This window comes from Aeromonas sp. ASNIH5 (genome assembly GCF_002902865.1).
GTDB lineage: Bacteria > Pseudomonadota > Gammaproteobacteria > Enterobacterales > Aeromonadaceae > Aeromonas > Aeromonas caviae.
In genome coordinates this window covers 631,330-862,015 of record NZ_CP026122.1, presented here as the reverse complement: position 1 = coordinate 862,015, position 230,686 = coordinate 631,330, and the positions used below count along the sequence as shown (strand labels likewise).

The 230,686-nt window shown below is 62.1% G+C and carries 204 protein-coding genes, 5 tRNA genes, 2 other RNA genes, 1 pseudogene and 1 other annotated feature (2 of these 213 running past the window's edge); of the genes and pseudogenes, 102 read left to right on the top strand and 110 right to left on the bottom strand.

Features of this window, described 5'->3' with window-relative positions; genetic code table 11:
* Positions 1-617, top strand: partial view of a zinc-dependent peptidase gene (locus C2U30_RS03855; protein ID WP_069651179.1) — the 3' portion only. 193 nt of this gene lie to the left of the window's left edge; only the last 617 of its 810 coding nucleotides appear in the window; its start codon lies off the left edge, out of view; the stop codon is at positions 615-617.
* Positions 618-695: 78 nt separating this feature from the next.
* Here C2U30_RS03855 and C2U30_RS03850 read toward each other — a convergent pair whose 3' ends face one another.
* The 8 genes from C2U30_RS03850 to C2U30_RS03815 all read right to left on the bottom strand — a co-directional run bounded on the left by C2U30_RS03850 (position 696) and on the right by C2U30_RS03815 (position 12,512).
* The gene (locus C2U30_RS03850) at positions 696-1,292 is read right to left on the bottom strand and encodes an acetate uptake transporter (protein ID WP_069651183.1); all 597 of its coding nucleotides are present in this window, start codon (positions 1,290-1,292) and stop codon (positions 696-698) included.
* A 906-nt stretch (positions 1,293-2,198) separates the two neighbouring features.
* Positions 2,199-5,105: a DUF748 domain-containing protein gene (locus C2U30_RS03845; protein WP_199767337.1), complete on the bottom strand. Its 2,907-nt coding sequence runs from the start codon at positions 5,103-5,105 to the stop codon at positions 2,199-2,201.
* Between the two features lie 271 nt (positions 5,106-5,376).
* Positions 5,377-5,790 carry a MerR family transcriptional regulator gene (locus C2U30_RS03840; protein ID WP_103243207.1) on the bottom strand — a complete coding sequence of 138 codons (414 nt, stop codon included), beginning with the start codon at positions 5,788-5,790 and terminating at the stop codon, positions 5,377-5,379.
* A gap of 54 nt (positions 5,791-5,844) precedes the next feature.
* Entirely contained in the window at positions 5,845-6,816 is a 972-nt protein-coding gene (locus tag C2U30_RS03835; RefSeq protein WP_103243206.1) for a hydroxymethylglutaryl-CoA lyase, read from the bottom strand.
* Positions 6,813-8,783 (bottom strand): acetyl/propionyl/methylcrotonyl-CoA carboxylase subunit alpha, encoded by a 1,971-nt coding sequence (locus C2U30_RS03830; RefSeq protein ID WP_103243205.1) that lies wholly within the window; start codon positions 8,781-8,783, stop codon positions 6,813-6,815. The genes C2U30_RS03835 and C2U30_RS03830 overlap by 4 nt, the downstream gene beginning before the upstream one ends.
* 109 nt (positions 8,784-8,892) lie before the next feature.
* Complete coding sequence (locus C2U30_RS03825) at positions 8,893-9,741, bottom strand: enoyl-CoA hydratase-related protein (RefSeq protein ID WP_048207575.1); 849 nt, start codon at positions 9,739-9,741, stop codon at positions 8,893-8,895.
* Positions 9,742-9,750: 9 nt separating this feature from the next.
* Positions 9,751-11,367: a carboxyl transferase domain-containing protein gene (locus C2U30_RS03820; protein ID WP_103243204.1), complete on the bottom strand. Its 1,617-nt coding sequence runs from the start codon at positions 11,365-11,367 to the stop codon at positions 9,751-9,753.
* Entirely contained in the window at positions 11,364-12,512 is a 1,149-nt protein-coding gene (locus tag C2U30_RS03815; protein WP_103243203.1) for an isovaleryl-CoA dehydrogenase, read from the bottom strand. Before C2U30_RS03815 ends, C2U30_RS03820 begins: the two co-directional genes overlap by 4 nt.
* A 256-nt stretch (positions 12,513-12,768) precedes the next feature.
* On the opposite strand from C2U30_RS03815, the gene C2U30_RS03810 reads away from it, so the two are divergent.
* From C2U30_RS03810 to C2U30_RS03765, 10 genes are all read left to right on the top strand, one after another.
* Entirely contained in the window at positions 12,769-14,280 is a 1,512-nt protein-coding gene (locus C2U30_RS03810; protein ID WP_103243202.1) for a CoA-acylating methylmalonate-semialdehyde dehydrogenase, read from the top strand.
* 81 nt (positions 14,281-14,361) lie between these two features.
* The gene (locus C2U30_RS03805; RefSeq protein WP_103243201.1) at positions 14,362-15,519 is read left to right on the top strand and encodes an acyl-CoA dehydrogenase family protein; all 1,158 of its coding nucleotides are present in this window, start codon (positions 14,362-14,364) and stop codon (positions 15,517-15,519) included.
* A gap of 118 nt (positions 15,520-15,637) precedes the next feature.
* On the top strand, positions 15,638-16,429 hold the full coding sequence (locus C2U30_RS03800) for an enoyl-CoA hydratase (RefSeq protein ID WP_010674596.1): 792 nt from the start codon (positions 15,638-15,640) through the stop codon (positions 16,427-16,429).
* An 86-nt stretch (positions 16,430-16,515) separates the two neighbouring features.
* Positions 16,516-17,616, top strand: a complete 1,101-nt coding sequence (locus C2U30_RS03795; protein ID WP_103244643.1) for an enoyl-CoA hydratase/isomerase family protein — start codon at positions 16,516-16,518, stop codon at positions 17,614-17,616.
* Positions 17,617-17,643: 27 nt separating this feature from the next.
* Positions 17,644-18,564 (top strand): 3-hydroxyisobutyrate dehydrogenase, encoded by a 921-nt coding sequence (gene mmsB, locus C2U30_RS03790; protein WP_103243200.1) that lies wholly within the window; start codon positions 17,644-17,646, stop codon positions 18,562-18,564.
* Positions 18,565-18,635: 71 nt separating this feature from the next.
* Positions 18,636-19,397 carry an SDR family oxidoreductase gene (locus C2U30_RS03785; RefSeq protein WP_103243199.1) on the top strand — a complete coding sequence of 254 codons (762 nt, stop codon included), beginning with the start codon at positions 18,636-18,638 and terminating at the stop codon, positions 19,395-19,397.
* Positions 19,398-19,762: 365 nt separating this feature from the next.
* A complete protein-coding gene (gene arcD, locus C2U30_RS03780; RefSeq protein ID WP_103243198.1) occupies positions 19,763-21,199 on the top strand; it encodes an arginine-ornithine antiporter in 1,437 nt (478 codons plus the stop codon).
* A 91-nt stretch (positions 21,200-21,290) separates the two neighbouring features.
* Complete coding sequence (locus tag C2U30_RS03775; protein ID WP_103243197.1) at positions 21,291-22,079, top strand: sulfite exporter TauE/SafE family protein; 789 nt, start codon at positions 21,291-21,293, stop codon at positions 22,077-22,079.
* 102 nt (positions 22,080-22,181) lie between these two features.
* Positions 22,182-22,278, top strand: an RNA gene (gene ffs / locus C2U30_RS03770) — signal recognition particle sRNA small type.
* 97 nt (positions 22,279-22,375) lie between these two features.
* Entirely contained in the window at positions 22,376-23,536 is a 1,161-nt protein-coding gene (locus C2U30_RS03765; RefSeq protein ID WP_103243196.1) for a site-specific integrase, read from the top strand.
* Between the two features lie 218 nt (positions 23,537-23,754).
* On the opposite strand, the gene intI1 (C2U30_RS03755) is transcribed toward C2U30_RS03765, so the two are convergent.
* A complete protein-coding gene (intI1, locus tag C2U30_RS03755; RefSeq protein WP_000845048.1) occupies positions 23,755-24,768 on the bottom strand; it encodes a class 1 integron integrase IntI1 in 1,014 nt (337 codons plus the stop codon).
* A gap of 166 nt (positions 24,769-24,934) precedes the next feature.
* Between intI1 (C2U30_RS03755) and C2U30_RS03750 the strand changes: the two genes are divergently transcribed.
* Both C2U30_RS03750 and C2U30_RS23150 read left to right on the top strand, forming a co-directional pair.
* Positions 24,935-25,354 (top strand): ester cyclase, encoded by a 420-nt coding sequence (locus C2U30_RS03750; protein WP_233721058.1) that lies wholly within the window; start codon positions 24,935-24,937, stop codon positions 25,352-25,354.
* An 85-nt stretch (positions 25,355-25,439) separates the two neighbouring features.
* On the top strand, positions 25,440-25,835 hold the full coding sequence (locus C2U30_RS23150; RefSeq protein WP_103243194.1) for a VOC family protein: 396 nt from the start codon (positions 25,440-25,442) through the stop codon (positions 25,833-25,835).
* Between the two features lie 226 nt (positions 25,836-26,061).
* Here C2U30_RS23150 and C2U30_RS03740 read toward each other — a convergent pair whose 3' ends face one another.
* The 4 genes from C2U30_RS03740 to C2U30_RS03725 form a co-directional block, all read right to left on the bottom strand.
* On the bottom strand, positions 26,062-26,685 hold the full coding sequence (locus C2U30_RS03740) for a recombinase family protein (protein ID WP_003155741.1): 624 nt from the start codon (positions 26,683-26,685) through the stop codon (positions 26,062-26,064).
* 61 nt (positions 26,686-26,746) lie between these two features.
* Positions 26,747-27,964 (bottom strand): TniQ family protein, encoded by a 1,218-nt coding sequence (locus tag C2U30_RS03735; protein WP_054485448.1) that lies wholly within the window; start codon positions 27,962-27,964, stop codon positions 26,747-26,749.
* Positions 27,961-28,869, bottom strand: a complete 909-nt coding sequence (locus C2U30_RS03730) for a TniB family NTP-binding protein (protein WP_054485447.1) — start codon at positions 28,867-28,869, stop codon at positions 27,961-27,963. Before C2U30_RS03730 ends, C2U30_RS03735 begins: the two co-directional genes overlap by 4 nt.
* 2 nt (positions 28,870-28,871) lie before the next feature.
* Positions 28,872-30,551 (bottom strand): Mu transposase C-terminal domain-containing protein, encoded by a 1,680-nt coding sequence (locus C2U30_RS03725; protein ID WP_103243193.1) that lies wholly within the window; start codon positions 30,549-30,551, stop codon positions 28,872-28,874.
* A gap of 172 nt (positions 30,552-30,723) precedes the next feature.
* On the opposite strand from C2U30_RS03725, the gene C2U30_RS03715 reads away from it, so the two are divergent.
* The 3 genes from C2U30_RS03715 (at position 30,724) to C2U30_RS22600 (ending at position 33,626) form a co-directional block, all read left to right on the top strand.
* On the top strand, positions 30,724-31,365 hold the full coding sequence (locus C2U30_RS03715; protein WP_064341587.1) for a recombinase family protein: 642 nt from the start codon (positions 30,724-30,726) through the stop codon (positions 31,363-31,365).
* A gap of 512 nt (positions 31,366-31,877) precedes the next feature.
* Positions 31,878-33,082 (top strand): IS3 family transposase gene (locus tag C2U30_RS03710; protein ID WP_103243716.1). Its coding sequence is split into 2 segments (ribosomal slippage): positions 31,878-32,196 and positions 32,196-33,082, totalling 1,206 coding nucleotides; the frame shifts between segments, so codons are not numbered across the junction.
* A gap of 10 nt (positions 33,083-33,092) precedes the next feature.
* The gene (locus C2U30_RS22600; protein WP_158654832.1) at positions 33,093-33,626 is read left to right on the top strand and encodes a hypothetical protein; all 534 of its coding nucleotides are present in this window, start codon (positions 33,093-33,095) and stop codon (positions 33,624-33,626) included.
* Positions 33,627-34,006: 380 nt separating this feature from the next.
* Here the strand turns inward: C2U30_RS22600 and C2U30_RS22595 are convergent, their stop codons facing one another.
* Positions 34,007-34,276, bottom strand: a complete 270-nt coding sequence (locus C2U30_RS22595; protein ID WP_124245252.1) for a hypothetical protein — start codon at positions 34,274-34,276, stop codon at positions 34,007-34,009.
* A 328-nt stretch (positions 34,277-34,604) separates the two neighbouring features.
* Between C2U30_RS22595 and C2U30_RS03705 the strand changes: the two genes are divergently transcribed.
* The 3 genes from C2U30_RS03705 to C2U30_RS03695 all read left to right on the top strand — a co-directional run bounded on the left by C2U30_RS03705 (position 34,605) and on the right by C2U30_RS03695 (position 37,624).
* A protein-coding gene (locus C2U30_RS03705; protein WP_103243192.1) for an IS3 family transposase occupies positions 34,605-35,767 on the top strand; the annotation gives its coding sequence in 2 pieces (ribosomal slippage) (positions 34,605-34,860 and positions 34,860-35,767; 1,164 coding nt in all).
* A gap of 97 nt (positions 35,768-35,864) precedes the next feature.
* Positions 35,865-35,958: signal recognition particle sRNA small type (ffs, locus tag C2U30_RS03700), an RNA gene on the top strand.
* Between the two features lie 646 nt (positions 35,959-36,604).
* Entirely contained in the window at positions 36,605-37,624 is a 1,020-nt protein-coding gene (locus C2U30_RS03695; protein ID WP_233721056.1) for an MBL fold metallo-hydrolase, read from the top strand.
* Positions 37,625-37,807: 183 nt separating this feature from the next.
* On the opposite strand, the gene yjfF is transcribed toward C2U30_RS03695, so the two are convergent.
* From yjfF to C2U30_RS03670, 5 genes are all read right to left on the bottom strand, one after another.
* Entirely contained in the window at positions 37,808-38,815 is a 1,008-nt protein-coding gene (gene yjfF / locus C2U30_RS03690; RefSeq protein WP_045524791.1) for a galactofuranose ABC transporter, permease protein YjfF, read from the bottom strand.
* Positions 38,808-39,827, bottom strand: coding sequence for a galactofuranose ABC transporter, ATP-binding protein YtfT (ytfT, locus tag C2U30_RS03685; protein WP_103243191.1), 1,020 nt, complete (start codon positions 39,825-39,827; stop codon positions 38,808-38,810). Before ytfT ends, yjfF begins: the two co-directional genes overlap by 8 nt.
* Before the next feature lies 1 nt (position 39,828).
* Positions 39,829-41,337: a sugar ABC transporter ATP-binding protein gene (locus C2U30_RS03680; protein WP_103244641.1), complete on the bottom strand. Its 1,509-nt coding sequence runs from the start codon at positions 41,335-41,337 to the stop codon at positions 39,829-39,831.
* An 85-nt stretch (positions 41,338-41,422) separates the two neighbouring features.
* The gene (ytfQ, locus tag C2U30_RS03675) at positions 41,423-42,382 is read right to left on the bottom strand and encodes a galactofuranose ABC transporter, galactofuranose-binding protein YtfQ (RefSeq protein ID WP_103243190.1); all 960 of its coding nucleotides are present in this window, start codon (positions 42,380-42,382) and stop codon (positions 41,423-41,425) included.
* A 283-nt stretch (positions 42,383-42,665) separates the two neighbouring features.
* A complete protein-coding gene (locus tag C2U30_RS03670) occupies positions 42,666-43,619 on the bottom strand; it encodes a LysR family transcriptional regulator (protein WP_103243189.1) in 954 nt (317 codons plus the stop codon).
* 129 nt (positions 43,620-43,748) lie between these two features.
* Here C2U30_RS03670 and C2U30_RS03665 point away from each other — a divergent pair, with 129 nt between their 5' ends.
* Complete coding sequence (locus C2U30_RS03665; RefSeq protein WP_045524933.1) at positions 43,749-44,600, top strand: type 1 glutamine amidotransferase domain-containing protein; 852 nt, start codon at positions 43,749-43,751, stop codon at positions 44,598-44,600.
* 62 nt (positions 44,601-44,662) lie between these two features.
* Here the strand turns inward: C2U30_RS03665 and C2U30_RS03660 are convergent, their stop codons facing one another.
* Complete coding sequence (locus C2U30_RS03660; protein WP_010674609.1) at positions 44,663-45,541, bottom strand: LysR family transcriptional regulator; 879 nt, start codon at positions 45,539-45,541, stop codon at positions 44,663-44,665.
* 160 nt (positions 45,542-45,701) lie between these two features.
* Between C2U30_RS03660 and fdhD the strand changes: the two genes are divergently transcribed.
* Both fdhD and C2U30_RS03650 read left to right on the top strand, forming a co-directional pair.
* Entirely contained in the window at positions 45,702-46,487 is a 786-nt protein-coding gene (gene fdhD / locus C2U30_RS03655) for a formate dehydrogenase accessory sulfurtransferase FdhD (RefSeq protein WP_045524794.1), read from the top strand.
* On the top strand, positions 46,471-48,768 hold the full coding sequence (locus tag C2U30_RS03650; RefSeq protein ID WP_103243188.1) for an FdhF/YdeP family oxidoreductase: 2,298 nt from the start codon (positions 46,471-46,473) through the stop codon (positions 48,766-48,768). Before fdhD ends, C2U30_RS03650 begins: the two co-directional genes overlap by 17 nt.
* An 82-nt stretch (positions 48,769-48,850) precedes the next feature.
* Here C2U30_RS03650 and C2U30_RS03645 read toward each other — a convergent pair whose 3' ends face one another.
* Entirely contained in the window at positions 48,851-50,425 is a 1,575-nt protein-coding gene (locus tag C2U30_RS03645; RefSeq protein ID WP_103243187.1) for a sensor domain-containing diguanylate cyclase, read from the bottom strand.
* A gap of 101 nt (positions 50,426-50,526) precedes the next feature.
* Entirely contained in the window at positions 50,527-51,444 is a 918-nt protein-coding gene (locus C2U30_RS03640) for a LysR family transcriptional regulator (protein WP_103243186.1), read from the bottom strand.
* A gap of 163 nt (positions 51,445-51,607) precedes the next feature.
* Between C2U30_RS03640 and C2U30_RS03635 the strand changes: the two genes are divergently transcribed.
* On the top strand, positions 51,608-53,041 hold the full coding sequence (locus C2U30_RS03635) for a glycoside hydrolase family 1 protein (RefSeq protein ID WP_010674614.1): 1,434 nt from the start codon (positions 51,608-51,610) through the stop codon (positions 53,039-53,041).
* A 95-nt stretch (positions 53,042-53,136) separates the two neighbouring features.
* Here the strand turns inward: C2U30_RS03635 and C2U30_RS03630 are convergent, their stop codons facing one another.
* Positions 53,137-53,895 carry an SDR family NAD(P)-dependent oxidoreductase gene (locus C2U30_RS03630; RefSeq protein WP_010674615.1) on the bottom strand — a complete coding sequence of 253 codons (759 nt, stop codon included), beginning with the start codon at positions 53,893-53,895 and terminating at the stop codon, positions 53,137-53,139.
* Positions 53,896-54,025: 130 nt separating this feature from the next.
* Between C2U30_RS03630 and C2U30_RS03625 the strand changes: the two genes are divergently transcribed.
* Positions 54,026-54,961: a LysR family transcriptional regulator gene (locus C2U30_RS03625; protein WP_103243185.1), complete on the top strand. Its 936-nt coding sequence runs from the start codon at positions 54,026-54,028 to the stop codon at positions 54,959-54,961.
* On the opposite strand, the gene C2U30_RS03620 is transcribed toward C2U30_RS03625, so the two are convergent.
* Positions 54,941-55,951: a helix-turn-helix transcriptional regulator gene (locus C2U30_RS03620; RefSeq protein ID WP_069785077.1), complete on the bottom strand. Its 1,011-nt coding sequence runs from the start codon at positions 55,949-55,951 to the stop codon at positions 54,941-54,943. The genes C2U30_RS03625 and C2U30_RS03620 overlap by 21 nt on opposite strands.
* A gap of 231 nt (positions 55,952-56,182) precedes the next feature.
* Between C2U30_RS03620 and C2U30_RS03615 the strand changes: the two genes are divergently transcribed.
* From C2U30_RS03615 to C2U30_RS03605, 3 genes are all read left to right on the top strand, one after another.
* A complete protein-coding gene (locus C2U30_RS03615; protein ID WP_103243184.1) occupies positions 56,183-58,219 on the top strand; it encodes a glycoside hydrolase family 3 protein in 2,037 nt (678 codons plus the stop codon).
* A gap of 169 nt (positions 58,220-58,388) precedes the next feature.
* Complete coding sequence (nfo, locus tag C2U30_RS03610; protein ID WP_042880583.1) at positions 58,389-59,246, top strand: deoxyribonuclease IV; 858 nt, start codon at positions 58,389-58,391, stop codon at positions 59,244-59,246.
* 35 nt (positions 59,247-59,281) lie between these two features.
* On the top strand, positions 59,282-60,259 hold the full coding sequence (locus C2U30_RS03605; RefSeq protein ID WP_103243183.1) for a Gfo/Idh/MocA family protein: 978 nt from the start codon (positions 59,282-59,284) through the stop codon (positions 60,257-60,259).
* Between the two features lie 85 nt (positions 60,260-60,344).
* Here the strand turns inward: C2U30_RS03605 and C2U30_RS03600 are convergent, their stop codons facing one another.
* Positions 60,345-61,229 carry a LysR substrate-binding domain-containing protein gene (locus C2U30_RS03600; protein ID WP_039039086.1) on the bottom strand — a complete coding sequence of 295 codons (885 nt, stop codon included), beginning with the start codon at positions 61,227-61,229 and terminating at the stop codon, positions 60,345-60,347.
* Positions 61,230-61,332: 103 nt separating this feature from the next.
* Between C2U30_RS03600 and C2U30_RS03595 the strand changes: the two genes are divergently transcribed.
* The 4 genes from C2U30_RS03595 (at position 61,333) to C2U30_RS03580 (ending at position 65,628) form a co-directional block, all read left to right on the top strand.
* Positions 61,333-62,313 carry a TDT family transporter gene (locus tag C2U30_RS03595; RefSeq protein WP_069651447.1) on the top strand — a complete coding sequence of 327 codons (981 nt, stop codon included), beginning with the start codon at positions 61,333-61,335 and terminating at the stop codon, positions 62,311-62,313.
* 220 nt (positions 62,314-62,533) lie between these two features.
* Positions 62,534-63,523: a lipid A biosynthesis (KDO)2-(lauroyl)-lipid IVA acyltransferase gene (locus C2U30_RS03590; RefSeq protein WP_010674623.1), complete on the top strand. Its 990-nt coding sequence runs from the start codon at positions 62,534-62,536 to the stop codon at positions 63,521-63,523.
* 154 nt (positions 63,524-63,677) lie between these two features.
* Complete coding sequence (locus C2U30_RS03585) at positions 63,678-64,673, top strand: LpxL/LpxP family acyltransferase (RefSeq protein ID WP_103244640.1); 996 nt, start codon at positions 63,678-63,680, stop codon at positions 64,671-64,673.
* Between the two features lie 94 nt (positions 64,674-64,767).
* Positions 64,768-65,628 (top strand): PA4780 family RIO1-like protein kinase, encoded by an 861-nt coding sequence (locus tag C2U30_RS03580; protein WP_029314478.1) that lies wholly within the window; start codon positions 64,768-64,770, stop codon positions 65,626-65,628.
* 59 nt (positions 65,629-65,687) lie between these two features.
* Here C2U30_RS03580 and C2U30_RS03575 read toward each other — a convergent pair whose 3' ends face one another.
* Entirely contained in the window at positions 65,688-66,566 is an 879-nt protein-coding gene (locus tag C2U30_RS03575; protein ID WP_103243182.1) for a pirin family protein, read from the bottom strand.
* A gap of 239 nt (positions 66,567-66,805) precedes the next feature.
* Here C2U30_RS03575 and C2U30_RS03570 point away from each other — a divergent pair, with 239 nt between their 5' ends.
* Positions 66,806-69,208 carry a DNA polymerase II gene (locus C2U30_RS03570; RefSeq protein ID WP_039039090.1) on the top strand — a complete coding sequence of 801 codons (2,403 nt, stop codon included), beginning with the start codon at positions 66,806-66,808 and terminating at the stop codon, positions 69,206-69,208.
* 131 nt (positions 69,209-69,339) lie between these two features.
* On the opposite strand, the gene C2U30_RS03565 is transcribed toward C2U30_RS03570, so the two are convergent.
* The 7 genes from C2U30_RS03565 to C2U30_RS03535 all read right to left on the bottom strand — a co-directional run bounded on the left by C2U30_RS03565 (position 69,340) and on the right by C2U30_RS03535 (position 71,844).
* Positions 69,340-69,416, bottom strand: a tRNA-Val gene (locus C2U30_RS03565).
* 39 nt (positions 69,417-69,455) lie between these two features.
* Positions 69,456-69,532: transfer RNA gene (locus C2U30_RS03560), tRNA-Val, on the bottom strand.
* Between the two features lie 121 nt (positions 69,533-69,653).
* A tRNA-Val gene (locus C2U30_RS03555) sits at positions 69,654-69,730 on the bottom strand.
* A gap of 17 nt (positions 69,731-69,747) precedes the next feature.
* A tRNA-Val gene (locus C2U30_RS03550) sits at positions 69,748-69,824 on the bottom strand.
* Positions 69,825-69,835: 11 nt separating this feature from the next.
* A tRNA-Val gene (locus tag C2U30_RS03545) sits at positions 69,836-69,912 on the bottom strand.
* Between the two features lie 194 nt (positions 69,913-70,106).
* Positions 70,107-71,486, bottom strand: coding sequence for an MATE family efflux transporter (locus C2U30_RS03540; protein ID WP_029314480.1), 1,380 nt, complete (start codon positions 71,484-71,486; stop codon positions 70,107-70,109).
* A gap of 151 nt (positions 71,487-71,637) precedes the next feature.
* Positions 71,638-71,844, bottom strand: coding sequence for a YaeP family protein (locus tag C2U30_RS03535; RefSeq protein ID WP_010674629.1), 207 nt, complete (start codon positions 71,842-71,844; stop codon positions 71,638-71,640).
* 133 nt (positions 71,845-71,977) lie between these two features.
* Between C2U30_RS03535 and C2U30_RS03530 the strand changes: the two genes are divergently transcribed.
* Positions 71,978-72,589, top strand: coding sequence for a riboflavin synthase (locus tag C2U30_RS03530; protein WP_048207609.1), 612 nt, complete (start codon positions 71,978-71,980; stop codon positions 72,587-72,589).
* 102 nt (positions 72,590-72,691) lie between these two features.
* On the top strand, positions 72,692-72,982 hold the full coding sequence (locus C2U30_RS03525; protein ID WP_103244639.1) for a YciI family protein: 291 nt from the start codon (positions 72,692-72,694) through the stop codon (positions 72,980-72,982).
* Between the two features lie 78 nt (positions 72,983-73,060).
* Here C2U30_RS03525 and C2U30_RS03520 read toward each other — a convergent pair whose 3' ends face one another.
* From C2U30_RS03520 to C2U30_RS03505, 4 genes are all read right to left on the bottom strand, one after another.
* Positions 73,061-73,264: a CPXCG motif-containing cysteine-rich protein gene (locus C2U30_RS03520; protein ID WP_005336871.1), complete on the bottom strand. Its 204-nt coding sequence runs from the start codon at positions 73,262-73,264 to the stop codon at positions 73,061-73,063.
* A gap of 136 nt (positions 73,265-73,400) precedes the next feature.
* Entirely contained in the window at positions 73,401-74,060 is a 660-nt protein-coding gene (gene hxpB / locus C2U30_RS03515; protein WP_010674632.1) for a hexitol phosphatase HxpB, read from the bottom strand.
* Positions 74,061-74,188: 128 nt separating this feature from the next.
* Positions 74,189-75,367, bottom strand: a complete 1,179-nt coding sequence (gene purT, locus C2U30_RS03510) for a formate-dependent phosphoribosylglycinamide formyltransferase (protein WP_103243181.1) — start codon at positions 75,365-75,367, stop codon at positions 74,189-74,191.
* 73 nt (positions 75,368-75,440) lie between these two features.
* Positions 75,441-76,331: a DMT family transporter gene (locus C2U30_RS03505; RefSeq protein ID WP_103243180.1), complete on the bottom strand. Its 891-nt coding sequence runs from the start codon at positions 76,329-76,331 to the stop codon at positions 75,441-75,443.
* Positions 76,332-76,557: 226 nt separating this feature from the next.
* Between C2U30_RS03505 and C2U30_RS03500 the strand changes: the two genes are divergently transcribed.
* A complete protein-coding gene (locus C2U30_RS03500; protein ID WP_039039094.1) occupies positions 76,558-77,145 on the top strand; it encodes an FMN-dependent NADH-azoreductase in 588 nt (195 codons plus the stop codon).
* A 95-nt stretch (positions 77,146-77,240) separates the two neighbouring features.
* On the opposite strand, the gene C2U30_RS03495 is transcribed toward C2U30_RS03500, so the two are convergent.
* The 4 genes from C2U30_RS03495 to C2U30_RS03480 form a co-directional block, all read right to left on the bottom strand.
* Positions 77,241-77,420 (bottom strand): hypothetical protein, encoded by a 180-nt coding sequence (locus C2U30_RS03495; RefSeq protein ID WP_041215220.1) that lies wholly within the window; start codon positions 77,418-77,420, stop codon positions 77,241-77,243.
* Between the two features lie 161 nt (positions 77,421-77,581).
* Positions 77,582-77,770, bottom strand: coding sequence for a DUF4250 domain-containing protein (locus tag C2U30_RS03490; protein WP_043155974.1), 189 nt, complete (start codon positions 77,768-77,770; stop codon positions 77,582-77,584).
* Positions 77,767-78,237, bottom strand: a complete 471-nt coding sequence (locus C2U30_RS03485) for a MarR family winged helix-turn-helix transcriptional regulator (protein WP_010674639.1) — start codon at positions 78,235-78,237, stop codon at positions 77,767-77,769. Before C2U30_RS03485 ends, C2U30_RS03490 begins: the two co-directional genes overlap by 4 nt.
* A gap of 150 nt (positions 78,238-78,387) precedes the next feature.
* The gene (locus C2U30_RS03480) at positions 78,388-79,620 is read right to left on the bottom strand and encodes a UPF0149 family protein (RefSeq protein WP_103243179.1); all 1,233 of its coding nucleotides are present in this window, start codon (positions 79,618-79,620) and stop codon (positions 78,388-78,390) included.
* 271 nt (positions 79,621-79,891) lie between these two features.
* On the opposite strand from C2U30_RS03480, the gene C2U30_RS03475 reads away from it, so the two are divergent.
* Together C2U30_RS03475 and C2U30_RS03470 are read left to right on the top strand one after the other, a co-directional pair.
* Positions 79,892-80,761: a CvfB family protein gene (locus tag C2U30_RS03475; RefSeq protein ID WP_103243178.1), complete on the top strand. Its 870-nt coding sequence runs from the start codon at positions 79,892-79,894 to the stop codon at positions 80,759-80,761.
* A 1-nt stretch (position 80,762) separates the two neighbouring features.
* Positions 80,763-81,074 (top strand): DUF1289 domain-containing protein, encoded by a 312-nt coding sequence (locus C2U30_RS03470; RefSeq protein ID WP_042863822.1) that lies wholly within the window; start codon positions 80,763-80,765, stop codon positions 81,072-81,074.
* A gap of 45 nt (positions 81,075-81,119) precedes the next feature.
* On the opposite strand, the gene C2U30_RS03465 is transcribed toward C2U30_RS03470, so the two are convergent.
* The 6 genes from C2U30_RS03465 to minC form a co-directional block, all read right to left on the bottom strand.
* A complete protein-coding gene (locus C2U30_RS03465; RefSeq protein WP_010674643.1) occupies positions 81,120-81,443 on the bottom strand; it encodes an HI1450 family dsDNA-mimic protein in 324 nt (107 codons plus the stop codon).
* A 284-nt stretch (positions 81,444-81,727) separates the two neighbouring features.
* Positions 81,728-82,435 (bottom strand): monofunctional biosynthetic peptidoglycan transglycosylase, encoded by a 708-nt coding sequence (gene mtgA, locus C2U30_RS03455; RefSeq protein ID WP_103244638.1) that lies wholly within the window; start codon positions 82,433-82,435, stop codon positions 81,728-81,730.
* A gap of 53 nt (positions 82,436-82,488) precedes the next feature.
* On the bottom strand, positions 82,489-82,815 hold the full coding sequence (locus C2U30_RS03450; RefSeq protein WP_029314491.1) for an HI1450 family dsDNA-mimic protein: 327 nt from the start codon (positions 82,813-82,815) through the stop codon (positions 82,489-82,491).
* Between the two features lie 180 nt (positions 82,816-82,995).
* Positions 82,996-83,265: a cell division topological specificity factor MinE gene (minE, locus tag C2U30_RS03445; RefSeq protein ID WP_010674646.1), complete on the bottom strand. Its 270-nt coding sequence runs from the start codon at positions 83,263-83,265 to the stop codon at positions 82,996-82,998.
* 2 nt (positions 83,266-83,267) lie between these two features.
* Positions 83,268-84,080 (bottom strand): septum site-determining protein MinD, encoded by an 813-nt coding sequence (gene minD, locus C2U30_RS03440; RefSeq protein WP_010674647.1) that lies wholly within the window; start codon positions 84,078-84,080, stop codon positions 83,268-83,270.
* Positions 84,081-84,098: 18 nt separating this feature from the next.
* Positions 84,099-84,824 carry a septum site-determining protein MinC gene (gene minC / locus C2U30_RS03435; RefSeq protein WP_039039101.1) on the bottom strand — a complete coding sequence of 242 codons (726 nt, stop codon included), beginning with the start codon at positions 84,822-84,824 and terminating at the stop codon, positions 84,099-84,101.
* A gap of 106 nt (positions 84,825-84,930) precedes the next feature.
* On the opposite strand from minC, the gene C2U30_RS03430 reads away from it, so the two are divergent.
* Positions 84,931-85,209 carry a YcgL domain-containing protein gene (locus C2U30_RS03430; RefSeq protein ID WP_029314494.1) on the top strand — a complete coding sequence of 93 codons (279 nt, stop codon included), beginning with the start codon at positions 84,931-84,933 and terminating at the stop codon, positions 85,207-85,209.
* Entirely contained in the window at positions 85,206-86,168 is a 963-nt protein-coding gene (locus tag C2U30_RS03425; protein WP_103243177.1) for a lytic murein transglycosylase, read from the top strand. Before C2U30_RS03430 ends, C2U30_RS03425 begins: the two co-directional genes overlap by 4 nt.
* Positions 86,169-86,289: 121 nt before the next feature.
* On the opposite strand, the gene C2U30_RS03420 is transcribed toward C2U30_RS03425, so the two are convergent.
* From C2U30_RS03420 to ppnP, 4 genes are all read right to left on the bottom strand, one after another.
* On the bottom strand, positions 86,290-87,492 hold the full coding sequence (locus tag C2U30_RS03420) for an ISL3-like element ISAeme19 family transposase (RefSeq protein ID WP_076611394.1): 1,203 nt from the start codon (positions 87,490-87,492) through the stop codon (positions 86,290-86,292).
* 149 nt (positions 87,493-87,641) lie between these two features.
* Entirely contained in the window at positions 87,642-89,012 is a 1,371-nt protein-coding gene (locus C2U30_RS03415; RefSeq protein WP_039039104.1) for an L-serine ammonia-lyase, read from the bottom strand.
* A 284-nt stretch (positions 89,013-89,296) separates the two neighbouring features.
* Positions 89,297-90,679, bottom strand: a complete 1,383-nt coding sequence (locus tag C2U30_RS03405; protein WP_010674652.1) for an L-serine ammonia-lyase — start codon at positions 90,677-90,679, stop codon at positions 89,297-89,299.
* A 156-nt stretch (positions 90,680-90,835) separates the two neighbouring features.
* Positions 90,836-91,120, bottom strand: coding sequence for a pyrimidine/purine nucleoside phosphorylase (gene ppnP, locus C2U30_RS03400; RefSeq protein WP_010674653.1), 285 nt, complete (start codon positions 91,118-91,120; stop codon positions 90,836-90,838).
* A gap of 268 nt (positions 91,121-91,388) precedes the next feature.
* Here ppnP and C2U30_RS03395 point away from each other — a divergent pair, with 268 nt between their 5' ends.
* Positions 91,389-92,633 (top strand): dicarboxylate/amino acid:cation symporter, encoded by a 1,245-nt coding sequence (locus tag C2U30_RS03395; protein ID WP_103243176.1) that lies wholly within the window; start codon positions 91,389-91,391, stop codon positions 92,631-92,633.
* Between the two features lie 107 nt (positions 92,634-92,740).
* On the opposite strand, the gene C2U30_RS03390 is transcribed toward C2U30_RS03395, so the two are convergent.
* Positions 92,741-93,139, bottom strand: a complete 399-nt coding sequence (locus C2U30_RS03390) for a MerR family transcriptional regulator (protein WP_010674655.1) — start codon at positions 93,137-93,139, stop codon at positions 92,741-92,743.
* Positions 93,140-93,271: 132 nt separating this feature from the next.
* Here C2U30_RS03390 and C2U30_RS03385 point away from each other — a divergent pair, with 132 nt between their 5' ends.
* On the top strand, positions 93,272-94,438 hold the full coding sequence (locus tag C2U30_RS03385) for a thiolase family protein (protein WP_103243175.1): 1,167 nt from the start codon (positions 93,272-93,274) through the stop codon (positions 94,436-94,438).
* Between the two features lie 61 nt (positions 94,439-94,499).
* Here C2U30_RS03385 and C2U30_RS03380 read toward each other — a convergent pair whose 3' ends face one another.
* The 11 genes from C2U30_RS03380 to C2U30_RS03330 all read right to left on the bottom strand — a co-directional run bounded on the left by C2U30_RS03380 (position 94,500) and on the right by C2U30_RS03330 (position 106,796).
* On the bottom strand, positions 94,500-95,741 hold the full coding sequence (locus C2U30_RS03380) for an EAL and HDOD domain-containing protein (protein WP_103243174.1): 1,242 nt from the start codon (positions 95,739-95,741) through the stop codon (positions 94,500-94,502).
* Between the two features lie 116 nt (positions 95,742-95,857).
* Positions 95,858-97,114 carry an OmpP1/FadL family transporter gene (locus C2U30_RS03375; RefSeq protein ID WP_103243173.1) on the bottom strand — a complete coding sequence of 419 codons (1,257 nt, stop codon included), beginning with the start codon at positions 97,112-97,114 and terminating at the stop codon, positions 95,858-95,860.
* Between the two features lie 251 nt (positions 97,115-97,365).
* Positions 97,366-98,637 (bottom strand): outer membrane protein transport protein, encoded by a 1,272-nt coding sequence (locus tag C2U30_RS03370; RefSeq protein ID WP_041211385.1) that lies wholly within the window; start codon positions 98,635-98,637, stop codon positions 97,366-97,368.
* A 408-nt stretch (positions 98,638-99,045) separates the two neighbouring features.
* Positions 99,046-99,789, bottom strand: coding sequence for a DUF3379 domain-containing protein (locus C2U30_RS03365; protein ID WP_103243172.1), 744 nt, complete (start codon positions 99,787-99,789; stop codon positions 99,046-99,048).
* Positions 99,782-100,372, bottom strand: coding sequence for a sigma-70 family RNA polymerase sigma factor (locus C2U30_RS03360; RefSeq protein ID WP_103243171.1), 591 nt, complete (start codon positions 100,370-100,372; stop codon positions 99,782-99,784). Before C2U30_RS03360 ends, C2U30_RS03365 begins: the two co-directional genes overlap by 8 nt.
* Before the next feature lie 30 nt (positions 100,373-100,402).
* Positions 100,403-101,938: a hypothetical protein gene (locus C2U30_RS03355; protein ID WP_442752129.1), complete on the bottom strand. Its 1,536-nt coding sequence runs from the start codon at positions 101,936-101,938 to the stop codon at positions 100,403-100,405.
* A 5-nt stretch (positions 101,939-101,943) separates the two neighbouring features.
* On the bottom strand, positions 101,944-103,404 hold the full coding sequence (locus tag C2U30_RS03350) for a vWA domain-containing protein (RefSeq protein ID WP_103243169.1): 1,461 nt from the start codon (positions 103,402-103,404) through the stop codon (positions 101,944-101,946).
* Between the two features lie 21 nt (positions 103,405-103,425).
* Positions 103,426-104,388, bottom strand: a complete 963-nt coding sequence (locus tag C2U30_RS03345) for a VWA domain-containing protein (protein WP_103243168.1) — start codon at positions 104,386-104,388, stop codon at positions 103,426-103,428.
* Positions 104,385-104,942, bottom strand: coding sequence for a DUF4381 family protein (locus tag C2U30_RS03340; RefSeq protein WP_233721053.1), 558 nt, complete (start codon positions 104,940-104,942; stop codon positions 104,385-104,387). Before C2U30_RS03340 ends, C2U30_RS03345 begins: the two co-directional genes overlap by 4 nt.
* A complete protein-coding gene (locus C2U30_RS03335; RefSeq protein ID WP_103243167.1) occupies positions 104,927-105,817 on the bottom strand; it encodes a DUF58 domain-containing protein in 891 nt (296 codons plus the stop codon). The genes C2U30_RS03340 and C2U30_RS03335 overlap by 16 nt, the downstream gene beginning before the upstream one ends.
* A 28-nt stretch (positions 105,818-105,845) precedes the next feature.
* Positions 105,846-106,796: an AAA family ATPase gene (locus C2U30_RS03330; protein WP_039039116.1), complete on the bottom strand. Its 951-nt coding sequence runs from the start codon at positions 106,794-106,796 to the stop codon at positions 105,846-105,848.
* A gap of 183 nt (positions 106,797-106,979) precedes the next feature.
* On the opposite strand from C2U30_RS03330, the gene fadI reads away from it, so the two are divergent.
* The 5 genes from fadI to C2U30_RS03305 all read left to right on the top strand — a co-directional run bounded on the left by fadI (position 106,980) and on the right by C2U30_RS03305 (position 112,482).
* Positions 106,980-108,290, top strand: a complete 1,311-nt coding sequence (gene fadI, locus C2U30_RS03325) for an acetyl-CoA C-acyltransferase FadI (protein ID WP_103243166.1) — start codon at positions 106,980-106,982, stop codon at positions 108,288-108,290.
* The gene (gene fadJ, locus C2U30_RS03320) at positions 108,290-110,437 is read left to right on the top strand and encodes a fatty acid oxidation complex subunit alpha FadJ (RefSeq protein WP_103244636.1); all 2,148 of its coding nucleotides are present in this window, start codon (positions 108,290-108,292) and stop codon (positions 110,435-110,437) included. The genes fadI and fadJ overlap by 1 nt, the downstream gene beginning before the upstream one ends.
* Positions 110,438-110,699: 262 nt before the next feature.
* Positions 110,700-110,840, top strand: a complete 141-nt coding sequence (locus tag C2U30_RS03315; RefSeq protein ID WP_010674670.1) for a TIGR02808 family protein — start codon at positions 110,700-110,702, stop codon at positions 110,838-110,840.
* A 188-nt stretch (positions 110,841-111,028) separates the two neighbouring features.
* On the top strand, positions 111,029-111,586 hold the full coding sequence (locus C2U30_RS03310) for a YaeQ family protein (protein WP_010674671.1): 558 nt from the start codon (positions 111,029-111,031) through the stop codon (positions 111,584-111,586).
* A gap of 11 nt (positions 111,587-111,597) precedes the next feature.
* On the top strand, positions 111,598-112,482 hold the full coding sequence (locus tag C2U30_RS03305; protein WP_103243165.1) for an AEC family transporter: 885 nt from the start codon (positions 111,598-111,600) through the stop codon (positions 112,480-112,482).
* A 182-nt stretch (positions 112,483-112,664) separates the two neighbouring features.
* Here C2U30_RS03305 and C2U30_RS03300 read toward each other — a convergent pair whose 3' ends face one another.
* The 6 genes from C2U30_RS03300 to C2U30_RS03275 form a co-directional block, all read right to left on the bottom strand.
* Positions 112,665-113,867 carry an ISL3-like element ISAeme19 family transposase gene (locus C2U30_RS03300; protein WP_076611394.1) on the bottom strand — a complete coding sequence of 401 codons (1,203 nt, stop codon included), beginning with the start codon at positions 113,865-113,867 and terminating at the stop codon, positions 112,665-112,667.
* A gap of 127 nt (positions 113,868-113,994) precedes the next feature.
* Positions 113,995-115,191 (bottom strand): MFS transporter, encoded by a 1,197-nt coding sequence (locus C2U30_RS03295; protein WP_103243164.1) that lies wholly within the window; start codon positions 115,189-115,191, stop codon positions 113,995-113,997.
* A gap of 55 nt (positions 115,192-115,246) precedes the next feature.
* A complete protein-coding gene (locus C2U30_RS03290; RefSeq protein ID WP_010674674.1) occupies positions 115,247-116,017 on the bottom strand; it encodes an ABC transporter ATP-binding protein in 771 nt (256 codons plus the stop codon).
* A complete protein-coding gene (locus tag C2U30_RS03285) occupies positions 116,010-117,062 on the bottom strand; it encodes a FecCD family ABC transporter permease (protein WP_103243163.1) in 1,053 nt (350 codons plus the stop codon). Before C2U30_RS03285 ends, C2U30_RS03290 begins: the two co-directional genes overlap by 8 nt.
* A 51-nt stretch (positions 117,063-117,113) precedes the next feature.
* A complete protein-coding gene (locus C2U30_RS03280; RefSeq protein WP_103243162.1) occupies positions 117,114-118,214 on the bottom strand; it encodes an ABC transporter substrate-binding protein in 1,101 nt (366 codons plus the stop codon).
* 123 nt (positions 118,215-118,337) lie between these two features.
* On the bottom strand, positions 118,338-119,459 hold the full coding sequence (locus tag C2U30_RS03275; RefSeq protein WP_103243161.1) for an ABC transporter substrate-binding protein: 1,122 nt from the start codon (positions 119,457-119,459) through the stop codon (positions 118,338-118,340).
* A 594-nt stretch (positions 119,460-120,053) separates the two neighbouring features.
* Here C2U30_RS03275 and C2U30_RS03270 point away from each other — a divergent pair.
* Entirely contained in the window at positions 120,054-123,272 is a 3,219-nt protein-coding gene (locus C2U30_RS03270) for an ExeM/NucH family extracellular endonuclease (RefSeq protein ID WP_103243160.1), read from the top strand.
* Positions 123,273-123,428: 156 nt separating this feature from the next.
* Here C2U30_RS03270 and C2U30_RS03265 read toward each other — a convergent pair whose 3' ends face one another.
* Entirely contained in the window at positions 123,429-123,968 is a 540-nt protein-coding gene (locus C2U30_RS03265) for a glycine zipper 2TM domain-containing protein (RefSeq protein WP_103243159.1), read from the bottom strand.
* Between the two features lie 160 nt (positions 123,969-124,128).
* A complete protein-coding gene (locus tag C2U30_RS03260) occupies positions 124,129-124,926 on the bottom strand; it encodes a helix-turn-helix domain-containing protein (RefSeq protein ID WP_158654831.1) in 798 nt (265 codons plus the stop codon).
* 466 nt (positions 124,927-125,392) lie between these two features.
* Here C2U30_RS03260 and C2U30_RS03255 point away from each other — a divergent pair, with 466 nt between their 5' ends.
* From C2U30_RS03255 to C2U30_RS03245, 3 genes are all read left to right on the top strand, one after another.
* A complete protein-coding gene (locus C2U30_RS03255; protein ID WP_103243157.1) occupies positions 125,393-127,015 on the top strand; it encodes an acyl-CoA synthetase in 1,623 nt (540 codons plus the stop codon).
* Positions 127,016-127,205: 190 nt separating this feature from the next.
* Positions 127,206-127,904: a helix-turn-helix transcriptional regulator gene (locus C2U30_RS03250; protein WP_176722663.1), complete on the top strand. Its 699-nt coding sequence runs from the start codon at positions 127,206-127,208 to the stop codon at positions 127,902-127,904.
* Positions 127,905-127,970: 66 nt separating this feature from the next.
* Complete coding sequence (locus tag C2U30_RS03245) at positions 127,971-128,291, top strand: hypothetical protein (protein WP_042863838.1); 321 nt, start codon at positions 127,971-127,973, stop codon at positions 128,289-128,291.
* Positions 128,292-128,383: 92 nt separating this feature from the next.
* Here the strand turns inward: C2U30_RS03245 and hisIE are convergent, their stop codons facing one another.
* The 11 genes from hisIE to hisG form a co-directional block, all read right to left on the bottom strand.
* Positions 128,384-129,019 (bottom strand): bifunctional phosphoribosyl-AMP cyclohydrolase/phosphoribosyl-ATP diphosphatase HisIE, encoded by a 636-nt coding sequence (gene hisIE, locus C2U30_RS03240; protein ID WP_029314506.1) that lies wholly within the window; start codon positions 129,017-129,019, stop codon positions 128,384-128,386.
* Entirely contained in the window at positions 129,012-129,785 is a 774-nt protein-coding gene (gene hisF / locus C2U30_RS03235) for an imidazole glycerol phosphate synthase subunit HisF (protein ID WP_103243155.1), read from the bottom strand. Before hisF ends, hisIE begins: the two co-directional genes overlap by 8 nt.
* 178 nt (positions 129,786-129,963) lie before the next feature.
* Entirely contained in the window at positions 129,964-133,935 is a 3,972-nt protein-coding gene (locus C2U30_RS03230; RefSeq protein ID WP_103243154.1) for a PAS domain S-box protein, read from the bottom strand.
* A complete protein-coding gene (locus C2U30_RS03225; protein WP_103243153.1) occupies positions 133,932-136,085 on the bottom strand; it encodes a PAS domain-containing protein in 2,154 nt (717 codons plus the stop codon). The genes C2U30_RS03230 and C2U30_RS03225 overlap by 4 nt, the downstream gene beginning before the upstream one ends.
* Positions 136,078-137,187, bottom strand: coding sequence for a response regulator (locus C2U30_RS03220; protein ID WP_103243152.1), 1,110 nt, complete (start codon positions 137,185-137,187; stop codon positions 136,078-136,080). The genes C2U30_RS03225 and C2U30_RS03220 overlap by 8 nt, the downstream gene beginning before the upstream one ends.
* 132 nt (positions 137,188-137,319) lie before the next feature.
* The gene (gene hisA / locus C2U30_RS03215) at positions 137,320-138,066 is read right to left on the bottom strand and encodes a 1-(5-phosphoribosyl)-5-[(5-phosphoribosylamino)methylideneamino]imidazole-4-carboxamide isomerase (protein ID WP_045524835.1); all 747 of its coding nucleotides are present in this window, start codon (positions 138,064-138,066) and stop codon (positions 137,320-137,322) included.
* 5 nt (positions 138,067-138,071) lie between these two features.
* The gene (hisH, locus tag C2U30_RS03210; protein ID WP_103243151.1) at positions 138,072-138,695 is read right to left on the bottom strand and encodes an imidazole glycerol phosphate synthase subunit HisH; all 624 of its coding nucleotides are present in this window, start codon (positions 138,693-138,695) and stop codon (positions 138,072-138,074) included.
* Positions 138,695-139,828 carry a bifunctional histidinol-phosphatase/imidazoleglycerol-phosphate dehydratase HisB gene (hisB, locus tag C2U30_RS03205; protein WP_103243150.1) on the bottom strand — a complete coding sequence of 378 codons (1,134 nt, stop codon included), beginning with the start codon at positions 139,826-139,828 and terminating at the stop codon, positions 138,695-138,697. The genes hisH and hisB overlap by 1 nt, the downstream gene beginning before the upstream one ends.
* Before the next feature lie 19 nt (positions 139,829-139,847).
* Positions 139,848-140,918: a histidinol-phosphate transaminase gene (gene hisC, locus C2U30_RS03200; RefSeq protein ID WP_103243149.1), complete on the bottom strand. Its 1,071-nt coding sequence runs from the start codon at positions 140,916-140,918 to the stop codon at positions 139,848-139,850.
* Positions 140,915-142,240 (bottom strand): histidinol dehydrogenase, encoded by a 1,326-nt coding sequence (gene hisD / locus C2U30_RS03195; RefSeq protein WP_045524838.1) that lies wholly within the window; start codon positions 142,238-142,240, stop codon positions 140,915-140,917. The genes hisC and hisD overlap by 4 nt, the downstream gene beginning before the upstream one ends.
* 31 nt (positions 142,241-142,271) lie before the next feature.
* Positions 142,272-143,168 carry an ATP phosphoribosyltransferase gene (hisG, locus tag C2U30_RS03190; protein WP_103243148.1) on the bottom strand — a complete coding sequence of 299 codons (897 nt, stop codon included), beginning with the start codon at positions 143,166-143,168 and terminating at the stop codon, positions 142,272-142,274.
* A 24-nt stretch (positions 143,169-143,192) separates the two neighbouring features.
* Positions 143,193-143,321, bottom strand: a sequence feature (His leader region).
* 190 nt (positions 143,322-143,511) lie between these two features.
* On the opposite strand from hisG, the gene C2U30_RS03185 reads away from it, so the two are divergent.
* The 7 genes from C2U30_RS03185 to rnd all read left to right on the top strand — a co-directional run bounded on the left by C2U30_RS03185 (position 143,512) and on the right by rnd (position 151,048).
* Entirely contained in the window at positions 143,512-143,757 is a 246-nt protein-coding gene (locus C2U30_RS03185) for a hypothetical protein (RefSeq protein ID WP_103243147.1), read from the top strand.
* A gap of 61 nt (positions 143,758-143,818) precedes the next feature.
* Positions 143,819-145,738, top strand: a complete 1,920-nt coding sequence (locus C2U30_RS03180) for an ATP-dependent DNA helicase (protein ID WP_042017607.1) — start codon at positions 143,819-143,821, stop codon at positions 145,736-145,738.
* Positions 145,739-145,835: 97 nt separating this feature from the next.
* Positions 145,836-146,537 carry a tRNA (adenosine(37)-N6)-threonylcarbamoyltransferase complex dimerization subunit type 1 TsaB gene (gene tsaB / locus C2U30_RS03175; RefSeq protein WP_010674697.1) on the top strand — a complete coding sequence of 234 codons (702 nt, stop codon included), beginning with the start codon at positions 145,836-145,838 and terminating at the stop codon, positions 146,535-146,537.
* 50 nt (positions 146,538-146,587) lie between these two features.
* The gene (locus tag C2U30_RS03170) at positions 146,588-147,103 is read left to right on the top strand and encodes a Slp family lipoprotein (protein WP_039039136.1); all 516 of its coding nucleotides are present in this window, start codon (positions 146,588-146,590) and stop codon (positions 147,101-147,103) included.
* Positions 147,104-147,112: 9 nt separating this feature from the next.
* A complete protein-coding gene (locus C2U30_RS03165; RefSeq protein ID WP_103243146.1) occupies positions 147,113-147,964 on the top strand; it encodes an alpha/beta fold hydrolase in 852 nt (283 codons plus the stop codon).
* A 196-nt stretch (positions 147,965-148,160) separates the two neighbouring features.
* Positions 148,161-149,837 (top strand): long-chain-fatty-acid--CoA ligase FadD, encoded by a 1,677-nt coding sequence (gene fadD, locus C2U30_RS03160; RefSeq protein ID WP_103244635.1) that lies wholly within the window; start codon positions 148,161-148,163, stop codon positions 149,835-149,837.
* A gap of 98 nt (positions 149,838-149,935) precedes the next feature.
* Positions 149,936-151,048, top strand: a complete 1,113-nt coding sequence (gene rnd / locus C2U30_RS03155; RefSeq protein WP_103244634.1) for a ribonuclease D — start codon at positions 149,936-149,938, stop codon at positions 151,046-151,048.
* A 156-nt stretch (positions 151,049-151,204) separates the two neighbouring features.
* Here the strand turns inward: rnd and C2U30_RS03150 are convergent, their stop codons facing one another.
* The 4 genes from C2U30_RS03150 to dusC form a co-directional block, all read right to left on the bottom strand.
* Positions 151,205-151,573, bottom strand: coding sequence for a TraR/DksA family transcriptional regulator (locus C2U30_RS03150; RefSeq protein ID WP_039039175.1), 369 nt, complete (start codon positions 151,571-151,573; stop codon positions 151,205-151,207).
* 81 nt (positions 151,574-151,654) lie between these two features.
* Positions 151,655-152,620, bottom strand: a complete 966-nt coding sequence (locus C2U30_RS03145) for a DMT family transporter (protein WP_103243145.1) — start codon at positions 152,618-152,620, stop codon at positions 151,655-151,657.
* Between the two features lie 74 nt (positions 152,621-152,694).
* The gene (locus C2U30_RS03140) at positions 152,695-153,522 is read right to left on the bottom strand and encodes an AraC family transcriptional regulator (RefSeq protein ID WP_103243144.1); all 828 of its coding nucleotides are present in this window, start codon (positions 153,520-153,522) and stop codon (positions 152,695-152,697) included.
* 56 nt (positions 153,523-153,578) lie between these two features.
* On the bottom strand, positions 153,579-154,523 hold the full coding sequence (dusC, locus tag C2U30_RS03135; RefSeq protein WP_103243143.1) for a tRNA dihydrouridine(16) synthase DusC: 945 nt from the start codon (positions 154,521-154,523) through the stop codon (positions 153,579-153,581).
* Between the two features lie 176 nt (positions 154,524-154,699).
* Between dusC and C2U30_RS03130 the strand changes: the two genes are divergently transcribed.
* The 4 genes from C2U30_RS03130 (at position 154,700) to C2U30_RS03115 (ending at position 158,867) form a co-directional block, all read left to right on the top strand.
* The gene (locus C2U30_RS03130) at positions 154,700-155,077 is read left to right on the top strand and encodes a YbaN family protein (RefSeq protein ID WP_039039141.1); all 378 of its coding nucleotides are present in this window, start codon (positions 154,700-154,702) and stop codon (positions 155,075-155,077) included.
* A gap of 132 nt (positions 155,078-155,209) precedes the next feature.
* Complete coding sequence (gene apt / locus C2U30_RS03125) at positions 155,210-155,755, top strand: adenine phosphoribosyltransferase (RefSeq protein WP_103243142.1); 546 nt, start codon at positions 155,210-155,212, stop codon at positions 155,753-155,755.
* Between the two features lie 177 nt (positions 155,756-155,932).
* Positions 155,933-158,413: a DNA polymerase III subunit gamma/tau gene (dnaX, locus tag C2U30_RS03120; RefSeq protein WP_103243141.1), complete on the top strand. Its 2,481-nt coding sequence runs from the start codon at positions 155,933-155,935 to the stop codon at positions 158,411-158,413.
* Positions 158,414-158,537: 124 nt separating this feature from the next.
* Complete coding sequence (locus C2U30_RS03115) at positions 158,538-158,867, top strand: YbaB/EbfC family nucleoid-associated protein (RefSeq protein ID WP_005301028.1); 330 nt, start codon at positions 158,538-158,540, stop codon at positions 158,865-158,867.
* 111 nt (positions 158,868-158,978) lie between these two features.
* Here the strand turns inward: C2U30_RS03115 and C2U30_RS03110 are convergent, their stop codons facing one another.
* Positions 158,979-159,905: a LysR family transcriptional regulator gene (locus tag C2U30_RS03110; RefSeq protein WP_103243140.1), complete on the bottom strand. Its 927-nt coding sequence runs from the start codon at positions 159,903-159,905 to the stop codon at positions 158,979-158,981.
* A gap of 118 nt (positions 159,906-160,023) precedes the next feature.
* On the opposite strand from C2U30_RS03110, the gene C2U30_RS03105 reads away from it, so the two are divergent.
* A complete protein-coding gene (locus C2U30_RS03105; protein ID WP_103243139.1) occupies positions 160,024-160,905 on the top strand; it encodes a pirin family protein in 882 nt (293 codons plus the stop codon).
* A 57-nt stretch (positions 160,906-160,962) separates the two neighbouring features.
* Here C2U30_RS03105 and C2U30_RS03100 read toward each other — a convergent pair whose 3' ends face one another.
* Positions 160,963-162,285, bottom strand: a complete 1,323-nt coding sequence (locus tag C2U30_RS03100; RefSeq protein WP_103243138.1) for a YjiH family protein — start codon at positions 162,283-162,285, stop codon at positions 160,963-160,965.
* A gap of 406 nt (positions 162,286-162,691) precedes the next feature.
* Between C2U30_RS03100 and C2U30_RS03095 the strand changes: the two genes are divergently transcribed.
* The 7 genes and pseudogenes from C2U30_RS03095 to C2U30_RS03065 all read left to right on the top strand — a co-directional run bounded on the left by C2U30_RS03095 (position 162,692) and on the right by C2U30_RS03065 (position 174,140).
* Positions 162,692-163,762, top strand: coding sequence for a helix-turn-helix transcriptional regulator (locus tag C2U30_RS03095; RefSeq protein ID WP_045524846.1), 1,071 nt, complete (start codon positions 162,692-162,694; stop codon positions 163,760-163,762).
* Positions 163,763-163,845: 83 nt separating this feature from the next.
* Positions 163,846-164,268, top strand: coding sequence for a CBS domain-containing protein (locus C2U30_RS03090; protein WP_010674714.1), 423 nt, complete (start codon positions 163,846-163,848; stop codon positions 164,266-164,268).
* A gap of 189 nt (positions 164,269-164,457) precedes the next feature.
* Positions 164,458-168,372, top strand: coding sequence for an ATP-dependent RNA helicase HrpA (gene hrpA, locus C2U30_RS03085; protein ID WP_103243137.1), 3,915 nt, complete (start codon positions 164,458-164,460; stop codon positions 168,370-168,372).
* A 71-nt stretch (positions 168,373-168,443) separates the two neighbouring features.
* Positions 168,444-169,277, top strand: a complete 834-nt coding sequence (locus tag C2U30_RS03080; protein WP_103243136.1) for a hypothetical protein — start codon at positions 168,444-168,446, stop codon at positions 169,275-169,277.
* A gap of 164 nt (positions 169,278-169,441) precedes the next feature.
* Positions 169,442-169,729 (top strand): 50S ribosomal protein L25, encoded by a 288-nt coding sequence (rplY, locus tag C2U30_RS03075; RefSeq protein WP_010674717.1) that lies wholly within the window; start codon positions 169,442-169,444, stop codon positions 169,727-169,729.
* A 204-nt stretch (positions 169,730-169,933) separates the two neighbouring features.
* Positions 169,934-173,127, top strand: a pseudogene (locus C2U30_RS23070) (response regulator).
* Positions 173,124-174,140: a response regulator gene (locus C2U30_RS03065; protein WP_103243135.1), complete on the top strand. Its 1,017-nt coding sequence runs from the start codon at positions 173,124-173,126 to the stop codon at positions 174,138-174,140. The pseudogene C2U30_RS23070 and the gene C2U30_RS03065 overlap by 4 nt, the downstream one beginning before the upstream one ends.
* Here C2U30_RS03065 and C2U30_RS03060 read toward each other — a convergent pair.
* The 4 genes from C2U30_RS03060 to C2U30_RS03045 form a co-directional block, all read right to left on the bottom strand.
* Entirely contained in the window at positions 174,116-174,760 is a 645-nt protein-coding gene (locus tag C2U30_RS03060; protein ID WP_103243134.1) for an MBL fold metallo-hydrolase, read from the bottom strand. The genes C2U30_RS03065 and C2U30_RS03060 overlap by 25 nt on opposite strands.
* Positions 174,754-175,884, bottom strand: a complete 1,131-nt coding sequence (mnmH, locus tag C2U30_RS03055) for a tRNA 2-selenouridine(34) synthase MnmH (RefSeq protein WP_103243133.1) — start codon at positions 175,882-175,884, stop codon at positions 174,754-174,756. Before mnmH ends, C2U30_RS03060 begins: the two co-directional genes overlap by 7 nt.
* A complete protein-coding gene (gene selD / locus C2U30_RS03050) occupies positions 175,881-176,918 on the bottom strand; it encodes a selenide, water dikinase SelD (protein WP_069651257.1) in 1,038 nt (345 codons plus the stop codon). Before selD ends, mnmH begins: the two co-directional genes overlap by 4 nt.
* A gap of 348 nt (positions 176,919-177,266) precedes the next feature.
* The gene (locus tag C2U30_RS03045; RefSeq protein WP_103243132.1) at positions 177,267-178,451 is read right to left on the bottom strand and encodes an acyltransferase family protein; all 1,185 of its coding nucleotides are present in this window, start codon (positions 178,449-178,451) and stop codon (positions 177,267-177,269) included.
* A gap of 259 nt (positions 178,452-178,710) precedes the next feature.
* On the opposite strand from C2U30_RS03045, the gene C2U30_RS03040 reads away from it, so the two are divergent.
* Positions 178,711-179,355, top strand: a complete 645-nt coding sequence (locus tag C2U30_RS03040) for a glutathione S-transferase family protein (protein WP_103243131.1) — start codon at positions 178,711-178,713, stop codon at positions 179,353-179,355.
* A gap of 467 nt (positions 179,356-179,822) precedes the next feature.
* Here C2U30_RS03040 and C2U30_RS03035 read toward each other — a convergent pair whose 3' ends face one another.
* Positions 179,823-181,016 (bottom strand): class I SAM-dependent methyltransferase, encoded by a 1,194-nt coding sequence (locus C2U30_RS03035; protein ID WP_039039155.1) that lies wholly within the window; start codon positions 181,014-181,016, stop codon positions 179,823-179,825.
* Positions 181,017-181,200: 184 nt separating this feature from the next.
* Positions 181,201-182,631 carry a methyl-accepting chemotaxis protein gene (locus C2U30_RS03030; protein WP_103243130.1) on the bottom strand — a complete coding sequence of 477 codons (1,431 nt, stop codon included), beginning with the start codon at positions 182,629-182,631 and terminating at the stop codon, positions 181,201-181,203.
* An 85-nt stretch (positions 182,632-182,716) separates the two neighbouring features.
* On the opposite strand from C2U30_RS03030, the gene C2U30_RS03025 reads away from it, so the two are divergent.
* Both C2U30_RS03025 and C2U30_RS03020 read left to right on the top strand, forming a co-directional pair.
* Positions 182,717-182,989, top strand: a complete 273-nt coding sequence (locus C2U30_RS03025) for an acylphosphatase (protein ID WP_010674727.1) — start codon at positions 182,717-182,719, stop codon at positions 182,987-182,989.
* 12 nt (positions 182,990-183,001) lie between these two features.
* Positions 183,002-183,736 carry a CHAD domain-containing protein gene (locus C2U30_RS03020; protein ID WP_103243129.1) on the top strand — a complete coding sequence of 245 codons (735 nt, stop codon included), beginning with the start codon at positions 183,002-183,004 and terminating at the stop codon, positions 183,734-183,736.
* Between the two features lie 71 nt (positions 183,737-183,807).
* Here the strand turns inward: C2U30_RS03020 and metG are convergent, their stop codons facing one another.
* A complete protein-coding gene (gene metG, locus C2U30_RS03015) occupies positions 183,808-185,841 on the bottom strand; it encodes a methionine--tRNA ligase (protein WP_103243128.1) in 2,034 nt (677 codons plus the stop codon).
* A 185-nt stretch (positions 185,842-186,026) separates the two neighbouring features.
* On the opposite strand from metG, the gene apbC reads away from it, so the two are divergent.
* The 4 genes from apbC (at position 186,027) to C2U30_RS02995 (ending at position 190,301) form a co-directional block, all read left to right on the top strand.
* Positions 186,027-187,109, top strand: a complete 1,083-nt coding sequence (gene apbC, locus C2U30_RS03010) for an iron-sulfur cluster carrier protein ApbC (RefSeq protein WP_103243127.1) — start codon at positions 186,027-186,029, stop codon at positions 187,107-187,109.
* A 108-nt stretch (positions 187,110-187,217) separates the two neighbouring features.
* Positions 187,218-187,862: a uridine kinase gene (gene udk, locus C2U30_RS03005; RefSeq protein WP_010674731.1), complete on the top strand. Its 645-nt coding sequence runs from the start codon at positions 187,218-187,220 to the stop codon at positions 187,860-187,862.
* A gap of 63 nt (positions 187,863-187,925) precedes the next feature.
* A complete protein-coding gene (dcd, locus tag C2U30_RS03000) occupies positions 187,926-188,507 on the top strand; it encodes a dCTP deaminase (protein WP_045524859.1) in 582 nt (193 codons plus the stop codon).
* Positions 188,508-188,828: 321 nt separating this feature from the next.
* Positions 188,829-190,301 carry an inorganic phosphate transporter gene (locus C2U30_RS02995; RefSeq protein WP_045524860.1) on the top strand — a complete coding sequence of 491 codons (1,473 nt, stop codon included), beginning with the start codon at positions 188,829-188,831 and terminating at the stop codon, positions 190,299-190,301.
* 650 nt (positions 190,302-190,951) lie between these two features.
* Here the strand turns inward: C2U30_RS02995 and rne are convergent.
* Positions 190,952-194,098: a ribonuclease E gene (gene rne / locus C2U30_RS02990; RefSeq protein WP_103243126.1), complete on the bottom strand. Its 3,147-nt coding sequence runs from the start codon at positions 194,096-194,098 to the stop codon at positions 190,952-190,954.
* Between the two features lie 414 nt (positions 194,099-194,512).
* Between rne and rluC the strand changes: the two genes are divergently transcribed.
* Complete coding sequence (gene rluC, locus C2U30_RS02985; protein WP_201901065.1) at positions 194,513-195,457, top strand: 23S rRNA pseudouridine(955/2504/2580) synthase RluC; 945 nt, start codon at positions 194,513-194,515, stop codon at positions 195,455-195,457.
* A 52-nt stretch (positions 195,458-195,509) separates the two neighbouring features.
* Here rluC and C2U30_RS02980 read toward each other — a convergent pair whose 3' ends face one another.
* Positions 195,510-196,091, bottom strand: a complete 582-nt coding sequence (locus C2U30_RS02980; protein WP_103243125.1) for a Maf family protein — start codon at positions 196,089-196,091, stop codon at positions 195,510-195,512.
* Between the two features lie 309 nt (positions 196,092-196,400).
* Between C2U30_RS02980 and C2U30_RS02975 the strand changes: the two genes are divergently transcribed.
* From C2U30_RS02975 to C2U30_RS02900, 16 genes are all read left to right on the top strand, one after another.
* Positions 196,401-196,904 (top strand): hypothetical protein, encoded by a 504-nt coding sequence (locus C2U30_RS02975; RefSeq protein ID WP_103244633.1) that lies wholly within the window; start codon positions 196,401-196,403, stop codon positions 196,902-196,904.
* Between the two features lie 196 nt (positions 196,905-197,100).
* Positions 197,101-197,622, top strand: coding sequence for a 23S rRNA accumulation protein YceD (gene yceD, locus C2U30_RS02970; RefSeq protein ID WP_029314532.1), 522 nt, complete (start codon positions 197,101-197,103; stop codon positions 197,620-197,622).
* Between the two features lie 20 nt (positions 197,623-197,642).
* Positions 197,643-197,810 carry a 50S ribosomal protein L32 gene (gene rpmF / locus C2U30_RS02965; protein WP_005300935.1) on the top strand — a complete coding sequence of 56 codons (168 nt, stop codon included), beginning with the start codon at positions 197,643-197,645 and terminating at the stop codon, positions 197,808-197,810.
* Positions 197,811-197,819: 9 nt separating this feature from the next.
* Complete coding sequence (gene plsX, locus C2U30_RS02960; protein ID WP_041215168.1) at positions 197,820-198,839, top strand: phosphate acyltransferase PlsX; 1,020 nt, start codon at positions 197,820-197,822, stop codon at positions 198,837-198,839.
* 6 nt (positions 198,840-198,845) lie between these two features.
* Complete coding sequence (locus C2U30_RS02955) at positions 198,846-199,805, top strand: beta-ketoacyl-ACP synthase III (RefSeq protein WP_010674740.1); 960 nt, start codon at positions 198,846-198,848, stop codon at positions 199,803-199,805.
* A gap of 66 nt (positions 199,806-199,871) precedes the next feature.
* Positions 199,872-200,807, top strand: a complete 936-nt coding sequence (fabD, locus tag C2U30_RS02950) for an ACP S-malonyltransferase (RefSeq protein ID WP_042017641.1) — start codon at positions 199,872-199,874, stop codon at positions 200,805-200,807.
* A 13-nt stretch (positions 200,808-200,820) separates the two neighbouring features.
* Complete coding sequence (fabG, locus tag C2U30_RS02945; protein ID WP_039041169.1) at positions 200,821-201,555, top strand: 3-oxoacyl-ACP reductase FabG; 735 nt, start codon at positions 200,821-200,823, stop codon at positions 201,553-201,555.
* Between the two features lie 157 nt (positions 201,556-201,712).
* A complete protein-coding gene (gene acpP, locus C2U30_RS02940; RefSeq protein WP_005300909.1) occupies positions 201,713-201,949 on the top strand; it encodes an acyl carrier protein in 237 nt (78 codons plus the stop codon).
* 81 nt (positions 201,950-202,030) lie between these two features.
* Complete coding sequence (gene fabF / locus C2U30_RS02935; protein WP_039041168.1) at positions 202,031-203,272, top strand: beta-ketoacyl-ACP synthase II; 1,242 nt, start codon at positions 202,031-202,033, stop codon at positions 203,270-203,272.
* Positions 203,273-203,338: 66 nt separating this feature from the next.
* Complete coding sequence (gene pabC, locus C2U30_RS02930) at positions 203,339-204,145, top strand: aminodeoxychorismate lyase (protein ID WP_164882611.1); 807 nt, start codon at positions 203,339-203,341, stop codon at positions 204,143-204,145.
* Positions 204,135-205,136, top strand: coding sequence for an endolytic transglycosylase MltG (mltG, locus tag C2U30_RS02925; protein ID WP_029314535.1), 1,002 nt, complete (start codon positions 204,135-204,137; stop codon positions 205,134-205,136). The genes pabC and mltG overlap by 11 nt, the downstream gene beginning before the upstream one ends.
* Entirely contained in the window at positions 205,136-205,777 is a 642-nt protein-coding gene (gene tmk, locus C2U30_RS02920; protein ID WP_045524868.1) for a dTMP kinase, read from the top strand. The genes mltG and tmk overlap by 1 nt, the downstream gene beginning before the upstream one ends.
* Complete coding sequence (gene holB / locus C2U30_RS02915; RefSeq protein ID WP_103243123.1) at positions 205,762-206,709, top strand: DNA polymerase III subunit delta'; 948 nt, start codon at positions 205,762-205,764, stop codon at positions 206,707-206,709. Before tmk ends, holB begins: the two co-directional genes overlap by 16 nt.
* A 12-nt stretch (positions 206,710-206,721) precedes the next feature.
* Positions 206,722-207,501 (top strand): TatD family hydrolase, encoded by a 780-nt coding sequence (locus tag C2U30_RS02910; protein ID WP_103243122.1) that lies wholly within the window; start codon positions 206,722-206,724, stop codon positions 207,499-207,501.
* Between the two features lie 300 nt (positions 207,502-207,801).
* Positions 207,802-208,830 carry a site-specific integrase gene (locus tag C2U30_RS02905; RefSeq protein WP_103243121.1) on the top strand — a complete coding sequence of 343 codons (1,029 nt, stop codon included), beginning with the start codon at positions 207,802-207,804 and terminating at the stop codon, positions 208,828-208,830.
* A 163-nt stretch (positions 208,831-208,993) separates the two neighbouring features.
* On the top strand, positions 208,994-209,278 hold the full coding sequence (locus tag C2U30_RS02900; protein ID WP_041215903.1) for a RepB family protein: 285 nt from the start codon (positions 208,994-208,996) through the stop codon (positions 209,276-209,278).
* A gap of 220 nt (positions 209,279-209,498) precedes the next feature.
* Here C2U30_RS02900 and C2U30_RS02895 read toward each other — a convergent pair whose 3' ends face one another.
* Entirely contained in the window at positions 209,499-209,846 is a 348-nt protein-coding gene (locus C2U30_RS02895) for a hypothetical protein (RefSeq protein ID WP_058914894.1), read from the bottom strand.
* Positions 209,847-210,027: 181 nt separating this feature from the next.
* Entirely contained in the window at positions 210,028-211,008 is a 981-nt protein-coding gene (locus tag C2U30_RS02890; RefSeq protein WP_026141915.1) for an IS5-like element IS5 family transposase, read from the bottom strand.
* 426 nt (positions 211,009-211,434) lie between these two features.
* On the opposite strand from C2U30_RS02890, the gene C2U30_RS02875 reads away from it, so the two are divergent.
* Complete coding sequence (locus tag C2U30_RS02875; protein ID WP_000179845.1) at positions 211,435-212,703, top strand: DNA-binding domain-containing protein; 1,269 nt, start codon at positions 211,435-211,437, stop codon at positions 212,701-212,703.
* A 46-nt stretch (positions 212,704-212,749) separates the two neighbouring features.
* Positions 212,750-213,454: an IS6-like element IS26 family transposase gene (locus tag C2U30_RS02870; RefSeq protein WP_001067855.1), complete on the top strand. Its 705-nt coding sequence runs from the start codon at positions 212,750-212,752 to the stop codon at positions 213,452-213,454.
* Positions 213,455-213,643: 189 nt separating this feature from the next.
* Here the strand turns inward: C2U30_RS02870 and aph(3')-Ia are convergent, their stop codons facing one another.
* Positions 213,644-214,459 carry an aminoglycoside O-phosphotransferase APH(3')-Ia gene (gene aph(3')-Ia / locus C2U30_RS02865; RefSeq protein WP_000018329.1) on the bottom strand — a complete coding sequence of 272 codons (816 nt, stop codon included), beginning with the start codon at positions 214,457-214,459 and terminating at the stop codon, positions 213,644-213,646.
* 150 nt (positions 214,460-214,609) lie between these two features.
* Here aph(3')-Ia and C2U30_RS02860 point away from each other — a divergent pair, with 150 nt between their 5' ends.
* The 4 genes from C2U30_RS02860 (at position 214,610) to mphR(A) (ending at position 218,160) form a co-directional block, all read left to right on the top strand.
* A complete protein-coding gene (locus tag C2U30_RS02860; RefSeq protein ID WP_001067855.1) occupies positions 214,610-215,314 on the top strand; it encodes an IS6-like element IS26 family transposase in 705 nt (234 codons plus the stop codon).
* A 121-nt stretch (positions 215,315-215,435) separates the two neighbouring features.
* Positions 215,436-216,341, top strand: coding sequence for an Mph(A) family macrolide 2'-phosphotransferase (locus C2U30_RS02850; RefSeq protein WP_000219391.1), 906 nt, complete (start codon positions 215,436-215,438; stop codon positions 216,339-216,341).
* Positions 216,338-217,576 (top strand): macrolide resistance MFS transporter Mrx(A), encoded by a 1,239-nt coding sequence (gene mrx(A) / locus C2U30_RS02845; protein WP_000004159.1) that lies wholly within the window; start codon positions 216,338-216,340, stop codon positions 217,574-217,576. The genes C2U30_RS02850 and mrx(A) overlap by 4 nt, the downstream gene beginning before the upstream one ends.
* The gene (gene mphR(A) / locus C2U30_RS02840) at positions 217,576-218,160 is read left to right on the top strand and encodes a macrolide-binding transcriptional repressor MphR(A) (protein WP_001137892.1); all 585 of its coding nucleotides are present in this window, start codon (positions 217,576-217,578) and stop codon (positions 218,158-218,160) included. The genes mrx(A) and mphR(A) overlap by 1 nt, the downstream gene beginning before the upstream one ends.
* Positions 218,161-218,652: 492 nt before the next feature.
* Here the strand turns inward: mphR(A) and C2U30_RS02825 are convergent, their stop codons facing one another.
* The 9 genes from C2U30_RS02825 to dfrA12 form a co-directional block, all read right to left on the bottom strand.
* The gene (locus C2U30_RS02825; protein WP_001389365.1) at positions 218,653-219,417 is read right to left on the bottom strand and encodes an IS6-like element IS6100 family transposase; all 765 of its coding nucleotides are present in this window, start codon (positions 219,415-219,417) and stop codon (positions 218,653-218,655) included.
* Positions 219,418-219,643: 226 nt separating this feature from the next.
* The gene (locus C2U30_RS02815) at positions 219,644-219,949 is read right to left on the bottom strand and encodes a PadR family transcriptional regulator (protein WP_000130000.1); all 306 of its coding nucleotides are present in this window, start codon (positions 219,947-219,949) and stop codon (positions 219,644-219,646) included.
* Positions 219,950-219,959: 10 nt separating this feature from the next.
* The gene (gene chrA, locus C2U30_RS02810; protein ID WP_000184001.1) at positions 219,960-221,165 is read right to left on the bottom strand and encodes a chromate efflux transporter; all 1,206 of its coding nucleotides are present in this window, start codon (positions 221,163-221,165) and stop codon (positions 219,960-219,962) included.
* A 155-nt stretch (positions 221,166-221,320) separates the two neighbouring features.
* Positions 221,321-221,524: a hypothetical protein gene (locus C2U30_RS02805; RefSeq protein WP_000376616.1), complete on the bottom strand. Its 204-nt coding sequence runs from the start codon at positions 221,522-221,524 to the stop codon at positions 221,321-221,323.
* 127 nt (positions 221,525-221,651) lie between these two features.
* Positions 221,652-222,491, bottom strand: coding sequence for a sulfonamide-resistant dihydropteroate synthase Sul1 (gene sul1 / locus C2U30_RS02795; RefSeq protein ID WP_000259031.1), 840 nt, complete (start codon positions 222,489-222,491; stop codon positions 221,652-221,654).
* Positions 222,485-222,832 (bottom strand): quaternary ammonium compound efflux SMR transporter QacE delta 1, encoded by a 348-nt coding sequence (locus C2U30_RS02790; RefSeq protein WP_000679427.1) that lies wholly within the window; start codon positions 222,830-222,832, stop codon positions 222,485-222,487. The genes sul1 and C2U30_RS02790 overlap by 7 nt, the downstream gene beginning before the upstream one ends.
* A 163-nt stretch (positions 222,833-222,995) precedes the next feature.
* Positions 222,996-223,787: an ANT(3'')-Ia family aminoglycoside nucleotidyltransferase AadA2 gene (locus tag C2U30_RS02785; RefSeq protein WP_001206356.1), complete on the bottom strand. Its 792-nt coding sequence runs from the start codon at positions 223,785-223,787 to the stop codon at positions 222,996-222,998.
* 5 nt (positions 223,788-223,792) lie between these two features.
* A complete protein-coding gene (locus C2U30_RS22590) occupies positions 223,793-224,083 on the bottom strand; it encodes a DUF1010 domain-containing protein (protein ID WP_001336345.1) in 291 nt (96 codons plus the stop codon).
* Positions 224,084-224,194: 111 nt separating this feature from the next.
* On the bottom strand, positions 224,195-224,692 hold the full coding sequence (gene dfrA12, locus C2U30_RS02780) for a trimethoprim-resistant dihydrofolate reductase DfrA12 (protein ID WP_001083725.1): 498 nt from the start codon (positions 224,690-224,692) through the stop codon (positions 224,195-224,197).
* A gap of 144 nt (positions 224,693-224,836) precedes the next feature.
* Between dfrA12 and intI1 (C2U30_RS02775) the strand changes: the two genes are divergently transcribed.
* The 3 genes from intI1 (C2U30_RS02775) (at position 224,837) to C2U30_RS02760 (ending at position 229,717) form a co-directional block, all read left to right on the top strand.
* Positions 224,837-225,850 (top strand): class 1 integron integrase IntI1, encoded by a 1,014-nt coding sequence (gene intI1 / locus C2U30_RS02775; RefSeq protein WP_000845054.1) that lies wholly within the window; start codon positions 224,837-224,839, stop codon positions 225,848-225,850.
* Positions 225,851-226,186: 336 nt separating this feature from the next.
* Positions 226,187-226,747 carry a recombinase family protein gene (locus tag C2U30_RS02765; protein WP_001161490.1) on the top strand — a complete coding sequence of 187 codons (561 nt, stop codon included), beginning with the start codon at positions 226,187-226,189 and terminating at the stop codon, positions 226,745-226,747.
* A gap of 3 nt (positions 226,748-226,750) precedes the next feature.
* Complete coding sequence (locus C2U30_RS02760) at positions 226,751-229,717, top strand: Tn3-like element TnAs1 family transposase (RefSeq protein WP_001138014.1); 2,967 nt, start codon at positions 226,751-226,753, stop codon at positions 229,715-229,717.
* Between the two features lie 331 nt (positions 229,718-230,048).
* On the opposite strand, the gene tetR(A) is transcribed toward C2U30_RS02760, so the two are convergent.
* Positions 230,049-230,686, bottom strand: partial view of a tetracycline resistance transcriptional repressor TetR(A) gene (gene tetR(A) / locus C2U30_RS02750; protein ID WP_000164043.1) — the 3' portion only. The gene runs 13 nt beyond the window's last position; only the last 638 of its 651 coding nucleotides appear in the window; the start codon falls outside the window, past its right edge; it ends in the stop codon at positions 230,049-230,051.

Sequence of the window (230,686 nt, the reverse complement as noted above, 5' to 3'; positions counted from 1 at the left end):
TGGAACTGACGCCCCGCCAGCAGGGGGTGCTGGCCCTGCAGGCAGTGCTGCCCATCCTGCACCTGGGGTTCGATTGGTATCGAGGTTTCCACGAGGTGATCATCATCCCCGAGCCCGTGACCCGTCGTCAGGAGGTGCAGGACGAGTTCGGGCTGGTGAGCGAATTTGAAGAGGAGAACGCCGGTGAATCCTGGCCCCAGGGGCCGCTGGTGCTGGCCTGGAGCGAATTGCAGCAGGACGGGGACTGGGACGGATTCAACTTGGTGATCCATGAGCTTGCCCACAAGCTCGACATGCTGGGAGGGGATGCGGACGGTGCACCGCCCCTGCCGCGGGGCATGGATCCCCAGCAATGGACCCGGGCGCTGCAAGGTGCGTTTGACGAGATGAACGATCAGTTGACCAGAGAGGAGGTGACCGAGATAGACCCCTACGCCGCCTCGCATCCCGCCGAATTCTTCGCGGTGTGCAGCGAGAGCTTCTTCACCGATCCGTTGCGTCTGCGCGCCGTCTACCCTGCGGTCTATGACCAGTTCGCCCGCTTCTACGGCCAGGATCCCGCAGGCCGCTACCCGGCCACCCGATTGCTTGCTGGGGATCCCGGAGCGCAGGGCTGACCGGCACTGTGTCCGGGCGGCAGAAACACAAAAGGCACCCGAGGGTGCCTTTTTCGTGACAGCGATGTCGCCGGGTGCTTAGGCAGCGGCTTTGAGCTCGACGGGAGCGGCTTTCTTCTGCTCGCCGATGGGCAGCACGGTGCGACCGAACTGCTCGTTGATCACAGTGGCCATGGCCAGGTAGATGGCGCTGGCGCCGCAGATGATGCCTTCGAAACCTGCGATGGTGCCGATCAGGGTGCTGCCGGTGAAGTCACGGGCGGCCAGCAGGAAGAACAGCACGGTCAGGGAGGCGAACACGAACTGCTTCACGCGGGGGAAGTTGATGGTGCCTACCAGCATGAACAGGGTGAACATGCCCCACATCAGCAGATACCAGCCCATGTAGGCGTGGGGAGTGGCTTCGGCCAGACCCATGCCCGGCATCATCAGCAGGAACACCAGGCTCCACCAGAAGGTACCGTAGGAGATGAAGGCGGTGACACCGAAGGTGTTGCCACGCTTGTACTCCATGATGCCGGCGATGATCTGGGCCAGACCGCCATAGCACAGACCCATGGCCAGGATCATGGCGCTGATGGGGAAGAAACCTGCGTTATGGATGTTCAGCAGAATGGTGGTCATACCGAAACCCATCAGACCCAGAGGGGCAGGGTTGGCCAATTTTTCGCTCACGTGGTGTTCTCCAACAATAGAGGTGGGGTTGATAAAAGACGCGCGATTTTAGGCAGGCTCAGGGTCCCGGGCAAGGGGGGACACACAGAAATGGTAAAAAAAGAACACGAAAGTTTAAGTGGCCAACCATTCGTGCCATTCAGGTAGACGAGTGGTGAATGAAAAACGTTTTCAACGTTGCAATTTTGTATAAAAGGCACCTTGGCATGAAAGTCGGCAACGACGATGGTGACTGGGATTGGTGAGGGAAACGCGCCCCGGATGGTCGCGTCATGGCGGCTTGATTGAAAAATGAGTTCATATGCCATCAGACCAGAGTGTTTCCCTCCTGTTTGTGGCGCATCGGCCTCCCGTATCGCTTGCCATCGCAGTGTCCGTTGCGCTCCCCATTTTCTCGTCAACCCCGCGCTCGCCACCGTGTTCACTACACAAGGGCGGGGCGCTTGAGAAACCCGCAAGCGCGCCGTGTTGACTGCCACGGGCGAAAGGGGCGCAAGATTAACGGGCAGGATCAGAGGCTGCCCTTGTCAAAAAGCCAGAGGCGGGATGGGCCATGGGCCCAGATGACAAAAACCGAGACGCAAGAGGTTGGGCCAAGGGATTGCCCTGTGGCCGGAGGCTTCAACATGCAGACACGGCAGCAAGGGGGGCCAGTGAAGAGGCTACGAAATGTAAGGGGGGCGCGGGGTTGGCCCTGTGGCGTGCGCGAGAGGGTGTTCAGGATTGGCCCGATTAGACACTGTATATCTGATCGGGCCATCTATTTTGACATGCTGGATAAAGGGATAACCGGATTGTTCGGGACGGCTAGCGAGAGACATATCCTGATGGAAGGGGTCAGGGGAGGGAGCCCCTCGGGCCATGTGCCGTCGGGGCAAACAAGAGGGGCATCCGGCGGGCGCCGGATCAGTTGTCCAGGGTCAGCACCACCTTGGCTTCCTTGTCCGTCTCCTTCACCTGGCTGTCGAGCACGAAGAGGCGCTCCGGCGCGATGCCCTGGGTATCCACCAGATACTCCTTGGTGTTCTGGGCGCGGCGCATGGCGAGGTTTCGCAGGGACTTGGCGGTGATGAGCTGCTGATCCCGCAGCAGGAGCACCGCCTGGGCGCGCAGGGCCTCGCTCCCTTCATCGAGTCGCAGCCGGTCGGCCAGATCCCCGAGATCTTCGTTGAACTTGGCTTCATAAGCCTCTGCCAGTGCGGACTGCATGGCGGGATCCTGCTCCAGCAGCGTCAAATCCACCGGGCTGCCGGTGATCTTGGCCAGCAGCCGCTCAAGCTTCTGGCGCTGAAGGATGGGGCGCTCTTCGTTGAAGTTGACCTTGCCGCGGATGTTCATGCTGAGCTTGGGCCTCTCCTTGAGGGCCTGGGCGAGGGTGGTCAGCTTGGTCTGCTGTGTCGGGGTCAGGGCGGGATCGCCAGGCAGGAAGGGGAGCTCGTCGAGATCCTTGGTGCCCCCCGTCAGGGACGCAAGCAGGGAGAAGGGGGAGGTGATGGCCTTGCCGAGGGTATTGCCGAGCACGTCCCAGAAGATGTTGCCCAGGCTGAAATCAGGCTGATCCAGATTGCCCTTCACCTTGAGGTTCATCTTGATGACGCCGTTCGAATCGCTCAGCAGGGCGATGGCGAGGCCGAGGGGCAGATCCTTGGCCTGCTCGCTCTTGACCTTCTCCCCGAGTTGCAGCTTCTTGATGGTGATGTCGTTGTCCCCCTCCAGCCGGTTGCCCTGCAGCTTGTAGTTGAGCTTCATGGAGAGCTGCCCCTTGTCGATGGCATAGCCTGCATAGGTGCTGGAGTAGGGGGTGAAGGTGGTGAGCTCCAGATTGTTGAAGGCCACGGCCACGTCCAGCACGGGATCCTCGATGAGCAGGTTGGCGCCCCCCCGGATGGTGACGGGGGCGTAGCGGTCCACCTTGCCGTTGAAGGCGAGCTCGGAGCGCTGCCCCGGGGTGTTGCTGATATGGCGGCTCTGGCCGTCGAGGGAGGCGATGTCCACCACGAACTCCGGGCTCAGGCTGCGATCGGCGAAGCGCAGGTTGCCCTGGGCGGTACGGATCTGATCGATGACGATGTGCGGGGCGGGGGCGCTCTCCCTGGCGTTCGCGGCGGGTTGCGGCAGCAGCAGTTGCTGCACGTTGGTGATCCCCTCTTCGTTGATCTCGATGCGGGCATAGGGTTTGCTGAGCAGGATGTCGGCGATGCGCAGTTGCTGGCTCAGGCCATCATAGTGCAGGCCGCTCAATTGCAGATTCTCTATCTGGAGCAGGCGCTGGTTGTCGGCCCGATCCAGCACGTTGAGCCCCGCGACCTCGAGTCCACCGCTTATCTCCAGCTTGCTGATGGCCCCCTGGCGGTCGGTGACCAGGTCAAGTCTGGTGCGGCTGGCAAGCTCGCCGTCCCGCACGCTGATGCGCAGCAGATCCTGCAGGTAGGGTTGGGCCAGGGTCAGCGGCAGCCCCTGCTGGCGGATGGCGCCGTTCAGGGTGAAGGGGGTCAGCCCCAGGGTGCCGTCAAACGCCACCGTCGTCCTGGTGTCGAGGGCTGCGTTGAGGGTGAGGGGGCTGGGTTGGGCGGCCTGGCTGCCAAGGGGCCCCAGGGTGAGGGCGATGGCGGAGATTGCCCGTTTCAGGGGCTTGCCGCTGGTGGCTTCGGTCAGGGTGAGGCTGCCCTGGTCGATGCGGGTCTGCTTGAGGGCCCATTGCCAGGGCTTGGCGGGGGTGGCCGGTTGTTTGCCCCCCTTGGGGGTCTTCTGGGGGATCAGCAGGTCCGCGAGATCCAGTTGTTGCTGGTGGTCGAGGACGGCGGTGATGGCCGGGCTCTTGAGGGTGGCGGCATCGAGCTCAAGGCGCTGCTTGTTGCCATCGATGCGGATCCCGGTCAGCGCCAACTGCTTGAAGCGGGCAAATTCCTCCCCCTTGTTGCGTGTGAGCTGCCAGTTGGCCAGGGTCAGCTTGCCCTTTGACAACTGCCAGTCCAGTCCCTGCTTGCCCTGGGTGAGGCGATAGGCGAGCTCGGCGCTGGCCTCCCCTTTGGCGAGGGTCGCCTTGAGATAGGGGGCCCAGAGGGGGGCGAAGGGGGCGATGGCCACCTTGCCAAGGCTGAGGTTGCCCTTGCCGGCGCCGCTCATCATGTCGAACTCCCCTTCGGCCTTGAGGGGGCTTTTCTCGTTGACGGTGGCGCTCAGGCGATAGGGGTTGAGCACCCCCTCTGCGGTGGAAAAGCCGGGCAGGTGCAGGGTGAGCTTGTCCAGGGTGAGGGGCGGCACCCACCCCGGGCTGCTCTGCTTGCGGCTGTCCCGGTAGCTGAGCCGGCCCTGCTCGACGGACAGCTTGCCGATGGTCACCAGCACGGGCTCGGCGCTAGCTGGCGGTGTTTGCTCCGGCGCAGGGGAGAGCAGGGAGGCCAGTGCATCGGTCAGATTGAAGCGCGCCTCCCCTTTGAGATCCTCGAGGCGCACCAGATCTGCCTTGGGGGCGGTCAGGGTGGCCTCTTCCAGTACCAGGGCGCGCTGCTGCCAGCTCGCTTTCAAGGCGGGAATGAGCTTCAGCTCTTCAAATGACACCAGTGCTTGCTGCTTGTCATCGAGCAGGGCGCTGGGCCCCAGCACGAGGGAGGGGGAGCGGATCCCCACCTCTATCTTGCCAAGGGAGAGGTGCAGACCGTAATGGGTGGCAAGCCAGCCGGGGAGATGGCGCTGGATGAGGGTCGGCGCCTGCCAGAGCAGGATGGTGATGCCGATGAGCAGGAGCGCGAGAAGATAGAGGGCATAGCGCAGCAGACGAGCGGGCAGAGGCTTGAGCATGATGGTCTCCATTTGATGCGCATATGGTAGCAATTAATCGTGCCCGGTTCATGGGAAGGACTCATGAGGTGCGCCGCACTCTGACCGGGCTGGGGAATTATTGTGCGACCAAGGCCGGATTTCCCCCGTTTGCCCCACCTCGCCGCTTGCCCAAACCGCCCAGTCTGTCCGGCATGCCGTGACGGGCGATGTGGGGAACAAGGGGGTTGCCGGGTCAGGGCCTGCCACTGCGAATATCCACTGGAAAACCGGGATACCGGGGGCGAGATCCCCCCAGAGTCTGTCAATCCCCGTCGGTTTTCAAGCCGCCGAGGGAGTGGATGCAGCGCTGCTCGGCGACATCGAGCTCGGCCATCACCATCTGGATGTCCTCCAGCTGCTGGCGCAGGGAGTGGCGTCTGGCCTCGATGAGCTGGATCATGGAGTGAAGCTGCATCCGGCTGGAGCGGTCGGTGTCGTACATGTCGAACAGCTCGCGGATCTCCGCCAGGCTGAACCCGAGGCGCTTGCCGCGCAGGGTCAATTTCAGGCGGATCCTGTCCTTGTGGCTGTAGATGCGGGTCTGCCCCTCCCGGGTCGGGGTGATGAGCCCCTCGTCCTCGTAATAGCGGATGGTGCGGGGGGTGATGTCGAACTCCTGGGCCAGCTCCGAGATGCTGTAGGTCCTCTCCTTGCCACTGGCGTGTCTGGCTCTCATGGTGCGCCCTCCTGATGAGCTGGCGGGGTCCTGGCCCCGCGGCAAGGGCCGGGTTCATGATGCATGATGGCCTCCCGGGGTGCGCTGCTCGCGCTCTTGTGCTAGGTGCCGTCCCCTCCCGTGCAGGGCCTGGCCGACCCGGGAGCCGTTGGGGTGCCCCAGCAGCTCGCTCACCCACTGGCCGGTGGCGGCCAGCTGGTCGAGATCGACGCCGGTGCTCATGCCAAGGCCGTGCAGCAGATAGACCACCTCTTCCGACGCCACATTGCCGGAGGCGCCGGGGGCATAGGGGCAGCCGCCGAGCCCGGCCACCGAGCAGTCGATGGTGCGGATCCCGCGCTCGAGCGCCGGCAGCAGGTTGGCCAGCCCCTGGCCATAGGTGTCGTGAAAATGAACCGCAAGCCGGCCCGCCGGGATCTCGTGCAGTACCGCATCCAGCATGGGAGCCACGGTGCCCGGGGTGCCGACGCCGATGGTGTCGCCGAGGGATATCTCGTGGCAGCCCAGATCCAGCAGCCGCTCGGCCAGGGCGGCGACCCGTTTCGGGCGGGTCGGGCCGTCGAACGGGCAGGCGATGACGGTGGAGAGGTAGCCGCGCACCTTGATGCCGAGGCTGCGCGCCTCCTGCACCAGGGGGGCGAAGCGCACCAGGGACTCCTCCACGCTGATGCCGATGTTGGCTCGGGTGAAGCCGTCCGAGCAGGCGGTGAAGAGGCCTATCTCGTCGGCGCGGGCGGCGATGGCGGCCTGCAGACCCTGCAGATTGGGCACCAGGGCGCCATAGCGGGTCGGCCCCCTGCGCGGCAGGGCGTTGAAGAGTGCGGCGGAATCCGCCATCTGAGGCACCTTTTTGGGCGACACGAAGGCCCCCACCTCGATGCGCTGCAACCCGCTCTCGGCCAGGCGGGCGATGAGCGCCAGCCGCTGCGCCAGGGAGAGGGTGGCGGTCTCATTTTGCAGGCCGTCCCGCGGCCCCATCTCCACCAGGCTGACCTTGTCGTCCCGGCTCTCGTGCGTGTGGCTCATGAGCGCTCCTCCTGCTGCGCGGTATGGTCATCGGCAAAGCGCACCAGCACGGCGCCCTGGCTCACCTGTTCCCCCTGGCGGCACTGCAGGGCCTCAATCACCCCGTCCCGGTCTGCCTTGAGGACGTGCTCCATCTTCATCGCCTCCAGCACCAGCAGGGGTTGCCCCTTGCTGACCGGCTGGCCGGCCTCGACCTGCAGCGCCACCACGATGCCGTGCATGGGGGCCAGGATGCCCGGGACATGGCTCGTGTCGTGATCATGGTGGAGCTGATGATGCTGATCATCGAGCGAGAAGCGGATGCGTCTGCCCGCCAGGTGCAGCAAATAGGCACCCTCGCCGAGGGGCTGCACCGGATAGCGCTGCCAATGTCCACCCTGGCACAGGCGGCTCTGATCTGACCCGAGTTCAAACGGGATCTGCTCGCCCTGCCAGAGCAGGGCGCCCCCTCGCTCGGCGAGGGTGAGAGTGCGGGTTTCCTCGCCGATGCGCACCGTGGCGCAAAAGCGGCGGGTGGGGCCCAGCCGAAAGCCTGCGGCCTGCTGCTGCCAGGGGGAGGCATCGCGCTCGCAAGTGGCGAGCCAGAGGGTGGCGAGGGGCCAGGCGAGCGCCGGAACGGGCAGGGTGTCGATGGGAATGGGCCACTGGGTGTGGTGGCGCATCGCCAGCACCTCTGGCGCTTCGCACAGGCGCTGCAGGAGCGGGCCGTTGTGCACCAGAGGGCCGAGATCCAGGGCTGCCAGGGCATCGGCCAGGGTGGCAAAGGCTTCGCTGCGGCTCGGTGCGTGGGCGACGAGCTTGGCGATCATGGGGTCGTAATAGGGGCTCACCGCATCGCCGGCACTGACGCCGGTGTCGATGCGCACCCCCTTGGGCCAGGTGAGCCAGTGGATGGGGCCGCTCGCTGGCAGAAAACCGGCGGCTACGTCCTCGGCGTAGAGGCGCGCCTCCACCGCGTGGCCACGCAGCACCACCTGCTCCTGGGTGAGGGGCAGCGGTTTGCCCTCGGCCACCGCCAGCTGCCAGGCCACCAGATCCTGGCCTGTGATGGCCTCGGTAACCGGGTGCTCCACCTGCAACCGGGTGTTCATCTCCATGAAGAAGAACTCCTCCCCGCATAGCAGAAACTCGATGGTGCCGGCCCCCCGATAGGCGATGGCCTTGGCCGCCGCCACGGCCGCCTCGCCCATGGCGCGGCGCAGGGCAGGGGAGATGTCGGGGGCGGGGGCCTCCTCGATCACCTTCTGGTGGCGGCGCTGCAAGGAGCAGTCCCTGTCCCCCAGATAGATGGCGTTGCCAAGGGCATCGGCAAAGACCTGCACCTCCACGTGACGGGCGCGGGGGAGATAGCGCTCCAGCAGCACATGGTCGTCGCCAAAGGCGGCACTCGCCTCCCGCTTGACTGCCGCCAGGGCCGCGTCAAAGTCGGCCAGCTGATCGACCCGGCGCATCCCCTTGCCACCGCCGCCACTGGCCGCCTTGATAAGGAGCGGGAAGCCCACCTGGCTCGCCTGATCGCGCAAAAAGTCGGGATGCTGATCCGCGCCGTGATAACCGGGCAGCACGGGGACGCCGGCTGCCTGCATTAGCCCCTTGGCCCCCGACTTGTCCCCCATGGCGAGGATGGCGGCGCCGCTTGGGCCGACAAAGCGCACGCCCCGCTGCTCGCAGGCGGTGGCAAAGTCGCTGTTCTCGGACAGGAAACCGTAGCCCGGGTGGATGGCGTCGGCATTCGCCTCTTTGGCAATCTTGAGCACCTTGCCGGTGTCGAGGTAGCTCTCCCGGGCAGGGGCCGGCCCCAGATGCCAGGCCTCGTCGGCTTCGCGCACATGCATGGCACGGGCGTCGGCGTCCGAGTAGAGGGCGATGGTGTGAATGCCGAGGCGCCGTGCTGTCTTGATGATGCGCACGGCGATTTCACCGCGATTGGCGATCAGCAGGCGCTTGATGGGAGTGTGATGGGTCATGCTGCCTCCCTGTTGTTCAAGGCGCACAAGTGCGAAGCGTGTTGATCCACACTCCCGTTATATTGACCACAGTTGGCGATCAGCAGGTGCTTGATGGGGTGGTATTGAGTCATGCTTCGTCCTTGAAACGGGGGCGCCAGGTTGGGGGGCGTTTGTCGAAGAAGGCCTGGATCCCCTCCTGGGCCTCGAGACCGACCCGTACCCGGGCGATGGTCTCGACGGTCTGCTCTTCGTGCTGGTGGCCTGGGCGCCCTTCGAGGGCGGCCAGCAGCCGCTTGGTCTCCTTCATCGCCTGGGGGCCGTTGCGACACAACCGCAGGGCCATGGCGCGTCCCTCCGCCAGCAACTGATCAGGCTGGCTGAGCCTGTGCACCACGTTGAGTCGGCAGGCGGTGATGGCATCGAAGGGCTCTGCGCTCAGCATGTAGCGGCGGGCCTGGCGCATCCCCATGGCGCGCACCACGTAGGGGCTGATCACCGCAGGCACCAGTCCCAGGGTCACCTCGGAGAGGCAGAAGCGGGCATTTTCGCTGGCCAGCACGATGTCGCAGGCGCAGATAAGTCCCAAGGCTCCGCCGTAGGCGGCCCCCTGCACCAGGGCCACCGTGGGGAAGGGCAGCTCGTCCAGTGCCTGCATCAGGTGGGCCAGCACCCGGGCGTCCTCGCGATTCTTGTCAAAGGCGCGGGGGTCGAATGCCTCCCCGGCCATCTTGCGCATCCACTCGAGATCGGCGCCCGCGCAAAAATGCGGCCCCTCGGCGCGCAGCAGCAGCACGTGGGGGCGGTCGGCCAGCGGCTGGCCGTGGGCCAGCTCGTCGAGGCAGTCGAGCAGCCCCTGCATCAGGTCGGCATCGAGGGCGTTGTGACGGGCCGGGCGGGCGAGCACCAGCTCGATCACCGGGCCGTGGCGCTCCAGGCGAAAATGGGCAAGGGGATCGTTGAAGAGCGGGTCTGACATATGAACTCCTTACATCCGGAAGATGCCGTACTGCCCGGGGCCCGGCTCGGCCCCCTGGCAGGCCGCCAGCGCCAGGGCCAGCACGGTGCGGCTCTGGGCCGGGTCGATGACGCCGTCATCCCACAGGCGAGCACTGGCGTAATAGGGGTGACCCTGGCGCTCGTACTGCGCGATCACCGGGGCGCGAATGGCGGCCGCCTCCGGCTCGCCCAGAGTCTTGCCCTCGGCGGCCAGCTTGTCCCGGCGCACCTGCACCAGCACCCCGGCCGCCTGCTCGCCCCCCATGACGGAGATGCGGCTGTTGGGCCAGCTGAAGAGAAAATCCGGTTCATAGGCGCGCCCGCACATGCCGTAGTTGCCAGCGCCGAAGCTGCCGCCGACGATCAGGGTGATCTTGGGCACCCGGCTGCAGGCCACGGCGGTCACCAGCTTGGCGCCGTGCTTGGCGATCCCCTCTTTCTCCGCCGTACTTCCTACCATAAAACCGGTGATGTTTTGCAGAAACAGCAGCGGGATCCCCCGCTGGTTGCAAAGCTGGATGAAGTGGGCTCCCTTCTGGGCGCTGTCGCTGTGCAGCACGCCATTGTTGGCGAGGATCCCCACCTGCATGCCCTCAATGCGGGAAAAACCCGTCACCAAGGTAGTGCCGAACAACGCCTTGAATTCGTCAAACACAGAGCCATCCACCAGCCGGGCGATCAGTTCTCGTGCGTCATAGGGGCGCTTGAGACTGGTGCCCACCAGGCCGTAGAGCTCCTCGATGGGGTAGTGCGGCTCATCATAGGAGGGAGCGGATGGGGCGGGTGACGCCGCCGTCTGGTTGTCCCCCAGGTTGCTTACCAGGGTGCGGGCGATGGTCAGGGCATGGGCATCATCGCGAGCCATGTGATCCGCCACCCCGGAGTGGACGCAGTGCACCTCGGCGCCGCCCAAGGCTTCTGCGCTGATCTCCTCGCCGGTGGCGGCCTTGACCAGCGGTGGCCCCGCCAGAAAGAGGGTGGCCTGTTCCCTGACCATGATCGACTCGTCCGCCATGGCGGGCACGTAGGCACCCCCGGCGGTACAGAGCCCCATCACCACCGCCAGCTGGGGGATGCTCTGGGCCGACATGCGAGCCTGGTTGTAGAAGATGCGGCCAAAATGCTCCCGGTCGGGGAACACCTCGTCCTGCATGGGCAGGAAGGCGCCGCCGGAATCCACCAGATAGAGGCAGGGGAGGCGCAGCCGCTCGGCAATGGCCTGGGCGCGCAGGTGCTTTTTCACCGTGAGGGGGTAGTAGGTGCCGCCCTTCACGGTGGCGTCATTCACCACCAGCATGCACAGGCGCCCCGAGACCCGGCCGATGCCGGTGATGAGGCCGGCGGCGGGCACCGGTTCGTCATAGACCTGCCAGCCGGCCAGGGCCGAGAGCTCGAGAAAGGGGGAACCCGGGTCCAGCAGCTGGTCGATGCGCTCCCGGGGCAGCAGCTTGCCACGGGCCTGGTGGCGGGCGTTGTTGGCAGCGCCCCCGCCCAAGGCTATCTCCTCCAGGCGGGCATTGAGATCGTCGACCAGGGCCTGCATGGCGGCCCGATTGGCCTCATAGTCGGGGCTCGCGGTGTCGAGGCGGGAGTGGATCCTGCTCATGCGCTCTCTCCCATCAGCTCGCGACCGATGAGCCAGCGGCGGATCTCCGAGGTGCCGGCGCCGATTTCGTAGAGTTTGGCGTCCCGCAGCAGGCGGCCGGTGGGGTATTCGTTGATGTAGCCGTTGCCGCCGAGCAGCTGGATGGCATCGAGGGCCATCTGGGTGGCGTTCTCGGCGGCAAACAGGATGGCGGCGGCGCAATCCTTGCGGCTGGTGCGGCCCTGATCGCAGGCGCTCGCCACCGAATAGACCAGCGCCCGGCTGCTGACGAGGCGGGTATACATGTCGGCGAGCTTGCCCTGCACCAGCTGAAACTCGCCGATGGCCTGACCGAACTGCTTGCGCTCGCGCACATAGGGCAGCACCACGTCCATGCAGGCCTGCATGATGCCAAGGGGGCCGGCGGCCAGCACCACCCGCTCGTAGTCGAGCCCGCTCATCAGTACCTTGACCCCCCCGTGTAGGGGGCCCAGCAGGTCCTCCTGCGGCACCCGGCAGTTGTCGAACACCAGCTCGCAGGTACTGGAGCCGCGCATGCCGAGCTTGTCGAGCTTCTGGGCGGTGGAAAAACCGGGAGTTCCCGCCTCGACGATAAAGGCGGAAATACCTTTGGGCCCTGCAGCGGCATCGGTCTTGGCATAGATGACGAAGGTGTCGGCATCGGGCCCGTTTGTGATCCACATCTTGTTGCCGTTCAGCACGAAGTGATCCCCCTCGCGCACCGCGGTGAGGCGCATGCTCACCACGTCGGAGCCAGCGCCCGGCTCGCTCATGGCCAGCGCCCCCACGTGTTTGCCGCTGACCAGATCAGGCAGGTATCTCGCCTTCTGATCAGGGGTGCCGTGGCGGTGGATCTGGTTGATGCAGAGATTGGAGTGGGCGCCGTAGGAGAGGCCGACCGAGGCGCTGGCGCGGCTCACCTGCTCCATCACCAGCACATGGGCCAGATAGCCGAGGTTCACCCCGTCATACTCCTCCGCCACCGTGATGCCGTGCAGCCCCAGCTCACCCATGCGGGGCCAGAGATCCCGGGGGAAAGCGTTGCTCTGATCGATCTCGCTGGCGCGCGGTGCGATCACTTTCTGGCAGAAAGCCTCGACCTGTTCGGTCAGGGCCTGGAGGGTTTCATCCATCAGGGCATGCATCCGTGCTCTCCTTGGTGCAGTGGACTGCCGATTTCCCCTGCCATCAGGGTGATGACTGGTCAGTCCATTCGTGATTCAAGTTTACGTTAGCGTAAACGTAAGTGACTTGTTAGTCTAAGGTAAATTCGATGGCAGCCCGTCGCAAGGGCTACCCGGGTAGATGAGCGCAAGGAGTGAACAGGATGTGCAACAGCAACATGGATGTGGCCGGCCTGCAGTGGCCTGCCATCGCCTGCCAACGGGCTAGGAGGGGGGCATGAGCCAGCATCACACCCAGTACGGGGATCTGCCGCTCTACATCGGTGGCGAGGCGTGTCCGTCCGCAAGTGACGAGTGGATAGAGGTGACCAACCCGGCGGATCAGCATCTGCTGGCGCGGGTGCCTAAGGCTACCCCGGCCGAGATCGAGCACGCGGTACGTACCGCCCACGACGCCTATCTGCTGTGGCGAGAGGTGCCGACCTCCGAGCGGGCCCGGGTGATGTTCAACTACCAGCATCTGTTGAAAGTGCATCACGACGAGCTGGCGACCCTGCTGGCCCAGGAAACCGGCAAGAACCTGGCGGATGCCAAGAGGGATGTGTGGCGCGGCATCGAGGTGGTGGAGCAGGCCTGCGCCATTGCGAGCCAGACCCTGGGGGAGACCATGGGCAACGTGGCGCGCCGGGTGGATGGCCACTCCTGGGTGCAGCCCCTCGGGGTCTGCGTCGGCATCACGCCGTTCAACTTCCCGGCCATGATCCCGCTGTGGATGTTCCCGCTGGCGGTGGCCTGCGGCAACGGCTTCGTGCTCAAGCCCTCCGAGCAGGATCCGCTCACCCCCATGCGCCTGGCCGAGCTGTTTACCGAGGCGGGGGCCCCCAGGGGCATTCTGTCGGTGGTGCATGGCGGCGCCGAGCAGGTGGATGCGCTGCTGGCCCATCCCGATGTCAAGGCAGTCAGTTTCGTGGGCTCGGCCCGGGTCGGCGGCCACGTCTATCGCAGCGCAACGTCACAGCTCAAGCGCGCCCAGTGTTTTGTCGGCGCCAAGAACCACATGGTGATCATGCCGGATGCCAACAAGGCGCAGGTACTCGGCAACCTCGTGGGAGCGGGAGTCGGCGCCGCCGGTCAGCGCTGCATGGCCATCAGCGTGGCGGTGTTCGTGGGGAGCGCCAGGGAGTGGATCCCCGAGCTCGCCGCCGAGTTCGCCAAGGTGAAACCCGGCGTCTGGCACGACCCCGAGGCCGCCTACGGTCCCCTCATCAGCCCGGAGGCGAAAGTCAGGGTGGAGGGGCTTATCGAGGCGGGGATTGCCGAGGGAGCCGAGTGCCTGCTGGACGGCCGTTTTTGCGACGTACCCGGCTACCCGGTGGGCAACTGGGTGGGACCGACCCTGTTTCGCGGCGTGACCCCCGAGATGCGCATCTACCGGGAGGAGATCTTCGGGCCCGTACTGGCCTGCCTCGAGGTGGAGAGCCTCGACGAGGCGCTTGCCCTCATCAACGCCAACCCCTACGGCAACGGCACCTCCCTCTTCACCGGCTGTGGCGCCGCCGCCCGCAAGTTTCGCCACGAGGTGGCGGTGGGCCAGGTGGGGATCAACGTGCCCATCCCGGTGCCGCTGCCGTTCTTCTCCTTTACCGGCTGGCGCGGCTCCTTCTACGGGGATCTGCACGCCTACGGCAAGCAGGCGGTGCGTTTTTACACCGAGACCAAGACGGTGACGGAGCGCTGGTTCGACGAAGACATTCCCAGCGGCCCCAATATGACCATTCAGCTGCGCTGACGGCAGGGGTTGCCCACTTTGCCCGGGTGCCCCCATTGACAGCAACGGATCGACGGAACAAATACAAAGGAAGCGAACAAGATGGATTTTACCCTGACCGAATCCCAACGGGCCTGTGTCGAGTCGGCCGGCGCCTTCGCCGATCTGGCGCTCAAACCCCACGCCGCGCGCTGGGACAGGGAGCACGAGTTCCCCATCCCCACCATCAAGCAGGCGGCGGCGCTGGGCCTGTGCGGCCTCTATACCCCGGAGCAGTATGACGGTCTGGGCCTGAGCCGGCTCGATGCCAGCCTCATCTTCGAGCGCCTCGCCATGGGCTGCACCTCCACCACCGCCTATCTCACCATCCACAACATGGTGAGCTGGATGCTGGGTAGCTGGCTGCCTGCCGAGGTGGCCGAGGAGTGGGTACCGAGGCTGGCCAGCGGCGAGCTGCTGGGATCCTACTGCCTCACCGAGCCGGGGGCGGGCTCCGACGCTGCGGCCCTCAAGACCCGCGCCGTGCGCGATGGCGAGGATTACCTCCTTGATGGCAGCAAGGTGTTCATCTCGGGCGCCGGCAGCACCGACGTGCTGGTGGTGATGGCCCGCACCGGTGGCGAGGGGGCCAAGGGGATCTCCGCCTTCATGGTACCGGCCCAGACCCCCGGCGTGAGCTACGGCAAGGCGGAGGAAAAGATGGGCTGGAACAGCCAGCCGACCCGGGAGGTGAACTTCAATGCCGTGCGCATTCCCGCTCGCTTCCGGCTGGGGCAGGAGGGGGAAGGGTTCAAGTTCGCCATGCAGGCGCTCGATGGGGGGCGCATCAACATCGCCAGCTGTTCGCTGGGCACCGCCCAGCAGGCCCTGGACGACGCGTTGGAGCACGTGCGCCAGCGTCAGCAATTTGGACACCCGATCAGCGAATTCCAGAGCGTGCAGTTTCGCCTGGCCGACATGGCCACCGAGCTCGCCGCCGCCCGCCTGCTGGTGCGCCAGGCGGCCGCCAAACTCGATGAGGGCAGCCCGGACAAGAGTGCCTGGTGCGCCATGGCCAAGCGTTTTGCCACCGATGTGGGTCACCGCGTTTGCGACAACGCCCTGCAACTCTTTGGCGGCTATGGTTATATCCGCGAGTATCCGCTTGAGCGCTATCTGCGCGACACCCGGGTGCACCGCATTCTGGAAGGGACGAATGAAGTGATGCGGCTCATCATCGCCCGCCACCTGCTGGCCGACCCCGGCCTGTCGCTGGAGTAGCGGGAGGGGCCTGCTCTGAGGACGCAGTCGGCTCGTCCTCATGCTTTGTGAGCCAGGTGCAGGTTGGCTCCATTCAACCCTGTCATCATGGGGCAGTTTTTTTGACAAGGACAACGCAATGACAAGGATCAGGCTCGAATATCACGGCCACGTGGCCTACATCACCCTCGATCACCCACCCGCCAACACCTGGACGCTCGCCAGCCTGAAAGCCTTCTTGCAGATGATGGTGGAGCTGGATGGTCGCCCCGACGTGGTGGCCCTGGTGATCCGCGGTGCCGGAGAGAAATTCTTCTGCGCTGGCGCCGATCTCAAGATGTTCGCCGACGGCAGCCTGGCGCATGCCCGCGAGGTGGCCGAGGCTTTTGGCCACGCCTTCGAGGCGCTGGCCCGCTTTCACGGGGTCAGCATCGCCGCCATCAACGGCTATGCCATGGGAGGGGGGCTCGAAGTCGCGCTGGCCTGCGACATCCGCATCGCCGAGCAGCAGGCCAAGCTGGGGTTGCCGGAGGCCTCGGTGGGGCTCCTGCCCTGTGCCGGCGGCACCCAGCGCCTCACCGAGCTGGTGGGGCCGGGCTGGGCCAAGCGGATGATCCTCTGCGGCGAGAAGGTGAGCGCCACCCTGGCCTACGAGATGGGGCTGGTGGAGGAGGTGGTGACCGAGGGGCACGCCTGGGAGGCGGCGCAGCAGATGGCCCAGCTGGTGGAGCGCCAGAGCCCGAGCGCCCTGCGCGCCTGCAAACAGCTCATCAATCAGGGGCGAAGCACCCACAGGGACGCGGCGCTGCCACTCGAGCGCAGCCTCTTTCTCGCCCTGTTTGACGATGCCAACCAGCGCGAAGGGGTGGCGGCCTTCCTGGAGAAGCGGGCCCCGCGCTGGCGTTACGACCAATCCAAACCGAAAGAGTGAGGGAGTGAAGGAGTGAAGGATGAATGAGGTAATGATGGCGACCCGCCATGTCGCAGGGGCAGATACCCGGTCTGCGGGGGCCGACCATGACTGAGCCCGTGCGCATCGAGACCCGCCCCACGGCGGATGGCCGCCACATCGGCATGCTGACTCTGGACAGCCCCGCCTCCCTCAATGCCCTGAGCCTTGAGATGATCCAGTTGTTGCAGGGGGCGCTGACCCGCTGGGAGCAGGATCCGGCCATCGTCTGCGTGTTGTTGCAAGGGGCCGGTGAGAAGGCATTCTGCGCCGGTGGCGACATCCGCTCCTTTTATTACCGCAAGCAGGAGGGGAACGAGTCGGCACTGTTTGGCTATGCCCGCGATTTCTTTCTGCAGGAGTACCGGCTCGATCACCACATCCACTGCTACGGCAAGCCCCTTGTTTGCGTGGCGGACGGCATCTGCATGGGGGGGGGGATCGGTCTCTTTGCCGGGGCCGGGTTCCGGGTGGTGACCGAGAAGAGTCTGTTCGCCATGCCGGAGGTGACCATAGGCCTCTATCCGGACGTGGGGGCCAGCTGGTTTTTGAGCAGGATGCCGGGGCGGCTCGGACTCTGGCTCGGCCTCACCGGGGCCCGCTTCAACGGGGCGGATGCCATCGGCCTGGGGCTCGCGGATCATGCCATGGGGAGCCGCGAGCTGGCGGAGCTGCCGGCGCGCCTCGCCGCCCTCGACTGGTCCGCAGGCGACCCCGGCGAGCAGATCGAGGCGCTGCTCACCGATTTGCAGGAGGTCCCTGGTCAGGCATTGCCGCCTCCCGAACTGCTGCCCCACCAGGCTTGCATCGATGCGCTGTTGGCTGGCCGCTCCCTGCAAGGGGTGCTGGCACGCCTCGAGGGCACCGAGCTGGATGAAGCGGCGCTGGCTCAGGGGTGGGAGACCTGCCAGAGCGGCAGCCCCATCAGCCGCGCCATTCTCTGGCGCCAGTTCTGGCAGGCACGGCGCCAGTCCCTGGCCGAGGTGTTTGCCGACGAGTTGGCCCTCTCGGTCAACTGCGTACTCAAAGGGGATTTTGTGGAAGGGGTACGGGCCCTGCTCATCGACAAGGACAAATCACCCCGCTGGCAGGCCCCGCAGGCGGGGGAGGCCTGGCTGGATGTCTTCTATCGCTGGCCCGAGGGTGACAACCCCTTGCGCCCCCGCTGACATGCGATCACACACAAGGAGCACACAATGACAAGGATTGGGTTTATCGGGCTTGGCAACATGGGTGGCCCCATGGCCGCCAACCTGGCCAGGGCGGGGCACAGGGTGCAGGTGTTTGATCTGGTGGCCGAGAGCCTGAACCGCGCCATCGAGGCCGGCTGCATCGCCGCCGGCAATGCCCGGGAGGCGGTGAGCGGCTGCGAGCTGGTGATCAGCATGCTGCCGGCGGGCGAGCATGTGCGCAGCCTCTGGCTGGGGGAGAGTGCCGGTGAGCGGGGCGGGCAGGATCTGCTGGCGGCCCTGCCGCCCGGCGCCCTGGTCATCGACTGCTCCACCATAGACGTGGCCTCGGCCCGTCAGGTGGGGGCGGCGGCGCAGGCGCGCGGCATCCGTTTTCTCGATGCCCCCGTCTCGGGGGGCGTGGCCGGCGCGGCGGCGGGCACCCTCACCTTCATCGTCGGTGGCGAACAAGCGGATTTTGAGGCGGCCAAACCCGTGCTCGCCTGCATGGGGCAGAACCTGTTTCACGCCGGGGCCCTCGGCGCCGGCCAGATAGCCAAGATGTGCAACAACATGCTGCTTGCCATCCACATGGCGGGCACCGCCGAGGCGCTGGCGCTCGGGGTCAAGGAGGGGCTGGATCCCGCCGTGCTCTCCACCATCATGGGCAAGAGTTCGGGCAACAACTGGAGCCTCGAGCGCTACAACCCCTGGCCCGGGGTGATGGAGAACGTGCCGGCGTCGCGTGGCTATCAGGGGGGCTTCATGACCCGGCTGATGGTCAAGGATTTGGGGCTCGCCATGGCGTTGGCGGAACATGCCCACAGCGCCGTGCCCATGGGGGCCCTGGCCCGCAACCTCTTCAACCTGCACGGGAGCCAGGGCCATGAGAACAAGGATTTCTCCAGTATCCTCGAGCTCTATCGGGATAAAACTGCGCCGGGTTAAGGGCCGTTATCTACCTATTTACCCGATAGTCTTTGACTCGACAGTCACCGGCCATCTCACCAGGAGCATTTATGGATATCACACGGAAAGTCATCGCCATCACGGGGGCGGGCAGGGGGCTAGGCCGCGCCATCGCCCTGAGTCTGGCGGAGCAAGGTGCCGTGCTTGCACTCATCGACGTCAACCGCACCGATCTGGAGGTGACCGAGGCGGAGGTGCGCAGCCGTGACGGCCGCTGCGCCCTGTTCGTCTGCAACGTGGCAAGCGAGCCGGAGGTCGAGGCGACCTTCGCCGCCATCAAGGATCAGTTGGGGGCCCTGCACGGCCTCGTCAACTGTGCCGGCATCCTGCGCGACGGCATGCTGATCAAGGTGAAGGAGGGGGCACTGACGGAGAAGATGAGCCTGGCCCAGTGGCAGAGCGTCATCGACGTCAATCTCACCGGCACCTTCCTGTGCGGGCGCGAGGGGGCGGCGCTGATGGCCACCGGCGGGGAGGGGGGCGTCATCATCAACATCTCCTCCATCGCCCGGGCCGGCAACATGGGCCAGAGCAACTATGCCGCCAGCAAGGCGGGGGTGGCCTCTCTGGTGGTCACCTGGGGGAAGGAGCTGGCCCGTCACGGCATCCGGGTGATGGGCATCGCCCCCGGCGTCTTTGCCACCGATATGACGGCGGCGATGAAGCCCGAAGCCATGGCCCGCATGCAACAGGCCATCCCGGTGGGCACCCTGGGGCAGGCGGCGCAGTTGGCCCAGACGGTGCAGTTCATCCTTGCCAACGACTATCTGTCGGGGCGGATGATCGAGCTGGACGGCGGCTTGAGGCTCTAGTCCCCCCTGCATATACCCTCTCTGACGCCCCTCCTGCAGGGGCGTTTTTGCAGGGGAAAGGCCCCAGTGCAAGGGTGCATAGCCATGCAGGTCCGGCTTTTGAAAAGCGGGGCGGCATCATGGAAAGTCGTGAAATATCAACGGGTCTTTCTTAATTTGAACCAGCTCACAGGCACCCCGGGTCAGTGCTGTAAAATTGCGCGCGGTCAAGGCGGCTTATGATTGACGGCAAGAGGGATTGCGGCCGGAATAGTCATGCAATATAGTTGCCGCCTTTTTCACGGGGTATGGATTTCTAGCCCCTCCCATGTCGCGCGCTGTATGAATACGGATGCTCAGCCGCCGCCTAATAAAACAGGTTTGAGATGGACAAGAAACTGGGGCTGGGTGCCCTCATTTCGCTGGTGATCGGCTCCATGGTCGGTGCCGGGGTTTTCAGTCTGCCGCAAAACATCGCAGCGCACGCCAGTGCCGGGGCCGTCGCCCTGGGATGGGCCATCACGGGGATCGGCATGATCTGCCTCGCCCTGGTCTACCAGAATCTCTCCATGCGTCGACCGGATCTCGATGGCGGCATCTTCAGCTACGCCAAGGCGGGGTTCGGGGATTTCGTCGGCTTCAACGCCGCTTGGGGTTACTGGCTGTGCCAGCTGCTGGCCAACGTCTCCTACGCCATCGTGGTGTTCAGTGCCCTGAGCTACTTCTTCGACACGCCGGACAATGTCATCTTCGGTGACGGCAATACTCCGGTCGCCATCACGCTCGCTTCCCTGCTCATCTGGTCGGTGCATGCCCTGGTGCTGCGCGGCATCCAGGTGGCGGCGCTGGTGAACATCGTCACCACCATCGCCAAGATGGTGCCCCTCATCGTCTTCTGCGTAGCCATCCTGCTCGCTTTCAACATGGAGACCTTCACCCTGGATCTCTGGGGGCAGGGGAGTCCCGAGCTCGGCTCCGTGATGGATCAGGTCAAGTCCACCATGAAGGTGACCCTCTGGGTCTTCATCGGCATCGAGGGGGCCGTGGTGGTCTCCGCCCGTGCCCGCCATCGCAAGGACGTGGGCCGCGCCACCGTGCTGGCGCTGCTCGGCGCCCTGGCGCTCTACGTCATGGTGACCCTGTTCTCCCTGGGGGTCATGAACCAGCCGCAACTGGCGGCCCTCAAGAACCCCTCCACCGCCATGATCCTGGAAGCCGTGGTCGGCCCCTGGGGCGCCTGGCTCATCAACATCGGCCTGGTGATCTCGGTGATGGGGGCCCTGCTGAGCTGGACCGTGCTGGCGGCGGAAGTGCCCTACATCGCGGGCAAGACCGGGGTCTTCCCGGCCTGGTTCGCCAAGGAGAACAAGAACGGCTCCCCCAAGGTGTCGCTCTGGTGCTCCACCTGCCTAGTGCAGATCTTCCTCATCATCATCTACTTCCAGAACAGCACCTATCTGGCGTTGGTGAACATCGCCACCTCGGCGGCCCTGGTGCCCTATGTCTTCTCCGGTGCTTACGGCCTCAAGCTGGCGTTGAAAGGGGAGACCTACGCGGGCCAGCCCCATCAGCGCAAGCGCGACCTGCTGTTGGCCCTGGTGGCCACCGTCTATGGCTGCTGGCTGGTCTATGCCGCCGGGGTGGAGTACCTCTTGCTGGTGGCGCTGCTCTACAGCCCGGGGATTTTCATCTACTGGAAGGCGCGCCAGCACCACGGCCTGCGCGGCCTCAACCGGCTGGAGCAGGGGATGACGGCAGCCCTGCTCGGTTGCGCCGTGCTGGCGTTCTACAAGGTGATGGACGGTACCATTCCCCTGCATTAATCGGCACAATAAAGGGATGGCAAGATGCCATCTCTTTTTTATGGATAATGGCGGTCAAGTTGACCGCTGTTTCATTATTGAAGGAATGTTTATGCTGTTTGTGGGCTATCTGGTGTTGGGCGCCTTCGCGGGCATGCTGGCCGGGCTGTTCGGTATCGGCGGCGGCCTCATCATCGTCCCCGTGCTGGTCCTGAGTTTTCACGCACAGGGCGTGGCGCCGGAGATCATCACCCATCTGGCCCTCGGCACCTCGCTGCCCACCATGATCTTCACCGGTTTCAGCTCCCTGCGTGCGCACCAGGAGGCAGGAGCGGTAGACTGGGGGATGATTCGGCGCCTGGGCGCCGGCATGCTGGTCGGTGCCTGGCTCGGCGGCATGACCGCCAACCTGCTCAGCGCCAGCACCCTCAACATCATCATCGGCTGCTTCGCCTGGACCATGGCCCTGCAGATGGGGCTCAATTTGAGGCCAAAAGCGGAGCGACACATGCCGGGCCCCCTTGGTACCGGGGTCGCGGGCACCGTCATCGGCTGGATGTCGGCCTTGTTCGGCATCGGTGGCGGCTCGCTGACCGTGCCTTACCTTACCTGGAATTCGGTGCCCATGCGCAACGCCGTGGCCGCCTCCGCCGCCTGCAGCATGCCCATCGCCCTGGCAGGCAGCCTCAGCTACCTCTATGCGGGTTGGGGAGACGCCGATCTGCCCGAGTGGAGCGTCGGATTCATCTATCTGCCGGCCCTGCTTGGCATCGTGCTCACCAGCACCCAGTTTGCCCGTCTGGGCGCCAGACTGGCACACAGAATGTCACCCCGGCGGCTCAAGCAGGCCTTTGCCCTGCTCATGTTGCTGGTGGGTGCCAAATTCATGCTCTTTAGCTGAACCCTTGGCCAGATTGTTGAAAAATAAGGCGAACGGCTCGCGGTGCGGTAGAAAGCCATTGCATTGAGGGGCCAGTTTGCCTATTCTCCTCGCCGGTGGTCCTATTGGTCCTCTCGCATTGATAACCCGTCGACCTGGTCAGGACCGGAAGGTAGCAGCCAAGGCGGGGGACTCGAGTGCCGGGATGTGGCTGGTAGGGCCACCACTTGTTTCTGCAATTCAATAAGTTACAGCTAATAGCCCCCTTCAGACCTCTTGGTAATCCACTTTGTGTGGATGAATCAGGAGTCTTCTCTGTGAATCTCTGGCTCAGTCCCCACGGCATCTGGTACTACCGCAAGGTGACAGTGCTCCCCTGTGGTCGCCGCAAAGACATCAAGAAATCTCTCCGTACTCGGGACAAGCTGGTAGCTCGTGAACAGGTGGCTAAGATGCTTGCCTGTGTGCGTTCTCGGGTAAAGTCTGAGTCTGTCCAACCGGAACCTCAGCCAAGCTCCCTGCCGGAGCCTCAGCGGCTAAAGCAAGAGACACCCTCAGCGACCAATCCAGCTCCTCGGTCAGTCCCAGCGGCTCCTTCAGCCATTGCATCCCCTGTACTCTCAGAACTCAGTGAGCGTTACCTGAAAGAAAAGGCCCTCTCCTGGGCACCGAAAGAGCTCAGTAACCAGAAGAACTACATCGGCTACTTCATAAAGTCGCTGGGGGATAGACCTCCCACGGCATACAGCAAGGCCGATGTGGTTAAGTTCAAGGACGAATTGCTGAATTCAGGCAAGAGCCCGACGACTATCAACAAGTACCTCCAGAAGCTCTCTCTGTTATTTGTCTGGCTGGGCAATCACCACGAAGGCATCGTAAATCACTTTGCAGGGCTCAAACTCCAACGGGTCAAAGAGGTCAATGCTCGCAGTGGGTACACATCTGCGGAGAAACAGCAGTTGATCCAGTGGGCGAAGCAGCAGGAGCCATACCGCAAGTGGATTGCGCTGCTTGGTCTGTATACCGGAGCGAGAGCCAATGAGATTTGCCAGTTGTACGCGGACGATGTGCAGCAGGTCGATGGGGTATGGTGCCTGAACATCAGGGACAACCGCCCAGACCAGAAGCTCAAAACGGCCAACAGTGCCCGCCTGATCCCTATTCACTCCTCGCTGATTGCTGGTGGCTTTATCGACTTCGTACAGGAAAGGGCAGGGGGGCGGTTGTTCCCTGAGTTACCTCATCGACAAGACGGTTACAGCCATCTCTGGGGGCAGTGGTTTAGTCGTCATCGCCCTGTAGACAAAGACTTCCACAGCCTGCGGCATACTGTGGCAACAGCGTTGAAGGATCATGGGGTGCCGTTACAGTATGCGGCGGCGATCTTGGGGCACACCAATGGGGCTATTAGCTATGACAGGTATGGCGGTGGGGTTGCGGTCGAGAAGCTACAGACAGCTATCGAGGAGGCACTATGAACGAGCGCAGAAGGAGTGTCGTTTTCAGAAGACGGATGCACTGAACGTCAGAAGCCGACTGCACTATAGCAGCGGAGGGGTTGGATCCATCAGGCAACGACGGGCTGCTGCCGGCCATCAGCGGACGCAGGGAGGACTTTCCGCAACCGGCCGTTCGATGCGGCACCGATGGCCTTCGCGCAGGGGTAGTGAATCCGCCAGGATTGACTTGCGCTGCCCTACCTCTCACTAGTGAGGGGCGGCAGCGCATCAAGCGGTGAGCGCACTCCGGCACCGCCAACTTTCAGCACATGCGTGTAAATCATCGTCGTAGAGACGTCGGAATGGCCGAGCAGATCCTGCACGGTTCGAATGTCGTAACCGCTGCGGAGCAAGGCCGTCGCGAACGAGTGGCGGAGGGTGTGCGGTGTGGCGGGCTTCGTGATGCCTGCTTGTTCTACGGCACGTTTGAAGGCGCGCTGAAAGGTCTGGTCATACATGTGATGGCGACGCACGACACCGCTCCGTGGATCGGTCGAATGCGTGTGCTGCGCAAAAACCCAGAACCACGGCCAGGAATGCCCGGCGCGCGGATACTTCCGCTCAAGGGCGTCGGGAAGCGCAACGCCGCTGCGGCCCTCGGCCTGGTCCTTCAGCCACCATGCCCGTGCACGCGACAGCTGCTCGCGCAGGCTGGGTGCCAAGCTCTCGGGTAACATCAAGGCCCGATCCTTGGAGCCCTTGCCCTCCCGCACGATGATCGTGCCGTGATCGAAATCCAGATCCTTGACCCGCAGTTGCAAACCCTCACTGATCCGCATGCCCGTTCCATACAGAAGCTGGGCGAACAAACGATGCTCGCCTTCCAGAAAACCGAGGATGCGAACCACTTCATCCGGGGTCAGCACCACCGGCAAGCGCCGCGACGGCCGAGGTCTTCCGATCTCCTGAAGCCAGGGCAGATCCGTGCACAGCACCTTGCCGTAGAAGAACAGCAAGGCCGCCAATGCCTGACGATGCGTGGAGACCGAAACCTTGCGCTCGTTCGCCAGCCAGGACAGAAATGCCTCGACTTCGCTGCTGCCCAAGGTTGCCGGGTGACGCACACCGTGGAAACGGATGAAGGCACGAACCCAGTGGACATAAGCCTGTTCGGTTCGTAAGCTGTAATGCAAGTAGCGTATGCGCTCACGCAACTGGTCCAGAACCTTGACCGAACGCAGCGGTGGTAACGGCGCAGTGGCGGTTTTCATGGCTTGTTATGACTGTTTTTTTGTACAGTCTATGCCTCGGGCATCCAAGCAGCAAGCGCGTTACGCCGTGGGTCGATGTTTGATGTTATGGAGCAGCAACGATGTTACGCAGCAGGGCAGTCGCCCTAAAACAAAGTTAAGCGTCATGAATGGAGAGCCCCATCAAGTGTTGCAAGAGAACAAACTCCTCGTCAGTGCGTTCGTCGATGCGATTAATGCGCAGGACTGGTCGCGCGTCCTGGCTTTGGTTGCGAGCGACTTCGCCCGCCACAGCACAGCTGCGGGCGAACCCGGCGTCCGATCAGCCGAAGATCTTGTGGCGTTCCTGAAAGCAGAGTTCGCCACGTTCCCCGATGCCACTGAAACACTGCTGGACCTCGTCGCAGAAGGAAACAAGGTCGCTGCGCGGCATCAATTTCACGGTACACAGCTGGGACCGATGGGCCTGTTCCCACCAAGTGGTAAGGTGCTCAACGCAAGCTACATTGCGATCTACCGAATCGAGAACCAGCGCATTGCAGAGGCATGGGCCGAATGGGACAACCTCGCCGGGCTCAAACAGCTTGGTTATGCAAATGAAGCCTAACTTGGCGTTCCAGCCGACCGGCTACGCCGGCGGCTGAATTTGGTCGTTAGGCCTCACGTCATCTCTACCTCACCTCGGTGCCGCCATGTACATTCCACCAGGATTTAACACAATCACACCGTATTATTTTGTCAAAGATGCTGAATCCTTCGTCTCCTTTCTAATTCATGGGCTCGGCGGAGAAGAAGCATGTAGGACGATGCGAAAGGATGGATGCATTCAAAACGTTCAAGTCAGGCTAGGCACATCTACGGTCATGGTCAGTGAAGCTACTCAAAGTTACCCACCAATGGCATCAGCTTTCTATATCTACGTTGAGGATGCGGATTCTGCAATGAAACGTGCCCTTGAGGCTGGCGCTACACTTGAGATGCCAGTTGGTGATATGCCGTATGGTGATAGACAAGGTGGTGTACGTGATAGGACTGGCAACATTTGGTGGATTTCACAGAGAACTGTCCATGAGCCATATACCCCTTAACTACCTACTGCAAGTGAGGCCTAACAATTCGTTCAAGCCGACCCCGCATCGTGGCGTCGGCCACGTGCCTGCGCTACGCTAGCACGCGTCCGCCGCCCCGCTGCGGGGCGGCTTAACTCAGGCGTTGAACGACAGCTTTCCCAAAAGCTCTACGGCTGCTCTGGGTCGACACCGGTAATCGGATCGTTGCCGCACTGAACAGCGCCCCGTTCCAGGTCGCCTCCATTTATGCGGCTGAACCGAGGGAGAGCAGCTTTACGCCGTCTGGCCGCAGTTCGCCCTTGGGCGACACGTGCCGGTAGAGCGTCTGCCGGGTAATCCCGAGTTCTTCGCAGAGATCGCCCACCTTGGTTTCCGGTTGCCCCATGCTGGCCATCGCCAGGCGTAGCTTGGCGGCGGTCATCTTGAAGGGGCGCCCCCCTTTCCTGCCGCGAGCGCGCGCCGAGATAAGTCCAGCGACTGTTCGCTCGGAAATCAACTCACGCTCGAACTCGGCCAGCGCGGCAAAAATACCGAACACAAGCTTGCCGGCGGCAGTCGTCGTGTCGACCGCCGCACCGTGACCGGTCAGGACCTTCAGGCCCACGCTACGCGCAGTTAGGTCGTGCACGGTGTTGATCAGGTGGCGCAGATCACGGCCAAGCCGATCGAGCTTCCACACGATCAGCGTGTCCCCTTCACGAAGCGCCTTCAGGCAAGCAGCCAACCCTGGGCGATCATCGCGCCTGCCCGAGGCCAGATCCTCGTAAAGGTGCGCAAGGCTCACACCAGCGGCGATGAGCGCATCGCGTTGCAAATTGGTGGACTGGGATCCGTCCGCCTTCGATACCCGCATGTAGCCGATCAGCACCTTTTCACCCGTCACGTATACGTTCGATTATGTGACAGTGTGATCCAGAAAGTTATGGCCGTCAAAAATTGTCACTTAACCCGTCATTCTGTCTAAGGCATGCAAAGGGTCCGTCAGGCATATAATGTGACAGAAATTCTGGAGGGATGCCCTCTTTTACAAACGTGACGCGCAAGCGCTCCAGCGACTCGGGGTCATGCCGTCCATAGGATGCGAGCGCGAACAGTGAGCGGGCGGTTTCGGGGTTGTGTCGCGCCTCGACAATGGCATCGCCGATTGCTTTGACGGCTTGCTGCCAATGATTGATCGGCTCGGTTTTCTGCACAACCGCTGGCAGGCCATTGGTGAACCCGGTCAACGGCTCTGGCAGGAACAGCACAGCCTGTTCCCCGCGCGGACTCAGCACCTTCGATTCGATCAGGTCGATGGCGATGGCCGCCGCCTCCAGCATCTGCAACTGTATCGTCGGGTCCAGAATCTCGTAGGGATGCCAAAGACTTTGCCCGGCGCGTAGCGGATGGCCGCAGCGCTCCCAGATATAGCGAATACTGCCGGCGCAAGTCCCGCAATGCGAGAGCGGGGTATTCAGCTCATCAAGCAGGGTGCGCAGCAACCGAAACCAGAGGCCGGCATGGATGCGTCGACGCGGCAATTCCACATACCCCAGCGTCAGCGCCTGCCAGGTACGCCGGTCCATCGTCGCGATGGCGTCGTTGGCTGGGCGCGGCGAAGCGTCGGCGTTCTCCCAGCCGAGAAAACGCCCCGGTACGCCCCAATAGGATTCCAGCCAGCAGCCATGCAGCGGACAGCTCAGCATCAGGGGCAGCTTCCAGGCGAGTAACACAGCTTGATCCGTTGGGTTATTCAGACAGAGCGGGCAGGCCCGATGGATTGACCGGCCGGGCAGCCACGCGCGCCAGCTCGTGATCGATCTCGTCTTGCGCTTGCGCTTCGGCAGCAATACCGAGAACTGGAACGCATAGGTTTCCAGGGCGGCCGGAGCACGGTCGTCGAGGCTGTCCAGCAGCCACGGCACCCAGCCGGCGACGCTCATGCCGCGCAGCCGGTCCAGCTCGATGCCGCTTCGCTGGGAGAGCATCGTCAGCAGCGCCAGTGGTGGTGCGGTGTCCAGATCATCGGCCTGGCCGTGCCCGAGATCGTGTTCCAGCAGGTCGAGCATATCCATCTGATAGCAGGCGGCGACGCGATTGAGCCATGAGGACAGGGCTTCGCCTTCTCTGGGAGCTGGATGCAGCGGCCAGCGTGGAGCCGATTTCACATCAGTTCCTGCTCGAACTGCCGACGCCGCTCGCTGGGGCCGGTGTAATCGGCCATGCTCAGCGTGCGATGGTTGATCGCTTCCTCGCCGCTCTCCACGGCGGCGAGGGCTGCCGCCATCAGCAAGTGCGTCAGTTCGCCGATGGTGCCTTCGCTGCGTGTGAGCAGGTAGCGGGCCATGTCCAGCGTGGCAATCGACGAGGGGCGCCGCAGTGGAAGCGAAGCGGCGAAGCTGGCGAGCAGTGAGCAGCAATCGTCGTTGGCCTCCCACACCGGCAGCATCATCGGCTCGAACCGATTTTCCAACTGGTCATCCGAGCGAATGGCGAGGTAGGCGTCGCGCGTGCCGACCCCGACCAGCGGGATACGTAGTTCGTTGCCGAGGAAGCGCAGCAGGTTGAGGAATTCCCGGCGGTTGACGCTGTTGCCGGCCAGGACGTTGTGCAGCTCGTCGATCACCAGCATGCGCACGCCGACCTTGCGCAGCAAGGCCAGCGCCAGTTGCTCCATTTCCGGCAGCCGTGGGCGCGGGCGCAGTGGCGCGCCCATCGCGGCGAGCAGTGCGACGTAGAAGCGGATCACCGACGGCTCGGACGGCATCTGCACGACCAGCACCGGGATGTGCTCCTGGTCGGCATCAGCACTGGCCGGATGTGTGCGCCGGAATTTCTCGACGATCATCGACTTGCCGTTGTTGGTTGGGCCGACCAGCAGCAAGTTGGGCATGCGTTGCTTATTCGGCCACGCATACAGGGTTTCCAGCCGGTTCAATGCCTCGATTGCGCGTGGATAGCCAATCCAGCGGTCGGCGCGAAAGCGCTGGATGCGCTCGTCCGCCGGCAGCCGAGCCAGCCCCTGCGCTGCCGGCAGGAGGTGGGACAGGTCGATGATGGGATATTCGTCCACGGCTACCATTCCTCGATCTGGTCGAACGGTTTGGCCGGTGTCAGGTTATCTGCCTGCGGGTCGGCAACGTCCGTTTCCGGTGGAGTCGGCTTGTCCGGCGGAACCGACACCTTGAGGTGCTGGCGGCGATCCGCATCACGCCGCGCCTTGCGCGTGGCTTTCTGTGCGCTGGTCACGATCTCGCGCATCTGCCCGATCATGCGGAACAGCGCCGATTCATCCACCTGTTCGCGCCCTTGCTGCCGCAATTTCGCCAGCGCCTGCCGTTGTTCCCAGAGGGTGACTGCCGGGTGCGACAAGGTACGGTAGGGGATTTCCAGATAATGCTGCCCCTCCGGTTCCAGCACCCAGATACGGCTGATGTCACGCGGGTCGCGCCGAATCAGGAAGGCCGGCCAGCGCTCGCGCCGCGCGATCCACGGTTTGAGCGCATCGGCGTAATAGTGGATGTGGTCGAGGACGAAGCCGGTGCGGGTCAGGGTGCGGCGAATGATGGGCAGGAAATCGACCAGGAAAGCCGTAGCGCGGGTGACGACAGCCGGTACACCGACAAGCCCCACCGCCTCGGCCCAGCGCGCCGCCGGCGGCTGAAGCAGGCCGTTGTGCACAGAGCCGTGATAGGTGCCCACCGCCAACGTGAGCCAGCGCTCCAGCTCATGCAATGTCAGAGCGGCCTTGTTTTCGGAATCGTAGTCCCCGCGCTGGTCAGGGTTGGAGAAGGTCGTCCCTGGCAATTCATCGTGGATCATCTGCATCGCCGTGCCGATGATCCGTTCCACGATGCCGCCATAGTGCGGCTGCCCTGGGGGACGATAGTCCAACCGGATGCCGTGCTGTTCGCAGCCACGGCGCAGCGCCTCACTTTTGAACTCGGCCGCGTTGTCCAGGTAGAGCAGCCTGGGCTTGCCGCTCATCGGCCAATCCATTTCTATATTCAGACCCTCCAGCCAGGGACGCTTGTCGCAGGCAACATGCACAAGGCACAGGCCGACCGAAACGGATGACGGCGCTTCCAATGTGACCACCATGCCGAGCACGCAGCGGGTGAACACGTCGATGGCGAGGGTGAGGTACGGCCGGCGAATCGGTTGCCGGTCGCGCTCGTCCATCACGATCAGGTCGATGACTGTGTGATCGATCTGCACTTGTTCCAGTGGCGCGGTCATGGCGGGGGGCTCACCACCGACACCTTGCAGGCTGCGTGACGCATCCTGACCTTCCCGGCGGCGAGCGGCCTTGAGCGGATCGAGGCCGGCGATCCGCAGGGCCACAGTGTTGCGCGCTGGCACCCGTAGCTTTTGTGCTTTACAAGCCTGCGCGACCTCGCGGTGGAACGCCGCCAAGCTACGCTTCTGCTTGGTCAGGAAGCGCTTTTGCAGCAACTCGCGGATGATGCGCTCGACCGATTCCGGCAAGCGTCCCTTGCCTTTTCCGCCGCCGGATTGGCTGCGAGCCAAGTCAGTCACAAGCCCCGAGCCTTGCCGGGCACGGCGGATCAGGACATACACCTGCCGCCTGGACAGGCTAAGCGCGTGAGCAGCGGCATCGGCGGCTTCATGCCCGACCACATCAAGGGCTGCCAGCGGCCCGATGAATTCCGCCCGTTGCCGGGCCTGCGCCCATGCCGCATCGGGCAGGGTGGCCACGCCTTGCTCGGCAATCAATGATGTGTCTGACGGCATGCTCACACCTCGCTTTGGTGCACACGAGTATTGAGCATAGTCGAGATTGGTGAAGATGACTTCTGATATTTGGCTATCAGGAGCTGACTGCACTCCGGACGTTACGTCCAGTTAATTGGTGCAATCGTCTTCTGAAAACGACAACATTACGACTGAGAGACAAGGAGAAAAGATGTTTGTGAGGGCATACCTGCGGGCCAGTACACAAGAACAAGATGCACAACGGGCACGTCAGACACTTGCAGACTTTGCCCAAGAGCGAGGCCATACAGTAGCAGCGTGGTATGCGGAGAACGTATCTGGCGCACACTTGGAGCGTCCCGAGTTGACCCGTCTGCTGGCTGACGCTCAACCTGGAGATGTCTTGCTGCTGGAGCAAGTGGATCGCCTGAGTCGTCTAGTTGAATCCGAATGGCAGCAACTCAAACGAGCCGTTGAAGATGCTGGGGTGCGTATAGTCGCTTTGGATCTACCCACCTCTTGGGGAGCTATGGACAAGGGACAGGTTGGAGCCGCAGACATGACTCAGAGGATCCTTGGGGCGGTGAACCTGATGATGCTTGAACTTCTTGCTGCCTTTGCTCGGAAAGACTATGAGGATCGCAGAAGGCGACAAGCTGAAGGCATTGCCAAGGCTAAGGAGGCGGGCAAGTACAGGGGAAGCACAGCTGATGTTGCCAAGCACAAAGTCATGGTTGACCTCAGGCGCAATGGCGTATCAGTGGGGGACATTGTGGAGATGACTGGTATGTCACGAGCTACCGTCATGCGAGTGCTGAAGAAGGCGCGAGAGAGCGGGGAACTATCCGAGTAACCTATAGACATCAAGAGGAGTCAGGTTCCTCTCGCTCTGCTTCATCATTCAATCTTCCACCATGAGTTGACCACTACACGCACCAAACGATCTCTGAGCAATCGCATAACTGGCCTATGGGGTAGCTTAGGTGCTGGCCATGGATAATCACAGAGGATCATTGAGATGGCTTCCTGTCGATGCCTCTATCCACTGGCAGCCTATCACCTGTCCGATGCTTGGCTGATTTGAATAAACCCTGACCATAGGAGAGAACAAATCTATCGACCCTCTTTCTTACCGCCCCTGTTTTTGGACAGCCTGCCAGCTTGTCCTCGTGATCCTTCCTTTGTAAAATTGCCTTCCAATAAACCCTGACCAATGGAGAACAGCCCATGAGATAAACCAACCAAACCAGAGAAAACTGAATGACCGAACTGACTAGATTGGCCCCTTGAAGATCCAGACACTTCGCCCCTCTTAATTTAAGAGGTAGTCTTGGAACTATGTTCAGTACTAGTCGCAACGAGAAAATGGTCGAAGTGTTAACAGGGGCTGAGCGCCGTCGACGCCGGACTCCGCAGGAAAAGATCTCCATCGTGCAGCAGACCTTTGAGCCCGGAATGACCGTATCTCATGTCGCTCGCTTGCACGACGTCAACGCCAACCAGCTTTTCAAATGGCGTAAACAATTCCAGGAAGGCTCTCTCACGGCGATCACCGCCGGTGAGGATGTTGTTCCAGCCTCCGAGTTGGCTGCTGCCATCAAGCAGATCCGAGAGCTCCAGCGTCTGCTCGGGAAGAAGACCATGGAGAACGAGATCCTCAAAGAAGCCGTGGAGTATGGTCGAGCAAAAAAATGGATTGCGCATGCGCCCTTGTTGCCGGGGGACGACGATTAAGTGCTGTGAGCCAGGCCCTTAATGTATCGCGTGCGCAGCTATCCGTTCGTGTTCATCGCAAACCAGGTTGGCAAGATGGTCGTCATCATCGCCAGCGTGATGATGCAGCCTTACTTGGCCGTATCATGGAGGCGATGGCAGAACTTCCCTCCTATGGCTATCGCCGGGTCTGGGCGCTGTTACGGCGTCAGTCAGAGGCAACAAGACAGCCTGTAGTAAACGCCAAACGGGTATATCGCGTCATGAGAGAGCATGGCCTGCTGCTGGAAAGAAAACCGGCTGCACCATTGGCCCAGCAGGCACATAAGGGGCGTGTTGCCGTCAAAGATAGCAATCGACGTTGGTGCTCGGATGGCTTCGAGTTTCGCTGCGATAACGGTGAAAAACTACGAGTCACGTTCGCCATGGACTGCTGCGATAGGGAGGCGTTGGACTGGGCTGCCAGCACCGGGGGTTACGACAGTGACACGGTGCAAGATGTCATGCTGAGATCTGTCGAACGACGCTTCGGGGATGCGTTGCCGGCATCACCGGTGGAGTGGCTGACTGATAATGGCTCGGCGTATCGAGCCCATGAGACCCGCGCGTTTGCACGAGAAATCGGGTTGGAGCCCAGAACGACGGCGGTGAGAAGCCCACAGAGCAACGGTATAGCGGAGAGCTTCGTGAAGACGATGAAGCGAGACTATATCGAGATGATGCCGAAACCAGATAGCCGAACAGCGGTAGGCAATTTGGCCATCGCGTTTGAGCATTATAACGAACACCACCCGCACAGCGCCTTGGGATACCGTTCACCTCGGGAATTTCTGCGCAGTCGGGTATCACAACCCTAAGCGGGAAAAAGTGTCTGGATCTATGGGGTCAAATCCACTGACTAATTCCATCGCTACCCCTAAGCGTGGCCGTCCAGTATTTACCCACGATAATCGCTTTGTCCGCCAATGGCTTTACCGCTATAGCACTTCTCTCCCGTTGGAAGATGGGTTGCTGCTACCTTTTAAAGTCCCGTCTATCTACGAGTTGCCAAGCTGGTGCAATGATGTGATTGTTGGAGCTGCAAGGTTGAACAATTCCGAGAAGTACACAGGAAAACCATTAAATACAACACTCATCATCAAGCTACTCATGGCTTTCCCCACGCTGACCAATGCCAATGTGAAGGCGTTCCTCGAGTCTCGAATGGCAGACACTGTCAGCAAGCAATACGTGAGTCAGCTAGCTAATGCTGCTATTAGTGCGAGTAAATCAATCGACTACTACCTTGCTAAGCTAGAACTTGGGGAACAAATCGGAAGGGGGCCAACTGGAAATAGTCTGACATTATTTAGTAATCCGTCAGATCACTCCTCGGTCTGGTCGGAGTGTCAGGCAGCATAGGCTTGAGTTTACAGGGATAGTCTGAACCCATCGATCTTGGTCTGGGATGATTATCAAAAAAGTATTATCTACCAGACCTTCTATCAGATCTGACATCGTTTGCTCATTGGGAATGAATGCCTGCTCTGGCTAGTGATGATTACCAATAAAGACTATCCCAATAATCTTATCTATAAGATACCTATCAGCCCCCCCCTCAAACTCGGTGATCTCCATACTTTGGGGATCTCCCCATTCCTGCTGGAATAGAGGGAGGTCTAATGAAGACCAGATCTGTACAAGCTGGGGAAATGCCAAGTTGGTCTAAGCTGGAACGAGTTTTTCTGGCTGTTTATTGAACAGTGTTTGTTTGGAATGCAGGTGTCTCTAAGAATGGTAAGTTATTCACAGTAACTGCTGACATCAGCAACACTAGATTCATAATCAGAATGTGCACTTTGCGCATTACTCATCTCATACGAACAGTCATCTTCAAGATCCAGATTTGTTGCGCATGAATGTAATGAGCTCGCTGCTGTTGCAAGAACGTCTGCCGCACTCTCAGCCTCTTCTCTTGCTTGAATGCACTCTTCTGAATCTTCAGATGCGGCAGCAATAGGCAATCCAAACACGACAAGAAGGGAAAATAAGCTAGCACTTAAAATACGCATAAAAGTCTCCGATTCACTATGGAGCTTATTATGCTGAAAGGTCTCTCATCGTTACTTGATCCTCTTCACAACATCCCTTAGATACCAGAGCCAAAGGCCAACTACTGGATTTCCAGTGAGCTTCTATTACCCGCTTTTCTTTCACCTGTGGCGCTGTTTTACGTTGGCTTACTACGTCTGTTCTTCATTGACTTGAAGCATTAGGGGAGGGCAGTTATCATGGGCTCCTCAATTGCCCCTATAGCTACTCCACTTCATGTTGTAGTGGTCTAATCATCCCGGACACCGTTTTAGGTGGTACAGTCGCCACCATTATTTGAGGTGTTCAATGACAAGATTACGTCGCTCATTTACTGCCGAGTTCAAGCTGGAAGCCGCATCCCTGGTGCTCGACCAAGGCTATTCAGTCCCCGAAGCCAGCCGTTCACTGGATGTCGGCGAAACCGTGCTGCGTCGATGGGTTCAGCAACTTCAATCAGAACGAAGTGGCGCTACACCTGCTAACCGGGCGCTGACCCCTGAGCAGCAAAAAATTCAGGAGTTGGAAGCCCGCATCAACCGGCTTGAACGCGAAAAGGCCATTCTAAAAAAGGCTACTGCTCTCTTGATGGCGGACGAACTCGAACGTACGCGCTGATAGACCGATTAAGGGAGCAAGCCCCCACCACCCTGGTCTGTTGCGCTTTCGGTATACCAACCGCCTGTTTTTACGACTATCTGGCTCGCAGGCGCACAATTAACCGTGAACGGGTGCAGCAGAGAAGTGAGTTACGGTGTTTGTTCAAAGAGAGTAGAGGCTCAGCTGGCAGCCGGGCCTTGATGTCAATGATGCGGGCACTGGGGCATCAGATTGGTCGGTTCAAGGTGCGTCGCCTGATGAAGGAGGCCGGGCTGGTCTCCAAACAACCGGGAGCTCATCGTTATCAGGTCGCGCGGTCTGAACGACCGGATATTCCTAATCTTCTGGCGCGTGAATTTGATGTCCAGCAACCCAATCAGGTGTGGTGCGGCGACATCACTTACGTATGGGCAGGTGGCCGCTGGCATTACCTGGCCGCGGTGCTCGACCTCCACACCCGACGGGTCGTGGGCTGGGCGATGTCCGGCAGGCCTGATGCTGAGTTGGCCGTGAAAGCGCTCGACATGGCGTATCAGCAACGGGGCTGCCCGTCTGGCGTGCTGTTTCACTCCGACCAGGGCAGCCAATACGGCAGCCGGGTATTTCGGCAACGGCTGTGGCGCTATCGCATGACCCAGAGCATGAGTCGGCGTGGCAACTGCTGGGATAACGCGCCGATGGAGCGGCTGTTCAGGAGCCTCAAGACGGAATGGCTTCCGACCACGGGGTACATGAGCCTGCGGGAAGCCAAGCGGGATATCAGCTACTACCTGATGGATTACTACAACTGGCGGCGCCCGCATCAACACAATGATGGGATACCGCCAGCAGAGGCCGAAAATCGGCTTAACTGTGTGTCCGGATTTAGTTGACCACTACATGTGGATTACTTTGGTCGGGTTAGTTGTTACATCTTGATTTTAGAAATCTTGTTGATGGCAATCAGTTCCATCCCCAAGTGCCTGATTTATTTGGGCTCGCATTGATAACCCGTCGACCTGGTCAGGACCGGAAGGTAGCAGCCAAGGCGGGGGACTCGAGTGCCGGGATGTGGCTGGTAGGGCCACCACCTGTTTCTGCCATTCAACAAGTTACAGCTAATACCCCCTTCAGACCTCTTGGTAATCCACTTCATGTGGATGAATCAGGAGTCTTCAAAGTGCATTTTCAGCTCTCTTCACATGCTATTTGCTCTACCGCAAGGTGAGCCTGTGCCCTATGGGCGTTTATCAGGCTTCAGACCGCGCCTGGCTCAAACTTCCTCTTGATCTTCAGCACTGTCCCCTTGAGATCATGCTTTCCCTCAGTCACCTCCCGTGGCCTCTATGGCCCAGCCATCTTCTGACTTTCAGCACTGCAAGCTCTTGCAGTACGCCATCTGACGCCTCCTTTTGTTGGCGCTGGCAGAGCAGGTGAGGCCATGCGCTTGACGCGACACCATGCCGGGGCCACGCGGCAACGCGACCCCCTCTGGTGGCGGGAGCTCGGAGAGGCTATCTTGCCGTTGCTGGAGACGCCGGGCACCGGTTTCATGCGGTGCAGCTCTTCCGCTCTGTTTTACGGAAGTTGCGGCCCCGTGCAGGGGTTGCTCCCGACTCACCAGATACCAGGCTGGCAGGCGTGTCAGATTGCAGAACCCGTCAGCCTCTTTTCGCGCCCTTGAGGGGCGTCGTTTTCTGTGGTTGCTCAAAGGAGCCCTGATGATTGGCATGATCGCATCTCTACTCAAACCGGGCCTGCCCGAACACCCGGACTCCTCGCAATATCAGGGGGGCCGGTTCAACAATGCCGTGACACCCCAGGCGCGAAGCCTCTGGGAAGGGGCCAGGCTCTGGTGGGACTTCCTGTTCGCCAAGCCTGAGGGCACGGTGCCGGATCGCGCCATTCCGGTACAGGTCATGACCCGGGAGGGGCTCATCGCGGCGCCGGACAACAGCGTGTGGCGCCTCGGCCACTCCACTCTGCTGCTGAAGTTGCAGGGCACGTTCTGGCTGACGGATCCCGTGTTCAGCGAGCGGGCCTCGCCGGTGCAGTGGTTCGGCCCCAAGCGCTGGCATCAGCCGCCCATCACCCTGGAAGCGTTGCCTCCCATCGAGGGGGTGATCCTCTCCCATGATCACTACGACCATCTCGATCACGGGGCCATACTGGCGCTGCAGGAGAAGGTCGGCCACTTCATCACGCCCCTCGGGGTGGGGGCGCGCCTCATGGCCTGGGGGATTGCGAAGGAGAAGATCCGCGAACTGGACTGGTGGCAGCAGACCCGGGTGGGCGGTGTCACCCTGGTAGCGACCCCGGCCCAGCATTTCTCCGGCCGTGGCCTCGGGGACGGCAACCAGACCCTCTGGGCCTCCTGGGTCATTCGCGGCGAGGGGGTCAACCTCTTCTTCAGCGGTGACAGCGGCTACTTCGACGGTTTCAAGGAGATTGGCAGGCGCTACGGTCCGTTCGATGTGACCTTTCTCGAGACCGGGGCCTACGACAAGCGCTGGGAGCTGGTGCACATGCTCCCGGCGCAGACGGCGCAGGCGTTTCACGATCTCGGGGGGAAATGGCTCTATCCGGTGCACAACGGCACCTTCGATCTGGCCATGCACCGCTGGAACGACCCGCTTGAGCAGATTGCCCGACTGGCTGCCGAGCAACAGATCCCCCTGACCACGCCTGTCATGGGGGAGCCTCTGGAGGTGCTGAGCCCCCATGAGGGCAGCCCCTGGTGGCGCGATTGACCTGAGTGCCCTCCAAAGACGGTGTCACCCCTCAAAGGGGCGTGCGGGAGGCTAGGGCCGGGCCCTGTGAGCGCCCCCGGTGCCTCCCCATCCTCTGTGCCGGGCCAGCTATGACCAGGCGGGGAGGGCGCACGGGAGCGCCTTGCCCGCGTTATCTTCTGCCACCGGGGTCTTGCTGATACCTCACTCGGGCTGGGCGGCAACCTGGCGCTTGAAGGGACCTGGCTTGTTGGCCTTGCGGTGCTCCGAGACCAGGATCAGCAGGCGCTGCAGGGCGATGAAGCTGAACAGCAGCAGGCCGATGATGATCTTGGTCCACCAGGAGCTGAGGGTGCCGTCGAAGTTGATGTAGGTCTGGATCAACCCCTGGATCAGCACCCCGAACAGGGAGCCGAAGACGGTGCCCACCCCGCCGCTCAGCAGAGTGCCGCCGATGACCACGGCGGCGATGGCATCGAGCTCCACCCCGACGGCGGCGAGCGGATAGCCTGCCGAGGTATAGAGCGCGAACACGATGCCTGCCAGGGTCGCCAGGGTGGTGGAGAGCAGGTAGATGCGAATGGTGGTGTGGCGCACCGAGATCCCCATCAGGGCTGCCGAGGTGGCGTTGCCGCCGATGGCGTAAACGTTGTTGCCAAAGCGGGTGCGGTTGGCGAGCAGGATGCCGAAGACCACCACCGCCAGCATGATGAGGGCCAGCAGGCTCAGGCGACCACCCCCCGGTATCTTCCACGACAGGCTCGACAGATAGGTGAAGCTGGGGTGATCGATGGGCAGGGACTGCTCGGAGATGAGAAAACTGGCCCCCCGCAGGAAGAACATGCCCGCCAGGGTGATGATGAAGGCGGGGATCTTCAGGGTGTCGATGAGCCAGCCCATGAGGGCGCCAAAGCCTGCTCCGAGCACCAGCACCAGAGGGATGGCCAGCACGGGGCTGACCCCCAGCTTCCCGATGAGGGTTGCCAGCAGCACGCCGGTGAAGGCGATGACGGCCCCCACCGACAGATCGATGCCCCCCGAGAGGATGACGAAGGTCATGCCCACCGCCACTATTCCCAGAAACGCGTTGTCCGTCAGGATGTTGCAGATGATGCGGGTGGACATGAAGGCAGGGAAGGAGGCCAGGCAGAGTAGATAGCCCAGCACGAAGACCATGATGGTCACCATCAGGGGGAGGTTGCGTTTAAACATGGCGAGTCCCTCGCTGGAAGAGGTGGTTGAGGGCCGGTGATTGCATGACCAGCACCGCCAGCACCACCAGGGCCTTGACGATCTGGTTCCACTGGGGCTGGTAGCCGGAGAGCAGGATCCCGGTGTTCACCCCCTGGATGATCAGTATGCCGACCAGGGAGAGGGCGAGGTTGAAGCGCCCCCCCATCAGGGAGGTGCCTCCTATCACCACCGCGAGAATGGCGTCCATCTCGAGCCAGAGCCCGGCGTTGTTGGCATCGGCACCCCGGATGTCGGCGGCGACTATCATGCCGGCGACGGCGGCCATCATGCCGCTCAACAGGTAGGTGGCGATCACCACCATGGGGGTGTTGAGCCCGGCGTTCTTGGCGGCCTTGATGTTGATCCCCACCGCTTCGATGAAGAGGCCGAGGGCGGTGCGTTTGGTCAGCAGCCAGAGCAGCAGCGCCATACCCAGGGTGATGATGACCGGGGTGGGCAGATAGAAGAGGGAGCCGCTGCCGATCCAGGCGAGTGCGTCGTTGTTGAAGGTGATGATCTGCCCCTCGGTGATGAGCTGGGCGATGCCCCGGCCCGCCACCATGAGGATCAGGGTGGCGACGATGGGCTGGATCTTGAACACCGCCACCAGCAGGCCGTTCCACAGGCCGCACAGAAGGCCCACCCCGATGACGGCGGCGAAGATGACCGGCAGGCTGTGACCGCCGGTGGCCAGGCTGGCCATGGTGGCCCCGCTGATGGCCATGACGGCGCCCACCGACAGGTCGATGCCGCCGGTGGCGATCACCAGCGTCATGCCAAGGGAGAGCAGGGCCACCGGGGCACAGCGGTTGAGGATGTCGATGAGGCTGCCAAACAGCCGCCCATCCTGGATGTGGATGGCGAAGAAGTTGTCGGCGACCAGGGCATTGATGAGCAGCACGCACACCAGGGCGGCGCACTGGGCCGAGCCCGTGGGCCACTCCCTGCGGGCGCGCGACCCCTTGGCGAGGGGGAGAATGGATGACGTCATATCAGGCCTCACATGCAATGGCGTTCATGATGGCAGGGACGCTCAGGGCGTCCGTCGCAAGCTCTGCCACCTGTTTTCTGTCACGAAGGACGATCACCCGATCGGCATAGCCCACCAGCTCCTCGAGCTCGGAGGAGATGACCAGCAGGGCCAGCCCGTTGGCGCAGAGGGATTCGATGAGGCGGATGATCTCGGCGTGGGCCCCCACGTCGATGCCCCGGGTAGGCTCGTCCAGGATCAGGAACTGGGGTTTGGTGAGCAGCCAGCGGGCGAGCAGCACCTTTTGCTGGTTGCCCCCGGAGAGAAACTGGATGGGCTGCTCCGGTCCCGGGGTCTTGATGGCCAACTGCTCGATGAGGCGAGCGGTGATCTCGTCCTGTTCCTTGCGAGACAGGGGATGCAACCAGCCCCGCTGGGCCTGCAGGGCCAGCACCATGTTCTCCCGCACCGAGGCCGAGGCGATGATGCCGGCGCTCTTGCGATCCTCCGGGCAGAAACCAAAGCCGTTGGCGGCCGCCTGGCGTGCAGAGCGGATGGTCACCGGTTTGTCCCGCACCCGGCACTCGCCGCTGTCGCTCGGCACTATGCCGAACATCAGCTCGGCGATCTCGGTACGACCGGACCCGAGCAGGCCGGCGAGGCCCACTATCTCCCCGGGCATGACGTCGAGACTGAAGGGGGCGATGACTCCCCGCTTGCCATAGTCCCTGAACGACACCATGGGCTGGTTGCTGCGCAGTGTCTTGCCCGCCCGCTTGAGGGCATTGTCGTCCAGCTCGCGTCCCAGCATCATCTTGACCAGCTCCAGTTGTGGCAGTGCCTGGGTGTCGCGGGTGCCGACCAGCTCGCCGTTGCGCAGCACTGTGATGCGATCGCTGATGGCGTAGACCTGATCGAGAAAATGGGTGATGAAGATGAGGCTCACCCCCTGATCCCGCAGGCGCGTCATGAGGGAGAAGAGCATCTGGACTTCGCTGGCATCCAGGCTCGCGGTGGGCTCGTCCAGGATCAGGATCCTGGCGGAGAGTGACACCGCCCGGGCGATGGCCACGATCTGCTGCATGGCGACCGAGTAGTGGTCGAGGGGCAGGGTGACATCCATCTCGAAGCCGTGGCTGGCCATGATGGCGCTGGCCTGCCGGGTCATGGCGCCCCGGTCGATGAAGCCGAAACGGCGGGGCTCATGGCCGATGAAGAGGTTGTCCGCCACCGACATGTTCGGCAGCAGGTTGACCTCCTGATAGACGGTGCCTATCCCCAGACGCTGGGCATGGGCGGTGTCCGTGGGGGAGATGGGGGCGCCATCGAGTTCGATACGGCCGGCGTCTCGCTGATAGACACCGGTGAGGGTCTTGATCAACGTGGACTTGCCGGCCCCGTTCTCGCCGAGCAGCGCCATGATCTCTCCCCGGCGCAGGGAGAAGTCCACCTGATGCAGGGCTCGTACTCCGGGAAACGCCTTGCATATTCCGCGGGCATTTAATACGACATCGTGAGTGTTCTCTGACATGAACATTGGCTCTCCGATATAGCGCGCCATACAAGTTCAATCACTTATATGGCGCGCTATGTGACAGTCTGGCGGGGGAGCGGGATTAATAACCCATGTCTTTTTTCAGCTCGAGCTGCGCCTCGGCACTCCCGGGCTCAAACAGTTTGGACTCCGTCTTGATATGTTTGGGGGGCAGGGTGCCATATTTCTTATAGGCCAGCAGGGCATCGAAGGCCGGTCCCGCCATATTCGGCGTGAGCTCCACCGAGGCATTGGCTTCGCCTGCGATCATCGCCTTGAAAATATCCGGCACGCCATCGATGGAGATGATCTTGATATCCTTGCCCGGTTTCAGCCCGGCCTCTTTAATGGCCTGGATGGCGCCGATGGCCATGTCATCGTTATGGGCGTAGACGGCGCAAATATTCTTGCCGCTATTTTCCGCCTTGATGAAGCTCTCCATCACCTCCTTGCCTTTGCTGCGGGTGAAGTCGCCGGACTGGGTGCGGATGATCTTGATGGTGGGCACGGCCGCGACGGTGTCGAGGAAGCCCTTCTTGCGATCCAGCGCCACGCTGGCACCCACCGTGCCCTGCAATTCCACCACGTTGCACGGTTTGCCATCCTGCTGCTTGATGAGCCACTGGGCTGCCACTTCCCCTTCGTGGACGCTATCGGCGGCGACCCCGGTCATGAAGAGACCGTCATCTTTTACCGTGATATTGCGATCCAGCAGGAAGACCGGGATCTCGGCCTCTTTCGCCTCCTGCAATACCGGCTCCCAGCCAGTCTGTACCACGGGGGCAATAAAAATGGCATCCACCCCCTGGGCAATAAAGGAGCGAATGGCCTTGATCTGGTTCTCCTGTTTCTGCTGGGCATCGGCAATTTTCAGGATGATGCCGCGTTTTTGGGCTTCGCTCTTGGCGACCGATGTTTCTGCAGCTCGCCACCCGGATTCAGAACCAATTTGCGAGAAGCCCACGGTCATCTCTGCAGAATATGCAGTGGCCGAGAGAATAAGGGTGCTGATAATGCTCGCCAGTTTCACTTTTTTATACATATGACACTCCTTTGTGATGCATGGTGAAATAAACCGGAACACGTCAGGTTTTTATTGTACGGGTCAAGGTTATAGGCTCTTGAATTAAACGGCGGGAGGTGGCTCACAGAAAATTTTCAGCAGCACGATGCTTCATACAAACAGCAGAAGAGTTCATATATCGAGCCCTGCCTGTATTGATTTTTATGCATATTTATTTAATTAGGCAACCATTGTGTCCAGAGTGCCACCTGCTTTTTGCCCCCGGTATCGGGGGCGCAGGCACGCAGATGAGGGGCCCTCGTCAACGAAGAGGGGGATATGCCCCTGGCACAGGCGACCCCTCTGGGCGCACCGCTGCCAGCAGATAATCCACGAAGGCCCGGACCCGGGCCGAGAGGTGACGGTGCTGTGGATAGAGGGCGTAGAAGGGGCGGGATCGCCCCGCAAAGGGGGTCATCACCTCGATCAGCTTGCCTTGCAACAGCGCCTCGGCCGCCACGAAATGGTAGATCTGGAACAGGCCGCCCCCTGCCACCGCCCAGCCCAGGCCCGCCAGCACGTCGTCCAGCACCCGCTGGCGGCTGTGCACATGGAGATCGACAGGGGATCCCTGCTCATCCACAAACTGCCAGGGGAAGGGGCGACCCGTGCTCGGGGTGATGAACTGGATCAGATCATGTTGCGACAGCATTTCCAGGGAGGTTGGCGCGGGGCGGCGGGCGACATAATCGGGGGCGCAGAAGACCCCGAGGCTGGCATCCTCTAGCTTGCGAGTGATGATCCGCCCATCGCGCGGCTCCCCCAGCCGGATGGCCAGATCGTAACCATCCTCCACGAAGTCGATGTTCCTGTTGGAGACATTGAGCTCCAGCTCGACCTCGGGATAGGCCGCCATGAAGCCCGGCAGCAGGGGCACCAGACGGTGGTGGGCATAGACGGTGCCCACGCTGATGCGCAGCACTCCTCTGGGGTGGCGCTGGCGGCCGGTGATGGCCCGCTCGGCCTCGGCGATCTGCTCGAGCGCCTGCTGGCACTGCTCCCGATAGAGCTCCCCGTCATGGGTGAGGCGCACGCTGCGGGTGGTGCGATGGAAGAGTTTGACGCCGAGCCTGGCCTCGAGACGCTGGATGGAGCGGCTCACCGAGGCGGGCGTTACCCCCAGTACCTGAGCCGTAGCGGTAAAGCTGCCAAGTTCGGCTGCCTTGCAAAAGAGCTCTATGGTGCCGAGCTGGACGGGGTCGAAGGCACGGGACATATGTTCATCCATGTAAATAATCAAGTTCAATGGTGTGAGTTTATTCATCCTTGGGTAATCAGTAAATTGCTCATCGCGGGCGGCCCTGTGGCCGCCCGATCGATCACTGCCATCAAAAGGAAGATCACGATGAAGAACACCCTCAAGGCCGTGCTGGCCTCACTGCTGCTGGCGACCTCCGCTGCGGCCAGCGCCGCCCCGAAAGGCGAGATCCTGGTGCTGCTCTCGAGCGAGACCGAACTGCCGCTGCAAGGGGGCAAGAGCCTGACCACCGGCTTCTACCAGAATGAACTGGGGGTGCCTGCCGCCGCCCTGCTGGAGGCCGGTTATACCCTGACCCCGGTGACCCCGAGAGGGAACCGGCCCGTTGTCGACAAACACTCCGTCGATCCCCAGTACTTTGGCGGCAACCCGCAGGAGATGGTGCGAATCGGCGCCGTCGTGGAGGGGCTGCTTGGCGCCGGCAAGGTGCTCTCCCTGAGGGAGGTGCTGGCATCCGGTCCCGAGCGCTATGCCGGCCTCTTCATTCCCGGCGGCCACGCGCCCCTCATCGATCTTGCCAAGGATCCCGAGGTGGGGACCCTGCTTCGCCACTTCCATGACAACCACAAACCCACGGCCGCCATCTGCCACGGCCCCATCGCGCTGCTGGCGGCGCAGGCGGATCCGGCCGGGTTCGAGCAGTCGGTCATTGCGGGCAAGGCGGACGGCGCCAGAGAGTGGATCTACGACGGTTACAGGATGACCATCTTCTCCGACAAGGAAGAGGCGGTGTTTGAAGGCTCCCTTGGGGGTGACACGCTGCGCTACTACCCGGCGAAGGCCATGGCCCAGGCCGGTGGCAGCATGCAGTTCGTGGCACCCTGGCAGCCTGGCGTTGTGATCGATCGCGAGCTCATCACAGGCCAGAATCCCTTCTCCGATCACGCTCTGGCGAGCGCCTTCATCGCGGCGCTGGACAAACAGCAAGGGGCAGGCTGACGCCAGGAGAGGCGCAAGTTCCCCCCTTGATCAGTGCAGGCAGCCCCCATGGGCTGCCTTTTTCATGCCCCAGCCTTGGCGAGAAACGCCTTCATGGCGGGGGTGACACTGTGTTTTCGGGTGATGAAGGCGATGGTGCCTGCGCTCGCATCGCTCAAGTGATGGCAGGGCAGCTTGAAGAGCTGCTGGGCGGTGGCGGCGATGCCGGCGCTGACCACGGCGCAGCCCAGGCCGTGACTCACCCCGTTGACCAGGTGGAACAGGGAGTCGGTCTCCAGCACCACCCGCAGGCTGATCTGCTGGCGGGCGGCGGCCTCGTCCAGGTAGCGGCGAAACTGCATGGTGGTGCTTGGCAGGATCAGGGGGAGATCTTGCAGGTCCGCCAGGGTCAGCGGCCCGGTCGGGGCGCAGTGGGCAGGCAGGGGGCCCAGCAGGGCCATGGGGTTGGGGTGGCGAAGCTGGACGTCGAGGGCCCGGCGCTGATGCTCGGTGAGCAACTCGTCAAAGCCGAGCCCGATGTCGATGCGATGCAGATCCAGCTGCTCCATCAGGGTGGCATGGGTCATCACGCAGAGGTGCAGGCCCACCTTGGGGTAGGCGTCATTGAACCCCTTGAGCAGCGGCATGATGTCGATGCTCGACTGGGGCACGACGCCGATGCGCAGCGCACCCGACAGCCCGCCCCGAAAGAGGCTGAGCTCCTGGCGCATGGCATCCTGCTCCTGAAGCATCCGCTCGGCGTGGTGCAGCACCACTTCCCCCGCCTGGGTCAGGGCTACGAACTGGCTGTTGCGCACCACCAGTTCGGTGCCAAGTGACTTCTCCAGAGCGGTGATGCTGGCCGACAGGGTCGGCTGGGTGATGAAGCAAGCCTTGGCCGCCTTGGCGAAGTGACGGTGCTGGGCCAGCTCGTAGAAATAGTGCAACTGCTTGATATTCATCGAAGAGGGGCGTTTGACGTGGAGGATGGCTGACAAAGTTAATCAATCGACATCCCGATGGCAATAGAAGTTATCTATTGGTGAATAGATTTGTTTCATTGGTTTTGGCGCGGCGGCTTATCTAAACTTGAGGCCCGAATACAGCTTATAAGCGTCTCGCATGATCCCTTTCAATTCACGGTTGCCCAGTCTGGATGAGCTGGTGGAGGAGGTGGCCGTGTCCGTCAACATCAACGGCATCAACCATGCCGTCATGATGGCCACCCCGGACGATCTCGACGATTTCGCCATCGGTTTTCTGTTTGGCGAGGGGATCATCGGGGGCAACCACGATGTGCACGATATCCAGAGCACCCCGTCCGAGCACGGCATCGTGCTCGATGTCACCATCGCCAACCGCTGTCTGGCAGTGCTTGGCCAGCGCAAGCGCCGCCTGGCCGGTGCCAGCGGCTGTGGCATCTGCGGGGTGGAGGCCATCGAACATGCGTTGCCCGTGCTCACCCCGCTGACCCCGGGCGCCCCCTTCGACACCGCCTCTTTGCAGGATCTGCGGGAGCGCATCGTCCCCTGGCAGAGCAAGGCCCGCCAGAGCGGTGCCCTTCATGCCGCCCTGGCGCTGGATGATCGCGGCGAGATCCTGGCCTGCCGGGAGGACATAGGGCGGCACAACGCCCTGGACAAGCTCATCGGCATGCAGCTGCGCCAGCCGGTGCAGGCTGCCACCCTGGTCATCACCAGTCGCTGCGGCAGCGAACTCATTCACAAGGCGGTACAATTTGGCGCCGCTCACCTCATCAGCCTTGCTTCCCCCAGTCAGCTCGCGGTGCGACTGGCCCTGAAGTACAACCTGACCCTGATCCATGTGCCCCGATCCGATGCCCCGGTCTGCTATGCCAGCCCCCGCGCCCAGGATCACGTTGGAGACTCCCATGTCCAGTCATATTGAGAAACCGGCCAAGGCCGGCGGCTTTTCCTCCCTGCAGTCCACCTTCAAGCAGGTGCTGCGCAGCCAGAAGACCCGCCAGAACATCAAGAACCTGCTGCGGGTCAACCAGACCGACGGCTTTGACTGCCCCGGCTGCGCCTGGGGTGACAACAAGCAGGGGGCCTTCCAGTTTTGCGAGAACGGCGCCAAGGCGGTGGCCTGGGAATCCACCGGCAAGACGGTGGGGGCCGATTTCTTCGCCGAGCATTCGGTGCGTCGCCTCGCCACCCAGAGCGACTACTGGCTCGAATACCAGGGGCGACTGACCGAGCCCCTGCGCTACAACCCGGCCACCGATCACTACGAGCCGGTTAGCTGGGATCAGGCGTTTGCCCTCATCGCCGACAAACTCAAGAGCCTGGCCAGCCCCGACGAGGTGGAGTTCTACACCTCGGGACGCGCCAGCAACGAAGCCTCCTACCTCTATCAGCTGTTTGGCCGCCTCTATGGCACCAACAACTTCCCCGACTGCTCCAACATGTGCCACGAGGCGAGCGGGGTGGGGCTTATCCAGTCCGTCGGGGTGGGCAAAGGCACCGTGGTGCTCGATGATTTCGACGCCGCCAAAGCCATCTTCGTCTTTGGCCAGAACCCGGGCACCAACCACCCGCGCATGATGAACGCCCTGCGCAAGGCGGCGCGCCAGGGGTGCCAGATCGTCACCTTCAACAACCTCAAAGAGGTGGCCCTCGAGCGCTTCGCGAGCCCCCAGAGCCCGGCGGAGCTACTGACCCCGGCGGCCACCACCATCAGCCACCAGTACCTCACGCCAAAACTTGGCGGTGACATGGCGGCCATTCGCGGCATGGCGAAATACATCCTGGAAGAGGAGGGGGGGCGCATCGATCTCGCCTTTATCGAGCAGCATACGACGCAGTTTGATCAGTATGTGGCCCAGGTGAAGGCCACGGAGTGGACGCAGATCGAGGCGCAATCCGGTCTCGGTCGGGAGGCGATCACCCGGGCGGCGCAGATCTTCGCAAGCAGCGAGAGCGTGATCAGCTGCTGGGCCATGGGGATCACCCAGCACAAGCATTCGGTCGACACCATTCGCGAAATCGTCAACCTGCACCTGATGTGCGGCCAGATTGGCAAGCCGGGGGCCGGACTCTGTCCGGTGCGCGGTCACAGCAACGTGCAGGGCAACCGCACCATGGGGATCAACGAGAAACCCAATGCCGCCTTCCTCGATCGCCTGGAGCGCCGCTTCCCGGTGGGCTTCAAGCGCACGCCGGGGCACAACGTCTACGAGGCCCTTAAAGCCCTTCATGGCGGCAAGAGCAAGGTGCTCATCTGCCTTGGGGGCAACCTGGCAGCCGCCGCGCCGGATACCGAGTTCACCTATGAAGCGATGCGAAGGAGCGAGCTCAACGTGCAGATCAGCACCAAGCTCAACCGCAGCCACCTCATGGTGTCAAAAGATGCCCTGATCCTGCCCTGCCTGGGCCGTACCGAGCTCGATCAGCAGCGCTCCGGGGTGCAGAAGATCACCGTGGAGGACACCTTCAGCATGGTGCACGCCTCCACCGGGATGAACGAGCCGGTCTCGCCGCTCTGTCTCTCCGAGATAGACATCGTGGCCCGCATGGCCGAGGCAACGCTTGGCAGCGATCGGGTGGACTGGTTGGCGCTGCGGGATGACTACGGGCTGCTGCGGGATCTCATCGAGGAGACCATCGCGGGCTTTGGCGACTTCAACCGCCGCATCGAGGAGCCCTGCGGTTTCCATCTGGAGAACAGCGCCGCCCTGCTGCGCTGGAACACCGCGAGCGGGCGCGCCGAATTCAGGGCGAGCCGTTTGCCGGACTCCATCCTGCCCGAGTGCACCAGCCACGCGGAGCAGATGGTGGACCAGCCCGTGCTGCTGCTTCAGAGCCTGCGCTCCCACGATCAGTACAACACCACCATCTATGGCATGGATGACCGCTATCGCGGCATCAAGGGGCGACGCAACGTGGTCTTCATGAACGAGGAGGATGCCAGGAGGCTGGGGCTCGCCGAGGAGCAGCGGGTGGACATGAGTGCGGTGTGCAACGACGGGCGCGAGCGGGTGGTGCGGGGCTTTAGCGTCATCTTCTACGAGATCCCGAAAGGCAACATCGCCGCCTACTACCCGGAGACCAACCCCCTGGTGGCCATCGAGAGCATAGGGGAGGGCTCTTTCACCCCCACCTCCAAATCGGTGCCCGTACTGGTGACCCCGAGCGCCGCCTCGGTCGAGAGCCTGGCTGTCACGCTCTGATCTCCTGACATGGATACCGTCCGACCCCTGCCATGGCAGGGGTTTTTTATGGCCGAACGGTGTCCGGCAAAGCCTGGGCCGATCAGCCCAGGGCCACCACCACGCAGTTTCGGCCCTGGCTCTTGGCATCATAGAGCGCCTTGTCCGCCTCCTTGAGCACGGCGGCGATGCTGGTGGCATCCGCTCCCCAGTGGGCGACGCCGAGGGAGATGGTGATGTGGCCTGCTACCTCCATGTCGTGGCTCGCCACCCGGGTACGCAGGCGCTCGGCGATCTTCTGCGCCTGTGCAAGGGAGACCCCGGGCAGCAGCAGCAGGAACTCTTCGCCGCCGCTTCGACACAAGGCGGCATCGGAACGCAGATCCTGCTGCATCAGGGTGGCGAGGGAGACGATGACGGCATCCCCCACGTCGTGACCGAAGCGGTCGTTGATGGCCTTGAAGTGATCGATGTCCAGGGCAATCACCGTCAGGGGCTGACGCTCGACCTCGTACTCGTCCAGCATCTGCTGCATGGCCCGGCGGTTGAACAGGCCCGTCATGGGGTCGGTGTGGCTGTCGGTGTGCAGTTTGTCGATCTTGGTGTTGAGCAGCCCCAGCCCCTTGAGGATGGCCTGCTTCAACTGGGCCGCTTCGAAATACCAGGCGCGGATCCCCGAGATGCTGGTGGCGGCCCCTTGCTGATCCATGAGTCCGGCCCGGTTGGCCAGTTGTCGCAGGGGTCTGGCGATGATGGTGGCCGAGAGCCAGATGACGAAGAGAATGAAGAGGGTGACCGGGATCATCCCCTTGAGGATCTCCAGCATCTGTTCATCCAGGCCGGCCAGGGTGGCGCTGCGGGGGCGCTGGGCCACTATCCCCCAGCCTGCGTCCGCCACCGGGGCAAAGCCTGCCAGCATCTCGCTGCCCCGGGAGTTGAGCACGCTTTGCGCGCCATCCTGCCCCTTGAGCACCGCATCCACCACCCGGTTCTTGCCAATCCTCTGGCCGATGCGCTCCGGGTTCGGGTGATAGATGAGGGTGCGCTGGCGGTCCACCACATAAAGATAAGAACCATCCTGGTAGTAGTGCTGCCCCAGCAGGCTGGAGAGCACGCTGGCGGACTCCAGATAGATGGTGCCGGCAACATAGCCGAGGTAGCGTTTGTCTGCCGAGAAGATGGGGTGGGAGAGGCTGATGAGGTAGTTGCCAGTGAGGGAGACCAGAGGATCCGCGATGAGGGGCTGCTGGCTTGCCAGGGTCCGGCTCGCATTGGCCGAGGTGAGCTTGACCCCTTTCACATGCAATGCCTCGGGAGAGACGGCGACGATGACGGAATCGGTGTTCACGATGGCCACCGAGTTGAAGGTGTTGGTCTGCTGGCGCAACTGGCCTGCCACCTCCTCGAGTCCATGGAGGTCGTTGTCCTGCAGCAAGGGGGCGAGCCGGGCCGCGCCATAGGCCAGCTGTCCCTGGGCCGAGCGCAGCATGGTCTCGGTGGAGGCGGCGAGCTTGGTGGCATAGACCCGGTTTGCCTCCAGGGTGCTGTCGATGAGCAGTTGTCTTTGTGCCTGATAGATGGCGTAAAAGCTGTTGCCAAAGGTAGCCAGCACGCCGATGACGGCCAGCGCAAGGATGAGGCGATGCAGATCAAACCTCAGCAGCCAGTGAGAGTGCATGAACGAAACGGATCCTTGTCGTGGCATCGGGGCAGTGCGGCAATTTTAAGGGGGGTGTCCGCCCAATGCCATCGTTAATGTGATTCTCGAATGGTTCCCTTTCATGGGGTGTCCCAGGTGGGAGCCCCGTCCCCTGCCGTCATGAGGCCGGTGAGGGCGGGATCCGCCAGCTCCGCCACCGTCTGCCAGAAGGGGGCGACGAGGGGATTGTCGTTGCCCGGCGGGCGAATGAGCCCGATGATCCAGCTCGCGTCGGCCTCCCCGAGGGGCAGGGTCAGCACATCGGGATGCTCAATGGTGGTGGAGGAGGGGACCAGGGTCCAGGCGATGCCGGCCGCCGCGGTGGCGATGCCGGCAGCGAAGTCGTTCACGTACTGGATGTCCTGAAAGCGCAGGCCGCTCTGGGCGAGGTAATGGATGAACTGATCGTAAAAAGAGGGGGCCTTGTCCCGGCGCAGGATGGCGAGCGGCTTCTCCTGCAGATCGGCGAGCCCTGCCACCCCCTGATAGCCTGCGGGCAGCACGGCGACGAAATGGGCGCGCACCACGGGCAGCACCGGCCAGCCCTTGGGTGCGGGCAGGCGGCAGAAGCCAAGATCCAGGCGACCCTCCGCCAGTGCCAGCAACTGGTGATGGGTGGAGAGATCGTTGAGCTCGATGGCGACCCCGGGGCGGCTGGCCCGAAAGCGGGCGATGGCGGCGGGCACCAGCAGCTTGGTGGCGACCCCGAAGCCGATGCGCAGGGTACCCGCGTGGCCCGCCAGCACGTCGCGGGCGCTGCGGGCGAGCTGCTCGCTCTGGGCCACCAGGGTGCAGGCGTCGGCGTAGAGGGCGCGCCCGAGCACCGTCAGCCGGGTGCTGCCGGCGTTGCGCTCGAACAGCTCGCCGCCAAGGTCCGCCTCCAGCCGGCGGATCTGCTTGCTCAGGGCCGACTGGGTGACGTGCTGGCGCGCCGCCGCCTGACCAAAGTGCAATACCTCCCCCAGGGTGACGAAGGCTTTCAGGTCTCTCAACTCCATGGTGCCTCGCTTGATTCCAGATAGGAATGATAGGTGGCCATATTTGTCATTGGACGGAATTCTAGAAGTGTTGGATGCTGGTGCCAACTCATTTCGGGCCCCTGTACGGGGTCGACGTATCACGGGATGGCCCCCGCCATCCGCGCAGAAGGAGCAACACCAGATGCATCATCACAAGTTCAACGACTTCCCGAACGGTTTCCTCTGGGGCGCCGCCTCCGCCGCCTATCAGGTGGAAGGGGCCTGGAACGAGGAGGGCAAGGGCCCCTCGGTATGGGACAGCTTTACCAAATTGCCGGGCAAGACCTTTGAAGGGAGCAACGGAGACGTGGCGGTGGATCACTACCACAGGGTGGAAGAGGACGTGGCGCTGATGGCCGAGATGGGGCTCAAGGCCTATCGCTTCTCGGTGAGCTGGCCGCGCATCTACCCGACGGGGCGTGGCGAGGTGAACGAGGCGGGGCTCGCCTTCTACGACAGGCTCATCGACGCCCTGCTGGCCCACGGCATCGAGCCGGTGCTGACCCTCTATCACTGGGATCTCCCCCAGGCCCTGCAGGATGAGTACGGCGGCTGGGAAGACAGGCGCATCATCGACGACTTCGAGCGCTATTGCGTGACTCTCTATCAGCGCTTCGCCGGCAAGGTGAAGTACTGGGTGTCGCTCAACGAGCAGAACTACAACCTGACCAACGCCTACCAGCTTGGCACCCATCCTCCCGCCGTGCAGGACAGGAAGCGTTTCTTCGCCGCCAACCACATCGCGTTTCTCGCCAATGCCCGGGTCATCAAGGCGTTTCGCCAGCACGTGCCAAACGGCCTGATCGGGCCGAGCTTTGCATACTCCCCCGCCTATCCGGCCTCCTGCGCCCCGAGCGACATGCTGGCGTTCGAGAATGCCGAGGAGTTCACCAACCTCTGGTGGCTGGATGCCTACTGCTTCGGCCGTTACCCCCAGGCGGCGCTCGCCTATCTGCGGGAGACCGGCGAGGCGCCGGAGATCCTGCCGGGCGATCTCGAGCTCTTGCGCGAAGGCACCCCCGACTACATCGGGGTCAACTACTACTACACCCTGACCTTCACCGACAACCCCCTCGGCGGCCAGACGATGCAGCGCATCAACACCACGGGCAAGAAGGGCACTACGCCCTCCAGCGGCATTCCCGGCCTCTACAAGACGGCCCCCAATCCGCACCTTGAGACCAGCAACTGGGACTGGGCCATCGATCCCACCGGGATGCGCATCGCCCTGCGTCGGCTCTCCTCCCGCTACGCCCTGCCGCTGATGATCACCGAGAACGGCCTGGGGGAGTTCGACAAGCTGGAAGCCGGGGACAGGGTGAACGACGACTACCGTATCGCCTATCTGCACAGCCACCTCAAGGCGTGCCAGGAGGCGATGCAGGACGGGGTCGAGCTGATTGGATATTGCGCCTGGTCCTTCACCGACATCCTGAGCTGGCTCAACGGCTACCAGAAGCGCTACGGCTTTGTCTACGTGGACAGGGACGAGCAGGGAGGGTCTCTTCGTCGCATCAAGAAAGAGAGCTTCCACTGGTACAGCCAGGTCATTGCAAGCGGTGGCAAGACCCTGTAACGGGCCCGGTGTGCCGCCCCTCGTCTGCCCAATGCCGGAAGGCCCCCTCATCGGAGGGGGCCTTCCTTGTTTGTGCAGCAGGCAACCATGACCGCCTAGATAAACATGCCGCCCGAGGCTTCGATGCGCTGGGCGGTGATCCAGCGGCAGTCATCGGAGAGCAGGGCGGCGATGGCACCACCGATGTCGTCGGGCTGACCCACCCGGCCAAGGGCGGTCTGGCTCGCGAGAAAGTCGTTGACTCCCTTGTTGTCGCGCACCACGCCGCCGCCAAAATCGGTCTCGATGGCGCCGGGGGCCAGCACGTTGACCGCGATGCCCCTGGGGCCCAGCTCCTTGGCCAGATACTGGGTGAGCACCTCGACGCCCCCCTTCATGGCGGCGTAGGCGGCATAACCCGGCATGGCGAAGCGGGTGAGGCCGGTGGAGAGGTTGAGGATGCGACCGCCGTCTGCCAGGAGGGGCAGGAGCGCCTGGGTCAGGAAGAAGGTCCCCTTGAGGTGGATGTTGAGCAGGGTGTCGAACTGCTGCTCCGTGGTCTGCTCGAAGCTGGCATGAATGCCGATCCCGGCGTTGTTGACCAGGAAGTTGAAATGGGTGCGCTGCCACTCCCGGGCGAGCAGTTGCGTCACCTCCTCTGCAAAGGCCGCGAAGGTGGCGCTCTCGCCCACGTCCAGAGCCAGGGCATGGGCCCGAACGCCGAGGGCGCGGGCCTGGGTCACCACCGCCTCCGCCTCTGCGGCCTGGCTGCGGTAGGTGATGATGAGGTCGACGCCTTTGGCGGCGAGGGCCAGGGCCCCGTGCTTGCCAAGGCCGCGGCTGGCCCCGGTGATGAGGGCGATGGGTCTGGTCATGGTATGACTCCTGTCAGGGTGGCGGACACAGGCTCGATACGAGCCGACCAGATCACTGTATTGTTCCTTTTAAACTGGATAAATAGCGTGATAATAGAATCACTGTTCCGTTTATCGAGACAATCAGGCCATGGATCAACTGGATGCGATGAGAGCCTTCGTGCGGGTTGCCGAGCTGGAGAGTTTTACCCGCTGTGCCGAGCAGACGGGCATCCCCAAGGCGACCCTCTCTGCCGCCATCCGCCGGCTGGAGGAGCGCATGGGGACCCGGCTCCTGCTGCGTACCACGCGGCGGGTGCAGCTCACCACGGACGGCCAGCTCTGCTATGCCAGATGCCGGGAGCTTTTGGCGGACATGGAGGAGTTTGACGGCCTGTTTCGCCAGGGGGGGCAGATCTCGGGACAACTGCGGGTCGACATGCCAAGCCGGATGGCCCGCCACCTGGTGATCCCGGCCCTGCCGGACTTTCTGGCGCAGCATCCCGCCCTGCAACTGATGCTGAGCAGCACGGACAGGCGGGTGGATCTGGTGCGCGAGGGGTTTGACTGCGTGGTGCGGGTCGGGGGGCTTGAGCCCTCCAGCCTGGTGGCCAGGCCCCTTGGTCACTATCGCCAGATCAACTGTGCCAGCGCAGGCTACCTGGCTCGCCACGGGGTGCCCCGCACCCTTGGGGATCTGGCGGGCCACCGGCTGGTGCACTATGGTCCCGGGTTTGGTGCCGGGCAGGGACGCAGCGAACCCGGCTTTGAATACCTGGCGGAAGATGGCTGCCGCGCCCTGCTGCCCATGGCGGGGGCCCTCATGGTCAATGACAGCGAGACCTACCTGGCGGCGGCGCTGGCGGGGCTTGGCATCATCCAGATGCCGCGGGTGGGGGTCGAATCCCTGCTCGCGGGGGGCGAGCTGGTGAGCATCCTGCCCCAGTGGCAGCCGCCGCCGCTCCCCATCCACGCCCTCTATGCCCATCGCCGCCAACTGGCCCCCAGGGTCCAGCTCTTCATCCACTGGCTGGCGGGGTTGCTCGCCGCCCATCTCGGGGGCGCCTCAGAGGCGGCTGCGCCTTGAGCGAAACTCCCTCGGCGAGAGGGCAAACGCCTCGCGAAAGAAGCGGGTAAAGCTGCTCTGGCGGGCAAAACCCAGGCGCTCCCCCACTGTCTGCAGGGGGAGGGCGGGATCCTGCAACAGGCGGCAGGCCTCCTCCCGGCGCACCCGCTCCAGCAGGCCCGAGAAGTGGCACCCTTCCTCCCGCAGATGGCGGTTGAGGGTCCAGCGGGTCAGTTTGAGGTGCTCGCACACCCCATCGAGCAGAGAGGAGGCCTCGGCGCTCTCTTGCCACAGCTGTTGGCGGATGAGTGCCATCACCCTGTCCCGGTAGCGGCTGCTTGGGCGAAGCTGGGCCATCTGCCGGTCGAGCTCCCCGAGCAGCAGGGGTTGCAGGGGCAGGTTGCACTGCCCGTGGGCGAGATCGAGCAAGGCGGCGGGAAAGTGCAGCTCGAAGGCCGCCCCCTGTTGCAACCGCCCTTCCAGCCAGCCTGCCAGCTCACGCCACAGCCTGGGGCGTACCGGGGTGGGCAGCACCAGCAGCCCCTGGCCCGGGTGGTAGAACTGGAGCAGGGCATAGAGGTGGCAGAGGTTGGCCAGGCTGCTCAGGGCGATGACGTCCGGGTGATCGGACTCCGAGTGGTAGCTGATCCTGGCCTGCCCCTCTTCTTCTTGCAGGCGGATCTCGTCGCTCTCGCCGATAAGGGGGCGGTAGGCGAGGAAGAAGTGCAGGGCCTGGCGAAGGGTGGCGGCGTTGCAGCACAGGCTCGCCAGCGACATGAAGTCGGCAAAGAGGCCGGGGAGGGCGGGGGGCGTCCAGTCGAGGGCCAGATCCACGTGGGGGGCTGCCCCGGCCAGCAGCCGGAAGTGGCGCCCGGTGTCGAGCCGCCCCTGGGGGATCAGCAGCTCTTCGTGGGCGATGCCGCAGGGGTGCAGGAGGGCAGCAGGATCCCGCCCGCGGGCCTGCCAGTGGTTGAGGCAGTGCAGGGCAATCCGGTTGGAGACGGTCTTCACGGCAAAAATCCTTGTCAGCGGTGGCCCACCATCATCGACCAACGGCGGCGGATTGCCGTGAGCCAGCGCCGCTTTCATGTTTCAGATTTGTAACCAAGGGTAACCCTGCAACCCTTTTCACACTTTTCAATCCTGCTCCCAACCGGCAACTTCCTGCACCCGACGGGCAAGTGAGAGGGGCCGCTTTTGCATAGAGTGGCGACTCCTACACACACAAGGAAGATAACAACAATGAAACACCACTCGCTCTCCCGAACCCGTGTCGCCCTCGCCATCGGGGCCCTGCTGCTGGCAGGGTGCAACGACAACGACTCCACCCCCAAGCCCGAGCAGCCCGTTCTGGGCCACCGCACCGTCACCCTCATCGAGCAGGACGGCCTGCAATTCAAGGATCTCGATGGCAGCGGCACCCTGACCCCCTACGAGGACTGGCGCCTCGGCGCCGCCGAGCGGGCCCGGGATCTGGTGGGCAGGCTCACCCTGGCCCAGAAGGCAGGGCTGATGATGCACGGCACCCTGGTGCTGGACGGGGCGGGGCGGGTGAACCTCGCGGCCATGGACAAGATGCTGCGCGAGGACGGGGTCAACACCTTCATCACCCGCATGGCCGGTGATCCGGCGGCCATCGCCGCGGACAACAACACCCTGCAGGCCCTGCTGGAAGGGGTGGGATTCGGCATCCCCATGACGGTGAGCACGGATCCCCGCAACCACTTCACCCATGATCCCAACGCCACCAGTATCGGTGCCGGGGCCTTCTCCCAGTGGCCCGAGACCCTGGGGCTGGCCGCCATCGGTGATGCCGCCCTGGTGCAGCGCTTTGGCGACATCGCCCGTCAGGAGTACCGGGCCGTCGGCATCCACGAGGCCCTCTCGCCCCAGGCGGATCTCGCGACCGAGCCGCGCTGGGGCCGCATCAACGGTACCTTCGGGGAAGACAACCTGCTCGCCAAGTCCCTGGTCAAAGCCTACATCGAGGGCTTCCAGCAGGGGAGCGAGGGGATAGGCAAGGAGAGCGTGGTCACCGTGGTCAAGCACTTCGCCGGGGCCGGTCCCCAGAAGGACGGGCTGGATGCCCACAACCCCTGGGGCAAGGAGCAGGTCTACCCCGGCGGTCAGTTTGCCTACCACCTGGTGCCCTTCGAGGGCGCCTTCGAGGCCAGGGTGGCCGCCGTGATGCCCTATTACGCCATGCCCCTGGGCCTGACCCAGGATGGGCAGCCCGTCGAGGAGGTGGGGTTTGGCTTCAACCGCCAGATCATCACGGATCTGTTGCGGGGCCACTTCAAGTTTGACGGCGTGGTGCTGAGCGACTGGGGCATCGTCAATGACTGTGACAGCCGCTGCGAGCAGGGGTTGACCCAGGATGAGGTCAATGCCGGGGTGAGCCCCTGGACCGTGCCCTTTGGCATGTCCTGGGGCGTGGAGAAGCTCACCAAGGCCGAGCGTTATGCCAAGGCCATAGACGCCGGGGTGGATCAGTTCGGTGGCGTGGAAGATCCGGCTCCCCTGCTGGCGGCGGTGCAGAGCGGTCTGGTGACCGAGGCGGCCATCACCACCTCGGCCGAGCGGATCCTGGCCCAGAAGTTTGCCCTCGGGCTCTTCGAGAATCCCTATGTGGATGCCGAGGCCGCGGTGGCCCTGGTGGGCAAGGCCGAGTTCCAGCAGGAGGCCCAGGCCGCCCAGGCGGCGTCTCACGTGCTGCTGAAGAACGAGGGGGCCCTGCTGCCGCTGAAGGCGGACGGCAAGCGGGTCTATCTGCACAATGTCAACGCCGAGGTGGCCAGGGCCAACGGCTATACGGTGGTGACGAACCTGGCCGATGCGGAGCTTGCCATCGTGCGGGTCAACGCCCCGGGCGAGCAGGATCCCCGCTTCCCGTTTGGCAGCATCCACTTCGGCCAGCTCGGCTTTGCCAGCAATGATCAGGTGGTGCAGGAGACGGCCCACGAAGGGGTCTACCGCGGCGCGGATGACTATGCCGCCATCCAGGCCATCGAGCAGGCCGGGGTGCCCCTGGTGCTCTCCGTCTATCTGGACAGGCCCGCCATCCTGACCGAGGTGGCCCCGGCGGCCCGGGTGCTGCTGGCCAACTTCGGCGCCCTGGATCAGGCCCTGTTCGATGTCATGAGCGGGACCCAGAAGGCACGCGGCAAGCTCCCCTTCGAGCTGCCCTCGAGCTGGCAGGCGGTGCTGGCCCAGTCCCCGGACGTGGCCAAGGACTCACAAAGCCCGCTCTATCCCTACGGGGCCGGTCTGGCCTATTGACGGACAGGGATGTTCTGTCTCTCATCAAGGCGCCTTCGGGCGCCTTTTCCATTGCCCCCATCGACAATCCCGGTTTGGCGCAAGGGGTTGGCTTGGGCATAATGGCGCCCCGGCAACGGGTGCGGTGGCCAGTGTGGCGGGCACCCGGTCACAGTGCACAGGAGATGAGATGAAATTTATCGGAGCCCACGTCAGTGCGGCGGGCGGGGTGGAAAACACCATCGCCCGGGCCAAAGCCATCGGGGCCAATGCCTTCGCCCTGTTTACCAAGAACCAGCGCCAGTGGCAGGCGGCGCCCCTCTCCGAGGCCAGCATTCGCGCCTTCAAGGCCGCCTGCGAGAAGGAGGGCTTTCGTCCCGAGCAGATCCTGCCCCACGACAGCTACCTCATCAACCTGGGTCATCCCGACCCCGACGCCCTCGCCAAGTCCCGGGATGCGTTTCTGGACGAGATGAAGCGCTGCGAGCAACTGGGGTTGTGCTACCTGAACTTCCACCCGGGCAGCCATCTCAAGCAGATCCCCGAGGCGGTGAGCCTCAAGCTGGTGAGCGAGTCCATCAACTGGGCGCTGGAGCGCAGTGAAGGGGTGACGGCGGTGATCGAGAATACCGCAGGCCAGGGTACCAACCTCGGCTGGTCGTTCGAGCACCTGGCCACCCTCATCGACGGGGTAGAGGACAAGAGTCGGGTCGGCGTCTGCTTTGACACCTGCCACGCCTTCGCCGCCGGTTACGATCTGCGTACCCCCGAGGGGTGCGAGGCGGTGTTTGCCGACTTCGACCGCATCGTGGGGTTCCAGTACCTCAAGGGGATGCATATCAACGGCGCCAAGTGTACCTTCGGTAGTCGGGTCGACCGTCACCACAGCCTGCGGGAGGGCAACCTCGGCGAGGCGGTGTTCCACCACATCATGAACGACGACCGATTTGACGGCATCCCGCTTATCCTCGAGACCATCGACGAGTCCATCTGGGGCGAGGAGATAAGCTGGCTGCGCAGCCTGGCCGGGAGCCCGCGCCCGGCGTGATGCCGGGGTCCACCATTGGGTAGCAAGGAGAGACGATGCACGACGAGACAAGGGCGCCCCTGCGCTTTGGCATTGCCGGGGCGGGGGCCATCGCCCGGCGTTTTTGCCGCGATGTGAACGGGCACGCCAGGGGAGCCGAGGTGGTGGCCATCGCCGCCCGGGACCAGGGACGGGCGGACGAGTTCGCCCGGGATCTGGGGCTGCCCCACGCCTATGGCGGCTATGAGGCCCTGGCCGCCAGCCCCGAGGTGGAGGCCGTCTATGTGGCGGTCATCCACCCGGAGCACGCGGGCCTGGTGAGGCAGATGCTGCTGGCGGGCAAGCACGTACTGGTGGAGAAACCGGCGGTGACCCGGGTAGCGGATTGGGACGCCCTGGTGGCGCTCGCCCACGCACGGGGCCTGCTGCTGCTCGAGGCCATGAAGGTGATGTGCTTTCCCGCCATGCGCGCCCTGTTGCAGCGCCTGCCCCTGCTGCCGCCGCCGCGCGAGCTGCGGGCGGCGTTCGGTTCGGCCCAGCCCAGGGTGGGCAAGCTGTTCGATCCGGCGCTGGATGGCGGCGCCGCCTGGGACGTGGGGGTCTATCCCCTCTGGCTCCATGCCGCCCTCTGCCATCGGCTGGGGTTGGGCTGCCCCGTCCCCGAGGTGACGCTGACGCGGGCTCCGGGGGAGGTGGATCTCGCCGCCAGCTTCACGTTCGATGAGCCGTTTCGGGCCGAACTCGGGGCCTCCATCATCGAGGATCTCGAGCGGGAAGCGTCCTTGTCCGGGGAGGGGTGGCGCCTGGTCATCGAGGGCAAGTGGTGGAATCCCCAGCACATTCGCTGGCAAGGGGGGCCTGCCCCCGTCATCTGGCCGGCGGACATCTATCTGCCGGTGGAGGGGGGCGGCATGCAGCACGAGGCGGATCACTTCGCCGATTGCCTGCGCCACCGGCTGCTGGACTCTCCCTGGGTGCCCCAGGCCGTGACCCGGCAGGTGCTCGGCTGGATTGAAGGGGGACTCGCCGGCTGAGGCCGGGGAAGGGCTGAGGGCCGAAGGGCTCATCGGCTGAACGACAAGGGCGCCAACGGCGCCCTTGCTGCATCCGAAGGGCTTCTCACGCCAGGGTCTGGGCGCGGCAGAAGGCCAGGAAGCGGCGCAGGGCGGCGGAGTGGAACTTCTGCTTGTGCCAGACGAGGGAGAGCTGGCGGGGGAAGCGGCGACTCGGGGTGAGGGCCACCAGGCGCCCCTGTGCCAGCCGATCCGCCACCGCGAGGCGGGAGATGAAGGAGATGCCGAGCCCCTTCTCCACCGCCAGCATCACCGCCTCCAGGGTATTGAGCTCTATCCCCGCCTGCCAGCGGGGCAGGTGGGGCTGGAGCTGCTGCTCGAACTGCTCGCGGCTGCCGGATTGCGCCTCGCGCAGCACCCAGGTTTCCCCGGCAAGCCGGCGCAGGGGCAGCTCGAGCTGATCCGCCAGGGGGTGACCGGGGGCGGCGATGATGAGCATCTCGTCCTCCAGCCAGGGTTCGCTCACCAGGTCCGGGTGGTGGTTCTCCCCCTCGATGAGGGCGAGATCCAGTTCGAAGTGGGCGAGGGCATGGCACAGGAGGTGGGTGTTGGCGATGGTGACCCTGGGGGCGGCCCCCAGCTCCTGGGCCCCCTCCGCCAGCAGGGCGGGCAGCAGGTAGTTGCCGATGGTCTGGCTGGCCCCGAGGTGCAGCTGGCCGCTCGGCTCGGCATCGGGGCTGAAGAGCTGCTCTATCTCCTGCATCCGGGTCAGCAGCTCCTCGGCGGCCGGTTGCAGCAGACGCCCCTCGCTGTTGAGCTGAAGCCTCGGGTGCACCCGGTCGAACAGGGGCGTGGCGAGCTGGCGCTCCAGCTCCTGCAGCGACTGGGAGACGGCCCCCTTGCTCAGGCAGAGTTCATTGGCGGCGCCCCCCAGGTTGCCGTGGCGGGCGATGGTGGCAAACACCTTGAGTTGTTGCAGGGTGAGCTTCATATCGTTTGATTTTCCTAAACGCTAAGTTCAATTCATTTAGATATCGTAAACGATAGACCCCCTTTATCCTATGCCCATCGTCATCATCAAGAGGGTATCCGCCATGATCGCAAGAACCCGCCGCTCCCTGGCCGCCGCCCCGACCCCCATGGCCGGTCTGGCTCTGGGGATCGCCAGCCTCGGCTGGTGCTGGGAAAATGCCGGTCAGTTCGATGGCCGTCTGCAACTGCTGGGGGCCGCCATCGCCGCCGTGCTGCTCCTCGTCCTGACCTTCAAGTTTCTGATCCACCCGCGCCTGCTGTGGCAGGATCTCGCCCATCCCGTGGTGGGCAGCGTGGTGCCCACCTACGCCATGGGGACCATGGTGGTCTCCAAGGCGGTCGGCCTGCTCGCCCCGACCCTGGGGCAGGGGCTCTGGCTGTTTGCGGTCGTCGTCCACCTCGTCTTCCTCGCCACCTTCGTCTGGCACAGGGCCAAAGCGTTTGAAATCCATCACATGGTGCCGAGCTGGTTCGTGCCGCCGGTGGGGATCATCGTGGCTGACGTGGCCTACCCGGGCGGTCCCTTCGCATCCCTGGCCACCGGCCTGCTCTGGTTCGGCATGGCCTGCTACGGCCTGATGCTGCCGCTGATGCTCTATCGCCTCATCTTCAGCCACGAGGTGCCGGATGCCGCCAAGCCCACCATCGCCATCCTGGCCGCCCCGGCGAGCCTGTCGCTGGCCGGCTACCTCACCGTGAGCCAGGATCCCTCCCTGCTGCTGGTGGCGGTGCTGCTCGGGATTGCCGTGCTGATGACCGGCATCATCTACCTGGCCTTCATCAAGCTGCTGCGTCTGCCGTTCTCGCCGGGTTACGCCGCTTTCACCTTCCCCCTGGTGATCGGGGCCACCGCCCTGTTCAAGGTGAGTCACCTGCTGTCGCAGTGGCCACAGGCGGCCCGCTATGCCGAGCAGCTCCATCAGCTGGCCTATCTGGAGCTGGGGGTGGCCACCCTGGTGGTGGGTTACGTGGCCCTGCGTTACCTGATGTTCTTCCTGCCGGCGGTGCAGGATGACCTGCCGGGGCAGCCCGCACGCCGCTAGGCACAAGGTTTTCATCCCCCCTCGTCATCGACCCCGCCCGTGCGGGGTCTGCCGTTCGTGATGCAGTGACACAGAGGGGAATCAAATGAAGCAGATTAATTTTGTCAATCCGTGAAGTGGCTTAAATAGTTGCCCATACAGGCGACATTCAGTTGGCGTTAACTGGTAATACCTGTCACGATGCGCGCCACTTTATCTTCCCATTGTTTTGTCGTGCCCCATGTCCTCATCTGATCCCGTGTTTGACGCCCGATTCCAGCCTCGTCTGCTGCACCCCCGTTACTGGTTGAGCTGGCTCGCCCTCGGCGCCATCGGTGTGCTCGCCTTCGTGCCCCCGCGCTGGCGGGATCGCCTGGCCGATGCTCTGACGCCCCTGGTATGCGCCATCTCGAAGAAGCAGATCTACATCGCCAGGACCAACCTCGCCATCTGCTTCAAGGAGAAGAGCGAGGCCGAGCGGGAGGCCATCCTGATGACCTCCATCCGGGTCGGCCTCAAGAGCCTGCTGGGCTTTGGCGAGTTCACCTGGCGCAGCCCCGCCCACGTGATGGGGCGGATCCAGGTCAGCGGCTGGGAACATATCGAGGCGGAGCAGGCCGCTGGCCGACCGGTGATCCTGGTGGTGCCCCACAGCTGGCCCATCGACGCGGCGGGCTACTACTTTGCCCAGCGGGGCCTGCCCATGTGCACCATGATGAAGAGCGCCCGCAACCCGGTGTTCGACTGGCACATCAACGGCGCGCGGGCCCGGCACGGCTGCCGCGTCTATGAGCGCAGCGCCGGCATCAAGCCGGTGATCAAGGCGGTGAAATCCGGTCTGAGCTTCTTCTATCTGCCGGATCAGGATCACGGCCGGGAGGCAAGCCTGTTCGCCCCCTTCTTCAACCACCCCAAGGCGACGTTGCCGGCCCTGCCACGACTGGTGAAGCTGACCGGCGCCCGGGCCCTGCCGGTGCTGGCCTGCTATGACGAGCAGGCGCACGGCTACCGGCTGGAGGTCGAGGCTCCCTACGCCGACTACCCGAGCGGGGATCTGATGGCGGATACCTGCCGCATGAACGACAGCGTGGAGCGCCAGCTCTGCCGCCACCCGGGCCAGTACATGTGGTTCCTCAAGATCTTCGACACCCGTGAGGATCAGGTGGGGCCGGATGGCCTCTACGAAGAGGGGATCCGGCGCATCCGCCGGGGCCTTGCTCCCCATCCCTGAGCCTTGCGCTCACCCGGTGCAAAAATGTGGCCCCAAGCGTGCCACTTTTTATTTCTAACTTGTCTGATCCGTGACTTGGCGCGGTGGCGCTGTGCAGGGCAGGGTAGAAAAAGTTGTCAGGATCACTAAAATGACGGTCTGTTTTGATGATTCGATGGCGACCATGTCCGCACAAGATCCGGTGTTTGATACCTCTTTTCATCCGCGCCTGCTGCACCCCCGTCTGTGGGGCAGCTGGCTGGCCGTCGCCCTGCTCTCCCTGCTGGCCTGGGTGCCGGCAAGGGCACGGGACAAGCTGGCCGACTACCTGGCCCCCCTGCTGCTGCGCGTCTCCAGGAAGCAGGCCTACATCGCCGACACCAACCTCAAGATCTGCTTCCCCCATCTCGACGAAGCGGGCCGTCAGGCCCTGCTGCTGAAATCCATCCGGGTGGGGCTCAAGACCTTCCTGGGCTTTGGCGAGCTGACCTGGCGCAGCACCGACTTCCTCAAGGGGCGCGTCAAGGTGAGCGGCTGGGAGCATGTGGAGGCGGAGCGGGCAGCCGGTCGCCCCATGATCTTCGTGGTGCCCCACACCTGGGCGGTGGACATGATTGGCCGCTACTTCCCCCTCCAGGGGATCAAGATGTGCACCATGATGAAAAGCCCCAAGGATGCGGTGTTCGACTGGTACATCAACCGCGAGCGCAGCAAGGGCGGGCGTATCTACGAGCGCAGCGTCGGCATCAAGCCCGCCATCAAGGCCCTGCGCAGCGGCGACAGCTTCTTCTATCTGCCGGATCAGGATCACGGCCGGGAGGCGAGCCTCTTCGTACCCTTCTTCAACCACCCCAAGGCGACCCTGCCGGCCCTGCCCAAGCTGGTGAAGCTGACCGGTGCCCGCGCCGTGCCCATTCTGGCCTGCTACGACGAGGACGAGGGGTGCTACCGGCTGGAGATCGAGGCGCCGTTCGACCCTTATCCCACCGCGGATCTGGTGGCGGACGTCAACCAGATGAACCGCATGGTGGAGCAGCAGCTTGGCCGCTTCCCCGAGCAGTACATGTGGTTTCTCAAGATCTTCGAAACCCAGGAGCACGATCAGGGCGAGGACGGTCTCTACGAGGCGGGGATCCGCCGCATCCGCCAGGGGCTGCCACCGGAACCTTGATCGACACGGCCCCCTTGCGGGCCGTTTCTGACAGGGGTGGCAGGCCACCAGCAAACAGGTGCAAACAAGGTGCAAATAGGGTAAAAGGGCGGTCATGAAAATTCCAAATCGAATCCAACCTCTGGTTGATGACGGCCTGGTGGACGATGTCATCAGCCGGCTGATGAGCGGCAAAGAGGCCGACGTCTATGTGGTGCGCTGCGGCGACGAGATCCGCTGCGCCAAGGTCTACAAAGAGGCGTCAAAGCGCAGCTTCAAGCAGGCCGTGGTCTATCAGGAAGGGCGGCGAGTGCGCAGCAGCCGCGATGCCCGCGCCATGGAGAAGGGCTCCAAGTACGGTCGCAAGCAGCACGAAGAGGTGTGGCAGAACACCGAGGTGGATGCCCTGTTCAAGCTGGCGGCGGCCGGGGTGCGGGTGCCCAGGCCCTATGTCTGCCTCGATGGCGTGCTGCTGATGGAGCTCATCACCGACGCCGACGGCAATGTCGCTCCTCGTCTCAACGACGTGGCCCTGACCCGTGAGCAGGCTCTGGTGGATCATGGCAAGGTGATCCGCTACGTGGTGCGCATGCTCTGCGCTGGCCTCATTCACGGGGATCTCTCGGAGTTCAACGTGCTGGTGGACGAAGAGGGGCCCGTCATCATCGACCTGCCCCAGGTGGTGGATGCCGCCGCCAACAACCAGGCCAGGGCCATGCTGGAGCGGGATGTCGACAACATGCGCAACTACTACGGCATGTATGCCCCCGAGCTGCTCAAGACCCGGTATGCCCGGGAGATGTGGTCCTTGTTCGAGGATGGCAAGCTGGGCCCCGAGACCGAGCTCACCGGCCTGTTCGAAGAGAGCCGGGAGGCCATCGATCTGGATGGCGTGCTGCACGAGATAGAGAGTGCTCAGGAGGAGGCCATGGCCCGCCGGGCCAGGTTGCAGGCGGAGCAGGAAGAGGAGTCCTGACGGGCCTTCATCCCAATCAACAAGAGCGCCATGGGCGCTCTTTTGTTTTGGACCCTGGCTCAGAGCCCGGTCAGGGGCGGCGCCTTGAGACGGGGCCCCTGGTAACCTGTCACCTCGCCAAAGCGCGGATGACCGCTCTCCCAGTCGGCGGCGGCGGTGCGAATGGCCTCCTTGTCGACGCTCACGAAGTTCCACCAGATCTGCAGCGGTCTGGGCAGGGGTTCGCCGCCAATGAGCAGCAGCCGGGCACCCGGGCGCAGGGTCAGCGCCACCTCCCGGTTGCCGGGGGGCAGGTAGAGCAACTGCTCCGGGGCCAGGGCCTCCCCTGCGACGATGGTCTCCCTCGCGAGGGGAAAGAGGCCGTGCTCGAAGGCGGGATCCAGGGGGAGGGTGATCTCGCCTCCCTCGGGGGCGTGCAGATCCAGCCCCAGAATGGGGGAGAAGTGCAGGGTGGGGGCGCGCTGGCTGCCGTGCTCGCCGATGAGCAGAGTGAGGGTGATCTCCCCTTGCTGCCAGCGGGGGAGCGTCGGGTAGTGATCGAAGCGGGGCGGGGTATGCTGATCCGCCTCTGGCAGGGCTATCCAGAGCTGGGCGGCGTGCAGATCGGGCTGGTTTGGGACCGACTCCTCGGTGTGGGCGATGCCCCGTCCTGCGGTCATCAGGTTCACCTGGCCCGGACGGATTACCTGCTTGCTGCCCAGGCTGTCCCGGTGGAGGATCTCCCCCTCCAGCATCCATGTGAAGGTCTGCAGGGCGATGTGGGGGTGGGGCCCCACATCCATGCCGGGGGCGCCGGGGGCAAAGCGGGTCGGGCCGATATGATCGAGAAAACACCAGGGCCCGATGGTGCGCCGCTCCTTGACCGGGATGGCGCGAGCCACCGGGATGCCGCCCACATCGGTGAGGCGGGAGGCAATGCGTTGCCACTGTTGTGTCATGGGGTGCTCCTTGTCGAGGAAAAGGTTGGCGCGCGCGCAGGCCGCAGCGTCTGCCGGGAGTTGGACATGCCGTCTCGCCCGGTGCCGGTGAGTGATGCCGAGGTTACTATGCCCCAATCCGGCGCCGGATGGCAAAGAGGGGGCACAGCGCCTGCCCTGAGGGCCCAGCCCGGCAATTGCAGCCGGGTACTGTATGAACGTACAATAGTCCCATTCCACTTTTGAGCCCGACCACCTGCATGACCGACATCCAGCCCCTTCCTCCCGTGACCCCGCCGCTCGACGGCTTCATCCTGACCCGCCATGGTCGGGATGTGCAGGGGCGTACCGAGATCGTGATGTGGCTCTGGAGCGCACAGGGACCGGTACGGGTGGTGGTGCCGGGGCAGGAGCCGGTCTTCTTCCTGCCGGAACGCCACCTGGAGGAGGCGGCCGAGCTCTTCAAGGGGGCCGGGGTGAGGGGGCGTTTTCGCCGCCTCCCCATGCACACCTTCGAGGGGAGCCGGGTGGTGGGCTGCTACTTTGCCACCCTGAGCGCCTTCCACCGCGCCATCGAGCTGCTGCTCATCCGCGGATTGGAGCACTTCGAGGCGGATATCCGCCTGCCCGAGCGCTTTCTCATGGAGCGCTTCATCACCGCCGGGATGCGCTTTGACGGCAAGGCGAGGCGAAAGGGGGGCAGGCAGGGTTACTGGGAGGTAAACGAGGCGCGCTGTGCGCCGCAGGCGGTGACGCCGACCCTCTCCTGGGTCTCCCTGGACGTGGAGTGCGCCATGGATGGCACTCTCTTCTCGGTGGGGCTTCATAGCGAAGAGGACGCGCGGGTCATCATGATTGGTGCCCCGGAGCCGGACTCGCAGGACTGGGAGACCCCCGTCGAGTGGGTGGCGGACGAGCCCGCCCTGCTCGGTGCCCTGGAGGGCTGGTTCAGCCTGCACGATCCCGATCTCGTCATCGGCTGGAACGTGGTGAATTTCGATTTTCGCCTGCTGCTGCGCCGCGCCGAACTCCACAAGCGGCGGCTGCGGCTCGGGCGCGGGCGGGAGCTCTGCTTCTGGCGCTCGTCCCGAAACGACCCCCAGAGCGGCAACGTCATCATCCCGGGGCGCATGGTGCTGGACGGCATCGATACCCTCAAGAGCGCCACCTGGCAGTTCCCGAGCTACAGCCTGGATGCGGTGGCGAGCGAGCTGCTCGGGCGGGGCAAGGACATCGAGGACGTGGCCAACCGGGGGGAGAAGATCACCGAGCTGTTCCACTCCGACAAGGAGGCGCTGGCCCGCTACAACCTGGAAGATTGCAGGCTGGTGTGGGAGATCTTCGATTTCTGCCACCTCATCCCCTTCGCCATCGAGCGCGCTTCCCTCACCGGTCTCGAGCTCGACCGGGTTGGGGGGTCGGTGGCGGCGTTCACCAACCTCTATCTGCCACGGCTGCACCGCGGTGGCTATGTGGCGCCCAACCTGCCGGCAGACGGCGGGCTTGCAAGCCCCGGCGGCTATGTGATGGACTCCAAGCCGGGGCTCTATCGCCACGTGCTGGTGCTCGACTTCAAGAGCCTCTATCCCAGCATCATCCGCACCTTCTGCATCGACCCCATGGGGCTGGTGGAGGGGCTCAAACACCCGGATAACGCCATTCCAGGCTTTCGCGGCGCCCTGTTCTCCCGAACCCGCCACTTCCTGCCGGATCTCATCGCCACCCTGTGGGCGGCGCGGGATCGGGCCAAGGCCGCCAGTAACAAGGCCCTCTCCCAGGCCATCAAGATCATCATGAACTCCTTCTACGGGGTGCTGGGGTCTGGGGGTTGCCGCTTCTACGACCCGAGGCTCGCCTCCTCCATCACCTTGCGAGGCCACGGCATCATGCAGCAGACCCGGGAGTGGATAGAGGCAGAAGGGTTCGAGGTGATCTATGGGGATACCGATTCCACCTTCGTGCACCTGGGGAGCGATATCCGTCTCGAACAGGCGGACGAGATTGGCCAGCGACTGGCGAAGATGATCAACGACAACTGGGCCGCGCTGATCAGGCGGGAGTTCGACCTGCCGAGCCATCTGGAGATCCAGTACGAGACCCACTACCGCCGTTTCCTGATGCCCACCATTCGCGGGCTGGAGAAGGGGAGCAAGAAACGCTATGCGGGACTGGTGGGCGAAGGGGAAGGGGAGCACCTGGTGTTCAAGGGGCTGGAGACGGTGCGCACCGACTGGACACCCCTTGCCAAGGCATTCCAGACCCGGCTCTACGAAATGGTGTTCCACGACCAGGATCCCAGCAGTTATGTGCGCACCATGGTGGACGAGACCCGGGCCGGCCGTCACGACGATCTGCTCATCTACCGCAAGCGGCTGCGCCAGAAACTCGAGGAGTATCAGAAGAACGTGCCGCCCCATGTGCGGGCGGCGCGCCTGGCGGACGAGGAGAATCTGCGCCGCGGCCTGCCCCAGCGCTATCAGCACAGGGGCACCATCGCCTACCTGATGACCCTGAACGGCCCCGAGCCTTTGGAGTACCGGCGCAGCGCCGTCGACTACGAGCACTACATCGACAAGCAGCTCAGGCCCATCGCCGACGCCATCCTTCCCTTTGTGGGGGAGTCGTTCGAGCGGATCTGCGGCCAGCAGCTCGATCTCTTCTGACGACGTGAGGTAAACGCGGAAGCCATGGCACGACAATGGCGGCCCGCAGGCCAGGAGGCAGATGACGGGGGAGAGCGGGTGTCAGAGCCGACCAATGCAAAAAGCCCGCTATCAAGCGGGCTTTTCAAATCTGGTGCGTCCTAGTGGATTCGAACCACCGACCCCCACCATGTCAAGGTGATGCTCTAACCAGCTGAGCTAAGGACGCAGGGTGCGCAAGGCGACTTTGTGTGTCATTGCAGGGGAGTGGTGGGTTTAATTGGATTCGAACCAACGACCCCTACCATGTCAAGGTAGTGCTCTAACCAACTGAGCTATAAACCCACATCTGTGTTCAACCGGATTCGAACCAACGACATTGCCTACGCCATGTCAAAGTACTGTTCTAACCGACTGAGCTATAAACCCACATCAAATTCATATCTGCAATTTATTCAAACTGTTATGGTGCGTCCTAGTGGATTCGAACCACCGACCCCCACCATGTCAAGGTGATGCTCTAACCAGCTGAGCTAAGGACGCATAACAGGGTTTCGTGATGGTGCGTCCTAGTGGATTCGAACCACCGACCCCCACCATGTCAAGGTGGTGCTCTAACCAGCTGAGCTAAGGACGCATCACGAAAAGTGGTGGGTTTAATTGGATTCGAACCAACGACCCCTACCATGTCAAGGTAGTGCTCTAACCAACTGAGCTATAAACCCACTTCATAAACCGGGCTGAAGACCCGTTTTATCCCGCCAGCACTGCTGGCGTGGTCGGCATACTACCCATGGCCCCCAAGGCTGTCAACAAGGGACATGCACAAAGGAGACTGTTTGCCCAGTTCTTGTGCAGCCTGTTGATTTTACAGGCGAGCCGCCCCAAAAGTGCGGCTCCCCGTGCCCCTGGCCGCGCCCTATTGCGCCCGAGAGAGGGCGGTGCAGGCTGCGGGGCTGGCGAAGCGGCCGTAGATGACGCGCAGCCGTGCGCCCAGCATCAGGGCGGCGGAGGTGAGACCGACGATGAAGCCTATCCAGAAGCCCTGCGGGCCCATGCGCGGTACCACCCAGTCGGTCAGCCCCAGGATCATGCCGGTGGGCAGACCCAGCCCCCAATAGGCGACGATGGTGACGTAGAAGATGGCCTGGGTATCCTTGTAACCGCGCAGGGCCGCCGCGGCCACCACCTGCACCGAATCGGAGATCTGGTAGATGGCGGCGAAGAAGAGCAGGGTAGCGGCGAGGCCGATCACCTGCAGGTCGTCGGTGTAGATCCCTGCGATGGGGTCGCGCAGCAGCACGGTGAGGGCGGCGGTCGCGGCGGCGACGCCCATGCCCAGCATCAGGCCGGTGCGGGCGGCGACCCTGGCCTGATCCGGTTGACCTTCCCCTATGTTGTGACCGACCCGGATGGTCACACCGACACCGATGGACAGGGGCAGCATGAAGACCAGGCTGGAGAAGTTGAGCGCAATCTGGTGACTCGCCACCGTCTCCGCGCCGAAGGGGGCCAGCATCAGGGCCACCACGGTAAACAGGGTCACCTCGCAGAAGATGGCCATGGCGATGGGGAACCCCAGGCGGAACAGGCGCCAGATCCGGCTGCCGTTGGGGCGTGCCAGCTGGGCGAACAGGTTGATGCGCTTGAAGTGGGCAGAGCACTTCACATAGACGATCATCGCCAGCAGCATGGCCCAGAGCACGATGGCAGTGGCCACGCCGCAGCCGACGCCGCCGAGTTTCGGCATGCCGAAGTGGCCGTGAATGAAGATGTAGTTGGCGGGGATGTTGACCGCGAGCCCCACGAAACCGATCACCATGGTCGGCATGGTGTGGGAGAGCCCCTCACTGAAGTTGCGCAGCACCTGGAACATCACGAAGGCGGGCAGGCCCCACAGGATGGCGTGCAGGTAGCCGGCAGTCTTGGCCGCCATGACGGGATCCACGTCCATGAATTGCAGTGCCAGGGGGCTGAAGTAGAGTGCCACCATGGCGATGGGCGTGACGATGAGGGCGAGCCAGAAGCCCTGGTGCACGGCGGGGCGCACCTCGTCCTGCTTGCGGGCGCCGTTGAGCTGGGAAACGATGGGGGTGAGGGCCATGATGATGCCCTGCACCAGCAAGATGATCGGCAGCCAGAAGCTGGACGCCACCGACACGGCGGCAAGATCCACGGCGCTCACCTGTCCCGCCATCACGGTATCGACGAAGTTCATGGCGATCTGGGCCACCTGGGCGACCAGAATGGGGCTGGCTAGACGAACGAGCTGCTTCGCCTCGGACCAATAACGTTGCACTGACACCTCCGAGTGGATCAGATAAAAGAGAAAGAGCGGGCAAGAGAGATGGGCTTTTGCCTCCTCGTCCTGAGGAGACAAAATGCGGGGGTGTCATTCTAGCCTGAAAAACCGCCAACGGGGAAGGTCGGCGGCAGATTTGTAGCCGGGATCAGGCGTCTTCGTGATCGCTGATCAGCAGGTTGGCCGCGGCATAGGCCGCCTGCTCGCGCAGATCCGCCGGTACCCGCTCGTCGGAGGCCACGGCGTTGAGCGCCCGTATGCTGGCGGCGATGGCCTGGGGCACATAACCCTGTTCACCGGAGCCAATCTGGTTGTAGGCGATGCGAATGGCTTCACAGCATTGATATACCTGCATTTTTGTTTCCTCATTCAGTCTGGATTGATTGGGGTCACTATAGCGATCGCGCTTCTCCTTGTCAGCCGGCACCCTTGTCTTGCAAGGTGGCCGGGGGTAACCTGCCGACAATTTTCACAGCCTGGAGAGACTCATGTTCACCGGCATCGTACAAGGGACCGCCGAACTGGTGGCCATCGATTCACTGCCCAATTTTCGCACCCACGTGATCCGCATGCCTAGCCCGGCCTGGGGCGAGGGGCTGGCCCTGGGGGCCTCGGTGGCCCACAACGGCTGCTGCCTGACCGTCACCCGGGTGGAGGGGGATCTGGTCAGCTTCGATCTGATGCAAGAGACTCTGCGCCTCACCAACCTTGGACAACTGGTGGTGGGTGACAAGGTCAACGTGGAGCGGGCCGCCCGCTTTGGGGACGAGATTGGCGGCCATGCCATGTCCGGCCACATCATGGGCACGGCCGAGGTGACCTCGGTCATCGACACCCCCAACAACCGCCAGGTGTGGTATCGCCTCGATCCTGCGCTCATGAAGTACGTGCTGACCAAGGGCTACATCGGCATCGACGGCATCAGCCTCACCGTGGGCGAGGTACGCGCCAGCGAGTTCTGCGTCAACCTGATCCCCGAGACCCTGGCCCGGACCAACCTGGGCTGGGTCAAGGCCGGCTGGCAGACCAACATCGAGATTGACCCCCAGACCCAGGCCATCGTCGACACGGTGGAGCGGGTGCTGGCGGCGCGCCAGTAACCACCTGAGCGCTGCCCCCAGGGTTCGAAGAGGAGGGCGGCATCACGGGAAAGGCGCCCTCTTGTGGAAGAGGCGCCGCCCCAGAGCCTTGGAGACTTCCCTATGTTTGTCGTGACATTGACTTATGTGAAACCGCTGGCGGAGATCGATGCCCTGATCCCGGCCCACATTGCGTGGCTGGAGCGGCAGTATGCCGCAGGCCATTTTCTGGCATTCGGGCGTCAGGTACCCCGAGTCGGGGGCGTCATACTGGCGCAGGGCGTGAGCCGAGACGCCCTGGAGGCGATGCTGGCAGAGGATCCCTTCAAGCAGGCAGAGGCGGCCGATTATCAGGTAGTGGAGTTTGTTCCGACCATGACGTCGGCGAAGGCGGCGTGCTTGAGGGAGGCGTGATCCAGCCTGACGATGGCACCAGAACAAACGGGACCCACAGGGTCCCGTTTGTTTTTGTCTGTGTCTGGACAGGGGGATTCAAAACAGCTGCTCGTCGTCGGCATCCACGAAGAGTTGCAGGCAGTCGCGAGCTTCATCCCGGTGCAGCCGCAGGTGAATGGGGTTGCAGCAGGCCATGCAATCTTCGTAGAACTCCTGATCCCCCTGGCTGGCATCCAGCTCGACCCGGGTGTGGTGGCCGCAGTGGGGGCAGACGATACGCTTGCTGGTGTATTCGATCATGGTGACCTCCTCGGGCCCGTGGGCCGTCTCTGTGCTCCTGCTGATTCTAGTCGCCACAAGGCGGCGCAACCGCGAGCAAGCGCACGTTTATGAGCGGGCTCAAGGGAGGCAGGAGGTCAGTCCGCCAGGATGTTGCCTACTTGACCCAGCCGGCCAGCATCTCTGCGTTCAGCTCGGCAAGAGAGCGCAGCTCGTGGTTGGCGATGGCCAGACGGGGATCGCCGACCAGCGCCGGGTCTGGCACGATCAGCGCCGTCATGGAGGCTGCCTTGGCCGCCAGCAGGCCGGTGAAGCTGTCCTCGATGGCGAGACAGTGCACAGGCTCGACGCCGAGCTTCTCGGCGGCGTGGATATAGACATCCGGGTGGGGTTTGCCAAAGCGCTCCACCTCGGCGGAGTGGACCGCCATGAAACGGTCCTGGATGCCGAGTTTGCCGAGCACCGCCTCGACCATGGCAAACGGGGAGGAGGTGGCGAGCCCGATCTTGAGCCCTTGGGCCTCGATGAGGTCGAGCGCTTCCAGCACCCCGGCCTTGGGTTGTCCCTCTTGCAGGATGAGCGCGATCACCTGATCCAGAATGCGCTGTACCACCTCTTCCTGGCTGGGGCTGCTCCAGGGGCGGATCCGGTACCAGTGGGCCACCAGCTGATCGATGCGCACCCCTATGGTGGAGTTGCAGTCCTCCTCGGTGTGGAAGTGGCCCAGTTCGGCGAAGACGGCCATCTGTGCCCGTTGCCAGAAGGGTTCCGAGTCGATCAGAACACCATCCATATCGAAGATCACGGCAGTTAACATCTTGTACTCCTGACATAGGTGAAGGGGGGATTATAAGCCCGGTGCTTCAATGGGAAAGGGGCAGTCACCTGCCCCTTGCGCCGGATCACGCAGATAAACGTTTGTTTTTGCGTGGTAAAGCGGATTGCCTAGAAGAGTACCTCGACTTGGGCTGCCACCGTCTTGGCCTGCTCCACGGCTTCCTGGCAATCCTGCCCACGGGCGAGCGCCACCCCGAGGCGACGACGACCGGCGATCTCCGGCTTGCCAAAGAGACGCAACTGGGCACCGGGCACCAGGGCCAGTGCCTCGCCGATCCCCTGATAGCGGATATCCTGGCTGTGGCCCTCCCGCAGCACCACGGCAGAGGCGCTCGGGCCGTACTGGGTGATGGTGCCGACGGGCAGCCCCAGGATGGCGCGCACGTGCAGGGCGAACTCGGAGAGATCCTGGGAGATCAGGGTCACCATGCCGGTGTCGTGGGGGCGGGGGGAGACTTCGCTGAACCACACCTCGTCACCCCTGATGAAGAGCTCGACCCCGAACAGACCGTAGCCGCCAAGGGCTTCGACCACCTTGGCCGCCACCTCCTTGGAGCGGGCCAGGGCCAGCTCGCTCATGGCCTGGGGCTGCCAGGATTCGCGGTAGTCGCCATCCTCCTGACGATGGCCGATAGGCTCGCAGAAGTGGATGCCATCGACGGCGCGCACCGTGAGCAGGGTGATCTCGTACTCGAAAGGAACGAAGCCTTCGACAATCACCTTGCCACGACCGGCACGGCCCCCCTCCTGGGCATAGGTCCAGCTTTCATCCAGCCTGGTGAGATCGCGCAGCAGGCTCTGGCCCTTGCCGGAGGAGCTCATCACCGGTTTGACCACGCAGGGGAGGCCGATGGCCTCGACGGCGGCCACAAACTCCTCCTTGCTCTGGGCAAAGCGGTAGGCAGAGGTGGGCAGCCCCAGGGTTTCGGCGGCGAGGCGACGGATCCCCTCCCGGTTCATGGTGAGCTGGGTGGCGCGGGCATTGGGCACCACCTTGACCCCTTCCTGCTCGAGGGCGGCCAGGGTGTCGGTGGCGATGGCTTCAATCTCGGGGATGATGAGGTCGGGCTTGACCTCGGCCACCAGGGCGCGCAGGGCGGCGCCATCCAGCATGTCCAGCACGCGGGCCTGGTGGGCCACCTGCATGGCGGGGGCGTTGGCATAGCGGTCGGCGGCGATCACTTCGATACCGAGCCGCTGCAGCTCGATGGCGACCTCCTTGCCGAGTTCGCCTGATCCCAGCAGCAGGGCGCGGGTCGCAGTGGGGCGGGTGGCGGTTCCAAACATCTGATCTCTCCTGAGGTCGGTGGTCAGCAGGGCTGATCCGGGTGAGCAAAAAAAGAGGCACGCATGGCGTACCTCAGGAAGTGGGTGGGTGGGCGCGCTGCTCCAGATGGGTGAGCAGGGTGATGGCGCCGATGATGATGGCCGCCCCCAGCCACAAGCGACCGGGGGGCGCCCAGCCAAATACCAGCCAGCCGGCCAGCACGTTCATGGGCAGCTTGGCAAAATCGAAAGGTTGCACGAAGGAGGCCTCTGCCACGCTGTAGGCGCGGGCGATGGACATCTGGGCCAGTGCCGACAGTACGCCAGAGGCGGCCACCAGCAGCCACTGGGTTTCGCTTGGCCACTGCCATTCAGGGAGCGCCAGCATGGCGTTGAACGGGGTGCTGAAGACGAGCAGGTAGACGACGATGGTGTGGGACGACTCGCTGGCCGCCTGATAGCGCACCAGCAAGGAGTAGCCTGCCCAGAAGAGGGCGGCCGCCACCGGCAGCAGGGAGGCAAGGGTGAAGTCGTCGGTCCAGGGGGCCAGGATCAGCATGGCGCCCACAAACCCCGCCAGGGTCGCGAGAATGCGGGCCCGGCTCACTTGCTCTTTGAGAAAGAGGGCTGATCCCAGGGTGGCAAACAGGGGGGAGGTCATCAAGAGCGCGATCCCCTGCCAGATGGGGACGGGGACCGCCAGGGCCCAGAGCCAGAACTGGATGCCGGTCACCGCCAGGGCGACCCGCAGCAGGTGCAGGCGCAGCTGGTTCGTCATCAGGGACTGGCGCAGACCGTGGCGCACCAGCCAGGGCAGCAGGCAGACCAGGGCTATCAGATATTGGTGAAAGGCGACCTGGGTCGAGGGGAGGCCGAGCGTGAAGCTGACATACTGGCTCAGGCTGTTGACGGCGGCGAAGCAGAGGCCTGCCACCATCATCCAGACGGCGCCGGCAAAGGGGGAGTGCCTGCGGGAGGAGGTCATGAGATCCGGATCACGTACAAAAAGTGCGGCGGATCATAACGGCAATCGTTTGTCATGCCAAGGGTGTGGAGTTTGATGAGCCCCTCTCTGCCGAGGAAATGCACAGACATCAAATTTTTTGAATGACTTGAGCATCTATTTTCGCTATCAGGCTTTAATGCCAGTCTTTATAGTGACCTCCATCGACAGCCTGGCTGTTCAATTGACAATCAAATGGAGTTTCACCATGGCCAATATCCTCGTTCTGAAGTCCAGCATCCTGGGCCAGTATTCCCAATCCAACGCCCTGATCGACGGCTACCTGGCCGAGCGCCAGGGTGACACCATCCAGGTACGCGATCTGGCGACCCTGAACCTGCCGGTGCTGGACGGCGAGCTGGCCATGGGCCTGCGTGGTGGCGAGAACCTGAACGAGCGTCAGCAAGCGGTGCTGGCCCAGTCCGACGAGCTGGTCGCCGAGCTCAAGGCGAGCGATCTGGTGATCATCGCGGCCCCCATGTACAACTTCAACATCCCGACCCAGTTGAAAAACTGGATCGATCTGGTGGCCCGTGCCGGCGTAACCTTCCGTTACACCGAGACCGGTCCGGTCGGCCTGGTGGAGAACACCCGCGCCCTGGTGGTCAGCCCCCGTGGCGGCATGCACGTGGGCAATGCCACCGACCTGGTGACCCCCTACATGCGTACCGTGCTGGGCTTCATCGGCATCAACGAAGTGGACTTCATCTATGCCGAAGGCATGGGCATGGGACCGGAGGCGCAAGCCAAGGGGATCGAGCAGGCCAAGGAGCAGCTGGAAACCCTGGCTTACTGATGCGACTGGGGGCCTTGGCCCCCAGTATCCTAAAACAACAACGCAGCCTTCGGGCTGCGTTGTTGTTTTTGGGCAGGCATCACGCTCTGGCGTCGTTATTCGCGCAGGAAGTGGCGGCAGCCGCTGCCGACCATCAGAAAGACCGCCACCAGGGAGGCCAGCAGCAGGGTGGTGAGCCACTGCTCGGCGCTGCTGGGGACCTGGGGGAGGAAGAGGCTGATCACCAGCAATGTGCAGAGGGTGATCAGGCTGGTTGGTCGAATGAGGCGCATCATGGGTCATCCTTGGCTGCGGGTGGTGAACAAGAGGCTAACCGCAGTCTGTGACAACAAGATGTATCCATACCTCTTGCGAACATCAACGGACCGGGTAGCCACCACCTTAGCAGCTTTTGCCGACGGAGCCAGCGGCATGGGTCGGGTTGTGATCCGGATCCCTATCTGAACTGCTTCTGATCTTCCTGATAGTGAAAATCGCCACTGGCCAGCCTGGCGACCAGGGCCTCCTTGTCGAGATCCTGCGCCCGGCAGAGATCATCGAGATCCTCGTAGTGATCACGCAACTGCATGTTGACCAGGCTCAGCAGCATGTTGACATCCATGGTGGCAAAGTTGTTCAGCTTCATGAGGGTTGCTCGTTGTCCAGCAGGTGAAGTTGTTCGATGGCATCGCTGACGCTCTGCAGGTGCAGGCGAATGCTCTGACGCGCCTCGGCCGGCAGATAGTCGGTGAGGGTGTGCTGCCAGCTTCCCGCCTCCGTCTTGAGCTGCTGGAACAGGGTGAGCCCCGCCGGGGTGAAGGAGACCAGGCTGATGCGCTTGTCCTGCACGCTGTTCTCGGTGAACAGGATGCCTTTCTCCACCAGACGATGGATCTCGCGGGAGATCCGTACCTTGTCCATGCCGCTCGCCTCCACCAGTTCCTTCTGGCTGATGGGGTAGTGGGGGCCGAGCACCATCATCAGGCGCCACTGGGGCACGGTGAGTTGGTACCGCTGCTGATAAAACTGTTCAAAGGTATCGCGCACCATCTCAGCGGCGTGAACCAGCTGATAAGGAGGGTAGTGCGCGAGCAGCTCAATGATCTTCGACATATGACATCCTGCTGTGGCGGCTGCATCGGGTGCAGTTTCTCTTGATACTTTGGCCTTGATGATACGTAACACAGGGGCATTTGTCTGACCAGTCACCAGAAAAATGTGCGTTTGCGCACGTGTTCTGTCATCGAATCGGCAATTGGGGTCTCAACTGGCCTGCTTGCCCGCACTCTTTCGCAGCCATATCAAGGCGTTGTGGGTCAGCCAGGCCTCGCGACTCTGCAAGGCGTAGAGCGCCGCCTCGTCACGGCTGCCTCCCTGCCAGCGGCGAGGCTCCTGCTTGGGCAAGCGGCGCTGGCCCAGCAAAGTGGCGGGCACATGGGGATTGACCCTCATTGCCGCCGCCAGATGAGGGCGCGCCGCCGTTTCCCCTTCGCAGACAAAGCTCATCAAGGCCTTGTTGTAGAGCAGCCAGCAGGAGGCTTCATCAAAGCGCACCAGCAGTTGTTGCAGGGCATCCCACTCCCCTTGCCAGGCATAGAGGGTGGAGAGGGGGTGGCGGCAAGCGGGCTCGTCGGCGCGGCAGAGGGCGAGCAGGGACAGGTACTCATCCCGTGCCTGCCCAAGCTGCCCAAGTCGCAGCAGGCAATCGGCTCGACCGGCCCTGGCCGCGATCAGAGGGCGTGCCTCGGGGACCTGCCAGCCATGGCCCGCGTGGGCTTGCCAGAATGCCTCATCGAACAGGAGGTTGGCATCGGCAATGATGCGCTCGAACCAGCCAAGGCGAGGGAGGGGATCGCGGCTCTCTGCCGCCAGTTCGAACCACTGCTGCCACTGGCGAGTCTGCTCGTTGTCCAGGGACGGGCTCTCTTCAGGCTCTGCCTCGTAGTGATCCTGGCCGAGCAGGAGGTTGAGGGCCGTCTTCATCTGCTGGCGTTGACGCTTGCAAAAATCGAGGAAGGGGAGCTCGCTGGCCGCAGCCTGGTGCAGCATCATGGCCATGGGCTTGTCGCGAAACAGGCAGAGCTCGGCCACCAGGCTGAAGCGATGGCGGGTCGCCGGATCGTTCAGATCGGTCGGCGCCGGCCAGCAGGCCACCCCCTGACTGAAGCCATAGCTCCATTGGCCCAGAGGATGGCGCTTGTCAAACACCTGCTCCGGGTTGTCGGTAGAGAGGCGACATTGGCTCGGCAGGGCCAGCTGCGCGTCGTCGGCCTGGGCTTCCAGCTCGGCGAGCAGGTGATGCAGCGCCTCGGCACTCTTCTCGTCCAGCGCTGCATCATGAGGCAGCAGGCCGGCCAGCGGATCTTGCCAGTCGGGGGCAACGGGCCCCGTCAGACGGGCGCACAGGAAGCCGTGCAGGGCGGGGTAACTCATCTCCTGCTGGCTGTGGGTCTGGATCCATTGATTGAGATGACGGGTACGAGTGGCTGGGTTCATCGACGCTTCCTCTGGATTTGACGGCCGCGAAGTCTACCTAAAAGTGGGGTTATTTGCAGCAAAGGGGGAACTGAATGCTGCTAATATCGTCAATCTGGCCGCCCGGGAGCGGGAAAAGAGGTCAGACACAGGGGGGAGGGGCTAGGTCCTGCTGCCGCTCTGGGGTAACATGCGCGCCTGCATGACATAAATCGGCCCCGTCCTCTCTCATCCGACGGCGGCGATGCACCTCTATATGACGGGTCTTCCATGAGATGGGCCCATCCGGATATTGAAAGAAGAGATCACCATGTTACAGATTGGCAAGATGAACACCCTGACCGTCGTCGAGATCGAGGAGCGCGGCGCCTGGCTGGCGGCGGGGGAATACGGCGAGCTGCTGCTGCCCAGGCGCCAGTTGCCGGAAGGCGTCGCCGAGGAGAGCGAGGTGTCCGTCTTCCTCTATCTGGATGCGGATTGCGAGCCGGTGATCACCACCGACAAGCCCTTCGCCATGGTGGGGGACATCGTCGGTCTCAAGGTGGTCAACGCCAACAAGATTGGTGCTTTCCTCGACTGGGGCATGAAGAAGGATCTCTTCGTACCAAGCCGCGAGCAGAACAAGCCGATGCAGGTGGGCCATGTCTATCTGGTGCATCTGATGCTGGACAACGAAGGGCGTATGGTCGGCACCAGCCGTCTGGAGCGCTTCCTGCGCATCGACCCTCCTTTCAAGAGCGGTGACGAGGTGACGGTGCTGCCGGGGGAACACACCCCCCTTGGCATCAAGGCCGTGGTCAATGGCCAGTACGCCGGCATGCTGTTCAAGAACGAGGTGTTCGGCCGCGTGATGACGGGCCGACCGCTGACCGCCTGGGTCAAGCAGGTGCGCGAAGATGGCAAGCTGGACCTGACCCTGCAAAAGCCGGGACTGGCCCGGATGGATGACGCCGGTGCGCGCATCCTGCTGCGTCTGCAAAAGCAGGGGGGCAGCCTTGCGGCGGGAGACAAGAGCGATCCTGACGTCATCTACAAGATGTTCAGCATGAGCAAGGGCACCTTCAAGAAAGCGATCGGCGGCCTCTACAAGCAGGGCAAGATCGTCATCGAGGAGCACAGCATCCGCCTCGTGGGCTCCGACACGCCGGCAGGGGACGAATAAGGTGCCGAGTCCCTGCATCGGTGACTGCCGGGCCAAAGAGGGGCTCTGCCTCGGTTGTGGCCGCACCCTGACCGAGATAGGCCAGTGGTCCGTCATGGACAGCGAGGCCCAGCTGGCCCGCATGGCCGAGCTCGATGGCTCGAAGAGCACCCATGCCTGCCCGGGCTGCGGCGAGCCGGCGTTCTGCGCCGTGTCGGCGGGGGAACCCATCGAGCGCTGCTGGTGCAGCCAGCTTCCCGCGTTGCCCATGAGCGATGCCAGCGCCTGCTGGTGTCGCCGCTGTCTGGCCAAGGCCATCGCGGCACGCCCCTGACTCGGGCAGCGCAAAAAACGAAAAAGGCGCCTGGGGCGCCTTTTCTTATGCTTGTTGCTGGCGGTGCCAGCGGATATGTACGTCGTGCTCGCTCTGATCCCGGGGGAGCAGGAAGGTGGCGTAGATCACCTCGAACTCGTCCTGATGATCCAGCAAGCCGACCCAGACCTCGGCCCAACGTGCCATGTCCACCGGCTCGCCGAGTTCGGTCGACCAGTCGGCATTGGGCAGGGTTGCCTCCACCGCGCCACGTTGCTCGAACTCGAGGGTGATGTCGACGATTTGTTCGGGGGCCAGCATGTCGGCGGCCTGCTCCAGAAACTGATCATAGGCCCACTCGACCAGCTGATCCGGGCTACGTTGTTCCATGAAATCACTCCAGATACGTCCAGGTTCGCCACTTTAACAAGTATTGGGATGGGCAGCCAGCCCGGGGGCGGTGACGCCGTGCTGTCAAATGGCGGGATCAGGGGATAAGGTTAACAGAGCCGCCAGCAGGGGCGGCGTGACGGGGCGGCCTGGCAAGATGAAGCGACGACAGTACAGAAGGCAGATCAAGCGGCGGCGCGAAACCTGGTGGTGGCACTATCTGCCCCTTCATCGGGAAACCGTCGGCGGCCATCTGGGGCCCGCCTCTGATCCGCAGGATGGCGCTACTCTGTGCCGTGGACCCGGTTCAGGGTGACTTGCCCGAGTTGACCCATCTGACGACGGATCCAGGCCGAGCGCTGTTGCACATAGGGTGAGGGGGGCTTGACCCGATAACGCCAGGGATTGGGCAGGGCGGCGGCGAGCAGGGAGGCCTCGTAGCGGGTGAGGCGTATCGCCGGTTTGCCGAAGTAGTGCCTGGCGGCCGCCTCGGCGCCATAGATCCCGGGTCCGAACTCCACGATGTTGAGATACACCTCGAGAATGCGGGACTTGTCCCAGCCCAGCTCCATCAGCAGGGTGAACCAGGCCTCTATTCCCTTGCGCAGGAAGCTGCGATCGCTCCACATGAAGAGGTTCTTGGCGGTTTGCTGGCTGAGGGTGCTGGCACCGCGCACCCGCCCGCTGTGCTGGTTGTGCCTGAAGGCCGAGCTGATGGCATCCATGTCAAAACCGTGATGTTCGGCAAAGCGCTGATCCTCGGCGGCGATCACCGCCAGTTGCAGCTCCCGGGAAATCTGCTCAAGCGGCACCCAGTCGTGCTTCACCTCGGCCACCTTGGCAGGGGGAAACAGGGCGCGTTCGAGTCGCCAGGTCCACATGGGGGGGTCGATAAAGCGCAGCAGCGCGACCGAGACGATGGTGCTCGCAAAGGCGGCCAGCAGCAGCTTGCCGAGCCAGCCCAGCAGTCGCCGTCTGCGCGAAGGCCTCACGGGCTCGGGCCCGCCGTCCCAGTCATAGTGGCCAGGATCATCGGGATCCGGAATTATTGGGGCAGCCATTCGATGTGGCAGAACTTCTCGTCGACGCGGCGGGAGAGCAGCATGCGGGCAAACAGGTGCTCGTACTCTTCTTGTTCGTTGCCAAGGCCGACCCAGATCTCGGCATAATCGGCGTCGCTCACCTCAAATCCCACGTCGGCCGCCCAGTCGTCGGCGGGATCGGTCTCCGCCAGCAGGCCGCGGTCGTTGAACTCCTGATTGAAGCGGACGATCTCCTGCTCGGGCAGGTTGTCGGAGGCCAGCTCCATGAAGAGTTCGAGGGCGGTGTCGAGCAGTTCCTCGACGCTGTGCATTTCGTCATTCAAAGACATAAAAGCCGTGTTCCAGATAAGGGGAGAGGGAAAGTCCGTCGGCAGCGCCTCGGGGTGCGCGGTATTCTAGCTGGCCCTGATGCCCTTGGCGAGATGCCGGGACGCCAGGCATTAAAAAACCGGATCCTGGGAAAGGATCCGGTCTTCATTGGGGGAAGGGGTCGCGCATGGTGCGTCAGCTCATCCCTTCTTCTGGTCGTCGGCGAAGGTGATGTTGAGCTCCAGCACCGACAACTCGTCACTCTTCTGATCAAGCTGGACGGTGATCTTGTCCGGGTCGATCTGCACGTATTTGCGGATCACGTCGAGGATGTCCTGCTTGAGCTGGGGCAGGTAATCCGGCCCCCCTCTGGATGAACGCTCGTGAGCCACGATGATCTGCAACCGCTCTTTGGCCAGTTGTGCGGTGTTCTGTTTCTTGTTGGAACGAAAATAATCCAATAATGACATGCTTAACTCCCGAACAGTCGGCTAAAGAAGCCTTTCTTCTCTTCTTCCAGAAAACGGAAATCCTTGGTGTCACCCAAGAGGCGGGCGACGGCGTCCTCGTAGGCCTGACCGGCATCGGACTCCTTGTCCAGAATGACCGGCTCGCCGGAGTTGGAGGCGCGCAGCACCGCCTGGGACTCCGGGATCACCCCGAGCAGTTTGATGGCCAGGATCTCCTGTACGTCCTGCACGCTCAGCATGTCGCCGCGGTTGACGCGGGTCGGGCAGTAGCGGGTCAGCAGCAGGTGCTCCTTGATGGGATCCTCACCGCGCTCGGCACGGCGGGACTTGGAGGCCAGGATACCGAGGATGCGATCCGAGTCACGCACGGAAGAGACTTCCGGGTTGGTGGTGACGATGGCCTCGTCGGCGAAATAGAGCGCCATCAGGGCGCCGGATTCGATACCGGCGGGGGAGTCGCAGACGATGTAGTCAAACTGCATCTCCGCCAGCTGATCCAGGATCTTCTCCACCCCTTCACGGGTCAGGGCATCCTTGTCCCGGGTCTGGGAGGCGGGCAGGATGAACAGGTTTTCGCAACGCTTGTCCTTGATGAGGGCCTGGTTGAGGTTGGCTTCCCCGTTGATGACGTTGACGAAGTCATAGACCACGCGCCGCTCGCAACCCATGATGAGGTCCAGGTTTCTCAGACCAATGTCAAAATCGATGACCACGGTCTTGTGGCCACGCTGGGCCAGACCGGTGCTCAGTGCCGCGCTGGTTGTCGTCTTGCCAACGCCACCCTTGCCCGATGTAACGACTATGATTCGCGCCATTCTCGCTTCCTTGTAACTCTATTTGATTCGGTCTATACGAAGTTGTTCATTGTCGAGCCGGATATGGACCGGCTCTTGTATCACGCCTGCAGGCAATGCATCGCTGAGCTGGAAGGTGCCCGCGATGGAGAGCAGCTCGGCCTGCAATTGCTGGCAATAAATGCGGGCCTTGGGATTGCCCTTGGCCCCTGCGATGGCTCGGCCACGCAGGGCACCATAAACATGGATGCTGTCATCGGCGATGACTTCGGCGCCAGGGCTCACCGAGCCCAGCACCACCAGCGAGGTGCCGGCTGCATAGATCTGCTGACCGGAGCGCACCGGGCCCACGTGGACCTTGCTTGCCTCCACGGGCGCTGGCACCGGGGGAACCGGTGCGGCCTCCACTGGCTTGGGCTCAGGCACTGGCGGTGTCGGCTCAGGTTCTGCCTTGCGGCTCTTGCCTGACACCATGACGGCGAGGCCTGCCGCCTTGGCGGCCGTCTTCATCGCCTCGTCCCGCGCCCCCGTGATCCCGACCAGCACGAAGTCTTCCGACTCGACCAGCTCCCTGAGCTGTTCGAAATCGGGGATCGCCTCGAGGCGTTCCACATTGAGGACGAGGGGGGCACAATTAAAAAACTGGGGGGCCTGCGCGACCTTGGCCTCCAGCAGTTGTCGGATCCGGGCCGGATTGCCATCGCTGAGATGCAACACAGAAATAGTGAAGGTGGTCCCTTTCAATTCGTTATCGCGTTCAACCATGAATCTTCCCCGAACCGAGACGGTAATACGTTATTGTTATTCAATTCCTGATGTTATAGTTTGCCACCACCAGAGGCAATAAACCCGTCGGATTATATCAATTTCCATGTTGTGTGCAGTCTATAAAAGTCGCAAAAAAGCCGAGACCTATCTCTTTATTGAACGAAGAGAGGACTTTTCCCGCGTTCCCGAGGTGCTGATGAGTACCTTCGGGCGTCCCGAACTGGTCCTGATGACCAAGCTGGACCCGGCCAAGCCCCTGGGGCTGGCCTCCACGGAGCGGGTGATGGCCGCCCTGAAGAGCCAGGGCTTTTATCTGCAGGTGCCACCGCCACCGGAAAACCTGCTGGAGCAGCACAAGGCGCAATTAAAGGGCGCACGATGAGGGCGGGGCGGCTGGCACTGCTGTTGTCAGGCGCCCTGTCGGGATCGCCGGTGCAGGCCGGCCCCGATTTTGACCAGTACGTGGCAAGCCTCAAAGAGCAGGCGCTGGCGGCGGGCATGTTGCCCGAGACGGTGAGTGCGGCCTTTGCGGATGTCCACCTTGTCGATGCCGTCATCAGGCACGACAAAAATCAGCCGGAATTCAAACTGACCCTGGACACATATATTCCCCGGGCGGTGCCGGAATGGAAAGTCAAGCAAGCCCAAACCTTATATCGCCAGCATTTGCCGCTGCTCACAAAAATAGGCCGGGAATATGGGGTACAGCCCCGCTTTATTGTTGCCTTGTGGGGAATTGAAACCAATTTCGGCAAAATAACCGGCCATTATCCCCTTATCTCTTCTCTCTCGACCCTGGCCTGGGACGGTCGCCGTGAAGCCTTCTTCAAAGGCGAGTTGTTCGATGCCCTGCGCATTCTGGAGCAGGGACATGTGAACCCCGCCAACTTCAAGGGATCCTGGGCGGGGGCCATGGGACAGGTGCAGTTCATGCCCTCGTCATTCCTGCGATACGCGGTGGATCAGGACGGGGACGGCAAGAAGGATCTCTGGGGCAATCTCGCGGATGTATTTGGATCGGCTGCCAATTATCTGAGCCAGAACGGCTGGCGCGAAGACCAGACCTGGGGACGGCGGGTGAGGGTGCCAGAACGCCTGGACCCCGCCTTGCTGGGACTTGATACCCGCAAGTCCCTGGCGACCTGGCAGGCCCTCGGGGTTCGCCAGCAGGACGGCTCACCTCTGCCTGCGGTCGACATGCAGGCCTCCCTCATCCGCCCCGACGATATTCACGGGCGAAGCTACCTTGCCTATGACAATTACCGGGTACTGCGTCACTGGAATCGCTCCCCCTATTTCGTGGTGGCCGTCGGCACCCTGGCCGATCGCATCGTGAAATAGCTCTCCCCCGTTTTCCTGTCACGGCGAACGGGTGGAGGTGATATGCCCGTCTCTTTTTATCCCTTGTCGGCCTCCCTTTATTCAGGAACGTCGCCCTTTAAATCGCGACCAAAAAAAAGGTTCATCGCGGCTTTCCGGGGAAGGCCGCCTTGATTTTCAGAAAAAAGTATTCTGAGTCCCTAAATCCATATGCCATACGCTTTATCACTTTGATCTTGTTGTTCACCCCTTCCAGCACACTCGTGTGCATCGGGTAGTTTGCACTCGCCAGGATCCCCCGCATATATTTCGATAAATTTCGACCAAATCGTTGCAGCGGCGCTAGCCCGCTTTCCTTCACCTGCCGCATCCAGCTCCGCCATCGTCGCCATCCTTCCCACACGCTCGGCGCATACCAGATGCCCTTCAACCCCTCTTTCAGCACGTACACCATCGCCAGCGGTTGATTCGCCGCCAACAGCTCCTGCAACTTCACATCCTGTTTTTCACTCAACTTCGCCCGATTACGTAGCAGCAACCAACGCGCACTTTTGACCACTTTTCGCGCCGGTTTATCGCTTTTCAGTGCATTCGCCTGCTCCACTCGCACCCGGTCCACCACCTCTCGGCCATAGCGAGCCACCACGTGGAACAGGTCGTAGACCACCTCCGCCTGCGGGCAGTGTTGCTTCACCTCCAGGTCGAACGCCGTGTTCATGTCCATCGCCACCGCTTCAATCTGCTGGCATCGCTCGCCGAGCTGCTCGAAGAAGGGACGGATAGCGGCCCGGCTGTTGCCGTGCCCCACCCACAGGACGCGGGTTCGCTCGGCATCCATGATCACGGTGGCATAGCGGTGTCCCTTGTGCAGGGCAAACTCATCCATCACCAGCCGCCGCACCTCCCCAAGTTCGATGGTGCCCACACTGGTCTGCAAACGGCGCTTGTCGATCTCCTTGATGGTGTGCCAACCGACCCCGGTGAGCTGGCTGACATGGCGGATGGGGAGGTACTGAACGAGCGCTTCAATCCAGCACTGCATGCGCCGGGTGAGGCGGGAGCCAGAGGGGAGCCAGTCGATATGTTCACTGACGCGACCACAGCGCAGACAGTCGACGCGGCGAACAGGCAGTTGTAACCAGACTTGTCGGTCAAATAGGTCTCGCTCACGCACCCGGCGGATACGTTGGTCGTGGATCAATGGCGTGGGTTGCAGGCATCGGCGACAACGGGGCAACAGGTCGGCGCGAGGCTCAAGGGTAAACAGGGTGTGATGGTTGGCAGAAAGCGCTTGGGCGATGACGGTATAACCTGGCCAGAAGGAGGCAATATCAATATGATGCACGGCGACAGCAGGGTGATGGTGGTGGTGTGTTTGGAGACAGCCAGTTTACCAGCACCCTGTCTGTCAACTTCCACTTCCCCAAGATCCCGCGAAGAACCAAAAAAAAGCGGGAATATATCCCGCTTTTTTCATGTCATCGCGACTCGGCGTTAGTCGCAGGCAACCTGCATCACCTTGATGGCCAGGCCACCGCGGGAGGTCTCGCGGTACTTGGAGTCCATGTCCTTGCCGGTGATGTACATGGTCTCGATCACCTTGTCCAGCGACACGCGCGGCTTGGAGGTGCGACGCAGGGCCATGCGGGAGGCGTTGACCGCCTTCATGGCGGCGATGGCGTTGCGCTCGATGCAGGGTACCTGTACCTGGCCGGCCACCGGGTCGCAGGTCAGACCCAGGTTGTGTTCCATGCCGATCTCGGCGGCTTCACAGACGTGCTCGGGGCTGCCGCCCATCAGCTCGGTCAGGCCGGCGGCGGCCATGGAGCAGGAGACGCCCACTTCACCCTGGCAGCCCACTTCGGCGCCGGAGATGGACGCGTTCATCTTGTAGAGCATGCCGACGGCGGCAGCGGCCAGATAGAAGCGGGTGTACTCGTCGCGGCCCACCGGCTGGATGAACTTGTCGTAGTAGGCCAGCACGGCCGGGATGATGCCGGCGGCGCCGTTGGTCGGCGCGGTGACGACGCGGCCACCGGCGGCGTTCTCTTCACTCACCGCCAGGGCGAACATGTTGACCCAGTCCACGATGTTCATGGGATCGTTGGAGAGGTTCTCGTTGGTGGTCAGCTGGCGGTAGAGCGGCGCGGCGCGGCGCGGTACGCGCAGCGGGCCGGAGAGGACGCCCTCGGTGCGGCAGCCGCGCTCGATCCCTTCCCGCATGGTGGTCCAGATCTTGCCGAGCTTCTTGTAGATCTCTTCCGGGGTGTTGAAGCACTTCTCGTTTTCCATCATCAGGGCGGAGATGGAGAGACCGCTCTGGCTGCAGTGGGCGATGAGCTCGGCGGCACTCTTGAAGGGATAGCTGACGGACATGTCGCCGCTGTCACCCTTGCCAAAGTTCTCTTCGTCGACGATGAAGCCACCGCCGATGGAGTAGTAGGTCTTGCTGTAGACGGCGTCATCTTCGATGAAGGCGGTCAGCCTCATGCCGTTTTCGTGCAGGGGCAGGGCCTCGTCATGGAAGATCATGGCGCCCTTGGGGAAGCTGACGGTGTGGCAGTGCAGGCCGATGGGCAGACGACCGGTCTGCTCCACGCGGGAGATGAATTCGGGGATGGCGTCGATGTCGACGTTCTCTGGCAGGTTGCCCGCCAGACCCATGATGATGGCGGTATCCGTGTGGTGGCCTTTGCCGGTCCAGGAGAGGGAGCCATAGACATCGACCTGGATCCGGGTGATGTCACGGATCTTGCCGCCAGCACGCAGTTCATCCACGAACTGTTTGGCTGCCTTCATGGGGCCGACAGTGTGGGAAGAGGAGGGGCCAACACCGATTTTGAAGATATCAAAAACGCTGATCATGTAACAATTACCTCAGGGTAGAAGGGGGCGCCATGCCCACTCGCAGAAAAGGGATCCATGGGACGGGTCTGTCGTCACAAAGGCCAGGGAACCGGATAACCACAGTGTAACGGTTCAATGCCTAAAAAAAGTTGAAACAGATCTATTTTTGTTGAATTCGTGGCGCGAGTATAAAATTTATTTTGATGGTTATCCATTTTGTTAAGCGCCAGACAAACGTTTTGCAAAAAAATACCCGGCGATGCCGGGTATTCGAGTGCCATATGCGGCTTTATCACAGAGGCTTAACACTCGGTGATGTTGACGGCAAGGCCGCCCCGGGCGGTCTCCTTGTACTTGGTCTTCATGTCGTTGCCGGTTTCCCACATGGTTCTGATCACCTTGTCCAGCGACACCTTGTGCTCACCGGTGCCGCGCAGGGCGAGGCGGGCGGCATTGATCGCCTTGACCGCGCCCATGGCGTTGCGCTCGATGCAGGGCACCTGCACCAGACCACCGACGGGATCGCAGGTCAGCCCGAGATTGTGCTCCATGCCGATCTCGGCGGCATTCTCGACGATGGCGGGGCTGGCGCCCAGCAGCTCGGCCAGGGCACCAGCGGCCATGGAGCAGGCCACGCCGACCTCGCCCTGACAGCCCACCTCGGCCCCCGAGAGGGAGGCATTCTTCTTGTAGAGGATGCCGATGGCCGCGGCAGTGAGGAAGTACTGCATCAGCAGCTCGTCATCCACCTTGCGCACGAAGCGATCGTAATAGTGCAACACGGCGGGGATGATGCCGGCGGCGCCGTTGGTCGGCGCCGTCACCACCCGGCCTCCGGCGGCGTTCTCCTCGTTGACGGCCAGCGCAAAGAGGTCCACCCACTCCATCACCATCAGCGGATCCTTGTTGAAATTGGTCTCGCCACAGAGCTGGCGATAGAGGGCGGGAGCCCGGCGCTTGACCTTGAGGCCGCCTGGCAGCACCCCCTCGCTCTTGCAGCCACGCTCCACACACCCCTGCATCGCCTGCCAGATCTTGCGAAGCCCGGCCTTGATCTCCGCTTCCGAGCGAAACACCTTCTCGTTGGCCAGCATCAGCCCCGAGATGGAGAGGCCGCTCTCCTGGCACTGGGCCAGCAGTTCGGCGCCGCTCTCGAAGGGATAGGGGATGGGGTGGGCGGCATCGAAGCGGGCCGCCTCTTCCCGGGCGTTGGCGAAGTGACTCTCCTCGATGATGAAACCGCCCCCGATGGAGTAGTAGGTCTGCTCGAACACAAGGGTGTCACCCTCATAGGCGCGCAATGTCATGCCGTTGGAGTGGGCGGGAAGGGTCTTGCGTCGGTTGAAGAGGATGGCGCCGATGCGGGGAAATTCGCTGGGTTGCTCGCCGCCCAGGCAGAGGGTCTGGGTCTGCTCTACCTGGGCGAGGAAGGCGGGAATGGCCTCGATGTCCACGGATTCGGGTTCAAATCCGGCCAGTCCCAGGATGATGGCCTTGCCGGTGCCGTGCCCCTTGCCGGTCTGGCCAAGTGAGCCGTAGCACTCGACGACGACGCGTCCGGTACGGGAGAGGAGTGCGTTCGCTTTGAGGGTCTGGATGAAGGCGCAGGCGGCCCGCATCGGTCCCACGGTATGGGAGGAGGAGGGGCCTATCCCGATGGAAAACATGTCGAAGACACTGATCATGACGTACTCCAATTATGGATTTCGTCTAAACATTGTAAATTTTTTGTAGTCGTTGAAAAGGGGGGAGATAGCGGGGTGTGATGGCGGTAGGGAAATGGGCGTGGGAGAGGCGCGCCATGGGGGAGCCGCTCGGCATCCCATGGCGCCCGTGATAAATCAGTCGAGGAACTCGCACAGATAGGCGGAGGCGATCTTCACTTCCAGCTTGAAGGAGGAGTGACCGGCCACGTCGAAGGATTCCCCCTGCTGGTAGGTGTGCCACTCATCTTCGTCGGCCAGCTGGATGGTGAGGGCGCCCTTGATCACCGTCATGCGCTCCGGGGCGGCGGTATTGAACAGGTACTCGCCCGCTTCCATCACACCAACGGTAGCTTTCTCGCCTTTTTGCTCGAAACCGATAGATTTAACATTTCCGTCAAAATACTCGTTAACTTTCAGCATCTTTTCTTCCCTGTATGCACGTTTGCAGAGCCAACGTAGCACACTGTTTTGGATGTTGTCATGGTAAAAGGAGCAAAAACAGCCGTGTCTCTTTTGAGGCTTTACTTTCTCATAAAGTTATCAATGCATTTCGTTAACGGATTCTGATGTAAAACGAGGCGCAAATATGAGATAAAGCGCACCGCCAGAGCAATGGAGAGGATTTGACGCTCTGGGTGGTCATTTACGCTATAAAAGTGTGAGTAATTGCTAAATAAAGGAACATTCTGTGTTAACAAAAGGATTAATCAAAAACATCGGCTTCCAGGTAGTGGTGGCCATGGTGCTGGGCGCACTGGTCGGGGCGCTCATGGGAGAGCAAGCCACGGTGTTTGCGCCGCTCGGCACCCTGTTTATCCAGCTGATCAAGATGCTGGTGATCCCGCTGGTGGCGGTGGCCATCCTGTCCGGGGCCGCCAACCTGGGGGCCAGCCCCGCTGCTGGCAAGATTGGCGTCACCACGCTCGCCTTCTTCCTCGGCACCTCCGCACTGGCGGTGTTCCTGGCGCTGGTGATGGGTCAGGTGTTCAAACCTGGTGTGGGCGTTGACTTTGGCGCCACTGCGGCCATGTTCTCCGGCGACTACGCCGACAAGGGTGCACTGCCCGATGCGGTGGCCACCCTGCTTGGCATGATCCCGATCAACGTGTTCAGCGCCTTGAACGAGGCCAACATCCTGCAGATCCTGGTGTTCTGCATGTTCCTCGGCATCGCCCTGGCCAAGCAGCCCCGTGAGCGCGCCAAGCCGCTGGTAGACGGGCTCAACACCCTGGTGGACGCCTTCGTCTGGATGATCAACAAGGTGATGCTGATCGCCCCCATCGGCGTCTTCGGCCTGATGGCCGACGCCATCGGCACCTACGGCTTCGACGTGCTGACTCTGGTGCTCAAGCTGTTCGTCGTCTATGTCGCCGCCATCCTCATCTTCGGCTTCGTGGTCTATCCGCTGCTGATCGCGTTCTTCTCCAACACGCCGGTACGCAAGTACTTCTCCGCGATGAAGAAGCCGCAGATCGTGGCCTTCTCCACCGCCTCTTCCATGGCGACCCTGCCGGTCAACATGGAGACCTGCGAGCGCGATCTGAAGGTGACCAACGCCACCGCTTCCTTCGTGCTGCCGCTGGGCGCCACCATCAATATGAGCGGCAATGCCATCTATTACGGCCTGGTCGCCATCTTCTTCGCCCAGGTCTATAACATCGATCTTTCCATGGGTGCCTGGGCGGCGATCATCGTCACCTCTACCCTGGGTGCCATCGGTCAGGCCGGTGTACCGGGCCCGAGCTTCCTGGTGGTTGCCGTGCTGCTGGCGGCCGGGATCCCCATCGAGGGTCTGCCGCTGCTGTTCGCGCTGGATCGTCTGTTCGACATGATCCGCACCGCGCTGAACATCACCGGCGATGCGGCCTGTGCCATCATCGTCGATCGCTACAGCCCGGATTACGATCCGAACCGCTGGAGCAAGGAGGCCTGATATCGGTCGTCCACGATGCATGACAAGAGGGAGGCTTCAAGCCTCCCTCTTTCATTTGTGTCTATTTGCTGGCGGTGTTCCCCGCTCGCCTCGCCCGTCTGCGTGCCTCAGGGGGAGAGGTGTGCCAGGGCCTGGCGGCAGCGCTGTTCGGCCGCCTCCAGCTCCAGCAGGACCATCTGGATATCTTCCAGCTGTTGCTGCAGGGTCTCCCGCTTGTCGGCCACCAGCCCCAGCATGGTCTGCAACTGGGAGCGGCTGCTCTTGTCCGCATCGTAGAGATCGAACAGCTCCCGGATCTCTGCGAGGCTGAAGCCCAGACGCTTGCCACGCAGGGTCAGCTTGAGCCGCACCCTGTCCTGACGGCTGTAGATCCTGTGTTGTCCCTGGCGGGTGGGGTTGAGCAGGCCCTGATCCTCGTAGAAGCGGATGCTGCGGGTGGTCACATCGAACTCGCGAGCCAGTTCGCTGATGCTGAAGGTGCGGGTGTCGTCCCTGGATTTGGTCATGGGGCTGTCTTGGCTGCCATCTGGTTGTCAATGCAGGCTGGCACCTTACCCAAACGTCAACTTCCCCGCAAGTCTTGTTCCCGTCGCGGCCGCGGCATATGTTATCCCGATGTAACAAGGAGAGTGCTATCGATGGATATCGTGATTGTGGCGGCCAAACGTACCCCCATGGGGGCCTTCCAGGGGGCCTTGAGCGGGCTCAGTGCCCCCGAGCTTGGCGCCTGCGCCATCCGCGCCGCGCTGGCGCAGGCCGGGATGACGGGGGAGCAGGTCAATGAGGTCTATATGGGCAACGTGCTGAGCGCAGGGGTCGGCCAGGCGCCAGCCCGTCAGGCGGCGCTCAAGGGGGGGCTGCCGGACAGCGTGCCCTGTACCACCATCAACAAGGTGTGCGGCTCCGGCATGAAGGCGGTGATGCTGGCGGCGGACAGCCTGCGCCTGGGGGAGGCCGAGGTCGTGGTGGCGGGGGGCATGGAGAGCATGAGCCGCGCCCCCTATCTGCTGGACAAGGCGCGCAGCGGTTTTCGCATGGGGCACCAGAGCGTGCTCGATCACATGTTCCTGGACGGCTTGCAGGATGCCTACGAAGGCCATCTGATGGGTCATTACGCCCAGTTGAGCGCCGATCGCAGCGGACTGACCCGGGCCGACATGGATGCCTTTGCCATCGCCTCCCTGGAGCGGGCGCTGACGGCGCAGCGCAGCGGTGCCTTTGCCGCGGAACTGGCTCCCGTCATGACCTCTGAGGATACCCTGCTGCTGGCCGAGGATGAGCAACCGGGCAAAGCCAGGCCCGACAAGATCCCCGGCCTCAAGCCGGCCTTCAGCAAGCACGGCACCATCACGGCGGCCAATGCCAGCTCCATCTCGGACGGGGCTGCAGCCCTGGTGTTGATGCGGGGCGAGACCGCTGCCCGGCTCGGATTGCCGGTGCTGGCCAGGGTAGTGGGTTACCAGAGTCACGCCGCCCTGCCGGCGGAGTTTACCAGTGCCCCCGTCGGCGCCATTGACAAGTTGCTGGCCCGGGTGGGCTGGTCGGTGGAGGAGGTGGACCTGTTCGAGGTGAACGAGGCATTCGCCATGGTGAGCATGCTGGCGATGGCCGGGTGCGGCATTCCCCATCACAAGTTGAACGTGAACGGCGGGGCCTGTGCGCTGGGGCACCCTCTTGGCGCCAGTGGCGCCCGCATCCTGGTGACCCTGATCCATGCCCTGCGTGCCCGCGGGCTCAGGCGAGGGGTGGCGAGCTTGTGCATCGGGGGAGGGGAGGCAACGGCCATCGCCATCGAGGCAGGCTGAATGCGTGGGTGAGATTGCAGCGGGTTGATGACATGACAACGTCCCTTCAAGAGGGACGTTGTCATGTCTGGCGGGAGTGGACCGGTTGCTCTTCCATGGCATGAAGCTGCTGGTTGACCCAGGCGGTGGCGCTCAGATAGAGGTGGCTGACCTTCTCTTCGTTGAGGCCGAGCCGGACGGTGTTGGCGGCGACCCGCTGCCAGTCGGCTTTCTCGAAATCTTCACAGAACGCGAGGTAGAACCCGAGCTTGCCCTTGCGGGTGAGCAGGGCGGCACGAATGTCGTCGGTCAGGGGAATGGAGCCGAGCAGCTGATCCAGCGGTTCTCCCATGAGCACGTCCAGCAGGGAGAAGAGGCCGGTTACAAAGGCTTGCTGTGCCTGCTCTGCGGGCGCATGGGTCTGGGCCAGCAGTTCGCAGAACCGGGCTCTGATGAGGGACATCTGGTGGAGTTCGGCGCTCTTTTCACTTCCCGCACTGGTGGCTGCGATCAGGGCGACGAAGCGCTTGAGCTGGGCGTGCCCCAGGGAGCTTGCGGCCTGGCGAAACGAGGCGATGGGTTGTGGGAAGCGCTTGAGGTGGTTGATGTAGCGCAGCAGCTTGAGAGAGAGGGTGAGATCCTGATTGAGCAGTTGCTCAATCTTGTCCAGATCCGGTTCGGTCTGATTGACCACCTCGAGCAACTGCATCACCACCAGTTGGGCCGGCGGTATGGTGGGCTGTTGAACCATCTGGGGGCGGCTGAAGAAAAATCCCTGGAACAGGGTGACGCCGAGCTGCTTCATCCGCTCGAACTCTGCCTGATCCTCGACTTTCTCGGCCAGATAGGTGAGGGGCAGGTGGCGATGATTCGCCATGAAGTGCTCGATGCAGGGTTGCGGCGTGCTGCGCAGGTCGAACTTGATGATATGGATGTAGGGGAGGAACCTGTCCCAGTCTGAGACCATGGTGAAGTCATCCAGCGCCAACCGATAGCCCAGCCCATAGAGCTGGATCACTTTTTCCAGCAGCGCATCGTCGGGCTCGGCATCCTCCAGGATCTCGATCACCACCTTGTCCCGTGGTAGGCACTCGGCCAATCCGTCCAGCAACAGGGAGTGGGGGAAATTGATGTAGCAGGGGTGATCTCCGATGAGATGATCGATGTTCTGCTGCAAGAACTGCTCGGCAACCAGCCTGGAAGTGGCCTGCTGTGCGGAGACGGAGGGAAATACATTGTCCAGGCTGTCGCGAAACAGCAGCTCATAGGCTTGGGTGTTCAACTCCCGATCCAGAATGGGCTGCCTTGCTACATAGGAATACATGCATCTCTCCACCATGGTTACAGGCTTGATTCTATGGTGAAGCGGATCACTATGCCAGTGCCGACCGGTCGGGAAGGTCAACAACTGGCATACTATTTGTCAGGAAACCCGGGGTGTCAGAACAGGTAGTTGAGCTGGAGGCCGGCGAGCCAGGCATCCCCTTCCGAGGTGCCATTGAAAGTGGAGGTGGTCTGGGGGATGCCGGGCCTGAGCTGCATGGTTTCGCTCACGTCCACCTTCTTGCCGTCGATCAGGGTCAGCCCCAGATCCAGCGAGAGGTGGCGGTCAATCTGGTAGCCCACGCCAGCGCTGTACCAGACCCGATCCGAGTCGGGGATGGAGATGGTGCGGCGATCCGCCGGGACCGGGCTGCGGTCGTAGGCGATACCGGAGCGCAGTTGCCACTGGGGGGCCAGCTGGTAGGTCATCCCCAGGGCATAGCGCCAACTGTCTTCCCAGTGCTCCTCCTTGATGTGCATGGTGCCGTGGTGGTCGAGCTCGGATTCGAGCTGCACGAACTTGCTCCAGTTGGTCCAGTTGATGCTCGAATGCAGCGCCAGGGCCGGGGTGAGTTGATGGAACACAGCCAGCTCGGCGGTGGCGGGCAGGGGCAGATCCAGGCTGCCGGTATCGGTGAAAGGCTGGCCCCTTTGATCGATGCCGATGGCGTCACCGGAGAGGGTCAGGGTCACGTCGTGGCGATAGGAGAGACCGACGCGGGTTGCCTGCGACAACTCAAGCAGGGTGCCCAGGTTCCAGCCCATGGCCCAGCCATCCCCTTTCAAGTGCTTGGCTATCTGGTTGTTGGAGGGGAAAGTGCCGCCCACTTCCCCTTCCCCCTGAATGGCGGAGAGACCGGCCCCGACGGACCAGACGCGGTTGATGCGATAGGCCAGGGAGGCCCCCAGATCCATGGTCTTGATGTCGGAGACGTTGCCGAAGTGACCGGCGTTGTAGTTGTCCGGCATCTTGACCCCGAGTCCGTAATAGGAGGTGGCGGCAAGTCCGAGGCGCCATTGCTCGCTGAGGGGCACGATGAGATAGGCGTTGGGCACCCAGGCGTCACCCGCAATGTCGTGGGCTCCGGCATCCAGGCTGACCGGCCCCTGGGGGGTAGGCACCCGGGTGGTGCCCTCTATGTTGACGTCGGGGTGCACATGGATGACGCCGCCGGAGAAGGCCAGGGTATCGAACCGGGTCATGGCGGCGGCATTGCGGGAGAGCACGCTGGCATTGTCGGCGATGGCGGCTTCACCCGCGAAGGCACGCCCCATGCCGGTGGCGGATTGCTCCGCGAGCTGGAAGCCGGCAGCCTGTACCTGGCTCGACAGCAGAAAGAGGGCTATAAGGGAGGGTTTGAACGTCGGATGCATGGTCTTTCCTCGGGATGAACTGGGTGTTCATTCTGTTATTCGGTTGGGGCCGGGATTTTATATGGTATGACCAGCAAGGCAACGGGGAGAGGGGAACGTGCGGCAAAACGGGATTAAATGCTGAAAGAAATACCCATAACAGTTTGATAAAAAAAGAAAAGAGTACAGTTGTTTACTACAGCTGTGCGCTCAATTGGCGAAATTGGATAAAAAAAGAGCGCCCTGGGGCGCTCTCGATGATGACATGAAAATCAGAATTTCATGTTGAACTGGGCGGAAGCCAGCAGGGCGTTGCCGTGGGAGGTGCCCTTCCAGCGCAGCGCATCGCTGTGGTTGCGCAGGCCTTCGTTCACGTCCACTTCCTTACCGTCCAGATAGGCCATGCCGAAGTCGAGGCTCATGTCCGGATTGATGTGGTAGGTGGCACCGGCGCTGTACCAGATACGGTCGGAGTCAGGAATGCTCAGGCTGCGGTATTCCGGCTCGATGGGGCTGTTGTCGTAGGCGAAGCCGATACGGGCTTCCCAGGACGGGTTGACGTACCAGGTACCGCCCAGGGCGTAACGGGCTGAGTCCTTGAACTTCTCGTCTTTTTGCAGGCACACGCCGCCGGCGCAGTTGCTGCTGGTGGCCTTGAGCTCCTGGAAGGCGCTCCAGTCGGTCCAGTTCACGGAGTAGTGGACAGCGAATTGCTGGTTCAGGCGGTGGTAGCCTGCGAACTCGGCCTGGGCCGGCAGATCCAGCTTCAGGTTGCCATCGACGACGCGGTTGCCGGAGGTGGCACCCTGGAAGTCGCCGTCAAAGCTCAAGTCCACCTGGGAGCGGTAGGTCAGGGCGAGACGGTTGTTGTCGTTGATCTCGTACAGGGTGCCGACGTTCCAGCCAAAGCCCCAGGTGTCGCCCTTCAGGTGAGCCAGACGGGTATCGGAGTTGGCGCCCGGAATGGCGGCGGAAAGCGCACCGGCATAACGGTTCAGCTCGGCGGCGGCGTAGACGGCATTGATGCCGGCACCGACGCTGAAGCTGGAGTTGATGCGATAGGCGATGTTGGGGTTGATGTTGAAGGTCAGCAGCTCGGTGTCACCGGCGCCGGCACCGGCCGCGAAGGTCTTGGAATATTCGGTGGAAAGGCCGTAGTTGGAGAAGAGGCCGATCCCCCAGGCCCACTGATCATTCAGGGGCTGGATGAAGTAGGTGGCCGGCACGAAGGCATCGGGGGCGATGTCGCTTTCGCTGGACGGAGCCAGCTTGGTGGGGCCGGCATAGATGTCGCCAGCCACATCCACGTCGGGCTTGATATAGGTGCCGGATACAGACAGTGCCATCTTGTCGAAGGTGGTCATGGCCGCCGGGTTGCGGGACAGCACGGCCGCGTTGTCGGCGATGGCTGCTTCACCTGCGTAGGCGCGACCCAGACCGGAGGCCGAGTGCTCGTTCAGCTGGAACGCGGCGGCGAAGGTCTGGGTGCTGGCCAGGGTCACGGCCGCAGCGATCAGGCTTTTCTTGAAAAAGGCAGTTGTCATAGTGTTCTCTCTTTGTAAGCAGATTTTCTGTCGACATCGCAGCTCTTTGGCGGCTATTGACGACATGATCTGTTGTTATGTCAGCTTCTTCCCATTCATTGCTGGCGTGATTCTATGGATCTGGTAGGAGGTAAGAAATCAGACCAGTGACAGCAGAATACATAAAAGTTTCCATTGTGTTAATCATTTGTTTTAACTTGCCGTTTTATTAGGCTGATTTATCTATTATTGGATAAATAAAGCACAAATGGTGCCATTTGCGTCATTTAAAATAAATGGTAGAAATGTGACTTCGCGCGGGCAATGGGCGGGAACATGCGGGGATGTGGGGATGAACAGGCAGACAATGAGGATGTCTGCCTGTGATGTGGCTGAGGCGGAGGACGAGTCAGCCTGGGTCAAGGTCTGTTAAATGGACCAGTGCAGACGTGACTCAAGCTGGCGGGCAACCGGGGCGAGGGGCTCCTGCATGTCTCCGATGAGCACCATGTTGGCCCCCTTGAGCGGCAGTATCTCCCCCTTGAGGGTCCCGTCTGCAAAATCGGACTGGATCGTCAGTGGCAGGTGCTTGGGGACGAGGAACAGGGTGACCGGTCCCATCTTGTCCTGCAGCACCATGTGCAGGGCCGGTCCCTGGTAGAAGGCGCAGTGGTTGACATAGGTTACCTTCATGCCCGGCATCTCGCTCAGGGTGGCGCCATATTTCTCCATTTTCGCGTTGATGGTGTGCAGGCTGACCCGCTCATCCACCGCATGAATGAAGGGCTCTTCCCCATAAACGTGGGACATGGCGACCTGAGCCAGCGACAGGGTGTCCGGTGCCACAGGCCAGCTGATCCAGCGGGTGCTCATGCCGAGCAGGAAGGCGACCGAGGCCGCGATGGCCAGAGCGCGCCATGGCGTGCGTGCAGGAGTGACGGGCAGCGGGACCACCTGCTCCTCTTCGGCTGCCATCGCCTGCCTGAGCAGGATCCGCTCCGCAAGACCGGCCGGTACGTCCACTTCCAGAGTGCTGCGCACCTGGCGCTCGAGCTGCTGCATCTCGTCCAGATGCTTGCGATTGGCCGGTGACGCCTCGGCGGCTTTCAAGAAGGCGGGATCCCTGTCCGAGGGGTGAGTGATGGCCCGGCGGCGAAATTCAAGCTCATCCATTGGTGTGTCCTCTCTGTTGTTTCGCAGACTCCATGGCCTCTTTTATCTGGTTGCGAGCGCGAAACAGCCTTGTCATGACGGTGTTCTTGTTCAGGCCGAGTTGCTCGGCGATCTCCTCCCCGCTGAATCCCCCCAGAACCTGCAGCAGCAGCGGCTCCTGATACTCGGCAGGCAGGCGGGCGATGTGGCGCCTGAGCCATTCGTGCTCCATCTCCTGCTCGCTTGGCAGGACACCCTGATCCCGCAGGGGGTGCTCGTCGAGGTCGACGAGATCGAACTGCTTTCGCTCAAAGCGGCGGGCATTCTCCCGCCGCAATATGGTGATGAGCCACGCCTTGGCAGCCTTGTCGTCCAGCAGGGTATCTATCGCCTTCCAGGCGCGCAGGAAAGTCTCCTGCACCAGATCCTCGGCGATTTGCGGATCCCGGCACAGCCAGTAGGCGTAGCAGTAGATGTCCCCGTGCAGGGCGTACACCAGGGCTTCGTACTTGGTTTGTTTGTCAGCCATCTCCCCATAGACCGGAGAAGTGAGGGGATCCTTTCCCGTGTCGGCCCTTTTTCTTCTGAAAAAACCTAACGCCATAAAGGGGTGTCCTGTTTCATGAGGGGCGCATCATGCACGCATCCACGCCAGTATTCGAAGACCATAGGCTATCGCAAAGCTCTCCCAGGTGCACAACTCCCTGGCGAGCGCCTGCCTGGGCAGGTGTTCGCCAGGGACTCGCTTGGGGGAAAAACAGGCCCGATCCAGGCCGTCCAGCAGCGCCCCCATGGCGGGGTCGCGGTGACAGGGCAGCCTGGCCAGATGCAGACAGGGGGTGTCCCAGCGCAGGACGGCCCAGGTCAGCAGGGTTTCCCTGGCCTCGTCAGGAGAGCCCGTGGCGAGGGCCCGTTGCAGGCGATAGAAGGCGCGCCAGCGCGGCCAGCGGCGCATGAATGCCCGCAGCAGGATGGCCAGGAGCACCCAATAGAGATACTGGCCCCCTGGTGCGGGGGAGGCGGGAGTGGCGCTCTCCCTTGCCGTGAACACCAGAGAATGTGCGGGCAGGCGCGCCTCCTCGATGCGGCCGCTCTGGGTGTTGAACCAGCGCAGGGTCTGGGGGGGCAGCACATAGCGCCCCGCCTCGTCGGCGGTCAGGGCCTGGCGCCACTGGCGCTCGAAGCGAAGCGCCCCCTCGGCCACGAATCGCTCCTGTTGCTGCTCGCCGTCCGGCTTCATGGAGAGGCCGGCGGGCATGGGCGGGGCCGGCAAGAGGGGCAGGCGGTTGCCATCCCCCCCTTCCATCACCAGGGTGAGGGTGCGGATCACCGGCTCACCCACCCTGGCCTGGGCCGGGCTGAACTGCTGGCGCAGCACCAGGCTGCTCGCCACCGGCTCCAGGGGGGCCTTGTCCACCTTGATGAAGAGGGTCGTCGCCCTGGCGGACAGCAGATCCCCCGCGTTGCCCGGCGCGGTCGCACCGGCCGCATCCTGGGGCGGCAACCGCCCCTGAAAGCGGGGGGATTCGACGGGATGGAGCCCGGGCCCTTTGGCCTGCAGCAGCCATTTTCGCGTGAGACGCCCGGGCAGGCCGGGGCTGGCGGGAGAATCCCAGCGATCCTCGCCAAGGCGGCGAATGGTAAAGGCCGGGGTGATGGGCTCGCCGAGGTTGGGGGCCTCCAGGTTGGCAGGCAGCCAGAGGGTCAGCTCATAGATGAAGGGCTGGCCGGGGTAGAGATTCCCCTCATGGAGCACCCGGGCCTGCAGCTCGACCGGAGAGAATACCGGGTCTTGTGCCGGCATCAGGGTGCCGTCCAGGGAACGTGTCGGTACCGCCAGGGAGGGGGTGAGATCGGCGCCAAGGGGCAGGGAGGGCACCTGGTGCGGGCTGGTATCGAGCAGGTGCAGGGGGATCTGCCAGCGGGTCAGGCTGCGGCTCTGGGCACTGACCCGCTGGATACTGACCCGCCCGACCGCAAACTGGCGCAGCAGCGGTTGCAGGTTGAGATCCTCATCGCGGTGCAGCCCGTCGGCCTCGATGACGAGCAGCCAGTCGCGCTCGCTCGCCCCCGGCAACAGTTCGGCCTCGACAGGAGCGGCCTGCACCCGCATGGCGCACAGGGCGAGCAGCAGCCAGCAGCCGATCCGGGGGGAGAGCAAGCGCAGCACGAGGATCACCAGGGCTCCTCCACCTTGATCAGGGGGCGGCGCAGGGCCTCCTTGCGAAGGCGCTGCTCCAGCAGCAGCACGGGGGGCGCCGGGGGGCGGGGAGCCTCTGAGGCGCGGGTGGGGTCGGGAGTGTCGGCCTGCGCCGGGGCATTTGCCGAGGGCGTTGTCTGCGGCGGGTTGGCCCGCAGCAGGGCCAGGTTGTGCAAGGCATCCCTGTGCCCAGGTTCAAGGCGAAGGGCGCTCAGATAGGCCTGCTCCGCGGCGGCAAGATCCCCGAGCCAGACCAGGGCATTGCCCCTGTTGTAGTGGGCGGTGGCGCTGTTTGCCCTGCCATAGGCGGCGACGGCCCTGGCGTAATCCCCGGATCTATACCAGGCGTTGCCTTGCCAGACCGGATCCTGGAAGGCGTTGGCCGCTTCTCGATAGTGTCCCTGGCGATAAGCCTGCCAGCCTTCTTCATCTTGTCGGGAGGCCGCCTGCAGGGAAGGGGGCGCGACGCCAATGACGAGGATCACCAGCAGCCAGTGGGTGCCGATCCGCGCCAGCAGCGCCAGGGGGAGCAAGGGGATGAGCAGCCAGGGGCCGAGATCCCGGGATTGCCCCTGCGTCAGGGCCTGGCCCATGGGCAGGGGGGCAAAGCGGGGCAGGCCGGAATCAAGCCAGGCCAGCCTGCCTCCGGTACTGGCGGCAAGGGCGGTCATGGCCTCCTCGTCGGGCGCCGGCAAGGTGTGGCCGATCGGGCTGCCGAGCTGCCAGCGCTCGGCGGCCACGCCGGGCAGCCGAGTCTCCTTGCCCCCGCTGGCCAGCAGGATGTCGAGCCGCGGGGCCGAGCCTGCCTTGCAGAACAGGTCGTTGAGGCAGGGCCAGAGGGCGGCGATGCGATCGCGCGCTGTCCCGGAGAGGCCGTCGGTCACGAGCAGCAGACGGGCGGACTGGCCCGGCGGGATCAGGGTGAGGGCCAGGGCCACGGCGCGCTCGGGGGCGCTGCCCTGGACAGGCATGATGGCCGGGCGCAGGTCCGGCAGCAGTAGGGCGATGGCCTGATGATCCCGGGTGGGAGGCATGGCGAGGTAGGCATCCCCGGCAAACAGGATGAGGGCGATGGGATGGGCCGCGTCCTGCCGCGCTATGTCGGCCAGCATCTCCTGCAATCCCAGCCTTACCCGGGTTGCCCGGTCCGGCGCCAGATCCTGTGCCAGCATGGAGTCGGATAGATCCAGCAGCCAGATATCGAGGGCCGGGCTCGGCATGGGGAGACTCTGCTGGCGCAGGGCGGGGCCCGAGAGCGCGAGGATCACCGGCAGACAGGCAAGCCAGCGCCAGGGGATGGCCCGATGGCGGCTCGGCAGCAGATAGGCCTGCATGGCCGGGGAGAGCAAGCCGGGATCGCGGCGGCGGCGCCACCCCTGCCACAGCCAGGGGAGCAGGGCCAGCAACCAGAGGGGGCGCAGCAAGATCAGCTCCATGGTGCCACCATCATGGCCTGCCTACTCATGGGATGGCCTGTGTGACAGGGGGATGTGCCAGCGGGCTGGCCAGCAGAGCAGCAGCCAGGCCAGGGCCAGTGGCCAGGGGTAGAGCTCCTGGTGGGGCCGGGAGAGGGTCTGGGGCCGGGCGAGGGGCTCCAGGGTGTCGATGGCCTGGTTGATGGCGGCGAGATCGCCCCGGTTGCGGGCGCGAAAATAGCGGCCTCCTCCCAGTGTCGCCAACTGCTGCAACAGGGCTTCATCCAGTTCGGCACTGGGATCGGCGTCCCCTGCGGGCGCGGCGAAGGTGTCGGGGTCGGCGCCCACCCCCAGGGTATAGAGACGGATGCCGGCTTTGGCGGCGAGCCGGGCCTCGGTCAGGGGATCCGCATTGCCCGAGGTATTGCGCCCGTCCGTCACCAGCAGCAGGGCGGTGGGGCGGGTGGGGTCGGCGTGCTGGCGTGCCAGCAGGATGGCTTCCCCCAGGGCCGTGGTGCGCCCCACCAGATCGAAGTCGAGCTCCCTGGCCAGGGTGAGCAGGGCCCCGGTCTCCTGGGTGAGGGGGGAGAGCAGATAGGCGTGATCGGCAAAGACGACAAGGGCGATGCGATCCCCCGGGCGGGAGGCGACAAGGTTGCTTATCTGCTGGCGCACCGCGGCAAGCCTGTCCGTTTGCTCTCCGTCATCCAGCATGTCCTGGGTGCGCATGCTGTCGGAGAGATCCACCGCCAGGATGAGGTCTCGGCTGCTCTGGTAGTGAATGATCGGGGGCTCCTGCCACTGGGGGCGGCACAGGGCCAGTACCAGGGCGCACCAGCAGATCATCATGCGCCACAAGGGCTGCCCCGCCTGGGGCTGGAGCAGGGGAAAACCTCCGTGAACGAGCTGGTTTCCTCCCTTGCGCCCCTTCATGGGAGGCAGGCCGAAGCGCACCAGCAGCGGCAGGGCGAGGGCGAGGGAAAACCAGGGCCAGGCGAGGATCATCGCGTACCCTCCGGGGGAGGTGCCCCTCGCTTGCTTGCCGGGAATCGCGGCGCACTGACGCAGCGTCGCCCCCAGGCGAGATAGGCGAGGCGCAATCTTTTGCGCTGTGCCTCATCGGGTACTCTGCCCCCATAGAGCCAGAGCGGCCACTGGGCGGCAAACCGGGAAAAATCGCTCCCCCCCTTGCTGTCCAGCCAGGCGAGCCAGTCCTCCCCTTGCAGGGGGGCCGCCTCGGGCCAGCGGGCCATGGCCGCTTCTCGCAGGGCATCCTGCAGCCTGGGGACGAGATCGTCTGCCTGCCAGTCTATCCGGAGCGCCCAGTGGCGCTGGCGCCACAGGGTGAGGACCGTAATGGCGATCAGGCAAGCGGCGATCGCCGCGATCAGCAGCCCCCCGAGGGCCATCAGGCGAGGATCCTGTGCAGGCTCGAGAGCGGGGCCTTGGTGGATGTCGCGCAGCTCGGCACGGATGGCTTGCAAGGCCTCACTGGACGAGGGCTGGCGATATGCATCCGGTGCGGGCACGCCCTGCTCCCCCCTCAAAACAGACGGCATCCACCCTCCTGCCACTGGCGTTGCAGGGTGGCGCCGTTGTCCAGGCGATAGAGGCGCGTCACCAGGGGCAGCAACTGCTGGCGACAGGCCTCGGCCTGTTCGTCGGCCGCCCTCTGATAGCGGGCGCGAAAGCGGGGATCTTCTCCCGCGAGCCAACCGCTGTGTCTGCCTGCCTGCACTGCCAGTTGCCCCTGCTCGGGCAGGGCGGCTTCCAGGGGATCGCGGATCTGCCAGTAGTGGATGTCGTGGCGCAGGCGAAGGCGTTGCAACTGCTGGCAGAGGGCCTGGTCCGGTACCTGGTGATGGCTTATCAGGGTCAATCTGGCCCCGTGGGGCAGGGTGAGTCGTGCCAGGGTCTGGGCCAGCGTCCAGGGGGGGGGGGCGCGATCCAGCCCTGCCTCGTAATGGCGGCAGAGCGCTTCCAGCAGAGGCATGAGAGAGCCGCGCTGGTGCTCTGTGTGGGGGACTTCGCCCTGGCAGATCAAGGTATTGGCTTGTTTCTCCCCCTGCCAGAGCAGGGCGGCGGCCAGCTCGCAGCCAAGGCGGGCCTTGAGCTGGGCGCGGGAGCCAAAGTACATGGCGGGTGAGAGATCCAGCAGCAACCAGTGGGCCTGATCCTGCTCTTCCCCGTAGAGGCGGGTGTGGGGGCGGCCGAGGCGGGCGGTGACCCGCCAGTCGATGTGACGCACCTCATCACCGGCCTGATAGAGGCGAAGCTCCCTGAAATGGAGCCCGGGCTGGCGCCCGATACGCCCCTGGGCCGCCTGATGAATGCGGGCACGCTCGCCCTGGCGCGTCCAGAGGCGAACCGCCAGCAGCCGCTCGAGGGTGAGGGCGATGTCGGGGTGATCCCGGGGCTCGGCGACGGGGGTCATGGCGACAGGGCTGCCTGCGGGGGCCGGTTCAGGGGCATGGAATGGCATCCAGCAGCAGGGTGATGAGCGCCTCGCTATCGAGGTTGTCCGCCAGCGCCTGATAACTCGGGATGAGGCGGTGGCGCAGCACGGCAGGCGCCAGTTGCTGGATGTCTTCGGGTAGCACGAAGTCGCGCCCGGCGAGCCAGGCCCGGGCCCGTGCGGCTCTTGCGAGGCCGATGCTGGCTCTGGGACTGGCCCCCACCGCGACCAGGGGGTCTAGCTCGGGGCACAGGCCGCTGCCGGGGCGGGTGGCGCACACCAGTTGCACCAGATAGTGCTCGAGGCGCCCCTGCATCTGTACCCCTTGAACGGCGGTGCGGGCTTCCAGCAGGTCGGACTGGCTGAGGGTGACCGGCGGCGTCGGCAGGGCGTCGCCGCGGGCGTTGAGCTGGAGGATGGCCAGCTCCATGGCGGGGCTGGGGTAATCCACCAGCAGCTTGAGCAAGAAGCGATCGAGCTGGGCCTCCGGCAGGGGATAGGTCCCTTCCTGCTCGATGGGGTTCTGGGTGGCGGCAACCATGAAGAGGGAGGGCAGGCGCCAGCTCTTCTTGCCCACGGTGATCTGGTGCTCGGCCATGGCCTCCAGCAGGGCGGATTGCACCTTGGCCGGCGCCCGGTTGATCTCGTCCGCCAGCACCAGATGGTTGAACAGAGGACCGGGTTGAAACACGAAGCTCGCATCCTGGGGATGGAAGACCTCGCTGCCGGTGAGATCGGCAGGGAGCAGATCCGGGGTGAACTGGATACGGGCAAAGCGCCCCTCCACGGCACCGGCCAGCGCCTTGACCGCCCGGGTCTTGGCAAGACCGGGGGCCCCCTCGATCAGCACATGTCCTTCACATAACAGGGCGATCAGCAGCCCCTCGATGAGGGGGCCCTGTCCCAGGATCTGGCTGCCCAGATAGTCTCCAAGTGCTCTGAACTCGGCCGCTGCCATGCGATAAACCCGTTGTTTTTATGGAAGTTGATCTTTTTATACCCCAGTTGGCTCACAAGGGCGAGGGAGGGTGGCAAGATGGGGACAATTTAGTTTCAATCAGCTGTATGAAAGTTGTGATTGGATTGTTAAGATGTGGCGCAATGAGGTCAGACCTCTGCCTTTTTAACCCAAGGAGCCAGGATGAAACAGCCATTGAAACTGACGACTCGCCAGGGCGAACGGATAGCCGTCGTGGCGGGTTTGCGCACTCCCTTTGCCAAGCAGGCCACCGCCTTTCACGGCGTGCCTGCGGTGGATCTGGGCAAGCTGGTGGTGAGCGAGATGCTCGCTCGCACCGATCTCGATCCCAAGCTCATCGACCAGCTGGTGTTCGGCCAGGTGGTACAGATGCCGGAAGCCCCCAACATTGCCCGCGAGATCGTGCTCGGCACCGGCATGAGTGTCAGCACCGATGCCTATAGCGTGTCGCGCGCCTGCGCCACCAGTTTCCAGGCCGTCGCCAACGTCACCGAATCCATCATGGCCGGCACGGTGGATATCGCCATCGCCGGCGGTGCCGACTCCTCGTCCGTGCTGCCCATCGGGGTCAGCAAGAAGCTGGCCCGCGCCCTGGTGGATCTCAACAAGGCGCGCAATCTGCAGCAGCGCTTCAATATCCTGCGCCAGTTGCGGGTCAAGGATCTGCTTCCGGTGCCGCCCGCCGTGGCCGAGTACTCCACCGGTCTCTCCATGGGGCAGACCGCCGAGCAGATGGCCAAGAGCCACCAGATCAGCCGCGAGGCGCAAGATGCGCTGGCGCACCGCTCCCATACCCTGGCTGCGCAGGCCTGGGCCGATGGCAAGTTGAGTGGCGAGGTGTTTACCGCCCACGTGCCTCCCTACAAGGTGCCGCTGGAGCGAGACAACAACATCCGCGAAAGCTCTGATCTGGCGAGCTATGCCAAGCTCAAACCGGTGTTTGACCGGATGCACGGCTCCGTTACTGCCGCCAACGCCACTCCACTCACCGACGGCGCTGCCGCCGTGCTGCTGATGCGCGAAGGGCGGGCCCGCGAGCTTGGCCTCGAGCCACTCGGCTACATCCGCAGTTTCGCGTTTTCTGCCATCGACGTGTGGCAGGACATGCTGATGGGCCCCTCCTATGCCACGCCGCTGGCGCTGGACCGTGCCGGCATCACCCTTGGGGATCTGACCCTCATCGACATGCACGAAGCGTTTGCCGCCCAGACGCTGGCCAACCTCAAGATGTTTGCAAGCGCCGAATTTGCCCGCGACAAGCTGGGCCGGGATCAGGCCATCGGCGAGGTGGACATGGAGAAGTTCAACGTGCTCGGCGGCTCTTTGGCCTTTGGTCACCCCTTTGCCGCCACCGGGGCGCGCATGATCACCCAGACCCTGCATGAACTGCGGCGCCGGGGTGGGGGATTGGGGCTCAACACCGCCTGTGCGGCGGGTGGGCTGGGTGTGGCCATGGTGCTGGAGGTGGAATGATGAGTGCCAAGACTTTTTCTCTGGATATTCGCAAAGACGGCATCGGCATCCTCACCATGGATGTGCCCGGTGAGAGCATGAACACCCTGAAGGCCTCCTTTGCGGACGAGATCCGCACTCTGCTGGCCGAGGTAAAAGGGAACGGGGATCTGATCGGCCTGGTGATCGTCTCCGGCAAGAAGGACTCCTTCGTCGCCGGGGCCGACATCGCCATGCTGGCGGCCTGCACCAGCGCCCAGGATGCCGAAGCGCTGTCCCGGGCCGGACAGGAGGTGTTCGCCGAGATCGAAGCCCTGGGGATCCCGGTGATCGCCGCCATTCACGGCCCCTGCCTTGGCGGCGGGCTGGAGCTGGCGCTCGCCTGTCATGGCCGGGTGGTGACCGATCACGGTAAAACCGTGCTGGGCCTGCCGGAAGTGCAGCTCGGCCTGCTGCCGGGCTCCGGCGGAACCCAGCGCCTGCCGCGCCTCATCGGGGTGGCCAAGGCACTGGATCTGATGCTGACCGGCAAGCAGGTGCGGGCCAAACAGGCCAGGAAGCTCGGGCTGGTGGATGACATGGTGCCCCCGTCCATTTTGCTGGAGGCCGCCATCAAGCTTGCCAAGAAGGGCAAGCCGCGCCACCACCTGAAACGGGATCTGCAGGGCAAGGTGCTGGAGACCAACAAATTTGGTCGCAAGGTGCTGTTCGATCAGGCCCGCAAGGGGGTCAAGGCCAAGACCCGGGGCAACTACCCGGCGCCGGAGCGTATCATCGAGGTGGTGCGCATCGGCGTGGAGGAGGGGATGCAGGCCGGCCTGCTGGCCGAAGCCCGCCACTTCGGCGAGCTGGTGATGACGCCGGAATCCGCCGCCCTGCGCTCCCTCTTCTTCGCCACCACGGAGATGAAGAAAGAGGTGAGCTATCAGGGGGCCGAGCCGCGCAAGGTGGGTCATGCCGCCGTGCTGGGGGGCGGCCTGATGGGGGGCGGTATCGCCTTCGTCACCGCCACCAAGGCGGGGGTACCGGTGCGGATCAAGGATGTGGCGAGCGCCGGCATCGGCAATGCCATGCGTTACAGCTACGACCTCCTCGCGAGGAAGCTCAAGCGTCGCCAACTGCTGCGCAGCGAGCTGGAGAAACAGATGAGCCTGCTCACCGGCACCCTGGACTATTCCGGTTTCCACCGGGTGGACATGGTGGTGGAAGCGGTATTCGAGGACATCAACCTCAAGCACCAGATGGTGCAGGACGTGGAGCGCGAGTGCGGCGAGCACACCGTGTTTGCCTCCAACACCTCCTCCCTGCCCATCCACCAGATCGCCTCGGCGGCGACGCATCCGGAGCGGGTGGTGGGGCTGCACTACTTCAGCCCGGTGGACAAGATGCCGCTCGCCGAGATCATTCCCCACGCGGGTACCAGTGCCGAGACGGTGGCCACCACCCTGGCCTTCGCCCGGGCCCAGGGCAAGACCCCCATCGTAGTGAAGGACGAGGCGGGCTTCTACGTCAACCGTATCCTGGCGCCCTACATGAACGAGGCGGCGCGCCTGGTGCTGGAAGGGGAGCCGGTGGAGGTACTGGACGGCGCTCTGCTCGACTTCGGTTTCCCGGTCGGCCCCATCACCCTGCTGGACGAGGTGGGGATCGACGTGGGGGCCAAGATCTCCCCCATCCTCGAAAAAGAGCTGGGTGGCGAGCAGTTCCAGGCGCCCAAGGCCTTTGACAAGCTGCTGGAGGACGATCGCAAGGGGCGCAAGAACGGCAAGGGCTTCTATCTCTATGGCAAGGCGGCCCCGCGCAACAAGCTCACCGGCAAGGAGGGCAAGAAGACGGTGGACGCGAGCGTCTACGACGTGCTGGGCGTCAAGCCCCAGGCCAAGCTTGCCAGGCAGGAGATCGCCGAGCGCTGCGTGCTGTTGATGCTCAACGAAGCAGCCATGGCCCTGGATGGCGGCGTGGTGGCCTCGGCCCGGGATGGCGACATCGGCGCCATCTTCGGTATCGGCTTCCCTCCCTTCCTGGGCGGTCCGTTCCGCTACATGGACAGCCTCGGCATCGACTATCTGGTGGGGCGTCTTGAGCACCATCAGAAGCGCTTTGGCGACCGCTTCGCCCCCTGTGCGCGGCTGAAAGCGATGGCGGCGGAACAGCAGACCTTCTACTGATGGCTCTCGACGGCATGCATCGAGCGAGGCGACCCCAAGGTCGCCTCGCTTTTTGTTGGGCGTACCTTTCCGGTTTGGGGCGGGGGCGCGAAGAAAAACGGGGCGGGGAGGGGTAAAACCTTGATCTGGCGCAAACTGGTGCCCCATTTATTACTTTGGTGGCATAGGACTCAGGCGCGGGTTGAGGTCAAATAGTCTTATCAGGAACGGGGGCGACCCCGTCACGAAAGGGACACCCATTTCACTGGATGAAGGACACACTATGAGTCTGCTTGAACACACCATCTGGACTGTATTGGGGTATGGGGCCATGCCCTTTATCTTCCTGAGCGGGTTCGTGGCAGTGGCAGTGACCTGCTGCCTGCTGCTCAATGCCTTCGGGGTCAAGTCCGCCGAGAAGTGAGTCACTCTCGTTCATGCCGCCAAATGCCAGTCTCACGACTGGCATTTGTTTTTTGTGTCTTCTGAAGCACTTGCCCGCCCCTGATGGGGTAAAGGGAGCGCAAGACGGTCGAACCCGGCGGCCATTTTGATTACACTGACGCCCGGCATGTCCGCCCCCTTCTCTTTTATCAGGTATTCACGACTTCTATGGCGCTCAAGGCAACCATCTTCAAGGCCCAGATCAGCTTGTCTGACATGGATCGCAATCTCTATCAGGACTTCTCCCTCACCCTGGCCCGTCACCCCTCCGAGACCGACGAGCGCATGATGATCCGCCTCGCGGCCTTCGCCTGGCATGCCGCCGAGCGGCTGGAGTTCACCAAGGGGCTCTCAGCCGACGACGAGCCCGAGCTCTGGTGCAAGAACTACTCCGACGAGATTGAACTCTGGATTGAGCTGGGTCAGCCGGACGAGCGCCGTCTCAAGAAGGCATGCAACCGCTCTCGCCAGGTGGTGCTCTACCTCTATGGCGGTCGTGGCACCAGCGTCTGGTGGAAGCAGAACCAGGGCAAGCTCGGTCTGCACGACAACCTGAGCGTCATCGAACTCTCCGACAGCCAGACCTTGCCCCTGGCGGCCATGGTGGAGCGCACCATGCAGCTCACCTGTACCATCTCCGACGGCCAGCTCTGGGTCAGCAACGGCAGCCAGGAGGTGACGCTGGACCCCGTGGTGCTGATGGGACGCCCGGCCCGCGAACTGTAAACGGGATACCCATGTTCAGCGCCCTGCTCAATATCGTCATTCCCGTGTTTGCGGTGGTGTGCCTTGGCGCCCTCTATGGACGGCTGCGACCGGGCGGGGCCCTGGGTTATGTCAACCGGGCCAATATCGAGCTCTTTACCCCGGCGCTGGTCTTCTCGGCCCTGGTGAAATACCCCCTGGATCTCGCGGCGCACCTGCCCCTTGTGGGGGCCGGTGCCCTGGTGATCCTGCTGCCCGGCTTGCTGTTCTCCCTGCTCAAACTCAAGGAGATAGAGCGGGCCGCGCTGATCCTGCCCGCCATGTTTCGCAACACCGGCAACCTCGGCATTCCGCTGATGGTGCTCGCCTTTGGCGAGCAGCAGCTCGGCGCCATCGTCATCCTCTTTGTGCTCTCCAACCTGCTCCACTTCTCGGTGGGCATGTTCATCCTCTCCGCCAGCAGCTCCCGCTGGCTCTGGCTGAGAAGCCCCGTGCTCTGGGCCGCCTTCGCCGGGCTGCTGGTGGCCAACCTGCATATCCCGCTGCCGGAATACCTGGTGACGAGCGCCTCCCTGCTCGGCCAGATAGCGGTGCCCCTGATGCTGTTTGCCTTAGGCATCCGGCTGATGGAGGGGGAGCTGGGTCATCTGGGGCTGGCCCTCAAGTGCAACCTGCTCTATCTGCTGGCGGGGGGACTCTCCCTGGGGCTCGCCGTCTGGCTGCTGCCCCTGGAGCCTGCCTGGATCCCGCTGCTGACACTCTCGGTGGCACTGCCCCCGGCGGTATTGAATTACATCCTGTGCGAGCAGTACCAGTGCCAGCCCGACAAGGTGGCCAGCATCGTGCTCGGCGGCAATGCGCTCTCTGTGGTGGTGATCCCCCTTGCGGTGTGGTTGGCGCTGCATCTGGGGAGTTGACCCTGCTCTGTCTTCCTCTTCAAGGACGCCCGATGGCGTCCTTTTTATTGCCATCGTGCATGTCCGATGTTGTTTTGCTCATCGAGTACAGCCGAGCTTGCTCGCGTATCTGACAAGGTCTTGAAGCCGGTTTAGCCGGATAAGGCAGAGAGTGGAAGGGGGAGAAAGGGAATAAAAAAGGTTCATCGCGGCTTTCCGGGGAAGGCCGCCTTGATTTTCAGAAAAAAGTATTCTGAGTCCCTAAATCCATATGCCATACGCTTTATCACTTTGATCTTGTTGTTCACCCCTTCCAGCACACTCGTGTGCATCGGGTAGTTTGCACTCGCCAGGATCCCCCGCATATATTTCGATAAATTTCGACCAAATCGTTGCAGCGGCGCTAGCCCGCTTTCCTTCACCTGCCGCATCCAGCTCCGCCATCGTCGCCATCCTTCCCACACGCTCGGCGCATACCAGATGCCCTTCAACCCCTCTTTCAGCACGTACACCATCGCCAGCGGTTGATTCGCCGCCAACAGCTCCTGCAACTTCACATCCTGTTTTTCACTCAACTTCGCCCGATTACGTAGCAGCAACCAACGCGCACTTTTGACCACTTTTCGCGCCGGTTTATCGCTTTTCAGTGCATTCGCCTGCTCCACTCGCACCCGGTCCACCACCTCTCGGCCATAGCGAGCCACCACGTGGAACAGGTCGTAGACCACCTCCGCCTGCGGGCAGTGTTGCTTCACCTCCAGGTCGAACGCCGTGTTCATGTCCATCGCCACCGCTTCAATCTGCTGGCATCGCTCGCCGAGCTGCTCGAAGAAGGGACGGATAGCGGCCCGGCTGTTGCCGTGCCCCACCCACAGGACGCGGGTTCGCTCGGCATCCATGATCACGGTGGCATAGCGGTGTCCCTTGTGCAGGGCAAACTCATCCATCACCAGCCGCCGCACCTCCCCAAGTTCGATGGTGCCCACACTGGTCTGCAAACGGCGCTTGTCGATCTCCTTGATGGTGTGCCAACCGACCCCGGTGAGCTGGCTGACATGGCGGATGGGGAGGTACTGAACGAGCGCTTCAATCCAGCACTGCATGCGCCGGGTGAGGCGGGAGCCAGAGGGGAGCCAGTCGATATGTTCACTGACGCGACCACAGCGCAGACAGTCGACGCGGCGAACAGGCAGTTGTAACCAGACTTGTCGGTCAAATAGGTCTCGCTCACGCACCCGGCGGATACGTTGGTCGTGGATCAATGGCGTGGGTTGCAGGCATCGGCGACAACGGGGCAACAGGTCGGCGCGAGGCTCAAGGGTAAACAGGGTGTGATGGTTGGCAGAAAGCGCTTGGGCGATGACGGTATAACCTGGCCAGAAGGAGGCAATATCAATATGATGCACGGCGACAGCAGGGTGATGGTGGTGGTGTGTTTGGAGACAGCCAGTTTACCAGCACCCTGTCTGTCAACTTCCACTTCCCCAAGATCCCGCGAAGAACCATAAAAAAGGGCGGCCTTGGCCGCCCTGTTTATTGATGGGGAGCAGGTTGCACCTGGCCATCCTTGCGCAGTTGGGTATAGAGACCAAACCCCGCCAGCAGGCCGGCGAGGGCCAGCAGCCACCAGATGGCGGTGGCGGGGCGGCTGCCCGCATCCCCCAGCATAAAGCCGATGAGCAGGTTGCCAATGAGCGCCATGCAGCCCCCGGCGCTGGCATAGAAGCCGTAGTAGCTGCCGAGCTGCTCAGGGGGGGCGTAGCGGGGCAGTTGGGCGGCGAAGAGCGGGAAGCTGAGGATGGAGCCCAGGGAGAGCAGGGCCACCTGCGTCAACACGCCTGCCGTCGGCCAGGGGGCCAGCAGGGGCAGGGCGAGATAGCTCAAGCCCATCATGCCTATCCCCAGCCCCATGGCGAGCGGTACTCCCAGGCGGCGCTCCACCAGGCGGGAGGCCGGGAGCTGGAGCACGACACCGATCACCGCCGAGAGGGTGAAGACGCCGCCGAGCAGGTGGGTGGCGTCCGGCAGGCTCTGGATATGGGCGGGGAGGGCGAGATAGAGCTGGTGGAACAGGATCTGGTAGCTGCCTGCCAGCAGGGTGAACCCCATGAAGGGGCGCTGGCGCACTATCTCCCCCCATTGGCGCAAGATGGCGCCACGGGGGCTCTGGTTGCTCACCGGGCGTTTGGGCAGCACCCGGTATTGCAGCACTCCGAGCAGGGCGAAGAGGCTCGCCGCCAGGATCCCCGTCAGGGTATAGCTCTGTTGGGTCAAGGTGAGGCCGACCAGGGGGCCAAGCAGCATGCCCGCCTCGCTGGCCAGATTGTGCAGGGCGAAGGCGCGCTGACGCTGGCTCGGGTTGTGGCATTCGCTGGCAAGGTAGGCCTGGGCGCAGGGGGTGAAAAGAGCCCCCGCAAAGCCGGTGAGGGCGGCGGCCAGCAGCACGAAGCCCAAGGATCGTACCAGGCAGCCCCAGACGATGGCGGGATGGTAGCCGATGCGATCTCCAAGGGTACCGCCCAACAGGAAGAGCCCCTGCTGGCTGAATACCCGCATCCCCATGACGAGGCCACAGGCCCAGCCGGCCAGGCCCAGCCCGCTGCCCATGTGCTGGGCGAGGAAGGGCATCATCATGTAGAAGCCGAGGTTGAAGGCGAGCCCATTGGTGATGAGCAGGCGGGCGGCCGGGCTCATGCCCTGCCAGTCCCGCCAGTAGGAGGCGCCGTTCATGGTCGCCTCCCGCCAGCGCGTGGGGAGGTGGTCGCCGGGGTGGTGCAGCACTGTGTCATGATGTCTTTCGCAGGGTTCTGAGGAAGGGGATGCCGTGCTGATCGTGGCTTATCTCCACCGGCACCTGGTAGAGGCGCTCGATGAGGGCCGCGTCGAGCACCCGGGCGGGGGGGCCGAAGGCCTGCAGATCTCCCCCTGCCAGCACGATCAGCTGATCGGCAAACTGGGCGGCCAGGTTGAGATCGTGCAGCACCACCAGGGTGATCCACTGCTGCTCCCGGGTCTGCTGGCACAGGTGCTCCATCAGTTGCATCTGGTGGTGCAGGTCCAATGCGCTGACCGGCTCGTCCAGCATCATGATGCGGGGGTCGCGCAGCAGCACCTGGGCGAAGAGCACCATCTGCCGCTGGCCGCCGCTCAGGGAGTAGAGGGGGCGATCCGCCAGATGGGCGATGCCGAGCGCCTGCAGGGCACGGCCGGCGGCCAGGATGTCCTCGTCCGCGAGGCGCATGGAGAGGCTGTCGAGGCGCCCCAGCACCACCACCTCGATGACGCTGAGATCCAGCTCCAGCTGGATGTTCTGGGGCATGTAGCCAAACTGCTGGCGCCACCTGGCCTGCGTCATCTGGCGGGCACTCTGGTCCCCGAGGCGAATGTCGCCACTGTCCGGGGTCAGTTCACCAAAGAGGGTGCGCATCAAGGAGGTCTTGCCGGTCCCGTTCGGGCCGATGATCACATGGACCTGACCCGGATGCAGAGTGAGGCTGAGATCCCGCAGCAAGGTCTGCTGGCCGAGGGAGAGGGAGAGTCGGGATATTTCAAGCACGTTTACGCCCCCTGCCGAGGATCAACCAGATGAAGAAGGGCACGCCAATGAGCGCGGTGACGATGCCGATGGGGAACAGGGCCCCCGGAATGATGGACTTGGAGAGCACCGAGGCCGCCGAGAGCATGCAGGCGCCGCACAGGGCGGAGAGGGGGATCAAAAAGCGCTGATCTTCCCCCACCAGCATGCGGGCGATATGGGGGGCCACCAGGCCGACGAAGCCGATCACGCCGACGAAGCTGGTGGCGGTGGCGGTGAGCAGGGCGACCAGCACCAGGGTCTTCATGCGCAGTCTGTCGACATTGACCCCGAGGCTGCGGGCGCGGGCTTCCCCGAGGCGCAGGCTGGTGAGGGCCCAGGCGTCACGGTAGATGAGCAGGGTGCAGATCAGGGTGACGACGGCGGTGATGATCAGGGAGTCCCAGGTGGTGCGCATCAGGCTGCCAAACAGCCAGAACAGGATCTGCTGGTTGAGCTCGGGGGAGGAGAGGAACTGCAGCAGGGAGAGCAGGGACTGGAACAGGAACAGCAGGGCGATGCCCGCCAGGATCAGGGTCTGACTGCTGACATGGCGCATCATGGCCAGACCAAACAGCAGGCAGGCGGCAAACATGCACACAATGAAGGCACCGGCAGGGATGGCCACCAGGGGAGGAAGCCCGAGGCCGCCGGTGTAGAGGGCCAGCGCCGCGCCAAGGCCCGCCGCCGCCGCGAGCCCGAGGGTATAGGGACTGGCGAGGGGGTTGTCTAGCAGGGTCTGCATCTGCACACCGCCAAGACCGAGGGAGGCACCGACCACCAGAGCCATGAGGGCGATGGGCAGGCGCATGTCGTGGACGATGGTGCGGGTCATGGGATCGGCCTGGGCGGGGGCGATCAAGGCATCGATCACGTCGTGCAGGGCCAGCAGGGAGGGGCCGGTGGCGATGTCGAGCACCAGGGTAATGCACAGGACCAAGGCGAGCAGCAGGAGCCAGTGCCAGCGACGGCGCTCCCGTTGCCGCTGCCGGGCGAGGGTCTGCTGCAGGGCAGCCAAATCATTCATGGTGACAATCCTGAAACGGGCGCCACAAGAGGCGCCCACGAAGGTTGAAGGTTAAAGAGCGATAGCGAAGGTGCCGTCTGCCTTGACCGGCAGATAGCGCCGATAGAAGTCGAGGTAGTTGGCAAGCGGATCCATCTCCTTGAACAGGCTCGGATAGAGCGCCTTGGCCATGAACTGGACCATGGTGTAATCGAGCAGCGTGCGGGAGGCGCCCTGGTAAATCCCATAGATGCGCTTTTCCTTCACCGCTGGCAGGTTCGCCCAACCTTTACGCTCGGTAAAGGCCTGGAGCCGTGCCCGAGCGAGCGCGGGATTGACACCCTGGCCCAGCAGCACGGCGGTGGGGTTCTGGGTGGATTCAGTGCCGGTGAGGAAGATGACCTCGGGTTTGGAGACCAGAACCTGCTCGGGGTTCATGGGGCCGTACCATTCCACAAAGGGGGCGGCGATGTTGTCGCCGCCAGCCAGGTGGCCGAGCGGACCCCACATGCCCTTGCCATAGCTGAAGCCATATTCGTCAGGCCCCTTGTTGCCAAACTCCACGTAGAAACGGGGCTTGGGCAGATTGGCTGCGGCGATCCGGCCATGTACTTCGTCGATGGCATGCTGGTACTCGTCTGCGAGCTGGCGAGCGCGAGGCTCGGTGCCCGCAATCTTGCCGAGCAGCAAGGTACTGGCCTTGTGATTGGCGGGGAGTTCCATGTTGTAGTCCACGACCACCACGGGCAGACCGGCCTGTTCGAGACGGGCCACGTCCTGGCCAAGACCTTTGTATTGCCAGTCGGCCAGGACGACGACGTCGGGTTTGAGGGCGAGCACTTTTTCCACCGAGAAGGTCTGCACTTCTACCTCGCCTACGTCGGCTATCTCCTTGAGAGAGGGGCGATGGGCGGTAAAGAGGGACCAGTTGGCAGGACGCCAGCCTTCCCAGGCCTCGCGGGAGATGCCGACGACCCGATCGAAGGCCTGTTCGCCACCGACGGCCATGTAGTCTTCAAAGTAAAATGCGAGCACTACCCGCTTGGCGGGGAGATCGACCTGGACTTCCCGTCCCAGCACATCTGTCAGGGTTTCAACTTTCGCCTGTGCGGTGCCAAACAAGCAGCAAAGGCTTGCCAGCACCAGGCTGGCATAGCGGGAGAAAAGTGTCATCTGCGTGTGAACTCCATCTTGTCTTGTGGTTTTTTGTCGTTTTTGTCACCGGCAACCTGAGGTCGCCGGTGGGTTCTCCACCGGGTGGAGGAGGGAATGAGCCGGAGAGACCCCGGCTGACACTCAGTGCGCGTTGTGCTGATGAATGCCCAGCATGAAGGTGCCCTGGGGACGGATGGGCAGGTAGTGCTGGTAGAACGCCTGATAGGTGGCCAGGGGGTCGAGATCCTGGAAGAGGTCCGGATAGAGGGCCTTGGCCATGAACTCGATGAGGGCGGCATCCATGATGCTGCGGGTGGCGCCGTGATAGACCGCGTAGAGGCGACCCTGCTTCACCGCAGGCAGCTCGCTCCAGCCCGGACGGGCGGCAAAGCCTTGCAGACGCTGGCGCACGGTCTCTTCCGACACATCCTGGCCGACCTGCATGGCGACGGCACTGCTCACGCTCTCGTAGCCAGCCATCAGGATCACCTCGGGCTTGCTCGCCAGCAGTTGTTCCGGGTGGATGGGGCCCCAGCGATCGACGAAGGGGGCGGCCACGTTGTTGCCACCGGCCAGCAGGGCCATGGCGCCCCACATGTCCTTGCCATAGGTGTAGCTGTACTCGGCCGGGCCCTTGTCACCCAGCTCGATGTAGACCCGGGGCGGCGTGCGCTTCGCGGCGGCGATGCGGGAGGTGATGGTGTCAATCTTGGCCTTGTACTCGTCGGCCATCTTCCGGGCGCGGGCCTCCTGGCCGGTCAGCTTGCCAAGCAGCAGGGTGCTCGCCATGTGCTGTGTCAGGGTCTGGGCGTTGTAGTCGATGACCACCACCGGGATCCCCGCCTGTTCAAGGCGTGGCAGGTCGGCGCTCAGGGCCTCATATTGCCACTTCGCCAGGATCACCAGGTCGGGCTTGACTGCCAGGGTCTTCTCGATGGAGAAGCTCTGATCCTGCACGTTGCCAAGGTCGGGGACCTTGGCCAGTTGTGGCTGGCTGGCCACATAGAGCGACCAGATGGCGGGACGGGACTTCATGAACCAGCCCAGGGACATGCCCACCAGGCGTTCGGCCCCGCCTTCACCGGCCACCGCCAGGTAATCTTCGGGATAGAAACCGAGCACGATACGGTTTGCCGGAAGGCTGAGGGAGACCTTGCGGCCCATCACATCTTCCACTTCAACGGGGGGGGCGGCCTGCGCCATCCAGCTCACCAGGACGAGCTGGCCGAGCAGCAGCAACTTTGCCAGGGGGTGACGAAACATCTTGTAGCACCTCGAGAATAGAGACGGTCAAAAAAGAAAGTGAGAACTATTGCCATTCGCGAGCGCAAAAGCAACAAACGTTTGTGTCATCCCCTCTCTTGTTATTTCTGTCATTACTGGAACCGGTTCCACAAGAGCACCAGGAGAGCGTTCCACCCCCGGTTTTCTGCCTTCTCGGGCCACGAAGGGAGTGGCGCCCGGTATGGCGCCCATGGATTTGCCCATGATCCAGTGTCTGTGAGTGGCGCTGTTCACGAAATGGTACCGGGCAGAGGCCTGCGTAATGCTCACCCGTCTGCCCCGGAGCCGATGTCGCTCCCTGACAGAGGCCGCCAGCAGGGGCTGGGGGGCGACAACTTCCTGCGCAGCGATGGCAGACACTGCCCATTCGGGTATTGCCCGTCACCTTGGCGCAACATTTTGTTGTCATTGTTAGCCAGCTCGCAGCAGCCCCGGCGCCGACGGGGCAGAGTGGGCGCGCAGTTTCGGCCGGGGGCTGACATGCCTCCCGTTGATGGCTGCATCCAAGGTGCTGCGGCCCGCCTTGTGCGGGGCGCCAATAACATGATCTGCAAATAAAAAAGGAAACTGACCATGTCAGGAAGACACTCTCTGGTGGCGCTGGCCGTCGGGCTGGCGCTCGCTGGACAGGCACAGGCGCAACTGCTTATCACCGAATACCTGGAAGGGTCCGGCAACAACAAGGCGGTGGAGCTGAGCAACCTCGGCAGCGACCTCGTCGATCTCTCCCAATACCGGCTGGCCCTCTACGCCAACGGCAAACCCATCAGCGAATCCCCCACCAACAGCCTGGCGCTGCAAGGCACCCTGGCCCCGGGCGCCAGTCTGGTGCTGGCCAACCCCTCCGCAAATGCCGAGATCCTGGCCAAGGCCAATCAGACCAGCGGCAACCTGGTGTTCAACGGCGACGATGCCCTGGTGCTCTATCGCGGCAGCGAGATAGTGGACAGCGTCGGCCAGGTGGGGGTGGATCCGGGCACGGCCTGGGTGTCGGGGAGCGTCTCGACCCTGGACATGACCCTGCGCCGCAAGGCCACCGTCACCATGGGCCGGACCGATGCAACCGCCCCCTTCGATCCGGCGCTGGAATACGTGGCCGCCCCGAAGGATGACGCCAGTGGTCTGGGGTGCAGTGGCGATGGCCCCTGCGATGGCACCCAGCCGCCCGCTTTCGTCTGCCCGGTGGAGAGCCTGGTGCCGGTGCCCGTCATTCAGGGCCCGGGCAGCAGCAGCCCGCTGGTGCCGGCCGGCAAGTTTGAATCGGAACAGGCTTATGCCACCCGCGGCGTGGTAACCCAGGTAGTGAGCGGCCTCTACAAGGGCTTCTTCATTCAGGACGAGCAGGGGGACGGCGATCCGGCCACCTCCGACGGCCTCTTCGTTTACACCACCAAGGCCAACGCTGCCGTCGTGCCGGGGGCCGAGGTGTGCGTTTCGGGCAAGGTGAAGGAGTATTTCAACCAGACCCAGATCAATGCCGACGAGCTGGTGGTGACCCGGCCGCAAGGGGCCATCCCGGCTGCGGTGGATCTGCTGCCGGTGGCGGGGGAGGGCCTGAGCCAGCTGCTGGAGCGTCACGAGGGGATGCAGGTACGGCTGGTGCCGGGCTCCAGCCTGGTGGTGACCCGCAACTTCAGCTTCGATTACGACGGCAAGCGCAACAACCTGGTGCTCTCTTATGGCGCGCCGCTCATCAAGTCGACCCAGAAATTTGCCGCCATGAGCCAGGAGGCGAGCGACTGGGCCCTTCGCAACCAGCAGAACCAGCTGGTGGTGGAGACCGACGCCAAGGCGCCGGACGGCGTGCTGCCCTGGTTCCCCGGCTTCAACGCCGAGGACGGTTACCTGCGCATCGGCGACAAGCTCAACGGGCTGGAGGGGGCGCTTGGCTACTCCTACAACCTGTTCCGGCTGGTGGCCAGCAACCGCATCGACGCGAGCCAGATTGATCACAGCGGCTGGGATCGGGTGGAAACGCCGGAACTTGCCGAGGCGGGGGATCTGCGGGTCGCCAGCTTCAACGTGCTCAACTTCTTCACCACGGTCGTGGGGGGCGATGCCAACCCCACCGGCAGCAACCGGGGCGCCCTGACGGTGGCGGAGTTCGAGCTGCAGCGCACCAAGATCGTCAGCGCCATCACCCGCCTCAATGCCGATGTGGTGGGGCTGATGGAGATCGAGAACAACGGCTACGGCGACAACTCCGCCATCGCCAATCTGGTTGCGGCCTTGAACGCTGCCCAGCCGGATGAGGCGGATCACTACCGCTGGATTGCCTCGCCGGATGGCAAGCCCATTGGCACCGACGCCATCACGGTGGGGCTCATCTACCGACCCGCCAGCGTGACGCCAGAAGGGGCCGCCGGCCTCATCGCGCTGCCGGTGCAGCAGGCCGAGGCGGTGGACGCCAGCGGCAAGCCGGTGACCATCAATCAGGGGATGCGCGAGTCGCTGGTGCAGCGCTTCAGCTCGCCCAAGGGGGATGCGCCCCTGACCCTGGTGGTCAACCACCTCAAGTCCAAGGGCTCCGCCTGCTTCGAGGATTACCCCGACTACGCCACTGCCGATCCGCTGGATGGCCAGGGCCACTGCAACGCGCTGCGGGTCTCTGCCGCCAAGGTGCTGGGGGAGCAGCTCAAGGATCTGGCCGGGGATCTGCTGCTCATCGGCGACATGAACGCCTATGGCATGGAGGATCCCATTCGGGTGCTGACCGACTATGATCCGGCCGCCCAGGCGCGCCAGATCATGAGCGCCTCCTTCACCACTCTGGCGGGTCAGCCCTTTGAGGAGAGCGGCAGCGCCCTGGGCAAGGGGTATGGGTTTGTGAACCTCAACACCCGCTTCCACGGCACCGACACCTACTCCTACAGCTACGAAGGGGAGCTCGGCAACCTGGATCACGCCCTGGCAAACCCGAGTCTCGCGGCCAAGGTGATCGGCATCGAGGATTGGCACATCAACTCCGCCGAGAGCAACTTCTTCGAGTACGGCAGCAAGTACAGCGGCCAGCTGGCGAAATCCGAAGGCCCCTTCAGCGCCTCGGATCACGATCCCGTGCTGGTGGCCATCCAGTATCCGCTGCCGCCCGCCGGGGTATTGAGCCTCGAGAGCGCCGCTGCAAACGTGGAGGAGGGCAACACTCTGGTCTTGAGCGTGGCGCGCCGTGACGGCAGCCATGGGGAGGCGAGCGTGAGTTATCGCATCGTCCATGGCAGCGCGGACGCAAGCGACGTGGCGCCCCTCACCGGTACCCTGCACTGGGCTGCCGGGCAGAGCGAGCCCCAGACCATCAGCATCCCGGTGAAGAGCGACACCCTGCACGAGGGGGACGAGACCTTTACCCTGGAGCTGTTTGATGCGAGCGGCGCGACCCTGGGGGATCAGCACCAGACCCTGGTGACCATCAAGGACAAGCTGGCGCCGTCCACCATCTCGCTGGCTCAGGCCAGTATCACGGTGAACGAGGGGCAGTGGTTTGCCGAGATCCCCCTGGTGCGAAGCGGCGATCTCAGCAAGCCAGCCCGGGCCCGGGTGGCCCTTGACGGGGTCACGGCGCGCTGGGGGCTGGATTTCCTGCCCTGGTTCGGTCAGTCGGTGAGCTGGGCCGCGGGCGAGGGGGGCAGCAAGTCGGTCAAGGTGCTGATCATCGATGACTGGTTCGTCGAGCCCACCGAGCAGTTCAGGGTGAGCCTCGATCGGGTGGAAGGGGGCCAGCCCGGCGCCTTGCAGCAGACCCGGGTCGACATTCTGGACAACGACAAGTCCTGGTGGCCCTTCGGTCGCCACTGAGGATGATTGAGCAACAAGAAGGGGCCTGCGGGCCCCTTTCTTAGTTGGGAAGACGTTTGTTGGGAAGACTTGTTGCAGACAGGTTGGGTTGCGAAGATGAAAAAGGCCCACCATCGTGGTGGGCCTTCCTCATGGCAGGGCGCTCCTAACGGAGTATCAACCCTGCGCGTTGCTCAGTACCAGCTTGCCATCCTTGACCGGAATGGTGGGGCCGGGTTGCTTCTCCATGCGTACCACCCCTTCCTGGCCGGCGAGGCGGTAGGTGACGTCATAGCCGATGGTGCGGGTGCTGCTCTCCTGCACCGTCTTGCAGCGCTGCTCCGTGGTGGTGTAGGTATCACCGGCCTGCATGTTGCCCTGCACCTGATTCCCGGCATAACCCCCTGCCACGGCACCGGCGGCGGTGGCCACCTTCTTGTCGCTGCCACCGCCAAACTGGTGGCCGACCACGCCGCCCAGGGCCGCGCCAACCACGGTACCCAGGATCTTGTGCTCGTCCTGCACCGGCTTGCGGTGGGTCAGGGTGACGTTGCGGCACTCCTGACGCGGCGTCTTGATGGTCTCGGTCACCGGCTTGCTGGCCAGCACCTCGGCAAACTGGGGCTCTGATGAAAACAGGGATCCGCTGGCGACCGCCGACAATGCCAGCGCAGAGGCCACACCGATCCCGACACCTGCCAACATGGATTTGTTCATCACTCTTCTCCTTGTACTCATACCCGTTGAGGGCTTGGGATCATTCTTGGCATTTTGCGCCGCAGGCTCAAGGCAAGGGCCACGGGATCGCGACAGGGGCTGACTGCGCAAAAAATGACCGCACAAAAATAGCGTCGGCGATTGGCGACAAAGAAGAGACCTATGTGGAGGGATTGAGGTTGACGGGTTGCGGCAACATGGGTTGATAACTGCCCAGTGCGCCCATGTCCAGGATGGTGTAGTCCGCCAGAACCGGCGTGGCAGGGTCACGCTTGAGGCTCAGTTTGAGGGTGTCCAGCATGAGCGTCTCCAGCGCAAGGCGGTACTCCATGAACTCGGCTTCGGTCAGCCGAAGCCGGGCGGTGATGAGATAGGCCTGACGATCGCGGGGCGTCAGGTGCTGGACGCGTGCCTGCAATCCTTCGATGACTTGATTCTTGAAGCGCAGGGGGAAGCGGGCCGAGTCCCTAAATGCCACGTGCCGGGGCACCAGCAGACGAAAGCTGAGTCCGCTCTGCAGCGCCACGAGTCCGAGCTGCTCGAGCTCGCGCAGATACAGATAAAGCGAGGGGGCATTGAGCCCGAAGTGCTGGCACAGCGCATCGGGATCCGTGCCCTGTTGCAGGATCTGCAGCAACAGGCTGTAGAGCTCGGGGCGCTGGCAGAAGGCGGCATCCTGCTGCGGCGTGAAGTGGACGACGCTTGCGGCCAACTGCTCTGCCTCCGTCAGGATCTGGGAGAGGGGAACGCCGAGGAGCGTGGCAATCGCCAGCATGCGGTCCAGAGTGAAGGGTTGAGTCTGATTGAGCAGTCGTTTGACACTGGCTTCCGACATGTTCAACTCTCCCGCCAGCGCCTTGTACGAGATGCCGGCGCGCTTGAGGTGGCGCTTGAACAACTGGCACATGGCGTGATCGATGCTTTCTCTGTCCCGAGGGAGGGTCCTCTCTCTATCCATTTGGTATCTCCTGGTGACCATTCATTTGTATTTATGGCCTTGATGTGGTCTTGGCGTGATGCTTTGCTCTCTTTTAGCACAGGAGAGGTAGTCATGTATCGCGATCAGATGAGGGGCGGTGTTCAGTGGATAGACAGGAGTGAGCACAGCCTGTGGGTGAGTGGGGGGCTCAGGGGACTGGCGCTGCCCCCCGTAGTCAACGTACTGGCGTGCCTTCTGGTTTGTCTGATGTTTGTGCTGGCGGCATTGATTTGAGGCTCGTTCATGCTCCCGTGGCAAGGTGGTCGGTGGGGCATGTGTCATCTCTTCACCACCCTAAGACGTTTCGCTAATACCTGGGCTCGGCCCCCCTTGATACCCTTTCATCCGGTTCCCGCCGGCGTCCTGGCTCCGTATAAGGGCGCAATGCCGGTCGTGGTGAACCGCGAGAGCCACCCCGTTTTGTGCCCCTGTGAGGAAGGATCCGATGACAGAGCAGAACATGTACGACGCCGGCCTTGGCAAGACGCCCGCCAATTTCGAGGCGCTGACCCCCTTGATCTTTCTGGGGCGGGCAGCCCGGGTCTATCCCGACTATCCGGCGCTGATCCACGGCCCCCTGCGCCAGAGCTGGGCCCAGACCGAGCGGCGTTGCCGCCAGCTCGCCTCGGCCCTGCGCCGTCGCGGCATTGGCGAGGGGGACACCGTCTCCATCGTCGCCCCCAATGTGCCGGCCATGTTCGAGGCGCACTTCGGGGTGCCCATGAGCGGCGCCGTGCTCAACACCATCAACACCCGGCTCGATGCGGACGCCATGGCCTTCATCTTTCAGCACGCCCAGAGCAAGGTGGTGCTGGTGGACCGGGAGTTCGGCGCAGTGGTGCGAAAGGCGCTCTCTCTCATTGACAGCCAGCCCCTGGTGATCGCCATCGACGATCCCCTCTACCGGGAAGGGGAGCTGGTCGGCGAGCTCGACTACGAGGGGTTCATCGCCCTGGGGGACGGGGACGAACCCGGCTGGCTGCCGGTGGACGAGTGGCAGGCCATTTCCCTCAACTACACCTCCGGCACCACGGGGAACCCCAAGGGGGTGGTCTATCACCATCGCGGCGCCCACCTCAATGCGGTCAACAATGCCCTCTCCTGGGAGCTGCCCAAGCACCCCGTCTACCTCTGGACCCTGCCGATGTTTCACTGCAATGGCTGGTGCTTCCCCTGGACCCTGGCGGCCACCGCCGGGGTGAGCGTCTGTCTGCGCCACGTGCAGGCGGCGGCCATCTACGGGGCGCTGCGCGAACACAAGGTGAGCCATTTCTGCGCCGCCCCCATCGTGCTCAATATGCTGAACAATGCCGATCCGGCCCTCAAACAGGGACTCGAACACCCCGTCAAGGCGATGACGGCGGGGGCAGCGCCGCCCGCCACCGTGATCGCCGGCATGGAGGCCATGGGGATCGCCGTGACCCATGTCTATGGCCTCACCGAAACCTATGGCCCCTGCGTGGTGTGCGAGCCGCAAAGACGCTGGCAGGGGCAGGATGCCACCACGCTCTCCCGTCTCAAGGCGCGCCAGGGGGTGGCCTCCCCCCTGCAAGGGGAGATGCGGGTCATCAACCCCGTCAGCGGCGAGCCGGTCCCCATGGATGGCAAAACCCTGGGAGAGATAGTGCTGCGGGGCAACATCGTCATGAAGGGCTACCTCAAGAACTCGGCGGCGAGCGAAGAGGCGATGGCACAGGGATGGTTTCGAAGCGGGGATCTCGCGGTCTGGCACCCGGACGGCTATGTGGAGATCAAGGACAGATCCAAGGACATCATCATCTCCGGCGGGGAGAACATCTCCAGCCTGGAGGTGGAGGACGTGCTCTATCGCCACCCCGATGTGGAAGAAGCCGCGGTGATCGCCATGCCGGACGAGACCTGGGGGGAGGTGCCCTGCGCCTTCGTCAAGCTCAAGGAGGGGCGCGAGCTCACCCAGGCCGAGCTCATTGCGTTCTGCCGCGAGCAGATGGCCCACTTCAAGGCCCCCAAGCGCATCATCTTCACCCCGCTGCCCAAGACCTCCACCGGCAAGGTGCAAAAATTCATGCTGCGCAAGCAGTTGGCGTGACGACAAAGGCGCCGCGCCATCAACGGGCCTGCGGGCCCGTTTTGTGTTGCGTGATGCAAAGAAGCAGAGCCTCGCCGGTAGCGGTCGCCAGCCAACAAGACGTGCCTTTCGAGCCCGTCCCGGCTTACCATGGCCGCCATGTCCCGCCAGCCTGAGGATGACTGTGAGAAAATCGGACCGACTGTTTCAACTGACCAACCTGCTGCGGGCGCATCAACCCCTGACCGCCCGGGATCTGGCGACGCGCCTGTGCGTGTCGGAGCGCACCATCTACCGCTATATCGACGATCTCTCTTTGGCGGGCATTCCGGTTTACGGGGAAGCCGGGCTGGGCTATCGGCTGAGCGAGGGGTTCGAGATGGCCCCGTTGCAACTGAGCGCGGCCGAGCTGGAGGCCCTCATCACCGGGGTGAACCTGGTGGCGGTGCTGACGGGCAAGGGGATGGCCGATCCGGCCCGCGCCCTGCTCGCCAAGATTGAGGCGGCCCTGCCCGCCAAGGAGGCTCGGGCACCTCGCGTCCCCGTGGTCCGGGTGCCGGACTATTCCACGGCGCACCCGGCATACGCTCGCTGGGACAGGTTGCACGACGCCATCACGGCCGGTCACTGGCTGCACATTGGCTACCGGGATGCCAGCGCCAGCAGGACGGAACGCCAGCTCTTTCCCCTCGGGCTCTTCTACTGGGGCGGATGCTGGACGCTCGGCGCCTGGTGTGCGCTGCGCCGGGCCTACCGGGATTTCAGGGTGGATCGCATCGACACCCTGGCGTCGTGCCGACCGGGAGAAGGGGCGCCATCTGGCGCGACCCTGGCCGATTACCTTGCCCTGCGCCAGTCGGACGCGTTTCCCCCTGGGCGCAGTGGCGCCGAAAAGGTCATTCAGGACTGACACAAGGCTGTCAGTAGCCCTTCGTTATGCTGGGTTCTCCAGACCATCCACAACGGAGAAAACGAGATGATCATCAAGGGTGACATGCAAGAGGCAGGGGGCGTCGAATTTGCTACCTTCAGGCTCAGGGAAGGGGTGACGGAGGCTGATTTGCTCGCCCTGTCACGGCGGGTCGAGTCCGAGTTTCTTGTCCAGCAATCCGGGCTCATCATGCACTGCCTGCTGCGCGGCGCCGACGGCCTCTATGCGGACGTGGTGATGGCCCCCAGCCAGTCGCTGGTGGAAGCCTACTGCCAGCAGTGGCTGCACAACGACGTGGCAGGGGAGTACCTGACCCTGCTTGACCATGACTCGGTCAACATGAGCTTCTGGACCCGTATCGGCTGAGGGCGGCGCGGGGCCTGCCATCCCCCGACGAGGTGGCAATCATGAAATGAAACGGGCCCATAGGGCCCGTTTTGTTGAACAGAATTCAATAATTACTTGGTGTGGCGCTCATGCAGGCGCTGCACCACATCCTTCAAACCCAAGCCTTCGTTTTGCAGCAAGACGGTCAGGTGGTAGAGCAGGTCAGCGGATTCGTTGATGAGCTCTTCTCTGTCTTTCGCCATGGCGGCCAGGGCCACTTCCACCCCCTCTTCACCCACCTTCTGGGCGATGCGCTTGGTGCCTTTGCCATAGAGGCTGGCGGTGTAGCTGGTGGCGGGATCTGCCCCTTTGCGTGATGCCAGGATCTGTTCGAGCTCGGCCAGGAAGCCGAGCGGCGGCACGGGGTGGCCGTCGAAGCAGGAGGGGTTGCCCAGATGGCAGGTGGGGCCGACCGGGTCGGCGGCAATGAGCAGGGAGTCCTGATCACAGTCGGTGGTGATGGCGACGAGCTTGAGCACATGGCCCGAGCTCTCGCCCTTGGTCCACAGGCGCTGCTTGCTGCGGCTGAAGAAGGTGACCTGGCCGGTGGTCTGGGTCTTTTCCAGCGCCTCGCGGGTCATGAAGCCCTGCATCAGCACTTCGCCGCTGAGGGAATGCTGGACGATGGCGGGGATCATGCCCTCACACTTGGCCCAGTCCAGGCGCTCGGCCAGCGGCAATGCATTGTCTACTGCTTGATTATTCACGGATGGCGACTCCTTCGTTTTTCAGCCAGCGTTTCAATTCGGGAATGGGAATGAGGCCCTTGTGGAACACGGAGGCGGCCAGCGCCCCGTCCACGTCGGCCAGGGTAAAGGCATCGCGAAAGTGCTCCATGGCCCCGGCGCCGCCGGAGGCGATGAGGGGCACCTTGCACACGGCGCGCACCAGCTTGAGCTGCTCAAGGTCGTACCCCTGACGCATGCCGTCCTGGTTCATCACGTTGAGCACTATCTCCCCCGCGCCCCGGTGCTGCACTTCCTGTACCCACTCCAGGGTGGTCCAGGTGGTGGTGCGGGTGCGGCTCTCGTCGCCGGTAAACTGTTTGACCTGATATTGACCGAGGGCGGCATCGAAGTAGGAGTCGATACCCACCACCACGCACTGCACGCCGAAGCGCTCGGCGAGCCGGGTGATCAGGGTGGGATCGGCCAGGGCGGGGGAGTTGATGGAGACCTTGTCGGCACCGAATTCCAGGATCTGGCGGGCATCCTCCACGCTTTTGATGCCGCCGGCGACGCAGAAGGGGATGTCGATGACTTCCGCCACCCGGCTTACCCAGCTCTTGTCCACTACCCGTTCGTCGCTCGAGGCGGTGATGTCATAGAAGACCAGCTCATCGGCGCCCTCGGCGGCGTAGCGGCGGGCGAGGTCGACAATGCCGCCCATCACCTCGTGGTTGCGAAACTGCACGCCCTTGACCACCACGCCATCTTTGACGTCGAGACAGGGGATAATACGCTTTGACAACATGCTCATTGCTCCATGTAAAGCACGGTTAAAGAAACGTCGTTCTGCCGCCGGCGTTGGCCCGGGCGGCGGACGGGAACACGGTTGGCATGCCTTGAACGGGGGCCCATGAAGGGAGAAACGACAGGCCCGGCAGGCCGTCTCGTCGCCTCTGGGCACCCCACTATATGCATGACTTCATTCAGTGATTCAACCCTTTGTCGCCCTTCACCTGCCCCGGATGGCAGGCTGGCGCCTCGGGGAGGGGAGCCCGATCGTCCGGGTGGGTCTCGTCCGTTGCCATATGCTGGCGCAGGGTGAGCAGGGCGGCATCAAAATCAAACGCCTTCAGTTGCCTGGTCAGGGTGTCGCTGCGAGACCCCAGCATGAGGCGAAGGGGACCGGCATACTGCTCGTAGAGGGGGATCACGGCGGTGTCGCTTTGCACCAGCAGGGCTTCCATCTGGCCCAGCAGTTGCTGGCGCCAATGATCCCCCAGGGGCACCAGATCGGTGGTCGGGGTGGCGAGATCGTCCCCGAGCAGAGCGCAAAGGGCGGCGATCTCTTCATCGATGGATGACATGAGTCCGGTGGGCTCAGTGTTGCCGTCCGCGATGGCCTGCTCCAGGGCCAGGCAGTGGTGCGACAGCTCATGTGCCCCCAGGGTGCTCGCCACGCCGCGCAGGCTGTGGACCATGCGGGTTGCATCGCTGTGCTCCCCGGCCTGCAAGTGGCGGTGCAGCCGGGTCATGTCCTGGCCATGCTCATGGATGAAGTAGCGAAGCAGGGCCAGGTATTTCTCCTGATTGCCGTTGAGGGCCGCCAGCCCCTGGTCGAGATCCAGACCCGGGTGTGCCTGCAGGCGGGCAAGGGGGCCTGTCACGGGATGGCGAGTGCTGTCGTCCGGGGCAAGCTCGGGGACCTTGCCCTGGGGCAGCCAGCGCTGCAGGGCTTCAAACAGCTTGGCGGGGGTGACGGGCTTGGCAATGAAATCGTTCATGCCGGCCGATGCGCTCGCCTTTCTGTCCTCCTCGAAGGCGCTGGCGGTGAGCGCCAGGATGGGCAGCCTGTCCATGCCGGGCAGGGCCCGGATGGCGCGGGTGGCGCTGTAGCCATCCATCACCGGCATCTGTATGTCCATCAGGATGAGGTCGAAGGGGTGCTGGCTGACGAGGGCCAGGGCCTCCTGGCCGTTGACGGCCGTCTCGATGACGAGGCCGCTGTGGCACAGGAGCTCAAGCACCACTTCCCGGTTGATGGCGTTGTCTTCCACCAGCAGGATCCGGGCGTGGCGAGGGAAGCTGAAGGCCTGTTGGTTCCCCTGCTCGGACGGGGTCCGGGAAGGAGCGTCCTCCTTTGCCTTGAACAGCCTGGCGGTAAACCAGAAGCAGCTTCCCTGGCCTGGCTCGCTGGTGACCCCGACCTCGCCCCCCATCAGGGCGGCGATCCGGCTGGTGATTGCAAGGCCAAGGCCAGTGCCGCCATATCTGCGAGTGGTGGAGACATCCGCCTGTTCGAACGCCTGGAACAGCTTCTCGCGCTGCGCAGGGGTGATGCCGATGCCGGTGTCTTCCACCTCGAAGCGCAGCAGGTAGCCGGTGGTGAGGGGGCGGGCCAGCCTGACGCGCAGGGTGACGGTTCCCTGCTCGGTGAACTTGATGGCGTTGGTCGCATAGTTGAGCAGGGCCTGGCGCAGGCGGGTGATGTCGCCGTGCACCCAGGCGGGGGTATCGCCGATGTCCGTCACTATGGTGAGCCCCTTGGCCCTGGCCTGGTCGTTCATCAGGGCGCGGACGTTGTCCAGCATGGCGGTGAGGGAGAAATCGGTCAGCTCCAGCGTCATCTTGCCCGCATCGATCTTGGAGAGATCCAGGATGTCGTTGAGGATGCTGAGCAGGTGCTGGGCGGCAGTGTCTATCTTGGTCAGCCGTTCGAGGTCGGTGGGATCCCGGGTGTCGCGCTTGAGCAGATAGGTGAGCCCCAGGATGGCGTTCATGGGGGTGCGGATCTCGTGGCTCATATTGGCAAGGAAGGCGCTCTTGGCGTGGTTGGCGCTTTCGGCCCGCTGGTGGGCCTGGGCCAGCTGCCGGGTGCGCTCGTTGACCATCTCCTCCAGGTGGTAGCGATACTGGTCCAGCTCCTCGCCGAGCTGCTTCTTCTCGGTGATGTCGGCCTGGACCGTGACGTAGTGGGTGATTTCGCCGCTCTCCTGGCGGATCGGCGACACCGTGGCCAGCACCTGGTAGTGGGAGCCATCCTTGCGCTGGTTGATGAATTCGCCATGCCAGCGCTGGCCGTGGTTGATGGCATCCCACAGGGCGACATAGCTGGCATCCGGGGTGAGGCCCGAGCGCAGCAGGGACGGGGTCCGGCCTATCACTTCGTGCTGCTGGTAACCGCTGGCGGCGAGGAAGGCGGGGTTGACGTACTCGATGCGCGCCCGGGTGTCGGTGATGAAGACGCCGTCAGGGCTCTGTTCGAGGGCCAGGGACAACTGGCGCAACTGCTGCTCGGCCAGCTTGCTCTGGGTGATGTCCAGATGGATGCCAAGGAGGCGCACGGGTCGCTGCTGGGCGTCCCGATAGACGCTCCCTTTGCTCACCAGCCAGCGGATGCCGCCATCTGGCAGCAGGATCCTGAACTCCAGCTCGACGGGGGCGCCGCTGACCGCCCGCTCCGCCAGCAACTGCTCGATGCGGGGCCTGTCATCCGGATGCAGGCAGGCCTGCCAGGCTGCCAGCTCGCCGAGCACCTCGGCACTGCGGCCATAGAGGCGGGCGCATTCCGGCGAGAAGAAGAGACGGTTGCTGACCATGTCCCATTCCCAGATGCCGACATGGGCCCCTTCCTGGGCCATCAGCAGGCGCTGCTCGCTCTCGCGCAGGGCGCTGCTGACGGTTTCGGCGCGCACCCGTGCACTGATGGCGTCGTCCATCAGGTTCAGGGCTGCGAGGCGAGCACGACGCTGGGTATCGAGCGCCATCTGCTGATTGTGTTGCAGGCGCTGCTCCGCGAGCTTGCGCTCTGTGATGTCCTGCACGGTGCCGTAGAGCTCGAGTATGGTGCCATCCCTGTCCCTGAGCGCCGCCCCGCGGGCAATGACCCAGGCGGTCTCCCCCTGCTCCGTGATCACTTCGGCATCGCACTCGTAGGGCTGCCCGTCCATCCTGCAGCGCTCGACGGCCTGGGCCACCGTGTGCCACCCCTCCTGAGTGAAGTATTTTCTGACCTCGGGATAGACGGCGGGGGGGAGGGCCGGATCCCGGCCATAGATGCGATAGATCTCCGGTGACCAGAAGTGGCTGTCATCGGCCACGCGCCAGCGCCAGTTCCCTATCTTGGCGAGACGCTGGGACTCGCGCAGTATGGCTTCGTTGCGGCGCAGCGCCTCCTCGGTCTCCTTGTTCTGCCGGTTGTCCTCGATGATGGAAATGAAGTAGTCGGGATTACCTTCGGCGTCGCGCACCAGGGCCACTGTCAGAGTGGTCCAGATGATCTCGCCCCCCTTGTGCAGGTAGCGCTTCTCCAGGGTGTAGTGGGGGATAGTTCCCGCCAGTACCCGGGCCACATGGGCCTCATCGAGGTAGAGATCGTCCGGGTGGGTCAACTGCTGGAACGTCATCCCGGTGAGTTCGTCGGCCCGGTAGCCCAGGATGTGGCACAGCCGCTGATTGACACGCAGCCAGTGTCCATCGGGGGAGACCAGGGCGATGCCGACCGCCGCCTGTTCGAAGGTGACCTGGAAGCGGTTCTCGCTCTGCTGCAACTGGTTCTGGGTGTTCATCAGCTCCTGCCAGCGCAGGACCTCTCTGGCCCGGGCGCGATGAAAGGCGGCACTGAGCACGCTGATGAGCAGTCCGTTGGCGATGAGCAGGCACCATTGCACCAGATCCTGGCCAGCCTCGACACTCAGTGAATAGATGGGGGGGAGCATGAAATAGCTGGTGACCAGGGCGGTGATCAGGGTGCAGAGCAGACCTGGCAACAAGCCCCCCAACAGGGCGCAAACGATGATGGGCAGCATGAAGAGAACCAGCAGCGGTCGCTCACCAAAGGCGATGGGCAGCTGGACACGGATTTGCAACATCAGAACGGGCAGCAGCACGGCCAGCAGGGAGATCCCCCAGCGCTGGGTGGAGGGGCGCACATGCCACAGGGGTGACCAGCTCATCATGGGAGATCCTCCGGTGGCATGGGGGCCTGGGGATAGGGGGGCGGCACTCCGAGCTGACGGGAGAGCCCGTTGATCTGGTGCTTGAGGGCCAGCATGGCGAGCTCCCTGTCTACCATCACCTTGTTGAACCGCTCCAGCTCATGGTTCTGCTGGCGCAGCTCGCTGGCCTGGCGGGTCAGGGCCTGTTCAACCTGCTCCCGTTCGGTGACATCGAGCAGAATGCCGATGATGGCGGGCTGGCCGAGGTAGTCGACGCGCCGCCCGTACAGCTCGACCTCTAGGGATTCCCCGTGCTGATGCAGGGCACTGAAGCGGGTGTGGATATCGCGCGCGTCCTGCTCGCACGCGTGCACCAGCTCGGCGACCCTGGTGCTGTCCTTGGGAGCGGCAAGGGCGTGCAACTGGCCAACGGCGATCAGCGCCCCCGGGGTGTCATAGCCAAACAGTCGGGCAAAACAGGGGTTGATGTAGCAGAGCCGACCCTGCTGGATGATGTAGATCCCGGCAAGGGATTGCTCCACCAGTGCACGGAACAGCCCCTCCCGCTCTCGCAAGTCGGCCTCGGCCCGTTTGAAGTCCGTGATGTCCCGAGAGATGCCGAAGATCCCGATCACCTGCCCCTCGCTGTCTTGCAAGGGGCCTTTGGTTGCGAGAAACACATGCTCGCCATCGGGCAGGGTCAGGTACTCCTCCTCGGTCTGCACCCGGTTGCGCTCTATGACCTGGCGCCCGGATGCCATCAGCATCTGCGCCTGCTGCGGCGGGAAGAGCGTCAGATCATCCTGGCCCAGCACCTCGTCAACCGGCTTGCCGACAAACTGGCTGGCGGCCCGGTTGAAGAGGATGTATCTGCCCTCCTTGTTCTTGGCGAAGATGGCGTCTTCCGAGCTGTCGGCGATGGCGGAGAGCAGTTGCAAGGCCTCCAGCCGCTGGGACTGGGAGTGCTGAAGCTGCTCGGCCATCTGCAGCCGGGTGTGCTGGCGCAGCAGGATGATGCCGGCGTTGGTGACAAAGAGCACCAGCAGGCCGATGAGACCGATCCAGACGCTCTCCTTGAAGGTGGCCTGGTAGAGTTCCGCCTTGTCGATCTTGGCCAGCAGGTACCAGTCCGTGTTCATGACCGGATAGACAACCCCGAAGACCTCGCTGCCCCGGTAATCCTGGCCATAAAGCACCTGGGGCGTGCCGCGTTCGGCGAGCCGCAAATACTGGGCAGCCAGCAGGGTGGGGTGGGTGACGGGATAGTGCAGGGTGAGAGCCGGTTCCGGGCGATAGCGCAGGCTGCTCAGATAGTGGACCTGATCCCCCTGCTGGCGAAACAGAATGGCTTCTCCGCTGCTGTCTGGGACGGGCCAGGACCCCAGGATCTGATCGAGCCAGCGATTTGCGCTTATCTGCATCACCAGCACGGGGGCAGGTCCTGCAGCAACCTCCAGATTGACCAGAAAGTCCAGCCTGGCGTGACCGCGATCATCGAGATAGGGACCAAGACGCATGACGTTGCCCTGCTCGAGCCGTGGCAGGGCGTCACGCAACGTGGCATTCATGGTGTCGCCACCCGGGGTATGCCACAGGGGCTGTCCGGCAGGATTGAACACGGCCGCACCGTGAAATCCGCGTACCGAGATGAATTCGAGCAGCCTTGCCAGTGGTGGCGTGATCGCTTCGGGTGAGGATGGTGCTTGTCCGGGACGATAGAAATCAGTACTGCCCAGACCCTTTATGAGCTGGTGAATATCCTGCTCGTGGGTTCCGAGCCACTCGGTGACGCGCTGGCTCTTGAGATCCGCGATGGCTTCGAGACGAGCCACCTCCTTGTTGCGTGCCAGTTCGATGTTGCGGGCGATGGCCATGGCGGTCAGGGCCAAAATGAGCCCGTTGAGCAACAGGAAGGGGATCCATTGACGCCGCGTAAAGACAGGTGTGCTGCCGGTGGAGTCAATGCGACGACGCAGCATGGCATAAAGCATGAGGGCCGTGATGAGGATGAAGAGCCAGCCCTTGATGGTGCTTGCCATGGCGAACTGGGCAGGGGTGCTGAACAGCCACTCCACCGCCTTGTCGGAGAGCAGGATCCACAGGCTTGCCACGGCGGCATAGGTGAGCACGACGTTGAGCACATGTGCCCGGGTCAGGGGAGCCTCAGCCATCCACGGCCTCGCTGCCATCCTGGTAGCGTTCGGCAATGGTGACGAACGCGTCGAAATGGCGATCGAAGGCGGTCACGACATCGGGATCGAAATGGTGGCCACTGCCGGAGAGGATGAGGGCGCGAGCCTCGTCGTAGCTCATGGCCGGCTTGTAGACCCTGGCGCAGATGAGGGCGTCAAACACGTCTGCCAGCGCCATCAGGCGGGCCGAGAGGGGTATGGCGTCCCCTTGCAAGCCGTCCGGGTAGCCGCTGCCATCCCACTTCTCGTGGTGCCAGTGGGCGATCTCCTTGGCCAGGGTGAGGAAGGCCAGGGGCTGCTCCATGTCCTGTTCGGCCTCCTCGATGGCATCGCTGCCGAGCTTGGCGTGGGTGCGCATGATCTGCCATTCCTCCGGGGTCAGCTTGCCCGGCTTGAGCAGGATGTGGTCGGGAATGCCCACCTTGCCGATATCATGAAGCGGTGCGGAGCGGCTCAGCAGGTCGATGTAACCCGGGGTCAGGGTATCGGCGAAACGGGGGTGATCAGCCAGGGCGCTGGCCAGCAGACGTACGTAGCCCTGGGTGCGCAGGATATGGTTGCCGGTTTCGGGGTCGCGGATCTCCGCCAGATGGGCGAGTGCGCGGATGGAGACCTGCTGGATCAGGTCGTTTTCCGCCATTCGCCGCGCGACCTCGGCTTCCAGCGCCGCATTCTGGTTTTGCAGGCCGTCACGGGCCTGCTTGGCCTCCAGCTGGGTACGTACCCGGGCCTGAACGACCACCGGCTTGATGGGCTTGGTGATGTAATCGGCGGCGCCGAGGGAGAGGCCGAACTCCTCGCTCTGGGGGTCGGCGAGGGCGGTGAGCAGAACGACGGGAATACGGCTGCTGATCGGGGACTGACGCAATTGCCTGAGCACTTCATAACCATCCATGCCGGACATCATCACATCCAGCAGGATGAGGTCAGGCTTTGGATCCGCGCTGACGATGCGCAGGCATTTTTCCCCGCTCTGCGCAGCCAGTACGCGGTAATGAGGCGAAAGCAATTCGGTCAGTACCATCAGATTTTCGGGTGAGTCGTCGACGATCAGGATGGTGGCGTTGTGAGGTGTCAACATATGTCTTCCATGACGCTATCCCTGTGAGGTCGAGTATAGAGCCAATTGCTGCCAAATCATAAGGTTCGCCCCCATCGGGGAGAAAGAGGCCTGCCCGGATGGGCAGGCTGTCTGATGCCGGAAAGGGGCGCGTCACGCAGCGCGGCCGTCACCCCAGCAGTGAATGGCTTCTGCCACGTCAAACTTGCCCTCCAGCAGGGCACGGCCGAGGATGATCCCCTTGACGCCGGTTCCCTTGAGCGCCTCGATATCCGCCAGACCGCCGATACCGCCGGACGCCTGGAAGCCGACGCTCGGGTAGCGGGCGCAGAGATCCCGGTAGAGTTCGACGTTGGTGCCCGCCAGGGTACCGTCCCGGCTGATGTCGGTGCAGAGCACATGCCTGAGTCCGGCGGGGAGGAAGCGCTCGATCAGCGCCTCGATGGAGATGCCGCTGTTCTCCTGCCAGCCAGCCACTGCGATGTGGCGGTTGCCCTGTTCATCGATGTTGACATCCAGGGCCAGCACGATGCGCTCGGGGCCATATTTCTCCATCCAGCTGGCCACCAGATCCGGGGATTTGACGGCGGTGGAGCCGATCACCACCCGGCTGGCGCCGGCCGCCAGCAAGTCGGCCACATCCTGTTCGCTGCGCACGCCGCCGCCGACCTGCACCGGTGCCTCGGTGGCGGATAGCAACTGGGCGATGAGGGCCAACTGGCGGGCCTTGGCATCCTTGGCGCCGTCCAGATCCACCAGGTGCAGCTGCGCCGCCCCCTGGCTGACATAGTCATCGAAGCGGGCCTGCGGGTTGTCGCTGTAGGCGGTTTTCTGGCCGTAGTCGCCCTGGTAGAGGCGCACGACCTGACCGTTGATAAGGTCGATTGCGGGAATAATCATGCCTGTCATAGCTCCAGAAAGTTTTGCAGTAGGCGGGCACCGGCCGGGCCGGATCGCTCCGGGTGGAATTGGGCGCCAAAGAAGTTGTCCCGCCCGACGATGGCGGTAAAGGGCAGGCCGTAGTCGCAGGTCGCCAGGGTCGCGTCGGTCACCTCCAGCGCATAGGAGTGGACAAAGTAGAAGTAGCTGCCGCTGGGGATGCCTTTGAGTAGCGGGTGGGTCTCGTCGTGTTCAATCTGGTTCCAGCCCATGTGGGGCAGGCGCAGGTTGCCCACCTCCATCAGGTGGATCCTGCCAGGCACGATGCCGAGGCAGTCGATGAGCGCTCCTTCGCTGCCATCGGCGCTCATGTTCTCTTCCGAGGCCTGTGCCAGCATCTGCATGCCGAGGCAGAAACCGAGCAGCGGCTGCTTGGCGGCGCGAATGAGGGGCACCAGTTCCCGCTCATTGAGGTTCTTCATGGCGGCGATGGCAGTGCCGACGCCGGGCAGGATCAGCTTGTCCGCCTGCTCGATGTCGGCGGCCTTGCAGCTCACCCTGGGCTGCACGCCGAGGCGCTCGAACGCCATGCGCACCGAGGCGAGGTTGGCGCAGCCGGTGTCGATGATGACCAGGTTCTGCTTCACCATCACAGCACCCCCTTGCTGGAGGGAAGCTCGCTCCCTTCCACGCGAATGGCCTGGCGCAGGGCGCGACCAAAGCCTTTGAACAGCGCCTCCACCTGATGGTGGGTGTTGCCGCTGCCCACCTTCATCTGCAAGGTGATGGCCATGGCGTCAGAGAGGGAGCGGAAGAAGTGAGGCACCATCTCGGTGGCCATCTCTCCCACGCTGTCGCGACCAAAGCCGCTCGGGCAGTCGAACACGAAGTAGGGACGGCCGCTCAGATCCAGCGCCGTGGCCACGTCCAGCTCGGTCAGCGAGGTGTTGTCAGCCTCCTGGCGGGGACGCCCGTCGATCACCGCTTGCACCTCGTCCATCGCCAGCACGAAGCCGAAGCGGCCGATGCCGCGCTTGTTGCCAAGGGCCTGGCGCAGGGCTTGACCCAGCGCCAATCCCACATCTTCCACCGTGTGGTGATCGTCGATGTGCAGATCGCCGCTCACTTTGAGCTTGAGGCGAAAGCCCGCGTGGGTCGCTATCTGATCCAGCATGTGATCGAAGAAGCCGATGCCGGTGGCGATCTGGTTGCCACCGCTCTTGTCGAGATCCACCGCCACCTGGATGCGGGTCTCCTTGGTGTAGCGCTCCACCTCGGCCACGCGCCCCTTGGAGAGCAACTGATCACGAATGGCATTCCAGCCGTGATCTTGCGGGTGGTAGCGTATGCCGCGGATGCCCATGTTCTCGGCAAGCTGGATGTCGGTCTGTCTGTCGCCAATCACGAAGGAGTTGGCAAAGTCGATGCGGCCCGAGGCGAGATACTCCTTCACCAGCCCAAGGTGAGGCTTGCGGCAGCTGCAACCGTCGGTGGGGAAGTGGGGACAGATCAGCACTTGCTCCCAGGTGACGCCCTGGGATTCGAAGAGGTGCATCATCAGGTCGTGAGGCGGCTGGAAGTTTTCAAGGGGCAGGCTGTCGGTGCCGAGCCCATCCTGGTTGGTCACCATCACCAGCACGTAGCCGGCGGCCTGGAGCTCACGCAGCACAGGTATCACCATGGGCTCGAAGCGCAGCTTCGCAAGGCTGTCCACCTGCTTGTCGGTGACCGGCTCCTCGATCAGGGTGCCGTCACGGTCGATAAACAAAAACGGGGTTTTCATCGCTACATCCTTGCTTGTCTTACAGAGAGGGTGGGGGCAGGTCACGCAGCACGGCCAGCACGGCGTCCATTTCGCCCTGATAGCCGATGGTGATGCGGATGCTGTTGTCAAGGCCAGGCTTGCTGGAGAAATCACGCAAGATGATGCCGGCGGCCTTCATGGCGGCGAACACGGCGGCGCCATCTTTGAAGCGCACCAGCACGAAGTTGCCCTTGTCCTCGAACACTTCCTTGACGCAGGACAGACGAAGCAGCTCCGCCTTGATGAGCGCCTTTTGCTTGTTGAGCTCCTGCACCCGCTCCTGCATCAGTTCCAGCCCCATGGGAGAGAGCGCCTGGGCGGCAATCTGGGCGATGGGGTCGGGAATGGGGTAGGGCGCGATCACCTTGGCCAGCATGGTAATCACCTCGGGATCCCCCAGGGTAAAGCCGCAGCGGATCCCTGCCAGGGCGAAGGCCTTGGAGAGGGTGCGGGTCACCACCAGGTTCGGGTATTGGGCGAGCAGGTCCACCACGGAGGCCTCCGGGCAGAACTCGATGTAGGCCTCGTCCACGACGATGATGGCGCGGTCCCGGGCCTTCTCCAGCAGGGCGACGAGTCCCTTGCGGCCCACCAGATCCCCGGTGGGATTGTTGGGGGAGCAGAGGAACACCAGCTTCACGTCAGAGAGGCGATCGGCGATGGCGGGCCAGTCCGGCTGACGGCTGGCGGTCAATGGCTGCTCGACAATCCCCACGCCACAGGTCTCGGCGCTGATGGCGTACATGCCGTAGGTGGGGGGACAGATGAGGATCTGATCTTCCCCTGCCTCGCAGAAGGTGCGGATCAGCAGCTCGATGGCCTCGTCGGCACCGCGGCTTACCAGCACCTGATCCGGATTGATCCCGGCGTAGGCGGCATAGCCGTTCACCACCTCGGCCGGCTGGCACTCGGGATAGCGGTTGAGACGGCTCCCCTCGACGGTGAAGGGGTAGGCCAGCGGTGCCTCGTTGGCATTGAGCCAGACGTGGCCCTGGCCGCCGATGCGGCGCGCGGACTGGTAGGGAGTGAGAGCCCGCACGACGCGACGGGCCAGATTGACGATGCTCATGACAAATCCTTCTGCTGTGCTGTTTGTTGGGGCTCGGCGGCCAGGGCGTTCAACCTGAGGGTGACGGCATGCTTGTGGGCATCGAGTCCCTCGGCCTGGGCGATGCGCTGGACAATGGGGCCAAGGCCGCGAATGCCGTCTGCAGTGAGCTCCTGTACCGTGTAGCGGCGCTGATAGTCGGCAAGCCCCAGGCTCGAGCAGGTGCGGGCATAGCCGTAGGTGGGCAGGGTGTGGTTGGTGCCGCTGGCGTAATCACCGACCGATTCCGGAGTCCATGCCCCAAGGAAGATGGAGCCCGCGTTCTCGAGCTTGTCCAGCAGATCCCGGGGGGCCCGGGTCTGCACGATGAGGTGTTCCGGGGCATAGGCGTTGGAGATGGTGCAGGCCTCCTCCAGGCTGTCGCAGAGGATCACCAGGCTTGCCTTCAGGGCTTGCTCGGCGATGTCGCGGCGGCTGAGGTCGGCGAGTTGCGCCTGGATCTCGCTGCCGATGGCATCGGCCAGGGGAGCAGAGGTGGTGACCAGCACCACCTGGCTGTCGGGGCCGTGCTCGGCCTGGGAGAGCAGGTCCGATGCCACGAAGGCCGGGTTGGCGCTCTCGTCTGCGATCACCAGCACCTCGGAGGGGCCGGCTGGCATGTCGATGGCGGCGCCCCGCCAGTCACGGGAAACCTGGCCCTTGGCTTCGGTCACATAGGCGTTGCCCGGGCCGAAGATCTTGTCCACCTTGGGGATGGTCTGCGTGCCATAGGCCATGGCCGCGATGGCCTGGGCGCCGCCGATGGCGAACACCTGACGAACGCCACAGGCGCGGGCGGCAAACAGGATCTCGTCGCTCGCCGGAGACGGGGTGCAGAGCACCACCTCGCGGCAACCGGCCAGACTTGCCGGAATGGCCAGCATCATCACGGTGGAGGGGAGCGGCGCGCTGCCTCCCGGGACATAGAGGCCGACCCGGCTGATGGGTTGGGTGCGCAGCTCGCACAGTACCCCGGGTTGGGTTTCGACTCGGACGACGGGCTGCACCTGGGCGGCGTGGAAGGTACGGATATTGGCGATGGCGGCCTCGATGGCGCCCTTGATGTCATCACCGAGTCGAGCGCAGGCGGCATCCACTTCCGCGTCGCTCACCCGAAGCTGTTCGCGGGGCGCGCGTTCGAAACGCTGGCTCAGCTCGCGCAGGGCCTCATCGCCCCGGCTGCGTACCGCAGCAATGATGTCTCGCACCACGGTACCGATGTCGGCTTCGTCGCCAAGGGCGGGCCGGGTCAGGACCTCGGCTTGCCGGGCGGGGGAGAGGGTCTTCCAGATCAGGGTCTGCATGATGTGTCTTCCTTATTCCATCTCTCTCGGCTTATTCCATCATCTTTTCAATGGGCAGCACCAGGATGGAGCTGGCACCCAGGGCCTTGAGCTGTTCCATGGTCTCCCAGAAGAGGGTTTCGCTGGAGACGACGTGCAGGGCCACCTGGTTGGTGTCACCGGCGAGCTGCATGATGGTGGGACGTTCCGCCCCCGGCAGCAGATCGGTGATGGCATCGAGCTTGTCTTTGGGGGCGTGCAGCATGATGTATTTGCTTTCGCGCGCCTGTTGCATCCCCTGGATGCGAGGCAGCAGCTTGTCGATGAGTTTCTGCTTGGCATCGTTCAGGGGGTTGGGGGCCTGCACCAGGACGGCCTTGGAGCGGTAGATCACCTCGACCTCTTTCAGGCCGTTGGCTTCCAGGGTTGCGCCGGTGGAGACCAGATCGCAGATGGCATCGGCCAGACCCGCGCGGGGGGCCACTTCCACCGAGCCGCCCAGCATCACGCTCTTGAAGCCCAGGCCCTTCTCGTCGAAGAAGCGCTTGAGCAGACCGGGGTAGGAGGTGGCGATGCGCTTGCCGGCCAGGCTCTGTGGCCCTGTGTAGTTGACATCGTCCGGCACCGCCAGAGAGAGGCGGCAGCCGCCGAAGTCGAGCTGCTTGAGGGTCTTCACCGCAAAGGGCTGCCCCTGGGCTGCGCGGATGAGCTGCACCTCTTCGAGAACGTTCTCGCCGATGATGCCAAGATCGACCACCCCTTCCATCACCAGACCCGGGATGTCGTCATCACGCACTCGCAGAATGTCGATGGGCATGTTCTCGACATGGGCGATGAGGCGCTGTTCCCGCAGGTTGATCTTGAGGCCGCAGCTCTTGAAGAGGGCCTGGGAATCCTGGCTCAGACGACCGGACTTTTGCATGGCGATGCGCAGACGTTGTGTTTCCATTGCTCGATTTCCTTTTAGTCAAAAACGAAAAAACCCTCGGAAGTATGTGCTTCCGAGGGTTCATGAATCTTGCGGTCCTTTTGGAAGTCACCAGTTAAGTGTCTTCCAGCAGTCAACCTCCTGAAAGACTATTCGGGATGATGATGGTGATGATGAGTCTTCAGGGTGGTGAACTTCATGATGTAATCAATCCTTTACAAATCAGATGCCGTTGTTGACGCCCGGTTTAAACTACCTGCCTTGACAGAAAAAGCAACCGAAAAATGTGATCCGGACGATTAAAGTTGAGAAAACGGTTTTCTGGTCGATAACTAGACAATGAGATGCCAAAGGAGGCGACATCATGCCCAGCCAGGACCTGTTATTTCCCATCCTGCCCCGCGCACCCTCGACACCGAGCCCGGATGACATCAAGCGGGAGGTGACCCAGATCAGCCAGAAACATCAGCTGCGCAAGATAGGCACCGACAATGGCGGAGGTGGCCAGTATCACCAGCAGAGAGAGCAGCCGCCAAAGCCTGATCAACCAGCGGTGCAGGATGATGATCACAAACCGGATCCGGACCACCGGATTGATCTCTTCGTCTGAACGCATTATCAGTCCCGCTTTTTCCGCGCTTTTGGCATAATGCCCGCTTTTGCAGCGGGACATGCCTTTGACCATCATCCAGACCCTGTTCAAGCCAGACGGCCCCCTGGCCCGCCATATCGACGGCTTCAAGGCCCGTGCCCCGCAACTGGAGATGGCCGAGGCGGTGTCTCGCGCCATCAAGCAAGGTGGCCGCTTGCTGGTGGAGGCTGGAACGGGCACTGGCAAAACCTATGCCTATCTGGTGCCTGCATTGGAATCCGGCAAGCGAGTGGTGATCAGCACCGGGTCCAAGAACCTGCAAGAGCAGCTCTTCTATCGGGATCTGCCCACCATCACGGGGGCGCTTCACTACACCCCGCCGGTGGCATTGCTCAAGGGGCGCAGCAATTACCTCTGCATCGAGCGGATGAACCGGCTGTTGAGTGAATCCCATCTGCAAAAGCCCGAGATCCTGAGCGATCTCGTGAAGGTCAAATCCTGGTCGACCGCCACCGACAACGGCGATGTGGGGGATATCCCGGGGCTACAGGAGAACGCCGAGATCCTTGCCCACGTCACCAGCACCAACGACAACTGCCTGGGTCGCGACTGCCCCTATTACGATGATTGTCACCTGGTCATCGCCCGGCGCCGTGCCATGGACGCCCAGGTAGTGGTGATCAACCACCACCTTTTTTTCGCCGACATGGCGGTCAAAGACACCGGCTTTGGCGAGCTGGTGCCCGAGGCGCAGGTCTATGTATTCGACGAGGCGCACCAGCTGCCCGAGATCGCCAGCCACTACTTCGGCAAGTCCGTGGGCAGCCGCACCATCCAGGATTTGGCGCAGGATATCCAGCTCGCCTACCGGGCAGAGGCTCATGACATGGCCCAGCTTGGCAAGGCGGCGGACAGGCTCGCCATTGCCAGTCAGGATCTGCGCCTTGCCTTCGGCGTGGAGGGGGGGCGCGGCAACACCCGGGATCTGCTGAGACAATCCCTCTGGGCCCAGGCGCTGGCCCGCCTCAACGATGCCATCGGGCTCTGTTATGAAGTGCTGAAACTGGCGCTCGGGCGAGGGGAGCAGCTGGATCACTGTTTCGAGCGCATCAGCGAGCTGCGTACTCGCCTTGGGGAGGTGCTGGCGGTCAACCAGACCGGTTTCTCCTACTGGTATGACTGTTCGCGTCTGCACTTTACCCTCAATCTGACGCCACTGTCGGTCGCCGAGCGCTTCGGTGCCGAGGTGCAGCGCCCCGAGGTGGCCTGGGTCTTCACCTCGGCCACCTTGACGGTGGACAATCGCTTCGCCCACTTCGTCGCCGAGATGGGGCTGGCCGGCAGCGCCGAACTCATTCTCGACAGTCCGTTCGATTACGCCGAGCAAGCGCGCCTGTGCGTACCCCGTTTCTTGCCAGAGCCCAATGCCTTCGGGCGCGGGGAGCAGCTGGCGACCCTGATGATCCCCCTCATCAACAAGACGCCGGGGGGGTGCTTCTTCCTCTGCACCAGCCATCAGGTGATGCGCCAGGTGGCCGAGGTGCTACGCCGGGAAATCGGCCGCACCGTCCTGCTGCAAGGGGAAGACAACAAGCAGCGGCTGCTCAAGACCTTCGTGGAAAACGGTCGGGCCGTGCTGGTGGCCACCAGCAGTTTCTGGGAGGGGATAGACGTGCGGGGGGCGGCATTGTCCTGTGTTATCATCGACAAGCTGCCCTTTGCGAGCCCGGACGATCCCCAGCTCAAGGCACGGGTGGAGGATTGCAAGCTCAAGGGGGGGGATCCCTTTGCCGAGCTGCAGTTGCCCAAGGCGGTGATTGCCCTCAAGCAGGGGGTGGGGCGGCTCATACGTGATCGCAGTGATCACGGCGTACTGGTTATTTGTGATCCCCGGGTGGTCAACAAGCCCTATGGCGCCACCTTCATCAAGAGCCTGCCTGCCATTCCACGGACCCGGGAGCTGGCGACCCTGGGAGAATTTTTCGGACCACGGGAGTGAGTCCGCCGCGCCGGGGCTGATTGCACCCGGCCATGCATGACGGCAGGCCTTGGCCATGCTGACGATTTAACTGACTGATGTGAAGAGAATAAAAAGAATGGATGAGTTGAAGATCCTGGCCGTGGATACCGCCACCGAAGCCTGCTCCGCAGCCCTCTTGGTGGGCGATACCCTCTTTTCCCGCTGGGAAGAGGCGCCCCGTGACCATACCCGCAAGATCCTGCCCATGGTTCAGGCTCTGTTGGATGAAGCCGGTCTATCGTTGGATGAGCTCGACGCCATCGCCTTCGGTCGTGGGCCTGGCTCCTTCACCGGGGTACGGATCGGGATCAGCGTGGCCCAGGGGCTCGCCTTTGGTGCCGGCGTGCCGATGATCGGTGTCTCCACCCTGGCGGCCATGGCCCAGGGGGCCCATAAGCTGGAAGGGGCCGAGCAGGTGCTTGCCGCCATCGATGCGCGCATGGACGAGGTCTATTTCGGCCACTACGCCCTGGTGGACGGAGTGATGACGCTGGTGGGCGAGGAGGTGGTGAGCGAGCCAGCCGCACTGGTGCAGGCCCGTGACAAGCTGACTGGCGCGGTGAGCTGCGTTGGCACCGGTTTTGAAACCTATGGCGAGACTCTAGGCGGCCTGGCAGATGTGCTGATGCCAAGCCAGGTGCGTTTCCCGGCGGCCGCCGACATGCTGCCTCTGGCACGCCAGGCCTGGTTTGCGGGTGAGGCGGTGCCGGTTGAGCAAGCCACCCCTGTCTATCTGCGTGACAAGGTGACCTGGAAGAAACTGCCGGGTCGCGAATAGGCGGCAACAGCTGCCCCGGGCTGCTTTGTCGGACGATGAAGGAGAGACGAATGAGAAAATCCGTGATCATGCTGGGATTGGTGGGGCTGCTGCTGGGCGGTTGCAGCACGGTGCCCAAAGAGCTTGCCTATGAGCCTGCGGATCAGCTGGTGGCCTATCAACCCGCTCTGCAGGGCATGGAAGGCAAGCCGGCCCGCTGGAGCGGTGTCATCTCGGCGGTCCACAACAAGGCGGATCAGAGTGTCATCGAGGTGGTCTATCTGCCCCTCAAGTCCAACGGGGTGCCGGAGCAGACCGAGCAGAGCCCCGGTCGTTTTCTCGCCATCATGCAGGGGTTTGTCGACCCGACCCTCTATGCCAAGGGTCGCAGCCTGACGGTGCTCGGCACCCTCGACAAGCCTGTGGACAGCCAGATTGGCGAGCACAAGTATCGCTTCTCGGTACTCAAGGTGACGGGGAGCAAGCTGTGGCCACCGGTGAAGGAGGTGGAGATCCGCTACATGGATCCCTACTTTTACGATCCTTTCTATGATCCCTTCTGGCCCAGACGGCCCCTGCGCCGCTGAGGAGCCCGGATGACGGCGACATTGCAGGAGCGCAGGCTGCGCCTGGCGGACGGGCGGCACATCGCCCTGCTGGACAATGGTCAGGAGGACAGACCGCTGCTGGTGGCCCTCCATGGCTGGCTCGACAACGGCGCCAGCTTTTTGCCTCTGGCCCCCTGGCTGGGGGCGTTTCATCTGGTCTGCGTCGATCTGCCGGGCCATGGTCACTCCGATCACAAGTCGACTCCCTATGTCTTCGTGGACTGGCTGGATGATCTCTACCAGATCACCCAGGCCGCGGGCTGGCAGCGTTTCATCCTGCTTGGTCACTCCCTGGGGGCGCTGATTGCCTCTGCCTATGCCGGCGTTTTTCCCGAGCAAATCGAGCGGCTCATTCTGCTGGAGGGGCTCGGCCCCTTGAGCCAGCCTGACGAGGAGGTACCGGGGCAGCTGCGTCGCGCCATCCTCAACCGCACTCGTACCCGTGAGCGTGCAACCAGTGGATTTGCCACCCTCGAAGAGGCGGTGGCTGCCCGCTGCAAGGTGGCGGACATCCCCCCGAGTGCGGCACGCCTTATCTGCGAGCGGCAGTTGGAGGCGCGGGAAGGGCGCTGGTATTGGCGCAGTGATCCCCGTCTTCGCGATCTCTCGCCCCTGCGCATGAGCGAGGGGCAGGCCCAGGCCCTGATCCGGGCCATCGCCTGTCCGGTGCTCTTTATCCGGGGAGAGCAGGGCTTCCCCGGGCTCCTGGCACAGTGGCAGTTGCGGGAGGCGGCCTTTGGCCACATTGAACGGGTGACAGTGGCAGGAGGCCATCATTTTCATATGGAAAATTCATCAGAAACCGCCGTTTATATCGAAAACTTCGCTCAAATCCGGTAGGATCGGCGGCTTTGAATCATGTCAGGTTTGCTTTCTCCCTCACATTTCCCGTTGTTAATTCACTGTTAATTGATGTTGCCTTATGTAAATATGTGCGGCATTAGAGCATTAACTTAAAACAACTGATTGAAATGGATGTGGCAGGGACGGAGGCAACACAGTGAGCGCACAGGTGCGAGTTATGCAGGAGAAGTTCGTGGAAAGAGTCTGGCTGAAGCGTTATCCAGAAGGGGTGCCCGCCGAGATCAATCCAGACCAATACGGCTCTCTGGTCGAGATGTTTGAAGAGTCGGTGAACCAGTTCGCCGATCAACCCGCCTTCGTCAACATGGGGCAGACCATTACCTACCGCCGGCTGGAGGAGCAGTCCCGAGCCTTCGCCGCCTACCTGCAAAACGAGCTGAAGCTCGGCAAGGGGGACAGGGTGGCTGTGATGATGCCGAACCTGCTGCAATACCCCATCGCGGTATTCGGCATCCTGCGGGCCGGCATGACGGTGGTGAACGTCAACCCCCTCTATACCCCGCGCGAGCTGGAGCATCAGTTGAGAGACTCCGGCGCCAAGGCCATCGTCATCGTCTCCAACTTTGCCCATACCCTGGAAAAAGTGGTGTATGACACCCCGGTCAAGCACGTGATCCTGACCCGGATGGGGGACAACCTGGGGCTGGCCAAGGGGACCTTGGTCAACTTCGTGGTCAAATACGTCAAGAAGCTGGTGCCCAAGTACAACCTGCCCCATGCCAGCACCATGCGCCAGGCCCTCGCCAAGGGGCGCTACCTGCAGTACATCAAACCCGAGATCAGCAACCAGGACATCGCCTTCCTGCAATACACCGGCGGGACCACCGGCCTCTCCAAGGGGGCCATGCTGACTCATCGCAACATGATCGCCAACGTCGAGCAGTGCCTCGGTGTCTATGGCCCCGTGCTGGAGCGCGGCAAGGAGTTCGTGGTCACGGCGCTGCCGCTCTATCACGTCTTCGCCCTGACGGTGAACTGCCTGCTGTTCATGCGTCTGGGGGGCTACAACCTGCTCATCAGCAACCCCCGCGACATCCCGGGCTTTGTCAAAGAGATCAAGAAGTATCCTTTCACCTGCATCACCGGGGTCAATACCCTGTTCAACGCTCTGGTCAACAACGACGAGTTCAAGGGCATGGATTTTGCCAAGCTCAAGCTCACCATCGGTGGCGGCATGGCGGTGCAACGGGCGGTGGCCGAGCAGTGGAAGGGGCTGACCGGCACCCCGCTGCTGGAGGGCTATGGCCTGACCGAGTGCTCGCCCCTGGTGAGCGTCTGCCCCTATGATCTGGTGGATTACAACGGCTCCATCGGTCTGCCGGTCTGCTCCACTGAGATCCGTCTGGTGGATGACGAGGGGAACCAGGTCACCGAACGGGGCGCCCCCGGCGAGATGCAGGTGCGCGGTCCTCAGGTGATGACCGGCTACTGGCAGCGCCCGGAGGCGACCGCCGAGGTGATGCAGGATGGCTGGCTCTGCACCGGCGACATCGCGGTATGCGACGAGCAGGGTTTCTTCAAGATCGTCGATCGCAAGAAGGACATGATCCTGGTCTCCGGCTTCAACGTCTACCCGAACGAGATAGAAGACGTGGTGGCCCTGCATCCCAAGGTGCTGGAGGTGGCCGCCGTCGGCGTACCCAACCCGGTGTCCGGCGAGCAGGTGAAGATCTTCGTGGTCAAGAAAGATGCAAAGCTGGCGGAAGAGGAGATAATTGCCCACTGCCGCAAACATCTGACTGCCTATAAGGTGCCGAAACTGGTAGAATTTCGCGACGAACTTCCCAAGACCAACGTGGGCAAGATCCTGCGCCGCGTGCTGCGCGACGAGGAGATTGCCAAGCAGTAACCGGCATGCACTGCTTTGCAGTCCAGCGCTGTCGTTATGCAAAACCGTGGGACATCCACGGTTTTTTCTTTCTGGATCCGACCAACGTGCAGGCAACGATGCAATATCAACTCATTTCACAGCAAGCCGAACTGGATCAGTATCTCGCTTCTCTGGCCGACGTTCCCCTGGCCATCGATACCGAATTCGTTCGCACCCGTACCTACTATCCCCAGCTCGGTCTGTTCCAGATCTACGATGGCAAGCAGCTTGCCCTGCTCGATCCCCTGACCCTGGATCTCTCCGGTTTGTGGCAGCGCCTCGGTCGGGCCGGACAGATTGCCATCCTGCACGCCTCCGGTGAGGATCTGGAACTCATCCAGCATCAGGCGGGTCACCTGCCCAACCAGATGCACGATACCCAGCTGGCGGCAGCCTTCCTGGGTCATGGCGTGTCGGTGGGGTTTGGCGCCTTGGTCAACGAATTCCTCGGGGTCGAGCTTGAGAAGGATCAGGCCCGTACCGACTGGCTGGCGCGCCCCCTTACCCCTCGTCAGCTGGAATATGCCGCGGCGGATGTCTTCTACCTCATGCCCCTCTACGAGAAGGTGATGGCCAGACTGCGCGAGAGCGGCAAGTTCCCCTGGTTCGAGCAGGAGTGCCAGAACCACTCCGCCCGCAAGACTCAGGGCAGCGATCCCCGTCAGGCCTACCTCGAGATAGTCAACGCCTGGCAACTGGGTCGCCGCGAGCTGACCATCCTGCGCGAGCTGGCCGCCTGGCGCCAGCAGGAAGCGGTACGCCGGGATTTTGCCCTCAACTTCGTGGTCAAAGAGCTGCACCTGTTCAAGGTGGCGGAGCGTCGTCCCGCTTCGCTTCGGGATCTTAACGAGCTGGGCCTCTCGCCCATCGAGATCAAGATCCACGGCAAGCGGATGCTGGACATCGTCGCCGCCGCCCAGCAGAGCGACCCTGCGAGCTGGCCCGATCCCATCCGCCGTCTGGTGGACTTCCCCCAGTACAAGGCCGAGCTCAAGCGCATCAAGGCCATGGTGGAGGAGAAGGCCAAGGCCAGCAACATTCCACCGGAGCTGGTGGCGAGCAAGAAGATCATCCACCAGTACTTCACCTGGAGCTGGCGCATGAGTGCCGAGGAGCGGGCCAGGGCGGACAAGCCCATGCTGCTGCAAGGGTGGCGTCATGAGCTGGTAGGCCACCTGCTGGCCCAGTGACGAGTACGCAGTACGAGAAGGGGAGTCCATGACTCCCCTTTTTCATGCCTGTGCGGCTGCCCCCGGGGTTGCCGGGATCGTCGCGCCAGGGGGTTGGTCATGATGGGAAGCGAGTAGGGGGGAGGAGGAAAATGGCGGGCACAAAGGGTGCCCCCATCAGAGTTCGTGAGCGTGGAATCCCTTGCGGTAGCGGGCCTCGCAGCGCGGGCAGCGTTGCAGGGTCGGATCCTGTTCCAGCTGTTCAGGGAGCAGCGGCTCCTCACAATCGGAGCAGAAGCCATAGAGCCCCAGATCCATCTGGCAGAGCGCCGCGTCGAGCCGTTTGAGGCGTGCCACGCTGTGTTCCACCCCGGGCAGATCGAGACGGCTGGTCAGATCAACCAGTTGATCCCGCTCGCAGCGCTCCACCTTCTGTGCCCAGTCATCTTGTCGACAGGCCTTGAGCTGACGGATCAGCTCCTCCCTTGTTTGCGCCCAGTCGGTCAGAAGGCGCTGATGCCATTCGGCCAACCGGGCTTGCGTCACTTCACACACAGCAGCCCCCAAAAACGAGTGATAAAACTCGGCCAGTATAGGGAAACCCGCGGTTTATCAAGATGACATGAGTCAAGTTAACCGTGCTTTGGCAGGTTTTTCCGGCAGGTGCTGCGGCTTGCCGGTGATGACGTAGAGCACCCCCGCCACCAGACAGACGACACCCACCAGGGTACTCATGGGGGGCATGATCCCGCGCAGCATAAAGGCGTACAAGAGCCCCGCCAGAGTCTCGAACACGATGAGCGGCCCGACCAACACGGTCGGCAGGCGCTGGCTCGCTTCGTTCCAGCACAGGGTGCCGAGCCAGGAGCAGAAGAGCCCCACCGCCCCCATCAGCAGCACGAAGCGCAGGGGCGTCGGCCCGAAGGGCAGGGGAAAGTCCGGTGCGCTCAGGGCAAGATGGCCGAGGCTGCCGAGATAGGCAATGAGCGCTACCGGTAGGGTCACCAGCCCCTGGGCGGTGGCCCAGACGGCCGGACTGCGGCCCGGGTGCTCGCGCAGCCAACGGGCGTTGCGCAGGGGATACCAGGTCCAGCACAGCACGGCGCCCACCGCCAGGGCGAGCCCAAGCAGTTGTTCGGTGCGCGCCTCGGTGTGCCAGATCAGCTCGGCGCTGTTGACCAGATAGAGGCCGGCCCCCATCAGCACCAGGGACGGGTAGAGCCGGGTGCGGGAGAGGCGACCGTCCCGTGCGCCATAGAGGCGGTTGGCGGCCAGGGCCGTCACCACCGGCAGGGTGCCGATAAACATGGCCGCCAGGGGCGAGCCGATGCGCAAGATGGCCCCCGACAGGCAGAAGTAGTAGAGGAGGTTCCCCACCAGAGTAAGGGCGAGGGCCTCTCGCCAGTCGCTGGCCGAGAGGGCCGCCAGGTGTTTGCGGGCCTGCCAGGCGAGCGGCAGCACGATGAGGCCGAAGGCGAGGTAGCGGCCGCTCGCGAGCAGGGCGGGGGGGTAGCCGTCCACCAAGAGGGGGGCGACGAAGATGAGCCCCCACATCAGGCCGGCCAGCAGGGCAAACAGGACTCCGATCAACATGTTTCATATCCGGTAAAGAAGAAGGAGGCCAGCCTAGCAGGGGGGAAGGGGGGCGTATTGAACCAGATTGCGCTTTAGCGGCCAGCCTGCACCTGTTTCTGGTAGCGGACCGGGGTGGTGCCATAGCGGCGCAGGAAGGCACGGTTGAGGTGGGACTGATCGGCCAGACCACAAGCGGCGGCCACCTCGGCCGCGGGCAGGCCGGCAGCCAGCCACCCCTTGGCGCGCTGCAGGCGGATGGCCATCAACATCTGCTGGGGGGTGACGTGAAAGCGGGCCTTGAAGCTGCGCTGGAAGTGGTAGGGGCTGAGGTTCACCGAACCGGCCAGCTCGGCCAGGGTAATGGGGCGGGCGAAACAGGCCTGCATATAGTCGATGGCGCGGCCCAGAGGGTGGGCCGCTTCGAGCGGGGCCGCCAGGGCCCGGGCATGGGGGCGCAGGGTCTCGCACACCCTTAGCAGCAGGCCGTCGGCGGCGAGCTCGCTGTCACAGTGCCAGAAGGCATCCAGGGCTGCCTGCAGGACGGGGGCAGTGCGCGGATCGCTTCGCACGGCATCGGTGAAATACCAGTCTCGCTCGCCGCTGATGGCCTCGAGCCGGTCGGCGGGCAGGTAGAGCATGCGATAGCGCCACCCCTGCTCGCAGGCTGACTCGCCCGTGTGCAGCTCATCGGGGTTCATCAGCACCAGGCTGCCGGGACCGGCCAGGAGCTGGCTGCCGCGATAGCGAAAGCGCTCGGCACCGCACTCGATGACACCGAGGCCAAACCCCTCGTGACTATGGGGATCGAAGATGTGGTGCTGGATGTGGGCGCGATAGAGCTCGGTCGCAGGCTGCCCCGGCAGGGCGCGAAAATCGGCCCTGTCGTGCTGATGGGTAAAGTTGACCGGCACTCCTTGCATCCTGACCTCCTGTCAATGAGCCTTCATCATAGGGCGCCGCGGGGCGGCGGCCAAGTCTAGGCCTGTGAGGCGCACTCGCGCTCGAGGGCGGTGCGGATCTCCTCTGCGGTCTTGATGGTGCGGATGCGACGAAACAGCTCGTCGGCCTGGGGGTATTCCCGCACTATGTAGGAGAACCACTGCTTGATGCGACTGGGGTAGTAGTCGGCCTTGTCGCTCGCCAGATCCTGCTCGGTGTAGGTCACCATCAGTTGCAGTACCTCGGCCCAGCTCATGTGGGCACACCCCGTCTTCATCACGTTGGCCAGGTTGGGCAGGGAGATGGCGCCCCGGCCCACCATGAGGGCATCGCAACCGGACACCCGGGCACAGGTCAGGGCATCGGCATGGTTCCAGATCTCGCCGTTGGCGGTGACGGGGATGGGCAGGGCGCGGCGGATGGCGTCCACGTACTCCCAGTGGGCCGGCGCCTTGTAGCCTTCGCGCTTGGTGCGGGCATGCACCGCCAGCTCGTTGGCCCCCCCCTGATAGACGGCCTGGGCGTTGTCCAGATAGAGATCCTTGTCATCGTATCCCAGGCGGATCTTGGCGCTCACCGGCAGGTGGGCAGGCACGGCCTCCCGCACCGCCTTGACGATGCGATAGACGGTCTCGGGCTCCTTGAGCAGCACGGCGCCCCCCTTGCTCTTGTTGACCGTGGGGGCAGGGCAGCCGAAGTTGAGATCGACCCCGGGAGAGCCGAGCTCGATGGCCCGGATGGCATTTTCTGCCAGCCACTCCGGATGCTGTCCCAGCAGTTGCACCCGTACCGGGGTCCCTGCACGGGTCTTGCCATCCTGTTTCAGCTCGGGGCAGAGGCGATGGAAGACCTTGGCGGGCAGCAGTTGATCGACCACCCGGATGAATTCACTGACGCAGAGGTCGTAATCATTGACGGAGGTGAGGACCTCCCGCATCAGGTGATCCAGCACCCCCTGCATGGGGGCCAAAATAACGCGCATAGCTGCTTCCGAAGACAAGGGGAGAAAAAAGAGCGCAGATTGTAGTGGCAATGGCCGGGATTGTCAGCCGTCTGCCCACTCGATGGCCCCCATCGACGGCCGCAGACTGGGCCAGGCTGTCAGCTTCCGGGCCAACTCTGTTAGGCTAAAGGCAGAGAAACACTAGAGGAGTACCCATGAAACGCTGGTGTCTGATGGCCCTGGGCTGGCTTGCCTTCGCCACCGGGATAGTCGGGATAGTCCTGCCCCTGCTGCCGACAACCCCCTTCATGTTGCTGGCGGCGGCGCTGTTTGCGCGCTCCTCCCCCCGCTTTCATGGCTGGTTGCTGGCGCATCCCTGGTTTGGCCCCCCCATCCTCGACTGGCAGCAGTATCGCGGCATTCGCCGCCACGCCAGACGCCGCGCCATCATCTTCATCCTGATCTCGTTCTCGGTATCGCTGCTGGTGGTGCCGTTGCCCTGGGTGAGGTGGCTGCTGGTTGTCATAATGGTGATCCTGCTCACCTGGTTGATGCGTCTGCCGGTGCTGGAGCCGGTTGCAATGAAGAAGTGAAATCCCTAAGCTATCGCGGCAATAATGCTATGGAGTCGGCTCGTCATTTTTGCGTGACGGGCCTTTTTATTGCCCCCAGGCGGAGACCCCGTGCGCCGCCATGGCAGGGCTCAAAAAATAAGCGGTCAAATAATGAATCCGGAAACCCTGAAGTTTATCGAAGCGAGCATCAAGACCATTCCCGACTATCCGAAGCCGGGCATTCTGTTTCGCGACATCACCAGCCTGATCGAGAATGCCGAGGCCTTCAAGGCCACCATCGATCTGCTGGCCGATCATTACCGTGATCAAGGCATCACCAAGATTGTCGGCACCGAGGCCCGTGGCTTCATCTTCGGCGCCCCGGTTGCCTACGCCATGGGGCTGGGGTTCGTGCCGGTGCGCAAGCCGGGCAAGCTGCCCCGCGCCGTCATCGAGGAGTCCTACGCCCTGGAGTACGGCACCGACACTCTGCAACTGCACACCGATGCCATCGTGCCCGGTGACAAGGTGCTGGTGGTGGACGATCTGCTGGCCACCGGCGGCACCGTCGATGCCACCGTCAAGCTCATCCGCCGCGCCGGCGGTGAGGTAACGGATGCCGCCTTCATCATCTCCCTGCCGTCCCTGGGCGGTGATGCCCGCCTGACCGCCGCCGGCGTCAAGGTGGTCTCTCTGGTGGAACTCGCGGGGGCGTAAATCGCCCCTTCGCGCGGCAGGCCTCGTCACCCTGCTTTCTGCCGTAAACCGGTGCCTGAACGGGCACCGGTTTGAAATTCAAGCGATCCCTCCCAAGGCGGCGCATCCCCCATACAGCCTGCCCTCCATTTGTGTTAGCATCCAGCCTCAATGCCTCGTTTCCCAGCATCGAGATCTATGAGCTATCAGGTTTTGGCGCGCAAATGGCGCCCCCATACGTTTGAACAAGTGGTCGGCCAGCAACATGTGCTGACTGCCCTGACCAATGCCCTGGATCAGGGGCGGCTTCACCATGCCTACCTGCTGAGCGGGACCCGCGGCGTGGGCAAGACCACCATCGCCCGCATTCTGGCCAAGAGCCTCAACTGCGAGCAGGGGATCAGCAGCCATCCGTGCGGTGTGTGCGATACCTGCCGCGAGATCGATCAGGGTAATTTCGTCGATCTGCTGGAAATCGATGCGGCGTCCCGCACCAAGGTGGAAGACACCCGAGAGCTGCTCGACAACGTGCAGTACCGTCCGGCCCGTGGTCGTTTCAAGGTGTACCTCATCGATGAAGTGCACATGCTGTCGCGCCACAGCTTCAATGCGCTGCTCAAAACCCTGGAAGAGCCGCCCCCCTATGTGAAATTCCTGCTGGCCACCACGGATCCGCAGAAGCTCCCCATCACCATACTGTCGCGCTGCCTGCAGTTTCATCTCAAGAGCCTGGATCAGACCCAGATCGCCAGGCAGCTCGAATGGGTACTGGACCAGGAGGGTCAACCCTTCGAGCCTCGCGCCCTGCTGGCCCTGGCCAAGGCGGCCGACGGCAGCATGCGCGATGCCCTGAGCCTCACCGATCAGGCGTTGGCCCACGGCAACGGCAGCGTGCGCCTGGAGAGCGTGCTCGCCATGCTGGGGACCCTCGATCATCACCACCTGCACCAGTTGCTGGAGGCAGTGCTGCGCCAGGATGCCCCGGCCACCATGGCCAAGATCACCGAGATTGCTACCCTGGGGCCGGATTTCGACCAGCTTCACGCCGAGCTGGAAGCCTTGCTCCATCGGGTGGCCATGGCGCAACTGCTGCCTGCGAGCGTGCAGGAGCAGGGGGCGGATGCCGATGCCTTGCTGCAGCTCGCCGGAGCCATGAGCCCGGAAGAGGTGCAGCTCTGCTATCAAATCGTGCTGGGGGGGCGCAAGGATCTGCCCTGGGCCCCTGACGGGCGCACCGCACTGGAGATGACCTGTCTGCGGATGCTGGCCTTCTCTCCCCGGCGCGAGGTGGTCCATCCCGCCAACCTGGCGGCCCAACCTCTCATGACAGGGCACTCCGGCGTGATGGCGGCAGCGAGGGAAAGCGCGTCGCTCCTGCCGGGAAAGCCCCAGGGGGCTGAGCCGGCCCCGGCTGCCAGCGCAGCACCACAGGCTCCCGCCGCGCCAGCATCGGTCCTTGAGGCCGAGCACGTCGCCCCCGCACCCAAGGCGGAGGAGGGCGCAGTGCTGGATCCGCTCTTTGCCGAGCAGGATGAGCTGCTGCGTGAGGCCGAACGGATGGGTTACGAGGCCGCGGTGCCCGCCAGTCCGCCTGCAGAGCCTGCCTCTGCGCCGTTGGCGGCGGATGACGCCGCGCAGACGCAGCAGGTTGAGGTCCAAGGGGAAGACGTCGCCATCTCTTCGTCCTCCAGCATGCAGAGCCTGCTTGGCAAGCGCAATCTGCTGCGAAGCCGCCTGCGTGGCGAGCAGAGTACCAACGCCGCGCCCCCCCGGGTCACCCCCGTCAAACCGGTGGCCGCGACCAAACCGGCCCCTGCGATGCCTGCCGTCGCGACTTCGCCCCAGGCCGAGGTGCAACCAGCGGCGCGGCCCGAGATGCCGGGGCAGGGACCTGCTTTGCAAACGGGGTATGACGACCTGCCCCCTCTGGATGCCTATGAAGAGGGGGGCAGTGACTACGAAGAGTATCTGAATCAGGGGTTTGACGAGGGGTTTGCCAGTGCCCCGTTGCCCACGCGGGCAGTGACTTCCGCCCAGGCAGCTCCCGCCACCATGGCTCCTCCTTCGCAGGAGGATCTGCCGCCCTGGGATCTGGGTGCTGACGTCGGCAGCGCGGATGCGGCGGCACCTGCGGTTGTCGCTATGGTGTCTGCCACGCCTCCAGTGGCCGCCAGCGAGCCTCAGCCCGCCATTGCGTTGATGGAGACTATCGACTGGGATGCGCTGGAGAGCGACACCCAGCCCGAAGAGGAGGGGGAGGTCGCCCGTCTGATCCCCTCGTCCTTGCTGGTCAATTGCGGGGACACCTGGGCCGAGCTCATCGCCCGCACCGGGGTGGGTGGTCGGCTGCGTCAACTGGCCATCAACGCGGTGATGACCCGGGAAGGCAATCGGGTCTCCCTGCTGCTCAAACCCGAGCAGCGCCATCTGGTGAGCGACAAGGCCCGCGCCGATCTGGCCGAGATCATCGGTCCCGAGCTGGGCGGCCCGGTTCACATCGATGTGACCCTGGGCTCGGATCCCGCGCGGGAGACGCCGCTCGAGATAGAGCACCGTCTCTATCTCGGGGTGCGTGAACAGGTGAGCCGGGATCTGGCGGCGGATCCCAACGTACAATTCTTGCAGCAGCGTTTCGGCGCCGTGCTCCATCCCGAGAGCATCGAACCCCTGAGTCGCTGAGTTGCGGTGAAAAAACCGTGCCGGGGTTTGTCCCCGGTTGAAAAGACCTTTGGCTGCCCCCACTTAGGGCAGATGAACCCACAGCCCGGCGCTGGATGCCGGATTTCAAGACGAGAGACGATCTATGTTTGGTAAAGGTGGAATGGGTAACCTGATGAAACAGGCCCAACAGATGCAAGAGCGCATGCAGAAGATGCAAGAGCAGCTGGCCCAGATGGAAGTGGTTGGCGAGGCGGGCGCAGGCATGGTCAAGGTGACCATGGCCGGCAGCCACAGCGTGCGTCGTATCGAGATCGATCCCAGCCTGATGGAAGATGACAAGGAGATGCTGGAAGATCTGGTCGCCGCCGCCGTCAATGACGCCGTGCGCCGCGTGGAAGAGCAGAACAAGGCCAAGATGGGCGAGCTGACCGGCGGCATGCAACTGCCCCCGGGCTTCAAGATGCCCTTCTGAGGATACTGCCCGTATCCGTTTCCCCTCCTCTGAGAAGGGGAAAAATGAAAAGGCCAGAGCCAAGCTCTGGCCTTTTGCATGTCGGCACCCCCGGGAACGGCCATGCACAGATCATGGCGGGGGCGGCGCAGTTGCCTGCCCCAGGGGGGAGAAGCCCTCGACCAGATGATCGATGAGGGCGCGGATGGCAGGCAGCAGACCGCGGCGTGAGGGGAAGACCGCGTGGATCACCTCCTGGCGCGGGGCCCAGTCGGGGAGCAAACGCACCAGCCGGCCATCGGCCAGGGGCTCATTCATCATCATGGTGGGCAGTTGCACGACCCCGAGCCCGTCGATCGCCCCCTGACGCAATGTCTGCATGTCGGTGGTGGCAAAGCGGGGGCTGTGGTGTTGTTTGACTCGGGCCCCATCGGGGCCCAGCAGGGTCCAGTGATGGCCTTCCAGGCTGGTGCCATGACCGAGGCTCGGCCATGACAGCAGATCTGCGGGGGCCCGGGGCATGCCGAGTGACGCGACAAGGGCCGGGCTTGCCACCAGACACTGGGTCGCATAACCCAGCACCCGCATGGCGAGATCGCTGCCCTCCAGGGGCAATGGCCGCACCCTGAGCGCCATGTCCAACCCCTCCGCGACCAGATCCACCGCCCGGTTGACCCCGACGAGCTGCACCTTGACGCTGGGATGGGCCAGGGCGAAGGAGACCAGCATCCTCCCTACGTGGGCGTGCAGCAGATCGATGGGGCAGGCGATGCGAACCAGACCGCAAGGCTCGCTCTGGGTCGCGGCGATGAGATCCTGCGCCGCATCGGCTTCCACCAGCATGGCCCGGCAACGGGTGTAATAAGCCTGCCCGAGTTCGGTGACGGTGAAGCTGCGGGTGGAACGCTGGATAAGGCGCACTCCGAGTCGCTCTTCCAGCATGGCGATGCGGCGGCTGAGCCTGGATTTGGGCATGCCGAGGGCCCTGCCGGCCTGGGCAAAGCCCCCGTGATCCACCACCTGGACATAGAAATAGAGGTCGTTGAGATCCTGTTGCATGGGGTTATCGTTCACAAAATAGGACGCTGATGGCAAATTTTACGTCTACCGGACGCAGCGTTCCAGACTCACAATGCGAGCCACGACACATCCCGTGACGATCACCCAGGAGAGCATCATGAAAAGAGTCATCGGTATTTACAGCGCCCCTCGACAACACTGGGTCGGCGACGGATTCCCGGTTCGCTCGCTGTTCTCGTATCAGACCCATGGCCGCGCCTTGAGCCCCTTCCTGCTGCTGGACAGGGCTGGCCCGGCACATTTCGAGCCCGCCGATCATGCCAGGGGCGTGGGGGAACACCCGCACCGTGGTTTTGAGACGGTCACCATCGTCTATGAGGGGGAGGTCGCCCATCGCGACTCGACCGGCCAGGGGGGGATCATCGGTCCGGGAGACGTGCAGTGGATGACGGCCGCCGCCGGCATCATGCACGACGAATTCCACTCCCAGGGGTTTACCCGTCGTGGTGGCACCCTCGACATGGTGCAGCTGTGGGTCAATCTGCCCGCCAAACACAAGATGTCGACGCCCGGTTATCAGGGCATCACCAGCGACACCATCCCGCAACTGAGACTCAAGGAGGGCGATGTGCGGGTGCGCATCATCGCCGGGAACGATGCCGGGTTGCAACAAGGCGAGGTAGAGGGGCCTGCCCGCACCTTCTCGCCCATGAACATCTGGGATCTGCGGCTCAAGGGCGGGGCCAGCGTGGTGCTGCCGGCGGTAGCGGGATGGAACAGCGCCTTGGTGGTGCTCAAGGGCTCTCTCATTATCAACGGTCAGGAGCGCGCGGGCGAAGCACAACTGGTGCTGCTCGATCCCAACGGTGAGGAGTTCATGTTGGAGGCGGAAGGCGAGGCCAGCTTGTTGCTGCTGAGTGGCGAGCCCATCGATGAACCCATCGTGGGTTATGGCCCCTTTGTCATGAACAGCGAGGCAGAGATCCATCAGGCGATAGATGATTTCAACAGCGGCCGGTTCGCCGTCATCGCCCCCTGAGACAATCCCGATAAAAACAAAGCGCCTGATGGCGCTTTGTTTTTTTATGGGCCCTGGTCAACCGAGCCAGCCGAGGGCCAGCGCCAGCCTGCCGCACAAGGCGGCCAGCAGGATGCCAAGCAGGGTGCGCAGCAGCCAGATCACCACCAGCTGTCCCACGCTCACCGGGATCCGGGTGGCCAGGATGCAGGGGATGGAGGCAGAGAAGAAGAGCACCGAGCTGACCGAAACCACGGCCGCGACATAGCGCACCAGCAGGTCGGCATCCTTGAGCAGGATGGCGGGCAGGAACATCTCGGCCAGACCGGCCGAGAGGGCCTTGGCGGTGGCGAGCGGTTCGCCGAGATCCAGCAGCCAGGTCAGTGGCCAGAGCAGCCAGCCCAGCAGATCGAACAGGGGAGTGTGCTTTGCCAGCAGCAGGCCCAGCAGACCGACGGACAGTATGGTGGGCACCACGGCAGCGGCCATGTGAAGACCGTCCCTGAGGTTGTCCTTCAATTGCCGCAGCAGGGGATTTGCCTGGTGGGACTGGGTCAGGCCGCAGGTGAGGGCCGCCTGCCAGCGGCTCATGCCAGCCGGTAGCGGCTCGTCGGTCTCCCCATAGTGAGCCAGGCGACTGATGGGAGGAACACGCGCCAGGATGGCGGTGATGACGAAAGTGATCACCAGGGTGGACCAGAAGTAGAAGTTCCAGTGTCCCATCAGGTTGAGGGTCTTGGCCACGATGATCATGAAGGCGGCCGAGACGGTGGAGAAGCCGGTGGCGATGATGACGGCTTCTCGCACCGTGTACTTGCCCGCGAGGAAGACCCGGTTGGTGATGAGCAGGCCCACCGAGTAGCTGCCGACGAAAGAGGCGACGGCATCGATGGCGGAGTGACCCGGCGTGCGCCACAGGGGGCGCATCACGGGTTGCATCAGCACCCCGATGAATTCCAGCAGGCCGAAACCGAGCAGGAAGGTCAGGGCCATGGCGCCGATAGGCACGATGAGACCCACTGACATGGCCAGTTTGTCGAACAGGAAGGGGAGGCGATCCGGGGTCATCAACCAGGCAGGGCCCCAGTCTGTGACATACAAAATGGCCAGGGCCAGCCCGAGCAGCTTGAACAGGCTCAACACCCTGTCGATGGGACGGGCGCGCCAGCGGCCATCCAGCAAGGGGGTGATGGCGCCATAGGCGATGAGCAAGAGAATGAGGGTCAGGGCAAGAGGGCGCTGGGCAATCAGAAAGCCGGCCAGGTGATCCACCACTATGGTGCTGCGCCCGCCAAGCTCGAAGGGCACGAAAAAGATGGCGATGCCAAGCAGGCTGGCCAACAGCAGCTTGATGCCTGCCCCTGATCCTGCCGGTGCAGTGAGCGTGTGTTCAGGTTCCATTTTCTCTCCTTGTAATCCGCATGGTTCAATTCCGTTGAGGGGATGATTTGTATATACAATATCGTTCATCGCTCAAAATGGAAACACCAAAGTCACCAAAATGCAACATGTGAATCGGTGTGGATGCAGATGACCCCAATGTTGAAAAGCGTGATCTTGGGGGGAATAGGGGCCGGGATGGCGAGTGGGTGGTGAGACATCAAGAGGTAAAACAGGGAGGTAAGCGACCAGCGCCAGGAAAAACATGAGCGGCTATTTACCCTTTTTGGCCATATTCATTCATGAGCCTATATTCATGACTATTTATGAATAAATCATAAACCCTTTGTTCATTTGACTACTTTTCGACTATCCCATTGCAGAGTAAGATGCCTCTTCAATAAAAATAAGAATTAGGAGTTCGGGTGTGAAGGCATTAGAGAAAGAAAGGATATCGCCCTATATCAGCCAGTTATACGAGTGCGGTATTAATGATTCTGACATTAAGCTCGTCGTGGACCAATTTCGCGCCGACGTTTCCTGTAGTTCATCCCTGTTTTTATTGCGGGATGATGACAAGAGCGACGGAATAAAGCTTTTTTCCAGCGGTCTGACCGAGGCCCAGCAGCAGTTTTACCTGCAACATCATCGCCAGGATGTGTGGTTCAACCATTACCTGGATAAAGGGTGCAAGGGGATTGTCAGCGCCAACAGCATTTCAAGCTCGGTGGGCCTGCTGGCAAGTTTCGGCGCCCAATTCGCCGCCGGCGGCGTCTGCCAGGTGAAAGGGAGGGGGCTGAGCAGCCTGTGCAGTTACCGTGGTGCAACGCAAGATGATTTCAGCAGTCGCGACCTCACCTCGCTCTCGGAAATCTATTCCGGACTGGCGGCCTGGAGCCACCATTATTGGAACTTGCTGGCCCTGGAAACCCAGAACTATCAGTTGCAACAGCTGGTGAAAAACCATAATAAGCCCAGCGCCATCATAGACGACAAGGGGCATATTCATTATTCCAATGTGGCCTTCAACCGTATCGCCGATGAAAATGTGGAATTGCGGGCCATCAATGGCATTTTCTCTTTGCAGAATAAGGAGCAGCAACGCCAGCTCAAGGAGATCCTCAATGGCTTTGCCTATTTGCTGCCCGGCGCCAGCGCCTATATGTCCATTCCCCGTCAGCCTAACCTGCGTCCGCTGCTGGTCCAATGCACCCTGATGAGCGGACTCAGCCGCTTTGAACGCTATGTGGAAGTGGTGCTGCGTGACCCCGAGCACGCCTTCAACCCCGACATCGAAGCGCTGGCCAGCCTCTATCCCCTCACCATTGGCGAGAAGGAGCTGCTGGTGCTGATGAGCAAGGGTTACAGCAGCAACGACATCGCGGAGCTGCGCGGTGTCAAGGTGGAAACCGTGCGCTCCACCCTGAAAGGGGTGTTCAAGAAGACCGACTGCCACAGCCAGAACGAGCTCTTGCTCTTGCTGCAATCCATCTCCTGATCCATGCGGACTATGCTTGGAGTGAGCCGGACATAGTGCCCGGCTCTTGCCTCCCCTCGGGAGGCTCGTTGGGGGAAAGCGTCATGGAATCACTCAAAGCAAAGGACTACATGCAGACCAAGCCCATCACCTTCAGCGCAGAGATGATGGTACAGGCGGCGGTGGAAAAATTTCTCAACAGTCATCAGTTGGGCGGCCCCGTAGTGGACAGCCAGGGACATCTGATTGGCTGGGTCTCCGAGCAGGATTGCATCGCCGTCATGCTCAAGGAGGCCTACCACTGTGAACAGGTGGCCCAGGTCAGGGATGTGATGCGCAAGGAGGTGCTGGCAGTCGGCCCCGACACCAGCATCCTGGATCTGGCGGAGATGATGATGGGTCAAAAGCCCAAGATCTATCCTGTGGTGGAGGAGGGGCGCCTGCTCGGGGTCATCAACCGCCACAATGTGATGCAGGCCATCCACGCCCAGCTTGGCACCTGTTTCGTGCATCAGGCCAGAGTCTGAGCGGTGTTGTCTGGTTGTTTTCAAAGAGCAGGCTCCGGCCTGCTCTTTTCATCCGTGGCGGTCATGACGCCACCGGCTTGATGTGCTGGCGCGGCGCTTTAAGGCTTGCACCGCCCAGCCTCGCTCTTTAGGATCTCCCCCAGCTATCGATATGGCCCTTGATGGGCACTCTTTTAAGGAATTCGTACCTTGTCTCTCTCTATCGAGGCGCTGCGCCGCCGTCTTACCGCCTGCATGAATCTCGACGCCCGCCGTCTCTCCAGTCGACTGCATGGGGTCAAGAAGCTGCCGGAAGCCAAGCAGGCTGCCGTGCTCGAGACCATCGCCGCCGATCTGGATGTGGCACAGGCGCGCTACCAATCCCGTCTTGCGGGCGTACCCAAGGTCACCTATCCGGACAACCTGCCGGTCAGCCAGAAGCAGGCGGAGATCGCCAAGGCGATTCAAGAGCACCAAGTGGTGATCATCGCCGGGGAAACCGGCTCGGGCAAAACCACCCAGATCCCCAAGATTTGTCTGGCGCTCGGGCGTGGGGTGAAGGGCTTCATCGGCCACACCCAGCCACGCCGTCTGGCGGCCCGCACTGTGGCTGCCCGTATTGCAGAAGAGATGGAGTCCGAACTCGGCCACTACGTGGGTTACAAGGTGCGCTTTACCGATCAGGTGAGCGAGCAGACCCACATCAAGCTGATGACCGACGGTATCCTGCTGGCGGAGATCCAGAACGACCGGATGCTCACCCAGTACGACACCATCATCATCGATGAGGCCCACGAGCGCAGCCTCAACATCGACTTCATTCTGGGCTATCTCAAACAGCTGCTGCCAAAGCGCCCCGATCTCAAGGTGATCATCACCTCGGCCACCATAGACCCCCAGCGTTTCTCCCGTCATTTCAACAAGGCGCCGGTGATCGAGGTCTCCGGTCGCACCTATCCGGTGGAGGTGCGTTACCGCCCACTGTTTGTTGATAAAAAAAGCAGTGACAAGAGCGAAGGGCTGGAGGAGCGCGATGAACTGCAGGGGATTTTCGATGCGGTGGAAGAGCTGGCCCGCGAAGGGCTGGGGGACATCCTCATCTTCATGAACGGCGAGCGGGAGATCCGCGATACCGCCGATGCCCTGCGCAAGCTCAATCTGCGCGACACCGAGGTGCTGCCGCTCTACGCCCGCCTCTCCAACGCCGAGCAGAACAAGGTATTCCAGCCACACGCCGGACGGCGCATCGTACTGGCCACCAACGTGGCGGAGACCTCGCTGACGGTGCCGGGCATTCGTTACGTCATTGACCCGGGCACTGCCCGCATCAGCCGCTACTCCTGGCGTACCAAGGTGCAGCGCCTGCCCATCGAGCCGGTCTCCCAGGCCAGCGCCAACCAGCGTAAAGGGCGTTGCGGTCGGGTGGCAGACGGCATCTGTATCCGTCTCTACTCGGAGGAGGATTTCAACGGCCGCCCAGCCTTCACCGACCCCGAGATCCTGCGCACCAACCTGGCCTCCGTCATCCTGCAGATGCTGGCGCTCGGCCTTGGCAATATGGAAGCTTTCCCCTTTGTCGAGCCGCCAGAGTCGCGCCATATCAAGGATGGCCTGACCCTATTGAAAGAGCTGGAAGCGGTGAGGGAATTGCCCGCCTCCGGCGATCGCGAAGCCAAACTGCAGCTGACCGAGACCGGTCGCCAGCTCTCGCGCATCCCCCTTGATCCGCGTTTGGCGAAGATGGTGATCAGCGCGGCGCAGACTGGCTGCCTGAGCGAGGTGATGGTGATCACCGCTGCTCTCAGCATTCAGGATCCCCGCGAGCGGCCCATGGAGAAGAAGCAGGCCGCCGATGAGCAGCACAGACGCTTTGAAGACAAGGATTCCGACTTCCTCGCCTTCGTCAATCTGTGGAATTACCTGAAAGAGCAGCAGGATGCCCTTGGCAGCAACCCGTTTCGCCGCATGTGCCAGAAGGAGTTTCTTTCCTACCTGCGGGTGCGTGAATGGCAGGACATTCACTTCCAGCTGCGTCAGACGGTGAAAGAGCTTGGTTTTAAAGCCAACCATGAACCGGCGGATTTCAAGACGGTGCACTGCGCGCTGCTGACCGGCCTCTTGAGCCATATCGGCAACAAGGATCTGGAAAAGCCCGAGTTCCTTGGCGCCCGCAACGGCCGTTTCCACCTGTTCCCGGCTTCGGGTCTGTTCAAGAAGCCGCCCAAGTGGGTGATGGCCGCCGAGCTGGTAGAGACCTCGCGCCTCTACGCCCGCATCAACGCCAAAATTGAACCCGAGTGGGTGGAGCCATTGGCAGGGCACCTCATCAAGCTGCACCACAGCGACCCCCACTGGTCGAAGAAAAATGGCGCCGTGATGGCCAAGGAGAAGGTGACGCTTTATGGCCTGACTCTGGTCAACGAGCGCACCATCAACTTCAGCCGTGTCGATCCGGCGCTGTGCCGCGAGCTGTTTATCCGCCGCGCCCTGGTGGAGGGGGATTTCGAGACCCGCCACCGTTTCTTCAGCGATAACCGCAAGCTCCTGGCCGAGGTGGAGGCGCTGGAGCACAAGTCCCGTCGGCGCGACATTCTGGTGGATGATGAGGACCTGTTCCGCTTCTACGATGCCCGTTTGCCGGAGGATGTGATTTCCGCCCGTCACTTCGACAAGTGGTGGAAAGAGGCGCAAAAGCAGGACGCCGAGCTGCTCAACTTCGAAAAAGAGATGTTGATGAAGGGGGATGCGGCCCACATCAGCGATCTCGACTACCCCAACTTCTGGCAGCAGGGGCGCCTCAAGCTCAAGCTGACCTATCAGTTCGAGCCGGGGGAGGCCGCCGATGGCGTGACCCTGCATATTCCGCTGCCGCTCTTGAATCAGGTGGAGGTGAAGGGGTTCGAGTGGCTGATCCCGGGTCTGCGTCATGAGCTGTTGGTGGCCCTCATCAAGTCGATGCCAAAGCCGATGCGCAAGAACTTCGTGCCAGCGCCGAACTATACCGATGCGCTGCTCGCCAGCATCAACCCCGAGCAGGGGCCGCTGCTGGACGAGATGGAGCGTCAGCTGCGCCGCATGACCGGCGTGACCGTGCCCCGCGAATCCTGGGACTGGTCAGCGGTACCCGATCACCTCAAACTCACCTTCCGGGTGGTGGACGACAAACACAAGAAGGTGGCGGAAGGTAAAGATCTGGAGGCCTTGAAAGAGTCGCTGCGCGGCAAGGTGCAGGAGACCCTGTCACAAGTGGCGGACGATGATATCGAGCAGTCCGGTCTCACCCTGTGGAGCTTTGGTGAGCTGCCGCAAGAGTACAGCCAGAAGCGGGGCGGGTTCGAGGTGAAGGCCTATCCGGCCCTGGTGGATCAGAAGGATTCGGTCGCCATCCAGCTGGTGGAGAGCCCGGTGGTACAGCAGCAGCTGATGTGGGCTGGCCAGCGCCGGCTGGTACTGCTCAACGTACCATCGCCCATTAAATCTCTGCAGGAGAAGCTGCCCAACAAGGCCAAGCTCGGGCTCTATTTCAACCCGTTTGGCAAGGTGGCCGAGCTTATCGATGACTGCATCGCCTGCGGCTGCGACAAGCTGATTGAGCAGCACGGCGGGCTGGCTTGGGACGAGGCGGGTTTCGAGGCGCTCAAGGAGTATGTCCGCGCCGAGCTCAACGATGCGGTGGTGGAGGTGGCCAAACAGGTGGAAGCCGTGCTGACCCTCTCCCATGAGATCAAGAAACGGCTCAAGGGCAAGATGCAGCTCGACACCGCCTTTGCCATGTCGGACATCCAGCAGCAGTTGGGTAACCTCATTCACAAGGGCTTTGTCACCGAGACCGGCTGGCAGCGGCTGCCTGACTTGCTGCGCTACCTGCGGGCCATCGAGCGGCGGCTCGAGAAGCTCGCCATCGATCCCAACCGGGATCGGGTCTACATGCTGAAGGTGCACAGCGTGGAGTCGGAGTACAAGGCACTGCTCGCCAAGATCCCCAAATCCCAGCTGATCCCGGCCGAGGTGGCCAATATCCGCTGGATGATCGAGGAGCTGCGAGTTTCCTTCTTCGCCCAGCAACTGGGGACGCCATACCCTATCTCGGATAAACGGGTGCAGAGCGCCATTGCCCAGTGCTAAGCTGCTATCTATCTGTTTTCTGAGCCATAGTGTGAAAGCAACGAGACGCCAAAGGGAAGGGAGGCCGTCATATGCTGGGGATCTGGTTGGGGGTGGCACTGGTCAACATCAGCGGGTATCAACCCATTGCGGAACAAACCTGGGTGCAGCTCAACCCGGAGTTCTATCCGGTGCTGCGCCCCGTGCCGCCCATTTTTGCGGCCTGGCGGGGCAATCAGTTTCCCCCACTTGAACAGAGAAAGAAGAATGGCCGCTGGCAGATCCTCTTTCCTGCCCGGCTGGTGCCCCCCTTCGATCTGTTCGAAGGGGAGGCCCAGCTCTCCAAGGCTTACCTGGCCAGGCTAAAGCGCATCGATGAGATGGCCTATGGCATGGCGCCCCACCAATCAGTACAGCAAGCCGCCTCCTCGGCCCCCTCGTTCGAAGTCCCGGGTGCTGTCGCCTTTGTCGCCGAGTTCTCCCTGCCCCGGGAGAGGAAGATGCGGATGCCTCTGGGGGAGCCCTTGCTCGCACGGCTGGGGGGGCAGGGAGTCCCCATACAGGCCTTGGCAAGACAGGAAAATGCACAGCCCATGGCCACCGCAGATTCTGCCCCTGAGCAGGCGACCCTGACTCTTTCCGCCACGGAGGCAGGGGAGGCATCGCGGGTTTGTCATCAGGTGGCGGCGGGAGAAACCCTGTGGCGCATTGCAAGCCAGCTTCAGTCAAAGGAGGCCGGCGGCTCGGATACTTACAGTTATCTGCTGGCGCTGGTGCAGGAAAATCGTGACAGGATGGTCAAAGGGATCCAGGTACAGGCCGGGCAGCGCCTCTATTGCCCGAAAGCGCAGACTCTGGCGCAATTCGATGCCCTGAGCCCGGCCCAGCGACAGCAGCAGTTTGCCCGTCTGGAGCAGGGGCGTTAGGGGATGGCGAGAGGCGTGGTGGAGTGCCTTTTTGCCTAGAGAGGAGTGCCGCGGGTTCTTTCCTTGTATCCCCTTCGGGCCCGTGCTAGTATTCGCGCTCGTTTTGCGAGGTGCTGACCGGTCGCAGTCAACACCATACATTCATCTTAAAAGAGATAATCACTATGTCTTTCGTATTCCAAGCTGAAGTCCGTTCTGACCTGGGGAAAGGTGCGAGCCGCCGCCTGCGTCATGCTGACCTGGTTCCTGCCATCGTTTACGGTGCAGGCAAAGAAGCCGTGTCCGTTACCCTGGACCACAAAAAGCTGATCCTGGCCCAAGAGAAGCCGGAGTTCTACTCCTCCGAGCTGACCCTGGTCATCAACGGTGAAGAAGTCAAAGTGAACGTGAAGGCTATCCAGCGTCACCCGGTTCGCTACAAGCTGGTTCACTTGGATTTCGTTCGCGTCTAATCGACAACGAACTTTCCTGTGAAGAGGCCACCCAATCGGGTGGCCTCTTTGTTTTTACAGCATTTTTTCCGGGAAAATAAAATACTCAAACAGCACTATTGGTCTTTACTTGTAGGCATGATTGACAGCAGGACACGTGTTGTGGTGCTCTGATGTTCAAAAAGTACTCGGGTAAGTCCATTTTTCGGGGCGATGTTGACCGTTATGAAAGGAATCGTACGGACATATATCCTGCTGTTTTCACCTATTCTGCTGCTGGTCCTGGCGGGTGGCTATCTGCTGGGCAATGCACTGATCGAGCGCGAGCTCTATCGCGTTCGCAGCGATGAAAGCACCTTCCTGGCGCTTGCCAGCGGCCGCCTTGACGGCGAGCTGGCGGTGCCGCTGCGCCATGTGCGCAGCATGTCGGAAGAACCCATCCTGCTCGAAGCGGCGGCTCGCAATGACCGTGACACCCTGGCCGTCCAGTTCACCATCCTGCTGAACCGCAATCCCGACTATGCCCAGGTGCGTTGGCTTGCCCCGGATGGCATGGAGCGGGTGCGCATCGATCGCCAGGGCCAGCGTCTGTGGCGTGTGACGGACGACCAGTTGCAGAACAAGGGGGAGCGTTACTACTTTCGCGATGCCATGGCGCTGCCCTGGGAGCGGGTCTACGTCTCGCCGCTCGATCTCAACGTTGAACACGGGGTGATCGATCGCCCCTTCAACCCCATGATCCGCATTGCCAAGCGTCTGCGCCTTGGGGGACGTGATCTTGGTCTGCTGCTAATCAACGTCCAGGCTGCCCGTATGCTCAAGGAGTTTGCCGACAACCGCGGCAAGGCAGCCGATCACATTATGTTGTTCAACCAGGACGGATACTGGCTGCGCAGCCCGGACCCATCCCGGGAGTGGGGCTTCATGCTCGAGCGCCCGGATCTGACTCTGAAGCAGACTTCTCCCCAGGCCTGGCAGGCGTTCTGGGACGCATCAAACGGCCAGATGGAGTCTGCCGACGGACTCTGGAGCTGGACCACCCTGTACCCGGCACAGAATCATGATCAGCTGATCTGGAAAGCCGCGTCCCTGGTGCCGCACAGCGAGCTGCAGGCCATTCGCACTCATATCTGGGGGATCATCTTGGCCGCCAGCGCCGTGCTGCTGCTGTTGTTTGGTGCCGGTGTGGCTGCACTGGTGCGCAGCAGGCACAAGGAGCAACTGGCCCAGCAGGAAGCGGCCAGGTTGGCACAGGTCAAAGGTGATTTCATCGCCAACATGAGCCACGAGATCCGCACCCCCATGAACGCCATCATGGGGCTGACCTACCTGCTCGAACAGGGGGGGCTCGACGATGGTCAGCATGCCCTGGTGCGCAAAATCCACCAGGCCGGGCAGGCGCTGCTCGGGATCATCAACGACATCCTTGATTTCTCCAAGATTGAGTCGGGTCGGCTCGAGCTTGAGCGGGTGCCATTCAGTCTCGAAGAGGTGCTCGATCACGTGGCGGCCATCATGTCCACCTGCGTTGGCCAGAAGCACCTCGAACTGGTGGTGAGCAGTGCCCCCGAGCCGGTTTCCCATCTGATTGGGGACGCCCTGCGCCTCGAGCAGGTGCTGCTCAACCTGACTGGCAATGCCATCAAGTTTACCGAACGCGGCGAAGTGGAGGTCAAGGTTGTGCTGGAATCAGAGCAAGACGGCATGGCCACCTTGCTGTTTCGGGTGCGCGACACCGGGATCGGCATTCCCCCCGAGCAGCAGGCCAACATTTTCAATGCATTCTCCCAGGCAGACTCCTCCACCAGTCGCCGCTTCGGGGGCACCGGGCTTGGTCTGACCATCAGTCGCCGCCTGGTGAATCTGATGGGGGGGACATCGGCGTCACCAGCGAGCTTGGCAAGGGGAGCGAATTCTGGTTCCGCGTCCGGCTGGAGCAGGTGGAGCGGCCCGAGGCCTTGAACGAGCGCCTGCAGCACATCTCGCTGCTCATCGCCGACGACAATCAGGTGACCCGCGACGCCCTGTCGATGACGGTGGGTTCCCTCGGATGGCAGTCGCGGGTGGTGGAGTCCGGTGAGCAGGCGCTGCACCATCTGCTGCGCCAGGGGGAGCGTTTCGACGTGATCTTGCTCGACTGGATCATGCCGGGCATGGACGGGCTCGAGACCTGCCTGGCCATTCGCCGCGCCTTCGAGCAGCAGGAGCGTTCACCCATCATCATCATGGCGACCGCCTATTCCCAGGATGAACTGATGCACCGCCCCGGCTCGGATCAGGTGGATCTGGTGCTGCACAAACCGGTCACCGGCTCCAGTCTCTACAACGCGGTGGCACGTCTCATCCACGAGAAGCGCGAGCATGTGGAGCCCCTTGAGAGTGGCCAGCGCCGTCTGCGCCTGCCGGGCGTGCACATACTGCTGGTGGATGACAGCGACATCAACCTGGAGGTGGCGACCCGCTTGTTGCAACGGGAGGGGGCCGAGGTGATCACCGCCATCGATGGGGAGCGAGCCCTGGCCTGCCTGGCAGATCCGGCACGGCGCATCGATCTGGTGCTCATGGATGTGCAGATGCCAGTGATGGATGGCTACGAGGCGACCCGTCGCCTGCGTCTGCTGCCGGGGCGGGAGGAGACTCCCGTGCTGGCACTCACCGCAGGGGTATTCAAGGATCAGCGGGAGGCGGCGCTGGCCTCTGGCATGAACGACTTCATCGCCAAGCCGCTCGATGTGGAGCAGCTTATCGCGACCTTGCTGCGTTATCTGCCGGACTGTGTCCTGCCGCTCACCGTGAGCGACGAGCCACTCCCCCATGAGCCGGTGGCCGGCATCGATATCGATACCGGACTGCGCAACTGGGGTGAAGCCTCGGTCTATCTTAAATACCTGCGGCGTTTTCGCGATGACTACATGACGGTTGGTACCGTGTTGCCGGACTATATCGCCCAGCACGAGACCGATGCGGCCGCGAGCCTGACCCACAAGCTCAAGGGGGTGGCGGGCAGCCTGTCACTCACCGATGTGGCGCGTATCAGTGCCGAGTTGAACGAGGCCATCGAGCAGGGTGGCGACACCAGCCAGCTTATCGCACCCTTCCTCGAGGCCCTGGAGCGTGCACAACACTCCATCGATACCTATGCCGGGCGCGAGCCGGGCGCGGTCAGTTCCCCGCTGGCCCAGGGGGAAGCGCGGGAGGTCTGCCTGCACGCCCTGCATCAGGCCCTGGTGAGCGAGGATCTGGATCTGATTGAGCCGGCGCTGAGCCAGGCAAGGAGTCACCTTCCTTGTGAACTAGTGAGCGAGATAAGCGCAGCCCTGGAGCTGTTCGATATCCCGTTCGCCACCCGCAAGCTGGAGGATTATCTGGAGGATTATCTGGAGGATTATCTGGAGGATCGGGAGGAACCTGCGCCATGAGTCGACCGCGCGTGTTGATCATCGACGACGAGCCGAGCAACCTCGGGTTGCTGCGGCAAATCCTCAAAGAGGAGTACAACCTCTTCTTTGCCAAAGGGGGAGAGGAGGGGTTGGCCGCCGTGGGGCGTCACGAGCCGGCACTTATCCTGCTGGACGTGCGCATGCCCGACATGGATGGTTACGAAGTGTGCCGCCGGCTCAAGGCTGATCCGGCTCACGCCGGGATCCCGGTGCTCTTTATCACCGCGAGCGACAACGCAGACAGCGAGAGCCAGGGGTTTGAGGCGGGCGGAGTGGATTATATCTACAAGCCGGTCTGTCCGAGCACGGTGCGTGCCCGGGTGCGCAATCATCTCTCCCTGGTGCGCCTCGATCAGCTCGAGTGCAGCTATCGCACTGCCATCGTCATGCTGAGCGAGGCGGGCCACTACAACGACACCGATACCGGGGTGCATATCTGGCGCATGGCCGCTTACGCCCGGGCCCTGGCTGATGCGGCGGGCTGGAGCCCGGAGCAGTCGGATCTGCTGGAGCTGGCGGCCCCCATGCACGACATGGGCAAGATTGGTATCCCCGATCACATCCTCAAGAAGCCCGGCCCCCTCACCGAGGAGGAGTGGGTCATCATGCGAAGTCACCCGCGCATCGGTTACGAGATTTTGAGGCGATCCGATGCCCCCATTTTTCGCATGGCGGCGGAGATTGCCCTGCACCACCACGAGAAATGGGACGGCTCCGGCTACCCCGCTGGCGAGACCGGCGAGGGGATCCCCGAGGCGTCGCGGATCGTGGCCATCGCCGACGTCTTTGACGCCCTGAGCGTGCGTCGTCCCTACAAGGAGCCCTGGCCCCTGGACCGGGTGCTGGCCACCATGCGCGATGGCTCCGGCCAGCACTTCGATCCCCGGCTGCTCTCCCGTTTTCTCGAGATCATGCCGGAGATCTTGCGCCTCAAGGCTCAATGGGATGCCCGCGAGGAGCGGGGGGATTACCAGATGGGCTGTGTCAGATAGGGATTGCTGGCCCGTTCGTGACCAAAGGTGGAGCTCGGGCCATGGCCCGGAATAAAGACGATCTCATCGCCAAGGGGCAGAAGGGTCTCAGTGATCGACTTGATCAGCGTCCCGTGATCCCCGCGCGGGAAATCGGTGCGGCCTATGCTGCCGGCAAAGAGCACATCCCCCACCCATGCGAGGTGTTCTGCCTGGCAGAGCAGCACGATGTGGCCCGGAGTGTGGCCCGGGCAGAAATAGACATCCAGCTTGCACCGGCCCAGCTGCACCTTGTCACCCTGTGCAAGCCAGTGATCGGGGGTGAAGGCCGGTGTGTGGGAGAAGCCGAACATCTGACTCTGCTGGGGCAGGATATCGAGCCAGAAGGCATCCTCCTTGTGGGGGCCGGTAATGGCGACACCGGTTCTCTCGCGCAGCTCGGCGGCGGCGCCCACGTGATCCAGATGGCCGTGGGTCAGCAGGATATGGGTGAGGGTCAGCCCCCGTTTGGCTATGGCAGCCAGCAGCTTGTCCGCCTCGCCGCCGGGATCGACGAGGGCAGCCTGGCGGGTCTCGTCACACCAGATAAGGGAACAATTCTGGGCGAACTGGGTGACCGGGATCACCTCGAACTTCAACATGTGGGACTCTCCTGAGGGGTCTGAAGGGGGGAGCGTTTGGCGAAGAAGGCGAGGCAGGCCTCCTTGTCACCACGAAACAGGATCCGCTCGCGCTTGTTGTCCAGCTGATAGCGGTACATGGGGTCATAGTAGCGAGTCAGCAGCAGCCTGATCCAGACCAGATGGGCGCGGGTGTCCCCGCTCTGGGCCTGTTCCCTGAGGGCGGCCTGCAACAGCCCATCGAGTTCGCGATAATCCTTGTCCCCGAGTCGGCGCTTGAGCCTGGCCATGGCGTCGGTGAGGTAGCCGGCAAACAGCGGCCAGCCTGCATCTGGCCCATGGAACTCCAGATAGCGCAGCCAGAGATCCTGCACGTAATCGGTGCGGATCTGCTCGGCCCGTGCCTCCTGCGGCACCTCCACCACCACCAGGGGAGCCCGGCACATGGCCTCATAAAGGTTGAGTGGCAGGGCGCAGCGACCGATGAGACGGCTCTCGTCTTCCAGTACAAACTGTGACTCTCCCCGGTTGCGACGCTGAAGCAGCTCGATGGCAAGCCGATTTTCGAAGTCGATGTTGCCGGGTTGCCCACCCGGCAGTTGGCCAAACGACGACCCCCTGTGACGGGCGTGCCCTTCCAGATCCACCGCCTGGGTGATGTGCGCCAGCATGTGGGTCTTGCCGGAGCCGGTCATGCCGGTCAGCACGGTCCAGTCGCACTCTGCACTGGCCTTCGCCTGGGTGTCGATGAGAAAGTGGCGCAGCGCCTTGTAGCCGCCCGCGACCCGGGGGCGGGTGATGCCGGCCTCGGCCAGCCACTGCTGCACTGTCTGGGAGCGCAGGCCGCCGCGAAAACAGTAGAGCAGGGCGTCGGGTTGCTGGCGCAACCTTGCCAGCCAGCCTTCCATGCGCGCGGCGCGCACCGCGCCTCCCACCAGTTGATGGCCCAGGGCGATGGCTGCGGCCTGACCCCCCTGCTTGTAACAGGTACCGACCCGGGCACGCTCCTCGTCCGTCATCAGCGGCAGGCTGACGGCGGTGGGAAAGGCCCCTTCCTTGAACTCGACAGGGGCGCGCAGATCGATGAGTGGAACCTCATCCAGAAAGATCCGGGCGTAATCCGTGGCCAGTGGCAGGGTACTCATTGGACAACCTCGATGAACTGGTTGCCGGTGCGGGCCTGCAACTGGCCGATGGGAGAGAGGGTCAGCCCTGCCTGTGCGGCAATGGCAAGGAGCTCGGCTTCACTTTCTTTACCGACGGCTACCAGCAGGCCGCCGCTGGTCTGCGGGTCGCACAGGATGTTGCGGGTGCGATCATCCATGGCGCCCAGCTTGTCACCATAGGAGTCGAAGTTGCGCAGGGTACCGCCTGGTACGCAGCCCTCACTCAGGTAGTAATCCACCTCGTCCAGCAGCGGCAGCGCCTTGAAGTCCAGACGGGCACTGACGCCGGAACCTTCGCACATCTCCAGCAGGTGGCCTGCCAGCCCAAAACCGGTCACGTCGGTCATGGCGTGCACGCCGGGTAAGGCGGCGAAGCGCTGGCCAATCTTGTTGAGGGTGCACATGGCATCCGGGGCCAGTTGCTCATGCTCGGGCTTGAGCTTGCCCTTCTTCTGGGCTGTGGTGAGGATACCGATGCCAAGGGGCTTGGTCAGATAGAGGGTGTCACCCACCTGGGCGGTGTCGTTCTGCTTGATGGCGTCGAGTGGCACGATACCGGTCACCGCGAGGCCGAAGATGGGCTCGGGGGCATCGATGCTGTGGCCGCCGGCCAGAGAAATACCCGCTTCGTGGCACACCTGGCGGCCGCCGTCGATCACCTGCTGGGCCACTTCAGGTGCGAGTATGTTGATGGGCCAGCCAAGGATGGCGATGGCTACGATGGGTTTGCCACCCATGGCGTAGATATCGCTGATGGCGTTGGTGGCGGCGATGCGGCCGAAGGTGAAGGGATCATCGACGATGGGCATGAAGAAGTCGGTGGTGGAGACGATACCCTGACCGTTGCCGATATCGACCACGGCCGCGTCATCCTTGCTGCTGTTGCCGACCACCAGCGTCGGGTCGTCAAAGCCCGGGATCTGGCTCTTCAAGATGGTGTCGAGCACCTTGGGGGAGATTTTGCAACCGCAGCCAGCGCCGTGGCTGTATTGGGTCAGACGAATGGAAGACATGCTTTCCCCTTGTGTGGGCAGACTTGCGTGTGCAAATAACTGCTGTGGCACCGTCAAATGTGCGCGCAAAAATAGGGTGGCCCTGGCGGCCTGTGAACACAGTGATGTCAGGCTGCCTGGCAGGACGGGAGGAGGGCAAGGATGCGCCGGCGAAGCCCCGCCGAGGACCACAGGACGGGCCATTATGCCACAGACGGCCCTCTTGATTCGAACTGGAATTCACACAAAGCGCAGGGGATTGTCGGGTTCAAAAAGAGCCGTACTCTTCGCCTTGCTCTGGCTAGTCCCACTTTGAGCCGCCCCGACGGCGTGCCTGTCTTGCATCGGGGCTGCATGTGGTGACGGAAACTAGCCAGCTTGCTCCATCACTGGTTGGGGAGCCTTGCCTAGCCGGCGCAGGCGCCGTTGCAGCGGCCGCTCCAGCAGGGTGTAGCTCAGCGCCGAGAGCCCGATCAGCACGGCGAGCATCAGCAGGGTGGCCAGCACCCCCAGCAAGGGGTTGGTCTGGGCGTACCACCACGCGGTGAGCCCCGGCGCCAGAGAGTGGACAAGCTCGCAGCCGGTGAGCAACACCAGGGCGTGGAGCAGGTAGATGGAGTAGGAGAGATCCCCCAGCCAGTTGGCGAAGCGGTTGTCCAGGAGGCGCAGCAGCGGGCTCTGGCGATCACCCTGGGCAGCGGCAATCCAGATCAGCAACACGTAGGCGCTGATCAGCAGCAGGGTCAACAACGGTGTCATGGTGAACTGCATCAGTGCGAAGGGGAGCACAAAGGCGAGCAGCAGCGGCAGATCTTGCTGCATCATGGACCACTGGCGGGCAGCCTTCACCTTCGGCAGCAGCCAGAGGCCGAGCACGAATTCACTCACCCCGCGCCCGATGGCCAGCGCCCCGCTGGTGACATCCAGGGTACCGCGACTGTGCACGATAAAGGCCAGCACCGTCAGGGCCAGCAAGGGGGCGAGGTTGCTCCAGGGGCTGCGGGTGACGGCGAGGGGAATGAGCAGCGGAAACAGCAGATAGCTAATCCACTCCACGCTGAGCGACCAGGCAGCGAAGTTCCAGGTCAGCCCCTGATCCGTCACCACCTGCAGCAGCAACAGGCTGCTTGGCAGCGCCTCGGCCGGGGTAAAGGGTGAGCCGAACGGAGGCATTCCTTCCCACTCCCACATCTTGAACAGGGGGCCGGCGTAGAAGCCAATCCCGTGGTGGGCCTTGTAGAGCTCCCAGCCCACCAGCAGCAGCAGGGTCACCAGGTAGAGGGGATAAACCCGGGTCAGCCGCAGCCAGAGGAAGCGGCCATAACTTATGGTGCGGGGCGTGCGGGCGAAAGCCTCCCCGTAGACATGGGCCAGCACCAGCCCGCTCAAGATAAAGAAGAGATCGACCCAGAGGTAGCCGTTCTCGATGAGTTGGGTGTGGCCGGCGATCGACTCCATCCACTGGGGGAAGAGCAGCAAGCGGGCGTGGAACAGCACCACCATCAGGGCAGCGATGCCCCGCAGCGGCGTCAACAGCGGCAATGATTGATTCATGACGGGATCCTTGATGATGTTCAGCTTGGCCTGACATCGATTTTTGTTGTGGTGCCGCTCATCAACCCTGATGAGTCGGCTGCCCCGGCTTGGCGGCCACAGGCGGGATCACCCTACCTAAAAGAGAGTCATACGAGTGTGATTGCCGTCATGAATGGGCGTTTATCATCCCAAAACCAGCATGGGATAGGGACGCATCGAAAATAGAGAGGGGATCTAGACTAGGGAAGTCATCCCTCTGAGCGTCAGGAATATCCTCATGAAACTCTATGCCCACCCCTTTTCGTCCTACAGCCAGAAAGTGCTGATCGCTCTCTACGAGAATGCCACCCTGTTCGAATACCGGAACCTCGAAGAGCCGGCGGCCAGCGCCGAACTTGCCGCCCTTTGGCCACTCAAGCGCTTCCCGGTGTTGCTGGATGATGGTCGCTGCATCCTCGAGAGCAGCACCATCGTCGCCCACCTGCAGGCGCACCATCCGGGCCCCGTCAGCCTGATCCCGCCCGGCGATGCGGGTCTGGAGGTGCATATGCTGGATCGCGTCTTCGACAACTATGTGATGACGCCGATGCAAAAAGTGGTGCTGGATGCGCTGCGCCCGGTCGCGGATCGCGACCGCTATGGCGCAGTGGAGGCCCGCGAGCTGCTCAATCAGATCTACCCCTGGCTCGATCAGCGGCTGGAAGGACGCCACTGGATTGCCGGCGCAGACTTCACGCTGGCCGATTGCGCCGCCGCACCCTCGCTCTTCTACGCCGACTGGGCTCACGAGATCCCGGCTGGCTATGGCCGTCTGCGTGCCTATCGCGCCCGTCTGCTCAATCATCCCTCCATCGTGCGGGTGGTGGAGGAGGCGAGGCCATTTCGACACTACTTCCCGCTGGGCGCGCCAGCGCGTGATTGAGCGGGATGACTTGTGGTGGGCGAGTATTGTCGCCCCAGGCAATGTGCGAGGCGGACAGGGGCATGGCGTGATCCATTGCAGGGGAAAACAGCAATATTCATTAAAGTGAATGGGTATGCGCTTATAGCTGATATTTCCCCGATGATTTTTGAGTGTTTGTGCGTAATATTTCATGCTTTTGCATAAAGCAAATGCCGGGCATGTCTCTGCTGGCGGGTTGTGTAGTGAAAGAGAGATGAGAATCGGGTTAACGATGCGGCAACCTTTGATTGAAGATGGCAGTCGTCAGTCGAAGAGGAGGGATGGGGGCAGCAATCGCTGTTGGTGGCAAAGTCGGGGGGAGGTTGTCTCTTTGGCGGCCGCATAAAAAAAGCCCGCTTTGATCGCGGGCTTTTTGATGACTAGCAGAACCCAGCCTGGCCCGGATCTGGCACCGGGAACAAGGGGGCTGCGCTGGTCTGCTCGGTTTAGCGGGCGCGCACCACCAGTCCCTTGAGGTAGAAGCCTTCCGGATAGGCGGTGCCGATGGGGTGATCGGATGCCTGGGAGAGGAGCTCCAGGATCTGGGCATCGCGACCGGCATCGAGGGCCGCATCGGCCACTATCTTCTGGAACAGGCTCTGCTCCATCAGGCCGGAGCAGGAGTAGGTCAAGAGCACGCCACCCGGCGCCAGCAGTTGGAACGCCAGCATGTTGATGTCCTTGTAGCCGCGGCAGGCGCCCAGCAGCTGGGCCTTGCTCTCGGCAAACTTGGGCGGATCCAGCACGATGACATCGAACTTCTCGCCCTTCTCGCGATATTCGCGCAAGAGCTTGAAGACGTCGTGACGCACGAACTGGGTGTTGCTGGTATCGAGACCGTTCAGTTCGGCGTTCTGGCGGGCGATGTCCAGCGCATTCTGGGAGAGATCGACGTTGACTACCTCCTTGGCACCGCCCTGGAGGGCATAGACCCCGAAACCGCCGGTGTAGCAGAAGCAGTTGAGCACCCGCTTGCCTTCAGTGTATTTCGCTGCGGCAAGGCGGTTATCCCGCTGATCCAGATAGAAACCCGTCTTGTGACCGTTACGAATATCTACCAGGATCTTGACGCCGCCGTTCTCCTCGATGACCACGGGGTCGGTCGGGGTCTCGCCATGGATGACGCCGGTGCGCTCCTTCAGCCCTTCTTTCTTGCGCACGGCCACGTCGGAGCGCTCATAGATGCTGCACTCGGGGTAGAGGGTACGCAGGGCTTGCGTGATCAGCTCGCGCTGGAACTCGGCACCGGCGGAGAGGATCTGGCACACCAGGAAGTCGGCGTAGCGGTCGATGGTCAGGCCCGGCAGACCGTCGGATTCGGCGGCGCAGAGGCGATAACCGGTGAGGCCCTGACGCTTGATGAGCCCGTCGCGGGACTCTTGGGCGTATTTGAGGCGACGGATGAAGAAGTCGAGATCGACGCTCTCATCCTTGTCGAAGGTCCAGACCCGGGCACGGATCTGGGAGCTGCCGGACCAGGCGCCACGGGCGAGCCATTTGCCGTCATGGGTGAAGATCTCGACGGTATCGCCGTCAACGGGGTTGCCTTGCACCCGCTCAATGCCCTTGGAGAAGATCCAGGGGTGACGACGCAGCAGGGATTTTTCGCGGCCTTTGACGAGATAGATGGAAGCGCTCATGGGTAGTTGCCGATGGTAGAAAAGAAGGGGGCATATAGTAGGGGCTGTGAGGGTAGGCACGCAAGCCGCGTCTACCGGGATCCGTGCATCCTCACGCGGTCAGGGTCGGACGGGCTGTTTCGCGCGTCCCCAGCGCCTGGCCCAGACATGGCAGGCCATCTGGACGATGGCCTGCCGGAGGGGGTCAGATCCGCAGGCCGGTGAGCGCCTGACCGAGTTCATTGGCGGTTCCCTTGAGGCCGGTGGTGCCGGCGACCGCCGCGCTGGCGGACTCCTCCACCCGGCTCGCCTCGTGGCGCACCTTGTCGAGGTTGCGGGTGATCTCCTCGGCCACCGAACTCTGCTCTTCGCTGGAGGTGGCGATCTGGGTGCTCATCTCCAGCACCGCATCGCTGTGGTTGCTGAGCCGCTCGATGTCCATGCCCACCTCGGTGATGAGCTGCTGGCTGTCGGCCGCGCGCCCCACCGTCTTCTCCATGATGTCGTTCAGCGCCCCGGTACCGGCCTGGAGCTCCTCGATCATCTGCTGGATCTCCACCGTGGCCTGCTGAGTGCGACTGGCGAGGGTGCGCACCTCGTCGGCCACCACCGCAAAGCCGCGTCCCTGTTCACCAGCCCGGGCGGCCTCGATGGCGGCATTGAGGGCCAGCAGGTTGGTTTGCTGGGAGATGGCGTTGATGACGTTGACCACTTCGTTGATGCGATTGGCGTTGTGAGTCAGCCGCTCGACCGCGCCCGATGCATTGCCAATCTCGTCTGCCAGGGTGCGGATGGCGGTGATGGTGCGTGCCACCCGTTGTGCCCCGTGAGTCGCCTCGTCGCTGGACTGGCGGGTTTGCAGCAGGGTGTCGTTGGCGTTGCGGGCCACTTCCCGGATGGCGGCGGACATCTGCTCCATGGCGGCGGCCAGGGAGTCCATGTGCTGTCGCTGGGCGCGGGCAAGCTGCTCGCCGTCGCTGGCATGCTCGCGAAATTCGTCTGCGGCCAGGGTAAGGGCATCGGCGGACTCTTCCACCAGTTGCACTATCTTGTGCTGGCGGTCGGTGAAGGTGTCGATGCTGCCCGCCAGAATGGAGAACTCGTCGCGCACCGGGAAGAAATTGAGCCGGAAGGTGAGATCGCCGTTCGCTACCGTCTGCAATGCCTTGTTGGTGGAGTAGAGGGCCCCCGAGACGAAGGTCATCAGATAGTGAGTGATGAGGGCCAGCAGGGCGGCCAGCACCGCGATGATGGTGAGCGTGGTGCCCTGACCATCCCAGAGGGCGTAGTGACTCGTATCCAGGGTGCCGGAGACGACGCCCGCCTGACCTGCGCTGGCGCCATAGCGATAGATGTCCCCCTGCTGGCTAAGGCCGGTGGCGGCGCCAGGCGTGAGTACGAGATCCGCGGGCAGGGTAAGGGTCGGCTGCTGGCTCACCAGCTGGGCCGTGGTCTCGACCCGCCCTTTTAGCTGATCCACTCTGAGCTGCATCGCCTGATCATGGCCATCGGCCAGCAGATACCAGGTGAGGAAGGCGATGAACACCAGGGGGCACCAGAAGGTGATGAGAAATTTCTCGCTGATCGTGAGGTGAATGAGATAACGGTCAACCCACCGAAACTTTACTTCTTTCATAATGGTATTGCGTCCTGCAAGGGGAAGAGAGTGTCGCGCTCATTATCGCCCCGGGGAAAAATTACTTAAGGGAAAGGTGTGATAAATGGGAGAGCAATCGTTTGTCGTGCGGGTGTGGGGTCAGGTTCAGGGGGTGGGGTTTCGCTACTTCACCCGGGAGCGGGCGCTGCAACTGGGGCTGCGGGGGCATGCCTACAACCTGGAAGATGGCTCGGTGGAAATCCTGATTGCCGGTCCCGAACAGAAGGTACAGATGATGCTGGGCTGGCTTGAGCACGGGCCCCGAACCGCCACCGTCACCCGAATGGAGTGCACCCAGGCGTTGCCACCCACCGGAACCGGTTTTCATACCAACTAGCCGGGAGGGTTCATGGGGGAGAGCGGGATTGCGCAGGCCAACCGGCTCGTTGGGCAATATCGGGGGGCGACCCTGGCACTGCGCCAGCACAAGGGGATGGAAGAGGTGCATGCCTACCGGATAGCGGCCCGCCGCCTGCTGGCGCTGCTCGCCCTGTGGCGACCCCTCATTCATGAGCCCGAGCTGGAGCGGCGATTGACCCGTGCTGTCGGCACGCTCTCCGCCCTGCGCGATGCCCAGGTCTATGCGCAGCATCATGGTGGCTCGCTTCGGCAGAACCGCTTGCCACGGGTCCCCCTGTTGACCGGCCCGCTGGCCCGTTGGCTGGCCCGACTGGAAGAGGTACCCGTCGGTGTCGATCTCTTGCCGCTGTTTCGGCTGCATCTGGCGCTGTCACTGTCGGATGCACTGGCGAAGACCACCTCCCTTCCTGTGGGCACCAGGGCGAAACTTCGGCGCTGGCACCGGCTGCGTCTGGTGCTGAAACAGGCGCGCTACGGGATGGAGCTGCTGACGGCACAGGGGGGAGGGGATCCGGCCTGGTTGTCCATGCTGGTGAGCTGGCAGGAGCGGCTTGGGCAATTGCAGGACAGGCGCCAATGGCTCAGACGCCTTGGGGGCGAAACGGGGCGGGGCCAGCAACGGCGAGCCCTGAAAACAGAGATCCGCTGCCAACTACTGCAACTGGATTGCCATCAGGCGGAGCTGGTCGGCCTTCGCATGGCATTGCTGCAGAGCGGGCAGTAAGCACCCCACAAGATAAAAAAAGAGAGGCCATTGGCCTCTCTTTTCATTGGGACTGTCTGGGAAGGGGCGTATTACTTCACGCGCATGCCCGGCTGAGCACCTTCCTGGGGCTCGAGGATCCAGAGATCCTTGCCGCCCGGACCTGCCGCCAGCACCATGCCTTCGGACATGCCAAAGCGCATCTTGCGCGGGGCCAGGTTGGCCACCATCACGGTCAGCTTGCCTTCCAGATCTTCCGGGTTGTAGGCGGACTTGATACCGGCAAAGACCTGACGGGTTTCGCCGCCGATATCCAGCTGCAACTTCAGCAGCTTCTCGGCTTCCGGCACCGCTTCGGCTTTCTTGATCAGCGCCACCCGCAGGTCAATCTTGGCAAAGTCGTCGTAGGTGATGGTCTCGCTGATGGGATCGTCCACCAGGGGGCCTGCCGGCTTCTTGCTCTGCTCCTTGGCGAGATCTTCCTTGGACGCTTCCACCATGGCATCCACCTTGGCGGACTCGATGCGGGAGAAGAGCGCCTTGAAGGGGGCGACGCTGTGGTCGACCAGAGGGGCGGCGATGCCCTCCCAGGTCAGGGTCTCTCCAAGGAAGGCTTCGGCGCGCTCGGCCAGTTGCGGCATGACGGGCTTCAAGTAGGCCATCAGCACGCGGAACAGGTTGATGCCGACGGAGCAGACGGCTTGCAGCTCGGCATCCGCCCCTTCCTGCTTGGCGATGACCCAGGGAGCCTTGTCGTCCACATAGCGGTTGGCCTTGTCGGCCAGGGCCATGATCTCGCGGATGGCGCGACTGAATTCGCGCGCTTCATAGGCTTCGGCGATGCTGGCGCTGGCGTTGGCAAACTCGGCGTAGAGTGCGGGCTCGGCGCAGGTGGCGGCCAGCTTGCCGTCAAAACGCTTGGCGATAAAGCCGGCGTTGCGAGAGGCCAGGTTGACCAGCTTGTTGACCACGTCGGCGTTGACGCGGGAGACGAAGTCTTCGAGGTTCAAGTCCAGATCGTCGATGCGGCTGTTGAGCTTGGCGGCGTAGTAGTAACGCAGGCACTCCGGATCCAGGTGCTTGAGATAGGTGGACGCCTTGATGAAGGTGCCCTTGGACTTGGACATCTTGGCGCCGTTGACGGTCACATAGCCGTGTACGTTGACCTTGGTCGGCTTGCGGAAGCTCGCGCCTTCCAGCATGGCCGGCCAGAACAGGCAGTGGAAGTAGGCGATGTCCTTGCCGATGAAGTGATAGAGCTCGGCGTCGGAGTCCGCTTTCCAGTAGCTGTCGAAGTCGATGTCGCCACGCTTGTTGCACAGGTTCTTGAACGACGCCATGTAGCCGATGGGGGCGTCCAGCCAGACATAGAAGTACTTGCCGGGGGCACCGGGAATTTCGAAGCCGAAGTAGGGGGCGTCACGGGTGATGTCCCACTGCTGCAGGCCGCTTTCGAACCACTCTTGCATCTTGTTGGCCATCTCTTCCTGGATGGCGCCGGAGCCGCGTACCCAGTCGGCGAGCCAGGCTTCGAACTGGGGCAGGTCGAAGAAGTAGTGCTCGGAGTCCTTCATCACCGGGGTCGCACCGGAGACGGCGGATTTCGGATCAATCAGCTCGGTCGGGCTGTAGGTCGCGCCGCAACTGTCGCAGTTGTCACCGTACTGATCGGGGGACTTGCACTTGGGGCAGGTGCCCTTGACGAAGCGATCCGGCAGGAACATGGATTTTTCCGGATCGAACAGTTGGGAGATGGTGCGGATCTTGATTTTGCCGGACTCTTTGAGACGGCCATAGATCACGCCCGCCAGCTCGCGGTTCTCGTCGCTGTGGGTGGAGTGGTAGTTGTCGAAGCTGATGTTGAAACCGGCAAAATCCCCCTGGTGCTCCTGGGAGACGGCGGCAATCATCTCTTCCGGCGAGATCCCCATCTGCTGAGCCTTGAGCATGATGGGCGTACCGTGGGCATCGTCGGCACAGACGAAATGCACCTGATGGCCACGCATTCGCTGATAACGAACCCAGATATCGGCCTGGATGTGTTCCAGCATGTGGCCGAGATGGATGGAGCCGTTGGCATAGGGGAGGGCGCAGGTTACCAGCATTCTACGAGGATCAGTTGCCATAATACGTTCTTTATGTGCCTGTTGGGATGATACAGTGCCGTGCATGTTACCCGAATTGGGGGCGGCCTGCCTAGGGTTGTGGCCCCCGGTGCCCTGACTGGCGGCATCACGATGACGTCGGCAAGCCACTGATTTATGTGCGGTAACCGTTCACCTCAGCATAACGACAACATAATGGGGAGTTAATGGTGATTGATTCAGTAAAACAGATCCTGGCCGAATTTAAGCCGGCAGGATGGGGCAAGGATCTGGTCGCGGCCGGTTTTGTGCGTTCCGTCGAGCGGCACGAACAGACCCTGGCCATCACGCTGGTGCTGCCCTTTGCCGGCCAGTCCCTGTTTGAACAGATCAAAGAGGAGTTCGATGCCCGGCTGCGCAGCGCAACCGGCGCGACCCGCATCGACTGGACGGGGGAGATAGACGTGGCCAGCATGCCCCGCGCGCAGCAACTGGCGGCGGTGCAGGGGATCCGCAATATCCTGGTGGTTGCCTCCGGCAAGGGAGGGGTGGGCAAGTCCACTACCGCGGTCAACCTGGCGCTGGCGCTGCAAAAAGAGGGGGCGCGGGTGGCCCTGCTGGATGCGGACATCTATGGCCCCTCCATCCCGACCATGACGGGGACCCTCAAGGAGCGCCCTGTCAGCTTTGATGGCAAGTTGATGGAGCCGGTGATGGCCTGCGGCATCAAGAGCAACAGCATCGGTTATCTGGTGGCCGAGCAGGATGCCACCATCTGGCGCGGTCCCATGGCGAGCAAGGCACTCGGGCAGATCCTTCACGAGACCCGCTGGGGCGAGGTGGACTACCTGGTGGTGGACATGCCCCCGGGCACCGGCGATATCCAGCTGACGCTGGCCCAGCAGGTGCCCACCACGGCGGCGGTGATCGTCACGACGCCCCAGGATGTGGCGCTGGCAGATGCCCGCAAAGGGATTGCCATGTTCAACAAGGTCAATGTGCCTGTGCTTGGCATCGTCGAGAACATGAGTTACCACGTCTGCAGTGCCTGCGGGCATCACGAGCCGTTGTTCGGTACCGGCGGTGGCCAGAAGATGGCGGAGCAGTATCACGTTGCGCTGCTTGGTCAGTTGCCGCTGCATATCGACATTCGCCAGCACATGGATGATGGCTGCCCCACCGTGTTCGGTGCGCCGGATGGCGAGCTGTCACAGACTTACCTGAAACTGGCTCGCCGGGTAGGGGCCGAGCTCTATTTCAGCGCAAAACCGATTGCGACCCCGCTCTACACGGTGGCGCTGGACGAATAATCGGCGTTCGGCCAAGGGGGACGGATTTGGGGTGGGCATGGCCACCCCTTTTTCATATAATGGATTGGTTTAAACAATCCCCAGTGCTCTTCTCTTTAGGTATTTTCAATGTCTGATACTCAACATTCCTGCGTGATCATCGGTATTGCTGGTGCATCCGCGTCCGGCAAGAGTCTTATCGCCCAAACCATCTATGAAGAGCTGGTGGCCGAGCTGGGAGCGGGTCAGATTGGTGTGATCACCGAGGATTGCTACTACCGTGATCAGACCCACCTGACCATGGAAGAGCGGGTCAAGACCAACTATGACCACCCCAATGCCCTGGATCACGATCTGCTGGTGCAGCATCTGACCCAGCTGACGCAAGGGGAGGCGGTCAACATCCCCCAGTATTCCTATACCGAGCACACGCGCATGACCGAGGTCACCACCTTTGCACCGCGCCGTGTCATCATCCTCGAAGGGATACTGCTGTTGACCGACAGCCGCCTGCGCGAACTGATGGACGCCTCCATCTTCATGGATACCCCGCTCGACATCTGTTTGCTGCGTCGTCTGGTGCGCGATGTGCAGGAGCGCGGTCGTACCATGGACTCCGTGCTCAAGCAGTATCAGAAGACTGTGCGTCCCATGTTCATGCAGTTCATCGACCCGTCCAAGCAGTATGCTGACGTGATCGTGCCCCGTGGCGGCAAGAACCGCATCGCCATCGACATGCTCAAGGCGCGTATCCGCCATATGTTGATTGGTTGAGAGAAAACAAGCCGGGTGATGCCCGGCTTTTTTTAATGAATCTTTTGTCAGGAGAGTCGCAGAATGCGTCTTTGTGATACCGATATCGAACGGCACCTGGATGAAGGCAAGATCGTCATCGAGCCGAGGCCCGGTGTTGAGCGGATCAGCGGCGTCAGCGTCGATGTGCTGCTGGGCAACGAGTTTCGGGTGTTTCGCGATCATACCGCGCCTTATATCGACCTTGGCGGTACCAGTATCGAGATGGCCGATGCCATCGAGCGGGTGATGAGCGAGGAGATCCACGTGCCGGACGGTGAAGCCTTCTATCTGCACCCGGGTCAGCTGGCGCTGGCGGTGACCTATGAATCGGTTACCTTGCCCGCCGATATCGTCGGCTGGCTGGATGGTCGCTCCTCCCTGGCTCGCCTTGGCCTTATGGTGCACGTCACCGCCCACCGCATCGATCCGGGCTGGTCCGGTCGCATCGTGCTGGAGTTTTACAACGGCGGCAAGTTGCCTCTGGCCCTGCGTCCCAAGATGAAGATCGGTGCCCTGAACTTCGAGATGCTGTCAGGTACCGCGGCTCGCCCGTACAACAAACGGGAAAATGCCAAATACAAGAGTCAGCAAGGGGCTGTGGCCAGCCGGATCAACCAGGATTGATTCCCGCACCGTGCGGCTTGTCTATCGAGGAGGGTGCCAAGGCACCCTCTTTTTTTATCTGACAAAAGGAAACGGGCGTGCCGAGCGGGTTGAAAAGCGGCCTTTTTCGGGACATTGAGCCATGCTCAGGCTTTGATTGGCGCCTATCCACAGCAATGGAATGGACTTAAATTAATCCTCGACAAGCCCCGTTCCTACAGGCCCTAAGACATTTTCTGACGGAATGCCCTTTTTTTTTTTTGCTGAAATATTTCAACAACGGGTATGGCGCATCGAGCCTTCTGGCATAATCCGCCGCAACTCATAAACAGGTTCGTTTTTATGTTTGAAATGTTTAGTGGTTTGGGTTTGTGGTGGTCAATCGGTTTGGTATTGGCCGTTTTTTTTGTGCTGGCCTATGAATTCATCAACGGCTTTCACGATACCGCCAACGCGGTAGCAACGGTTATCTATACCAAGGCGATGCCGGCTCATATGGCGGTGGTGGCTTCCGGTCTGTTCAATTTCGCCGGTGTCATGCTGGGTGGATTGGGGGTGGCCTACGCCATCGTTCATCTGCTGCCCATCGATCTGCTGCTTGGCATGGACTCCACCCAGGGTCTGATCATGGTGTTCTCCCTGCTGTTCTCGGCCATCGTCTGGAACCTGGGAACCTGGTACTTCGGCATTCCGGCATCCAGCTCCCACACCCTGATCGGTTCCATCCTGGGGGTAGGCGGCGCCTATGCCCTGATCAGCCATCAACCCCTGAAAGAGGGTATCAACGTCGGCAAAGCCATCGACATCATGCTCTCTCTCATCATTTCTCCCACCGTGGGCTTCATCATTGCCGCCTTGCTGCTGTTCGCCATGAAGCGCGTATGGCTTGGCAGCAAGATCCACAAGACCCCGGAAGAGCGCCTGCTGGTGGACGGCAAGAAGCATCCACCGTTCTGGGCCCGTGTCACTCTGATTTGCTCCGCCATGGGGGTGAGCTTCGTACACGGTTCCAACGATGGCCAGAAAGGCATCGGTCTGGTGATGCTGGTGCTGATCTGCATGGCGCCTGCCTATTTTGCGCTGGACATGAACAGCCGCTCCTATGATCTGGACAGAACCCAGGATGCCAACCAGCGCATCATGGAGATCTACCAGCGTAACCAGGATCAGGTCTCCCATCTGGTGAACTTCAGTGTCCCTGCCAAAGCCCAGGAAGAGCTGATGAGCCACTGTGCGGCAGGGGAGGCCCTGCAGGCCATGGCGACCCTCGACAAGCGTCTGGGCCAGGTGCGCACCTACGAGGAGATGAACCTGGTGGATCGCCGCGAGGTGCGTCGTCTGCTGCTGTGCATCGACGACACTGCCCGCAAGGTCTCCAAATTGCCGCTGCCGGCCAAGGAGCTGACCGATCTCGCCAAATGGCGCAAGGATCTGACCGCCACGGCCGAATATGCGCCGACCTGGGTCATCGTGTCCATCGCCCTGGCGCTCGGTTGCGGCACCATGGTGGGCTGGCGTCGTATCGTCTACACGGTAGGGGAGAAGATCGGTTCCACCGGCATGACCTACAGCCAGGGCATTGCAGCCCAGATCACGGCCGCCGCGTCCATCGGGATTGCGAGTCTGACCGGGATGCCGGTGTCCACCACCCACATTCTCTCCTCCGCGGTGGCGGGGACCATGGTGGCCAACAAGTCCGGCCTGCAGAGCCAGACCATCAAGACCATTCTGCTGGCCTGGGTGCTGACGTTGCCGCTCACCATGCTGCTCTCCGGCGGTCTGTTCCTGCTGAACAACCATCTCTTTGGCGGATAATCACGACAGTCATTGGAAATAAAACAAGGGCCTTCGGGCCCTTTTTTGTTGCCTGGTGAATATCACGTCATACGGCAATAGTTCAATGAGTGATAGTTGTATGCCATCAGACAAGAAGTTAAACAGCAATATCTATCGCCTCGTTTGTTTCTCTACATCCCTGAATCACCCTGTTGTACACAGTGAGGGCAGCATCCTTGTTACGAGCTGACGCTTGCACGTGAAGCTGAAGGGAGGGCGTCCAACTGGTCTATGATCCTCACCAGAAATGATGAGAGTGAAGAGTGCCACAGGTTGCCCTATGTCTGGCATTCGCGTTCAACCTGGGCTGTCTCAGCCACCACTGAACACACCGACAGTGAACCAAAGGGGGAACGCTGCCAGACTGTTTGCCAATGGCATCATATGCTGTCAATGCACGGACCTTATCGACAAACCTGAGCATGTCGTGATGCTTTGACAGAGATGAATCCTCTGTCTGGTGTGTTATTCACGTCTTGCTTGGACTGGGTGTGTGTGGCCGCTGAACATCGGGAAAGCGGCGGATATCGAACGGGCAGGGAGGGAGAGCAAGGCGATGTCAGCCCCAATAAAGAGACAAAAAAAGAGCCACACGATGTGTGGCTCTTTATTCAGACTAACGAGTCTGCTCAGGGGCGACCGGCCGGGCTGGTTGCCACGTTGCTGGCAGCGGTGCTGCCACCGTGGCGACCGGAGGTCACGACTTCACTGCGTACCAGGGGAGCGTACTCCACGGGTTCACGGGGTGTCGGGGCAGGAGCTGCAGCCGGCGTTGCCATGGGGGCATAAGCCTTGCGGGCACGGGCCAATACACCGGCACCCTTGCTGACCTTCACTTCGGGGCTGGTTGCTGGCTCGGTTTGCACCACGGCAGCCGGCATCTCGACGACCTCCGCCTCGGCGGTGGCAGTCTCCTCAGCGATCACGACAGGTGCCGCTTCAGCAACCGGTGCAACCTCTTCTGGGATGGCCTCCACTTGCTGGGTCTGCTCGACAGCGTCGATCACGGCGACAGGTTCGTCATGAGAGGCGGTGTCGACGATAGGTTCGACCATCTCGGGTTCGACAACTGCCACTTCGGCGACGGGTTCAGCGTCTGCTTGCGCAGCCTGTTCAACTTCGTCAGTGGAGGGCGCGTCCACTGCCTGGGCTGCCAGTGCTTGCTCTGCCGCTTCCTCAGCAACGGCTTCAGCCACCACGTGTTCGGTCAGTGCGGCGGAGGCCTGCAGGGCGGCAGCAACCGCTTCTGCGCTCGGAATGGTGATGACAGGCACAGCCGGTTCTTCCACCTTCACCTGAGCCGCATCGGCCTGGGCCGCGGTAGTCAGCTGCACTTCGCCTTGTGCTTCGTCTTCACGCTGGCCACGAGCCTCTTCGTTGATACGCTTGCGACGTTGCCCTTCGATACGCTGATTGCGCGGGGTACGGCGGGAACGACGCTGACCTTCGCCTTGCTCTTCTTGCTGCTCAGCAGCGGCTTGCACGTCGGCGACATCGGTGACGACGTGTTCGTCAGTCGGCAGGGCAGGGGTGTCGGTTGCGGCGACATCGACACGGATCTGCTTGCGCAGTTGGCGACGTTCGCGGCGCTCAGCCACTTTCTGCTCTTTCTCCTGACGCGGTTCAGCGCTGGCGACCGCAGTATCAACGGTATCAACCGCCTCGACGATCACCTCGGCACGGGGTTCGCGGGGGGCGCGAGGTTCACGAGCCGGACGCGGGGCACGAGGTTCGCGCTCCTGGCGGGGTTCGCGAGGCTCACGCTCCATGCGCTGTTCGGTGCGCACTTCGCCACGGGGTTCCCGTTCCTGGCGCGGTTCCCGCTCTTGACGAGGCTCACGCTCTTTGCGCGGGCGACGACTGCGATCACTGCTCTCGCGGCTGGCTGCGCCTTCACGCTTCTCGCCGGCCTCGGCATTGCGACTGCCGCGGTTGTCATCGCGACGGCCACGTTGACCACGGCTGCGGGATTCATCGCGCTGGTGACGGTGCCCGTCATCCTTGCGAGCTTCGCGCTGGGCGGCCGGTTTGTCGGCAGGCGCCTTCACTTCGGCCGGAGTCGCATCGGAGGAGGTACCGAACAGGCCGGAGAAGGCCTTGGCCAGCTTGCCAAAGAAGCCGACTTGTTCTGCAACCGGAGCGGGAGTCGCAACAGGAGCCGGGGCGGCGGGCGCAACCGGCTGGGGAGCCGGGGCAAACCCTTGCAGCAGCGGCTGTTCGCGCTCGACTACCTGAGCCTGGCGCGGCTGATAGACCGGCTTGGCAATCTCGGTTTTGAGCTCGTAGCTGGCCGCTTCCGGGATCTCGTTCTGACGGATGCGGGTCACTTCGTAGTGCGGGGTTTCCAGATGCTGGTTCGGAATGATGTAGACACGCACATCATTGCGCTGTTCCAGATTGGCGATGGAGGTACGCTTCTCGTTGAGCAGATAGGCGGCCACATCGACCGGCACCTGGGCATGAACCTGCTCGGTGTTGTCCTTCATGGCCTCTTCTTCGATGAGACGAAGGATGGACAGGGCGAGGGATTCGTTGTCACGGATGACCCCCTGACCCTGGCAACGGGGGCAGATATGGCTGCTGGACTCGTTGAGGGAGGGACGCAGACGCTGGCGAGACATCTCCAGCAGACCGAAACGGGAGATACGGCCCAGCTGGATACGGGCACGATCCTGATGCACCGCTTCACGCAGACGGTTTTCCACTTCGCGCTGATGGCGAACCGGGGTCATGTCGATGAAGTCGATGACAATCAGGCCACCCAGGTCACGCAGACGCAATTGACGGGCAATCTCGTCTGCTGCTTCCAGGTTGGTCTGCAGGGCGGTCTCTTCGATATCGCCGCCCTTGGTGGCGCGGGAGGAGTTGATATCGATGGAGGTCAGTGCTTCGGTCGGATCGATGACGATGCTGCCGCCGGAGGGCAGGCGCACTTCGCGCTGGAAGGCCGATTCGATCTGGCTCTCGATCTGGAAGTGGTTGAACAGGGCGACATCGCCCTTGTACAGCTTCACGCGATTGAGAAAATCGGGACGGACCAGCTCGATATGCGACTTGGCGCGCTCGAAGATGACCGGGTTGTCGATCAGGATCTCGCCCACATCGCGACGCAGATAATCACGGATGGCGCGCACGATGACGTTGCTCTCCTGGTGAATGAGCACCGGAGCGGAACGTTGTTGTGACGCCTTGTGGATGGAGTCCCAGTGATTGAGCAGAACGTTCAGATCCCACTCCAGCTCTTCCGGGGACTTGCCCACACCGGCGGTGCGCACGATGAGGCCCATGCCGTCCGGCACGGTCAGTCCGCTCAGGGCTTCCTTCAGCTCGGTCCGCTCGTCACCCTCGATGCGACGGGAGATGCCGCCGGCACGAGGGTTGTTCGGCATCAGCACCAGGTAGCTGCCAGCCAGACTGATGAAGGTGGTGAGGGCTGCACCCTTGGTACCACGCTCTTCCTTGTCGATCTGGACAATGACTTCCTGGCCTTCGCGGACCACTTCTTTGATGTTGGGACGACCCTGATAGGAGTAACCGGAGGGGAAGTAATTGCGGGCGATTTCCTTTAACGGCAGGAAACCGTGGCGTTCGGCGCCATAGTCAACAAAAGCAGCTTCGAGACTGGGTTCTACTCGGGTGATTTTGCCCTTGTAAATGTTCGCTTTTTTCTGCTCGTGTCCCGGACTTTCAATATCCAAATCGTAGAGCTGTTGTCCGTCAACCAGCGCTACGCGCAACTCCTCTTCCTGAGTCGCGTTGATTAGCATTCTTTTCATTGAGTTCTCATTATTTTGTCATTTTGATTCCTCCACTGGGTCCTGCCGGCGCCGGCCTCGGGTCTTCAGCATGCTGGGGCAACCTCCCGGTTGGGGTATGCATGAGGCGCAAACTAAGGGCACTCTGGTTCAGCCTTCTCGAGAGGGCGTGAATTAAGGATACCGATGTGGAGACAATTTACGTCGGCTCTGTTTGTGTTCTCCATGCGTTGTACCTCGCACCCGGGAACCGTCATGTTCTTGTATACACGGTGTTTCGGGATTGGGTGGCATACATTTTGGCCACTTAGTACAAGGCTTGAACACAATGACAAAACCTTGTTTATTATCCCATTTAAACCACTTTTATAGCAAGACGCCATTTTTTAACAAAGCATGGAGCCAAGGGCTGTCAGCGGTGTTAAAATCCGCGCCATGACACAGATACATCAACAAGTGCAGCTGCTCACCATCGAAGCTGAGCATGACGGGCAGCGCATCGACAATTTTCTCAAGACTCAGTTAAAGGGCGTCCCCAAGAGCCTGATTTATCGCATCCTTCGAAAAGGGGAGGTGCGGGTCAACAAGAAGCGCATCAAACCGGAATACAAGCTTTGTGCCGGTGACGAGGTGCGGGTGCCCCCCGTGCGTGTGGCCGAGAAGAATGAGTTGCCTTCTGCCAACCTCGGCAGCATCCAGCGTCTGGAGAGCCAGATCCTGTTTGAAGACGATGCCATGATAGTGCTCAACAAGCCGTCCGGCATGGCAGTGCACGGCGGCAGCGGCCTCAGCTTTGGCGTCATCGAAGGGCTGCGTGCCCTGCGCCCCGAAGCCCGTTTCCTCGAACTGGTGCACCGGCTGGATCGCGACACCTCCGGCGTGCTGCTGGTTGCCAAGAAGCGCAGTGCCCTGCGCAGCCTGCACGAGCAGTTGCGGGTCAAGACCATGCGCAAGCAGTATCTGGCGCTGGTACGTGGCCAGTGGCAACCCCACGTCAAGGTGGTCAATGCGCCACTTCGCAAAAATGATCTGCAATCCGGCGAGCGGGTGGTGCGGGTCAGCAGCGATGGCAAGCCCTCCGAGACCCGGTTCCGGATTGCCCGTCAGTTTGCCGAAGCCACCCTGGTCGAGTGCAGCCCCATCACGGGCCGCACTCACCAGATCCGTGTCCACACCCAGCACGCCGGCCATCCCATCGCCTGCGATGACAAATATGGTGAGACCGGGTTTGATGAAAAAATGCGGGGGCAGGGGCTAAAGCGTCTGTTCCTGCACGCCTGGAAGCTCACCTTTACTCATCCGGTGGATGATCGAGAGATGCAGGTGGAAGCGCCATTGTCACCGGAGCTTGAGGCGTTCCTCGCCAAGCTGCCACGCTGACAACCATGAAAAACGGGAGCCAAGGCTCCCGTTTTTCATGGCAGAGTTCTTGTTATGGCAGAGCCAGGCCGTGGCGACCCAGGAGATCAACCAAGCCTATCAGGGGAAGACCGACAAGGGTGTTGGGATCGCGCCCCTCCAGCGCCTTGAACAAGACGATGCCCATTCCCTCGCACTTGAAGCTGCCGGCACAATCCAGAGGACGTTCGGCCTCCACATAGCGACGGATGGCGGCTTCATCGAGCGAACGAAAATGCACGGTGAAAGGCTCGACGAGCTGCTCGGCATGGCCATTCGCAGCATTGATCACACAGAGCCCGGTGTAAAAGATGACGCGCTTGCCTTGTGCCCGCAGCAACTGCTCGACCGCCTTCTCCACCGTGCCGGGCTTGCCGAGGATCTGCCCGTCACAGACGCACACCTGATCTGAACCGATGATCAATCCTTGATCACGGTCAGCAGCAACGGCATTCGCCTTGGCAAATGCCAATCTGCTGACCAGGGCTTCTGCGGTCTCCCCGTGTCGCGCTGTCTCATCGACTTGAGGCGCAGCACAGTGAAATGGCTGACCGAGTTTTTCCAGCAAGGTTTTGCGGTAGGACGAGGTGGACGCGAGGATCAAGGAAGGCTGCATGTTTTGATGATATCCATTTATAAATCAATTGGTTGATTCTATCTGTGCAGATGGGGCCACGCAAACAGGAGATGTCTACAGCGGGACTCGCCTAATTAGCGGGAAGCATGCATGCTGATGGAACCACAGCACAAACACAAGAGATCGGAATTGAGCGTGATGACACGATATGCGGCCTTGGTCATGGCACTGATCTCCTTCGCCAGCTGGGCAGGGACATGGCAACTTCGTCAGGGGGATGAGGGGGTGATGCTTTGGACCCAGCCACATCCTCCGACATCTTTTCAGGCCTTACGTCTGGAGATGCGCGTGAATGCCGATCCTGGCGCGCTGATCACGGTGCTGCGCAACACGGCGCGCCATGAAGAGTGGTTGCCCCAGAGCCGTGAAGTCAGGGTGCTGGCCAGATCTGGTCCCGACGATGATCTGGTCTATACCCGCCTGGCGTCTCCCTGGCCGGTGCAAGACAGGGAGCTCATCACCCGCTCCCATTTGAGTCGACGCATCGATTGCGGCCTGACTCTCGAGGTGTGGGCAGAGCCGAATGCCCTGCCATTGCATGCAGGGCTGTTCCGGATCCAGGAAAGCGCTGGACGGTGGGAGGCGCTACCCCAACGGGATGGCAGCACACTCGTTCGGCTCGAAACCTATACCAACCCGGGCAACAACTTGCCGGGCTGGCTGGTCAATCCCATTGCCATCAAGGCTGCCGTGGGCAGTTTCAAATCCATACGCCGACTGATGGAAGCCGAGCCCAGAGTGGCTGCGACACCAGGCCTGCTGGGGAGCGACCCGCGCTGTTCTGCCACCTGATGAGACACCAAGGAGCACATCCGGTGGACAGACAGGGGAGGGGAACAGGATCCTGTGCCAGATCCTGCACGATATGGCATAATCGGCCACCGATGAGCACAAGTTCCTCTTGCAGGGGCCTGTGAAGGTAAAATCATCGGCGGTAAGGACTTTTTCCTTTGACTATCCCTTGTTGGACCTATAATATTCGCGCCCTATGCAAAAGGTGAAGTTGCCCGTTAAGGTTGATCCAGTCCGTAATGCCTTGAAGCTACTCGATTATGTCGGGATAGTGGAAAAGTCGCAGATGCCCAGGCTGGAGGAATCAACCGAAGGCTTGCGAAGTGATGTGGATGTCACACTGCACTTTGGCAAAGATGTCCAGAAGTTGACCGTTATGAAAGGCACTGCCCATGCCAAGGTCGACCTGGTTTGCCAGCGTTGTGGTGAGACGTTTGAACACCTTTGTGAAGCTAGTTTTATTTACACTCCGCTGTTCGAAAGAACAAACGAGGAAGAACTGCCGGAAGCTTATGAGCCCATTGAGTTGGACGAAAACGGCGAGATAGATCTTCATCAAATCCTGGAGGATGAACTCATCCTCTCGTTGCCTCAAGTAGCCATGCATCCGGTGGATGTGTGTCCCAGAGGAAACATGGAGATGACCTGGGGTGAAATCGAACCTGCTGATGAGCGGCCGAATCCCTTTGCAGTTCTTGAAGCGCTCAAACGTAAGTGAATTTTAGGAGTTAGCCTACCATGGCCGTACAGCAGAACCGTAAAACCCGCGCCAAACGTGGCATGCGTCGTTCCCACGATGCGCTGACCACCGCTGCCCTGACTGTTGATCAGACCAGTGGCGAAATTCATCGTCGTCACCACGTGACTGCCGATGGTTTCTACCGCGGTAAAAAGGTAATCGCTTAAGGATTGCCTTTGTCTACGCAAACTGTCGCGCTAGACATAATGGGGGGAGATATCGGCCCCTCGGAAACAGTGCCTGCCGCCGTGCAGGCACTGTCTCTTCTACCCCAGCTAAAACTTGTTCTGGTCGGTGATCAACACCAGACCGCCCCTCTTCTGCAGCAACATGGCTTGCTCAACCACCCTCGCGTTCGTCTCGTGCATGCCTCCCAGGTCGTGGGCATGGGCGAAAAGCCTATCGTGGCGCTGCGTACCCTGAAAGACTCCTCCATGCGCGTGACCCTGGATCTGGTCAAGAGCGGCGCTGCCGATGCCTGTGTCAGTGCAGGCAACACCGGTGCCTTGATGGCCATGGCCAAGTGCGTGCTCAAATCCTTGCCCGGTGTTGACCGGCCAGCCCTCATCAAGGCGCTGCCCACATTGGGTGGAAAACGGACCGTGATGCTGGATCTGGGTGCGAACGTGAGCTGCGATGCCGACACCCTGCTGCAATTTGCCGTGATGGGCGCCGTGGTCGCAGAGAAGGTCGAGGGGATACCTTCACCCAGAGTGGCACTGCTCAACGTGGGGGAGGAGGAGATCAAGGGCAACGACCTGGTGCGCCACAGCGCCGAGTTGCTGCGCCAATGCTCTGCCCTGAATTTTGTCGGTTTCATTGAGGGGGACAGGATCTTCAGCGGCGAGTGTGACGTGATCGTCTGCGACGGTTTCGTGGGCAACGTGGCGCTCAAGACCGCGGAGGGGGTGGTGCGGATGATGGCCGAACTGGCCGGATATCCGCGCAAAAAACGCAGTTTTCTTGGTCGACTCGCCGGATTTATGTTCAAACGGCGTTTCTCTTACCTGAACCCCGACCAGTATAATGGCGCGAGTCTGTTAGGATTGCGCGGCATTGTGGTAAAAAGCCATGGGCGGGCCGAGCGCCGCGCTCTGTGTCATGCGATTCTGCTGGCCGCACAAGAAGCCAGACATCAACTTCCATTGCAAATTGCAGATCGCCTTGAATCTGTCTTTTCCGACAGGGATTTATAAAACTCTATGCATAGCAAAATTCTGGGTACTGGCAGTTATCTGCCGAGTTCGGTTCGTACCAACGCCGATCTTGAACAGATGGTTGAAACCAGTGACGAATGGATCGTGGAACGCACCGGGATCCGTGAACGCCGTATCGCCGGAGCCGACGAAACCGTCGCGACCCTTTCTCATCAGGCGGCCTTGCGTGCGCTTGATGCGGCAGGTCTGACTGCCGCCGATCTGGACATGATAGTGCTGGCCACCACCAGCGCAGAGAATGCCTTCCCAGCTGCTGCCTGTGAACTGCAGGGGCTGCTTGACGTACCGGGGATCCCGGCGTTTGACGTAGCCGCCGCCTGTGCCGGCTTTACATATGCTCTCGCCATCGCCGATCAGTTCGTCAAATCCGGCGCTGCTCGCCACGTGCTGGTTGTCGGTGCGGACGTGCTGTCACGCATGTGCGATCCCGAGGATCGCGGCACCATCATCCTGTTCGGGGATGGGGCAGGGGCCGTGGTCATCGGTGCCAGCGACACTCCTGGCATCCTCTCCACCCATCTGCATGCCGATGGCCGTTATGGCGAGCTGCTCAAACTGCCGCAGCCCCGTCGCGGCATGCCGGGTGCCGAGCTCGAAGCCTACATGTACATGAAGGGCAACGATGTCTTCAAGGTGGCGGTGACACGCCTTAGCGAGATCGTGACCGAAACCCTGGCTGCGGCCAACGTCGAGCCGAGCGAGCTGGACTGGCTGGTGCCCCATCAAGCCAACTTCCGCATCATCAATGCCACCGCGAAGAAACTCGGCATGGGGCTCGACAAGGTGATCCTGACCCTGGATCGTCATGGCAATACCTCCGCGGCCTCCGTGCCCATCGCCTTTGATGAAGGGGTGCGTGATGGTCGCATCAAACCCGGCCAGCTGGTCCTGCTGGAAGCCTTCGGCGGCGGTTTTGCCTGGGGCTCTGCGCTGGTTCGCCTCTGATACCGAGCGGTGCCCGGTCCTCGGGCGCCCGCTTACCGAATTCGTCTTACCTTAAAGGAATCAATGATGACCCGATTTGCCATTGCCTTCCCGGGACAAGGCTCCCAGAGCGTCGGCATGCTGGCCGAGCTGGCCGAGCAACACGCTGTGATTAAAGAGACCTTCGCCGAGGCGAGCCAGGTGCTGGGTTATGACCTGTTTGCCCTGGTGATGGCAGGCCCGGCTGAGGATCTCAACAAGACCTGGCGTACCCAGCCTGCACTGTTGACCGCCTCCGTCGCGCTGTGGCGCCTGTGGCAGCAACAGGGGGGGGCAACCCCCGCCGTGATGGCCGGCCACAGCCTGGGGGAATACTCCGCCCTGGTGTGCAGCGGCGCGCTGGCGTTTGCCGATGCCGTCAAACTGGTCGAGCTGCGTGGTCTTGCCATGCAGGAAGCCGTACCGGAAGGCACTGGCGCCATGGCTGCCATCATCGGTCTGGACAACGAAAGCATCGCTGCCAACTGTGAGAAAGCGGCCCAGGGGCAGGTGGTCTCTCCGGTCAACTTCAACTCTCCGGGCCAGGTGGTCATCGCCGGCCACAAAGAGGCGGTCGAGCGTGCCAACGTGCTGATGAAAGAGTCAGGTGCCAAGCGTGCTCTGCCGCTGCCGGTCTCCGTGCCCTCCCACTGCGCCCTGATGAAACCGGCCGCAGAAAAGCTGGCCGCCGCCCTGGATGGGATCGAGATCAAGGTTCCTGCCATCGCCGTCATCAATAATGTCGACGTCTCTTGTGAGCAGGATCCTGCCGCCATCAAGCAAGCCCTGGTGCGTCAGCTGTTCAGCCCGGTTCGCTGGACTGAAACGGTAGAGCGCATGGCAAACGATGGTGTTACCCTCGAAATCGAGATGGGCCCGGGCAAGGTGTTGACCGGCCTGGCCAAGCGTATCGATGCGCGAGTGGAAGGTATTCACGCCAACGACGCCGCCTCGTTCGAGCAGGCGCTGGCCCAGATCAAGTAAACAGGAGCAAGTCATGAGTTTTACCGATAAGGTTGTGTTGGTCACTGGCGCCAGCCGTGGCATTGGTCGTGCGATTGCGGAGACGTTTGCTGCTCGTGGCGCCAAAGTCGTGGGTACCGCGACCAGCGAGAGCGGTGCCGAAGCGATCAGTGCTTACCTGGGTGAGCAAGGCTGCGGCATGGCACTGAACGTGACCAGTCAGGAATCCATCGAAACCGTCTTCGCCGCCATCAAGGCGCGTTTTGGCGACATCGACATCCTGATCAACAACGCCGGCATCACCCGCGACAACCTGCTGATGCGGATGAAGGATGACGAGTGGAACGAGATCATCGACACCAATCTCACCTCCCTGTACCGTCTGAGCAAGCCGGTATTGCGTGCCATGATGAAGAAGCGCAACGGTCGCATCATCAGCATCGGTTCCGTGGTCGGCACCATGGGCAACGCCGGTCAGGTCAACTATGCTGCTGCCAAGGCGGGTCTGGTTGGCTTTACCAAGTCGCTGGCCCGTGAAGTGGCATCCCGTGGCATCACGGTGAATGCGGTTGCTCCCGGTTTCATCGAGACCGACATGACCAAGGCGCTCAATGAAGAGCAGCGCGCCGGCATCATGAATCAGGTGCCTGCCGCCCGTTTGGGCGATCCGAAAGAAATTGCTGCCGCTGTGGTATTCTTGGCATCGGATGATGCCGCCTATATTACCGGCGAAACCCTGCATGTTAATGGCGGGATGTACATGGTGTAATCAATTTGTCGTGAGTTCTGTTCAAATTTGCGATAATACGCCGAAGTTTGGCGAATTTCGTGGTTTGACCAGCGGCAAGTCACTTGCAAACTCACGTCAATTGAATACACTACCCCAACCAGACGCAATAGCGTATTTTTAAAGGAAAATTCAGGTCATGAGCAACATCGAAGAACGCGTAAAGAAAATCATCATCGAACAACTGGGTGTTAAAGAAGAAGACGTGAAGAACGCTGCCTCCTTCGTCGACGACCTGGGCGCTGACTCTTTGGATACCGTTGAACTGGTAATGGCGCTGGAAGAAGAATTCGATACCGAAATTCCTGATGAAGAAGCCGAGAAGATCACCACTGTTCAAGCGGCTATCGACTACATCACCGCTAATCAGGAATAAGTTCCTGTTCTGAAAGAAGCGGCCCAAGGGCCGCTTCTTTTATGTTTACCCCTTTCAAAACACCTCTCGGAGACTACCTCAGTGTCAAAACGCAGAGTCGTGGTGACCGGCTTGGGGATGCTTTCCCCGGTAGGCAACACTGCCGAATCCAGCTGGCAAGCCCTGCTCAACGGGCAGAGCGGCATTTCCCTCATCGACCACTTTGATGCAAGCGAGTTCGCAACCCGTTTCGCAGGCCTGGTCAAGGATTTCGACCCCGAAGAGTTCGGCATCAACCGCAAAGAAGCCCGCAAGATGGATCTCTTCATCCAGTATGGCGTGGCGGCGGGTGTTCAGGCCCTGGAAGATTCCGGCCTGATCATCAACGAAGAGAACGCGGAGCGGGTAGGCGTTGCCATCGGCTCCGGTATCGGTGGTCTGGGTCTGATTGAGCAGAACCACAGCAGCCTCATCAATGGCGGCCCCCGCAAGCTGAGCCCTTTCTTCGTTCCGTCCACCATCATCAATATGGTGTCCGGTCATCTTTCCATCATGAAAGGCATGCAGGGCCCGAACATCGCCGTGACTACCGCCTGTACCACGGGTACCCATGCCATCGGCATGGCTGGCCGGATGATCGCCTATGGCGATGCGGACGTGATGGTCGCCGGTGGTGCCGAGAAAGCCTCCACCCCCATGGGCATGGGTGGCTTTGCCGCTGCCAAGGCGCTCTCCACCCGCAATGACGAACCGCAGAAGGCGAGCCGCCCCTGGGACAAGGATCGCGACGGTTTCGTGCTGGGCGACGGTGCCGGCGTACTGGTGCTGGAAGAGTATGAACATGCCAAGGCCCGTGGCGCCAAGATCTATGCCGAGCTGGTCGGCTTTGGCATGAGCGGGGATGCCTATCATATGACGGCCCCTCCCTCGGACGGCGATGGTGGCGCACGCGCCATGAAGAACGCCATCAAGGATGCTGGCATCGCACCCGAGCAGATCGGTTACATCAATGCCCACGGTACCTCCACCCCCCTTGGGGATGTGGCAGAACTGCGCGGCATGAAGAAGGTGTTTGGTGAACATGCCAGCGCCCTGATGGTCAGCTCCACCAAGTCCATGACAGGCCACCTGTTGGGTGCGGCTGGCGCCATCGAGGCGATCATCACCGTGCTCTCTCTGCGTGACCAGATGGTGCCTCCCACCATCAACCTGGACAACCCGGATGATGAGTGCGACCTGGATCTGGTGCCGCACGTTGCCAAGGCCGGCAGCTTCGAATATGCCCTCTCCAATTCCTTCGGTTTTGGCGGCACCAATGGCTCCCTGATCTTCAAACGCGTATAATTCGCTCTGGGCGAATGATAAGGCCCGATACGGCAGTATCGGGCCTTTTTTATCGGAGGGATCCCCTTGCTGATTAATGGAATACCCACAGAAACACTGTCAGCCAGGGATCGTGGACTGGCATACGGTGATGGTCATTTCACCACCATGCTGGTGAGGGAAGGGAAGGTACTCTGGTGGCAGGACCATCTGGCCCGGCTGCAACATGCCAACGCCCGGCTTGGTTTTGGCGAGCACTCCTGGGACCTGCTTGCCGACGAGGCGGCGCAGTTGGCTTCTGGACAGGCACAGGCTGTCGTCAAGATAATGCTGACCCGGGGCGCAGGTGGGCGGGGATATGACGGCGCAGGCTGTGACACGCCCACTCGCATCGTCTCTTTGGCACCTTATCCTGAGCATTATCATGATTGGCAGCAAACCGGCATCAATGCCCTGGTATGCCAGCAGCAGCTTGGGGACAGTCCCATGCTCGCTGGTCTCAAGACGCTGGGGCGCCTCGAACAAGTGATGCTGAAGCGCGAACTTGCTGCGCGCGGCGGGGTCGAAGGTATAGTCTTGAACAGCCGGGGATTTCTGGTAGAAGGGGTCAGCGCCAATCTGTTTTGGCGTCGCGGCAGGACGGTGTTCACACCGGATCTCACCCGCGCCGGGATCGATGGCATCATGCGCAAGCGCGTGATGACGATGCTTAAACAGATGGGCATTGAACTGCGTGTCGTCGAGGCTCCATTGGAGTCACTCTGGCAGGCGGAAGAGGTCTGGCTGACCAATACCCTGATGGGCATAGTCCCGGTCACCAGCATCGGGGATATGCACTATCCCAGTCCGGTATTGATCCGCCGTTTACAGGAGCGCTTGGTCATTGAAGTTTAATCGGCTTTACACCCTGCTCGCGGGGGCGGCACTCTCTGTCGCCGTTGCCGGAGGGTACGTGTATCACAAGTGGCAACAGGTGGAGACGCTCACCAACAAGGGGCCAACACGCCTCTTTACCGTCGAAAAAGGCGCCCATGCGGCGCGCCTGATTGCCGAACTGGGGGAGGGGGAAACCAGCCCCTGGGCGGTGCGCCTCTGGTTGCGCGGTCATCCCGAACTGGTGGCCATCAAGTCCGGCACCTATGAAATCAAGGAAGGGGCGCCGCTCAAGGAGACCCTCTCTCTCTTTGCTTCCGGCAAGGAGTTTCACTTCAGCCTGACCTTTGTCGAAGGGTCTCGATTTGAGGATTGGCTGAAGCAACTTTCCAGCGCCCCCTATCTGGAGCGCCTGACTCTGGAGCAGAGCGAAACCGAGCTGGCTCAGGAACTCGGCATCGAAAATGGCAAGCTGGAGGGGTGGTTCCTGCCGGAAACCTACGCCTATACCACTCATGCCAGCGATCTTTCCATCCTGCGCCGCGCCTATCAGGACATGAAAACGTTCCTGGAGGCTTCCTGGGAGAAGCGTCAGGCCAATCTGCCCTACAAGACACCCTATGAGGCGCTCATCATGGCCTCCATCATCGAAAAAGAGACGGGCCAACCGGATGAACGAGCCCAGATTGCCTCTGTGTTCGTCAACCGTCTACGCCTTGGCATGAAGTTGCAAACCGACCCTACCGTCATCTACGGGGTGAAGGAGAGGTACGATGGCAACATTCGCCGCAGTGATTTGACCGACGTGAACCCCTACAACACCTATGTGATCGATGGTCTGCCTCCGACGCCCATCGCCATGCCGGGCAAGGCCTCCATCGAGGCGGCGCTCAACCCCAAATCGACCGACTATCTCTACTTCGTTGCCAAGGGGGGCGGTGCCCACTACTTCTCCAAGACCCTCGATGAACACAATCGGGCGGTGCGTGAATACATATTGAAGAAACCCTAATGTCTAAATTTATCGTGATTGAAGGATTGGAAGGGGCAGGGAAGAGCTCTGCGGTGCGCTATGTGACCGACTATCTGCAAGCCCACGGAGTGGCGCGGATCGAGTGCACCCGGGAGCCGGGCGGCACGCCGCTGGCGGAGCGCATGCGGGCCATCGTCAAGGAAGTGCACGACGAGCGCCTGACCGTCGAGGCCGAGCTGCTGTTGATGTACGCCTCCCGGGTGCAACTGGTGGAGACTAGGATCAAGCCGGCCCTGGCAGACGGCATCTGGGTAGTGGGCGATCGCCACGATCTCTCCTCCCAGGCCTATCAGGGGGGTGGCCGCGGCATCGATGCGAACCTCATCGGCGCCATCAAACGGGCGGTCCTCGGGGATTTCAAGCCGGATCTGACGCTCTATCTCGACATTGATCCTGCCATCGGCCTGCAGCGGGCCCGCCATCGCGGCGAGCTGGACAGGATTGAGCTGGAGCAGATCGGCTTCTTTGAACGTACCCGCCAGCGTTACCTCGAGTTGGCGGCCGCCGATGATTCCATCCAGGTCATTGATGCCGGGTTGCCCCCGGAGCAAGTCAAAGCCGCCATCGAGGCAGCCCTTGAGCATTATCTGGCAAGCGAGGGGCTATGTATCCCTGGCTGATCCCGGATTGGCATGCCCTGAGCGAGACGGCCCGGGCCGGACGGCTCGGGCACGCCTGGTTGCTGCTAGGCGATCCCGGTCTTGGCAAGGAGCAGCTTGCAGAGCGACTGGCGCGACTGCACTTGTGTCAGCATCCACAACGAGGTGAGCCCTGCGGTCAGTGCCACTCCTGCCAACTGTTTGAGAAGGGGCATCACCCGGATCTTGGCACCCTGGGGCCCGAGGGCAAGACCATAGGTGTCGAAGCCATCCGGGAGATTTGCAGCCGCCTCCAGAGCACGTCCCAGCTCGGTCGCGGCAAGGTGGTGATCATTCAGGAGGCGGAGCGCATGACGGAGTCTGCCGCCAATGCTTTGCTGAAGACGCTGGAAGAGCCGGCTGGCGACAGTCTGTTGCTGCTCATCGCATCCCGGGTATCTCGCCTGCTCCCCACCATCTTGAGCCGTTGTCACAAGCATGTCTGCCAGCTCCCCTCTGAGGGGGAGACCCTTGCCTGGCTCGCCGAGCAGGGCCATCAGGCCACCCAGGCCCAGGTGCGGATCTGCCAGGGTGCGCCGCTGCGGGTGCTGAGCTACATCGAAGCACAGCAAGATGATGCCAGACGGGCATTGCTCGACGGATTTGTCTCGCTGGCATCGGCCCCCACCCGTACGGCGAATGTCTGTGCCCAGTTGGCCGAGGATACTCAGGCCCGGCTGCACTGGTTGCAGCTCTTCCTGTGCGATGCCCTCAAGCTTCAGGCTGGCTGCGGCCATCATCAACTGGCAATGCCGGATCTTGCATCACTCAGCCAGCAACTGGCAGAGAGACACTCCAGCGAACGGCTCCTGGAAGCTGAACAGCAGCTGGTTGTGCTGAAAGAGGCTTGTCAGCCAGGACAGCTTTCCAATCCCACCATCCATTTGATGAACTGGCTCAATCGCTGGTTATAAACAAGGTTGTCTATGTTACTCGTTGATTCCCATTGCCATCTCGATCGCTTGAGTTATGGCTCCAAGCAGACCGACATGGCCGATGTACTGGCCAAGGCGGCGCAGCAGAGCGTGGGATATTTTCTCTGCGTGAGTGTGACCCAGGCCCAGTTCCCGACCATGATGGAGGCCATCGCCCCCCATCCCCAGGTGTTTGCCTCCTGCGGTGTTCACCCGCTCAATCAGGATCCCGGGGTGGATGCTCCCTTGCTGCTGACTCAGGCGGCCGATGAGAGAGTGGTGGCCATCGGCGAAACCGGGCTCGACTACTTCTATTCACCGGAAAACAAGGATGTACAGCAAGCCTCTTTCCGCGAACATATTCGTGTAGCCCGGGCACTGAACAAACCGCTCATCATTCATACCCGGGATGCCCAGGAAGACACGCTGCGGATCATGCGAGAGGAGGGGGCCGAACAGGTGGGCGGAGTGCTGCACTGCTTCACCGAGTCCCTCGAAATGGCCGAGGCCGCGATGGCAATGGGGTTCTATATTTCCATCTCGGGGATAGCCACTTTCAAGAACGCCTCAGCCCTGCAGGCAGTGGTTAAGGCGTTGCCCCTGGAGCGACTGCTGGTTGAAACCGACTCTCCCTATCTGGCACCGGTTCCCCACCGGGGGAGGGAGAATGAGCCGGCCTTTGTTCGCGACGTTGCCCAATTTATCGCTGATCTTCGCCAGATATCGCTCGCCGAATTGGCGGAGGCCACCAGCCACAATTTCTTCGAATTGTTCAAGTTGGCAAAGCGATAACAGACAACGCCCCGCATAGCGGGGCGTTTTACTATGACAATTTTCACTATCAGGATCCATCCAAAAACAATCATGCCGAATTGTTATCTCTCACTTTGTGTGGTGGGTGCTGACGAGATCAAATCGCCAGCACCTGATAAAACGGAGCAGGGATGACAGGGTACTTGAGAAATAAATGAGGGAGCTGAAATGGGTTAAAAGCACTCTTCCTAAGTATCGATAATATTCATTATCGATACTTGATAGATCTGAATGATCCTGTAAGATCCACCGAAACTCCGCTTTAAATCATAGAGTTAAGTGAACTACCCACGCCTTCAAAACCCAGTTCAGCAATCCTTGCAAAGCGTCTTCGATCCTCAGCTGAACAGCCGGGCAAGACGCTTCCTGCGCAGCGCTAAAGCCGACTCCACCCTCAATGCCTATCAGGCAGATACCCGTATCTTTGTCTCCTGGTGCCAGCTCCACGGGCTGGAGCCCTTGCAGACGACACACCACGACATCATGAATTTTCTGGCGGATCAGGCCGACGGCATCCTGGCCAACTGGGTCTGGCTCGACAAGGAGGAAGGAAAGGGGGAGCTTCGCAACGGGGAACCTCGCAAACCGGCCACCCTGGTAAGACGGCTTGCCGGCATTCGCTATGCCTTCAAGCAGAAGGGGATCCACCCCATGCCGACCGAGCATGCGGAGATCAAGGAGATGATGCGGGGCATAGTACGGCTCGGTGATAACCGCAAACGCAAAACGGGGGCGCTGACCCTGAAACCATTGGCCTGCGTACTGGACGAGATAGATACCAGCAACCTGGCGGGACTTCGGGATTACACCCTGTTGCTCCTGATGTTCAGTGGCGCCTTGCGCCGATCGGAAGCGGCCAGGATCGAGGTGGATGACGTGCAGTTTGTGGGGCAGGGGATACGCCTTCGTCTCAAACCAAGCAAACATCAGCTCCATGAATCGGAGATAGCACTCATTCCGGGTACCCGGTATTGCCCAGTGTCTGCACTGCAACAATGGCTGAAAAAAAGCCGGATTGCTGAGGGCCCCCTGTTTCGCCGGATGAATCGCTGGGGACAGCTGATGGCAGACCCCCTGGGGCCGCAAGGTATCAACCTGATGATCAAGCGGCGAACCGGCCAGGCCATCGACGATCTCCACGTCAGTGGCCACAGTTTGCGGCGGGGGTTCATCACCTCGGCGGTGACGGCGGGCAAACCGATGAACAAGATCATCGAGGTGACCCGACACAAGGACATGCGCACCTTGCAGGAATATTTCGACGATGCACACAAGTTCTCGGAACACGCCCTGGATGGGTTGTTATAGAAAACCGCGCCTCTCCATTTTTTATGTTAAATGATATCCTGTTGATCTGGTGATATATTCATGTCGTCCTCCACAGACATCATGACGGTGGGGGAGTCGTAATCCGATTTACTTTCGTAGAAGATGCCAACGAAAAATGAGAGATAACATTCACGATATAGACATGTCGGAAGGTCACGATAGCCAGGAATTGAAGAAAAGCGCTGCGCAAGAGAATGCCGAACGGCAGCGCCAGCACGTGAAGCGCAAGCAGGAAACCCACAGCCGGTTGCAATGCTGGATAAGCAATCGTCATGCAGAGAGGTTGGCCATGCTGGGGCAACAACTGGAAGACAGTCAGGCCTCCATCATCGAGCAGGCAATCGATCTGCTCTATCAGCACGAACTGCAACAAACGACCAACGCGCAGCAGAGCGATGTCCCCGAGTCGGCAGACATGCTCGAATAGACGATGGCGTCGTGTCGGCATGGTTGAAAAAGGGGGAACCGCAGAATTCGGAAAAAATCGTACGCTAAGCTAACGGTGTTCTCGTGACAGCTCTTTGACTAGGCTTTCTAAGGCCATTCTGATAGCCCTGACTTCCTGAAAAGCCATGGCTAAAATTTGTGCGGCTAAAAGGGATAACCGATGGTAAAGTAAGTTATCCCTGTCGAGATACTGAAAAGCGTTATCCTCGTTTTTCCCAAAACTGTTTTGCCAGTTCGCTCAGAGCGCTAGTTAACTGAGCGACAGATTTCGCACTTTGCAAATTATTCTGCCCGGTCTGTACATTGGTATCAGCAGCATCGCGTATATTGATAATACTGCGGTTTATGTCTTCACTTACTGCTCCCTGCTGCTCGACCGCAGTCGCTATTTGCGCGTTCATGTCGGTAATTTCGTTAACGCGTTGGCCAATTCCATCAAGAGCTGTAGCTGCTTCCTCTGCGTGAGCTACACTCGTGTGCGCTTGCCGACTACTTTGCTCCATGACTGTAACAGCGGATTGCGCTCGCTCTTGTAGAGCGCTGATCATGCTTTGAATATCCGTTGTCGATTGCTGTGTGCGAGGGAAGGTGCGAATAAGCGGGGAAATTCTTCTCGGCTGACTCAGTCATTTCATTTCTTCATGTTTGAGCCGATTTTTTCTCCCGTAAATGCCTTGAATCAGCCTATTTAGACCGTTTCTTCGCCATTTAAGGCGTTATCCCCAGTTTTTAGTGAGATCTCTCCCACTGACGTATCATTTGGTCCGCCCGAAACAGGTTGGCCAGCGTGAATAACATCGCCAGTTGGTTATCGTTTTTCAGCAACCCCTTGTATCTGGCTTTTACGAAGCCGAACTGTCGCTTGATGATGCGAAATGGGTGCTCCACCTTGGCCCGGATGCTGGCTTTCATGTATTCGATGTTGATGGCCGTTTTGTTCTTGCGTGGATGCTGTTTCAAGGTTCTTACCTTGCCGGGGCGCTCGGCGATCAGCCAGTCCACATCCACCTCGGCCAGCTCCTCGCGCTGTGGCGCCCCTTGGTAGCCGGCATCGGCTGAGACAAATTGCTCCTCTCCATGCAGCAGATTACCCAGCTGATTGAGGTCATGCTCGTTGGCCGCGGTGGTGACTAGGCTGTGGGTCAGGCCACTCTTGGCATCGACACCAATGTGGGCCTTCATGCCAAAGTGCCACTGATTGCCTTTCTTGGTCTGATGCATCTGCGGATCGCGTTGCTGCTCTTTGTTCTTGGTCGAGCTGGGAGCCTCAATGATGGTGGCATCGACCAAGGTGCCTTGAGTCATCATGACGCCTGCTTCGGCCAGCCAGCGATTGATGGTCTTGAACAATTGGCGGGCCAGTTGATGCTGCTCCAGCAGGTGGCGGAAATTCATGATGGTGGTGCGGTCCGGCAAGGCGCTATCCAGGGATAACCGGGCAAACAGACGCATGGAGGCGATTTCGTACAGAGCATCTTCCATCGCGCCATCGCTCAGGTTGTACCAATGCTGCATGCAGTGAATGCGTAACATGGTTTCCAGCGGATAAGGTCGCCGGCCATTACCAGCCTTGGGGTAAAACGGCTCGATGACTTCCACCATGTTTTGCCATGGCAGAATCTGCTCCATGCGGGACAAGAAAATCTCTTTTCTGGTCTGACGGCGCTTACTGCTGAATTCACTGTCGGCGAAGGTAAGTTGATGACTCATGATGAACCCTGTTCCATGGCTCCAGATGACAAACATGATCTCATATCAGGGACTTGTTCGCACCTTCCCTAAGTTTCGACCCGTCACTGGTAAATTCTGGCGCATAAGAACCTCAAGGGTTGGCTGTTTTATTTTATTGTTTTCGGCATTAAGCCCAATTTCTTGAGCGTTACGATAAAGCTAGCATGGAAACGATAGGTGCAAGCAAGTTAAGGGTTGCATCGCGCATGTCAATCTAGGCTATACCCTAACTTGATGTCAGGCAGGGCCGCGCCGCTTCGTCAGTGTCATTTTCAGAAGACGACTGCACCAGTTGATTGGGCGTAATGGCTGTTGTGCAGCCAGCTCCTGACAGTTCAATATCAGAAGTGATCTGCACCAATCTCGACTATGCTCAATACTCGTGTGCACCAAAGCGAGGTGAGCATGGCGACGGACACCCCACGGATTCCAGAACAAGGCGTGGCCACTCTGCCTGATGAGGCTTGGGAGCGTGCGCGCCGTCGTGCGGAGATCATCAGTCCGTTGGCGCAGTCGGAGACGGTCGGGCACGAAGCGGCCGATATGGCGGCTCAGGCGCTGGGCTTGTCTCGGCGCCAGGTATACGTTCTGATCCGGCGTGCCCGGCAAGGCAGCGGCCTCGTGACGGATCTGGTGCCCGGCCAGTCCGGTGGAGGTAAAGGTAAGGGGCGCTTGCCGGAACCGGTCGAGCGCGTCATCCACGAGCTACTGCAAAAGCGGTTCCTGACCAAGCAGAAGCGCAGCCTAGCGGCCTTTCACCGCGAAGTCACTCAGGTGTGCAAGGCTCAAAAACTGCGAGTGCCGGCGCGCAATACCGTGGCCTTACGGATCGCTAGCCTTGACCCGCGCAAGGTCATCCGCCGGCGGGAAGGCCAGGATGCCGCTCGTGACCTACAAGGTGTGGGCGGCGAGCCTCCTGCCGTGACCGCGCCGCTGGAGCAGGTGCAGATAGACCATACGGTCATCGACCTGATCGTGGTCGATGACCGCGACCGGCAACCTATTGGCCGCCCGTACCTGACCCTCGCCATCGACGTGTTCACCCGCTGCGTGCTCGGCATGGTCGTCACGCTGGAAGCGCCGTCTGCCGTTTCGGTTGGCCTGTGCCTCGTGCATGTCGCCTGCGACAAGCGCCCTTGGCTGGAAGGACTGAACGTGGAAATGGATTGGCAGATGAGCGGCAAGCCCTTGCTGCTCTACCTAGACAACGCGGCCGAGTTCAAGAGCGAGGCCCTGCGCCGGGGTTGCGAGCAGCATGGCATCCGGCTGGACTATCGCCCGCTGGGACAGCCGCACTATGGCGGCATCGTGGAACGGATCATCGGCACGGCGATGCAGATGATTCACGACGAACTGCCGGGAACGACCTTCTCCAACCCTGACCAGCGCGGCGACTACGATTCCGAAAACAAGGCCGCCCTGACGCTGCGCGAGCTAGAGCGCTGGCTCACATTGGCGGTCGGCACCTACCACGGTTCGGTGCACAACGGCCTGCTCCAACCGCCGGCCGCGCGCTGGGCCGAGGCCGTGGCGCGTGTCGGCGTACCGGCCGTCGTCACACGCGCTACTTCGTTCCTGGTCGATTTTCTGCCGATCCTCCGGCGCACGCTGACCCGCACCGGCTTTGTCATCGACCACATCCACTACTACGCCGATGGGCACTGTTGCAAATAGTCGGTGGTGATAAACTTATCATCCCCTTTTGCTGATGGAGCTGCACATGAACCCATTCAAAGGCCGGCATTTTCAGCGTGACATCATTCTGTGGGCCGTACGCTGGTACTGCAAATACGGCATCAGTTACCGTGAGCTGCAGGAGATGCTGGCTGAACGCGGAGTGAATGTCGATCACTCCACGATTTACCGCTGGGTTCAGCGTTATGCGCCTGAAATGGAAAAACGGCTGCGCTGGTACTGGCGTAACCCTTCCGATCTTTGCCCGTGGCACATGGATGAAACCTACGTGAAGGTCAATGGCCGCTGGGCGTATCTGTACCGGGCCGTCGACAGCCGGGGCCGCACTGTCGATTTTTATCTCTCCTCCCGTCGTAACAGCAAAGCTGCATACCGGTTTCTGGGTAAAATCCTCAACAACGTGAAGAAGTGGCAGATCCCGCGATTCATCAACACGGATAAAGCGCCCGCCTATGGTCGCGCGCTTGCTCTGCTCAAACGCGAAGGCCGGTGCCCGTCTGACGTTGAACACCGACAGATTAAGTACCGGAACAACGTGATTGAATGCGATCATGGCAAACTGAAACGGATAATCGGCGCCACGCTGGGATTTAAATCCATGAAGACGGCTTACGCCACCATCAAAGGTATTGAGGTGATGCGTGCACTACGCAAAGGCCAGGCCTCAGCATTTTATTATGGTGATCCCCTGGGCGAAATGCGCCTGGTAAGCAGAGTTTTTGAAATGTAAGGCCTTTGAATAAGACAAAAGGCTGCCTCATCGCTAACTTTGCAACAGTGCCAATTTATGAGTAAAGGATTATGTCCACGATAAGCACCTGGGTCGATTCCTGGGAGGCGGCCATGAGGGTAGGGAAGCGCCGTCCCGTCAAGTCAGCGTAATGCTCTGCCAGTGTTACAACCAATTAACCAATTCTGATTAGAAAAACTCATCGAGCATCAAATGAAACTGCAATTTATTCATATCAGGATTATCAATACCATATTTTTGAAAAAGCCGTTTCTGTAATGAAGGAGAAAACTCACCGAGGCAGTTCCATAGGATGGCAAGATCCTGGTATCGGTCTGCGATTCCGACTCGTCCAACATCAATACAACCTATTAATTTCCCCTCGTCAAAAATAAGGTTATCAAGTGAGAAATCACCATGAGTGACGACTGAATCCGGTGAGAATGGCAAAAGCTTATGCATTTCTTTCCAGACTTGTTCAACAGGCCAGCCATTACGCTCGTCATCAAAATCACTCGCATCAACCAAACCGTTATTCATTCGTGATTGCGCCTGAGCGAGACGAAATACGCGATCGCTGTTAAAAGGACAATTACAAACAGGAATCGAATGCAACCGGCGCAGGAACACTGCCAGCGCATCAACAATATTTTCACCTGAATCAGGATATTCTTCTAATACCTGGAATGCTGTTTTCCCGGGGATCGCAGTGGTGAGTAACCATGCATCATCAGGAGTACGGATAAAATGCTTGATGGTCGGAAGAGGCATAAATTCCGTCAGCCAGTTTAGTCTGACCATCTCATCTGTAACATCATTGGCAACGCTACCTTTGCCATGTTTCAGAAACAACTCTGGCGCATCGGGCTTCCCATACAATCGATAGATTGTCGCACCTGATTGCCCGACATTATCGCGAGCCCATTTATACCCATATAAATCAGCATCCATGTTGGAATTTAATCGCGGCCTCGAGCAAGACGTTTCCCGTTGAATATGGCTCATAACACCCCTTGTATTACTGTTTATGTAAGCAGACAGTTTTATTGTTCATGATGATATATTTTTATCTTGTGCAATGTAACATCAGAGGGCACTGTTGCAAATAGTCGGTGGTGATAAACTTATCATCCCCTTTTGCTGATGGAGCTGCACATGAACCCATTCAAAGGCCGGCATTTTCAGCGTGACATCATTCTGTGGGCCGTACGCTGGTACTGCAAATACGGCATCAGTTACCGTGAGCTGCAGGAGATGCTGGCTGAACGCGGAGTGAATGTCGATCACTCCACGATTTACCGCTGGGTTCAGCGTTATGCGCCTGAAATGGAAAAACGGCTGCGCTGGTACTGGCGTAACCCTTCCGATCTTTGCCCGTGGCACATGGATGAAACCTACGTGAAGGTCAATGGCCGCTGGGCGTATCTGTACCGGGCCGTCGACAGCCGGGGCCGCACTGTCGATTTTTATCTCTCCTCCCGTCGTAACAGCAAAGCTGCATACCGGTTTCTGGGTAAAATCCTCAACAACGTGAAGAAGTGGCAGATCCCGCGATTCATCAACACGGATAAAGCGCCCGCCTATGGTCGCGCGCTTGCTCTGCTCAAACGCGAAGGCCGGTGCCCGTCTGACGTTGAACACCGACAGATTAAGTACCGGAACAACGTGATTGAATGCGATCATGGCAAACTGAAACGGATAATCGGCGCCACGCTGGGATTTAAATCCATGAAGACGGCTTACGCCACCATCAAAGGTATTGAGGTGATGCGTGCACTACGCAAAGGCCAGGCCTCAGCATTTTATTATGGTGATCCCCTGGGCGAAATGCGCCTGGTAAGCAGAGTTTTTGAAATGTAAGGCCTTTGAATAAGACAAAAGGCTGCCTCATCGCTAACTTTGCAACAGTGCCGGATTGAATATAACCGACGTGACTGTTACATTTAGGTGGCTAAACCCGTCAAGCCCTCAGGAGTGAATCATGACCGTAGTCACGACCGCCGATACCTCCCAACTGTACGCACTTGCAGCCCGACATGGGCTCAAGCTCCATGGCCCGCTGACTGTCAATGAGCTTGGGCTCGACTATAGGATCGTGATCGCCACCGTCGACGATGGACGTCGGTGGGTGCTGCGCATCCCGCGCCGAGCCGAGGTAAGCGCGAAGGTCGAACCAGAGGCGCGGGTGCTGGCAATGCTCAAGAATCGCCTGCCGTTCGCGGTGCCGGACTGGCGCGTGGCCAACGCCGAGCTCGTTGCCTATCCCATGCTCGAAGACTCGACTGCGATGGTCATCCAGCCTGGTTCGTCCACGCCCGACTGGGTCGTGCCGCAGGACTCGGAGGTCTTCGCGGAGAGCTTCGCGACCGCGCTCGCCGCCCTGCATGCCGTCCCCATTTCCGCCGCCGTGGATGCGGGGATGCTCATCCGTACACCGACGCAGGCCCGTCAGAAGGTGGCCGACGACGTTGACCGCGTCCGACGCGAGTTCGTGGTGAACGACAAGCGCCTCCACCGGTGGCAGCGCTGGCTCGACGACGATTCGTCGTGGCCAGATTTCTCCGTGGTGGTGCATGGCGATCTCTACGTGGGCCATGTGCTCATCGACAACACGGAGCGCGTCAGCGGGATGATCGACTGGAGCGAGGCCCGCGTTGATGACCCTGCCATCGACATGGCCGCGCACCTTATGGTCTTTGGTGAAGAGGGGCTCGCGAAGCTCCTCCTCACGTATGAAGCGGCCGGTGGCCGGGTGTGGCCGCGGCTCGCCCACCACATCGCGGAGCGCCTTGCGTTCGGGGCGGTCACCTACGCACTCTTCGCCCTCGACTCGGGTAACGAAGAGTACCTCGCTGCGGCGAAGGCGCAGCTCGCCGCAGCGGAATGAGCGAACGTCGATATAGCCCGCTCGCGACGCTGTTCGCGGCGACCTTTCTCTTCCGGATCGGCAACGCGGTGGCGGCCCTCGCGCTTCCATGGTTCGTCCTGTCTCATACAAAGAGCGCGGCCTGGGCGGGCGCCACGGCCGCTAGCAGCGTCATCGCGACCATCATCGGCGCGTGGGTTGGTGGTGGCCTCGTCGATCGGTTCGGGCGCGCGCCCGTCGCATTGATCTCGGGTGTGGTGGGCGGCGTGGCCATGGCGAGCATCCCACTGCTCGATGCCGTTGGCGCCCTCTCGAACACTGGGCTGATCGCTTGCGTGGTGCTCGGTGCCGCGTTCGACGCACCCGGTATGGCCGCGCAGGACAGTGAGCTGCCCAAACTCGGCCACGTCGCCGGGCTCTCCGTTGAGCGCGTCTCGTCACTGAAAGCGGTGATCGGGAACGTCGCGATTCTAGGTGGCCCGGCCCTTGGGGGGGCCGCAATCGGCCTGCTTGGCGCTGCGCCAACGCTCGGGCTGACGGCGTTCTGCTCCGTCCTTGCAGGTCTGCTCGGCGCGTGGGTGCTTCCCGCGCGTGCCGCTCGGACGATGACCACGACGGCGACTCTCTCCATGCGCGCCGGCGTCGCTTTTCTCTGGAGCGAACCCCTGCTGCGCCCTCTCTTTGGTATAGTGATGATCTTCGTGGGCATCGTTGGCGCCAACGGCAGCGTCATCATGCCTGCGCTGTTTGTAGATGCAGGACGCCAAGTAGCAGAGCTCGGGCTGTTCTCCTCAATGATGGGGGCTGGTGGTCTCCTTGGCATTGCCATTCATGCGTCGGTCGGCGCCCGGATATCAGCGCAGAACTGGCTGGCGGTGGCATTTTGTGGCTCTGCGGTGGGCTCGCTTCTGCTTTCACAGTTGCCAGGCGTGCCGGTGCTGATGTTGTTGGGCGCGCTCGTGGGACTGCTGACCGGCTCAGTCTCTCCCATTCTCAACGCTGCCATCTACAACCGCACGCCGCCAGAACTTCTCGGCCGGGTACTCGGCACGGTCTCGGCGGTGATGCTGTCAGCCTCGCCCATGGTTATGCTTGCGGCCGGCGCGTTTGTCGACCTTGCTGGTCCGCTCCCTGGCCTCGTTGTATCGGCCGTGTTTGCGGGGCTCGTGGCTCTACTCTCGCTCCGTCTTCAATTTGCTACAATGGCGGCGGCAGCCACAGCCTCCGCCCCAACCCATACAGAAGGTGAACACTGATGCCCCGCCCCAAGCTCAAGTCCGATGACGAGGTACTCGAGGCCGCCACCGTAGTGCTGAAGCGTTGCGGTCCCATAGAGTTCACGCTCAGCGGAGTAGCAAAGGAGGTGGGGCTCTCCCGCGCAGCGTTAATCCAGCGCTTCACCAACCGCGATACGCTGCTGGTGAGGATGATGGAGCGCGGCGTCGAGCAGGTGCGGCATTACCTGAATGCGATACCGATAGGCGCAGGGCCGCAAGGGCTCTGGGAATTTTTGCAGGTGCTCGTTCGGAGCATGAACACTCGCAACGACTTCTCGGTGAACTATCTCATCTCCTGGTACGAGCTCCAGGTGCCGGAGCTACGCACGCTTGCGATCCAGCGGAACCGCGCGGTGGTGGAGGGGATCCGCAAGCGACTGCCCCCAGGTGCTCCTGCGGCAGCTGAGTTGCTCCTGCACTCGGTCATCGCTGGCGCGACGATGCAGTGGGCCGTCGATCCGGATGGTGAGCTAGCTGATCATGTGCTGGCTCAGATCGCTGCCATCCTGTGTTTAATGTTTCCCGAACACGACGATTTCCAACTCCTCCAGGCACATGCGTAAACGGAGGTGTGCAGAGTCCCTGCGGCAGGCGACGAACACGACCGTCGTCGATTAGTACCGGTACGGTCGGTGGTATCGAAGTCTTGATCACCACTCAGGTCTACGGCTTACAAATGGTGACCATCCCGATACTTGCGTCAGAGCACCGGGCCGATTCTTTGACAGTGAATCACTCCCGTAAGGTTGTGCCGGTGTGGGTGTCCCGGGTCGAGACGATACTCCGCCAATGCGCCCAGCAAACAACCTGGCCATCGCAGGTGGTGGGGAGCGGTGTGGCGGATGAGTTGGACAAGTTGGTGTAGCAGCACGAGCACGGCGAGATAACATCGCAGGAGTTCGACATGCTCAAGAGACAGCTGATTGCGAATCGCGATGCAGATTCATAACCCGATTGCGGGTTGGCTTCACTCCACCATCACCGAGCAGACTAGCACGGCGGGCTCTGTTGCAAAGATTGGCGGCAGTCAGAGGTAGGCTGTCGCTCTGCGCCGATCAGGCGGCTGCTGCGAAATGGTGGTTGAGCATGCCCATGGCCTCCGTCAGCGCCGAGGGCCCAATGCCAAAAGCTCTCTCCACAAGGCGCACCTCGCCCCTGATGCCGGGCTGCAGGCACCAGGGGCGAGCCTGTCCTTTGCGCAGGGCTCGCATGACTTCGAATCCCTTGATCGTGGCATAGGCCGTGGGGATCGATTTGAAACCGCGCACCGGCTTGATCAGTATCTTGAGCTTTCCGTGATCGGCCTCGATCACGTTATTGAGATACTTCACCTGCCGGTGGGCCGTCTCCCGGTCCAGCTTTCCTTCGCGCTTCAATTCGGTGATCGCTGCACCATAGCTCGGCGCTTTGTCGGTATTGAGCGTGGCAGGCTTTTCCCAGTGCTTCAGGCCTCGCAGGGCCTTGCCCAGGAACCGCTTCGCTGCCTTGGCGCTGCGGGTCGGCGACAGGTAGAAATCGATCGTGTCGCCCCGCTTGTCGACTGCCCGGTACAGGTAGGTCCACTTGCCCCGCACCTTGACGTAGGTTTCATCCAGGCGCCAGCTCGGATCAAAGCCACGCCGCCAGAACCAGCGCAGCCGCTTCTCCATCTCCGGGGCGTAGCACTGGACCCAGCGATAGATCGTCGTATGGTCGACCGAAATGCCGCGTTCCGCCAGCATTTCCTCAAGGTCGCGATAGCTGATCGGATAGCGACAATACCAGCGCACCGCCCACAGGATCACATCACCCTGGAAATGGCGCCACTTGAAATCCGTCATCGTTCCGTCCGTCCAATCTCCGCCAAGCATGCTCAAGCTTCACGATTTTTGCAACAGAGCCCACACGAGTATTGAGCATAGTCGAGATTGGTGCAGATCACTTCTGATATTGAACTGTCAGGAGCTGGCTGCACAACAGCCATTACGCCCAATCAACTGGTGCAGTCGTCTTCTGAAAATGACAATCCAGTTAGGGTATAGCTCAACCTGACATAGAAGCAAAAACTCAACCACCTTCTACCAACTCTCCGAACAGCTCCTTGACCTTTGTTTTCGCATCAGCAAGTGCAGTTCTGCCTTGTTCAGTGATGTCATAAACACGCCGTTCACGTCGCCCGGTGCGTTCGTGGCGTGAGGTCAGATAGCCTTTTTTTTCCAGGCCGTGCAGCATCGGGTACACGGTGCCAGCGCTCATCTCGTAGCCGTGTCGGCGTAGCTCTTCGATGATCCCCAGCCCAAAGACAGGTTCCTCGGCTGCATGGTGAAGGATGTGCAGGCGGATCAAACCGCCGTAGAGGTCTTTGTCAGTCATTTTTTGTGCCTCACAGAGCGACGCTCAACAGCCACCCAGCTGCACCGCTACCGAGGACAACCAGCCACGGCGGGAGCTTCCAGAACATAAGTGCGACAAGGGCAACTAATGCCAAGCCGAAGTCTTGCGGCTGAAAGATGGCGCTAGTCCATACAGGCTGATACAGCGCGGCCAGCAGCAAGCCGACTACAGCGGCATTGATCCCGGCCAGCGCAGCTTGGATGCCTGTATTGCGGCGCAAACGCTCCCAAAATGGCATTGATCCGACGACCAGCAAGAACGAGGGCGCGAAGATAGCCAGCAGACACACAATGCCGCCGATCCAGCCCGACGGGGCGGTGTTCATCGAGGCACCAAGAAACGCGGCGAACGTGAACAAAGGGCCGGGCACCGCTTGAGCTGCCCCGTACCCCGCGAGAAAGGATTCATTGTTGACCCAGCCGGAGGGCACCACTTCGGCTTGCAGTAATGGCAGCACAACGTGACCACCGCCGAACACCAGTGATCCGACACGATAGAAGGAATCCACCATTGCCATGGTTTGACTTGGCATCAGTTCGGCCAACACCGGCAGGCCAATCAGCAAGACAAAGAACAGCGAGAGCCAAAGCACGCCGGCCCGGTGACTGACCGTGATAGGTAGGGGGTCATGCTCAACAACTTTCGCTGGCTTGAACAATAACCGGCCTGCGATGCCTGCGATAGCAATCACGCCAACCTGTCCCCACGCGGACGGCACAAGTAAAACGACGCAGGTAGCAATTGCCATGATGGTGACTCGCAGCCCATCCGTGCATAGGTTACGCGCCATGCCCCATACTGCTTGAGCGACCACGGCCACAGCCACCACTTTTAAGCCATGCAACGCGCCCTGCGAGACGTAATCGCCATAGCTGGAGATGCCGAGCGCAAAAAGGATCAAGGCTATGGCAGACGGCAGCGTGAAGCCAGCCCAAGCAGCCAGCGCCCCGCTGTATCCAGCCCGAGACAGTCCTACCGCTATGCCGACCTGGCTGCTTGCAGGCCCTGGCAAGAACTGACAAAGCGCGACCAAGTCAGCATAGCTCCGTTCGGAGAGCCAGCGCCGCCGTGTGACAAATTCGGCGCGGAAGTAGCCCAAGTGCGCAATGGGGCCGCCAAAAGATGTCAATCCAAGCCGCAGAAAAATAAGAAAGACCGACCATGGTCTGCTGTCATCGGTAGGGTTATTCGTCATACTTTCGCCTTCATGATCTGCAACGAGTTGATCAATAATAAGCGAAATTCGATAACGAAATTCGATATAAATCTAGAAAAAAATACCTCTATGTGTACTACGCAGTTTTAGCTGTGGCTTTCACAGGAGCACGCTTACTTACGGCTTAGCGTGCTTTATTTTCCGTTTTCTGAGGCGATCCCTAGGAGCTCGGATCTCAGGACGAAGGTCTCCGCGAATGTCCGGTCGATCCGCGCGACGTCCCAGGCGGGCGTTCCCTTGGCGGACATCCACGCCGCAGCGTCGTGCATCAGCCGCACAACCTCGTCGATATCACCCGAGCAGGCGACCCGAACGTTCGGAGGCTCCTCGCTGTCCATTCGCTCCCCTGGCGCGGTATGAACCGCCGCCTCATAGTGCAGTTTGATCCTGACGAGCCCAGCATGTCTGCGCCCACCTTCGCGGAACCTGACCAGGGTCCGCTAGCGGGCGGCCGGAAGGTGAATGCTAGGCATGATCTAACCCTCGGTCTCTGGCGTCGCGACTGCGAAATTTCGCGAGGGTTTCCGAGAAGGTGATTGCGCTTCGCAGATCTCCAGGCGCGTGGGTGCGGACGTAGTCAGCGCCATTGCCGATCGCGTGAAGTTCCGCCGCAAGGCTCGCTGGACCCAGATCCTTTACAGGAAGGCCAACGGTGGCGCCCAAGAAGGATTTCCGCGACACCGAGACCAATAGCGGAAGCCCCAACGCCGACTTCAGCTTTTGAAGGTTCGACAGCACGTGCAGCGATGTTTCCGGTGCGGGGCTCAAGAAAAATCCCATCCCCGGATCGAGGATGAGCCGGTCGGCAGCGACCCCGCTCCGTCGCAAGGCGGAAACCCGCGCCTCGAAGAACCGCACAATCTCGTCGAGCGCGTCTTCGGGTCGAAGGTGACCGGTGCGGGTGGCGATGCCATCCCGCTGCGCTGAGTGCATAACCACCAGCCTGCAGTCCGCCTCAGCAATATCGGGATAGAGCGCAGGGTCAGGAAATCCTTGGATATCGTTCAGGTAGCCCACGCCGCGCTTGAGCGCATAGCGCTGGGTTTCCGGTTGGAAGCTGTCGATTGAAACACGGTGCATCTGATCGGACAGGGCGTCTAAGAGCGGCGCAATACGTCTGATCTCATCGGCCGGCGATACAGGCCTCGCGTCCGGATGGCTGGCGGCCGGTCCGACATCCACGACGTCTGATCCGACTCGCAGCATTTCGATCGCCGCGGTGACAGCGCCGGCGGGGTCTAGCCGCCGGCTCTCATCGAAGAAGGAGTCCTCGGTGAGATTCAGAATGCCGAACACCGTCACCATGGCGTCGGCCTCCGCAGCGACTTCCACGATGGGGATCGGGCGAGCAAAAAGGCAGCAATTATGAGCCCCATACCTACAAAGCCCCACGCATCAAGCTTTTGCCCATGAAGCAACCAGGCAATGGCTGTAATTATGACGACGCCGAGTCCCGACCAGACTGCATAAGCAACACCGACAGGGATGGATTTCAGAACCAGAGAAAGAAAATAAAATGCGATGCCATAACCGATTATGACAACGGCGGAAGGGGCAAGCTTAGTAAAGCCCTCGCTAGATTTTAATGCGGATGTTGCGATTACTTCGCCAACTATTGCGATAACAAGAAAAAGCCAGCCTTTCATGATATATCTCCCAATTTGTGTAGGGCTTATTATGCACGCTTAAAAATAATAAAAGCAGACTTGACCTGATAGTTTGGCTGTGAGCAATTATGTGCTTAGTGCATCTAACGCCGGAGTTAAGCCGCCGCGCGTAGCGCGGTCGGCTTGAACGAATTGTTAGACATCATTTACCAACTGACTTGATGATCTCGCCTTTCACAAAGCGAATAAATTCTTCCAAGTGATCTGCGCGTGAGGCCAAGTGATCTTCTTTTTGTCCCAGATAAGCTTGCTTAGCTTCAAGTAAGACGGGCTGATACTGGGCAGGTAGGCGTTTTATTGCCCAGTCGGCAGCGACATCCTTCGGCGCGATTTTGCCGGTTATTGCGCTGTACCAAATGCGGGACAACGTAAGCACTACATTTCGCTCATCGCCGGCCCAGTCGGGCTGCGAGTTCCATAGCTTCAAGGTTTCCCTCAGCGCCTCGAATAGATCCTGTTCAGGAACCGGGTCAAAGAATTCCTCCGCTGCCGGACCTACCAAGGCAACGCTATGTTCTCTTGCTTTTGTAAGCAGGATAGCTAGATCAATGTCGATCATGGCTGGCTCGAAGATACCCGCAAGAATGTCATTGCGCTGCCATTCTCCAAATTGCAGCTCGCGCTTAGCCGGATAACGCCACGGGATGATGTCGTCATGCACGACAAGGGTGACTTCTATAGCGCGGAGCGTCTCGCTCTCGCCAGGGAAAGCCGAAGCCTCCATAAGATCATTGAGCAATGCTCGCCGCGTCGTTTCATCAAGCTTTACGGCCACAGTAACCAACAAATCAATATCGCTGTATGGCTTCAGGCCGCCATCCACTGCGGAGCCGTACAAATGCACGGCCAGCAACGTTGATTCCAGATGGCGCTCAATGACGCTTAGCACCTCTGATAGTTGGTTCGAAATTTCGATGGTCACCGCTTCCCTCATGATGTCTAACGGGCGAGGTAAGCCGACCGCAGAATGCGGGTCGGCTTGACCGAAATGTTAGAACCAGAAGCCAAAACGGATAACTTGAATTTGGCGACGGGCGCTAACCGTGAAAAAACGCTGCGCCACCGAGGCGGCACAGCACTGCAAAAACGATAGCTGCTTGCGCTTGCTACGCAAGGGCTAGAGGCCAAAAAGACTGAAAACCTGCGCAGCCCATGCAGGCGAAGCCCGGAAAAAAGGCAAAACAGGCACTGAATAACGCCTGAAAAGCTAAATGCCGTTTGAATAAACATGAGCTAAATAAAGCTGGGTTTCAGTGGTGCTAACGTTGGACGTAACGAGAGCCGGAGCGCAGCGGAGGGAACCAAAATGCGCAGCATTTTGGCGTCCCGTTGACGGAATGGTTAGCCGTTTCGACGCGCATAAACGGAGTGGGTGTACGGAATTACAGCTTGAATGGTTTCGGTTGAGACAAGCTCGAATTCTGTTTCGTTGAGCATTGGGAAGAAGGCGTCACCCTCGAAGGTTTGATGTACCTCAGATAGAAACACGCCGTGGGCGTGAGGTAGTGCCAGAGTGTATATCTCAGCTCCGCCCGCGACGTAGAGTTCATTGCCGAGTTCGGATGCCAAAGCGATAGCGTGCGACAGCGTTGAAACAACTACGCAGCCAGTGGCGCGGTAGTTAGCTTGGCGTGAGATTACCAATGTGTGACGGTTCGGTAGAGGCTTGCCGATAGACTCAAAGGTCTTTCGCCCCATGACAACGACTTTTCCCTCAGTGAGTCTGCGAAAAATCTTCTGCTCACCCGGAATTTTCCAGGGGATATTAGGACCATTGCCAATAACCCGATTGGCTCCCATCGCAGCAACGAGATAAATGCGTACTGATTCCGAGTTCATATGGCTAACTTTGTTTTAGGGCGACTGCCCTGCTGCGTAACATCGTTGCTGCTCCATAACATCAAACATCGACCCACGGCGTAACGCGCTTGCTGCTTGGATGCCCGAGGCATAGACTGTACAAAAAAACAGTCATAACAAGCCATGAAAACCGCCACTGCGCCGTTACCACCGCTGCGTTCGGTCAAGGTTCTGGACCAGTTGCGTGAGCGCATACGCTACTTGCATTACAGTTTACGAACCGAACAGGCTTATGTCAACTGGGTTCGTGCCTTCATCCGTTTCCACGGTGTGCGTCACCCGGCAACCTTGGGCAGCAGCGAAGTCGAGGCATTTCTGTCCTGGCTGGCGAACGAGCGCAAGGTTTCGGTCTCCACGCATCGTCAGGCATTGGCGGCCTTGCTGTTCTTCTACGGCAAGGTGCTGTGCACGGATCTGCCCTGGCTTCAGGAGATCGGAAGACCTCGGCCGTCGCGGCGCTTGCCGGTGGTGCTGACCCCGGATGAAGTGGTTCGCATCCTCGGTTTTCTGGAAGGCGAGCATCGTTTGTTCGCCCAGCTTCTGTATGGAACGGGCATGCGGATCAGTGAGGGTTTGCAACTGCGGGTCAAGGATCTGGATTTCGATCACGGCACGATCATCGTGCGGGAGGGCAAGGGCTCCAAGGATCGGGCCTTGATGTTACCCGAGAGCTTGGCACCCAGCCTGCGCGAGCAGCTGTCGCGTGCACGGGCATGGTGGCTGAAGGACCAGGCCGAGGGCCGCAGCGGCGTTGCGCTTCCCGACGCCCTTGAGCGGAAGTATCCGCGCGCCGGGCATTCCTGGCCGTGGTTCTGGGTTTTTGCGCAGCACACGCATTCGACCGATCCACGGAGCGGTGTCGTGCGTCGCCATCACATGTATGACCAGACCTTTCAGCGCGCCTTCAAACGTGCCGTAGAACAAGCAGGCATCACGAAGCCCGCCACACCGCACACCCTCCGCCACTCGTTCGCGACGGCCTTGCTCCGCAGCGGTTACGACATTCGAACCGTGCAGGATCTGCTCGGCCATTCCGACGTCTCTACGACGATGATTTACACGCATGTGCTGAAAGTTGGCGGTGCCGGAGTGCGCTCACCGCTTGATGCGCTGCCGCCCCTCACTAGTGAGAGGTAGGGCAGCGCAAGTCAATCCTGGCGGATTCACTACCCCTGCGCGAAGGCCATCGGTGCCGCATCGAACGGCCGGTTGCGGAAAGTCCTCCCTGCGTCCGCTGATGGCCGGCAGCAGCCCGTCGTTGCCTGATGGATCCAACCCCTCCGCTGCTATAGTGCAGTCGGCTTCTGACGTTCAGTGCAGCCGTCTTCTGAAAACGACAGTCAGAATAGAGTCTGCTTTCCCATTTTTTGACACATGCCCGCGAAGGTTATAGATTTCAGCCTGACAGAAATGGGCTTTGAGGCACAACGGAACAGAAAGTGCACTTAAGCCGCCTTCAACCAAGGAGACATCGTGCAGGGGCACCGCATCGGCTACGTCCGGGTCAGCAGCTTTGACCAGAACCCGGAACGCCAGCTGGAACAAACCCAGGTGAGCAAGGTGTTCACCGACAAGGCATCGGGCAAGGACACCCAGCGCCCCCAGCTCGAAGCGCTGCTGAGCTTCGTCCGCGAAGGCGATACAGTGGTGGTGCACAGCATGGATCGGCTGGCCCGCAACCTCGATGACCTGCGTCGCTTGGTACAGAAGCTGACTCAGCGCGGCGTGCGCATCGAGTTCCTGAAGGAGGGCCTGGTGTTCACTGGCGAGGACTCGCCGATGGCCAACCTGATGCTGTCGGTGATGGGGGCCTTCGCTGAGTTCGAGCGCGCCCTGATCCGCGAGCGGCAGCGTGAGGGCATCGCCTTGGCCAAGCAGCGTGGCGCGTACCGGGGCCGCAAGAAAGCCCTGTCCGATGAGCAGGCTGCTACCCTGCGGCAGCGAGCGACGGCCGGCGAGCCCAAGGCGCAGCTTGCCCGCGAGTTCAACATCAGCCGGGAAACCCTCTACCAGTACCTCCGCACGGACGACTGACACATGCCGCGTCGCTTGATCCTCTCGGCCACGGAGCGGGACACCCTGCTTGCGCTGCCGGAAAGCCAGGATGACCTGATCCGCTACTACACCTTCAACGACTCCGACCTGTCGCTGATCCGCCAGCGACGCGGCGACGCCAACCGCCTCGGCTTCGCCGTGCAGCTCTGCCTGCTGCGCTACCCCGGTTACGCGCTGGGAACCGACAGCGAGCTGCCCGAGCCGGTCATCCTGTGGGTGGCGAAGCAAGTCCAGGCCGAGCCGGCGAGCTGGGCAAAGTACGGCGAGCGCGACGTGACCCGTCGCGAGCATGCCCAGGAACTGCGCACCTACCTGCAACTGGCCCCGTTCGGCCTGTCCGACTTCCGCGCCCTGGTGCGCGAGCTAACCGAGCTGGCCCAGCAGACCGACAAAGGCTTGCTGCTGGCCGGTCAGGCCCTGGAGAGCCTACGGCAGAAACGACGCATCCTGCCGGCGCTGAGCGTGATTGACCGGGCCTGCTCGGAAGCCATTGCGCGAGCCAATCGGCGGGTCTACCGCGCCCTGGTCGAACCACTCACGGACTCGCATCGGGCCAAGCTGGACGAGCTGTTGAAGCTCAAGGCCGGCAGCAGCATCACCTGGTTGACCTGGCTGCGCCAGGCACCGCTGAAACCCAACTCTCGGCACATGCTGGAACACATCGAGCGGCTGAAGACATTTCAGTTGGTGGACTTGCCCGAAGGCCTGGGCCGGCACATCCACCAGAACCGCCTGCTCAAGCTGGCCCGCGAGGGTGGGCAGATGACGCCCAAAGACCTCGGTAAGTTCGAGCCGCAGCGCCGCTACGCGACCCTGGCCGCCGTGGTGCTGGAGAGCACCGCGACCGTGATCGATGAGCTGGTCGATCTGCATGACCGCATCCTGGTCAAGCTGTTCAGCGGCGCGAAGCACAAGCATCAGCAGCAGTTCCAGAAGCAGGGCAAGGCGATCAACGACAAGGTGCGCCTGTACTCCAGGATCGGCCAGGCGCTGCTGGAAGCGAAGGAAAGCGGCAGCGACCCCTATGCCGCCATCGAGGCGGTGATTCCCTGGGACGAGTTCACCGAGAGCGTCAGCGAGGCCGAGCTGCTGGCCCGGCCGGAAGGCTTCGACCACCTGCACCTGGTCGGCGAGAACTTCGCCACCCTGCGCCGTTACACGCCGGCCTTGCTGGAGGTGCTGGAACTGCGCGCCGCGCCGGCCGCGCAAGGCGTGCTGGCAGCCGTGCAGACCCTGCGTGAGATGAACGCCGACAACCTGCGCAAGGTGCCGGCCGATGCACCCACGGCCTTCATCAAGCCGCGCTGGAAGCCGCTGGTGATCACCCCGGAAGGCCTCGACCGGAAATTCTACGAAATCTGCGCCCTGTCCGAGCTGAAGAACGCCCTGCGCTCCGGCGACATCTGGGTCAAGGGCTCGCGGCAGTTCCGCGACTTCGACGACTACCTGCTGCCGGCCGAGAAGTTCGCCGCACTCAAGCGCGAGCAGGCCCTGCCCCTGGCGATCAACCCGAACAGCGACCAGTACCTGGAAGAGCGTTTGCAGCTGCTGGACGAGCAGTTGGCCACCGTCACCCGCCTGGCCAAGGACAACGAGCTGCCCGATGCCATCCTCACCGAGTCAGGGCTGAAAATCACCCCGCTGGATGCGGCGGTGCCGGATCGGGCGCAGGCGCTGATCGACCAAACCAGCCAGTTACTGCCGCGCATCAAGATCACCGAACTGCTGATGGACGTGGACGACTGGACGGGCTTCAGCCGCCACTTCACCCACTTGAAGGACGGGGCCGAGGCCAAAGACAGGACGTTGCTGCTGTCCGCAATCCTCGGTGATGCGATCAACCTCGGGCTGACCAAGATGGCCGAGTCGAGCCCCGGCCTGACCTACGCCAAGCTGTCCTGGCTGCAAGCCTGGCACATCCGCGACGAAACCTATTCGGCGGCCTTGGCCGAGCTGGTCAACCACCAGTATCGCCACGCCTTTGCCGCCCACTGGGGCGACGGCACGACCTCATCCTCCGATGGCCAGCGCTTCCGCGCGGGTGGCCGGGGCGAGAGCACCGGGCACGTCAACCCGAAGTACGGTAGCGAGCCGGGACGGCTGTTCTATACCCATATCTCCGACCAGTACGCGCCGTTCAGCACCCGCGTGGTGAATGTCGGCGTCCGCGATTCCACCTATGTGCTCGACGGCCTGCTGTACCACGAGTCCGACCTGCGGATCGAGGAGCACTACACCGACACGGCCGGCTTCACCGATCACGTCTTTGCCCTGATGCACCTGCTAGGCTTCCGCTTCGCGCCGCGCATCCGCGACCTCGGCGAAACCAAGCTGTACGTGCCGCAGGGCGTGCAAGCCTACCCGACGTTGCGCCCGCTGATCGGCGGCACCCTGAACATCAAGCACGTGCGTGCCCACTGGGACGACATCCTGCGCCTGGCCAGCTCGATCAAGCAGGGCACCGTCACCGCCTCGCTGATGCTGCGCAAGCTCGGCAGCTACCCGCGCCAGAACGGACTGGCCGTGGCCCTGCGCGAGCTGGGCCGGATCGAGCGCACGCTGTTCATCCTGGACTGGCTGCAAAGTGTTGAACTGCGCCGCCGCGTGCATGCCGGCCTGAACAAAGGTGAGGCGCGCAACTCGCTGGCCAGGGCGGTGTTCTTCAACCGCCTTGGGGAAATCAGGGATCGGAGCTTCGAGCAGCAGCGCTACCGGGCCAGCGGCCTCAACCTGGTGACGGCGGCTATCGTGCTGTGGAACACGGTGTACCTGGAACGCGCCACCCAGGGGTTGGTCGAGGCCGGCAAGCCGGTGGACGGCGAGCTGCTGCAATTCCTGTCGCCGCTGGGCTGGGAGCACATCAACCTAACCGGCGATTACGTCTGGCGGCAGAGCCGCAGACTGGAAGACGGGAAGTTTCGGCCCTTACGGATGCCCGGAAAACCTTAGCGTACGATTTTTTCCGAATTCTGCGGGCTCCCCTATCTCATCTGCGCAAGGCAGAACGTGAAGACGGCCGCCCTGGACCTCGCCCGCGAGCGCCAGGCGCACGAGGCCGGCGCGCGGACCCGCGCCACGGCCCACGAGCGGACGCCGCAGCAGGAGCGCCAGAAGGCCGCCAGAGAGGCCGAGCGCGGCCGTGAGGCTTGGACGCTAGGGCAGGGCATGAAAAAGCCCGTAGCGGGCTGCTACGGGCGTCTGACGCGGTGGAAAGGGGGAGGGGATGTTGTCTACATGGCTCTGCTGTAGTGAGTGGGTTGCGCTCCGGCAGCGGTCCTGATCAATCGTCACCCTTTCTCGGTCCTTCAACGTTCCTGACAACGAGCCTCCTTTTCGCCAATCCATCGACAATCACCGCGAGTCCCTGCTCGAACGCTGCGTCCGGACCGGCTTCGTCGAAGGCGTCTATCGCGGCCCGCAACAGCGGCGAGAGCGGAGCCTGTTCAACGGTGCCGCCGCGCTCGCCGGCATCGCTGTCGCCGGCCTGCTCCTCAAGCACGGCCCCAACAGTGAAGTAGCTGATTGTCATCAGCGCATTGACGGCGTCCCCGGCCGAAAAACCCGCCTCGCAGAGGAAGCGAAGCTGCGCGTCGGCCGTTTCCATCTGCGGTGCGCCCGGTCGCGTGCCGGCATGGATGCGCGCGCCATCGCGGTAGGCGAGCAGCGCCTGCCTGAAGCTGCGGGCATTCCCGATCAGAAATGAGCGCCAGTCGTCGTCGGCTCTCGGCACCGAATGCGTATGATTCTCCGCCAGCATGGCTTCGGCCAGTGCGTCGAGCAGCGCCCGCTTGTTCCTGAAGTGCCAGTAAAGCGCCGGCTGCTGAACCCCCAACCGTTCCGCCAGTTTGCGTGTCGTCAGACCGTCTACGCCGACCTCGTTCAACAGGTCCAGGGCGGCACGGATCACTGTATTCGGCT

Bases quoted from the DNA above. Each gene is read 5' to 3' on its own strand.
- C2U30_RS03845 (WP_199767337.1), bottom strand. From the start codon at position 5,105: ATGGAGACCATCATGCTCAAGCCTCTGCCCGCTCGTCTGCTGCGCTAT.
- C2U30_RS03840 (WP_103243207.1), bottom strand. From the start codon at position 5,790: ATGAGAGCCAGACACGCCAGTGGCAAGGAGAGGACCTACAGCATCTCG.
- C2U30_RS03835 (WP_103243206.1), bottom strand. From the start codon at position 6,816: ATGAGCCACACGCACGAGAGCCGGGACGACAAGGTCAGCCTGGTGGAG.
- C2U30_RS03830 (WP_103243205.1), bottom strand. From the start codon at position 8,783: ATGACCCATCACACTCCCATCAAGCGCCTGCTGATCGCCAATCGCGGT.
- C2U30_RS03825 (WP_048207575.1), bottom strand. From the start codon at position 9,741: ATGTCAGACCCGCTCTTCAACGATCCCCTTGCCCATTTTCGCCTGGAG.
- C2U30_RS03820 (WP_103243204.1), bottom strand. From the start codon at position 11,367: ATGAGCAGGATCCACTCCCGCCTCGACACCGCGAGCCCCGACTATGAG.
- C2U30_RS03815 (WP_103243203.1), bottom strand. From the start codon at position 12,512: ATGCATGCCCTGATGGATGAAACCCTCCAGGCCCTGACCGAACAGGTC.
- C2U30_RS03810 (WP_103243202.1), top strand. From the start codon at position 12,769: ATGAGCCAGCATCACACCCAGTACGGGGATCTGCCGCTCTACATCGGT.
- C2U30_RS03805 (WP_103243201.1), top strand. From the start codon at position 14,362: ATGGATTTTACCCTGACCGAATCCCAACGGGCCTGTGTCGAGTCGGCC.
- C2U30_RS03800 (WP_010674596.1), top strand. From the start codon at position 15,638: ATGACAAGGATCAGGCTCGAATATCACGGCCACGTGGCCTACATCACC.
- C2U30_RS03795 (WP_103244643.1), top strand. From the start codon at position 16,516: ATGACTGAGCCCGTGCGCATCGAGACCCGCCCCACGGCGGATGGCCGC.
- mmsB (WP_103243200.1), top strand. From the start codon at position 17,644: ATGACAAGGATTGGGTTTATCGGGCTTGGCAACATGGGTGGCCCCATG.
- C2U30_RS03785 (WP_103243199.1), top strand. From the start codon at position 18,636: ATGGATATCACACGGAAAGTCATCGCCATCACGGGGGCGGGCAGGGGG.
- arcD (WP_103243198.1), top strand. From the start codon at position 19,763: ATGGACAAGAAACTGGGGCTGGGTGCCCTCATTTCGCTGGTGATCGGC.
- C2U30_RS03775 (WP_103243197.1), top strand. From the start codon at position 21,291: ATGCTGTTTGTGGGCTATCTGGTGTTGGGCGCCTTCGCGGGCATGCTG.
- intI1 (WP_000845048.1), bottom strand. From the start codon at position 24,768: ATGAAAACCGCCACTGCGCCGTTACCACCGCTGCGTTCGGTCAAGGTT.
- C2U30_RS23150 (WP_103243194.1), top strand. From the start codon at position 25,440: ATGTACATTCCACCAGGATTTAACACAATCACACCGTATTATTTTGTC.
- C2U30_RS03725 (WP_103243193.1), bottom strand. From the start codon at position 30,551: ATGCCGTCAGACACATCATTGATTGCCGAGCAAGGCGTGGCCACCCTG.
- C2U30_RS03715 (WP_064341587.1), top strand. From the start codon at position 30,724: ATGTTTGTGAGGGCATACCTGCGGGCCAGTACACAAGAACAAGATGCA.
- C2U30_RS22595 (WP_124245252.1), bottom strand. From the start codon at position 34,276: ATGCGTATTTTAAGTGCTAGCTTATTTTCCCTTCTTGTCGTGTTTGGA.
- C2U30_RS03695 (WP_233721056.1), top strand. From the start codon at position 36,605: ATGATCGCATCTCTACTCAAACCGGGCCTGCCCGAACACCCGGACTCC.
- yjfF (WP_045524791.1), bottom strand. From the start codon at position 38,815: ATGTTTAAACGCAACCTCCCCCTGATGGTGACCATCATGGTCTTCGTG.
- ytfT (WP_103243191.1), bottom strand. From the start codon at position 39,827: ATGACGTCATCCATTCTCCCCCTCGCCAAGGGGTCGCGCGCCCGCAGG.
- C2U30_RS03680 (WP_103244641.1), bottom strand. From the start codon at position 41,337: ATGTCAGAGAACACTCACGATGTCGTATTAAATGCCCGCGGAATATGC.
- ytfQ (WP_103243190.1), bottom strand. From the start codon at position 42,382: ATGTATAAAAAAGTGAAACTGGCGAGCATTATCAGCACCCTTATTCTC.
- C2U30_RS03670 (WP_103243189.1), bottom strand. From the start codon at position 43,619: ATGTCCCGTGCCTTCGACCCCGTCCAGCTCGGCACCATAGAGCTCTTT.
- C2U30_RS03665 (WP_045524933.1), top strand. From the start codon at position 43,749: ATGAAGAACACCCTCAAGGCCGTGCTGGCCTCACTGCTGCTGGCGACC.
- C2U30_RS03660 (WP_010674609.1), bottom strand. From the start codon at position 45,541: ATGAATATCAAGCAGTTGCACTATTTCTACGAGCTGGCCCAGCACCGT.
- fdhD (WP_045524794.1), top strand. From the start codon at position 45,702: ATGATCCCTTTCAATTCACGGTTGCCCAGTCTGGATGAGCTGGTGGAG.
- C2U30_RS03650 (WP_103243188.1), top strand. From the start codon at position 46,471: ATGTCCAGTCATATTGAGAAACCGGCCAAGGCCGGCGGCTTTTCCTCC.
- C2U30_RS03645 (WP_103243187.1), bottom strand. From the start codon at position 50,425: ATGCACTCTCACTGGCTGCTGAGGTTTGATCTGCATCGCCTCATCCTT.
- C2U30_RS03640 (WP_103243186.1), bottom strand. From the start codon at position 51,444: ATGGAGTTGAGAGACCTGAAAGCCTTCGTCACCCTGGGGGAGGTATTG.
- C2U30_RS03635 (WP_010674614.1), top strand. From the start codon at position 51,608: ATGCATCATCACAAGTTCAACGACTTCCCGAACGGTTTCCTCTGGGGC.
- C2U30_RS03630 (WP_010674615.1), bottom strand. From the start codon at position 53,895: ATGACCAGACCCATCGCCCTCATCACCGGGGCCAGCCGCGGCCTTGGC.
- C2U30_RS03625 (WP_103243185.1), top strand. From the start codon at position 54,026: ATGGATCAACTGGATGCGATGAGAGCCTTCGTGCGGGTTGCCGAGCTG.
- C2U30_RS03615 (WP_103243184.1), top strand. From the start codon at position 56,183: ATGAAACACCACTCGCTCTCCCGAACCCGTGTCGCCCTCGCCATCGGG.
- nfo (WP_042880583.1), top strand. From the start codon at position 58,389: ATGAAATTTATCGGAGCCCACGTCAGTGCGGCGGGCGGGGTGGAAAAC.
- C2U30_RS03605 (WP_103243183.1), top strand. From the start codon at position 59,282: ATGCACGACGAGACAAGGGCGCCCCTGCGCTTTGGCATTGCCGGGGCG.
- C2U30_RS03600 (WP_039039086.1), bottom strand. From the start codon at position 61,229: ATGAAGCTCACCCTGCAACAACTCAAGGTGTTTGCCACCATCGCCCGC.
- C2U30_RS03595 (WP_069651447.1), top strand. From the start codon at position 61,333: ATGATCGCAAGAACCCGCCGCTCCCTGGCCGCCGCCCCGACCCCCATG.
- C2U30_RS03590 (WP_010674623.1), top strand. From the start codon at position 62,534: ATGTCCTCATCTGATCCCGTGTTTGACGCCCGATTCCAGCCTCGTCTG.
- C2U30_RS03585 (WP_103244640.1), top strand. From the start codon at position 63,678: ATGGCGACCATGTCCGCACAAGATCCGGTGTTTGATACCTCTTTTCAT.
- C2U30_RS03580 (WP_029314478.1), top strand. From the start codon at position 64,768: ATGAAAATTCCAAATCGAATCCAACCTCTGGTTGATGACGGCCTGGTG.
- C2U30_RS03575 (WP_103243182.1), bottom strand. From the start codon at position 66,566: ATGACACAACAGTGGCAACGCATTGCCTCCCGCCTCACCGATGTGGGC.
- C2U30_RS03570 (WP_039039090.1), top strand. From the start codon at position 66,806: ATGACCGACATCCAGCCCCTTCCTCCCGTGACCCCGCCGCTCGACGGC.
- C2U30_RS03535 (WP_010674629.1), bottom strand. From the start codon at position 71,844: ATGCAGGTATATCAATGCTGTGAAGCCATTCGCATCGCCTACAACCAG.
- C2U30_RS03530 (WP_048207609.1), top strand. From the start codon at position 71,978: ATGTTCACCGGCATCGTACAAGGGACCGCCGAACTGGTGGCCATCGAT.
- C2U30_RS03525 (WP_103244639.1), top strand. From the start codon at position 72,692: ATGTTTGTCGTGACATTGACTTATGTGAAACCGCTGGCGGAGATCGAT.
- C2U30_RS03520 (WP_005336871.1), bottom strand. From the start codon at position 73,264: ATGATCGAATACACCAGCAAGCGTATCGTCTGCCCCCACTGCGGCCAC.
- hxpB (WP_010674632.1), bottom strand. From the start codon at position 74,060: ATGTTAACTGCCGTGATCTTCGATATGGATGGTGTTCTGATCGACTCG.
- purT (WP_103243181.1), bottom strand. From the start codon at position 75,367: ATGTTTGGAACCGCCACCCGCCCCACTGCGACCCGCGCCCTGCTGCTG.
- C2U30_RS03505 (WP_103243180.1), bottom strand. From the start codon at position 76,331: ATGACCTCCTCCCGCAGGCACTCCCCCTTTGCCGGCGCCGTCTGGATG.
- C2U30_RS03500 (WP_039039094.1), top strand. From the start codon at position 76,558: ATGGCCAATATCCTCGTTCTGAAGTCCAGCATCCTGGGCCAGTATTCC.
- C2U30_RS03495 (WP_041215220.1), bottom strand. From the start codon at position 77,420: ATGATGCGCCTCATTCGACCAACCAGCCTGATCACCCTCTGCACATTG.
- C2U30_RS03490 (WP_043155974.1), bottom strand. From the start codon at position 77,770: ATGAAGCTGAACAACTTTGCCACCATGGATGTCAACATGCTGCTGAGC.
- C2U30_RS03485 (WP_010674639.1), bottom strand. From the start codon at position 78,237: ATGTCGAAGATCATTGAGCTGCTCGCGCACTACCCTCCTTATCAGCTG.
- C2U30_RS03480 (WP_103243179.1), bottom strand. From the start codon at position 79,620: ATGAACCCAGCCACTCGTACCCGTCATCTCAATCAATGGATCCAGACC.
- C2U30_RS03465 (WP_010674643.1), bottom strand. From the start codon at position 81,443: ATGGAACAACGTAGCCCGGATCAGCTGGTCGAGTGGGCCTATGATCAG.
- C2U30_RS03450 (WP_029314491.1), bottom strand. From the start codon at position 82,815: ATGTCTTTGAATGACGAAATGCACAGCGTCGAGGAACTGCTCGACACC.
- minE (WP_010674646.1), bottom strand. From the start codon at position 83,265: ATGTCATTATTGGATTATTTTCGTTCCAACAAGAAACAGAACACCGCA.
- minD (WP_010674647.1), bottom strand. From the start codon at position 84,080: ATGGCGCGAATCATAGTCGTTACATCGGGCAAGGGTGGCGTTGGCAAG.
- minC (WP_039039101.1), bottom strand. From the start codon at position 84,824: ATGGTTGAACGCGATAACGAATTGAAAGGGACCACCTTCACTATTTCT.
- C2U30_RS03430 (WP_029314494.1), top strand. From the start codon at position 84,931: ATGTTGTGTGCAGTCTATAAAAGTCGCAAAAAAGCCGAGACCTATCTC.
- C2U30_RS03425 (WP_103243177.1), top strand. From the start codon at position 85,206: ATGAGGGCGGGGCGGCTGGCACTGCTGTTGTCAGGCGCCCTGTCGGGA.
- C2U30_RS03415 (WP_039039104.1), bottom strand. From the start codon at position 89,012: ATGATCAGCGTTTTTGATATCTTCAAAATCGGTGTTGGCCCCTCCTCT.
- C2U30_RS03405 (WP_010674652.1), bottom strand. From the start codon at position 90,679: ATGATCAGTGTCTTCGACATGTTTTCCATCGGGATAGGCCCCTCCTCC.
- ppnP (WP_010674653.1), bottom strand. From the start codon at position 91,120: ATGCTGAAAGTTAACGAGTATTTTGACGGAAATGTTAAATCTATCGGT.
- C2U30_RS03390 (WP_010674655.1), bottom strand. From the start codon at position 93,139: ATGACCAAATCCAGGGACGACACCCGCACCTTCAGCATCAGCGAACTG.
- C2U30_RS03385 (WP_103243175.1), top strand. From the start codon at position 93,272: ATGGATATCGTGATTGTGGCGGCCAAACGTACCCCCATGGGGGCCTTC.
- C2U30_RS03380 (WP_103243174.1), bottom strand. From the start codon at position 95,741: ATGTATTCCTATGTAGCAAGGCAGCCCATTCTGGATCGGGAGTTGAAC.
- C2U30_RS03375 (WP_103243173.1), bottom strand. From the start codon at position 97,114: ATGCATCCGACGTTCAAACCCTCCCTTATAGCCCTCTTTCTGCTGTCG.
- C2U30_RS03370 (WP_041211385.1), bottom strand. From the start codon at position 98,637: ATGACAACTGCCTTTTTCAAGAAAAGCCTGATCGCTGCGGCCGTGACC.
- C2U30_RS03365 (WP_103243172.1), bottom strand. From the start codon at position 99,789: ATGGATGAGCTTGAATTTCGCCGCCGGGCCATCACTCACCCCTCGGAC.
- C2U30_RS03360 (WP_103243171.1), bottom strand. From the start codon at position 100,372: ATGGCGTTAGGTTTTTTCAGAAGAAAAAGGGCCGACACGGGAAAGGAT.
- C2U30_RS03350 (WP_103243169.1), bottom strand. From the start codon at position 103,404: ATGGAGCTGATCTTGCTGCGCCCCCTCTGGTTGCTGGCCCTGCTCCCC.
- C2U30_RS03345 (WP_103243168.1), bottom strand. From the start codon at position 104,388: ATGATCCTCGCCTGGCCCTGGTTTTCCCTCGCCCTCGCCCTGCCGCTG.
- C2U30_RS03340 (WP_233721053.1), bottom strand. From the start codon at position 104,942: ATGCCGTCTGTTTTGAGGGGGGAGCAGGGCGTGCCCGCACCGGATGCA.
- C2U30_RS03335 (WP_103243167.1), bottom strand. From the start codon at position 105,817: ATGACCCCCGTCGCCGAGCCCCGGGATCACCCCGACATCGCCCTCACC.
- C2U30_RS03330 (WP_039039116.1), bottom strand. From the start codon at position 106,796: ATGGCAGCGGCCGAGTTCAGAGCACTTGGAGACTATCTGGGCAGCCAG.
- fadI (WP_103243166.1), top strand. From the start codon at position 106,980: ATGAAACAGCCATTGAAACTGACGACTCGCCAGGGCGAACGGATAGCC.
- fadJ (WP_103244636.1), top strand. From the start codon at position 108,290: ATGAGTGCCAAGACTTTTTCTCTGGATATTCGCAAAGACGGCATCGGC.
- C2U30_RS03315 (WP_010674670.1), top strand. From the start codon at position 110,700: ATGAGTCTGCTTGAACACACCATCTGGACTGTATTGGGGTATGGGGCC.
- C2U30_RS03310 (WP_010674671.1), top strand. From the start codon at position 111,029: ATGGCGCTCAAGGCAACCATCTTCAAGGCCCAGATCAGCTTGTCTGAC.
- C2U30_RS03305 (WP_103243165.1), top strand. From the start codon at position 111,598: ATGTTCAGCGCCCTGCTCAATATCGTCATTCCCGTGTTTGCGGTGGTG.
- C2U30_RS03295 (WP_103243164.1), bottom strand. From the start codon at position 115,191: ATGAACGGCGCCTCCTACTGGCGGGACTGGCAGGGCATGAGCCCGGCC.
- C2U30_RS03285 (WP_103243163.1), bottom strand. From the start codon at position 117,062: ATGAATGATTTGGCTGCCCTGCAGCAGACCCTCGCCCGGCAGCGGCAA.
- C2U30_RS03280 (WP_103243162.1), bottom strand. From the start codon at position 118,214: ATGACACTTTTCTCCCGCTATGCCAGCCTGGTGCTGGCAAGCCTTTGC.
- C2U30_RS03275 (WP_103243161.1), bottom strand. From the start codon at position 119,459: ATGTTTCGTCACCCCCTGGCAAAGTTGCTGCTGCTCGGCCAGCTCGTC.
- C2U30_RS03270 (WP_103243160.1), top strand. From the start codon at position 120,054: ATGTCAGGAAGACACTCTCTGGTGGCGCTGGCCGTCGGGCTGGCGCTC.
- C2U30_RS03265 (WP_103243159.1), bottom strand. From the start codon at position 123,968: ATGAACAAATCCATGTTGGCAGGTGTCGGGATCGGTGTGGCCTCTGCG.
- C2U30_RS03260 (WP_158654831.1), bottom strand. From the start codon at position 124,926: ATGGATAGAGAGAGGACCCTCCCTCGGGACAGAGAAAGCATCGATCAC.
- C2U30_RS03255 (WP_103243157.1), top strand. From the start codon at position 125,393: ATGACAGAGCAGAACATGTACGACGCCGGCCTTGGCAAGACGCCCGCC.
- C2U30_RS03245 (WP_042863838.1), top strand. From the start codon at position 127,971: ATGATCATCAAGGGTGACATGCAAGAGGCAGGGGGCGTCGAATTTGCT.
- hisF (WP_103243155.1), bottom strand. From the start codon at position 129,785: ATGTTGTCAAAGCGTATTATCCCCTGTCTCGACGTCAAAGATGGCGTG.
- C2U30_RS03230 (WP_103243154.1), bottom strand. From the start codon at position 133,935: ATGATGAGCTGGTCACCCCTGTGGCATGTGCGCCCCTCCACCCAGCGC.
- C2U30_RS03225 (WP_103243153.1), bottom strand. From the start codon at position 136,085: ATGGCTGAGGCTCCCCTGACCCGGGCACATGTGCTCAACGTCGTGCTC.
- C2U30_RS03220 (WP_103243152.1), bottom strand. From the start codon at position 137,187: ATGTTGACACCTCACAACGCCACCATCCTGATCGTCGACGACTCACCC.
- hisA (WP_045524835.1), bottom strand. From the start codon at position 138,066: ATGATTATTCCCGCAATCGACCTTATCAACGGTCAGGTCGTGCGCCTC.
- hisH (WP_103243151.1), bottom strand. From the start codon at position 138,695: ATGGTGAAGCAGAACCTGGTCATCATCGACACCGGCTGCGCCAACCTC.
- hisB (WP_103243150.1), bottom strand. From the start codon at position 139,828: ATGAAAACCCCGTTTTTGTTTATCGACCGTGACGGCACCCTGATCGAG.
- hisC (WP_103243149.1), bottom strand. From the start codon at position 140,918: ATGAGCATCGTCAATCTGGCCCGTCGCGTCGTGCGGGCTCTCACTCCC.
- hisD (WP_045524838.1), bottom strand. From the start codon at position 142,240: ATGCAGACCCTGATCTGGAAGACCCTCTCCCCCGCCCGGCAAGCCGAG.
- hisG (WP_103243148.1), bottom strand. From the start codon at position 143,168: ATGGAAACACAACGTCTGCGCATCGCCATGCAAAAGTCCGGTCGTCTG.
- C2U30_RS03185 (WP_103243147.1), top strand. From the start codon at position 143,512: ATGCCCAGCCAGGACCTGTTATTTCCCATCCTGCCCCGCGCACCCTCG.
- C2U30_RS03180 (WP_042017607.1), top strand. From the start codon at position 143,819: ATGCCTTTGACCATCATCCAGACCCTGTTCAAGCCAGACGGCCCCCTG.
- tsaB (WP_010674697.1), top strand. From the start codon at position 145,836: ATGGATGAGTTGAAGATCCTGGCCGTGGATACCGCCACCGAAGCCTGC.
- C2U30_RS03170 (WP_039039136.1), top strand. From the start codon at position 146,588: ATGAGAAAATCCGTGATCATGCTGGGATTGGTGGGGCTGCTGCTGGGC.
- C2U30_RS03165 (WP_103243146.1), top strand. From the start codon at position 147,113: ATGACGGCGACATTGCAGGAGCGCAGGCTGCGCCTGGCGGACGGGCGG.
- rnd (WP_103244634.1), top strand. From the start codon at position 149,936: ATGCAATATCAACTCATTTCACAGCAAGCCGAACTGGATCAGTATCTC.
- C2U30_RS03145 (WP_103243145.1), bottom strand. From the start codon at position 152,620: ATGTTGATCGGAGTCCTGTTTGCCCTGCTGGCCGGCCTGATGTGGGGG.
- C2U30_RS03140 (WP_103243144.1), bottom strand. From the start codon at position 153,522: ATGCAAGGAGTGCCGGTCAACTTTACCCATCAGCACGACAGGGCCGAT.
- dusC (WP_103243143.1), bottom strand. From the start codon at position 154,523: ATGCGCGTTATTTTGGCCCCCATGCAGGGGGTGCTGGATCACCTGATG.
- C2U30_RS03130 (WP_039039141.1), top strand. From the start codon at position 154,700: ATGAAACGCTGGTGTCTGATGGCCCTGGGCTGGCTTGCCTTCGCCACC.
- apt (WP_103243142.1), top strand. From the start codon at position 155,210: ATGAATCCGGAAACCCTGAAGTTTATCGAAGCGAGCATCAAGACCATT.
- dnaX (WP_103243141.1), top strand. From the start codon at position 155,933: ATGAGCTATCAGGTTTTGGCGCGCAAATGGCGCCCCCATACGTTTGAA.
- C2U30_RS03115 (WP_005301028.1), top strand. From the start codon at position 158,538: ATGTTTGGTAAAGGTGGAATGGGTAACCTGATGAAACAGGCCCAACAG.
- C2U30_RS03110 (WP_103243140.1), bottom strand. From the start codon at position 159,905: ATGCAACAGGATCTCAACGACCTCTATTTCTATGTCCAGGTGGTGGAT.
- C2U30_RS03105 (WP_103243139.1), top strand. From the start codon at position 160,024: ATGAAAAGAGTCATCGGTATTTACAGCGCCCCTCGACAACACTGGGTC.
- C2U30_RS03100 (WP_103243138.1), bottom strand. From the start codon at position 162,285: ATGGAACCTGAACACACGCTCACTGCACCGGCAGGATCAGGGGCAGGC.
- C2U30_RS03090 (WP_010674714.1), top strand. From the start codon at position 163,846: ATGGAATCACTCAAAGCAAAGGACTACATGCAGACCAAGCCCATCACC.
- C2U30_RS03080 (WP_103243136.1), top strand. From the start codon at position 168,444: ATGCTGGGGATCTGGTTGGGGGTGGCACTGGTCAACATCAGCGGGTAT.
- rplY (WP_010674717.1), top strand. From the start codon at position 169,442: ATGTCTTTCGTATTCCAAGCTGAAGTCCGTTCTGACCTGGGGAAAGGT.
- C2U30_RS03065 (WP_103243135.1), top strand. From the start codon at position 173,124: ATGAGTCGACCGCGCGTGTTGATCATCGACGACGAGCCGAGCAACCTC.
- C2U30_RS03060 (WP_103243134.1), bottom strand. From the start codon at position 174,760: ATGTTGAAGTTCGAGGTGATCCCGGTCACCCAGTTCGCCCAGAATTGT.
- mnmH (WP_103243133.1), bottom strand. From the start codon at position 175,884: ATGAGTACCCTGCCACTGGCCACGGATTACGCCCGGATCTTTCTGGAT.
- selD (WP_069651257.1), bottom strand. From the start codon at position 176,918: ATGTCTTCCATTCGTCTGACCCAATACAGCCACGGCGCTGGCTGCGGT.
- C2U30_RS03045 (WP_103243132.1), bottom strand. From the start codon at position 178,451: ATGAATCAATCATTGCCGCTGTTGACGCCGCTGCGGGGCATCGCTGCC.
- C2U30_RS03040 (WP_103243131.1), top strand. From the start codon at position 178,711: ATGAAACTCTATGCCCACCCCTTTTCGTCCTACAGCCAGAAAGTGCTG.
- C2U30_RS03035 (WP_039039155.1), bottom strand. From the start codon at position 181,016: ATGAGCGCTTCCATCTATCTCGTCAAAGGCCGCGAAAAATCCCTGCTG.
- C2U30_RS03030 (WP_103243130.1), bottom strand. From the start codon at position 182,631: ATGAAAGAAGTAAAGTTTCGGTGGGTTGACCGTTATCTCATTCACCTC.
- C2U30_RS03025 (WP_010674727.1), top strand. From the start codon at position 182,717: ATGGGAGAGCAATCGTTTGTCGTGCGGGTGTGGGGTCAGGTTCAGGGG.
- C2U30_RS03020 (WP_103243129.1), top strand. From the start codon at position 183,002: ATGGGGGAGAGCGGGATTGCGCAGGCCAACCGGCTCGTTGGGCAATAT.
- metG (WP_103243128.1), bottom strand. From the start codon at position 185,841: ATGGCAACTGATCCTCGTAGAATGCTGGTAACCTGCGCCCTCCCCTAT.
- apbC (WP_103243127.1), top strand. From the start codon at position 186,027: ATGGTGATTGATTCAGTAAAACAGATCCTGGCCGAATTTAAGCCGGCA.
- udk (WP_010674731.1), top strand. From the start codon at position 187,218: ATGTCTGATACTCAACATTCCTGCGTGATCATCGGTATTGCTGGTGCA.
- dcd (WP_045524859.1), top strand. From the start codon at position 187,926: ATGCGTCTTTGTGATACCGATATCGAACGGCACCTGGATGAAGGCAAG.
- C2U30_RS02995 (WP_045524860.1), top strand. From the start codon at position 188,829: ATGTTTGAAATGTTTAGTGGTTTGGGTTTGTGGTGGTCAATCGGTTTG.
- rne (WP_103243126.1), bottom strand. From the start codon at position 194,098: ATGAAAAGAATGCTAATCAACGCGACTCAGGAAGAGGAGTTGCGCGTA.
- rluC (WP_201901065.1), top strand. From the start codon at position 194,513: ATGACACAGATACATCAACAAGTGCAGCTGCTCACCATCGAAGCTGAG.
- C2U30_RS02980 (WP_103243125.1), bottom strand. From the start codon at position 196,091: ATGCAGCCTTCCTTGATCCTCGCGTCCACCTCGTCCTACCGCAAAACC.
- yceD (WP_029314532.1), top strand. From the start codon at position 197,101: ATGCAAAAGGTGAAGTTGCCCGTTAAGGTTGATCCAGTCCGTAATGCC.
- rpmF (WP_005300935.1), top strand. From the start codon at position 197,643: ATGGCCGTACAGCAGAACCGTAAAACCCGCGCCAAACGTGGCATGCGT.
- C2U30_RS02955 (WP_010674740.1), top strand. From the start codon at position 198,846: ATGCATAGCAAAATTCTGGGTACTGGCAGTTATCTGCCGAGTTCGGTT.
- fabD (WP_042017641.1), top strand. From the start codon at position 199,872: ATGACCCGATTTGCCATTGCCTTCCCGGGACAAGGCTCCCAGAGCGTC.
- fabG (WP_039041169.1), top strand. From the start codon at position 200,821: ATGAGTTTTACCGATAAGGTTGTGTTGGTCACTGGCGCCAGCCGTGGC.
- acpP (WP_005300909.1), top strand. From the start codon at position 201,713: ATGAGCAACATCGAAGAACGCGTAAAGAAAATCATCATCGAACAACTG.
- tmk (WP_045524868.1), top strand. From the start codon at position 205,136: ATGTCTAAATTTATCGTGATTGAAGGATTGGAAGGGGCAGGGAAGAGC.
- holB (WP_103243123.1), top strand. From the start codon at position 205,762: ATGTATCCCTGGCTGATCCCGGATTGGCATGCCCTGAGCGAGACGGCC.
- C2U30_RS02910 (WP_103243122.1), top strand. From the start codon at position 206,722: ATGTTACTCGTTGATTCCCATTGCCATCTCGATCGCTTGAGTTATGGC.
- C2U30_RS02900 (WP_041215903.1), top strand. From the start codon at position 208,994: ATGTCGGAAGGTCACGATAGCCAGGAATTGAAGAAAAGCGCTGCGCAA.
- C2U30_RS02895 (WP_058914894.1), bottom strand. From the start codon at position 209,846: ATGATCAGCGCTCTACAAGAGCGAGCGCAATCCGCTGTTACAGTCATG.
- C2U30_RS02890 (WP_026141915.1), bottom strand. From the start codon at position 211,008: ATGAGTCATCAACTTACCTTCGCCGACAGTGAATTCAGCAGTAAGCGC.
- C2U30_RS02875 (WP_000179845.1), top strand. From the start codon at position 211,435: ATGGCGACGGACACCCCACGGATTCCAGAACAAGGCGTGGCCACTCTG.
- C2U30_RS02870 (WP_001067855.1), top strand. From the start codon at position 212,750: ATGAACCCATTCAAAGGCCGGCATTTTCAGCGTGACATCATTCTGTGG.
- C2U30_RS02860 (WP_001067855.1), top strand. From the start codon at position 214,610: ATGAACCCATTCAAAGGCCGGCATTTTCAGCGTGACATCATTCTGTGG.
- C2U30_RS02850 (WP_000219391.1), top strand. From the start codon at position 215,436: ATGACCGTAGTCACGACCGCCGATACCTCCCAACTGTACGCACTTGCA.
- C2U30_RS02825 (WP_001389365.1), bottom strand. From the start codon at position 219,417: ATGACGGATTTCAAGTGGCGCCATTTCCAGGGTGATGTGATCCTGTGG.
- C2U30_RS02815 (WP_000130000.1), bottom strand. From the start codon at position 219,949: ATGACTGACAAAGACCTCTACGGCGGTTTGATCCGCCTGCACATCCTT.
- chrA (WP_000184001.1), bottom strand. From the start codon at position 221,165: ATGACGAATAACCCTACCGATGACAGCAGACCATGGTCGGTCTTTCTT.
- C2U30_RS02805 (WP_000376616.1), bottom strand. From the start codon at position 221,524: ATGGACAGCGAGGAGCCTCCGAACGTTCGGGTCGCCTGCTCGGGTGAT.
- sul1 (WP_000259031.1), bottom strand. From the start codon at position 222,491: ATGGTGACGGTGTTCGGCATTCTGAATCTCACCGAGGACTCCTTCTTC.
- C2U30_RS02790 (WP_000679427.1), bottom strand. From the start codon at position 222,832: ATGAAAGGCTGGCTTTTTCTTGTTATCGCAATAGTTGGCGAAGTAATC.
- C2U30_RS02785 (WP_001206356.1), bottom strand. From the start codon at position 223,787: ATGAGGGAAGCGGTGACCATCGAAATTTCGAACCAACTATCAGAGGTG.
- C2U30_RS22590 (WP_001336345.1), bottom strand. From the start codon at position 224,083: ATGTTTATTCAAACGGCATTTAGCTTTTCAGGCGTTATTCAGTGCCTG.
- dfrA12 (WP_001083725.1), bottom strand. From the start codon at position 224,692: ATGAACTCGGAATCAGTACGCATTTATCTCGTTGCTGCGATGGGAGCC.
- intI1 (WP_000845054.1), top strand. From the start codon at position 224,837: ATGAAAACCGCCACTGCGCCGTTACCACCGCTGCGTTCGGTCAAGGTT.
- C2U30_RS02760 (WP_001138014.1), top strand. From the start codon at position 226,751: ATGCCGCGTCGCTTGATCCTCTCGGCCACGGAGCGGGACACCCTGCTT.